This is a genomic window from Desulfobaculum xiamenense, from assembly GCF_011927665.1.
Classification (GTDB): Bacteria; Desulfobacterota; Desulfovibrionia; order Desulfovibrionales; family Desulfovibrionaceae; genus Desulfobaculum; species Desulfobaculum xiamenense.
This window is the reverse complement of record NZ_JAATJA010000001.1, coordinates 908,655-1,137,583: the sequence shown is the minus strand read 5'-3', so window position 1 is coordinate 1,137,583 and position 228,929 is coordinate 908,655. Positions and strand designations below refer to the sequence as shown.

208 protein-coding genes, 6 tRNA genes, 1 other RNA gene, 2 pseudogenes and 1 riboswitch (2 of these 218 cut by a window edge) are annotated in these 228,929 nt (G+C 62.5%); of the genes and pseudogenes, 135 read left to right on the top strand and 82 right to left on the bottom strand.

Annotated features, from left to right (window positions below; translation table 11 throughout):
- The 4 genes from GGQ74_RS05180 to GGQ74_RS05165 all read left to right on the top strand — a co-directional run.
- Positions 1-481 carry the 3' portion of a hypothetical protein gene (locus tag GGQ74_RS05180; RefSeq protein ID WP_167940445.1) on the top strand. 167 nt of this gene lie to the left of the window's left edge, so only the last 481 of its 648 coding nucleotides appear in the window; the start codon falls outside the window, past its left edge; its stop codon occupies positions 479-481.
- Entirely contained in the window at positions 478-1,209 is a 732-nt protein-coding gene (gene hisA, locus GGQ74_RS05175) for a 1-(5-phosphoribosyl)-5-[(5-phosphoribosylamino)methylideneamino]imidazole-4-carboxamide isomerase (RefSeq protein ID WP_167940444.1), read from the top strand. The genes GGQ74_RS05180 and hisA overlap by 4 nt, the downstream gene beginning before the upstream one ends.
- A gap of 86 nt (positions 1,210-1,295) precedes the next feature.
- Entirely contained in the window at positions 1,296-1,505 is a 210-nt protein-coding gene (locus tag GGQ74_RS05170; protein ID WP_167940443.1) for a heavy-metal-associated domain-containing protein, read from the top strand.
- Between the two features lie 160 nt (positions 1,506-1,665).
- A complete protein-coding gene (locus GGQ74_RS05165; protein ID WP_167939501.1) occupies positions 1,666-2,169 on the top strand; it encodes a hypothetical protein in 504 nt (167 codons plus the stop codon).
- A gap of 90 nt (positions 2,170-2,259) precedes the next feature.
- On the opposite strand, the gene GGQ74_RS05160 is transcribed toward GGQ74_RS05165, so the two are convergent.
- The 4 genes from GGQ74_RS05160 to upp all read right to left on the bottom strand — a co-directional run bounded on the left by GGQ74_RS05160 (position 2,260) and on the right by upp (position 7,282).
- Positions 2,260-4,086: a bifunctional homocysteine S-methyltransferase/methylenetetrahydrofolate reductase gene (locus tag GGQ74_RS05160; protein ID WP_167940442.1), complete on the bottom strand. Its 1,827-nt coding sequence runs from the start codon at positions 4,084-4,086 to the stop codon at positions 2,260-2,262.
- Positions 4,087-4,342: 256 nt separating this feature from the next.
- Positions 4,343-5,356 (bottom strand): NAD-dependent epimerase/dehydratase family protein, encoded by a 1,014-nt coding sequence (locus tag GGQ74_RS05155; RefSeq protein WP_167940441.1) that lies wholly within the window; start codon positions 5,354-5,356, stop codon positions 4,343-4,345.
- 13 nt (positions 5,357-5,369) lie between these two features.
- Complete coding sequence (locus GGQ74_RS05150) at positions 5,370-6,605, bottom strand: uracil-xanthine permease family protein (protein ID WP_167940440.1); 1,236 nt, start codon at positions 6,603-6,605, stop codon at positions 5,370-5,372.
- A 50-nt stretch (positions 6,606-6,655) separates the two neighbouring features.
- Positions 6,656-7,282 (bottom strand): uracil phosphoribosyltransferase, encoded by a 627-nt coding sequence (upp, locus tag GGQ74_RS05145; RefSeq protein WP_167940439.1) that lies wholly within the window; start codon positions 7,280-7,282, stop codon positions 6,656-6,658.
- Between the two features lie 241 nt (positions 7,283-7,523).
- Between upp and GGQ74_RS05140 the strand changes: the two genes are divergently transcribed.
- The 15 genes from GGQ74_RS05140 (at position 7,524) to GGQ74_RS05070 (ending at position 19,807) form a co-directional block, all read left to right on the top strand.
- Positions 7,524-7,811, top strand: coding sequence for a hypothetical protein (locus GGQ74_RS05140; protein ID WP_167940438.1), 288 nt, complete (start codon positions 7,524-7,526; stop codon positions 7,809-7,811).
- 10 nt (positions 7,812-7,821) lie between these two features.
- Entirely contained in the window at positions 7,822-8,142 is a 321-nt protein-coding gene (gene cutA, locus GGQ74_RS05135) for a divalent-cation tolerance protein CutA (RefSeq protein WP_167940437.1), read from the top strand.
- Positions 8,143-8,172: 30 nt separating this feature from the next.
- Positions 8,173-9,111 carry a carbohydrate kinase family protein gene (locus tag GGQ74_RS05130; protein WP_167940436.1) on the top strand — a complete coding sequence of 313 codons (939 nt, stop codon included), beginning with the start codon at positions 8,173-8,175 and terminating at the stop codon, positions 9,109-9,111.
- A gap of 78 nt (positions 9,112-9,189) precedes the next feature.
- Positions 9,190-10,275: a phosphotransferase family protein gene (locus tag GGQ74_RS05125; protein WP_167940435.1), complete on the top strand. Its 1,086-nt coding sequence runs from the start codon at positions 9,190-9,192 to the stop codon at positions 10,273-10,275.
- A 4-nt stretch (positions 10,276-10,279) separates the two neighbouring features.
- Positions 10,280-10,882 carry an adenylyl-sulfate kinase gene (locus GGQ74_RS05120; protein ID WP_167940434.1) on the top strand — a complete coding sequence of 201 codons (603 nt, stop codon included), beginning with the start codon at positions 10,280-10,282 and terminating at the stop codon, positions 10,880-10,882.
- A 618-nt stretch (positions 10,883-11,500) separates the two neighbouring features.
- Entirely contained in the window at positions 11,501-12,871 is a 1,371-nt protein-coding gene (gene miaB, locus GGQ74_RS05115) for a tRNA (N6-isopentenyl adenosine(37)-C2)-methylthiotransferase MiaB (RefSeq protein WP_167940433.1), read from the top strand.
- A complete protein-coding gene (locus GGQ74_RS05110; protein WP_167940432.1) occupies positions 12,865-13,359 on the top strand; it encodes a bifunctional nuclease family protein in 495 nt (164 codons plus the stop codon). Before miaB ends, GGQ74_RS05110 begins: the two co-directional genes overlap by 7 nt.
- A gap of 64 nt (positions 13,360-13,423) precedes the next feature.
- On the top strand, positions 13,424-14,077 hold the full coding sequence (locus tag GGQ74_RS05105) for a histidinol phosphate phosphatase domain-containing protein (RefSeq protein WP_167940431.1): 654 nt from the start codon (positions 13,424-13,426) through the stop codon (positions 14,075-14,077).
- A gap of 24 nt (positions 14,078-14,101) precedes the next feature.
- Positions 14,102-14,854, top strand: coding sequence for an SIR2 family NAD-dependent protein deacylase (locus GGQ74_RS05100; protein WP_167940430.1), 753 nt, complete (start codon positions 14,102-14,104; stop codon positions 14,852-14,854).
- A 135-nt stretch (positions 14,855-14,989) separates the two neighbouring features.
- On the top strand, positions 14,990-15,727 hold the full coding sequence (locus GGQ74_RS05095; RefSeq protein ID WP_167940429.1) for a MotA/TolQ/ExbB proton channel family protein: 738 nt from the start codon (positions 14,990-14,992) through the stop codon (positions 15,725-15,727).
- Complete coding sequence (gene tolR, locus GGQ74_RS05090; protein WP_167940428.1) at positions 15,714-16,148, top strand: protein TolR; 435 nt, start codon at positions 15,714-15,716, stop codon at positions 16,146-16,148. The genes GGQ74_RS05095 and tolR overlap by 14 nt, the downstream gene beginning before the upstream one ends.
- 18 nt (positions 16,149-16,166) lie before the next feature.
- On the top strand, positions 16,167-17,012 hold the full coding sequence (tolA, locus tag GGQ74_RS05085; RefSeq protein WP_167940427.1) for a cell envelope integrity protein TolA: 846 nt from the start codon (positions 16,167-16,169) through the stop codon (positions 17,010-17,012).
- Position 17,013: 1 nt separating this feature from the next.
- Entirely contained in the window at positions 17,014-18,333 is a 1,320-nt protein-coding gene (locus GGQ74_RS05080) for a PD40 domain-containing protein (RefSeq protein WP_167940426.1), read from the top strand.
- Between the two features lie 183 nt (positions 18,334-18,516).
- Entirely contained in the window at positions 18,517-19,044 is a 528-nt protein-coding gene (gene pal, locus GGQ74_RS05075) for a peptidoglycan-associated lipoprotein Pal (protein WP_167940425.1), read from the top strand.
- 535 nt (positions 19,045-19,579) lie between these two features.
- A complete protein-coding gene (locus GGQ74_RS05070; protein ID WP_167940424.1) occupies positions 19,580-19,807 on the top strand; it encodes a rubredoxin in 228 nt (75 codons plus the stop codon).
- 101 nt (positions 19,808-19,908) lie between these two features.
- Here the strand turns inward: GGQ74_RS05070 and GGQ74_RS05065 are convergent, their stop codons facing one another.
- The 9 genes from GGQ74_RS05065 to GGQ74_RS05030 all read right to left on the bottom strand — a co-directional run bounded on the left by GGQ74_RS05065 (position 19,909) and on the right by GGQ74_RS05030 (position 28,519).
- Positions 19,909-21,567 carry a bacteriohemerythrin gene (locus tag GGQ74_RS05065; protein WP_167940423.1) on the bottom strand — a complete coding sequence of 553 codons (1,659 nt, stop codon included), beginning with the start codon at positions 21,565-21,567 and terminating at the stop codon, positions 19,909-19,911.
- Between the two features lie 110 nt (positions 21,568-21,677).
- A complete protein-coding gene (locus GGQ74_RS05060) occupies positions 21,678-22,178 on the bottom strand; it encodes a phosphatidylglycerophosphatase A family protein (protein WP_167940422.1) in 501 nt (166 codons plus the stop codon).
- 144 nt (positions 22,179-22,322) lie between these two features.
- Positions 22,323-22,454 (bottom strand): hypothetical protein, encoded by a 132-nt coding sequence (locus GGQ74_RS16390; RefSeq protein ID WP_280712723.1) that lies wholly within the window; start codon positions 22,452-22,454, stop codon positions 22,323-22,325.
- Between the two features lie 110 nt (positions 22,455-22,564).
- The gene (locus GGQ74_RS05055; protein ID WP_209280070.1) at positions 22,565-23,197 is read right to left on the bottom strand and encodes a Maf family protein; all 633 of its coding nucleotides are present in this window, start codon (positions 23,195-23,197) and stop codon (positions 22,565-22,567) included.
- 86 nt (positions 23,198-23,283) lie between these two features.
- The gene (locus GGQ74_RS05050) at positions 23,284-24,663 is read right to left on the bottom strand and encodes a dihydrolipoyl dehydrogenase family protein (protein ID WP_167940421.1); all 1,380 of its coding nucleotides are present in this window, start codon (positions 24,661-24,663) and stop codon (positions 23,284-23,286) included.
- On the bottom strand, positions 24,653-26,098 hold the full coding sequence (gcvPB, locus tag GGQ74_RS05045) for an aminomethyl-transferring glycine dehydrogenase subunit GcvPB (RefSeq protein ID WP_167940420.1): 1,446 nt from the start codon (positions 26,096-26,098) through the stop codon (positions 24,653-24,655). Before gcvPB ends, GGQ74_RS05050 begins: the two co-directional genes overlap by 11 nt.
- The gene (gcvPA, locus tag GGQ74_RS05040) at positions 26,095-27,429 is read right to left on the bottom strand and encodes an aminomethyl-transferring glycine dehydrogenase subunit GcvPA (RefSeq protein ID WP_167940419.1); all 1,335 of its coding nucleotides are present in this window, start codon (positions 27,427-27,429) and stop codon (positions 26,095-26,097) included. The genes gcvPB and gcvPA overlap by 4 nt, the downstream gene beginning before the upstream one ends.
- A 22-nt stretch (positions 27,430-27,451) precedes the next feature.
- Entirely contained in the window at positions 27,452-27,832 is a 381-nt protein-coding gene (gcvH, locus tag GGQ74_RS05035) for a glycine cleavage system protein GcvH (protein ID WP_167940418.1), read from the bottom strand.
- 255 nt (positions 27,833-28,087) lie between these two features.
- Complete coding sequence (locus tag GGQ74_RS05030) at positions 28,088-28,519, bottom strand: response regulator (protein WP_167940417.1); 432 nt, start codon at positions 28,517-28,519, stop codon at positions 28,088-28,090.
- Between the two features lie 167 nt (positions 28,520-28,686).
- Here GGQ74_RS05030 and GGQ74_RS05025 point away from each other — a divergent pair, with 167 nt between their 5' ends.
- Entirely contained in the window at positions 28,687-29,019 is a 333-nt protein-coding gene (locus GGQ74_RS05025) for an SHOCT domain-containing protein (RefSeq protein ID WP_167940416.1), read from the top strand.
- On the top strand, positions 29,016-29,822 hold the full coding sequence (locus GGQ74_RS05020) for an HD domain-containing protein (RefSeq protein ID WP_167940415.1): 807 nt from the start codon (positions 29,016-29,018) through the stop codon (positions 29,820-29,822). Before GGQ74_RS05025 ends, GGQ74_RS05020 begins: the two co-directional genes overlap by 4 nt.
- 41 nt (positions 29,823-29,863) lie before the next feature.
- Here the strand turns inward: GGQ74_RS05020 and GGQ74_RS05015 are convergent, their stop codons facing one another.
- Positions 29,864-30,541, bottom strand: a complete 678-nt coding sequence (locus GGQ74_RS05015) for a flagellar brake domain-containing protein (RefSeq protein WP_167940414.1) — start codon at positions 30,539-30,541, stop codon at positions 29,864-29,866.
- A gap of 240 nt (positions 30,542-30,781) precedes the next feature.
- Here GGQ74_RS05015 and GGQ74_RS05010 point away from each other — a divergent pair, with 240 nt between their 5' ends.
- The 7 genes from GGQ74_RS05010 to GGQ74_RS04980 all read left to right on the top strand — a co-directional run bounded on the left by GGQ74_RS05010 (position 30,782) and on the right by GGQ74_RS04980 (position 37,027).
- Positions 30,782-31,531 (top strand): hypothetical protein, encoded by a 750-nt coding sequence (locus GGQ74_RS05010; protein WP_167940413.1) that lies wholly within the window; start codon positions 30,782-30,784, stop codon positions 31,529-31,531.
- A gap of 41 nt (positions 31,532-31,572) precedes the next feature.
- Positions 31,573-33,228 (top strand): dephospho-CoA kinase, encoded by a 1,656-nt coding sequence (gene coaE / locus GGQ74_RS05005; RefSeq protein ID WP_167940412.1) that lies wholly within the window; start codon positions 31,573-31,575, stop codon positions 33,226-33,228.
- A 3-nt stretch (positions 33,229-33,231) separates the two neighbouring features.
- Positions 33,232-33,972 carry a rhomboid family intramembrane serine protease gene (locus GGQ74_RS05000; RefSeq protein WP_167940411.1) on the top strand — a complete coding sequence of 247 codons (741 nt, stop codon included), beginning with the start codon at positions 33,232-33,234 and terminating at the stop codon, positions 33,970-33,972.
- 102 nt (positions 33,973-34,074) lie between these two features.
- Positions 34,075-34,845, top strand: a complete 771-nt coding sequence (locus GGQ74_RS04995) for an ABC transporter ATP-binding protein (RefSeq protein WP_167940410.1) — start codon at positions 34,075-34,077, stop codon at positions 34,843-34,845.
- 25 nt (positions 34,846-34,870) lie between these two features.
- Positions 34,871-36,031: a SufB/SufD family protein gene (locus GGQ74_RS04990; RefSeq protein ID WP_167940409.1), complete on the top strand. Its 1,161-nt coding sequence runs from the start codon at positions 34,871-34,873 to the stop codon at positions 36,029-36,031.
- Positions 36,032-36,316: 285 nt separating this feature from the next.
- Entirely contained in the window at positions 36,317-36,769 is a 453-nt protein-coding gene (locus GGQ74_RS04985; RefSeq protein WP_167940408.1) for a metal-dependent hydrolase, read from the top strand.
- Positions 36,770-36,826: 57 nt separating this feature from the next.
- Positions 36,827-37,027, top strand: a complete 201-nt coding sequence (locus GGQ74_RS04980; protein WP_167940407.1) for a hypothetical protein — start codon at positions 36,827-36,829, stop codon at positions 37,025-37,027.
- A 14-nt stretch (positions 37,028-37,041) separates the two neighbouring features.
- Here the strand turns inward: GGQ74_RS04980 and GGQ74_RS04975 are convergent, their stop codons facing one another.
- The 4 genes from GGQ74_RS04975 to GGQ74_RS04960 all read right to left on the bottom strand — a co-directional run bounded on the left by GGQ74_RS04975 (position 37,042) and on the right by GGQ74_RS04960 (position 39,209).
- Positions 37,042-37,341 carry a hypothetical protein gene (locus GGQ74_RS04975; RefSeq protein ID WP_167940406.1) on the bottom strand — a complete coding sequence of 100 codons (300 nt, stop codon included), beginning with the start codon at positions 37,339-37,341 and terminating at the stop codon, positions 37,042-37,044.
- A gap of 181 nt (positions 37,342-37,522) precedes the next feature.
- Complete coding sequence (locus GGQ74_RS04970) at positions 37,523-38,329, bottom strand: DnaJ domain-containing protein (protein ID WP_167940405.1); 807 nt, start codon at positions 38,327-38,329, stop codon at positions 37,523-37,525.
- Positions 38,330-38,352: 23 nt separating this feature from the next.
- A complete protein-coding gene (locus tag GGQ74_RS04965; RefSeq protein ID WP_167940404.1) occupies positions 38,353-38,802 on the bottom strand; it encodes a YkgJ family cysteine cluster protein in 450 nt (149 codons plus the stop codon).
- A complete protein-coding gene (locus GGQ74_RS04960) occupies positions 38,799-39,209 on the bottom strand; it encodes a CoA-binding protein (protein ID WP_167940403.1) in 411 nt (136 codons plus the stop codon). Before GGQ74_RS04960 ends, GGQ74_RS04965 begins: the two co-directional genes overlap by 4 nt.
- 116 nt (positions 39,210-39,325) lie before the next feature.
- Here GGQ74_RS04960 and mqnC point away from each other — a divergent pair, with 116 nt between their 5' ends.
- Both mqnC and GGQ74_RS04950 read left to right on the top strand, forming a co-directional pair.
- Entirely contained in the window at positions 39,326-40,354 is a 1,029-nt protein-coding gene (mqnC, locus tag GGQ74_RS04955; RefSeq protein ID WP_167940402.1) for a cyclic dehypoxanthinyl futalosine synthase, read from the top strand.
- Positions 40,355-40,674: 320 nt separating this feature from the next.
- On the top strand, positions 40,675-42,240 hold the full coding sequence (locus tag GGQ74_RS04950; RefSeq protein ID WP_167940401.1) for a PAS domain-containing sensor histidine kinase: 1,566 nt from the start codon (positions 40,675-40,677) through the stop codon (positions 42,238-42,240).
- 51 nt (positions 42,241-42,291) lie between these two features.
- Here GGQ74_RS04950 and GGQ74_RS04945 read toward each other — a convergent pair whose 3' ends face one another.
- Both GGQ74_RS04945 and GGQ74_RS04940 read right to left on the bottom strand, forming a co-directional pair.
- Positions 42,292-43,377 (bottom strand): murein transglycosylase domain-containing protein, encoded by a 1,086-nt coding sequence (locus GGQ74_RS04945; protein WP_245168123.1) that lies wholly within the window; start codon positions 43,375-43,377, stop codon positions 42,292-42,294.
- A gap of 171 nt (positions 43,378-43,548) precedes the next feature.
- A complete protein-coding gene (locus GGQ74_RS04940; RefSeq protein WP_167940399.1) occupies positions 43,549-43,863 on the bottom strand; it encodes a hypothetical protein in 315 nt (104 codons plus the stop codon).
- Between the two features lie 194 nt (positions 43,864-44,057).
- Here GGQ74_RS04940 and GGQ74_RS04935 point away from each other — a divergent pair, with 194 nt between their 5' ends.
- Entirely contained in the window at positions 44,058-45,281 is a 1,224-nt protein-coding gene (locus GGQ74_RS04935) for a M24 family metallopeptidase (RefSeq protein ID WP_167940398.1), read from the top strand.
- Between the two features lie 77 nt (positions 45,282-45,358).
- Here GGQ74_RS04935 and GGQ74_RS04930 read toward each other — a convergent pair whose 3' ends face one another.
- The gene (locus GGQ74_RS04930) at positions 45,359-47,221 is read right to left on the bottom strand and encodes a protein-disulfide reductase DsbD family protein (protein ID WP_167940397.1); all 1,863 of its coding nucleotides are present in this window, start codon (positions 47,219-47,221) and stop codon (positions 45,359-45,361) included.
- 93 nt (positions 47,222-47,314) lie between these two features.
- On the opposite strand from GGQ74_RS04930, the gene GGQ74_RS04925 reads away from it, so the two are divergent.
- The 4 genes from GGQ74_RS04925 (at position 47,315) to GGQ74_RS04910 (ending at position 50,035) form a co-directional block, all read left to right on the top strand.
- Positions 47,315-47,390 (top strand) — tRNA-Lys (locus GGQ74_RS04925).
- Between the two features lie 291 nt (positions 47,391-47,681).
- A complete protein-coding gene (locus tag GGQ74_RS04920) occupies positions 47,682-47,978 on the top strand; it encodes a DUF5658 family protein (protein ID WP_167940396.1) in 297 nt (98 codons plus the stop codon).
- A gap of 141 nt (positions 47,979-48,119) precedes the next feature.
- Positions 48,120-49,052 (top strand): MerR family transcriptional regulator, encoded by a 933-nt coding sequence (locus GGQ74_RS04915; protein WP_167940395.1) that lies wholly within the window; start codon positions 48,120-48,122, stop codon positions 49,050-49,052.
- Positions 49,053-49,186: 134 nt separating this feature from the next.
- Positions 49,187-50,035 (top strand): ribonuclease H-like domain-containing protein, encoded by an 849-nt coding sequence (locus tag GGQ74_RS04910; RefSeq protein ID WP_167940394.1) that lies wholly within the window; start codon positions 49,187-49,189, stop codon positions 50,033-50,035.
- A gap of 45 nt (positions 50,036-50,080) precedes the next feature.
- On the opposite strand, the gene GGQ74_RS04905 is transcribed toward GGQ74_RS04910, so the two are convergent.
- Together GGQ74_RS04905 and GGQ74_RS04900 are read right to left on the bottom strand one after the other, a co-directional pair.
- Positions 50,081-50,371, bottom strand: coding sequence for a hypothetical protein (locus GGQ74_RS04905; protein WP_167940393.1), 291 nt, complete (start codon positions 50,369-50,371; stop codon positions 50,081-50,083).
- Positions 50,372-50,445: 74 nt separating this feature from the next.
- Positions 50,446-51,318: an EamA family transporter gene (locus tag GGQ74_RS04900; protein ID WP_167940392.1), complete on the bottom strand. Its 873-nt coding sequence runs from the start codon at positions 51,316-51,318 to the stop codon at positions 50,446-50,448.
- 168 nt (positions 51,319-51,486) lie between these two features.
- On the opposite strand from GGQ74_RS04900, the gene GGQ74_RS04895 reads away from it, so the two are divergent.
- The 13 genes from GGQ74_RS04895 to GGQ74_RS04835 all read left to right on the top strand — a co-directional run bounded on the left by GGQ74_RS04895 (position 51,487) and on the right by GGQ74_RS04835 (position 65,199).
- Positions 51,487-52,119: an HAD family hydrolase gene (locus GGQ74_RS04895; RefSeq protein WP_167940391.1), complete on the top strand. Its 633-nt coding sequence runs from the start codon at positions 51,487-51,489 to the stop codon at positions 52,117-52,119.
- Positions 52,120-52,131: 12 nt separating this feature from the next.
- Positions 52,132-52,773, top strand: coding sequence for a phosphatidylserine decarboxylase family protein (locus GGQ74_RS04890; RefSeq protein WP_167940390.1), 642 nt, complete (start codon positions 52,132-52,134; stop codon positions 52,771-52,773).
- A gap of 18 nt (positions 52,774-52,791) precedes the next feature.
- Positions 52,792-53,550, top strand: a complete 759-nt coding sequence (pssA, locus tag GGQ74_RS04885) for a CDP-diacylglycerol--serine O-phosphatidyltransferase (protein ID WP_167940389.1) — start codon at positions 52,792-52,794, stop codon at positions 53,548-53,550.
- 183 nt (positions 53,551-53,733) lie between these two features.
- Positions 53,734-55,272 (top strand): 2-isopropylmalate synthase, encoded by a 1,539-nt coding sequence (locus GGQ74_RS04880; RefSeq protein WP_167940388.1) that lies wholly within the window; start codon positions 53,734-53,736, stop codon positions 55,270-55,272.
- A complete protein-coding gene (gene leuC / locus GGQ74_RS04875; protein WP_167940387.1) occupies positions 55,257-56,516 on the top strand; it encodes a 3-isopropylmalate dehydratase large subunit in 1,260 nt (419 codons plus the stop codon). Before GGQ74_RS04880 ends, leuC begins: the two co-directional genes overlap by 16 nt.
- Positions 56,517-56,534: 18 nt before the next feature.
- A complete protein-coding gene (locus GGQ74_RS04870; RefSeq protein WP_167940386.1) occupies positions 56,535-57,041 on the top strand; it encodes a 3-isopropylmalate dehydratase small subunit in 507 nt (168 codons plus the stop codon).
- A gap of 1 nt (position 57,042) precedes the next feature.
- Positions 57,043-58,119, top strand: coding sequence for a 3-isopropylmalate dehydrogenase (gene leuB / locus GGQ74_RS04865; protein WP_167940385.1), 1,077 nt, complete (start codon positions 57,043-57,045; stop codon positions 58,117-58,119).
- A 446-nt stretch (positions 58,120-58,565) separates the two neighbouring features.
- Positions 58,566-60,551, top strand: coding sequence for a ribosomal protection-like ABC-F family protein (gene abc-f, locus GGQ74_RS04860; RefSeq protein ID WP_167940384.1), 1,986 nt, complete (start codon positions 58,566-58,568; stop codon positions 60,549-60,551).
- 64 nt (positions 60,552-60,615) lie between these two features.
- Positions 60,616-61,023, top strand: coding sequence for a (deoxy)nucleoside triphosphate pyrophosphohydrolase (locus GGQ74_RS04855; protein ID WP_167940383.1), 408 nt, complete (start codon positions 60,616-60,618; stop codon positions 61,021-61,023).
- A 2-nt stretch (positions 61,024-61,025) separates the two neighbouring features.
- Positions 61,026-61,904, top strand: a complete 879-nt coding sequence (metF, locus tag GGQ74_RS04850) for a methylenetetrahydrofolate reductase [NAD(P)H] (protein WP_167940382.1) — start codon at positions 61,026-61,028, stop codon at positions 61,902-61,904.
- Between the two features lie 63 nt (positions 61,905-61,967).
- Positions 61,968-63,002: an aspartate-semialdehyde dehydrogenase gene (locus GGQ74_RS04845; protein WP_167940381.1), complete on the top strand. Its 1,035-nt coding sequence runs from the start codon at positions 61,968-61,970 to the stop codon at positions 63,000-63,002.
- A 25-nt stretch (positions 63,003-63,027) separates the two neighbouring features.
- On the top strand, positions 63,028-63,969 hold the full coding sequence (locus GGQ74_RS04840; RefSeq protein ID WP_167940380.1) for an aminotransferase class IV: 942 nt from the start codon (positions 63,028-63,030) through the stop codon (positions 63,967-63,969).
- 120 nt (positions 63,970-64,089) lie between these two features.
- Positions 64,090-65,199 carry a glycosyltransferase gene (locus GGQ74_RS04835; RefSeq protein ID WP_245168122.1) on the top strand — a complete coding sequence of 370 codons (1,110 nt, stop codon included), beginning with the start codon at positions 64,090-64,092 and terminating at the stop codon, positions 65,197-65,199.
- Positions 65,200-65,336: 137 nt separating this feature from the next.
- Here GGQ74_RS04835 and GGQ74_RS04830 read toward each other — a convergent pair whose 3' ends face one another.
- The gene (locus GGQ74_RS04830; RefSeq protein ID WP_167940379.1) at positions 65,337-65,933 is read right to left on the bottom strand and encodes a Tim44 domain-containing protein; all 597 of its coding nucleotides are present in this window, start codon (positions 65,931-65,933) and stop codon (positions 65,337-65,339) included.
- A gap of 29 nt (positions 65,934-65,962) precedes the next feature.
- A complete protein-coding gene (locus GGQ74_RS04825) occupies positions 65,963-66,358 on the bottom strand; it encodes a response regulator (protein ID WP_167940378.1) in 396 nt (131 codons plus the stop codon).
- Between the two features lie 168 nt (positions 66,359-66,526).
- On the opposite strand from GGQ74_RS04825, the gene GGQ74_RS04820 reads away from it, so the two are divergent.
- Positions 66,527-67,069, top strand: a complete 543-nt coding sequence (locus GGQ74_RS04820) for a hypothetical protein (protein ID WP_167940377.1) — start codon at positions 66,527-66,529, stop codon at positions 67,067-67,069.
- A 75-nt stretch (positions 67,070-67,144) separates the two neighbouring features.
- On the opposite strand, the gene GGQ74_RS04815 is transcribed toward GGQ74_RS04820, so the two are convergent.
- Both GGQ74_RS04815 and ffs read right to left on the bottom strand, forming a co-directional pair.
- The gene (locus tag GGQ74_RS04815) at positions 67,145-67,927 is read right to left on the bottom strand and encodes a DUF4198 domain-containing protein (RefSeq protein ID WP_167940376.1); all 783 of its coding nucleotides are present in this window, start codon (positions 67,925-67,927) and stop codon (positions 67,145-67,147) included.
- 452 nt (positions 67,928-68,379) lie between these two features.
- An RNA gene (gene ffs, locus GGQ74_RS04810) (signal recognition particle sRNA small type) lies at positions 68,380-68,475 on the bottom strand.
- Between the two features lie 148 nt (positions 68,476-68,623).
- Between ffs and GGQ74_RS04805 the strand changes: the two genes are divergently transcribed.
- Positions 68,624-68,968: a hypothetical protein gene (locus GGQ74_RS04805; protein WP_167940375.1), complete on the top strand. Its 345-nt coding sequence runs from the start codon at positions 68,624-68,626 to the stop codon at positions 68,966-68,968.
- A 6-nt stretch (positions 68,969-68,974) separates the two neighbouring features.
- Here the strand turns inward: GGQ74_RS04805 and GGQ74_RS04800 are convergent, their stop codons facing one another.
- The 11 genes from GGQ74_RS04800 to GGQ74_RS04750 all read right to left on the bottom strand — a co-directional run bounded on the left by GGQ74_RS04800 (position 68,975) and on the right by GGQ74_RS04750 (position 80,592).
- On the bottom strand, positions 68,975-69,781 hold the full coding sequence (locus tag GGQ74_RS04800; protein ID WP_167940374.1) for a hypothetical protein: 807 nt from the start codon (positions 69,779-69,781) through the stop codon (positions 68,975-68,977).
- Positions 69,782-69,830: 49 nt separating this feature from the next.
- Positions 69,831-70,286: a hypothetical protein gene (locus GGQ74_RS04795; RefSeq protein WP_167940373.1), complete on the bottom strand. Its 456-nt coding sequence runs from the start codon at positions 70,284-70,286 to the stop codon at positions 69,831-69,833.
- A 57-nt stretch (positions 70,287-70,343) separates the two neighbouring features.
- Entirely contained in the window at positions 70,344-71,681 is a 1,338-nt protein-coding gene (locus GGQ74_RS04790; RefSeq protein WP_167940372.1) for a competence protein CoiA family protein, read from the bottom strand.
- 382 nt (positions 71,682-72,063) lie between these two features.
- Positions 72,064-72,155 (bottom strand) — tRNA-Ser (locus tag GGQ74_RS04785).
- Positions 72,156-72,275: 120 nt separating this feature from the next.
- Positions 72,276-72,367, bottom strand: a tRNA-Ser gene (locus GGQ74_RS04780).
- A 390-nt stretch (positions 72,368-72,757) separates the two neighbouring features.
- Positions 72,758-73,864: a DegT/DnrJ/EryC1/StrS family aminotransferase gene (locus tag GGQ74_RS04775; protein ID WP_167940371.1), complete on the bottom strand. Its 1,107-nt coding sequence runs from the start codon at positions 73,862-73,864 to the stop codon at positions 72,758-72,760.
- 215 nt (positions 73,865-74,079) lie between these two features.
- On the bottom strand, positions 74,080-74,844 hold the full coding sequence (locus GGQ74_RS04770; RefSeq protein WP_167940370.1) for an enoyl-ACP reductase FabI: 765 nt from the start codon (positions 74,842-74,844) through the stop codon (positions 74,080-74,082).
- Between the two features lie 95 nt (positions 74,845-74,939).
- Positions 74,940-76,031 carry an NAD(P)H-dependent flavin oxidoreductase gene (locus tag GGQ74_RS04765; RefSeq protein ID WP_342448598.1) on the bottom strand — a complete coding sequence of 364 codons (1,092 nt, stop codon included), beginning with the start codon at positions 76,029-76,031 and terminating at the stop codon, positions 74,940-74,942.
- A 299-nt stretch (positions 76,032-76,330) separates the two neighbouring features.
- On the bottom strand, positions 76,331-77,230 hold the full coding sequence (locus GGQ74_RS04760; RefSeq protein ID WP_167940369.1) for a phosphoribosylaminoimidazolesuccinocarboxamide synthase: 900 nt from the start codon (positions 77,228-77,230) through the stop codon (positions 76,331-76,333).
- A gap of 476 nt (positions 77,231-77,706) precedes the next feature.
- A complete protein-coding gene (gene hisD, locus GGQ74_RS04755) occupies positions 77,707-79,011 on the bottom strand; it encodes a histidinol dehydrogenase (protein ID WP_167940368.1) in 1,305 nt (434 codons plus the stop codon).
- A gap of 240 nt (positions 79,012-79,251) precedes the next feature.
- Positions 79,252-80,592, bottom strand: coding sequence for an outer membrane homotrimeric porin (locus tag GGQ74_RS04750; protein ID WP_167940367.1), 1,341 nt, complete (start codon positions 80,590-80,592; stop codon positions 79,252-79,254).
- Positions 80,593-80,960: 368 nt separating this feature from the next.
- Between GGQ74_RS04750 and uvrC the strand changes: the two genes are divergently transcribed.
- Positions 80,961-82,781: an excinuclease ABC subunit UvrC gene (gene uvrC, locus GGQ74_RS04745; RefSeq protein ID WP_167940366.1), complete on the top strand. Its 1,821-nt coding sequence runs from the start codon at positions 80,961-80,963 to the stop codon at positions 82,779-82,781.
- Positions 82,782-82,940: 159 nt separating this feature from the next.
- Entirely contained in the window at positions 82,941-83,378 is a 438-nt protein-coding gene (locus GGQ74_RS04740) for an RrF2 family transcriptional regulator (RefSeq protein ID WP_167940365.1), read from the top strand.
- A 349-nt stretch (positions 83,379-83,727) separates the two neighbouring features.
- Here GGQ74_RS04740 and GGQ74_RS04735 read toward each other — a convergent pair whose 3' ends face one another.
- Positions 83,728-84,423 carry a metal-dependent hydrolase gene (locus tag GGQ74_RS04735; RefSeq protein ID WP_167940364.1) on the bottom strand — a complete coding sequence of 232 codons (696 nt, stop codon included), beginning with the start codon at positions 84,421-84,423 and terminating at the stop codon, positions 83,728-83,730.
- 35 nt (positions 84,424-84,458) lie between these two features.
- Positions 84,459-85,052, bottom strand: coding sequence for a UbiX family flavin prenyltransferase (locus GGQ74_RS04730; RefSeq protein ID WP_167940363.1), 594 nt, complete (start codon positions 85,050-85,052; stop codon positions 84,459-84,461).
- Positions 85,053-85,074: 22 nt separating this feature from the next.
- On the opposite strand from GGQ74_RS04730, the gene GGQ74_RS04725 reads away from it, so the two are divergent.
- Both GGQ74_RS04725 and GGQ74_RS04720 read left to right on the top strand, forming a co-directional pair.
- Complete coding sequence (locus GGQ74_RS04725; protein WP_167940362.1) at positions 85,075-85,212, top strand: hypothetical protein; 138 nt, start codon at positions 85,075-85,077, stop codon at positions 85,210-85,212.
- Positions 85,213-85,334: 122 nt separating this feature from the next.
- Positions 85,335-85,411, top strand: a tRNA-Arg gene (locus GGQ74_RS04720).
- Between the two features lie 219 nt (positions 85,412-85,630).
- Here GGQ74_RS04720 and GGQ74_RS04715 read toward each other — a convergent pair.
- A complete protein-coding gene (locus GGQ74_RS04715) occupies positions 85,631-87,049 on the bottom strand; it encodes a sigma-54-dependent transcriptional regulator (protein WP_167940361.1) in 1,419 nt (472 codons plus the stop codon).
- 570 nt (positions 87,050-87,619) lie between these two features.
- Between GGQ74_RS04715 and GGQ74_RS04710 the strand changes: the two genes are divergently transcribed.
- The 9 genes from GGQ74_RS04710 (at position 87,620) to GGQ74_RS04670 (ending at position 98,859) form a co-directional block, all read left to right on the top strand.
- Positions 87,620-87,892, top strand: a complete 273-nt coding sequence (locus tag GGQ74_RS04710; protein ID WP_167940360.1) for a transposase — start codon at positions 87,620-87,622, stop codon at positions 87,890-87,892.
- An 18-nt stretch (positions 87,893-87,910) separates the two neighbouring features.
- Positions 87,911-89,929, top strand: coding sequence for a CoB--CoM heterodisulfide reductase iron-sulfur subunit A family protein (locus GGQ74_RS04705; protein WP_167940359.1), 2,019 nt, complete (start codon positions 87,911-87,913; stop codon positions 89,927-89,929).
- Positions 89,930-89,940: 11 nt separating this feature from the next.
- Positions 89,941-90,366: a hydrogenase iron-sulfur subunit gene (locus GGQ74_RS04700; protein ID WP_167940358.1), complete on the top strand. Its 426-nt coding sequence runs from the start codon at positions 89,941-89,943 to the stop codon at positions 90,364-90,366.
- A 24-nt stretch (positions 90,367-90,390) separates the two neighbouring features.
- Positions 90,391-91,542: a 4Fe-4S dicluster domain-containing protein gene (locus tag GGQ74_RS04695; protein ID WP_167940357.1), complete on the top strand. Its 1,152-nt coding sequence runs from the start codon at positions 90,391-90,393 to the stop codon at positions 91,540-91,542.
- Positions 91,543-91,547: 5 nt separating this feature from the next.
- Positions 91,548-94,991, top strand: coding sequence for a 4Fe-4S binding protein (locus tag GGQ74_RS04690; RefSeq protein WP_167940356.1), 3,444 nt, complete (start codon positions 91,548-91,550; stop codon positions 94,989-94,991).
- Positions 94,992-95,007: 16 nt separating this feature from the next.
- Entirely contained in the window at positions 95,008-95,571 is a 564-nt protein-coding gene (locus GGQ74_RS04685) for a 4Fe-4S dicluster domain-containing protein (protein ID WP_167940355.1), read from the top strand.
- A complete protein-coding gene (locus tag GGQ74_RS04680; protein ID WP_167940354.1) occupies positions 95,568-96,494 on the top strand; it encodes a CoB--CoM heterodisulfide reductase iron-sulfur subunit B family protein in 927 nt (308 codons plus the stop codon). Before GGQ74_RS04685 ends, GGQ74_RS04680 begins: the two co-directional genes overlap by 4 nt.
- 23 nt (positions 96,495-96,517) lie before the next feature.
- A complete protein-coding gene (locus GGQ74_RS04675; RefSeq protein ID WP_167940353.1) occupies positions 96,518-97,426 on the top strand; it encodes a universal stress protein in 909 nt (302 codons plus the stop codon).
- Between the two features lie 107 nt (positions 97,427-97,533).
- Complete coding sequence (locus GGQ74_RS04670; protein ID WP_167940352.1) at positions 97,534-98,859, top strand: (Fe-S)-binding protein; 1,326 nt, start codon at positions 97,534-97,536, stop codon at positions 98,857-98,859.
- A gap of 31 nt (positions 98,860-98,890) precedes the next feature.
- Here the strand turns inward: GGQ74_RS04670 and GGQ74_RS04665 are convergent, their stop codons facing one another.
- Positions 98,891-99,454 (bottom strand): class I SAM-dependent methyltransferase, encoded by a 564-nt coding sequence (locus GGQ74_RS04665; RefSeq protein WP_167940351.1) that lies wholly within the window; start codon positions 99,452-99,454, stop codon positions 98,891-98,893.
- Between the two features lie 294 nt (positions 99,455-99,748).
- On the opposite strand from GGQ74_RS04665, the gene GGQ74_RS04660 reads away from it, so the two are divergent.
- Positions 99,749-99,825: transfer RNA gene (locus GGQ74_RS04660), tRNA-Asp, on the top strand.
- 155 nt (positions 99,826-99,980) lie between these two features.
- Here the strand turns inward: GGQ74_RS04660 and GGQ74_RS04655 are convergent.
- Together GGQ74_RS04655 and GGQ74_RS04650 are read right to left on the bottom strand one after the other, a co-directional pair.
- The gene (locus GGQ74_RS04655) at positions 99,981-100,325 is read right to left on the bottom strand and encodes a hypothetical protein (RefSeq protein ID WP_167940350.1); all 345 of its coding nucleotides are present in this window, start codon (positions 100,323-100,325) and stop codon (positions 99,981-99,983) included.
- 18 nt (positions 100,326-100,343) lie between these two features.
- On the bottom strand, positions 100,344-101,996 hold the full coding sequence (locus tag GGQ74_RS04650; protein ID WP_167940349.1) for a hydantoinase/oxoprolinase N-terminal domain-containing protein: 1,653 nt from the start codon (positions 101,994-101,996) through the stop codon (positions 100,344-100,346).
- Positions 101,997-102,398: 402 nt separating this feature from the next.
- Between GGQ74_RS04650 and speA the strand changes: the two genes are divergently transcribed.
- The 4 genes from speA to speB are packed head-to-tail and all read left to right on the top strand — an operon-like array spanning position 102,399 to position 107,543.
- Complete coding sequence (gene speA, locus GGQ74_RS04645) at positions 102,399-104,321, top strand: biosynthetic arginine decarboxylase (RefSeq protein ID WP_167940348.1); 1,923 nt, start codon at positions 102,399-102,401, stop codon at positions 104,319-104,321.
- 25 nt (positions 104,322-104,346) lie between these two features.
- Complete coding sequence (locus tag GGQ74_RS04640; protein WP_167940347.1) at positions 104,347-105,525, top strand: saccharopine dehydrogenase family protein; 1,179 nt, start codon at positions 104,347-104,349, stop codon at positions 105,523-105,525.
- On the top strand, positions 105,504-106,658 hold the full coding sequence (gene nspC, locus GGQ74_RS04635; protein ID WP_167940346.1) for a carboxynorspermidine decarboxylase: 1,155 nt from the start codon (positions 105,504-105,506) through the stop codon (positions 106,656-106,658). Before GGQ74_RS04640 ends, nspC begins: the two co-directional genes overlap by 22 nt.
- A gap of 36 nt (positions 106,659-106,694) precedes the next feature.
- Positions 106,695-107,543, top strand: coding sequence for an agmatinase (gene speB, locus GGQ74_RS04630; RefSeq protein ID WP_167941009.1), 849 nt, complete (start codon positions 106,695-106,697; stop codon positions 107,541-107,543).
- 79 nt (positions 107,544-107,622) lie between these two features.
- Here the strand turns inward: speB and GGQ74_RS04625 are convergent, their stop codons facing one another.
- The 4 genes from GGQ74_RS04625 to GGQ74_RS04610 all read right to left on the bottom strand — a co-directional run bounded on the left by GGQ74_RS04625 (position 107,623) and on the right by GGQ74_RS04610 (position 112,145).
- Entirely contained in the window at positions 107,623-108,351 is a 729-nt protein-coding gene (locus GGQ74_RS04625; protein WP_167940345.1) for a superoxide dismutase, read from the bottom strand.
- A gap of 108 nt (positions 108,352-108,459) precedes the next feature.
- Entirely contained in the window at positions 108,460-108,861 is a 402-nt protein-coding gene (locus tag GGQ74_RS04620; protein WP_167940344.1) for a hypothetical protein, read from the bottom strand.
- Positions 108,862-108,891: 30 nt separating this feature from the next.
- A complete protein-coding gene (locus GGQ74_RS04615) occupies positions 108,892-110,997 on the bottom strand; it encodes a TRAP transporter permease (RefSeq protein ID WP_167940343.1) in 2,106 nt (701 codons plus the stop codon).
- Between the two features lie 170 nt (positions 110,998-111,167).
- Positions 111,168-112,145, bottom strand: a complete 978-nt coding sequence (locus GGQ74_RS04610; RefSeq protein WP_167940342.1) for a TAXI family TRAP transporter solute-binding subunit — start codon at positions 112,143-112,145, stop codon at positions 111,168-111,170.
- A 319-nt stretch (positions 112,146-112,464) separates the two neighbouring features.
- Between GGQ74_RS04610 and GGQ74_RS04605 the strand changes: the two genes are divergently transcribed.
- From GGQ74_RS04605 to GGQ74_RS04575, 7 genes are all read left to right on the top strand, one after another.
- Positions 112,465-113,841 carry an ATP-grasp domain-containing protein gene (locus GGQ74_RS04605; protein WP_167940341.1) on the top strand — a complete coding sequence of 459 codons (1,377 nt, stop codon included), beginning with the start codon at positions 112,465-112,467 and terminating at the stop codon, positions 113,839-113,841.
- A 42-nt stretch (positions 113,842-113,883) separates the two neighbouring features.
- Positions 113,884-115,464 carry a KamA family radical SAM protein gene (locus GGQ74_RS04600; RefSeq protein ID WP_342448577.1) on the top strand — a complete coding sequence of 527 codons (1,581 nt, stop codon included), beginning with the start codon at positions 113,884-113,886 and terminating at the stop codon, positions 115,462-115,464.
- Positions 115,461-116,672 (top strand): M20 family metallopeptidase, encoded by a 1,212-nt coding sequence (locus GGQ74_RS04595; protein WP_167940340.1) that lies wholly within the window; start codon positions 115,461-115,463, stop codon positions 116,670-116,672. The genes GGQ74_RS04600 and GGQ74_RS04595 overlap by 4 nt, the downstream gene beginning before the upstream one ends.
- Before the next feature lie 130 nt (positions 116,673-116,802).
- Entirely contained in the window at positions 116,803-119,235 is a 2,433-nt protein-coding gene (locus GGQ74_RS04590) for a PAS domain-containing sensor histidine kinase (protein ID WP_167940339.1), read from the top strand.
- Entirely contained in the window at positions 119,201-119,902 is a 702-nt protein-coding gene (locus tag GGQ74_RS04585) for a response regulator (RefSeq protein WP_167940338.1), read from the top strand. Before GGQ74_RS04590 ends, GGQ74_RS04585 begins: the two co-directional genes overlap by 35 nt.
- Before the next feature lie 320 nt (positions 119,903-120,222).
- Positions 120,223-120,498 carry an HU family DNA-binding protein gene (locus GGQ74_RS04580; protein ID WP_167940337.1) on the top strand — a complete coding sequence of 92 codons (276 nt, stop codon included), beginning with the start codon at positions 120,223-120,225 and terminating at the stop codon, positions 120,496-120,498.
- A 495-nt stretch (positions 120,499-120,993) separates the two neighbouring features.
- Positions 120,994-127,941 carry an Ig-like domain-containing protein gene (locus tag GGQ74_RS04575; protein ID WP_167940336.1) on the top strand — a complete coding sequence of 2,316 codons (6,948 nt, stop codon included), beginning with the start codon at positions 120,994-120,996 and terminating at the stop codon, positions 127,939-127,941.
- Between the two features lie 93 nt (positions 127,942-128,034).
- Here the strand turns inward: GGQ74_RS04575 and GGQ74_RS04570 are convergent, their stop codons facing one another.
- Positions 128,035-130,332, bottom strand: coding sequence for a PAS domain S-box protein (locus GGQ74_RS04570; protein ID WP_167940335.1), 2,298 nt, complete (start codon positions 130,330-130,332; stop codon positions 128,035-128,037).
- Positions 130,333-130,516: 184 nt separating this feature from the next.
- Here GGQ74_RS04570 and GGQ74_RS04565 point away from each other — a divergent pair, with 184 nt between their 5' ends.
- Positions 130,517-131,437 carry a sulfotransferase gene (locus GGQ74_RS04565; RefSeq protein ID WP_167940334.1) on the top strand — a complete coding sequence of 307 codons (921 nt, stop codon included), beginning with the start codon at positions 130,517-130,519 and terminating at the stop codon, positions 131,435-131,437.
- Here GGQ74_RS04565 and GGQ74_RS04560 read toward each other — a convergent pair.
- The 15 genes from GGQ74_RS04560 to GGQ74_RS04490 all read right to left on the bottom strand — a co-directional run bounded on the left by GGQ74_RS04560 (position 131,431) and on the right by GGQ74_RS04490 (position 145,432).
- The gene (locus tag GGQ74_RS04560; RefSeq protein ID WP_167940333.1) at positions 131,431-131,952 is read right to left on the bottom strand and encodes a TadE/TadG family type IV pilus assembly protein; all 522 of its coding nucleotides are present in this window, start codon (positions 131,950-131,952) and stop codon (positions 131,431-131,433) included. The genes GGQ74_RS04565 and GGQ74_RS04560 overlap by 7 nt on opposite strands.
- 12 nt (positions 131,953-131,964) lie before the next feature.
- The gene (locus tag GGQ74_RS04555; RefSeq protein ID WP_167940332.1) at positions 131,965-133,308 is read right to left on the bottom strand and encodes a vWA domain-containing protein; all 1,344 of its coding nucleotides are present in this window, start codon (positions 133,306-133,308) and stop codon (positions 131,965-131,967) included.
- On the bottom strand, positions 133,211-133,600 hold the full coding sequence (locus tag GGQ74_RS04550) for a TadE/TadG family type IV pilus assembly protein (RefSeq protein ID WP_167940331.1): 390 nt from the start codon (positions 133,598-133,600) through the stop codon (positions 133,211-133,213). Before GGQ74_RS04550 ends, GGQ74_RS04555 begins: the two co-directional genes overlap by 98 nt.
- 18 nt (positions 133,601-133,618) lie before the next feature.
- Positions 133,619-135,004, bottom strand: coding sequence for an SPOR domain-containing protein (locus GGQ74_RS04545; protein ID WP_167940330.1), 1,386 nt, complete (start codon positions 135,002-135,004; stop codon positions 133,619-133,621).
- Between the two features lie 19 nt (positions 135,005-135,023).
- Positions 135,024-135,980 (bottom strand): type II secretion system F family protein, encoded by a 957-nt coding sequence (locus GGQ74_RS04540; protein WP_245168120.1) that lies wholly within the window; start codon positions 135,978-135,980, stop codon positions 135,024-135,026.
- A 12-nt stretch (positions 135,981-135,992) separates the two neighbouring features.
- Complete coding sequence (locus GGQ74_RS04535; RefSeq protein WP_167940329.1) at positions 135,993-136,952, bottom strand: type II secretion system F family protein; 960 nt, start codon at positions 136,950-136,952, stop codon at positions 135,993-135,995.
- A 10-nt stretch (positions 136,953-136,962) separates the two neighbouring features.
- Positions 136,963-138,498: a TadA family conjugal transfer-associated ATPase gene (locus GGQ74_RS04530; RefSeq protein WP_167940328.1), complete on the bottom strand. Its 1,536-nt coding sequence runs from the start codon at positions 138,496-138,498 to the stop codon at positions 136,963-136,965.
- A 2-nt stretch (positions 138,499-138,500) separates the two neighbouring features.
- Complete coding sequence (locus GGQ74_RS04525; RefSeq protein WP_167940327.1) at positions 138,501-139,727, bottom strand: CpaE/TadZ family protein; 1,227 nt, start codon at positions 139,725-139,727, stop codon at positions 138,501-138,503.
- 13 nt (positions 139,728-139,740) lie between these two features.
- Positions 139,741-140,016: a hypothetical protein gene (locus GGQ74_RS04520; RefSeq protein WP_167940326.1), complete on the bottom strand. Its 276-nt coding sequence runs from the start codon at positions 140,014-140,016 to the stop codon at positions 139,741-139,743.
- A 10-nt stretch (positions 140,017-140,026) separates the two neighbouring features.
- Complete coding sequence (locus tag GGQ74_RS04515) at positions 140,027-141,508, bottom strand: type II and III secretion system protein family protein (RefSeq protein ID WP_167940325.1); 1,482 nt, start codon at positions 141,506-141,508, stop codon at positions 140,027-140,029.
- 23 nt (positions 141,509-141,531) lie between these two features.
- Positions 141,532-141,759 (bottom strand): hypothetical protein, encoded by a 228-nt coding sequence (locus GGQ74_RS04510; RefSeq protein WP_167940324.1) that lies wholly within the window; start codon positions 141,757-141,759, stop codon positions 141,532-141,534.
- Complete coding sequence (gene cpaB, locus GGQ74_RS04505; RefSeq protein ID WP_167940323.1) at positions 141,756-142,577, bottom strand: Flp pilus assembly protein CpaB; 822 nt, start codon at positions 142,575-142,577, stop codon at positions 141,756-141,758. The genes GGQ74_RS04510 and cpaB overlap by 4 nt, the downstream gene beginning before the upstream one ends.
- A gap of 12 nt (positions 142,578-142,589) precedes the next feature.
- Positions 142,590-143,138 carry an A24 family peptidase gene (locus GGQ74_RS04500; RefSeq protein WP_167940322.1) on the bottom strand — a complete coding sequence of 183 codons (549 nt, stop codon included), beginning with the start codon at positions 143,136-143,138 and terminating at the stop codon, positions 142,590-142,592.
- A gap of 303 nt (positions 143,139-143,441) precedes the next feature.
- Positions 143,442-143,606 carry a Flp family type IVb pilin gene (locus tag GGQ74_RS04495; protein ID WP_167940321.1) on the bottom strand — a complete coding sequence of 55 codons (165 nt, stop codon included), beginning with the start codon at positions 143,604-143,606 and terminating at the stop codon, positions 143,442-143,444.
- Between the two features lie 452 nt (positions 143,607-144,058).
- Positions 144,059-145,432, bottom strand: a complete 1,374-nt coding sequence (locus GGQ74_RS04490; protein ID WP_167940320.1) for a sigma-54-dependent transcriptional regulator — start codon at positions 145,430-145,432, stop codon at positions 144,059-144,061.
- Positions 145,433-145,650: 218 nt separating this feature from the next.
- Here GGQ74_RS04490 and GGQ74_RS04485 point away from each other — a divergent pair, with 218 nt between their 5' ends.
- From GGQ74_RS04485 to GGQ74_RS04470, 4 genes are read left to right on the top strand one after another with little or no spacing between them, the layout of a single operon-like run.
- Positions 145,651-146,391, top strand: a complete 741-nt coding sequence (locus tag GGQ74_RS04485; RefSeq protein WP_167940319.1) for a CerR family C-terminal domain-containing protein — start codon at positions 145,651-145,653, stop codon at positions 146,389-146,391.
- Positions 146,388-148,790, top strand: coding sequence for a TolC family protein (locus GGQ74_RS04480; protein WP_167940318.1), 2,403 nt, complete (start codon positions 146,388-146,390; stop codon positions 148,788-148,790). Before GGQ74_RS04485 ends, GGQ74_RS04480 begins: the two co-directional genes overlap by 4 nt.
- A 7-nt stretch (positions 148,791-148,797) precedes the next feature.
- The gene (locus tag GGQ74_RS04475) at positions 148,798-149,901 is read left to right on the top strand and encodes an efflux RND transporter periplasmic adaptor subunit (protein WP_167940317.1); all 1,104 of its coding nucleotides are present in this window, start codon (positions 148,798-148,800) and stop codon (positions 149,899-149,901) included.
- Entirely contained in the window at positions 149,898-152,984 is a 3,087-nt protein-coding gene (locus GGQ74_RS04470; RefSeq protein ID WP_167940316.1) for an efflux RND transporter permease subunit, read from the top strand. Before GGQ74_RS04475 ends, GGQ74_RS04470 begins: the two co-directional genes overlap by 4 nt.
- A 72-nt stretch (positions 152,985-153,056) precedes the next feature.
- On the opposite strand, the gene GGQ74_RS04465 is transcribed toward GGQ74_RS04470, so the two are convergent.
- The 3 genes from GGQ74_RS04465 to recQ form a co-directional block, all read right to left on the bottom strand.
- Positions 153,057-153,437 carry a response regulator gene (locus GGQ74_RS04465; protein WP_167940315.1) on the bottom strand — a complete coding sequence of 127 codons (381 nt, stop codon included), beginning with the start codon at positions 153,435-153,437 and terminating at the stop codon, positions 153,057-153,059.
- Between the two features lie 8 nt (positions 153,438-153,445).
- Entirely contained in the window at positions 153,446-156,202 is a 2,757-nt protein-coding gene (locus GGQ74_RS04460; RefSeq protein ID WP_167940314.1) for a PAS domain S-box protein, read from the bottom strand.
- A gap of 153 nt (positions 156,203-156,355) precedes the next feature.
- A complete protein-coding gene (gene recQ / locus GGQ74_RS04455; protein ID WP_167940313.1) occupies positions 156,356-158,569 on the bottom strand; it encodes a DNA helicase RecQ in 2,214 nt (737 codons plus the stop codon).
- A 150-nt stretch (positions 158,570-158,719) separates the two neighbouring features.
- Between recQ and icd the strand changes: the two genes are divergently transcribed.
- A complete protein-coding gene (icd, locus tag GGQ74_RS04450) occupies positions 158,720-159,910 on the top strand; it encodes an NADP-dependent isocitrate dehydrogenase (RefSeq protein ID WP_209280069.1) in 1,191 nt (396 codons plus the stop codon).
- A 96-nt stretch (positions 159,911-160,006) separates the two neighbouring features.
- Here the strand turns inward: icd and GGQ74_RS04445 are convergent, their stop codons facing one another.
- From GGQ74_RS04445 to GGQ74_RS04430, 4 genes are all read right to left on the bottom strand, one after another.
- Positions 160,007-160,510 (bottom strand): ankyrin repeat domain-containing protein, encoded by a 504-nt coding sequence (locus tag GGQ74_RS04445; RefSeq protein ID WP_167940311.1) that lies wholly within the window; start codon positions 160,508-160,510, stop codon positions 160,007-160,009.
- 115 nt (positions 160,511-160,625) lie between these two features.
- Positions 160,626-162,236: a hydantoinase B/oxoprolinase family protein gene (locus GGQ74_RS04440; protein ID WP_167940310.1), complete on the bottom strand. Its 1,611-nt coding sequence runs from the start codon at positions 162,234-162,236 to the stop codon at positions 160,626-160,628.
- 3 nt (positions 162,237-162,239) lie between these two features.
- On the bottom strand, positions 162,240-162,416 hold the full coding sequence (locus GGQ74_RS04435) for a zinc-ribbon domain-containing protein (RefSeq protein ID WP_167940309.1): 177 nt from the start codon (positions 162,414-162,416) through the stop codon (positions 162,240-162,242).
- Positions 162,417-162,447: 31 nt separating this feature from the next.
- The gene (locus GGQ74_RS04430) at positions 162,448-164,436 is read right to left on the bottom strand and encodes a hydantoinase/oxoprolinase family protein (protein ID WP_167940308.1); all 1,989 of its coding nucleotides are present in this window, start codon (positions 164,434-164,436) and stop codon (positions 162,448-162,450) included.
- Between the two features lie 467 nt (positions 164,437-164,903).
- Here GGQ74_RS04430 and GGQ74_RS04425 point away from each other — a divergent pair, with 467 nt between their 5' ends.
- The 3 genes from GGQ74_RS04425 to GGQ74_RS04415 are packed head-to-tail and all read left to right on the top strand — an operon-like array spanning position 164,904 to position 167,694.
- Entirely contained in the window at positions 164,904-165,875 is a 972-nt protein-coding gene (locus GGQ74_RS04425; RefSeq protein ID WP_167940307.1) for a TRAP transporter substrate-binding protein, read from the top strand.
- Between the two features lie 8 nt (positions 165,876-165,883).
- Positions 165,884-166,366, top strand: coding sequence for a TRAP transporter small permease subunit (locus GGQ74_RS04420; RefSeq protein ID WP_167940306.1), 483 nt, complete (start codon positions 165,884-165,886; stop codon positions 166,364-166,366).
- On the top strand, positions 166,363-167,694 hold the full coding sequence (locus GGQ74_RS04415) for a TRAP transporter large permease (protein ID WP_167941006.1): 1,332 nt from the start codon (positions 166,363-166,365) through the stop codon (positions 167,692-167,694). Before GGQ74_RS04420 ends, GGQ74_RS04415 begins: the two co-directional genes overlap by 4 nt.
- Positions 167,695-167,786: 92 nt before the next feature.
- On the opposite strand, the gene GGQ74_RS16465 is transcribed toward GGQ74_RS04415, so the two are convergent.
- Both GGQ74_RS16465 and GGQ74_RS04405 read right to left on the bottom strand, forming a co-directional pair.
- Positions 167,787-169,331, bottom strand: a complete 1,545-nt coding sequence (locus tag GGQ74_RS16465; RefSeq protein WP_167940305.1) for a diguanylate cyclase — start codon at positions 169,329-169,331, stop codon at positions 167,787-167,789.
- Between the two features lie 109 nt (positions 169,332-169,440).
- Entirely contained in the window at positions 169,441-170,130 is a 690-nt protein-coding gene (locus tag GGQ74_RS04405) for a DUF554 domain-containing protein (protein ID WP_167940304.1), read from the bottom strand.
- Between the two features lie 177 nt (positions 170,131-170,307).
- Here GGQ74_RS04405 and GGQ74_RS04400 point away from each other — a divergent pair, with 177 nt between their 5' ends.
- The 4 genes from GGQ74_RS04400 to GGQ74_RS04385 all read left to right on the top strand — a co-directional run bounded on the left by GGQ74_RS04400 (position 170,308) and on the right by GGQ74_RS04385 (position 173,323).
- A complete protein-coding gene (locus GGQ74_RS04400) occupies positions 170,308-170,691 on the top strand; it encodes a MarR family winged helix-turn-helix transcriptional regulator (protein ID WP_167940303.1) in 384 nt (127 codons plus the stop codon).
- Positions 170,692-170,788: 97 nt separating this feature from the next.
- Positions 170,789-170,875 (top strand) — tRNA-Leu (locus GGQ74_RS04395).
- 533 nt (positions 170,876-171,408) lie between these two features.
- Positions 171,409-172,728, top strand: coding sequence for an AAA family ATPase (locus GGQ74_RS04390; protein ID WP_167940302.1), 1,320 nt, complete (start codon positions 171,409-171,411; stop codon positions 172,726-172,728).
- Positions 172,715-173,323 carry an RloB domain-containing protein gene (locus GGQ74_RS04385; RefSeq protein WP_167940301.1) on the top strand — a complete coding sequence of 203 codons (609 nt, stop codon included), beginning with the start codon at positions 172,715-172,717 and terminating at the stop codon, positions 173,321-173,323. Before GGQ74_RS04390 ends, GGQ74_RS04385 begins: the two co-directional genes overlap by 14 nt.
- Before the next feature lie 170 nt (positions 173,324-173,493).
- Here the strand turns inward: GGQ74_RS04385 and GGQ74_RS04380 are convergent, their stop codons facing one another.
- Together GGQ74_RS04380 and GGQ74_RS04375 are read right to left on the bottom strand one after the other, a co-directional pair.
- The gene (locus GGQ74_RS04380) at positions 173,494-173,835 is read right to left on the bottom strand and encodes a helix-turn-helix domain-containing protein (RefSeq protein WP_167940300.1); all 342 of its coding nucleotides are present in this window, start codon (positions 173,833-173,835) and stop codon (positions 173,494-173,496) included.
- Positions 173,836-173,857: 22 nt separating this feature from the next.
- Positions 173,858-174,007, bottom strand: a complete 150-nt coding sequence (locus tag GGQ74_RS04375) for a hypothetical protein (RefSeq protein WP_209280067.1) — start codon at positions 174,005-174,007, stop codon at positions 173,858-173,860.
- 155 nt (positions 174,008-174,162) lie between these two features.
- On the opposite strand from GGQ74_RS04375, the gene GGQ74_RS04370 reads away from it, so the two are divergent.
- The 8 genes from GGQ74_RS04370 (at position 174,163) to GGQ74_RS16230 (ending at position 184,326) form a co-directional block, all read left to right on the top strand.
- Positions 174,163-174,378: a hypothetical protein gene (locus GGQ74_RS04370; RefSeq protein ID WP_167940299.1), complete on the top strand. Its 216-nt coding sequence runs from the start codon at positions 174,163-174,165 to the stop codon at positions 174,376-174,378.
- A gap of 595 nt (positions 174,379-174,973) precedes the next feature.
- A complete protein-coding gene (locus tag GGQ74_RS04365; RefSeq protein ID WP_209280066.1) occupies positions 174,974-176,554 on the top strand; it encodes a phage terminase large subunit family protein in 1,581 nt (526 codons plus the stop codon).
- A gap of 12 nt (positions 176,555-176,566) precedes the next feature.
- On the top strand, positions 176,567-177,211 hold the full coding sequence (locus GGQ74_RS04360) for a hypothetical protein (protein ID WP_167940298.1): 645 nt from the start codon (positions 176,567-176,569) through the stop codon (positions 177,209-177,211).
- The gene (locus GGQ74_RS04355) at positions 177,211-177,396 is read left to right on the top strand and encodes a hypothetical protein (RefSeq protein ID WP_167940297.1); all 186 of its coding nucleotides are present in this window, start codon (positions 177,211-177,213) and stop codon (positions 177,394-177,396) included. The genes GGQ74_RS04360 and GGQ74_RS04355 overlap by 1 nt, the downstream gene beginning before the upstream one ends.
- 180 nt (positions 177,397-177,576) lie before the next feature.
- Positions 177,577-179,418 carry an SNIPE associated domain-containing protein gene (locus GGQ74_RS04350; RefSeq protein ID WP_209280065.1) on the top strand — a complete coding sequence of 614 codons (1,842 nt, stop codon included), beginning with the start codon at positions 177,577-177,579 and terminating at the stop codon, positions 179,416-179,418.
- A gap of 175 nt (positions 179,419-179,593) precedes the next feature.
- Entirely contained in the window at positions 179,594-180,703 is a 1,110-nt protein-coding gene (locus tag GGQ74_RS04345) for a Fic family protein (protein ID WP_167940296.1), read from the top strand.
- A 271-nt stretch (positions 180,704-180,974) separates the two neighbouring features.
- Complete coding sequence (locus GGQ74_RS16460; RefSeq protein WP_167940295.1) at positions 180,975-184,160, top strand: LPD38 domain-containing protein; 3,186 nt, start codon at positions 180,975-180,977, stop codon at positions 184,158-184,160.
- A 7-nt stretch (positions 184,161-184,167) separates the two neighbouring features.
- Positions 184,168-184,326 (top strand): hypothetical protein, encoded by a 159-nt coding sequence (locus tag GGQ74_RS16230; RefSeq protein WP_245168118.1) that lies wholly within the window; start codon positions 184,168-184,170, stop codon positions 184,324-184,326.
- A 21-nt stretch (positions 184,327-184,347) separates the two neighbouring features.
- Here GGQ74_RS16230 and GGQ74_RS04330 read toward each other — a convergent pair whose 3' ends face one another.
- Positions 184,348-185,277: a DUF5655 domain-containing protein gene (locus tag GGQ74_RS04330; protein WP_167940293.1), complete on the bottom strand. Its 930-nt coding sequence runs from the start codon at positions 185,275-185,277 to the stop codon at positions 184,348-184,350.
- A 309-nt stretch (positions 185,278-185,586) separates the two neighbouring features.
- A complete protein-coding gene (locus tag GGQ74_RS04325; RefSeq protein ID WP_167940292.1) occupies positions 185,587-185,838 on the bottom strand; it encodes a hypothetical protein in 252 nt (83 codons plus the stop codon).
- 248 nt (positions 185,839-186,086) lie between these two features.
- Here GGQ74_RS04325 and GGQ74_RS04320 point away from each other — a divergent pair.
- Together GGQ74_RS04320 and GGQ74_RS04315 are read left to right on the top strand one after the other, a co-directional pair.
- Positions 186,087-186,587 (top strand): annotated as a pseudogene (locus GGQ74_RS04320) (IS3 family transposase); the annotation flags it as partial.
- Between the two features lie 306 nt (positions 186,588-186,893).
- Entirely contained in the window at positions 186,894-188,168 is a 1,275-nt protein-coding gene (locus GGQ74_RS04315; RefSeq protein ID WP_167940291.1) for a hypothetical protein, read from the top strand.
- Between the two features lie 220 nt (positions 188,169-188,388).
- Here GGQ74_RS04315 and GGQ74_RS04310 read toward each other — a convergent pair.
- Positions 188,389-189,566: pseudogene (locus GGQ74_RS04310) on the bottom strand (IS3 family transposase).
- Between the two features lie 1,201 nt (positions 189,567-190,767).
- On the opposite strand from GGQ74_RS04310, the gene GGQ74_RS04305 reads away from it, so the two are divergent.
- The 15 genes from GGQ74_RS04305 to GGQ74_RS04235 all read left to right on the top strand — a co-directional run bounded on the left by GGQ74_RS04305 (position 190,768) and on the right by GGQ74_RS04235 (position 202,840).
- Positions 190,768-191,691 (top strand): polysaccharide deacetylase family protein, encoded by a 924-nt coding sequence (locus tag GGQ74_RS04305; RefSeq protein WP_167940290.1) that lies wholly within the window; start codon positions 190,768-190,770, stop codon positions 191,689-191,691.
- Positions 191,692-192,345: 654 nt separating this feature from the next.
- Complete coding sequence (locus GGQ74_RS04300; protein WP_167940289.1) at positions 192,346-192,630, top strand: hypothetical protein; 285 nt, start codon at positions 192,346-192,348, stop codon at positions 192,628-192,630.
- Positions 192,611-193,273, top strand: coding sequence for a phage baseplate assembly protein V (locus tag GGQ74_RS04295; RefSeq protein WP_167940288.1), 663 nt, complete (start codon positions 192,611-192,613; stop codon positions 193,271-193,273). The genes GGQ74_RS04300 and GGQ74_RS04295 overlap by 20 nt, the downstream gene beginning before the upstream one ends.
- Positions 193,273-193,608: a GPW/gp25 family protein gene (locus GGQ74_RS04290; RefSeq protein ID WP_209280063.1), complete on the top strand. Its 336-nt coding sequence runs from the start codon at positions 193,273-193,275 to the stop codon at positions 193,606-193,608. Before GGQ74_RS04295 ends, GGQ74_RS04290 begins: the two co-directional genes overlap by 1 nt.
- Complete coding sequence (locus GGQ74_RS04285) at positions 193,605-194,492, top strand: baseplate assembly protein (RefSeq protein WP_167940286.1); 888 nt, start codon at positions 193,605-193,607, stop codon at positions 194,490-194,492. Before GGQ74_RS04290 ends, GGQ74_RS04285 begins: the two co-directional genes overlap by 4 nt.
- Positions 194,485-195,099, top strand: coding sequence for a phage tail protein I (locus GGQ74_RS04280; protein ID WP_167940285.1), 615 nt, complete (start codon positions 194,485-194,487; stop codon positions 195,097-195,099). Before GGQ74_RS04285 ends, GGQ74_RS04280 begins: the two co-directional genes overlap by 8 nt.
- A gap of 10 nt (positions 195,100-195,109) precedes the next feature.
- Entirely contained in the window at positions 195,110-196,471 is a 1,362-nt protein-coding gene (locus tag GGQ74_RS04275) for a phage tail-collar fiber domain-containing protein (RefSeq protein ID WP_209280062.1), read from the top strand.
- A 12-nt stretch (positions 196,472-196,483) separates the two neighbouring features.
- Positions 196,484-197,080 (top strand): phage tail assembly chaperone, encoded by a 597-nt coding sequence (locus GGQ74_RS04270; RefSeq protein ID WP_167940284.1) that lies wholly within the window; start codon positions 196,484-196,486, stop codon positions 197,078-197,080.
- A gap of 3 nt (positions 197,081-197,083) precedes the next feature.
- Positions 197,084-198,292 (top strand): phage tail sheath C-terminal domain-containing protein, encoded by a 1,209-nt coding sequence (locus GGQ74_RS04265; RefSeq protein WP_167940283.1) that lies wholly within the window; start codon positions 197,084-197,086, stop codon positions 198,290-198,292.
- Complete coding sequence (locus GGQ74_RS04260; protein WP_245168117.1) at positions 198,292-198,798, top strand: phage major tail tube protein; 507 nt, start codon at positions 198,292-198,294, stop codon at positions 198,796-198,798. The genes GGQ74_RS04265 and GGQ74_RS04260 overlap by 1 nt, the downstream gene beginning before the upstream one ends.
- A 9-nt stretch (positions 198,799-198,807) precedes the next feature.
- Positions 198,808-199,047 (top strand): phage tail assembly protein, encoded by a 240-nt coding sequence (locus GGQ74_RS04255; RefSeq protein ID WP_167940282.1) that lies wholly within the window; start codon positions 198,808-198,810, stop codon positions 199,045-199,047.
- A gap of 133 nt (positions 199,048-199,180) precedes the next feature.
- Complete coding sequence (locus GGQ74_RS04250; RefSeq protein ID WP_167940281.1) at positions 199,181-201,250, top strand: hypothetical protein; 2,070 nt, start codon at positions 199,181-199,183, stop codon at positions 201,248-201,250.
- A 2-nt stretch (positions 201,251-201,252) separates the two neighbouring features.
- Positions 201,253-201,642 carry a phage tail protein gene (locus tag GGQ74_RS04245; protein WP_167940280.1) on the top strand — a complete coding sequence of 130 codons (390 nt, stop codon included), beginning with the start codon at positions 201,253-201,255 and terminating at the stop codon, positions 201,640-201,642.
- On the top strand, positions 201,642-201,851 hold the full coding sequence (locus GGQ74_RS04240) for a tail protein X (RefSeq protein WP_167940279.1): 210 nt from the start codon (positions 201,642-201,644) through the stop codon (positions 201,849-201,851). Before GGQ74_RS04245 ends, GGQ74_RS04240 begins: the two co-directional genes overlap by 1 nt.
- Positions 201,842-202,840: a contractile injection system protein, VgrG/Pvc8 family gene (locus tag GGQ74_RS04235; RefSeq protein ID WP_167940278.1), complete on the top strand. Its 999-nt coding sequence runs from the start codon at positions 201,842-201,844 to the stop codon at positions 202,838-202,840. The genes GGQ74_RS04240 and GGQ74_RS04235 overlap by 10 nt, the downstream gene beginning before the upstream one ends.
- A gap of 88 nt (positions 202,841-202,928) precedes the next feature.
- Here the strand turns inward: GGQ74_RS04235 and GGQ74_RS04230 are convergent, their stop codons facing one another.
- The gene (locus GGQ74_RS04230) at positions 202,929-203,582 is read right to left on the bottom strand and encodes a response regulator (protein ID WP_167940277.1); all 654 of its coding nucleotides are present in this window, start codon (positions 203,580-203,582) and stop codon (positions 202,929-202,931) included.
- A gap of 538 nt (positions 203,583-204,120) precedes the next feature.
- On the opposite strand from GGQ74_RS04230, the gene GGQ74_RS04225 reads away from it, so the two are divergent.
- The 3 genes from GGQ74_RS04225 (at position 204,121) to GGQ74_RS04215 (ending at position 207,294) form a co-directional block, all read left to right on the top strand.
- Positions 204,121-205,101: an ABC transporter substrate-binding protein gene (locus GGQ74_RS04225; RefSeq protein WP_167940276.1), complete on the top strand. Its 981-nt coding sequence runs from the start codon at positions 204,121-204,123 to the stop codon at positions 205,099-205,101.
- A 3-nt stretch (positions 205,102-205,104) separates the two neighbouring features.
- Positions 205,105-206,541 (top strand): sensor histidine kinase, encoded by a 1,437-nt coding sequence (locus GGQ74_RS04220; RefSeq protein ID WP_167940275.1) that lies wholly within the window; start codon positions 205,105-205,107, stop codon positions 206,539-206,541.
- Positions 206,542-206,769: 228 nt separating this feature from the next.
- Positions 206,770-207,294 carry a hypothetical protein gene (locus GGQ74_RS04215; protein ID WP_167940274.1) on the top strand — a complete coding sequence of 175 codons (525 nt, stop codon included), beginning with the start codon at positions 206,770-206,772 and terminating at the stop codon, positions 207,292-207,294.
- 115 nt (positions 207,295-207,409) lie between these two features.
- On the opposite strand, the gene GGQ74_RS04210 is transcribed toward GGQ74_RS04215, so the two are convergent.
- The gene (locus GGQ74_RS04210) at positions 207,410-207,730 is read right to left on the bottom strand and encodes a heavy metal-binding domain-containing protein (protein WP_167940273.1); all 321 of its coding nucleotides are present in this window, start codon (positions 207,728-207,730) and stop codon (positions 207,410-207,412) included.
- Between the two features lie 304 nt (positions 207,731-208,034).
- Between GGQ74_RS04210 and GGQ74_RS04205 the strand changes: the two genes are divergently transcribed.
- From GGQ74_RS04205 to GGQ74_RS04195, 3 genes are all read left to right on the top strand, one after another.
- Entirely contained in the window at positions 208,035-209,327 is a 1,293-nt protein-coding gene (locus tag GGQ74_RS04205; RefSeq protein ID WP_167940272.1) for an alpha/beta fold hydrolase, read from the top strand.
- Entirely contained in the window at positions 209,324-210,091 is a 768-nt protein-coding gene (locus GGQ74_RS04200; protein ID WP_167940271.1) for an MlaA family lipoprotein, read from the top strand. The genes GGQ74_RS04205 and GGQ74_RS04200 overlap by 4 nt, the downstream gene beginning before the upstream one ends.
- Before the next feature lie 74 nt (positions 210,092-210,165).
- Positions 210,166-210,492, top strand: a complete 327-nt coding sequence (locus GGQ74_RS04195; protein ID WP_167940270.1) for a hypothetical protein — start codon at positions 210,166-210,168, stop codon at positions 210,490-210,492.
- A 96-nt stretch (positions 210,493-210,588) separates the two neighbouring features.
- Here GGQ74_RS04195 and GGQ74_RS04190 read toward each other — a convergent pair whose 3' ends face one another.
- Entirely contained in the window at positions 210,589-211,413 is an 825-nt protein-coding gene (locus GGQ74_RS04190; protein ID WP_167940269.1) for a purine-nucleoside phosphorylase, read from the bottom strand.
- A 132-nt stretch (positions 211,414-211,545) separates the two neighbouring features.
- On the opposite strand from GGQ74_RS04190, the gene GGQ74_RS04185 reads away from it, so the two are divergent.
- From GGQ74_RS04185 to GGQ74_RS04110, 16 genes are all read left to right on the top strand, one after another.
- Positions 211,546-212,301, top strand: a complete 756-nt coding sequence (locus GGQ74_RS04185; RefSeq protein ID WP_167940268.1) for a motility protein A — start codon at positions 211,546-211,548, stop codon at positions 212,299-212,301.
- On the top strand, positions 212,291-213,025 hold the full coding sequence (locus GGQ74_RS04180; RefSeq protein ID WP_167940267.1) for an OmpA family protein: 735 nt from the start codon (positions 212,291-212,293) through the stop codon (positions 213,023-213,025). Before GGQ74_RS04185 ends, GGQ74_RS04180 begins: the two co-directional genes overlap by 11 nt.
- Entirely contained in the window at positions 213,026-213,418 is a 393-nt protein-coding gene (locus GGQ74_RS04175; protein ID WP_167940266.1) for a PilZ domain-containing protein, read from the top strand.
- Between the two features lie 4 nt (positions 213,419-213,422).
- A complete protein-coding gene (locus GGQ74_RS04170) occupies positions 213,423-214,841 on the top strand; it encodes an ATP-binding protein (RefSeq protein ID WP_342448576.1) in 1,419 nt (472 codons plus the stop codon).
- A 99-nt stretch (positions 214,842-214,940) separates the two neighbouring features.
- Entirely contained in the window at positions 214,941-217,211 is a 2,271-nt protein-coding gene (locus GGQ74_RS04165) for a carboxyl transferase domain-containing protein (RefSeq protein ID WP_167940265.1), read from the top strand.
- Between the two features lie 66 nt (positions 217,212-217,277).
- Positions 217,278-217,925: a biotin attachment protein gene (locus tag GGQ74_RS04160; protein ID WP_167940264.1), complete on the top strand. Its 648-nt coding sequence runs from the start codon at positions 217,278-217,280 to the stop codon at positions 217,923-217,925.
- A 9-nt stretch (positions 217,926-217,934) separates the two neighbouring features.
- Entirely contained in the window at positions 217,935-218,291 is a 357-nt protein-coding gene (locus tag GGQ74_RS04155) for a hypothetical protein (protein WP_167940263.1), read from the top strand.
- Positions 218,292-218,327: 36 nt separating this feature from the next.
- On the top strand, positions 218,328-218,843 hold the full coding sequence (locus tag GGQ74_RS04150; protein ID WP_167940262.1) for a single-stranded DNA-binding protein: 516 nt from the start codon (positions 218,328-218,330) through the stop codon (positions 218,841-218,843).
- 506 nt (positions 218,844-219,349) lie between these two features.
- Positions 219,350-219,625, top strand: coding sequence for a hypothetical protein (locus GGQ74_RS04145; protein ID WP_167940261.1), 276 nt, complete (start codon positions 219,350-219,352; stop codon positions 219,623-219,625).
- Between the two features lies 1 nt (position 219,626).
- Entirely contained in the window at positions 219,627-221,078 is a 1,452-nt protein-coding gene (gene hxsB, locus GGQ74_RS04140; protein WP_167940260.1) for a His-Xaa-Ser system radical SAM maturase HxsB, read from the top strand.
- A gap of 4 nt (positions 221,079-221,082) precedes the next feature.
- Entirely contained in the window at positions 221,083-222,189 is a 1,107-nt protein-coding gene (gene hxsC, locus GGQ74_RS04135; protein WP_167940259.1) for a His-Xaa-Ser system radical SAM maturase HxsC, read from the top strand.
- Positions 222,190-222,205: 16 nt separating this feature from the next.
- On the top strand, positions 222,206-222,766 hold the full coding sequence (locus tag GGQ74_RS04130) for a peptidoglycan-binding protein (protein ID WP_167940258.1): 561 nt from the start codon (positions 222,206-222,208) through the stop codon (positions 222,764-222,766).
- Positions 222,767-223,261: 495 nt separating this feature from the next.
- Positions 223,262-223,422, top strand: a riboswitch (cobalamin riboswitch).
- Positions 223,423-223,602: 180 nt separating this feature from the next.
- The gene (locus GGQ74_RS04125) at positions 223,603-225,672 is read left to right on the top strand and encodes a ribonucleoside triphosphate reductase (protein ID WP_167940257.1); all 2,070 of its coding nucleotides are present in this window, start codon (positions 223,603-223,605) and stop codon (positions 225,670-225,672) included.
- A gap of 40 nt (positions 225,673-225,712) precedes the next feature.
- On the top strand, positions 225,713-225,946 hold the full coding sequence (locus GGQ74_RS04120; RefSeq protein WP_167940256.1) for a hypothetical protein: 234 nt from the start codon (positions 225,713-225,715) through the stop codon (positions 225,944-225,946).
- 161 nt (positions 225,947-226,107) lie between these two features.
- Complete coding sequence (locus GGQ74_RS04115; RefSeq protein ID WP_167939500.1) at positions 226,108-226,314, top strand: hypothetical protein; 207 nt, start codon at positions 226,108-226,110, stop codon at positions 226,312-226,314.
- Positions 226,307-227,713, top strand: coding sequence for a methyltransferase (locus GGQ74_RS04110; protein WP_167940255.1), 1,407 nt, complete (start codon positions 226,307-226,309; stop codon positions 227,711-227,713). The genes GGQ74_RS04115 and GGQ74_RS04110 overlap by 8 nt, the downstream gene beginning before the upstream one ends.
- On the opposite strand, the gene GGQ74_RS04105 is transcribed toward GGQ74_RS04110, so the two are convergent.
- A protein-coding gene (locus tag GGQ74_RS04105) for a hypothetical protein (protein WP_167940254.1) crosses the window boundary here: on the bottom strand, positions 227,689-228,929 show its 3' portion. 448 nt of this gene lie beyond the right edge of the window; only the last 1,241 of its 1,689 coding nucleotides appear in the window; the start codon falls outside the window, past its right edge — the gene reads right to left on this strand; it ends in the stop codon at positions 227,689-227,691. The two genes, GGQ74_RS04110 and GGQ74_RS04105, sit on opposite strands and share 25 nt — an antisense overlap.

The following is a 228,929-nucleotide window of genomic DNA, read 5'->3' as shown; positions in this document are numbered from 1 at the left end:
CCCCGAAGAGGCCGTGGCCGTGAAGCCCGTGGTGCTTGGCGGACTCGACGCCGTGCTGGCCGAGGAGTTGGGCAAAGGCTTGGCCGCGCAGTATCAGCGGCCTGCCGAGGTGCGGCAGTGCATGCAGATTCAGCTTTCCGCCAACGACGGCAAGCGCAGGACCGCGCTGGAGTCGTGGCTTGAGGTGGGGCGTTGCCTCGGGGTGGATTATCTGCTCGTTCCGCAGCTCATGCTCTGGGGTGAGCGCGACGGCAGCGAGATCGCCGTGCGCCGTCCGGCCGCCGTCATCCTCGACCTGTATCTCGTGGACGTGAAGGCCGAGGGCCTCGCCGCGCGCTACCACTTCGACGAGGCCCAGTTGTCGCTGACCGAGAACATTCTCGACGCCGACAAGTTCGTGAAACGCAAAGGCAAGTGGATTACGGCCACGGAGCTCGCCCGCGAGGGGCTGGCACGGGGCGTGAAGGAGTTCGGATTGTGATCGTTTTTCCCGCCGTGGACATCAAGGACGGCAAGTGCGTCCGACTGAAGCAGGGGCTGGCCGATCAGGTCACCGTGTTCAATGACGATCCCGTTGATGCCGCCCGCCATTGGCAGAGCCGTGGAGCGCGCTATCTGCACGTCATCGACCTCGATGGAGCCTTCGACGGTCACCCCGCCAACCGCGACCTTATCCGCGACATCTGCTCGGCCTTGAGTATTCCTGTGCAGTTGGGCGGTGGCATTCGTGATATCGAGACCACCCGCTCCTACATCGATGCGGGCGTCACGCGGCTCATCATTGGGACCATGGCCCTTGAGAATCAGGACCTGTTCGGCGAGCTGTGCGCCACCTTTCCCGGCCATATCGGCGTGTCTCTCGACGCGGTGGACGGACGCCTCAAGACCAAGGGTTGGGTTGAGGATTCCGGGCAGACCGTGTTCGACGTCATCCCCCGGCTGGAGGCGCAGGGCGCGAGCTTCATCATCTATACCGACATCAGCCGCGACGGCATGCAGTCCGGCGTGAATGTCGCTGCGCTGGAGCGTCTGTGCGAGGCCACCAGCCTTCCCGTCATTGCGGCGGGCGGCGTGGCCACCATGGCGGACATTCGCAACCTGCATCCGCTGTGCGGCAAGGGGCTGCAGGGCGCCATCACCGGCAAGGCCGTGTACGACGGCACCCTCGACCTCGAAGAGGCCAATCGCTGGATCGACGCGCAGGCGTAACTCCGGGCGATGTGCCGGGCTTTCCGGCAAACATTCCGACATGCGAAGGGTGCGGTGTCCGCGCCCGGATAACGGAGAGTCGAATCATGGCACGAAGCATTGAAGTGAAGGGAATGAGTTGCCAGCACTGCGTGGCCTCGGTCACCAAGGCGCTGTCCGCCGTTCCCGGCGTGAAGGATTTGAAGGTCAGCCTCGACGATGGCCGCGCCACCTTCGAGGAGGCCTCTCCCGTGGACATGGACGCCGTGAGGAAGGCCATTGCCGCCATCGGCTTCGAGCCGGGCGAAACGGCATAGACGTCCGCATCCGTGAAACATTCGGCCCCCCTCCGAGAAATCGGCAGGGGGGCTTTTTCGTGGAGTGCATGAGTGCTTGAAAGGTGCACGCGCAATCGTTTATGATGTGTCCCGGTTGGGAGAGAGACAACCATCCACGCCAATGGCGAAGGAGCGAATCATGAGAATTTTTGTGGCAGTTTTGATGTGTGGAATGCTGGCCTTGCCCCTGTGGGGCGGCTCAGCCAATGCGCAGGATGCCGCGACGCCCGTGCAGGATCAGATTCAGGATCAGGCGCAGGATCAACTGCAGGATCAGACTCGCGAGCGCTCCATGCGCCAGGAGCAGCATATGGAAAATATGCGCACCATGCAGCAGACGCACGAGCAGATGAAGACGCAGGAGCGCGAGATGCGCGACGATCTGACCAATGAGGAGCGTCGGACCCTGCATCAGGAGAACATGGAAAATCTCCAGAACATGCATCAGGATATGAAGCAGCAGGAAAAGGCGGCCCGTTCTGCCGCCACAAGCGAGACCATCGGTAAGGCCAAGAGCGCGCAGGGTGCCACCGGCATGGGCGGCTCCAATGGCGTCGGAACCGGCAAGGGTGCCGGGAAGGGCGGCAATGGTGGTGGAAACGGTGGCGGAAACGGCGGTGGAAAGGGAGGCGGCAAGAAGTAGCCTCCGCCTGCGCATTGCCGCGCTCGAAGATGTTTGAAAGAAGACGGGGACCGTTCCGGTGGGAGCGGTCCCCGTCTTTGCGTTTCGGGATCAGGATTCGAGCAGGCCGCCTGCGCGCAGGCGCTGCATGAGGTCGAGGGCGATGCCGTAGCGGTTGAACGGCGGCATGATGTAGACGCCCGCGAAGTGTGGCCACGCGTATTCCAGCAGTTCCCACGCGATCTGCGTGCCGACCTCCACCCCGCGGTCCCCGGCTTCGCGCATGCGGCGGCGGGTGTCGTCCGGGATGGAGATGCCGGGGAACTCGTTGTGCAGGAATTCCGCATTGCGCGAACTGACCAGCGGCATAATGCCGATGAAGATGGGTACGTCGATATGGGCCGTCAGATCCAGCACCTCGTCGATGGCCTCGCGCGTGTACACGGGCTGCGTCAGGAAATAGCGCGCTCCGCATTCGATCTTGCGCTCCATGCGGCGGACCTGAAGGGCGTGGTTCTTCGTGTTGGGATTGAAGGCCGCGCCGGTGCAAAAGTTCGTGCGCAGGCGCATGGAGTCGCCATGGTGGTTGACGCCTTCGTTGAAGCGCCTAAGCAGGCTGATGAGATCGAAGGAGCGCAGGTCGAACACGCCCTTGATGACGTCGTCGGTGCCGGAGGGCGGCGGGTCGCCGGTGACGGCCAGCACGTTTTGCAAGCCCTCCACGGCAAGGCCCATGAGTGTGGACTGCATGCCGATGAGGTTTCGGTCGCGTCCCGTGAGGTGGACGATGACTTCCGCCCCAGTCCTGCGGCGGATCATGCCCGCTAGCGCGGTGTTGGACAGGCGGGGCACGGCCAGCGGATTCTCGGCGATGGTGATGGCGTCCACGCCCGCGTCGGCCAGCGCGTCCGCGGCATCGAGGGCCTGTGTCGCATCGAGGTGCTTGGGCGGGTCGAGCTCCACGAGGACCATCTTCCGCTGGCCGAGGTTCAGCGAAAAGCGGGTGGGCGGCAGTTCGGGAGTCGAGCCGTCGCCGCCGGTGATGTTCTGGATGGTCTCCGTGTGCGCCGTGCTGCCCGTGTGCAGGTCCAGCCGTCTGCGCAGGGCTGCGATGTGCTGGGGCGTGGTACCGCAGCAGCCGCCCACGAGGCGCGCGCCAAGCTTCACGCAGCGCATTACGGCATCGGCAAAATAGTCTGGGGCGCTGCCGTAAAGCAGCCGGTCGCCGGAGCGCTCGGGGTAGCCGGAATTGGGGAAGACCGACAGCGGCCGACCGGGCGAGCCTGCCTTGCGCAGGGCCTCCAGCACGCCGAGCGGTCCCGCGCCGCAGTTGATGCCCACCACGTCCGCGCCCGCATCCGCGAGCGCCTGAAGGCATTCGCTGGGGCTGACGCCGGTGAATGATCCGCCCTGTCCGGTGAAGACCATCTGCGCCACCACGGGCAGGTTCGTGGTCTGCTTCACGGCGGTGACGGCGGGCAGGAGCATTTCGAGGCGGGAGAACGTTTCGAGGAACAGCACGTCCACACCGCCCTCGGCGAGGGCTTCAGCCTGTTCGGCATAGATGGCGGCGATGCGGCTGGCGTCGGGGAGTTCGTCGAGGCGGCCGAGCGGCCCCATGGAGCCGCCGACCCACGCAATGTCCCTTGCGCAGCGGCGGGCGATTTCCGCGCCGCGCCGATTGATGAGGCGGGTTTGCGCGGCGAGGCCGAAGCGCTCCAGCTTCAGCGCGTTGGCTCCGAAGGTGTTGGTCTCGATGAGTTCGGCACCGGCGGTGATGTACTCGGCATGGATTTCGGCCACGAGGTCCGGACGGGTGAGGTTCAGCTCGTCGTAGCAGGCCTCGGCAGGGACGCCCTTCTCGAAGATGCGGGAGCCCATGGCGCCGTCCGCCAGCACGACGCGGCGGGAAAGTTCGTCGATGAGGTTGTGTCGCATGTGTATCCCTTCTGCCCCAAGCGCGGGGGGAGGGTAGAGTGACTGCGCGGGCGGGGGATGTCAAGCCGCCCGGGTGCTTCGGACGCCTTTGGTGGGCGCTTTGCGGGGGAGGAGGGCCTTTCGGGACGGCGGGTGACTGGTTGGTGCGGCCTGATGCCCCGGCACGACGCAGCCTCGTGATGAGGATGAAAGAAACGGGGCGGGCAATCCCGTGTGGGAATGCCCGCCCCGATGGAAGCGAATCTGCTGCGAAGCCCTAGGGCTTGCAGACGAAGGTCGAACTGTCGCGCGTGTATTCGTCGAGGCAGTTCTCGAAGTAGGCGAAGGTGCGCCGAAGGCCCTCGTCGAGGTTCGTCGTGGGCCGCCAGCCGAGTTCCGCGGTGATCTTCGAGCAGTCGCCGTAGAAGTCGCCGATGTCGATCTTCTTTTTTTCCTCGGGCCACGGCACCAGCTTGAAGCGGCCCTTGCCCGCAGTGGCGATCATCCGCTCGCAGATGTCGCGAAGGCTTACGGGCTCGTCTCCGGCGAGGTTGTAGACCTGCCCGAGGGCGCGGTCGTCCTTGCCGGCGAGGAGGATGGCCTCCACCACGTCGTCCACGTAGTTCAGGTCGCGGCGCTGGGAACCATCACCGTAGAGCTGGATTTCCTTGTCCTCGGCGACGAGGCGGATGAACCAGCCCAGGAAGCCCTGCCGGTTGTGCTTGAGCAGCTGGCGCGGGCCGTAGGTGTTGGTCAGGCGCAGGACTGCGGCCGGAATGCCGTACACCTTGTGGTAGAGCAGGTGGTACCATTCCCCGGCGATGCAGTTGATGCCGTTGACGTCCACGGGGTCCAGAGGGTGCTTTTCGTCCACGGGCATGTAGTGCGGCTTGCCGTATATCTGGCGGGTGCTGGTAAGCACCAGCCGCGCCTCGCGGTTGAAGTGGCGACAGGCTTCGAGCACGCCGAGCTGGGCCTTTGCGTTGATCTCCAGATCGGTGAACGGATCGTGCATGGAGTCGATGTGGCTGACCTGCCCCGCGAGGTTGAAGATGAACTCCTGCCCGCGGATGAGGTACTGCATGGCCACACTGTCACGCACGTCCGAGATGTTCAGCCGGATGTCGTCCTTGACCGGAGCGATGTTGTACAGGTTTCCCCCGTACTCGTCGTACATGGAGTCGACGACGGTGACATCCGCCCCCGCCTCCACGAGCCTGATCACGAGGTTGGAGCCGATGAAGCCGCAACCGCCGGTGACCAGAACCTTCCTGCCCTTGTAGAACTGCATTGGAATCTCCTGCCTAGTGCTTTGCGGTCTTCGGCAGGATGAGGTTCAGGACCACGCCGATCACGCCGGACAGGCCGATGCCGGTGAGGGTGATCTTGGCGATGCCGAAGCTCATGCCGCCGATGCCGAAGACGAGGATGACCGCGACGATGGCCATGTTGCGAGGCTCCATGAGATCCTCGCGGGCGCGAACCAGCGTGTTCATGCCCACCACGGAGATGGCGCCGAACAAGAGGACCATGATGCCGCCCATCACCGGAGTGGGGATGGAGAGCAGCAGCGCACCGAGCTTGCCCACGAAGGCGAGCACGATGGCCGTGATGGCCGCCCAGGTCATGATGGCGGGGTTGAAGGCGCGGGTCAGCGCCACCGCACCGGTGACCTCGGAGTAGGTGGTGTTCGGCGGGCCGCCGAGGAAGGAGGCCAGCGAAGTGGCCAGACCGTCACCGAGCATGGTCCGATGCACGCCGGGGTCCTTCAGGTAGTCCTTGCCGGTCACGGAGCTGATGGCAAGCACGTCGCCGAAGTGTTCGATGGCGGGCGCGATGGCCACGGGCACGATGAACAGAATGGCTTCCCAGTTGAACTCGGGGAACACGAAGTTGGGCATGGCGAGCCATGCCGCCTCGTGCACACGGGTGAAGTCCACGATGCCGTAGCACAGACTCAGGGTGTAGCCCACGGTGATGCCGCACAGGATGGGGATGAGCTTGAGCACACCCCGTCCGAGCAGCGACACGCCGATGGTCACCGCGAGGGAGATCATGGAAATGATCAGTGCGGTGTCGCGCGGGAACAGGTCGATGGAGCCGTCGCCGCTCTTGCCAACGGCCATGAACACGGCGGTGCGGGCCAGCAGCAGGCCGATGACCATGATGACCGGTCCGGTCACGATGGGCGGCAGGACGCGGTGCAGAATCTCGGTGCCCCGAAGTTTGATGAGGGCCGAGAGCAGCACGTAGAACAGGCCAGCCGCGGCCAGTCCGCTCATGGTGGCGGGAATGCCCCAGGTCTGCACGCCGTAGATGATGGGCGCGATGAAGGCAAAGGAGGAGGCAAGGAAAATGGGTACCTTGCGCTTGGTGACCACCTGGAAAAGCAGGGTGCCGGCACCAGCGGTGAACAGCGCCACGTTGGGGTCCAAACCGGTCAGCAGGGGGACCAGCACGAGCGCACCGAATGCCACGAAGAGCATCTGCGCGCCGATAAGGCTGTCCCTCAACCGGAACCTGTAATCCGTTTCGGCCATGAACGTCTCCTTCCTCTATGCGTTTGGCGTGATTGGATGTGTACGAAAGGCTACTTCGTGCCGAAGATCTTGTCTCCGGCGTCGCCCAGTCCGGGCAGGATGTAGCCGTCGTCGTTCAGGCACGTATCGACGCTCGCGGTGTAGACCTCGACGTCGGGGTGACGCTCTTCCAGCTTGCGCAGACCCTCGGGGGCGGCGACGAGGAAGATGCCACGGATGTTCTTGCAGCCCGCTTCCTTCAGCAGATCGACGGTGGCGAGCAGGGTGCCGCCGGTGGCGAGCATGGGATCGAGGATGAGGGCCATGCGCTCTTCGATCTTGTTGGCGAGCTTCACGTAGTACTGCACGGGCTCCAGCGTTTCCTCGTTGCGGAACAGGCCGACGACGCTGACCTTCGCTCCGGGGATCATGTCGAGGACACCATCGAGCATTCCGATGCCTGCGCGCAGAATGGGCACAACGGTGAGCGTCTTGCCCATGATGTTGTCGACTTCGACGGGACCAGCCCATCCGTTGATGGTGACCTTTTCGGTCAGCAGGTCCTTGGTTGCCTCGTAGGTCAGAAGGCGGGCAACTTCGTTGGAAAGGGCGCGAAAGTCCTTCGTGCTCAGGTTGGCCTGTCGCAGCAGACCCAGCTTATGCCGGACCAGCGGGTGGTCCACAACATGAACTGCCATGGTGTCTCCTTGGCTCTCTTATGGGGTTTTGGGATGAGGGGAAAATTGCTCGGTGCAAAATCTTGTCGTCCCTACACGAAAAGACAATGTCGGTCAAGCGTACGGTTCGCGTAGCACCGATGTCGTGCATTGGCGCATGCGTCGTGCATGACATGCGCAAGCCCGTTCTCTTTGTGGTGGAAATGTACTATGATGGACTGTTGTCGCCGCGTATGGAAAATGATGACAAAAGGAGTAAGCCATGTTTCGCAATAGCGTTGCAGTGTTCGTGGTCGTTGTCGTCCTGTGCGCCCCCGTGAAGGCTCTGGCGCAGGACGCGGACCCCGGCGGCACGCTTCGTCGGGCATGCGTCGAGTGCCACGATTTCCGGCGCATCTGCCGCAACCTTGGCGAGAAGAGTCTTGCGGGTTGGGAAAAGACCGTCACCCGTATGTATTCCAAGGGGGCGAAGATCGACGCGGCGGACATCCCCGCCCTTGCGCGCCACCTCCACGGGTTGGAATCCGGTTCCGGCGAGATCTGCAAATAGGGGGTTTTACATGGACGCGATTCTTGTCTACATCACTGCTTCGAACGCGGAGGAAGCCGAACGCATCGGTCGAATGCTCGTTTCACGACGGCTGGCCGCCTGCGTGAACATCGGACAGGGTATCCGTTCCCTGTACTGGTGGGACGGGGCCGTGCAGTCGGACAGCGAAACCGCGTTCATCGCCAAGACGGTCCGCGGGCGTTTCGCGGAACTGGCGCAGGCGGTGCGCGAGGTGCATTCCTACGAGACGCCGTGCATCGTGGCGCTACCCGTCGTTGACGGCGACCCCGACTTTCTGGACTGGCTGCGCGACAACGCCAGACCCGGCTGATAGGTTCCGCACACTCAACTGGAGACATTCATGCAAATCTACGTTTTCGGCTCGCTCGCCTTCGATCGCATCATGACCTTCCCCGGCAGGTTTTCGGACCACATTCTGCCCGACAAGATACACATCCTGAACGTCTGTTTCGTTGGCAACGGTCTTGAAGAGCGCTTCGGCGGCACGGCAGGCAACATCGCCTACAGCCTGTCCCTGCTCGGCGAGAAGCCGGTGATCGTCTCCACCGCTGGCCATCGCGACTTCGGACGCTACGGCGAGCGCTTCGCGGGCTATGGCTTGCGCCTTGACGGTGTGCGTCTCGTGGATGAGGCCTTGACCGCCAGTTGCCACATCACCACCGACCTTGCGGACAACCAGATCACCTGCTTCAATCCCGGCGCGATGGGCTATCCCTGCGGTTACGATTTCGCAGACGCAGACCCCGCGCAGGACATCGCCATCGTCGCCCCCGGCAACCACGAGGACACCATCGCCCTGCCGCGCCGCTTCCGTGAGATGGGCATGCGCTACATCTTCGATCCCGGCCAGAACATCACCGCCCTGCCCGGCGAGAAGCTCCTTGAGGCCATCACTGGCTCGTGGGCGCTCATCTCCAACGACTACGAGCTGGAAATGATTCTTCGCGCCACGGACCTGTCCCTCGAACAGTTGCTGACCCGCACCGGCAGCATCATCACCACCCTCGGCGACAAGGGCAGCATCATCCGCGAACAGAACCGCGTTACGGAGATTCCCGCCGCCAGCGTGACCCGCGTGGCTGATCCCACCGGTGCGGGCGACGCCTTCCGTTCCGGTCTGCTCAAGGGCCTGGCCATGGGCCGGGAGCTGCCGGAGGCCGCGAAGATCGGCGCATGCTGCGCCACGTGGTGCGTGGCCCAGACGGGCACGCAGGAACATGTCTTTACAGAAGATGAGTTCTGGGAGCACTATAGGAAGAATTTCGGGCCGACGGCGTAACCCGCCCGCGGGTCAGGCCGCCAGCTCCGCCGCAACAGCGGGCCGTCATCGACGGCCCGCAGAAACCGGGGGAATGTCATGATCCGGCCTACACTCGAATCCGTGGAACGCTACCTGCGCGAGGTGCTCGGTCCCGACGTCACGCTGACCGGCGTGGGCGAGATCGGATCCCTCGACGAGCAGGGCATGAAGGACTTCGGCTACGGCAAGCCGCTCCTGATCAACTGGACCAAGGGCGGCGCACCCGGGCAGGCCGTCCTGTCCCTCATGCGGGGCGACCGCTACGGGCATCAGGGCTACTGGGATAGGGCGCGGGTGCTCATGTTCCAGTACGACGCCGGTGGGCGTATGGAGCGCCATGTGCGGCCGCTCGGCCTCGGCTATCTGGATGGCGACGGCCAGATGACTCCCGTCCGCAATCCTCGCGAATTCTTCATTCTCAACGAGAAGATCGAGGGGCGCGACTATTTCCTCGATCTCTATCGCATCCGTGGGGGCGATTTCCGCCCGCAGGACGAGGCGCTGGCCCGCGAGTTCGGCCACTGGCTGGCCCGCGTCCACTCCCGCCGTCTCGACGATCCCGATCTTTACATCCGCCGCATCCGGAACCTCGTGGGCGACTGCGAGTGCATTTTCGGCATTGTGGACGGCTATCCCTACCCGTACTCCGAATTCCCGCCTGAGCGCTTCATTGCCATGGAGAAGCGTCTGGTGGATTGGCGCTGGAAGCTACGGCGCTACACCCATCGCCTCGCCGAGGTGCATGGCGATTTCCACCCGTGGAACGTGCTCGTGCGCGACGGCAATCCCCCGGACTTCGGCGTGCTTGACCGCAGCCGCGGCGAATGGGGCGACCCCGCCGACGACGTGGCGACCATGACTCTCAACTACGTCCTCTTTGGACTCTACGACGTGGCGCGGCTGGATGGGCCGTTCCTGAAGCTTTACCGCGCCCTGTGGGAAACCTACCTCGCCGACACCGGCGATACGGAGATGCTCGACGTCATCGCGCCGTTCTACGTGTTCCGCGCGCTGGTCGTGGCCTCGCCCGAGTGGTATCCCGATCATCCCGTGGAGGTGCGGCGCGGCCTGTTCCGGTTCATCGAGAACGTGCTGGAGGACGAGCGTTTTGATTGGGAGAACATCAACCGCTACATGGAGTGACGGCATGAGCGAGGTTGAATCCGGCACGCAGGGTTGGGCCATCTGGGTTGTGGGGCTGCCGGGGTCCGGCAAGTCGAACCTCGCGCGCGGCGTGGCCGAGGACCTGCAATCCGACGGGCACGACGTGGTCTGGTTGCAGATGGATGCCCGGCGCAAGGCCTATTTCCCCGATCCGCAATACACAGACGAGGAACGCGAGGCCGCCTACCGCATGTTTGCCGAGGAAGCCGCAGCCCTCACCCGGCAGGGGCACAATGTGGTCATGGACGGCTCCGCCTATCGCGTGTCCATGCGCGACTATGCGCGATCGCTCATTCCGCGCTTCGCCGAGGTGCACGTGAAGTGCACGCTGGAGAACGCCATCAGCCGCGAAAGCCGCCGCGAGCAGGGGCTTGTCATGGCCGGGCTGTATCGCAAGGCCCTCGAACGCCAGCAGACCGGGCAGGAGTTCCCCGGACTCGGGCAGGTCATCGGCGTGGACGTGCCCTTCGAGGAAAATCCCCGCGCCGAATTCCTCATCTGCAACGACGATATCCCCAAGCAGGAAACCCGTAGCCGCACCATGGAATTCCTGCGCGACTGGCTGCGCCGCCTCGGCGAAGCCTAGTCCCGGCGCTCGTCGCTACGCCTCACCACGGCGGGAGACCGCTGCGCGGGGCATGGCCTTCGGCGACCGTGGCTCTGCCCCGGACCCGCTCAAGGGCCGTGGGCCCTTGAGAATCCCAATAAGGGCTTCGTCGCTCAAAGCCGCACGGCTTGCCATGGGCACCCACGGTTATCGCATGCCGGGGGTCCAGGGGGCCAGCGGCCCCTTGGCTGGCGGAGCCTACGTCCCGCATGCGGCCGTGAACGATACGGCAGGCCCACGGCGACTGACCGCTGCGCGGGGCGTGGCCTTCGGCGACCGTGGCTCTGCCCCGGACCCGCTCAAGGGCCGTGGGCCCTTGAGAATCCCAATAAGGGCTTCGTTGCTCAAAGCCGCACGGCTTGCCATGGGCACCCACGGTTATCGCATGTCGGGGGTCCAGGGGGCCAGCGGCCCCTTGGCCGGCGGAGCCTACGTCTTGCATGCGGCCGTGAACAATACGGCAGGCCCACGGCACTCTTCGTCTCATCGCATTTGCCTTTGCGCCCGCTTTTTCTTAATCACCATCCTTTCGGCGCGCGTTGCGCGTTTCATCGCACCACTACCGGCGGTCTGTTCGCCGTTGAGGGATATGAGCATATGAACAACGAGAAGACATTCCATGTGATGACCTTTGGCTGCCAGATGAACGTCCACGATTCCGAGTGGCTTGCCCGCGCGTTGTCCGTTCGCGGGTGGACCGAGGTGTCGGAGGAGGACGCGCGGGTGTACGTGGTGAACACGTGCAGCGTGCGCGAGAAGCCGGAGCAGAAGGTCTACAGCCTGCTTGGACGTCTGAAGTCGTACATGGATGCCCATCCCGAGCGCTTCGTTGTTGTGGGCGGCTGCGTGGCCCAGCAGATCGGTAGGGACTTCCTTGCCCGCTATCCCTATGTGCGGTTTGTTTTCGGCACGGACCAGATTGGCCGCGCTCCCGAGACGATCGACAGGCTGGCCGAGGAGGAGGGGAAGCGCATGGCGCTTCTCGACTTCGAGGACGGCTATCCGGCGCAGGATGTGGTCATTCCCGAGGCCGGACCCGTGTCGCACATTGCTGGACAGGCCTTCGTGAACATCATGAAGGGCTGCGACAATTTTTGCGCCTACTGTATCGTTCCGTACGTGCGTGGGCGGCAGCGTTCGCGCAGCGCAGACGACGTGGTGAACGAATGCCGGGCGTTGGTCGAGCGCGGCGTGCGCGAAATCACGCTTCTTGGTCAGAACGTCAATAGTTTCGGGCTGGACAAGCAGGGGGACGGCACGAGCTTCGCGGAACTCCTCGAACGCGTGGCGACCATTGATGGTCTGTCGCGGCTGCGGTTTACGACCTCGCACCCCAAGGACATCGCTCCCGAGGTTATCGCGGCGTTCGGGCGTTTTGAGACACTTTGTCCCTCGCTGCATTTGCCCATGCAGGCAGGTTCGGATAGTGTGTTAAGAGCCATGGGCCGCGGGTACGACATGCAGCGGTACATGGGGCTGGTGGAAGCGCTTCGGGCCGTGCGCCCGGACATTGCGCTGACCACTGATCTCATTGTCGGATTCCCCGGCGAGACAGACGAGGATTTCCGGCAGACGCTTCAGGCCGTGGAACGGGTGGGCTTCGAATCCAGCTTCTCGTTCATGTATTCGGACCGTCCCGGAACGCGCGCCGAAAAGATGGCCTTCAAGATCGACAGACAGGTGAAGGGGGAGCGCCTGATGGAGCTTCAGGCGCTTCAGGAGAGGCTGACCGCCGATGCGCTCGCCGCATGCGTGGGGCGCGAGGCGGAGGTCCTTGTGGAGTCGCACAGCAAGGTGCAGGCTTCCGACGATGTCGTGTCCTGGCGGGGGCGCGACCGTCATGGCAGGGTGGTGAACTTCCCCTGGCCGAGCGAGGGGGGCGACCTGACGGGCAAGCTCGTCCGGGTCGGGATCGAAACGGCCAAGAAACATTCCCTGTGGGGAAAGGCGGTGGGGAATCCATGGTAGAAATGAAGGTTTTCGGTCTGGCGCTCGATGAGACCGCGCAGGTGCCCGTGCTCGTCCTCAAGGACATGGAGGACAGGCAGACCCTGCCCATCTGGATCGGCGCCATGGAGGCGATGGCCATCTCGCTGGCCCTCAACGAGGTGCATCTGCCGCGTCCCATGACCCACGACCTGCTACTCAACCTGACCAGTGGCCTCGGCGGCGTCGTGTCCCGCGTGGACGTGACGCGCCTTGATGGCGGCACCTACTACGCCGAGATCGTTGTGAACATGAGCGGAGACGAGCGGCGCATCGACAGCCGCCCGTCGGACGCGGTGGCGCTGGCGCTTAGGGCCGGGTGCCCGATTTTTGTGGCCCAGAGCATTCTCGATGAGGTCAGCTCCGAGATGAAGGCCGGCGAGGGGCCGGTACTTACGGCGGAGGACTCCGACAAGTGGCGCGACATCCTCGAACAGTTCTCCGAGGAGGAGAACAAGTACAAGATGTGACGGTTCCGGGCGACATTCCCCACTCGCACTGCATGCACGAATCCGAACAAGGAATCTCGAACTCATGATCGACCTGCATACGCACACGGTTTTCAGCGACGGCGTTCTCATCCCAGCGGAACTCGCACGGCGGGCGCGTGTGGCCGGGTACCGGGCCTTGGCCATGACCGACCACGCGGATGACTCGAATCTCGAATTTATCATCGACAACGTGAGCCGCGTCACGGAGAAGTATTCTCCCTACGCGGGACTCGATCTTTTTTGCGGCGTGGAGATCACCCACGTGCCGCCGGGACTCATTTCCGGACTGGTTGTGCGCGCGCGGGAACGCGGAGCGCGGATCGTAGTGGTCCACGGTGAGACGGTGGCCGAGCCGGTGGAGCAGGGGACGAACCTCGCGGCCATTGAGGCCGGGGTGGATATCCTCGCGCATCCGGGACTCATCACGCCGGAGGAAGTGCGCCTTGCCGCCGAGCGCGGCGTGGCGCTCGAATTGACCACCCGCAAGGGCCACAGCCTGACCAACGGCCACGTGGCCGCATTGGCCCGGCAGTATGGCGCGCGGCTGGTCATCAACAACGACGCGCACGAACCCGGCGACCTCGTCGGCGCGGAGATGCGCCGCAAGGTCGCGCTGGGCGCGGGCCTGTCGCCCGACGAATACCGCGAGGCGGAGGAGAATTCCTGCGCGATCCTGCGGCGGGTCATGGGCGTTTAGCGGCGTGCGCGGCGGAGGCGTTCCATGTCCGCATTGGAAGGGGCGTATCGCGAAGCCGCGCGAATCCTGAAGCGGACGCCCGCCGTGGCGCTGACCGGGGCGGGCGTTTCCGTTGCGAGCGGTATTCCAGATTTCCGCAGCCCCGGCGGTCTGTGGAGCCGTCACGATCCGGCGGAGGTGGCGAGCCTTCAGGCGCTGCGGACCAATCCCGCCGCAGTGTGGCGGTTCATGGCCGAGGCGTATGACATGTTCGCCGCGGCCCTGCCGAATCCCGCACATCTGGCGCTGGCGGCCATGGAGCGGGAGGGGTTGGTATCCGCCGTCGTGACCCAGAACATCGACAGCCTGCACCAGCGCGCCGGTTCGCGCGAGGTTGTGGAATTTCACGGCAACGGCGCGCGGTGCCGTTGCATGCGTTGCGCGCGGGAGGGCGATGCTTCCGCCGCGTATGGTGCGGCCCGCGAGGGGCGCGTGCCCCTGTGCGGGGAGTGCGGCGGAACCTTGCGGCCTGACGTGGTTTTTTTCGGAGAGGGCATCCCGCCACAGGCGCTACGGCGCACCGAGGAGCTTGTGCGTTTTGCGGAGTGCATCCTCGTGGTGGGAACCTCGGGCGAGGTCATGCCCGCCAACACGCTTCCCTACCGCATCAAGAATTCCGGCGGATTCGTCATCGAAATAAATCTTGGACCCACGGGATACGCCGGCCTGCCAGACATCCGTTTCGACGCGCCCGCCGAAGTGGTCCTTCCCCATCTTTATGAATGCTCCGTTTCCTGATATGCCCACCGGTTGTACTTCAAAGAATGGTTCTTTTGCGCTAGGGTGACCCGGCCGGACAGTGGTCCCGGCCGTTCGTCCCGTCGGACGTTCCGGCGGGCATACCGCTTATTCACGATACGAGGAAAATTCCATATGGATGTCATGCCACAGACTGGTGTTCTTGCGCTTCTGGCTCATGCCACGCTGACCGTCAAATGCGTGCTCGGACTGCTGCTCACCATGTCCATTTCGAGTTGGAGCGTCATACTTTTCAAGATATTCGTGCTGACTCAGGCGCGCAATCGCGCCCGGCAGGACTACACGAAGTTCGTCGGCGCGGAGAACCTCGCCGAGGGCATGCGCGCGCTTGGGCGCGATCAGTCCTCGCCCGTGTACCGTTCCGGCGTGAGCGCCATGAATGAGCTACGCCGTCTCGAAAGCACGGGGCTGCTTACCTACAAGAATCTGGATGTCGTCATCGACAACCTGCGCCGCGCGCTGCGCCAGGGCGTCAGCTCCCAGCTTGGCGAGCTGTCACGCTCGCTCTCGCTGCTGGCCACCTGCGGCAACTCTGCGCCGTTCATCGGCCTTTTCGGAACGGTTTGGGGCATCATGCATTCCTTCCATTCCATCGGCCAGATGAAGACCGCAGCGCTTGCCGCCGTCGCCCCCGGCATTTCCGAGGCGCTCATCGCCACGGCTGTCGGCCTTGGCGTGGCCATTCCGGCCACCATCGCCTACAACTTCTTCCTCGGCATGCTGCAAACCGTGGAGACGGAGCTGGTGAATTTCGCCGGTGCCTTCCTGAACACGGTCCAGCGCGAGCTCTCCGGCGACAGCGTCGCCGAGGCCCGGCCGCGCCTGAGGAGCGAGGACCATGGCGGATTTTAATCCACACCGCAAAGGCTTCATCTCCGAGATCAACGTCACGCCCTTCGTGGACGTGATGCTGGTGCTGCTCATCATCTTCATGGTCACCGCGCCGCTCATGACGCAGGGGCTTGAGGTCGATCTGCCGCAGACCAAGACCGTGCGCACCCTGCCCAAGGACAAGGACCACATGGTCCTGACCATCAAGAAGGACGGCTCGGTGTATCTCGACGAGTACAAGGTTCCCGCCGGTGAACTGGGCGGGCATCTGGAGCGGCTGGTCAAGGCCGAGAACAAGTTCCTCTACCTTCGCGCAGACAAGGCCGTGCCGTATGGCGTGGTCGTCAGCGTCATGGGCGAGGTCAAGACCGCTGGCATCGACCGACTCGGAGTCGTGGCCGAACCAGAGGACACCCCGGCAACTCGGCCGGGAAGGAAATAGCCTCCGGGCCACACTCCCATGCGCGCGATCAGTTGGTTTCTGTCCTTTCTCCTGCATGCGACGGTTGTCGTTGCAGGTCTCTTTCTTGCCGTGCCCACGCCCATGAACGTCCGGCTCGATGTCCCCGTGTATCAGGTGGACCTTGTGCAGCTCGTTCCGCTCAAGGGCGTGGCTGTGCCGCGTCCGGCGGCTCCCAAGTCGCCCACGCCGCCCCCGGCCAAGCCGCTTCCCGCCGCGAAGCCAGCGCCTGCGCCCGCTCCCGCGCCGGAGGCGGCACCGATGCCTGAACCCAAACCCCTCGCCAAGGCCATAGCGCCCAAGGCGCAGGAAAAGCCGCAGCCCAAGGCCGAGGCCAACGCCACGGCCAAGCCGCAGAAGAAGCCCGCGCAGGAGAAGCCGCAGAAGACCAAGCAGCAGCTTCTGGCCGAGGCGCTGAAGCAGGCTCAGCGTGATGTGAAGTGGAAGGAACGCCAGGAGCGCAAGGTCATGTCCGACGCTCTGGCCGATCTGAGACGACAGGTCGCGAAGGAGGATGCCAAGGCTGAGACCGAAGGCGCTGGGGGCGAGTCCACCGAGGGCGTCGTGGCCGGTCTTGAGGAAATCTACGCCGCGCAGGTCAAGGCGCTCATTCAGGAGAACTGGCGCTATCCGTCTATTCCCGTGGATGCGGCCCTCGCGGCGACGGTGTTTCTGCGTGTGGGGCCGGATGGCTCCATCACCGAGATGCAACTGCTCGGAACGTCCGGTCGGTCGGACTACGACGCCTCGGTCATGAGGGCCGTCGAGGAGACGCGGCAGTTGCCGCCGCCGCCCGGAAATCTCACTCAACTCCGGATCAACTTCAATCTTCAGGATATGCAGTAATATGGGAACGCTCAGGATTCTCGCGCTCGCCGTGCTCGTCTACGCGTTTTCGGCGGCACAGGCCCTCGCGTCGCAGGCGCTGACCATCGACATCTACGGTCCCGGTCAGAGCCGGGTCAACCTGACCATCGCCACACCGCTTGGGGTGGCGGGAGGTCCCGCTCCTTCGGATGCCGCCAAGTTCCAGCAGTTGGTGGAGCAGAACCTCGACTTTCTGCCCTTCATCCGCGTCGTCCCCGGCACGGAGGTGCTTGGCGGGGTCCGGCTGGCCGGTGTTGCCCGTGACGACATTGACTTCCGCCGTTTTCAGGTGAGCCGTGTGGACATGGTCATGACGGCCGGGTGGCAGCCCTCGGGTGATGGCTCCAGCCGTCTCGAATGCCGCGTGTACGAGACCTTCACCTCGCGCCTCGTGGTGGGCCGCGCCTATGCGGGCGTGCGGGCCGACAACCTTTCGCGCGTGGCGGACCTCTTCTGCGCGGCCTTCATGGAGGCGCTGACCGGTCACGACGAGTTCTTCCGCTCCATCATCGCCTTTTCCCGCACCGGGCGCGACGGCTCCCGCCAGATATGGACCGTGACGCCGCAGGGTCGAGAGCTTCGCCAGATCACCTTCTTCAAGGGCTCAAGCATCAGCCCCTCGTGGTCGAAGGACGGGCGCTATCTCGCCTTTGCCCACCACAGCAACCACTCTCATACGCTTGGCGTGTGGGATTCCGTGAAGAACCGCATCTTCCGAACCAAGGTGCCCGGCACCACCATCGGCGGCACGGCCTTCACCAACGACGGCCATGTGGTCGTGGCGATGACGCGCGGCAACATGGACATCTTCGAGCTGACCACGGACCTTACGCGCATCGCGCGGCCCCTCGTGCAGAACTGGGCCATCGACGTGTCGCCCTGCTTCACGGCGGACGGCAGGCGCATGGTCTTCACCTCGGACCGGCAGGGCAATCCCCATGTCTTTATCAAGGATATGGACACCGGCAAGGAGACCCGCGTCACCTACGACGGCAAGTACAACACCAGCCCCTCGGTCAGCCCGGACGGCAAGCTGGTGGTCTTCTCCCGCCGTACCCCGGAAGGACACCGCATCTTCCTGCACGACATGGAGACCGGCCGCGAACGCCAGTTGAGCTTCGGCCCCGGCAGCGACGAAGAACCCGCCTTTTCCCCGGACGGCTATTTCGTCTGTTTTGCGTCCAACCGGACGGGTGCCTATCAGCTGTATCTGACCACCCGTCATGGCGCGGAACCCAAGCTGCTGCCCACCGGCGGGCCGTCCACGCACCCCGTTTTCGGTTCGCGCCTGCGGCAGTAGGATTTTTCCTCTTCACACTTTCGTAAGTTTGAAGAAACAGGTTGTTATTCTATTGCTTTTCGTATTATGGCGGAGTAAAGCTCTCACAGTCGAAGGCGCTCCGCGCCTTCGCTGTCGATTTTGAAACCAAGGTTTTTTTCCTATCAGTGGAGAGAGTCCATGAAGCTGTTTGAGGAGGAAGCAATGAGAATGAAGCTCCTGGTGGTTATGGTCATGATGGCTCTTGTGCTTGCCCTTGGCACTGGCTGCGCCAAGAAGCAGATGAGCGCCGAACCCGCTCCCGCAACGGATCAGTCCGCTAACGCCGGATCCCTGGATGCTAGCGAGCAGGCCCTTGCCGAGGCGAACCAGAAGGCCATGGTCGCCGCCGAGAAGGAGATCACCCAGAATCGGATTTACTTCGATTTCGACAAGTTCGATCTGCGTGCTGACAGCAAGGAAGTGCTGAAGGCCAAGGCCGAGCTGCTGAAGAAGTATCCTACCTGGAAGCTTCTTGTCGAAGGCCACTGTGACGAGCGTGGTACCGAGGAATACAACCTGGCTCTCGGCGAGCGCCGCGCCCGCGCCGCTTACGAGTTCCTGGTCGTGCTCGGTGTGCCGTCTTCCAGCCTGAAGGTCGTGTCCTTCGGCGAGGAGCGCCCCGCTGACGCCGGTCACAATGAGACCGCCTGGTCGATGAACCGCCGCGACGAATTCAAGATTTTCAAGTAGCGGTTACGAGACCCAGTTTTTTAAGCGCCGCCGGAGCAATCCGGCGGCGCTTTTTTTTATGGCCTTCGTCTTGTGGGCTGCGCGCCGAAACGCAGTGCCTCCTGCTTGCGGGGAGTGGCGATCGCGCGTGGCGGAGGATTTGCGGCGCGGAGCCTTGGATCGAAGGTCTTGTCGAGTTGCGCGGCTGAGGGCACGGATGTGGGGTTGGCCGTGATATGGTAACCCGTAGGCCGGACGGAGCGAGGCCGGACCGGAGCGAGGGCGTAGCGGGGAGGCGGGAGACTGTTTGGTGTGGGTGCGTGGGGATGTGTTGTCGTCCATTAGGCAGGGGATTCGGCGCACCTGCGAACGCTGTGAGGGGAAGACGCGGTCGGTTTCGGTTCAGCCGTCATGTACAGCGGTGCTGCATGATTCGGTGCGATGTGGCATGATTCGGAGTAGAGCAGGGGGATTGAGTCTGCGCCACTGGTGTCGTTGACAGAAAACGCACGATGCTTAATAGTAATGATAACTGAAAAGATAGTCGGAGGGCGAGATGGCGAATCCCGAGGATATCTACAGATGTCAGACGGTGAATTGCGGGTACATCTACGATCCGGATCGGGGCGACCGGAAGGGGAAGATTCCCAAGGGAACCCGCTTCGAGGATCTTCCTGACTCGTGGCGGTGTCCCATTTGCGGGGGGACGAAGAAGTGCTTCCGGCCGCTTGCAGGACCGGGGTCCGTAGACGCGACGAATTGCGAACTGCCTACGCAGGATTAAGAATTTGTGTGTCCTCCTGTCCGGTTGTTCGGGCATCACACAAAAGCGGCCGCATCCCGAGGGATGCGGCCGCCGACGTTTCGTGGAGCGAGGGGGTGTGCCTAGCGCACGCCATGCTCGCGCAGGAAGGACGAGTATTTCTTGTCCGTGCCCTTGATGTGGCCGGTCAGCCAGTCGCGCAGGAAGTCCATGATCTCGGTGGAGACGTCCGCCGTGCCGGACGTGTACTTGGCGGCGAAGTCGGCCACGGTGTCCGTGAACTTCTTGTGGATGCGCTTGTGGCTGGCGGTGTCCGCGTAGCCGAAGCGGTCGAAGTATTTTTCCTCGGTGCCGAAGTGGTAGACGGTGTAGTCCACCAGTTCGGCGAGGATGCCCTTGATGACGTCGCGCCCGTGGCCGTGCTTCATGGCGCGGTACAGCTCGTTGATGAGCTTGACCAGCTTCTTGTGCTGGTCGTCGATTTCCTTGAGGCCCACGGAGAGGTCGCTCGTCCAGTTGATGAGCGTGTCGGCGGTGACGGCCTTGAGGTCTCCGATGAGGGTGTGGAGTTCGGCGTTCATGCCGGAAAGCTCGTGCGCGGCGTGGGCTGCGTCCGTGATGCCGTCCGCGATGCGCGCGGCCACGTCGTTCACCTCGTCCACGGCGCGGTTGATTTCGACCATGGTCTGGGCCTGCTCCTCGGCGGCCGCGGCGATGGCCTGCACGCGGATGTGGTTGTCCTCGGCGAGAACGGCGATTTCGGACACCGCGGCTCCGGACTGCTTGGCCAGTTCTGCGGCGCTGTTCACCAGTTCTGCGGCCTCGTCCATGCGGGCGACGTTGGCCTGTGCGGCGTTCTGGATGCCGGTGATGGAGGTGCCCACTTCCTTGGTGGCGGCCATGGTCTTTTCGGCCAGCTTGCGGACCTCGTCGGCGACCACGGCGAAGCCGCGCCCGGCGTCTCCGGCGCGGGCGGCCTCGATGGCGGCGTTGAGGGCGAGGAGGTTGGTCTGGTCCGCAATGTCGTTGATGACGCCGATGACCTGCCCGATGCCCTGCGCCTGCTCGCCGAGGTCGTGCATGAGGGCTTTGAGGCCTCGGGTCATGCCGTCCACGCTCAGGATGGCCTGCTGGGCCTGCGTGACGATCTCCGCGCTCTTGTCGGCGCGTTGCTTGGTATTTTCGACGTTGTAGGCGGTTTCCTGCGTGTTGCGGGAGATGTCCGTCACGGCGGAGGACATCTCGACCATGGCCGTGGCGGTTTCCTGCATGCGTTCGCGCTGGATGTCCGCGCCCTCGGCGATGCGGTCCGTGAGACTGGTGATGCGGGCGGTGGCCTCGGTGGTGTTGCCGACCATGGTCACCAGCTTGTCGGCGGTGCGGGTCATGCCTTCCTGCCGGGTCTGCTCCGCCACGCGGGACGCTTCCGCTGATTCGCGGATGGCGGCCTCGGCTTCGCGCTTGCAGGCTTCGAGGCGCTTTGCGAGTTCTTCCGATTCCGCGCGGGCGGCGGTGAGCGCCTTGGCCGCGCGGTTTGCGGCTTCGGCAATGGAACCGTCTCTGCTTGTAAATTCGGCAAGGGCGGTTTCGGTGCGTTCGCATTCGGCGAAGGCCGTGCGCTTGGCGCAGATCAGCGTCGCAATGCCCAGCGCGCCGATGGAAAAGGCCCCGGTCGCCACGACGGCGGGGGAAAGGGACGCGAACAGGGACGCCGCGCCAAGGGTGGCAGCAGAGGCGGCGGTGCCGATTCCGAGGGTGAGAAAAGTGGTTTGGCTGCTCATGCGTGCTCCGGCTTGCTTTGGGACGCGGACTCGATTGGAGTGTAAGACCTATTATTAGTAATCATTACCAACTGGCGGACGATGCCAGAAATCACTGGCAGATGCAAGCACTAGTGCATCATGGGTGCGATCCACGCCAGATAGGCATGGCGTGCGCCCCACATGCACAGCGCCGCATAGCATCCGGCAAGCAGGTCGTCGATCATGACGCCGAATCCGCCGGGGAGCCAAGTCTCCGCGCTGTGCACGGGCCACGGCTTGGTGATGTCGAAGAGGCGGAACAGCGCAAAGCCGAGGAGAATCTGCCAGGTGGTCATGATCGGGAACAGGGCGAAGACCATCCACTGGCCAAGAACTTCGTCGATGATGACGCAGCCGGGGTCCTTACTGCCGATGACGGTTTCGGCGCGTCCAGAGGCGAGACCGCCTACGACGAACAGCGCGGCGAGGATGATGCAGCGGGTGAGCGGAGAGAACGGCAGGAACAGGAACGGCGCGGCGATGACGGCCACTGCGGAGCCCCACGTGCCGGGGGCCTTGGGGAGGTGTCCGACGGGACCGAGGGTGGCGAAGGCCGTTGCCGCGCGATCGAGAGTGCTGGTGTGTGTCATGGGGTGGAAATCCGGGAAGTTGAGGTGAAGGAACGAAGAATTTCTACGCCTGCGGACGGCATGTTGGCAAGACGTGCCCTGCTCGGAAAGGGCGCGCAGAAAAGCCCCTCGCCCGGGGCGAGAGAGTGGTCTGGCAGGGACGCCCTAGCGCATGACGATCAGGAGCAACAGCACGGCGATGATGGCGAAAACGACGAGAGCGGCGAGACCGGGGTGGCGCGGGTTGCAGATGCGTTGGCGCGGAGCGTCGGGAGTTTGGTTCGTCTTGGGAATCATACCATCAGGTAAGCATTTTCGGGCGGAGTGGCAATGGGGGGCTGGGTGGCGACTCATGCGGGGGGACGTTGAGGGGCCGCGCGGAACTGCGCCGCGAAGCCCCGTTTCATCTAGCGGTCCATGGGGCGGGGCCTGATGGCGCGGATGTCCTGAAGTACATCCACCAGCCGCGCCAGCGGCATGCCCACCACGTTGTTGTAGGAGCCGGAGATGGATTGGACGAGAAAGCCGCCCCGGCCCTGAATGGCGTAGCTGCCTGCCTTGTCCATGGGTTCGCCCGTGGCGACGTAGGCAAAGAGCACTTCGAGGGGCTGCGGGCCCATGCTCACGTCCGTGGAGACGGAGAAGGCCACCGGGGCCGCGTGGGGATGGAATATGGCGCAGCCGGATACGACGCGGTGGGTGTTGCCCACCAGCCGGGAGAGCATGAGCAGCGCATCGTTGGGGCCTTCGGGCTTGCCCATGATGTCGCCGTCCAGCGTGACGACGGTGTCCGAGCCGATGACCACGGCGTCCGGATGGAGTTCGAAGACGGCCTCGGCCTTGGCCACGGCGGCGCGCTGGGCGTAGTCGTCCGGGGATTCGCCGGGTTCCGGGGAGGGTTCGCCAGCCGGGGAGGGGATGATGTCGAATTCGAGTCCGAGGGATTCGAGCATCTCCCTGCGCCGGGGCGAGCCGGAGGCGAGGATGATGCGCTGGACGGCTTCGAAGGGGCCGGGTTCGATGATGGGTTCGATGTTCATTGACTGTGATCCGTTCGGGACAGAAGGGCCGGGCTCCTCGATGAGGCGCCCGGCCCGGTTGATGATGCGGGGTATCGGGATATCCTCTATGCGTCCGTCGTGTCGGCCGTGAGCGCGTGCCTCAGGGCCTCGTCCAACGTCGGATGCGCCCAGATGATACGGCGAGCGTCCTCGGCCGTCCAGCCGTCGCGAACCATGATCGTCGCCTGCGTGATCAGGTGCGCGACGCCGTGCCCCACGGCCGTCACGCCGTGCACGCGGCCATCGACCCATGCGATCTTCACGAATCCCTGCACGCTGGCGTGCGCCTGCGCGATGGGATTGGCGGCGAGCATGGCACGGGAGACGCGCGGATGCAGGCCGCGGGCTTCGAGCTCGGCGGGCATTTCGCCTACGCGCATGGTTTCCGGCGCGCCGTAGATGCACCACGGCATGGGACCGGGCGTGTAGTTGCCCGTGTCGCAGCCGGAGATGCAGCGGGCCACGTAGGCACCCTGATGCGATGCGGCATGCGCGAGCATGGCCTTGCCGTTGACGTCGCCCACCGCCCACACGTGGTCGGCGGCGCGAAGCCGTTCGTCCACGGTTACGAAGCCGCGCCGATCAAGTCGGCATCCGGCGTTCTCCAGCCCGAGGCCTTCGGTCACCGGGCCGCGTCCCGTGGCCACGAGGGCGACTTCGGCCAGTATCTCATCCCCGGATTCGAGGACGAGGCGTGCCCTGCCGCCGTCGCTGACGAGGGAGGCCACGCGTTTTCCGGTGTGGATGGTCCATTTCTCGCGCTTGCAGAGCTGTGCGATGGTCTTGCTGACTTCGGGGTCCTCCCACGGGGCGAGGCGGTCCAGTGCCTCGACCACGGTGATGGACGTGCCGAGGCGGGCGAAGAAGCGTCCCAGTTCGAGACCGATGACGCCGCCACCCACGATGACCATGCTCTGCGGCACGTCCGAGAGGTCGAGAATGCCGTCGGAGTCGAGCACGCGGTCGCCGTCGGGCGTCATGCCCGGGAAGGCCGTGGGGCGTGAGCCCGTGGCCACGACGAGGTCGCCGTACTCCACGCGGACCGTGCCCTCGGCCGTGACGACGTCCACCATGCCGGGAGCCACGACGGTGCCCCGACCGCGAAGGAGCGTGATGCCCCGCGCGGAGAGGTCTTTCTCGATGGCCTGCCGGTTTCCGGCGAGCATCTTGGCCTTGCGGTCCTGTAACGCGGGCAGGTCGATGGCGATGCTGCCCGAGGCGACGCGCATCTTGGCCTGTGCGGCCAGTTCGTGCACGCAGTCCGTCGCGCCGAGGAAGAGCTTGGTGGGGATGCACCCTCGGTTGAGGCAGGTGCCGCCAAGCTCCGAGGCCTCGATGACCGCAACGCTTCGCCCGCAGGCGGAAGCCTCCACGGCGCAGGCGTGCCCGGCGGGCCCGCCGCCGAGGATCACGACGTCGAAACGCTCGCTGGGGCTAGACGTCATCGGTGAGCACCATCTGGCGCGCGGCGCGCGTCTCGTCCAGCCGGGTCACCGGCAGGGTGTGCGGCGCGGTCTTTACGTTGTCGGGGTCGGTCTTCGACAGTTCCAGAATGTCGATGAGGTCGTCCACGAAGGCGTCCAGAGTGGCCTTGGATTCGGTCTCGGTTGGTTCGATCATCAGGCATTCCGGCACGATGAGCGGGAAGTACACCGTGGGCGCATGGTAGCCCTTGTCGAGCAGCGCCTTGCCGAGGTCCAGCGCGCGCACGCCGTTCAGGTCCTCGCCCACGGCGGAGGAGACGAACTCGTGCATGCAGATGCGGTTGTAGGGAACGTGGATGTGCTCCTCAAGGCGCTTGCGGATGTAGTTGGCAGCGAGCACGGCGTTTTCGCTGGCGCGGGTCAGCCCCTCGCCGCCGAGGCGCAGCACGTAGGCGTAGGCCTTCAGGTACACGCCGAAGTTGCCGTAGAACGGAGCCATGTAGCCGATGGACTTCGGGTGGTCGTAGTCGAGCACGAAGCGCCCGTCTTCGAGCTTCTTCACCCGCGAGACGGGCAGGAAGGGCTTGAGCTTTTCGCACACGCCAACGGGGCCGGAACCGGGACCGCCGCCGCCGTGGGGCGTGGCGAGGGTCTTGTGCAGGTTCCAGTGCACAACGTCGAAGCCCACGTCGCCCACGCGCATCTTGCCCATGATGGCGTTCATGTTCGCGCCGTCGTAGTAGAGCAGTGCGTCAACGCCGTGGACCATCTCCACGATTTCGGGCAGGTGCCGTTCGAATAGGCCGAGCGTGTTGGGGCAGGTGAGCATCACCGCCGCGACCTCGTCGTCCAGCGCTTCCTTGAGCGCCGCCGGATCGACCATGCCGTCGCGCGATTCGATGGAGACGATCTCGAAGCCAGCGATGTGCGCGGAGGCCGGGTTGGTGCCGTGGGCCGAGTCGGGCACGATGACCTTGGTTTTGCGGTTGCCCTTGTCGGCGTGGTAGGCGGCGATGATCATCGCGCCCGTCAGCTCGCCGTGCGCTCCGGCCATGGGGTGCATGGTGTAGGCCGCCATGCCGGTGATTTCGCAGAGCAGATTCTCCATTTCATACATGACTTCCAGCGCGCCCTGCGTGAAGTGCCCCGCGCCCTTGAGCTGGGCCATGAGCGGATGCAGACGGGTGAAGCCCGGCAGCGCGGCGGCCTGCTCCATGAACTTGGGATTGTATTTCATGGTGCAGGAGCCGAGGGGATAGAAGTTGCCGTCGACGCCGTAGTTCAGGCTTGAAAGCTGCGTGAAGTGGCGCACCACGTCCAGTTCGCCCAGTTCGGGCAGCTTCGGGGCGTGGCTGCGCAGGAGTTCGGCGGGCAGGTGGTCCGCCTCGCAGCAGGCGGGTTCGGCGATGCATACGCCCCTGCGTCCGGGAGTCGATTTCGCGAACAGCGTCTTCATCGGATGAGCCCTCCCAGCATTTCAGCGAGTATGCCCACATCCTCGCGGGTGTGGCGTTCCGTGCAGGCCACGAGCAGGCAGTTCTCCAGCCCCTCGTAGTAGCGGCCCAGCGGGAAGCCCGGCACGAAGCCGCGTTCGGTCATCCTGTCCACGGCCTCGTAGGCGGAGATGGGTAGGCGAATGGCGAATTCGTTGCAGAACGGGGCATCGCTCATGAGCGAGACGCCCGGAATGGCGGTGAGGCGCTTGGCCGCGTAGTGCGCGTTCTCGATGGAGGAGAGCGCCACGCGCTTCATGCCGCACGGGCCGAGCAGGCTCATGTAGACCAGCGCGCGCAGGGCGCACAGGGACTGGTTCGAGCAGATGTTGGACGTGGCCTTCTGGCGGCGGATGTGCTGCTCGCGGGCCTGCAGGGTCAGCACGTAGCCGGTGCGGCCCTGCGTGTCCACGGTGCGGCCCACGATGCGTCCGGGCATCTGGCGGACCATCTTGGACGTGCAGGTCATGATGCCGAGGTAGGGGCCACCGAAGGACAGCGGCATGCCGAGGCTCTGGCCCTCCGCCACGGCGACGTCCGCGCCCATTTCGCCCGGCGTGCGCAGCAGGGTCTGCATGATCGGATACACGGAGATGACGCTCTTCGCGCCCACCTCGCGAGCATGGTCGAAGAGAGCCGTGAAGTCGTGGGCGTGGCCGAAGAAGTTCGGGTTCTGCACCACCACCGCCGCTGTGGTGTCGTCCACGGCGGCCATGAGGGCTTCGATGTCCGTGTTGCCGTCCCGGTGGGGAACGGTGACCAGCTCAAGCCCGAGGTTCGTGGTGTAGGAGGCCAGCATGATGCGGTAGATGGGCGAGAGCGCCTCGCTGATGACCAGCCGCTTGCGGCGGGTGGCGCGAACGCCCATCATCATGGCTTCGAAGATGGCGGAACCGCCGTCGTACACGGAGGCGTTGGCGCATTCCATGTCGAGCAGGCGGGATATGGCTGTCTGATATTCGAAGATGGCCTGCAGGGTGCCCTGCGAGGCTTCGGGCTGATAGGGGGTGTAGGCGGTGGCGAACTCCCCGCGGCTGGTCAGTGTGTCGACCGCGGCGGGGATGTGGTGGTCATAGAAGCCCGCTCCGAGAAAGCTGACCACATCGACCTTGTTCTTGGCGGCAAGGCGCTCGATCTGCGCCATGACCTCCATTTCGCTTTTCCCGTGGGGGAGGTTGAAGCTCCGGGGGCGAAGCTCCGGCCCGATGTCGGCAAACAGCTCGTCCATGGACGAAACGCCCACGGTTTCGAGCATCTGCCGAGTCTCCTCCGCCGTATGGGGGACGTAGGGCATGGGGTGCTCCTGTGGGGTTTGTCTAGTGCGATTCGGCGGCGACGATCTTTTCGTAGGCCTCGGCGTTGAGCAGGCCTTCCGGCTGCGCAGTGAGCCTGAAGCGGAGCATCCAGCCGGAGGTGTAGGGAGCCTCGTTGACCATCTCGGGGGCGTTCTCCAACTCGGCGTTGATCTCGATGACTTCGCCGGAGACGGGAGCGTAGATTTCGCTGGCTGCCTTCACGGACTCCACGGAGCCCATTTCGTCGCCTGCGGAGAACGTGGTGCCGACTTCGGGCAGCTCGACATAGGTGAGATCGCCGAGCTGTTCCTGCGCGAAGTGGGTGATGCCAACGGTGGCGGTGTCGCCCTCGATGCGCACCCATTCATGGGTCTTGGCGTAGAGCAGATCCTTGGGTATCACGGTCGCTCCTCCTTGAGGTATTGGCCGCGGCCCCGACGGCTGGTGGGGGCCGGTCGGACGGGTTCAGTGGGAATCCGGGTTGCGAAGGCAACTCTCGGACAGTGCGGACATATACTTTTGGAGCGTTTGCGGCAAGCGGAGAGTTTTCGCGGCGTTGCATCATGGCGGCCGTGAACGGCCAGCGCGAGGCATGCGAAAAGGGAAACGGCCAAGGTTGACCGTTTCCCGGATGCATCATGCGAATGTTGTGCGCTGTCAGGCCTCGACAGGCTTGCCCTCTTCCGTGTAGGCGATGGGCAGGCCGAGGTTCCTGATTTCACTTAGCAGCGTGCGTTTGCGGATGGGCTTGACGAGATAGGCCGTGGCGTCGCCGAGGAAGAAGGCGTCGTGCAGCTCTTTGGTGTCGTCGAGGGCGGAGATCATGACGGTCTTGATGCGCTCCGCCTCGGGAATTCCGCGCTCGACCTCGATTTCGCGGATTTCCTGAAGGGCTTCCTGACCGTCCATGTTGGGCATGATGATGTCGAGGCAGATGAGGTCATACGGCTCGTCGTTGTTGAGCGAGCGCTTGAATGCCTCCACGGCCTCTTCACCATCGACGGCGACGTCGCAGTATCCGTAAGGATAGAGAATCTTCTGCATGAGTCGCCTGCTGTCGAAATCGTCGTCGACTATCAGGAATCGCATCGGTTCCCCCAGATGTTGTTGGTATTCTGCGTAATGAGTTCCTTAATGGATTTTCTCGGGCGATGCAATATTCGCCAACGGCTTGAGATGCTTGGCAAGAGGGGTTAGGTTCCCTTTGCGAGTGTTCGGGAACCCCCGTGCGACGCGATTTTTTGCAGGAGAGGAAAATGCGGTTTTTTTCTGCGACCCCGGTCGTTTTTTGCGGAATGCTCGCCGCGGTGCCTGCCGCGGCGGCCGATGGCGGCCTAGATGCGACGCTCTGGATGCAGTCCGGCGCGCGCATCGTGGCCATGGTCGTGTTCTTTGGCGTGATCATCGCCTTTCTGCGCTATTTGTACGGTCCTGGCGGCAGGCTACGCCCCGCCGAATTTGGCACTGGACACATAGAGGCGCGCAATCGACGCAAGGCCGAGGAGGCCGCGCTGCGCCGCGCCCTGCGCAAGGGGGAGATTTCGTCGGACGAGTATTTGCGGCGCATCGGAGAGCTTGACGCGAAATGACGAGTTCAGAGCTGGCCTCGCATCTGGCGTTTTTTGCCGCCTATGTGGACCGCTTTCACAATGGTGACGACGCGGACCGCGCCAATGTGGACCTCAAGCGCGAGCACAGCCTGCGCGTGCTCGACGAGGCGCGGATGATCACCGATAGCCTCGGAAGCGACGTCGGTGGTGGTCTTGTGGACCTCGTCCATCTGGCCGCCCTGTATCACGACCTTGGACGCTTTCCCCAGTACGAGCGCTGGCGGACCTTCGACGACTCCGTGTCGGCCAATCACGGGCTGCTCGGCCTGCGCGCTCTGCGCGAGAGTGCCGCGCTTTCACAGTTGCCCGCTCGCGCGCGGCGGGTGGTGCAGGCCGCCGTGGCGCTGCACAACAGACGCTTCGTGCCGCCGCATCTGCCGCGTGACATTGCGCTGGCGCTCGGCGTGGTGCGCGATGCCGACAAGCTCGACATCATGCGGGTGATGCTGGCCCATCTGGAACCGGGCGCTCCGGCCAATGCCGTGGTGACCCTCGGTCTGGCCGATGTGCCAGACGCTTACACGCCCGATGTCCTCGACCAGTTGGCACGGCGCCGGTTGGCGAGCTATTCGCAGATGCGCTATTTCAACGATTTCAGGTTGATGCTCCTGAGCTGGGTCTACGATCTTAATTTCGCGGCCAGCCGTAGGGCGTTTGTGGAACGCGGGCATCTGGACGCGCTGGCCGTGGGCCTGCCCGATGCGCCCGCCGTGCGCGGCGCGGTGGAGCAGGTCCGCGCGGATCTCGCTGATGCGGGGCCGCGTGATGGTCGATTGGGCTGACATGCCCTGACGGGCGGGTGACGCCCTCGGTGGGAATGGGTTTAGTTGGCGAGAAGTCCGTAGACCATGTCCACGTAGGAGCGGATCTTATTCGTTACTTCGGGGGCCGGTTCGTGGAATCCGATGCCGAGTTCGAGGTTCGCGCCGACGCGGGAGATTCGTCGAATGGTGCCGACGATGCGTTTCGGACCGTTGGCGAGGAACACCGAGCAGTCGATGCCTATTTGCGTTCCGAGTTCCGGGTCGGAACCTGTGCACGGAAGCGTGATCCGACAGCCGAGGACGCTCAAATCGAGCATGATGGCGTCCGCGTCTGTTCCGCCGATGAGGCAGGTGACCGGAAACGAGCATTCCACGCGTTTTTCCTTGCGTAGGTTGTAGGATTCCACCTGTCTGGGAAAGTCGAGGAAGAGCAGGGGATGCGGGTGGGCGATGTGCCCCTGTACCCGGGTGGCGAAGCCCCAGATGTTTCCGGCGAGGATGTAGCGGATGACCACGGCGTTGCCGGGGTAGAGATGCTCGTAGAGGTTGCCCTGAATGGATTGGGGCGGCATGCGCAGCAGGAAGAAGCGGCCGCGCTCCTGTCCGACGTAGCGGGTCTTGATCCTGTTCTGGACACCACGCAGTTCCATGATGATCTGCGTGTTGGGGACGATGTTGTAGACGCTCTGGGGAAGCGTTTTCTGGCAGGTGGTGGGTGCTGTTGCGTGTTCCGTCATGCGCGCCGTCCGTGTCGATTCGGTTTGTCGATGAGCAGCGCCGCGAAAATGCACCCTTTCTTGTATCTATTCAAGTGCGGATGATGTCTTTTTTGAAAAATAGGGTGGTCTATCCGTCGCGCTCGCACCGTGGAGGCGCGGCGGGGTGCCGTGTGCCCGAGGTTCTTTTTTGTACGGAAATGCGGTACCGTTCGATATCGAGCATGAGGTGGTGCCGACAATGACCCAAGCGAGACGAGCGTGAGCACGGAAAACGAAACGATACTCGATATTACGGAAATGCCGCTGGAAGGCATCGCCGCCTACTGGCTGTCGCTCAAGAAGATCATGGGCGGCAAGGTCGCGCCGAAGCTGGCCCTCGACGAGGCGGGGCGCACCGAGGAACCCTACATCCGGTATCTCCTCGAATCGTGCTTCACTGGGCTTTCGGACGATCAGTTCCTGCGCGTGGCCGGTTTCAAGGCCGAAACGGTCGTGCGCGGTATGCAGCTTCGGCAGGGACTCATCCGCGAGGCCGTGCTGTCCATGTCCGCCGGGGAGAATCCGCGCAAGGCCCTTGTGCGCATGGCGGCGCACTTTCCCGCGCAGCTCATGCCGGAGGAGAAGATTTCCCGCATGGCGCTCGAAATGGTCAAGAAGGCTCGCGCCGGAAGCGGAACCGAATACACCGTCACCATCGACTACACCACGGCAGCCGACCAGCTGCTCGTCAAGCTCATGTTCTATGTCTTCTGGGCGCGGCACGAGGGTGCCGGAAGCATGCGGACGTTCGCGGAGACTTCGCGCTGCCTGCTGTTTCGCGAGGCGCTGTCCATGGTCGAGGACGGATTCGACCGCAGCTTCATAAAGGCCTGCGTGGACACGCGGTGCGAAGGCCTCGTGCGCGAGGCCCGGCTGAAGATGAACATGGCGGCGGAGCTGGCGCTGGCACTGCGCGGAAAGCTGTCCTACGACGAGATGTTCGTCGTGGCGCAGGCCTACATGCCGTGAGCGCCCGCCCCATCCCTTTTTCCACATTCAACAAGCAGAACATGACACACGAAGCGATATTTGACGAATCCGCCACGAGCGGTGGCGTATGGAATGCGGTGGTGCCCGAGGGCATGGCCGGAGAACGGCTGGATGTCTTCCTCGCCGGGGAACTGCGCGAGAGCGGGCTGTCCCGCAGCAAATTGCAGGGGCTTATCAAGGCCGGCAAGGCGACCGTGGACGGATGCGTGACGACCAAGCCCCGGCTTGTGCTGGAAGGCGGGGAGTCCGTCTCTCTGCTCGTTGACCTTCCCGGTGGCGACCTGACGCCCGAGGAGGGCGATCTCGATGTCGTGTACGAGGACGAGAGCCTCGTGGTGCTCAACAAGCCCGCCGGACTCACCGTGCATCCCGCGCCGACTCAGACGGAGAACACGCTGGTCCACCGACTGGTGCACCACTACCCCGGCATGCTCGACATGGAAGGGGAGCGTCCGGGCATTGTCCATCGCATCGACAAGGACACCTCCGGGCTCATTCTGGTGGCGCTGGACGAGGGCACCCGCCTCGATTTGTCCGAAGACTTCGCCGAGCGCCGGGTGGAGAAGCACTATCTCGCCGTGGTGCATGGCGTGCCGTGCTCGACGTCTCGCGCGTCCCATGGCGAGATCGAAGCGCCCATCGGCCGCGATCCGCGGCACAAGACCCGCATGGCCGTGACCGAGAAGGGCGGGCGCGAGGCGCGCACCGCGTGGGAAGTGCTGTGGTCCAGCCCGGACCGCCGCGCAAGCCTCGTGCGGGTGCGCATCTTCACGGGCCGCACGCATCAGATTCGCGTGCACATGGCGCACATTGGCCATCCGCTGATGGGCGACGAGGTCTACGGAGCGCGCCAGCACAAGCAGTGGCTGCGCGAGACGGGGTGCGACCCGGCCCTAGCGCCCCGGCAGATGCTGCACGCGTGGCGGCTGGGCTTCGAACATCCGGAAACCGGCGAGCGGCTGGATTTCATGCAGGCTCCGCCCGAGGATTTCCGTCGCCTCATGTTCCATCTGGCCCGAACCACGCTGCGCGTCGGCATCGTGGGCATGCCCGGCTGCGGCAAGTCCGCCCTGAGCGCGATGCTCGAACGGCGCGGCGTGCCGCTGTTCAGCGCCGATGCCGTTGTCCGCGAGCTGTACGCCGAGGGCGAGGACGGCTGGGTGCTCATCCGGCGTCGCTTCGGTGCCGAGTTCGCCCCGGACGGCGGTCCCGTGAACAAGGCGCGGGTGCTTGCGTCCATGCGCGAGTCCGCAGAATTTCGCAAGGAGCTTGAGGGTATCGTGCATCCGCTGGTGGATCACCGCCTGAACGCGTTCTGGGACGCCCATACGGGGGCGACTGTCGCCGTGGCGGAAGTGCCGCTTCTCGTCGAGGGCGGTGCGGACGTGCAGAACGAGCAGGCGGACATCGCCGTTGGCGTGCGTTGCCCCGAGGACGTGCGCAGAGGGCGGCTTATGGCGCGTGGGTGGGACGATGCCACCATCGCGCTCATCGAGTCGTGGCAGTGGTCCGAGGCGGACAAGTTGAGCCGCTGCGCCGAAGTTGTCGACAATTCCGGAACCCTTGACGATCTCGACCGTGAGGCCGATGCGCTCCTCGCCCGTCTCGAAGGCGAGCACGCCCGGCGCGAGGCCGAGGTCCGCGCGCGCATCGCGGCGCTGTGGGGAGCCGGGTAGGCCATGTTTCCCATTCGCGACAACATCCCGAGGGTACACAGGCCGTATGCGGTCTGGGCACTCATTGTCGCGAACTCCATCGTCTTTCTCATCACCGTCTCCATGCCGGACCGGGACGTCGCCCTGCTGTTTCACACGCTGGGCGTCGTTCCGGCCCGGTTCTCGGACCCCGTCTCCGCCGCGAGCATGGGCTATCCGCCGTTCGGCGCGTATGCCTTCGTGTCCTACATGTTCCTGCATGGCAGTTGGATGCATTTCATCGTCAACATGTGGACGCTGTGGATATTCGCCGACAACATTGAGGACGTGATGGGACCGCTGCGGTTCCTCATGTTTTATCTGTTGAGCGGGCTGGCCGCACTTGGCGCGCATATGGCCTTCAACCTCGCATCGCCGGTTCCCGTGGTGGGGGCCAGCGGGGCGATAGCGGGCGTGATGGGCGCGTATTTCCTGCTGTACCCGCATGCGCGGGTCATTACCGTCATTCCCATTATCATCATTCCCTTCATCATCGAGGTGCCCGCGCTGGCCTATCTGGGCGTGTGGTTCCTCAGCCAGTTCTTCTCGGGAGTCTTTTCGGCCATATCCCCCGAGCATGGCGGGGGCATCGCCTGGTGGGCCCACGCAGGCGGGTTCCTGGCCGGGATGCTCCTGCTGCCGTTCTTCCGCCGCAAGGGGCGCTGCTACTTCTGCCGCATCCCCGAGGGCGATCCCACCAGCGTTTCCACCTTCCGTCGCAGATGACGAACTGCGTTCCGGAGTGGACTTTTCTCAAATTCCGATTATGACTTTGGTGCGCTTCGGTCCAGTGCGCCGTGGCGAGAAACCACCGAAAGGAACCGCGATATGCTGAAAATCGAAGATCTCCACGTGAATATCGGCGAGAAGGAGGTGCTCAAGGGCATCAACCTGCACATCGCCGAGGGCGAGACGTTCATCCTGTTCGGCCCCAACGGCTCCGGCAAGACGACCTTGCTCATGACCCTCATGGGTTTTGGAAACTACACGATCACCGGCGGCAGGATTCTCTTCAAGGGACACGACATCACCTACGCGCCCATTCACGAGCGCGCACGCCTTGGCCTCGGCATGTCCTTTCAGCGCCCGCCGACCATTCACGGCCTCAAGACGCGGCACCTTGTCGAGATGTGCGCACTCCACGGTAAGAACGGCACCGTTCCGGTGGACGAGCTGGCCGAACGGGTCAATTTCACCAACTTCCTCGAACGCGACATCAACGCCGGGTTCTCCGGCGGCGAGATCAAGCGCTCCGAGCTGCTTCAGCTCATGGCGCAGTCGCCGGACCTCGTGCTCTTCGACGAGCCGGAATCCGGCGTGGACCTCGAGAACATGGTCCTCATCGGCAAGACCGCGCGCAAGCTCCTCGACGGATTCGTTGTGCCCCATCCCGAGAAGTCGATGAAGGAACTCAAGTCCGGTCGCAAGACTTCCGGGCTTATCATCACCCATACCGGGTACATTCTCGATTACATCAACGCCGACCGCGGTCAGGTCATGTACAACGGCCACCTGTGCTGCGAAGCCCGCCCCCGGGATATCCTGGAGCACGTGGGCAAGTACGGCTATCAGGAATGCGTGCGCTGCCTGACCAAATAACGACAACGCCATTGCGGAGAGACATATGAAAGACGTCAACCTTTCCGAGTTCTCGTTTTCCGGTGCCGAATCCACGGCCATCGAGGATCTGCGGACACTGGACAATGCGGACAAAGAGCGGCTGCTCATGGCGGGCGTGGATGTCGACGAGACCAATCGTGCCGGCAGCTTCCTGCATCTGAACCACAGCGGCGTGCACTGTAGCGTCACCCAGCCCGGTGTGGAGCTTCTGGGCATCAAGGCCGCTCTGAAGAAGTACGACGGCCTGCCCCAGCACTTCTGGCAGCTTGTGGACCCTGACAAGGACGAATTCACCCGCTCCGCTCGCGAGAACCTTCACGGCGGCTACTTCATCCGTACCGAGAAGGGCGCGAAAATCACCGCGCCGGTCCAGTCCTGCCTGTTCCTCAAGGGCCAGCGCGTGGGCCAGAACGTGCACAATATCGTGATCGTCGAGGACGATTCTGAGCTGCACCTCATCACCGGCTGCGCCGTGTCCAGCCCCGAGGAGGCCGCCGCCCACCTCGGCATTTCCGAATTCTACATCGGTCGCAACGCCAAGCTGACCTTCACCATGATCCATAACTGGGGCGAGGAAGTCGTGGTGCGCCCGCGCACCAGCGGCCGTATCCTTGCCGGAGGCGAGTTCCAGAACAACTACGTGCTCATGAAGCCCGTGGGCAACCTCCAGTCCAGCCCTGTCATCGATCTTGACGGCGAGGGTGCGCGTGCCCGTCTCAACTCCGTCATCGTGGCGCCCAAGGGCTCCTACGTGAATTCCGGCGGCGTGCTGAACCTGAACGCCCCGAATACCCGTGGCGAGATCATCGCGCGGACCATGACCACCGGCGGCACCATCATCGCCCCTGGCTGCATCTCCGCCAAGGCCGTTCCCGCGCGCGGTCACCTCGAATGCAAGGGCCTCATCCTCGGTAATGGCCGCATTCACGCCATTCCCGAGCTGGATGGTCACCTTGAGGGTGTGGAGTTGTCCCACGAGGCCGCAGTGGGCAAGATCGCGCAGGAAGAGATCGAATACCTTCAGGCTCGCGGACTCGACGAGGACGAAGCGACTTCTACCATCGTTCGGGGCTTCCTGAACGTGGACATGGAAGGCCTCCCCGTCGCGCTCAAGCGCGCCATCGACGAGCAGATCAACCATCTCGACGCCAGCGACGTCATGTAGGCGCTGGCGCTTTCATCGCCTGTTTCGGACGGCTCGGCCCCTGTGGCCGGGCCGTCTTTTCATTTGCGGCGCGAGGTGGCGTGAATCGCCGTATCCATATGGAAATCCGTGGGTTGCTCGCGTAGGCCAAAATGCAACGGAGCCGACGCGCTTGTCTTTGCGCGCCCGGAGGGGTACATAGTTCCGCCCGACCGCCGCGTGCGGCGGGGAAAATATCGATATGAACTGGAATCGCGAAACAGCCATGCATGCACGGCGCGTGCTGCCCACAGAGGCAGTCGCCTAGTGCCGGGGTATCAGGGGCACGTTGTCGGCGGAACGCTCACCGCTGGCGGTGCCTGGCTGTCTCTGGCCCTGTGGCTTCCGGCATGGGGGCCGGAGCCCGTGATGGGCGTGGCGCTCATGGCTGTGGCGATCCTTGCGTCCCTGTTTCCGGACGTGGATACCGATTCCAAGGGCCAGCGCCTGTTCTACGCCATCCTCGTACTTGCGGACCTGACGCTCATGTGGTTCGGCAAGTACCGATGGGCGGCGATTCTCGGTTTCGTTGCCATGCTTCCCGCCGTGGGACACCACCGCGGCTGGACGCACACGTGGTGGGCCATGCTCGTCGTGCCGCTTCCGATAGTGCTTCTGCCCGCGTGGTTCTTCGGAACCGCGGCCGTGGTGCTCGTTCCGTTCTACGCGGCCGCCGTGCTCGGCTACCTCTCGCATCTGATTCTGGACAGGCTCTTCTAGACGCCAAAAAAGACCGGACCGCCCGCGAAAGCGAACGGTCCGGCATGTGGGGGAACAATGCGAAAACTCTGTGCCCGTTGTCTGTACTGGCTGCCTCCGGAGGGCAAGGAAATCCTCTGTGAAGTCGAGGGACTGTGCCGCTATCATCCCGCGACGTCCGCCGACGTCGCGAGGGCGGATTGTCCCACCGAGGCGTGCGGGTCCTGCGAATACTGGACCGCGCACCCCAACCCTCAGCGGAATGCTGCCGACTACTAGCCGGGCCAGCGTTTCTAGGCGTTATCCATTTCGGGGAGCCAGCCGGACAGGATGTCCACCAGCTGGCTCGCCTGCTTTGCAGAGGATATGTTGAACTTGGACTGCAGCGTGTAGTGGCCGCCGCGCTTCTGGTACCGGCCCACGCGAATCTTCGGGGCCTTGTATTCCTCGGTGCGCTTGTCCATTTCCTGATACAGGAAGACGATGGTTGTCCAGGACCCCTTGGTCAGGACTTCCTTCTTCAATTCCTTGACGACCAGTCGGCCGTCCTCGTCTTCCCAGTTGATCGTGATTTCCTCGATCGTTTCGGCCATTCTTCACCCTCCTTTGCGTTGTTCAGCCCGCAGACCCGCTCGGTGCGTGCGGCGGGCGGGTGTGCCCGCTTCCCTCGCATGGAAAACGCGCGATTTCAAATCTTTTTTTGTTTTCCTGTGGATAAGATTGGAACCGTCTGAAGTGACAGGACGTTTTTTTCGGCCGCTGACGGGCGTACCGTCAGCGCGCTACCAATCGCAGGTAGAGATCCCCCTTGAGGGGGCCGAGCTTGCGCCCCAGTCCGCGCAGACGTAGTGGCCTGCCCGCGACGAAGTCTGGCGGTAGCGGCACCTCGACTGTGATCGGGCGCGACGAGAAGCCTCGCCGAATCTGGAGCCGGACGATGCAGCCGGGCAAAAGCTGGCTGGGCAGCAGATGCACGGTCTGTTCGTCGTCCATCTGGCCCTTGACCCAGTTCTTCAGCCACGTGAGTGGACCGCCGTTGAGGTTCAGGTTGAGCTCTGCCGAGCCGAGCCGCAGGCTGAGGCTGCGGTTTTTCACGGTTGCCGTGTGCGACGGTGCCGTGCCGCTTTTCCTGATCTGGCGGTAGATGTCTTCGAAGACCTTGCGGGCGAAGGGGTCGTTTAGGATGTTGCGGAGAACGTCCTCCTTGCCGAAGGTGAAGCCGCCGGTCGGCTCGGCCTCGCGCCGGGTCGTGGTGGCCTCGGGACCGGGCGGCGGGGTGGGGCCGGGCTTGCGATCGGCCTGTGCCTTGTAGCGGCGCGCGCCTTCCTCGCGGGAGGTCTTCGCCTTGGCGTCGGCCTCGGGCCTGCGTGACTGCCGGGGGGCACCGCGTTCGTCCTTGAGCGCCTCGGTCAGGATGACGTAGGCCTCGTTGAGCTTCTGGAATTCCGCTGCGGCATCGGGATTGCCGGGGTGGAGATCCGGGTGGAGTTCAAAGGCCCGCTTGCGGTAGGCGGTCTTGACCTCCTGCAACCCGGCACCCGGCTTGAGGCGGAGAAAGGAATAGCATTCGCGGACGTTCACGCGGCCCCCGGAGTGGTTTCGGTTCAGTCGGGAAGATGAAGAAGCGCTTCGGGCGCGGTATCCGGATCGTCCTCAAGGGCGAGGCCCTTGAGGTATTCGAGTCCCTGACGGCGGAATTCCTCGTGCCCGGCTTCGGGGCGAATGCCGGGACAGTATTCCTGTACCATCCTCCAGCTCAATTCGTCGATGAGATTCCCCTTGAAGAACGGCCATGCCCGACAGATGTCCGGGCGGCCGGGATGGACGCCGCAGCCGACGCCCTGCCGGAAGAAGATACAGTATTCGTCCCCGCCGGTGACGAGGAGCACCTTGCCGCCGGAGGTTCTGGTGTAGCGGGCGAGAAAGTCGGGCAGGTCGAGACCGAGATGCTCGGCAAGACGCTTCTGATCTTTGGTGGCCATGACGATACCGCCTTCACCCTTGCAGCAGTGGCCGCACATGCGGCATTCGAACGCCCTGACGTTCCCTGTCATCCAAGAAGTCTCCTGTGCTCGACCATCAGGCAGGCATCCTGCACCACGACGGTCGGCGTGTCCTTGAGTATTTCGAAGGCCTGCGGGCATGTGATGCCGGACTGCATCCAGAAGGCCAGCGGAGCATGCGCGAGCGCCGCGCATTCGCGTGCGTGGTCCGCACAGTGTTCCGGGGCGCGGAAGACATCCACGAGGTCTATCGGCTCCGGAATGTCGGCCAGCGTTCTGAACGTGGGCAACCCCCATACGCCGTTTCGTTTCGGGTGCACGGGGAAGACCGTGAACCCTGCGGCGATGAGGTAGCGCCCGACCATGTCCACAGGCTGGCCGGGCTTGTCCTTGGCTCCGAGTACGGCGATGGTCCGGACTCGGGCGAGCAGGTTCTTCATTTCGTTGTCGAGAAGCATGGGGCGCGAACTCCATGGTTGCGAAAAAATGCCGGATGCGCCAAGGTCGGCGCGGCCGGGCACTAGTTGTCCGTGAAATCGCAGTAATCGTCAAGCAACCCTGGAGGGGGGACAACATGTCGGAACGCCTGACTCCGGAGGCGGCCATAGAGCTGTACGAACGGGAAAACGTCTTCAGCCTGGGCAGGATGGCCCACGAACGGCGCATGGAGATGCATCCCGACAGCAGAGTGACCTACATCGTCGACCGCAATATCAACTATACCAACGTCTGCATCTCCGGGTGCAAATTTTGCGCGTTCTTCCGCGCCCCGGGCGACGAGGGCGGTTATGTGCTCACCCGCGAGGAGCTGGCCGCCAAGGTCCGCGAGACCGTCGAACTCGGTGGCTATCAGATACTGCTTCAGGGCGGCATGCACCCCGATCTCGACATGGCCTTCTACGAGGACATGCTGCGCTTTCTCAAGGCCGAGTTTCCGCAGGTGGCCGTGCACGGCTTTTCGCCCTCGGAGATCTGGTATCTCGGGCAGGAAAGCGGCCTTGGCCACGGTGAGGTCATCCGTCGGCTCGTGGCCGCCGGGCTGGACTCCATCCCCGGCGGCGGTGCCGAGATTCTCGTGGACCGCGTGCGGCAGGATGTCTCTCCGCGCAAGGCCACGGCGGACCAGTGGCTGGAGGTGATGCGCGAGGCCCACAGGCAGGGCCTGCGGACCACCGCCACCATGATGTTCGGACAGGGCGAGACCCTTGCCGAGCGCGTGGAGCACCTTGAGCGAATCCGTTCCCTTCAGGACGAGACCGGCGGCTTCACGGCCTTTATCCCGTGGACCTTCCAGCCCGAGAACACGCGCCTGCCGCGGCCCGAGGTGTCCAGCGAAGCATACCTCAAGACGTTGGCCCTCTCGCGCCTGTACCTCGACAACATCGACAACGTGCAGGCCTCGTGGGTCACGCAGGGTCCGTTGGTGGGCCAGTTGGCCCTGTTCTGGGGTGCGAACGATTTCGGATCGACCATGATCGAGGAGAACGTGGTGGCCGCCGCTGGCGTGCATTTCCGCCTGCCGGAAGGCAAACTGCGCAAGCTCGTCACCTCGGCGGGTTTCGTGCCCTGTCGTCGCCGCATGGATTATACGCTCCTCGAATAGCCGACCTTCATTTCCTTCGAATGCAACGCGCCGCGTTCATGCTCCGTGTGGGGCTGGACGCGGCGCATTCTTTTCCCCGCTGCCTTCCGACCTGCACCTGCCGCAGTTCAGTGTGTTGCGAACAAATACCGTGTCTGCGTGTGCTCAATTTTGTTTCGCAATCCTTGCGTATGCCGTATTCATGCGGAAATGCGGGAAATTGGCGTTCCGGCTTGTCGTGGTGCGCTTTTCGTGCTACACGATGTGAGAATTGCAGGTACCGTGTTCTCCAAGGAGTTGAGGTATGTAGGTCGCAAGATATTGGGGGGGGGAAGACCCGGATGTCCAGAACTCCGAAAATGGAGCAGGGGGTGCTCATCGCACTTGAGGCTCGGACGGGAGCGGAAATCGCCGTGGAACGAAACGGCGAGCATCTGCCCGGACCGCCCGCGCCGCCTGCCGATGTGCGGAATTCGAACGGAACGGTTCTCGCGGAGCAGTACGCGAAGCTCCTGAATGGCTGTCCTTTGCCGGTGGTGACGTGGCGGCGTGAGGGCGACGGGTTCGTGCTCGTCGATTTCAATAGTGCGGCCATGGAATTTTTCGGCAACGGTCTTGGCGAGTTCATCGGCATGACCTGCCATGAACTTTATCCCGACCACTCCGACCTGTGCGACGATCTGGAGCGTGCCTTTGCCGAGAATGGCCGCATCAGCCGCGAAATGCTCTACACCACGCGCACGCAGCCCGCGCGTCGGCTCCATCTGCGCATCACCTGCGCGTCCTGCCCGCCGGACCTCGTGCACATGTTCGGCGAGGACCTCACTCAAGGCATCACGGACTGGGAAGATCGCAAGAAGGCGGAGCATCGTTTCCGCACGCTGTTCGAGGTCGCGCCGGTGGGCATCTACCAGACCGGACCGGGCGGGCGTTTCGAGCACGTGAACATGCGCCTTGCCGCCATGTACGGCTTCGCCTCGCCGGACGACATGGAGCTGGAGGTCAAGGACCCGCGCGAGCTCTTCGCGGATCATGCCCAGCGCGATAGGCTTCACCGCGAGCTGGCCGAGCGCGGTTTCGTGGACAATTTCGAGTGCCTCGTCCGCCACAAGGACGGCACGACCTTCTGGGTGTCCAAAAGCATCAAGCAGGTGCGCGACGTCAAGGGACGCGTCGTGTCGTCCATGGGCTTCGAGCTGGACATCACTGAGCGTAAGATGGCCGAGGCCCTGCGCGAGGAGGTGGAGCGCATCACCCGCCACGACCTCAAGTCCCCACTCAACATCATCGTCGGCATGTCGGACTTCATGAAGGACGACGGCAATCTCACGCAGGAGCAACGCGATAACCTTTCCATGATCGAGCACTCCGGCAACACCATGCTCAACATGATCAATCTGTCACTGGCCGTGTACCGCATGGAGCGCGGTACCTACGAGCTGGCCCCCGCTCCGGTGGACCTTGCCGTGAGCATGCGTCAGGTGCTGCGCGAACTGGGCCCCCAGCTCGACGCGCTGAACGTGCGGGTGCGGGTGCGCATACGCGGCGAGCAGGACGCGCCGGGCGTGGCATTCATGGTCATGGGCGATGCGCTTTTGTGCTGGGCCATGCTCTATCACCTCGTGCAGAATGCGGTGGACGCCTCGCCGTCCGGCGGAGTCGTCACCGTGGACATGGACGAGAACGGCGGCTCCACGGTGAGCGTGCACAACCATGGCGTGGTGCCGCCAGAGGTGCGAGAAAATCTGTTCGAGAAATTCGTGACCTTCGGCAAGAAGGAAAACACGGGCCTTGGCGCGTATTCGGCCCGGCTCATTGCCCGCACGCTGGGCGGGGACATTTCGCTGATTTCTTCGGAGAGCGTCGGCACGCGGATGACCGTCCGCCTGCCGCGCCGGGGGGCGTAGCCCGCATCCATCCGATCGACGCGGCCTTGCGGCGGGCCTTGCGCGGGGTGTTCAGGCCCCGACGAAGAGCTTCTTCGCGTCGAGCACCTTCATCAGATAGCGCCGGGTTTCGGCATAGGGCAGCTTTGCGCGCAGCGTGTCGAACACCTGCGCGGGGGTGAGGGCGTTGATTCTGGCGACGGCCGTGTCGCGGTTGGCGCTGAACGAGCGCAGCACGTTGCCCGCGCCGGTGTTGTAGGCGGCGATGACGCAGTATTCGCGGCTTATGGGATTCTCGATGCGCGCGAGGTGCCGGGTGTCGAGGATGTGGAGGTAGGCGGTGCCGTAGCGGATGTTGTTCGCGGCCTCGAAGAGGAATTCGCGCGAAGGCGGCTGCGGCGAGCCGTTGAGCATCCGGTTGACCTCGGCTCCCGCGCTTTTGGGGACGATCTGCATGAGGCCGAAGGCCGGGGCAGGACTCGTGGCAAAGGGATTGAAGTCGCTTTCCGTCTTGATGACGGCGTAGACGAGGTTGCGGCTCACGCCGAAGCGCTTGCTCTGCGCGGCGACGAGTTCGGCGTACTTGCGGGCGCGGATGTGGAGATGGTCCCGCACGAGGGGGAAGCTGACGCGGGTCGCGGTCCGGCCCTTGCCGATGGAACGCGTGACCACGCCCTTTTCCAGCAGCCGCTCCGCGAAGCGCTCTGCGCGCCATTGCCAGCGGATGGGCTTGCCGTCCACGTCGAGCACCTCGTTGTAGAGGAATGGCGTGTCGCCAAAGCGGATTTCGCTGGCGGAGTAGAGGTCCACGGCGCGCGGGTCGCCGGGGGCGAGCAGCGTGGTCACCACTGCCTGCCGCAGGCTTTCGCGGGGATTCTCCCTATCCAGCGTTTCCACGATGACGGTGCCAGCGTCGAAGTCCACCAGTGCCCGGGCCTTGTAGCCCTCGGAATATTTCACGTAGGTTCGAGGCGTTGGCTCGCGGCGTTCGTCCGGTCCCCAGATGTCGTCGATGGCCTTGCGGAATGCGGCGAGACGGCGCGAAAAGGCGGCGATGTCGGCTTCGAGGGCCTTGGGGTTGGTGGCGTAGCGGGCGGCCTTGTGGGCGGCCATGCTCTGGGCGGCGGCCACGTCGCCGGTGGCGGCGATGCGTGCCATGCGTAACGTGTCCGAGGCGCTACACCCGAGGAGCAGCGCGCACGCAGCCGTCGCGCACAGGGGGCGCAGCAGTCGGCGCGGGGAGAATGGCACGGGGCGAGAAGGCATGCCCCGGACTGTATCGGAATGGGGAGGGATTTCAAGGGGCCGTGTCGCGGCCCCCTGATCGCTCTAGCAGATGGTGACGCCGAGGCGCTGCTGGAGGTCGTCCACGATTACCCTGCCGCGTGCGGCATCGGTGGTGACGAGCAGTTCGTCCAGCAACTCCGGGGCGATGACCTCGGGCTGGTAGCGGACGGTGAGGGTCTGGGTGAAGATGTTGACCTTCACGTCGTCGATGCCGTTCGGCAGCGTGTCGAACTTCGGCATTTGCGAGAAGCCGGGGGTGGAGAGAATGGCCGGATTGACCTTGATGCGCAGGTCGCCGGGCGTGTGGCTGGTCACGCGCAGATAGTCGCGGGCCTTGAAGAGCGAATCGAAATCCATGTGTCTTCCTCTTGCGGTGCGTTGATGTGCGGGGTGTTGGGCGCGGACGTTGGGCGCTCGGCGGGGTTCGTATACCACTGCGCCGCATCAGGGCAAGGGCCGATTCCTCGTGCGTGTCCATGGTTGCGCACGCACCGGGTTCTGGCGTATGAGGGGGCACCCGCAACGGGGAAACTTCCCGAAGGAGACACCACATGTTCACGGCCATCGAAATCGTTCCCCGCGAGGAACTCGAACTGCGCTGGGCCCGCTGCCGCGAGGAGCTTCGGCGATCCGCTCCTGCGGCGTCCGGCCTCATGGTCTGCTCTCGGCTTGCCATTTACTGGCTGTCCGGCTCGTGGATGAACGGTCTGTTCTGGCTGCCTGTGGAGGGCGAGCCTGTGCTGCTGGTGCGCAAGGGCATTGAGCGCGCGCGGATGGAATCCACGGTGCGTCACATTCTGCCCTTCCGCAGCTACCGCGACGTGGAGACTGCCCTGCGTGAGGCCGGAGCCGTGTTCGATGGCTGCGCCGCCGTGGATATGTGCGCCCTGCCGTGGAGCATGGGGCTCAAGTTGCAGGAGGCGCTGTCCGGCATGGAGCTTCTGTCCGGGGACGGCATCCTCGCTGCGGCCCGTGCCCGTAAGACGCCGTGGGAACTGGCCAAGCTGCGCCTGTGCGGCGAGCGCCACGACTTCGCGCTGACGAAGGTGCTGCCGGAGATCATCCGGCCCGGCATGAGCGAGCGCGACGTGTCCCACGCCGCGTGGAACGTCTTCTTCGAACTGGGGCACAGCGGTCCCCTGCGCATGGGCAATTTCGGTGAGGAGTGCTTCCTCGGCGACGTGTCGGCGGGAGATAGCGGCAACTACCCGACGGTGTTCAACGGGCCGCTGGGCCTTCGCGGCGAGCACCCGGCTGTGCCGTTCATGGGCTACGCGGGCAAAATATGGAAAAAGGGCGAGCCGCTGGTCTGCGACATCGGCTTCTGCCTTGAGGGCTATATCACCGACAAGACGCAGGTCTATTTCGCCGGGGCCGAGAGTGCCTTGACCCCCGCAATGCGCGGCGCGCACGCCTTTTGCGCGGACGTGCAGCAGTGGCTGGCCGAGAACATGAAGCCCGGAGCCGTGCCCGAGGAACTCTACGCCCACTGCGTGGACTGGGCGCGCCGCGTCGGATTTGCCGACGGCTTCATGGGCCTTGGCGGCAACAAGGTGCCCTTCGTGGGGCACGGTATCGGGCTGGTGGTGGACGAATTCCCGCCCATTGCCGCCAAGGTGCGCATGCCGCTTGAGGAAGGCATGGTCCTCGCTGTGGAGCCGAAGTGCGGCATTCCCGGCGTGGGCATGGTCGGCGTGGAGAATACCTTTGAGGTCACGCCGGAAGGCGGCCGGAGCATCACCGGTCACGATTTCGGCATTATCTGCGTGGACTAGATTTTCGTCGAATGATTCGATGAAGGGCGGGGACGTGCGTTGCGGCGCGTCCCCGCCTTTTTTTGCGTTCTGGGGCGTCAGGGCGTTTCGAGGGCGTCCTTGAGGGCTTCGTCCATCTGGGCTGGCGTGAACAGGTCACGCAGGACGATGGGGCGGCGGGCGTTCTCTCCCGGCGGGAAGATGGCGACCACCGGGATGCTCTGGCTGCCGAGCTTCTGGAGCAGTGCCGATGCCGCTGGGTTCGGCTCGGTCAGGTCGGCCTGAACGAGGTGCAGGTCCCAGCGCTCGGCCCAGCGGCGGAGATTGTCGGGCGAGAGGGTCGTCTTTTCGAGCGCCTTGCAGTTCGGGCACCATTCGGCGGTGAAATCGACAAGAATGGGCGCCGTGCCGAGGGTCTCCATGAAGCGGGATTCATCGAAGCCGGTCCATGGCGTCGGTTCGGCAGGGCGCATGATGAGCGGCCATGCGGCGACGACGAGAGCCACGGCCAGCGCGCGGATGCTCCAGCGTCTGCGGGCCGTCTGCGAGAGGTTCGTCCAGCGGCCCCATATCCACGCGGCCACGGCGATGACCCATAGGTAGACCAGTGCGCCGGGCAGCCGCTGTTCCGGGAGGATGCCGAGCAGATAGATGCAGGTGGCCACGAGGAAGAGGCCCACACCCGTTTCGAGGTATCCCGTCCATGCGCCGGGCCTTGGGAAGCGCCGGGCCAGTCCGGGCCGTGCGGCCATGGCGAGGAAGGGCGACGCCATGCCGAGGCCGATGCTGGCGAAGACCGTGGCGATGGTCAGCGGCGGCTGCATGAGCACCCAGCCGAGTACGCCGCCGAGGAACGGCCCGCTGCACGGCGTGGCGAGGAGCGTGGCCAGCATGCCGGTGAAGAGCGCCTGCATGCGCGGATTGTCCGGTCCCTGTCCCGTCTTGAGGTCTATGACTGGAAGGTCGAACACGCCGAACAGCGAGAGCGACAGGGCGAAGACCACCGCCGTCGCGCCGAGGACGATGTCCGGGTGCTGGAAGACTTCCCCCCACGCCAGTTCGAGGGAACTGAAGAGCGCGGCGAGCAGTCCGAAATAGAGCAGGATGCCGAGGGAGAAGAAGATGTTGTGCTCGCGGAAGCGGCGGATGCGAAGCGCTTCGTCGGCCTCGCCCGCGCCGCCCATGAGCGCCGAGATTTTGAGACTCACCACCGGTAGCACGCAGGGCATGAAGTTGAGGATGAAACCCGCGATGAGCGCGAGAAGCACGGCCTTGCCGAGGCCTGTGACCTCAAGCCCCGGATTTGTGTAGCGCGGTTCGAGGTGCAGGGCCGAGAGGGGGGATTCCCCTGCCGGTGCCGCGAGGGTCAGCGACGGGGAGGGCTCGTCCGGCATGCGTGAACCTGCGGCTTCGAGATAGCGGGGCCACCATGGCGCGTCCTCGGCGCGGGTCAGGGTGGAGGCGGACAGCGTGCCAATATCGAGGCGGACTGTGCGTTCCACGGGCCAGCAACTCGTGGCGGAGCACAGGAGCATGCGCAGCGAACCTGCAAGGGCCGCGTCCTGCATGCCCGTGGCGCTTCGCGGAATGTGTACGAAGATGGGCGTGCGTCCTTCGAGGATGAAGACGGTCTTGTCCTTCTCGAAGATGTCGCGCTCCTCGGTGCCGGGCGGATACAGCACCACCGGCTCGCTTCCGTCGGGCAGCGGGGCGAGGGTGAGCGTGGTGGGCAGGCCCGTGTCGCCGGAGGGGTTGGCGTAGGCATGGAAGCCCTCCGCCGGGGTAAACCACAGCACCGCGAGGATGTCGGAGTCGTCCGTGGCGGCGTGGTAGACTTCCCATTGCATGGTGACGGGCTGGTCCTGCGCGGCATGCGCGGAAAGTGCGGGTGCGAGTGTGAGGAGGGTGGCTGCGAGGAGCGCGAAAAGGATTCTGTGGCGCGCATGTGCTGTGTGTCTCATGAAAATTGTGTAAGATGAAAAAAAGGCATTGACAAGACGGGGCGGAAAATGGAAATTGCGCCTCGCTTCGACGCGATGGCGTCAAGCCCGAACGGGCCATTAGCTCAATTGGTAGAGCAGCGGACTCTTAATCCGTTTGTTCGGGGTTCGAGTCCCTGATGGCCCACCAGCAATTATGAAAGCCACGGCAACATGCCGTGGCTTTTTTTATGCCCCGTGCCGGAGGAGTAGCGCCTTCGGCGCGGGGTTTTTCGTTTTCGCTGTCGTCATGCCCGGTTGCGGCGTAGTGGGGTGCGGTCCGTGGATGTGCTGGTGCGCGGAGCGCGCGAAGGGCGATGCGGCGCTATGCCGCGTGGCTGGACTTCGCGTCCGGCGCATGCGAGGTGTGGGGACGGGCTTTGCGAGCCGCGTTCCGTGGGGGACGTCGGGCGTCGCGGGCCGAGGCTAACCCGGAGTTCGCGTGATCTGGATTCTTTTTGTGTTGTTCGTTGCACTTCAGGTGGCCGACGTGTGGTCCACCAATCGCATCCTTTTGCGGGGCGGCAGGGAACTCAACCCCGTGGTGCGCTGGCTCATGCGCGCGTGCGGCCGCTGGTGGTGGGTGCCCAAGATCGTCATCGCTACGGCCTGCGGTGTGTATCTGACATTGGAACCGTGGCCGGACGGCCCTGCCGTGCTCGGGCTTGTCACCGCCATCTACGTGTGGGTGGTGTACCGCAATCTGCGCCAACTGCCGCGTTGGGGATTCTGGCGCTGACGCGCGGCCAGCAGTGGTCTTTCTGGAGCTTTGGACTTCATCAGTCCGCGCAATCGTGGTAGGTAGGGTGGGTGGTGCTGTCCGGCTCGCCGGGGCGGCATCACGTGTCCACCTTTTGGTCGCATGCCGGGAGGGCCGCGCATGGGTGCGCACACATGCATGAGCCTGCGGGAGATTGCGCGCAGGCTCGACATTCCGCCTTCGACGATCGTGTCCTACAAGGATCGCTTCGCCGCGTTTCTGCCCTTTGTCGACGATGGGCGGCGGCGGTCGTATCCACCAGCCGCGCTTGAAATTTTCCGTGAGATTCGCGCCCTGTCGGAGGAGCAACTCCCTGCTTCGGAGATCGAGCGGCGTCTGGCCTTGCGCTATGCCGAGCTTCTGGCTCGGGGCGGTGGGTCGGACGGCGCGGTGTGCCCCGATGCTCCGGTGTTGGTCCGCGTGCTGGCCGGTGTGCTTGAAAAGGTGACGGGGCTTCTGGCGGAGCAGTGCGATGCCGCCTGTGCCAACGAGGAATTGCACCGTGAGGTCGAGTCGCTGCGGCGTGAGGTGGCCCGTTTGCGCCGCGAGCGGGCGCAGGACGTGCGGGGCGACAGGCTGAAGGTACTGCGAGAGCAGATCGTGCGTTTGCGTCGCGAGAAGCGGGAACTGGAACAGGCCATGCTTGACGCCGTAGGCACCGCAGGCGCGGCGGGGCGAACTCCGCCGACGCAGTTCATGGAGCTGCCGCTGGTCATCCGTTCCGGACGCGGCGAGTTTTTGGGCGTTGGCGGGCGTGGGCGCAGGAATTTCACGCTACGCAAGCTTTTGGCCCTCGTGCGCCGGGGGGCGTCCGGCGGGCGCTCGCTTGGCGTGGCATGGACGCGCAACGAAGGGTTCTGGTCGCTGTCTCTCGGTTTCGGCAACGGCGATGGTGAGGGCGTGCGTCGTTTCGTTTTGAACATCGCGGAGACGTTGACCCCCCGGCGCAATATCGTTGCCTGTCTGGATGCCATGAGCGTGGACGGGCAGGACGTACCAGCGGCCTATTTGCTCGATTTTTTCAGACGAATACGCACCGAATTCGTCGGGTGATGCAGTGGCGACGTCTGTCGCCGGGTAAGCGGGTGCGGGCTTTCGCTTGGCAACGCGGGATGGCTCGGCTATGTGGAAAGACCTTGCGGCGCGAGGTTCGTGCCGCAGGTCAACACGAGACGAGGTCACCGCACATGCTTGAACATTCCTTCTGCCATATCCCGCGCGTGGGCGTGGGAACCGAGGAGCGCTACTGGCTGAACGGCATTCGCAGCTGGGACGACGCCCTTTCCCCTTCCGCCGACAGATTCCTTGGCAACCGCGCCGCGTGGGTGCGTCAGCACGTCGAGGATTCCATGGAGCGCCTCGCCGCGCACGACGCCCTGCATTTCCAGCGCGGCCTGCCCGCCGCCCAGCACTGGCGCATGTTTCGCGCCTTCCGCGACGACGCGGCCTATCTCGACATCGAAACCACGGGCCTGACCTTCGGCGAGGACCACATCACGAGCATTGCCCTCTATGGTCACGGCGAGGTGAAGACCTTCGTCCACGGCCGCAATCTCGAAGATTTTCAGGACGAGATCCTCAAGTATTCGCTGCTGGTGACCTACAACGGCAAGACCTTCGACGTGCCCTTCATCGAGCGCAGTTTCGGCATGAAGCTGGCCATGGCGCACATCGACCTGCGCTACGTCCTGAAGAAGCTGGGCTTCTCGGGCGGACTCAAGCGCTGCGAAAAGGCCATTGGCCTCTCGCGCGACGAGTTGGAAGGTGTGGACGGCTACTTCGCGGTGCTTTTGTGGAACGAGTATCAGGCCACGGGCGACGAGGCGGTGCTTGAGACGCTCCTCGCCTACAACGCCGCCGACGTGGTGAGCCTTGAGGCACTTCTGGTGCATGCGTGGAACAGGCTTGCGGCGGGAACGCCCTTTGCCTGCGAGGGGCTGGAACTGCCCGCGCCGAAGGAGCCGGTGGTGCCACACTGCGCGTCGATCGACGTGGTGGAGCGGTTGCGGCGCAAATACGGCCTCGCGCGGTTCTGATGTTTTCTCAAATAAGGAAGGCCCCCGAATTGGGGGCCTTTGCGTTCAGACGACCTCGTTGAGGACGTAGCCGGTATCGACCTCGGCGAAGTGCGCCGCGTCGATGATCTGCGGTGAGATTTCCGGGCCGGGGTAGATGCGGACTTCGCCCGCCCCTTCCACGGTGACGTAGCCGCCACCCGGGACGCGCACCTCACCGCCGCCTTCGACCGTGACGTAGCCCGAGGGCGCGGCGTGGACCTCGCCACCGGGCAGAAGCGTCATGTTCGATCCCGGCACCGGATAGCCGATGGCCGGGGGCGCGGGGGTGATGTCGTCCGACAGGTAGTATTCCATACCCGGAATATAGGACCCGCAGGGGGCGATGGCAAGATGGTTCCGTTGATTCGCCCGTGGTCAGCCGCTTTTCGTCAGTTTCCGGCGAGGCCGATGATGGCCGCCCCGGCGAACATGAGCGCCGCGCCCGTCAGCCGCGAGCGGAGGTTGCGCTCGTGTAGGAACAGATGTCCGAAGAGGACCGAGAGCACCACGCTGAAGCGCTTGATGGCGATCATGTAGGCCGCCTTGGCAAGGGCGATGGCCATGTTGTGGGCCAGCGCCTCCGCCCCGAAGCAGAGACCGGAGCACAGCCCCGCCACGGGGTGCCGCCGCAGTGCCGCAAGGGGCAGGCCGCAGCACAGGGCCAGCGCCAGCACTCCGGCGGCCGCGAACACGGTGTGGAAGAGCATGGCGAAGAACTGTGGCGAGGACAGCAGTACGCACTTTTTGCCGAGAACCGAGGCGAGGGCGTAGATGGTTGCCGCGCCGAGCATGCAGCGCGAACCGGGTTCGCGCGCAAAGGCCTTGAGCGGGGCGAGCGCGCCGCCGCCGCGGCCCGGCTCGATGTGTAGGATGTAGCTGCCGCAGGCGATGCAGAGCACCCCGAGTGCGCCCCATGCATTGGGCATTTCGCCGAGTACGGCCCTGCCCGTCAGCATGACCAGTGCGGGTGTGAGGGCGAGGTAGGGCATGGTCAGCGACAGGGGCGAGACGCGAATGGCCCGCATGTGCAGGGCGAAGCCCACGGCGTTGACGGGTTGTGTGATCCAGAACACCATCCAGAAGCCGTCCTGAAGGTCGGGAACGGGCGTGGCAGCGAGGCTCACCGCGAAGACGGGGAGTCCGCATACGAGCGGTATGGCCGCCATGTGCGCGGTGGATAGGTCCGAGAACCACCTGCGCAGGAGCGTTGCCTGCGAGGCGGTGAAGAGGGCGGCGAGGAGGGCGAGTCCGTACCACGGCATGGGCAGCTCCGGTGTCGGTCGTTTCGTGGCCTGCGCGTTGAGGATTCGGGTTCATGTCTGTCGTACGGCAGGCCGGGGTGGCTGGCAAGGATGGCGTTGCCATTCGGCGGGGCCATGTGTATGGGTGCCGCTTCCCTTTCACGATAGCAATGCACAGGAGATTTCCGAATGGACATCAGGCGTGAACGGCCAGTGGACGCCGTCATTTTCGATTTCGGCGGCGTGCTGGCCAATGAGGGCTTCTTTGACGGTCTTGCCGAAATGGCCCACCGCACGGGCAAGGATACGGAATTCGTCACCGAGACGGCCGTGGACATTATCCGGGGCGACGGCTACGCCGTGCATCGCATCGACGAGGCGGAGTTCTGGCGCAGATTTCGCGACCGCACGGGCATTTCCGGCGCGGACGACGCGCTTCGTGACGAGTTGCTCTCGCGCTTCGTCCTGCGCGAGCACATGTTCCGGCGTGTGGACAAGCTGCGCGAGGCCGGGTACAAGGTCGCCATCCTGAGCGACCAGACCAACTGGCTGGAAGAACTGGAACATCGCCACGGATTCTACGGAAAGTTCGACGTGGTCCACAATTCGTGGCTCACGGGGTACACCAAGAAGGATACCGAGGCATTCACGGGCATGCTTTCCGCGCTTGGCGTCGAGCCGTCGCGGACACTGTTCGTCGATGACCACGCCGGGCACATCCGGCGGGCACAGGCTCTAGGGCTGCGGACCATCCACTACACGGACCGCGAATCCTTCGAGCGTCAATTCGCTAACCATTGCCCCGATCTCGGGGACGCATGAGGTAACGAACGCATGCACAAGCCAACCGTCGGAATGAGCCTCGAAGGCATGCCCATCTTCGGGCTTTCCGTCCTGCTGACCCTTGTCCTCGCCATTTGCGAGTTGACCATTCCCGCCGTTTTGGCCTTCGTGGTGACGGCGTTCATCGGCCACTTTTTCCGTGATCCGGAGCGCGTGGTGCCGCAGGAGGAAGGCGTTGCCGTGTCCCCCGCGGACGGGCGCGTCTGCAAGATCGGCCGCGAGGCGGACCCCATCACCGGCGAGGAGCGTCAGGTGGTGTGCGTGTTCATGAACGTGTTCAACGTCCACGTGAACCGCGCCCCCGTGGCGGGCACCGTGCGCCGTTTGCTCTACATCCCCGGCAAGTTTTTCAACGCCTCGCTCGACAAGGCCTCCAAGGACAACGAGCGCCTTGCCATGGGCCTTGAGGACGAGGACGGCCGCCAGTGGACCGTGGTGCAGATCGCCGGGCTCATCGCGCGGCGCATCGTGTGCTGGGCCGAGGAGGGTGACAGCCTCGCCCGTGGACGCCGCTATGGTTTGATCAAATTCGGGTCGAGGCTTGACGTCTATCTGCCCACGGATTATGACCCAAGTGTTGCCGTTGGTGACAACGTCTTCGCCGGGCAGACCGTACTGGCCCGGAAAAAGTAACGCCGAAAGGTAGAATCGATGAACGCCGAAGCGCCGAAGCCCATCCGAAAGGGAGTCTATGTTCTCCCGAACCTGCTGACCACGGCAAGCCTCTTTGCAGGCTTCCTTGGCATCATGTGGGCTTTCGAGGGCCGCTTCGAGTCGTGCGCCATTGCCATCCTCGTCAGCGCTGTGTGCGACGGACTGGACGGCAAGGTTGCCCGCCTCACCGGCACGTCGAGCGACTTCGGCGTTCAGTACGATTCCCTTGCTGATCTCGTGGCCTTTGGCGTCACCCCGGCGATTCTCACCTATCGCTGGATGCTGCACGACTTCGGTCGCCTCGGTCTCATGGCCGCGTTCCTCATTATCGCCTGTGGCGCGCTTCGGCTCGCCCGCTTCAACGTCGCCGCTCCCACGGCCTCCAAAAAGTACTTCACGGGTCTGCCCATTCCCGCGCAGGCCTGTACCATCGCCACGCTCGTGCTGTTCGCTCCGTATGTCATGGAGGACTACGGACAGTACCTGCCGTCCTTCCTGCTTGTGCTCACCTACGTGCTGTCCTATCTGATGGTCAGCCGCGTGCGCTACGTGTCCTTCAAGGAATACGGATTCCTCAAGGCGCATCCCTTCTCTTCTGCGGTTTCCGCCACGCTGGTCTTCGTGCTCGTGGCGTCCGAACCCATGGTGCTGGGCTTCGTGTTCATGCTTGGATACGTCGTCTCCGGCCCTGTCCTCAGCCTGCTGTTGCTACGCCGTTCCGGCTCGCTACGCGAGGCTTCCCGCAAGCTCTCGTAAACGAATCACCGTATTCATCCGGCCCAGACGGAGGAGAATCCGTCCTGAGCGACTACGGCAAGCCGGGTGCACATGCGCACCTCGGTTGGAACGCTCGTACACATCCTTACAGAACGTGCTTCATCGTGATAGGCTCACCTATCATCGCATGAGGCGCACGCAGCGCAGACAGGAGGCACACTCATGTCCGATCGCGTATTCATATTCGACACCACACTCAGGGATGGCGAACAGTCTCCCGGTGCGACCATGAACCAGCTCGAAAAGCTCCGCATCGCTAGACAGCTCGAATCCATGGGCGTCGACATCATCGAGGCGGGCTTCCCCGCCGCCAGCGACGGAGATTTCTGCTCCGTGCGGGAAATTGCCAGAAGCGTCGAGAAGTGCCAGGTGGCCGGGCTGTGCCGGGCCGTTCCCTCGGACATCGACCGCGCGTGGGAGGCCATCAGAGAGGCCGCCCATCCCCGCATCCATACCTTCATCGCCACCAGCCCCCTGCACATGAAGCACAAGCTCCAGAAGGAGCCTGCGCAGGTGCTCGAAATGGCTCAGCGCGCGGTACGTCACGCCTGTGGCTACACCGCCAACGTCGAGTTCTCGGCCGAGGACGCCTCGCGTTCCGAGTGGGATTTCCTCGCCCGCATCACCGAAGCGGTCATCGACTGCGGGGCCACCACGGTCAACATTCCGGACACCGTCGGCTACGCTCAGCCCGACGAGTTCGCCGAGCTTATCCGCTACCTGCGGGCCAACGTGCGCAACATCGACCGCGCCATCATTTCCGTCCATTGCCACAACGACCTCGGCCTCGCCGTGGCCAACACCATGGCCGCCATTCGCGCCGGTGCGCGCCAGGCGGAGGTGACGCTCTCCGGCATTGGTGAGCGCGCGGGCAACGCGGCCCTTGAGGAAGTGGTGATGAATCTGAACACCCGCCGCAACTTCTTCGAGGTGGAGCACGGCATAGATACGAAGATGCTGTTCCCGGCCTGCCGCCTGCTCTCGCACATCATCGGCCAGCCCATTCCGCCGAACAAGGCGGTTACGGGAGCCAACGCCTTCGCGCATGAGTCCGGCATCCATCAGGACGGCGTGCTCAAGGATCGCCGCACCTACGAGATCATGACGCCCGAGAGCGTCGGCCGTGTCGGCACCGACATGGTGCTTGGCAAGCATTCCGGCCGCCACGCCATCAAGCGCAAGCTCGACGAACTGGGCTACCGCTTGAGCGAGGAGGACGTGACCCTCGTGGCAGACGCCATGAAGCGGCTGGCAGACATCAAGAAGACCATCTATGATGAGGACCTCGAAGCCATCGTGCTGGAGGAGGTGTTCCGCATTCCGGACCGTTTCCGGTTGAACCACCTCACGGTGCATTCCGGAACCACCGGCGTGCCTGCCACGGCGGCGGTCATCCTCGACGTCAATGGCGAGGAGCGAAAGCTCGCGCAGTTCGGCGTGGGGCCGGTGGACGCCACCTTCAACACCATCGCCGAGATCATCGGCCTCAAACCCTCGCTGGAGCGCTTCCAGATCAACGCCATTTCCGGCGGTACGGACGCCCTCGGCGAGGTGACGGTCAAGATTCGCGAGGGAAGCAGGTCCGCCGTGGGACGCGGCGCGGACCCGGACATCATCATCGCCAGCGCCAAGGCCTACATCAACGCCATGAACCGTTTGGCCAAGAAGACGGAGGAGACGAGCGAATGCCCCGCACCTTAGCCCACAAGATTCTTCAGGCGGCCACGAACGAGGAAATTCGCGAGGACGGCCAGATCGTCCGCTGCCGGGTGTCCATGGTTCTCGCCAACGACATCACGGCTCCGCTGGCCATCAAGTCCTTCCGGGCCATGGGCGCGGCGAGCGTGTTCGACCGCGACCGTGTCGCCCTCGTCTGCGACCACTTCACGCCGAACAAGGACATTGACTCTGCCGAGCAGGTCAAGGTGGTGCGCGATTTCGCCGAACGCCAGCGCATTACCCATTACTACGAGGGTGGCAATGTGGGCGTGGAGCACGCGCTGTTGCCGGAACTCGGCATCGTCGGCCCCGGCGACGTGGTCGTCGGCGCGGACAGCCACACCTGCACCTATGGCGGTCTTGGCGCGTTCGCCACCGGCATGGGGTCCACGGACATCGCGGCGGCCATGGCCCTTGGCGAGACGTGGTTCAAGGTGCCGCCGACCATCCGCGTGAACGTGGATGGCGAGATGGGCAACTACGTGCAGGGCAAGGACATCATGCTCCGCCTCATCGGCGAGATTGGCGTGGCCGGTGCGCTGTACCGCGCCCTCGAATTCGGCGGGCCCGCCATCGATGCGCTGTCCGTGGAGGGGCGCATGACCATCGCCAACATGGCCATCGAGGCGGGCGGCAAGGTCGGCCTGTTCCCGGTGGACGCAAAGACCATCGCCTATGCCGAGGCGGCTGGGCGCAGCGGTTGCGAGGAAATGGTCCCCGATCCCGGCGCGCATTACGAGCGCGTGGTGGACATCGACGTGACGGGCATGGAGCCGCAGGTGGCCTGCCCGCATCTGCCGGACAACGTGAAGCCTGTATCCGTCGTGACCGGGGTGAAGGTGCATCAGGCCGTCATCGGCTCCTGCACCAACGGCCGCATCGAGGACATGCGCGAGGCCGCCGCCGTGCTCAAGGGGCGCAAGGTGGCGCGCAGCGTGCGCTGCATCGTGCTGCCCGCCACGCCGGGAATCTGGCGGCAGGCCCTCAAGGAAGGGCTTATCGCCATATTCATGGATGCCGGATGCGTGGTTGGTCCGCCGACCTGCGGTCCGTGCCTTGGCGGGCACATGGGCATCCTTGCGGGGGGCGAGCGCGCCATCGCGACCACTAACCGCAATTTCCGGGGGCGCATGGGCAGCCTCGAATCCGAGGTCTATCTGGCCAATCCGGCCGTTGCGGCGGCAAGCGCCGTGGCTGGCGAAATCCTCCATCCGGCAAAGCTCTAGGCAGGGAGTGGACGCATCATGAAATACACAGGAAAGGCCCACACCGTGGGCGCGAACATCGATACGGACGCCATCATCCCGGCCCGCTTTCTCGTCACGACGGACGAGGCGCAACTCGGCGCAAATTGCATGGAGGGGCTTGAGGCGGGCTGGGTCCGCCGCGTGTCCCCCGGTGACGTGCTGGTGGCCGGGCCGAACTTTGGCTGCGGCTCCAGCCGCGAGCATGCCCCCATCGCCATCAAGGGCGCGGGCATTCCCGTGGTGGTGGCGCACAGCTTTGCGCGCATTTTCTACCGCAACGGCTTCAACATGGGGCTGGTCCTCGTGGAGATCGGCGACGCCGTGGAGCGCATCGCCGACGGCCACGAGATAGAGGTGGATACCGACGCGGGCGTCATCCGCAATCTGACCACCGGCGAGGAAATCGTCTGTCGTCCGGTGCCGCCTTCAATGCAGGAGATTCTGGATGCCGGAGGGCTGGTGGACTACGTGCGTCGCCGCCTTGAGGCCGAGGGGAGAGTGTAACATGGCGACCTACAGGATTTGTTTCCTTCCCGGCGACGGCATCGGTCCCGAGATCATGACGCAGGCGCGGCGCGTGCTGGACCGTGTGGGCGAGCGCTTCGGCCATACCTTTACGGTCACCGAGGCCCTCATCGGTGGTGCGGCCATCGACGCCACGGGCGGTCCTCTGCCGCAGGCGACCATTGATACCTGCCTCGCCTCGGACGCTGTGCTGCTTGGCGCGGTGGGCGGTCCTCGCTGGGACGAGCTTGACCCGTCCATCCGTCCGGAGCGCGGGCTGCTCGGCATCCGCAAGGCCATGGGCCTTTTCGCGAACCTGCGCCCGGCGCGGCTGTTTTCGCAGCTTCGCAAGGCCTGCTTCCTGCGCGAGGATATTGTGGAGCGCGGCATCGACGTGATGGTTGTGCGCGAGCTGACCGGTGGGCTCTACTTCGGCGAACCGCGCGGCATTGAGGTGCGCGACGGCGAGCGCGTGGGCGTGAACACCATGATCTATGCCGAGCACGAAATCCGGCGCATCGCCCGCGTAGCCTTCGAGGCGGCGCGGCGGCGCTCCGGCCGGGTGTGCAACGTGGACAAGGCCAACGTGCTCGACGTGTCGCGCCTGTGGCGCGAGGTGGTCGTCGCCACCGCCGCCGACTATCCGGACGTGCAGCTCTCGCATATGTACGTGGACAACGCGGCCATGCAGTTGGTGCGCGACCCCTCGCAGTTCGACGTCATCGTCACTGGCAACCTCTTCGGCGACATTCTCTCCGATGAGGCGTCGATCATCACCGGCTCCATCGGCATGCTGCCCTCGGCGTCCCTCGGCGACGGCGGACCCGGACTCTACGAGCCGATCCACGGTTCCGCCCCGGACATCGCCGGGCAGGACAAGGCCAATCCGCTGGCGACCATCCTTTCCGTGGCGATGATGCTCCGGCATACGCTGGGGCTGGAGGCCGAGGCCTCGGCCATCGAGGATGCGGTGAGCGGTGTGCTGTCCGACGGCTGGCGCACCGGGGACATCATGGAGCCGGGCGCGAAGCCCGTGGGCTGCGCCGGCATGGGCGCGAAGGTGGCAGAGCGGCTATAGTCGCAGAGATTTCCGTGGCGCGTGAGTCCGCGGGAACCGACGCAGTTTGGCCGGACGATCTTCGGCCCTGCGTGGCACCGTGACGACAGTCCGCGACCCGGACCTGCGGCGGCTTCGCTCCTTTACACCAAAGGGCGGGAGTCTCCGAATCCCGGCTGGGCACGCAGCGCCATCCGCGACGATCTCGCGGAAAAGGCGGCGACCCGCACGCCGAACCCCCGCTTCAGTCCGTCACCGTCTGTCCCCGGATTCATGTTCCGGGATGTCCGGTTCCTCGATTCGGAAAAGAAAACGAACATCGACGGAATCGTGATTTCCGCCTTCCGGCCGTCCCCGCTTGTCGGGGCGCACCCGCTGCCGGGAGTTGAACGAAAACGCAAAACGGTATACCCGGAAGGTCGCCCGATCTTCCGGGTAATCCACTTTCAAGGATCACAGCGAAAAACATGTCCAGAATTTCGATTCAGAGCCTGTCCAAGTCCTTCGGCGGGCGCGATTTGTTCGAGGCCTTCTCCCTTGAGGTCACGCCGGGAATGCGGTTGGCCGTCGTGGGACCGAACGGTTGCGGCAAGTCCACCTTCATCAAGATCCTCGCGGGCATCGAGGCGGCGGACACGGGACTGGTCTCCATGCCCAAGGGCGTGCAACTCGGCTATTCCAAGCAGGAGTTGCAGCAGGAGGAACTGACGCGGCCCGTGCTCGGGTTCGTGCTCGACGTTCTGCCCTCGTGGCGCGATTTCTGGAAGCGGTGGGAGACGGCCACCCATGCCGGGGACAAGGGCGAACTGGCGCGTCTGGCGCAGGAGCAGGCGCATCTGGAGCATACCTACGGCTACAATCCCGAGCACAAGGCCAAGTCCGTGCTGACGGGTCTCGGCTTTTCCGAGGAGCAGTGGGACAAGCCGCTCAACGTGCTTTCCGGCGGCTGGCGCGAACGCGCCAAGCTGGCGCGGATTCTCGTGGCCGGTGCGGGCGTGCTGCTGCTCGACGAACCCACCAACCATCTCGATCTTGAGGCCGTGGAATGGCTTGAGGACTATCTGCACTCCTTCGAGGGCGCGCTGGTCTTCGTCGCGCATGACCGTGTGTTCCTCGATCGGTTGGCCACGCATGTGCTGTTCCTTGGCGGCACGCGGGCCATGGTGCGCCCCGGTACCTTCTCGCAGTTCCTGACCTGGTATGCGGAGACGGAGGACCAGCGTAGGCGCGAGGAGCGCCGCGTGGCCGACGAGATCGGCCGCAAGATGGATTTCGTGCGCCGTTTCCAGTTCAAGGCCACCAAGGCCCGGCAGGCCAACAGCGTGAAGAAGCAGGTGGCCAAGCTGGAAAGGGAACTCGACGGCCTCAAGACCCCGGTGCGCAAGCAGAAGGAACTGTCCTTCACGTGGCCCAAGCCCGCGCGAGGCAACAAGATTCCGCTGTCCGTCATGGATGTTTCGCTCTCCTACGGCGACGGTCCGAGCCTGTGGAAGTCCCTGTCCTTCAATCTTTACGAGGGGCAGAAGATTGCGCTGGCCGGTCCCAACGGCTGTGGCAAGTCCTCGCTCATCAAGTGCATCGTCGGCGCGCAGAAGCTGAGTTCCGGACGCATCGAGATCGGCTCCAACATGGTGGTGGGCTACTACAGCCAGCATCAGGCCGATACCCTCGACCTTGAAAAGACGGCGCTCGGCGAAATCCGCCGCCTGTCTGATCCGCGCACCACGGAAGAGGAACTGCGCAGCGTGCTTGGCCTGTTCATGCTTGGCGAGGAATACTGGGACCGCAAGGTGTCGGAGCTTTCCGGCGGCGAGAAGAACCGCCTGATTCTGGCCACGCTGTTCCTCAAGCGCGCCAACTTCCTCATCCTCGACGAGCCGACCAACCATCTGGACCTCGAAAGCCGCGACGCCCTCGTGCAGGCGCTTCAGGACTATACCGGAACGGTGCTCATGGTCGCGCACGATCGGTATCTGCTGTCCGAAGTGGCGGAGCAGGTGTGGTGGCTCAAGCCCGAGGGCATCGAGGTGTTCCTCGACGGCTACGAGGGCTATGACCGCGCCCGCAAGGCCGAGGCGCGCGGCGAGGATCCGGCCGCCGTGGCCGCTGCCGCTGCGGACGACGCCGTCAAGGCTCTTGGCCGCGCGGAGAGCAAGGCCCTCAAGCGCCAGCAGGCCGAGGCCAGAAACGCCATCTATCGCGAACTCAAGCCCAAGCAGGAGTCCTACGCGAAGATGGAGGCGGAGCTGGAGAAGCTTCTGGAGGAGCAGGGCGACGTGGAGCAGGAACTGGCCGACCCCGAGGTCTATGCCGACGTGCCCCGGTCCACGGAACTGATGCGCCGCTTCAAGGAGCTTCAGGACGCTTCCGAGCGCAAGCTGGAGAAACTGGCCGTTCTCGAAGCCGAGATCGCGAAACTTGAGGCCGAGCGGGAAGCGCTCAGCGCAACTTGATTTTCAAGGGGTTCCGCCCTATTCTCACCTGTTCGTGCACTCAAAATGAAATGAAGGTGGTCCGATGAACGGCGTCGTTGAGGTCGTGGCCGGAATAGTCTGGCGCGATGGCCGTTTTCTCGCAGTAGAGCGCCCACAGGGCAAGCCGCAGGCCGGTTTCTGGGAATTTCCCGGAGGCAAGGTCGAACGTGGCGAATCCCTTGAGGATGCCCTTGTACGCGAACTGCGGGAGGAATTGGACCTGACTCCCACGGACATGGAACTGTGGCAGGAAAAGCGGCACGATTACGAGCATATCAGCGTGCGCCTGCATTTCTTCCATGTCCACGCCCACAGCGGCGCGGTTGTCCCGCACGAGGGGCACGCGTGGCGGTGGTTCGTTCCCGGAGAGACCGGGGATGTGCCCTTTCTTGCGGCGGATACGGAGATCGTCGACGAACTGGCCCGCTGGGCCAACGCGAAAAGGAGCTAGCCGTGCGCATAAGGGATCTCATGGCGAAGAACGGACAGTTCATCTCGCTGGAGTTCTTTCCGCCCAAGGAACGGGAGGCGTGGCCCAAATTCTTTGAGACTGTGGAGCAACTCAAGGGGGTCGATCCGCTGTTCGCGTCCGTGACCTACGGCGCGGGCGGTGGCACGCAGGCCAACACCCTTGAGATTGTGCGCCGCCTCAAGCTGGATCAGGGGCTTGAACCCATGGCCCACCTGACCTGCGTGGGCGCCGACGCCGAGCGCATTTCCGCCTTTCTGGACGAGCTTCGCGGCATGGGAGTGGACAACGTCCTCGCCCTGCGTGGCGATCCGCCCAAGGGCGCGGAGCAGTTCAGCCCGGATAACGAGGCTTTCGCTCATGCGTCGGACCTCGTGCGCTTCATCCGTTCCGCCCACCCCGACATGGGCATAGCCGTGGCCGGGTATCCGGAAGGGCACCCCGAGTGCGCGACCTTCCGCGAGGATTACGGATATCTCAAGGGCAAGCTGGACGCCGGGGGCGACTTCGTCATGACCCAGCTGTTCTTCGATAACCGACTGTACTGGAATTTTGTGGACCTCATGCGAGCCATGGGCGTCACCAAGCCAATTATTCCCGGCGTGCTGCCCATTATGAGCCTGCAATCCGTGAAGCGGATTCTCGGATTCTGCGGGGCGAGCATTCCGGGCAAGTTCCTGCTCGAACTCGAAGCCGCCGATGCGGCGGGCGGCGAGAAGGCCGCCTACGAAGTGGGCATGAACTGGGCCAAGCGACAGGTGCGGGAGCTGCTGGACGGCGGCGCGCCCGGCGTGCATCTGTACACCCTGAACAGGGCGCAGGCCGTGCTTGAAATCGTGGATTCCCTCGGCCGCCTGCACTAGGCGGTTTCGCCAACGTTATTTCCTGCCGGATCGCAACCCGGCAGGGCAAGGAGACAATTCGCAATGGGCAAGGATTCGTTTGTCGTCGCCGTTGTCGGCGCCACCGGCGCCGTGGGCCGTGAAATGCTCAAGACCCTCGAAGCGCGCGATTTCCCCGCCTGCGAGGTCATCGCCCTGGCTTCCAGCCGTTCCGCCGGAACCAAGCTCCCGTTCAAGGACGGCGAACTCGTCGTGCGCGAGCTGACCGATGAGTCCTTCGAGGGCGTGGACATTGCGCTCTTCTCCGCGGGTGGTTCCATCTCCGAACGCTTCGCCCCCATCGCCGCCCGCAGCGGCTGCGTGGTGGTGGACAACTCCAGCGCGTGGCGCATGGATGACCAGTGCCCGCTGGTGGTTCCCGAAGTGAACCCCGACGACCTCGAATGGCACAAGGGCATCATCGCCAACCCCAACTGCTCCACCATCCAGATGGTCGTTGCGCTCAAGCCCATCCACGACGCCGCCGGCATCAAGCGCATTGTGGTTTCGACCTATCAGGCTGTTTCCGGTGCCGGACAGAAGGCCATGGACGAACTGACCGATCAGGTCCAGAAGATGTACAACTTCGACATGGAGTCCATCGAGCCGAAGAATTTCCCCTACCGCATCGCCTTCAACTGCATTCCGCAGATCGATGTCTTCCTCGACAACGACTACACCAAGGAAGAGATGAAGATGGTGCACGAGACGCACAAGATCCTCGGCGACGACACCATTGGCGTGTCGCCCACCGCCGTTCGCGTGCCCGTGTACATCGGCCACAGCGAGTCCGTGAACGTGGAGACCGAGAAGAAGCTTACCGCCGCCGAGTGCCGCGCTGTCCTGAGTCAGGCTCCGGGCGTGCGCGTGTTCGACAACCCCAGCGAGAAGATCTACCCCATGCCCATCGAGGCCGTGGATGAGGACGCCACCTTCGTGGGCCGCATCCGCGAGGACGAGTCCATCGAGAATGGCCTGAACCTGTGGATCGTGGCCGACAACCTGCGCAAGGGCGCGGCCCTCAATGCCGTTCAGATCGCCGAGACCCTCGTGGAGCGCGATCTGGTCCGCGTGCCCTAACGTCGAGAACTCAAGAGGAGTGGACATGATTCCCGTTCTGGATTCCGAGGAATACCTGAAGAGGATGCTCTCCATTCGCCGTCCGGGTACGGACGACGTGCTGGCTTTCTACGAGCATCGTCTCGGAGCCATCTGTACCGATCCCAAGCTCATGCTCATGCCGTGGGATGATCACCTCGTCCATCGTGGTGATGGCGTGTTCGAGACGCTCAAGTACCTCGGACGCAGAATGTATCAGGTGGATGCCCATCTGCGGCGCATGAAGCGCTCCGCGGACGCCATTCACCTCACTCCGCCCTGTTCGTGGGAACGTCTGCGCGAGATCGTTTTCGAGGTCGCGCAGGCCGCTGGGGCACAGGACGGTCTGGTGCGCATCCTGCTCGGTCGCGGACCGGGCGGATTCGGCATCGACATGGCCGAGTGCCCCATCCCCAGCCTCTACGTGGTGGCCTACCGCTTCCATCCCAAGCCCGTCGAGTGGTACGAGAAGGGCGCAAGCGCGTTCCGGACCAGCTACCCGGCCAAGCAGGGCTGGCTGGCCACCATCAAGGCCGTGGACTATCTGCCCAATACCCTGATGAAGTACGAGGCCACCGAAAAGGGGCACGACTACCCCATCTGCTTCGACGAGCATGATTTCCTGGCCGAAGGCGCCACGGAGAACATCTGCATTGTCGATCAGGCGGGCGAGATCGTCGTTCCCGAGTTTGATCGTGCCTTGGCCGGAACCACGCTGTTCCGCGCCATCGACCTGCTGGCCGGAGAGATTCCGGTCCGCTTCCGCAAGATTCAGGAGAACGAGCTGTACGATGCTCGCGAGATTCTGGTCCTCGGCACCACCGGGGACTGCTTGAGCATCGTCCGCTACAACGGCAAGCCGATTCAGGACGTGCGTCCCGGCGCGGTGTCCAAGCGGCTGCGCGAACTTATCCTCAAGGACATTGCGGAAAACGGCGAAGCCTTCTAGGCCCGCTGTCGTGTGCGCCGCGTGTGCACCGAAACGTCATGACATCATGAGCGCCGGGACGGCATGCCGTCCCGGCGCATAGCGTATAGGGCCGCGTCTGTCGCGGCCGGGGATTTTTACATGCAGCACCGGATGACCATCCTCCACCTCGACCTCGGACGCGAACTGCGCGGGGGGCAGCGACAGGTTCTGTACCTGTGCCGCCATCTCGCCGCATCGCGCGAGTACAGGCCGGTAATCGCCGCACCCGGCGACAGTCCGCTCATGGCCTGCGCTCGGGAGGAGGGCATCGAGACCGTTCCGCTTCCCTCGCGTTTCGAGTGGCATCCGGCGACGATTCTCTTTCTGCGCACGCTCATCCTGCGCGAACGGATTGACTGCCTGCACACGCACTGTGCCCGTAGCGCCTCGCTTGGCGCGGTGCTCAAGCGCCTGTGCGGGGGCAGGCCGCTACTGGTCCATTCGCGGCGCGTGTCCTATCCCCTTGGGCGCGGGTGGAGCCGCCGAAAGTACGCCATGGGCGACGCCGTGGTGGGCGTGAGCGCGGAAATCGCCGCCACCCTGCGCGAGTGCGGACTCGATGCCGACAAGGTCTCGGTGATCCACAGCGGTATCGATCCCGCCCGCTATGTGATGCACCGTCCGCCGCTTGCGGGGCTGTCCTTGCGCATCGGCATGGTCGGTGCCTTGAGCGCCCAGAAGGGGCACGCGGTGCTCATCGACGCGCTGTCCATCCTGACTCGCGATGGTTCGCTGCCTGCGTGGGATGCGGAGATCGTGGGCGATGGGGCGCTACGTGCCGAGCTGGAGGCGAAGGTGCGGCAGGAGGGATTGGCTGAACGTGTGCTGTTCTCCGGATACCGGGAAAGCCGCGAGGTGCTGCCCGGTTTCGACATTCTTGCCGTTCCGAGTATCGATGGCGAGGGGTCGAGTGGGGTCATCAAGGAAGGCTGGGCATCCTGCGTCCCTGTGGTGACGTCGGACCTGCCGTCCAATCTCGAATTGGTCCAGCCCGGCTACAGCGGCTTGAGCTTCGCAAATGGCGACGGGGCCGAATTAGCCCGCGTGCTGACCGACATGCTGCACGACATTGCCGCCGGGGGAACGAGGTTGTGCAATGCCCTTGTCGAAGGCGGGCGGGCGCGTCTGGAATATTTCACGGACATGGCCATGGCCCGCGCCTACATGGCGCTGTACGCCTATCTGCGCGGCACGGCGCAAGGACATTGAGCTGTGCGCCTTGACCATGCCGACTGACGGTGGCGGGATTTCGCATTTCAGGCCACAACGCAAGACGGCCCCGGATGATCACCATCCGGGGCCGTCTTGCGTTGTGTGGCTTGTGTCCGTTACGCGGGGTAGCCCTGCTAGTGCTGGCGGACGGTTTCCATGGAATCGAGCTTCCAGTGGGACGCGTCGTTTTCAGCGTCGCGGGCGAATTTCCAGACTTCCTGTACCGATGTTGTGCCTGCGTCCTGCCCCGTGCGTTGGGTGACGTCGAAGAGGACGGAGGCTTCCTCGGTCACGCCGTTGTTGCGGCGTTCGACGATGCTGGCGTTGACCAGCAGAAGGTCCGTTCTGGCGGAGCGGGTTTCTGTTTCCGCTCGGCTGGCGAATTCGTCGAAGGCGCGGGGGGTGGTGAAGTTGCGCAGGTCGTCGAGATCGCGGGCATCCCATGACTCGCGAATGCGGGCATAGGCGAGCTTGGCCCCGGCGAGAAATTCGTTGGGATCGAATTCGCCGTGCAGGGCAGCGGGGCGAGGGGGCGTTTCGTCGTCCGACTCCGTGTCGGAGCGCAGCATGTCCCATGCGCGTTCGGCGCGCTTGTAGGCGTCGAGCGCGCGCTTCTTCACGGCTTCGTCCTGCGCGGAGTCGTCGCCGTCGTTCTTTCGCGCCGCGAGAAAACGCAGGGCGAGAAAGATGCAGATGCCGATGAGCAGAAGGTCGAGTGGGGTGAGTCGCATGCGGTATCCCTCGGTCCGGTGCCCGGCTCTCAGATGAGGCCTATGCCTCTGAGAAGCTGCAGGAACAGGTCCTTGTCTATGGGCTTGGGCACGTAGGACGTGGCCCCGCCCCGGTAGTACGCCTCGACGACGTTCGCGCGGTCATCGAGGGACGTGGTCATGACGATCAGGGCTTCCTTTTCGGAGGGGATTCCCCGATCGCGTTCGATCTGCCGAATCGTCTTCAATGCGTCCTGTCCGTTCATCTCGGGCATCATGATGTCCAGACAGACCAGTCTGAAGGGGCGATTGTCGTCCAGTGCGTTCGTGAAGGACTCGATGGCCTTCCGACCGTCAGGAGCATTCGTCACCTCCCCGTAGGGGGCCAGAATGCGGGTCAGAAGCTCGCTGCTGATGTAGTCATCGTCGGCAACAAGAATGCGCATCGGTTCTCCGGCGGGTTTCTCGCGTTCTGGGCGCGTGTTTGACGGATTCGATTATGCCACGCTCCGAGTCCGAAGCACAATGGCCTTTTTGCCGTTTGGCGAAGCGTCTGGCATTTCCCCGCTTGCCGCCGGGCGTTTGGGCGGCGTACTCTGCATGTGGAGGCTATGGTGGCGACACAATGGAACATGGAACTGCGCGTCCGGACGAACTGTTTTCTTGGCATCTGCGCCGTGGGCGTTTTGGCCGGGCTTGTGGGTGGCGTTTATGGCGGAGCGCCGCAGGGGCTTTTCGTGTCCGCCGTCATGGGGGTGTTTCAGGTGCTTCTTGCGGGGTATGCAGGGAGCTTCGCGGGGATGATCGGTGCGGGAGCGTACATGTGGATGCGCTATCGCAAGGGGGCGGAGTACGGCGCGGATGGCGTGCTGCTGCTTTCCGCCTTTGGGGGCTTTCTCGGCGTCGTGGCGGGGCTTGTGTTCGCCCCGTGGGCCGACGCGGCAAGCTGGGCCGCCGTCGGGGCGTTTCTCGGCGGTGCCGTGGCTGGCGCGTCCGCTGGCGCGGCGGGAAGTCTCTTTGATCTGCTTGTGCTCGACGCCATGTCGCCGGAGTTTCGCCACCGCGCGTTGGCCCGCCGTATGCCTTCCGTACGCCTCAATCCGGATGCAATGCCGCCGCAGCGTCCGCCCGAGGATGACGACTCGTCCTCTTCCTGATCTTTCGCCGCAGACCCAACAAACGACAACGGCCGGACATGTCCGGCCGTTGCGCTGTGGGGAGGATTGGCGAACCTATTTCCAATCGTTCATGTACGTCCAGAAGACTGCGCCGAGTTCCACGCCCTTCTGCTTGCCCTTTTCGGGGCCGTCGGGGGCGGGGATGGTGTAGTCGGCTTCGTTCAGGGCCGCGAAGCCCCACCAGCCGGACTGGGGGCAGGTGAAGGCGAACACGCCGTTGGCGTCGGCCTTGACGACCTGCGTCTCATGATAGTCGGAGGGCAGGGTGAAACGGCCCTGATTGTACAGCTCCACCTCGACCTCGGCGTTGGGCACGGGCTTGCCGTCCATCAGCACCTGGCCGACGAAGGTGTTGCCCACGTAGTTGCCGAAGGGGCGCAGCATGGGGATGATTTCGGTCTTCAGGCCAGCCGGGGCGTCCCAGCCCTCGTCGCCGCCAAAGGCGGGAACCATGACCTTGGTGTAGTGGATGATGAAGCAGTCTTCGGCGGGCTCCCAGTAGGGGGTCGGCTCCATGAAGAAGGTGTACACGCCGGGGCGCTTGAAGGTGTAGTCCACGGTCCATGCGGTGTGGTCCATCACGCTGGCCTTGGCGAGCTTACCCTTGAGGTCCGTGACGGAGCCGTCGAACATCACGCCGACCTTGGCCGGGGTGACCAACTCCATGCCTTTTCCGGCAAAGGGATGCGAGAAGGAGAAGGTGACCTGCGCCTTCTTGCTCTCCATGGTCGCCTCTGGCTGCGAGGGGATGGCCATGCCGAAGTGGGCGAAAGCGGGTCCGACAAGTCCGAGGGAGAGAATCACGGCCGCCGCAAGGCGGGGAAGAAACCGAGTCATGTCGCCTCCTTGGAAGATTGATGTGCGTGGGAAAATGCATACGATATTGGGATTAGTATGTAAACAGTGGCGCGAAAATTTACTGAATAAAACATCGTGTGACCGGAAAATCTTTTGTGCACGGCGCTTTCGTCTAGTCCATCGGAAAATGTTCTTGGAATATGCCGCCGAGCGCGTCGCGTCATCGGGGGCGGCGGGGATGGGGGCTACTATGCTCTGGGGGTGTTCGCGGGGGATGGGCGCAGGGCGTGGAGGGGGGCTGGAGTGTTGGCGCGAGGGCTGGCGTGCCTGATGCGTGGGTGGGGTTCGGCGTGTATGGCTGATGTGGATGTTGAACGGCCCTAGCGACCTCGGGGGAGGGGGAATCCGGCAACACTGGCGGCGGACTGGGTTGCCGTCATGGGGCGTGAAGAAATGGCACAAAAAAAGCGCCAACTCGTGTGAGTTGGCGCCTTTCAGGGAAACCGGACACCCAAGAACAACCGTTGCCGCTGCTCCCTCTCGGGCCTGACGGGGTTGGCGGCGTTCCTGCCGCCCGGCTTCCCTCGTGGAGGGCTTTTATTGACGCTTTTGCCCGAACTGTCAAGCGATTGTTTGCGCATCCCCGCTGGTGGGCGGTATTGCGCGTCCGGCCGGGCGGGTATAGCGTGCGGGAATACGGCAATGATGCCGAGTCAGTCACCAAGGAGTTGCGACATGCGAGCTATGGTCGGCATTCTGGCGGCCTGTCTGCTTCTGGCCTGCGGTTGTGCGAAGACGACGCGCACTCTTTCCGAGACCCGTGGCCTCTGCTATGCCTATTCCCCCGGCGATCTTGAGACCGGAACCGGCGGATGCATGCGCCAGCAGGAGATCTGCGACGAGTTCATGCTGGCGCTGGAGGATTGCGGCGCGACTCCCGACTGCGAGGAGTGCCTTGCCCGCTGCCGTGAGACGTACAACCGCCTTGCGCGTCAGCACTACAGCGACGGCTGCGCGAGCACGGTGTCCCGTGCTCGGGATATCTGCGAGCAGTACTGCCGTTCCCACGCGCACAAGTAGCGTCGGCTACTCCGTGTGCCTGTCGAGGGCCGAGCGTAGGGCGGACATGATCAGCTCGACATCGGCCCTCGCGATGGTGCGAGTCATGTGGTTCGTGGCGGTGCGCTCCGGGTCGCGCTGGCGGATGTTCTCCAGTATGCGCTGGTAGTGCTCCTCGCCGAGGGTCGTGAGGGTGTCGGCGATTTCGCGGATGAACTCATGCCCGAGCCGCCGGACGCGCCTGTCGTCGTAGATCGTGCTCCAATCCACGCTGGAGCGCCCATCCCGCCCGGTCGAGCGAAATTCCACCAGAATCGTTTCGAGGGTGGCGCAGCCGAGGCGGTAGCTGGCGCAGTCCTTGCCGAAGAGCAGGGAGTCGCTCTCGAAGCCGTCGATGCCGCGCACCGTCCCGCGCACGCTGATGAGGAAGTAGCGCATGACCGGGCGCGGAAGCACGCCGGTGACCAGTGCCTCCCGCGCGAGGCTGTCCTGCTCCGAATCCTCGGGATGGACGAGCGGCCCGCCTTCGGCCCTGATGAAGGCATATTCCACGATGAGTCGTCCCATGCCGTCGCGCCCGCGATTCTCCTGTGCGAGCCTCTCGTTGGTGTGGCGGGTGGCGGTGATCCTGCATTCCCTCTCGAAATCCGAATCCTTCAGATAGTCCTCCAGCGCGGCGTGCAGAGCCTGCTCGATGTCTGGTGCCGAAAGGCCCGCATGGGCAAGGCGCTGCGCCACATGTCGCACAAAGAGCTTCATGTGGCGACGATGCGCATTCCCTGCGATGCCGCACAGTTCGGCAAGATTGGGACCGGCGTCTGAAGGACTGGTCATGAAAACTCCCTGCGGGATGACACGGGGACGTATCCCTATTGTTTACCGATTAATATCGTCTTTTTTTCCATACGGCGAGCACAACTAAAGCAACTAAAGCTATCTCGATGCTCCATTTGAACATTGAATCGTTGTACCATTCGATATGAGGGCCAAAGTCCGTAAAAAGATCATTGGCTTCCTTGTGCTGGACGATGCTTCCAAGGAACGATGCCTTGTCAGAATCTCCTGCGGCGATTGAGTCAAGAACCGGCCACCAGCCTGGCCATATGATGACGGGTAGCAAAGAACCCACCAGTGACAGGTTTAAATGCCATGAACACCGTGTTAGATAATAGATTATGCCTTCTATGATAACAACAAAACAAGAATAAGACAGTGACGTAAAGACGATGGAGAAATCAGCTCCGACTGCCCTTGCAATGAATCCTGTTGCAAGAAATGCGGCGCAAAAGAAGACAAACATCATTACGCCAAGGAAACTTGCTTCTTCGTTGTAGTTCATATACCCTTCATTTAGTTGAGAAATGTGTGATGTATCGCTGATAATGCAGTGTTGTTGTTAATACTGCGTCCAGCAGGGGAGCTGGTCCGTAAAACGTAGCAGCTCTCGCTCGCATTCATCGAAGACTTCAGGAAGTAACCACTCCATTGCTCTCCATTCGTTTGTTTCAATGCCGGCTTGTTCAGTGTCACTTTTCCTCAAGGTGATATTTTTGCGGACTGCATGGGTGGTGATGTTGGGACTGGTGCTTGACTTCGGTCTGATTCTGCCAAGAATGAACTCCATCATGTCTGCATATCGAGCTAGTCGATTTCCGTTGAAATAACTGTTCAGCATGGCGCGTACATTGGGGTCATTCGATGCATAATTTATGTCACGGCCTGCCGAAAGCGTTGCTACGATTGAGAAAGCCGCGGCGATCATGAAAATGAAGTCTTCAGGTACGTGTTCGGGGAGCGTATTTAGAATGCGCTTGATGTCTTCCGGAGGGGTGCTTTTTTTTCCCCATTCGTTGAAAAAATGGAAGAATGGTTTTCGGCGATCGTCGATTTTGGCTCTCAGTGCTGGGGCAAGATGATCTTCGTGGTATGGTAGTGTTTGATTCTCTGGAACTGTCAACGAATCAATTGTAACAAGCTCTGGGAAATCAAAATAATCTCCTGTTAACAGATATCGCTTAAATACAAGCGTGTTTTTGCTGTATGATTCTCGTATGGAATCTCTGTCGATCACAAAAGCATTATTTCTGTGTCGTCTTACAACGTCCTTGATAGACTGTGGAATGCTAACGTATTCATGAATAGCATACAAAACCCATATGAGTGGTATGCCTTCTTTTGAATAGTATGTGCATCTTCCAGATATCTCAGTCTGGTACGTATTTGACAACTGTAGTTCAATTGCAAAGGGTCTATGCCCTTCCCACTCAATGTATACGTCTGGCCTTCGAGCATTGTCGCAATATTGGGGATTATGATATTTATTTATAGTGTGACGAATGTACCGTTTGTCCAGCGCTGCAAGTTCTCCAATTTTTTTGCATAACAGCTCATGTGCTGGGGATTCTTGTTGTCCTCCATATTGTTCTGCCTTAAGGGAGTCTGGTGTTCTGTTCTTCCCTTGATACCATTGGCACCAAGTTGGGCTTCCATCGAAATGCACAAAGCCTGGAAAAGTCCTTCCAAAATATTTGTACGCTCGGATGTATACAGGGTGTTTGCACTTCATGCATAACATCGATATGCCTTTGCCACCAGTATGACGATTTGATATGCTGTCTCTGAGCATTCCCCACTCGTCAGGGGACATGGCTTGGAGGTCTTCAACGCGCAACAGGTTGCCACGCTCACCTTCGACAATAACTTCTCTGATCGTGCGTTGTGGTTCTTTCTCCACTAGCGACTCCTATCTCAGCATGGTTTCAGCTCCATTATCAATAATTTGACTGTTTTGCCAGATGTATAGCGCTTCGCAAGCAAGATAGACGCATCTAGAGTTTGCCAAAGATTTACAACACTTGATCTTGCTATAGAGTCATGGGCATGGCGTTCAGGCTCTGTTCTGGCGAGCAAAAAGGAGATGTGGAGGAGTAGGATTCTGGGGCTAAGGAGGGCAGGCTCATAATGGATGAGTCTGCGCAGGATTTGGGAGTTTGAAAGAGAGCATCAATGAGGCCGGACTTGACCAGGACATATTAAAACAAGCATTGGTCATCTTTAGCTTCTTTAGAAAATTAGGCATAAAAAAGCCCCGGAAAAACCGGGGCTTGATTGCCATGTGGCGGAGAGGAGAGGATTTGAACCTCCGACAGAGTTTCCCCTGTACACACTTTCCAGGCGTGCTCCTTAAACCGAACTCGGACACCTCTCCGCGCTGGAAGAGTCTTCTTAAAGAAATCCCGGGGCGTTGGCAAGCCCAAAAATCGTGATTTCCAAAATGACTCTGGAAAATGAAAAAGGCTTCCGTAAAACGGAAGCCGTAGATTCAACGTGGCGGAGAGGAGAGGATTTGAACCTCCGACAGAGTTTCCCCTGTACACGCTTTCCAGGCGTGCTCCTTAAACCGAACTCGGACACCTCTCCGCGTTGCGAGAGACTTCTTAAGGAAATCGCCGGGGGATGGCAAGCCCTTTCTTGGGAAATGTCTCAAAAAAAGGCGAAGGGCGGTCTTCCCCGGGTATCAGTCGTCGCTTTTGTGGGCTTCGGGCGTGGTGTCATGACCCTTGGCGTCGGTCTTGTCCTTGGGCTGCCAACTGCAGCTCTCGGCTCCGGGGCCTCAACCGTGGATGCCGAGTTTCGGCAGAACCCACCTGTTGAGAATAATCGCTACCGCAACGAAAAGAACGAGAAGAAGCAGGCTGTCCATGGGTGCTCCTTGTTGTATTGGCTCATGGGCGCGTTGGGCCATTCCTGCGCGTCAACGTACAGGATAAGGCCCGCAAGGCGGCAGTCAATGCCCTGCGGGCCGGGAAATCATGCGTAGAAGTCGCGGATGGCGGCGCAGACTTCGCGCACGCCGTCCGCGCCGAGGCCCGGATACATGGGCAGGCTCAGAATCTCGTCCGCCATGCGCTCGCTAAGCGTCAGCTCGTCGGCCCGGAAGGGCGCTCCGCCCTCGGCGAATAGCTTCTGCCTGTGGCCGGGGATGGGGTAGTGGATGGCCGTGCCTATGCCGCGTTCGGACAGGTGCGCCATCAGCTCCGCACGCCGGGGGGCGCGGATGACGTAGAGGTGGTAAACGTGGCCGCAGCCCTCGCGCACGGCGGGGCGGATAACGGGCAGGCCTGCCAGTTCCTCGTCATACACGGCGGCCAGTTCGCGACGCATGCGGGTTTCCTCGTCCAGCCGGGCGAGGCGCACGCGCAGGAATGCGGCCTGCATCTCGTCCATGCGGCTGTTCACGCCCGCCACCACGCTCTCGTAGCGGTGGGCCTCGCCATACTGCTTGAAGAGACGCACGCGGCGGTCGATTTCCGCGTCGGAGCAGGCCACAGCACCGCCGTCGCCAAGCGCGCCGAGGTTCTTGGTGGGGTAGAACGAGAAGGCCGCTACGGCTCCGGTCCGTCCGGCGATGATGTCGCCGAAGGTCGCCCCGTGGGCCTGTGCGCAGTCCTCGATGAGCGTCACGCCGCGCTCGCGGCACAGCGCGTCGAGCGCGGGGATGTCGCAGCACTGGCCGTAGAGATGCACGGCCATGACGGCGCGGGTGCGCGGGCCGATCATGCGGGCGGCGCTGTCCGGCGAGAGCGTGTAGTACGCTTCTTCCACCTCGGCGAACACGGGCACGCATCCCGCCGCGAGAACCGCGTGGTAGCAGGGCAGGGCGGTGTGTGCGGGCAGGACGATCTCGTCACCGGGTTCGACGCCGATGGCCTTGAGCGCCAGAACGAGGGCGTCCGTGCCGTTGCCGACGGTGGCCGCGTGGGGGCGGGCGAGCCATGCCGCAAATTCCGTCTCGAAGTCGCGGACCTCGGGACCCATGAGGAACCAGCCGCGTTCGAGCACACGCTCGAATGCGGCACGGAGTTCGTCGTCGAAGGGCGCGAGCTGCGCCTTGAGGCTATTGAAGGGGATTCCCATGTATCGGTCTCCGCTTGGATGCTGTTTGCAGGTGAACGACTTCGCTTCCTGTACCTGCGTGCGGGATGTTTTGCAAATGGTGCAACTGGCGGCTTGGGCGCGCGGAATTCGCGCTGGCGTGGTGCCTGCGCGAGGCCGCCGCAAAAGGCAGGGGGGAGACGCCGCAGCCTCTCCCCCCTCGAAATCGTTGCCGATGGCGCGGAACGCCAGTCAGCCTAGATGCCCATGATGTTGTAGCCGGAATCGACGTAGATCACTTCGCCGGTGGTGCCGGACGCGAGATCCGAGGCGAGGTACAGGGCGGCGCGGCCCACATCTTCCTGCGAGACGTTGCGGCCCAGCGGGGCGCGTTCCTCGATGGTGGACAGGATGGACTTGAAGCCCGAGATGCCCGACGAGGCGAGGGTCTTGATGGGACCGGCGCTGATGGCATTCACGCGGACACCCTTCGCGCCGAGGTCGGCGGCGAGGTAGCGGACGCTGGCTTCCAGCGCGGCCTTGGCCACGCCCATCACGTTGTAGTTGGTGATGACCTTCTGCGAGCCGTGGTAGGTCATGGTGATGACGGAGCCGTGCTCGCTGAGCATGTCCTCGAATGCGCGGCATACGGCCACGAGGGAGAACGCGGAGACGTCGAGCGCCAGCTTGAAGCCGTCGCGCGAGGTTTCGATGAAGCGTCCCTTGAGGTCCTCGCGATTGGCGAAGGCCACGGAGTGGATGATGATGTCCACATCGCCCCACTTTTCGCGCACGACGTCGGCGGCCTCGGCCACGGCGGCATCGTCGGACAGGTCGGCCTTGATGATGAATTCGCCGCCGAGTTCCTCGCTGATGGGTTCGATGCGTTTCTTCACGGCATCGCTTGCGTAGCTGAACGCCAGACGGGCGCCCTGCGCCTTGAGCTCACGGGCCACCGCGTAGGCGATGCTCCGTTCGTTGGCCACTCCGAAGACGAGGGCCTTTCTACCTTCGAGAAGCATGTTCTTCCTCCTTTGCGAGAGCGAACATAAACGCGGCCGTCCGGATACGCAACAGGCAACCGGACGGCCGTGGTCAATTCCGTGGACTGTTCGCCCTAGGCCGGAGTGGGCGCGAGGCCCATGCCCTCGAACTCCGCCTTCAGGGACTCGATAAGCTCCCGTACGGAGACGATTTCCTTCACGCGGTGCACGTTGGCCCCCGCAAAGGCGAAACCGTGGTTGAGCTTGCCCTTCTTCGCGTTGGTGAGCGCGCAGGCGATGCAGTAGGGGCTTTTGGTGTGGTCGCAGGTCTTGATGCAGTGGAACGGGCAGGTGAACGGCTTGCGCTTGCCGTCCTTCACCGCCTCGATGAAGCTGCTGCGCACGGCGCGGCCGGGCATGCCGACCGGGCTTTTGATGATTTCGATGTCGCTTTCCGTGGCGTCCACGTAGGCCTGCTTGAAGCGCACGTCCGCGTCGCACTCGTGCGTGGCGACGAAGCGGGTGCCCATCTGCACGCCGGAAGCGCCAAGCTCCAGCATGGAGCGGATATCCTGCCCGGTGAACACGCCGCCCGCCGCGATGACGGGGATGCGCATGCCGTGTTCGGCCTCAAAGGGCTTCACGGCTTCGACAACCTCGCCCACAAGTCGTTCCACGCGGAATTCGGGATCGTTGATCTGCTCGGGCTTGAAGCCGAGGTGTCCGCCCGCCTTGGGGCCTTCGACGACGAAGGCGTCCGGCAGGTAGCTGAACTTCGACAGCCATTTCCTGCAGATGATGTTGGCGGCGCGCCCGGAGCTGACGATGGGCACCAGCCGGGTTTTCGCGCCCTCGGTGAGGTACTGCGGCAGATCGAGCGGCAGGCCAGCACCCGAGAAGATGACGTCCGCCCCCTCGCGGATGGAGGTTTTGACCATTTCCGCGAAGTTGGTGAGCGCCACCATGATGTTCACGCCGATGATGCCGTCCGTATTTTCGCGGGCGGTGCGGATTTCGCGGGTCAGCGCGCGGCGGTTGGCCTCGTCGGGATTCTTGCTGATGTCCGGCTCGTCCATGCCGATCATGGCGGCGGCGATGACGCCGATGCCGCCCTGCTGGGCCACGGCGGAGGCAAGGCCCGACAGCGAGATGCCAACGCCCATGCCGCCCTGAATGATGGGGATGCGCGCCACAAGATCGCCGATGCGAAGCTCCGGCATTTTGATCTCGGGCAGCTTGAAGTCGGGCATGTGGATTTCCGGAAGTTTCAGCTCCGGCAGCTTGATGTCCTTGATGTTCATTAGTGCCTTCCTTGTGAGGGCTTTGAGGGAACATTGCGTAAGCAACGATCGCGGTATGAAATGGCGTACACGCATCGTGTGTGCTTGGCAGTTATGGCCTCCGCAGGAAGTGATGTCAAGCCGCTCGAAAGTGAGGGAAATCCATGGGTTTTGCGACTGAAAAGAAAACGGCCCGCGCTGTGGCGCGGGCCGTTTGTGGAAATCCTTGGTGTCCTCGGCGTTCGCTAGCGGACGACGAAGGGCTTGCCGGTGAGGTGTTCGAAGGCCTCGGCGTACTTGCGGCCGGTGCGTTCGATGACCTCCTCGGGCAGGGTGGGCGCAGGCGGGGTCTTGTCCCAGTCCTGTGCGGAAAGCCAGTCGCGCAGGTACTGCTTGTCGAAGCTGGGCTGGGATTTGCCTGCCTCGTAGCCCGCGCTGGGCCAGAAGCGCGAGGAGTCCGGGGTCAGCACTTCGTCGATGAGGGTCAGCTGACCATCGACCATGCCGAACTCGAACTTGGTGTCCGCGATGAGGATGCCCTTTTCGGCGGCAAAGTCGCGGGCGCGGGAGTAGATGTCCAGCGTGGCGCGCTGCACCTTTTCGAAAAGCTCCGCGCCGAGCTTCTGCGTGGCCTGCTCCAGCGTGATGTTCTCGTCGTGCTCGCCAAGGTCTGCCTTGGTGGACGGGGTGAACAGCGGCTGGGGCAGCTTCTCGGATTCTTTGAGTCCGGCGGGCAGGTCGTGTCCGCAGACGGTGCCGGTGGCCTTGTAGTCCTTCCAGCCGGAACCGGTGATGAAGCCGCGCACGATGCACTCGATGGGCAGCGGCTTGGCCTTCTTCACGACCACGGAGCGGCCTTCAAGCTCGTCGGCATAGGGCGCAAGCTCGGCCGGGAAGTCGGTCACGTCCGAGGCGATGAGGTGGTTCGGGACGATGTCCTTGAACTTGTCCATCCAGAACAGGGTGATCTGGTTGAGAATCACGCCCTTGTACGGGATAGGCTCGTTCATGACCACGTCGAACGCGGACATGCGGTCCGTGGTGACGATGAGCAGGCGGTCATCGCCGAGATCGTAGATGTCGCGGACCTTTCCGCGGGAAATCAGAGGAAATTCGCGAATTTCTGTGCGGGTCACAACCTTCATGGAAACACTTCTCCTTGAAAGGTAAGTGGGTTGGCGGTGCGCACTGTGTAATGGAATTTGCCGCGCTTTGAAAGCACAGAGTGCGGGGTGAGGGCGGTTGGAACTGTTGGATGTGAGGGCGAGGATTTTGGGGCGCTGCCCCAAACCCCGATCAAGGAAATGATTTCCTTGATAATCCTCATATGTTCGGCCTGTCGGGACTCGGAAGCCGAGTTCCGACAGGCCGAAGGGGGGGGATTGGGGGATTGCGGCGAGGGAGTGTGTGGGGGGGGAAGGCAGGCGGCGGGGAAGGGGCAAGGGAGATGGGCTATGGGGGCGGTGTGGGACGTGTGATGGGGAGGGGGGTGGGAGAAAAAGAACGGGCGGCGGCGCTTTGCGGGAAGCGGGCCGCTTCGCTGGTGTGGTGTGCGTATGCGAAAGCGCCGCCGGAGACGTGATGTCTGCGGCGGCGCGGGGGATTCGGTTTCGAGCGTGAATTATTTCAGGCGCTGTTCCACGCTGCGGGCGTGGGCTTCGAGGCCTTCGAGCCGGGCGAGGCGGGCGATCTTCGCGCCGTGCGTGGCCGTGAAGTTCGGCTGCGTGGCGATAATGCTCGACTTCTTGCAGAAGGTCTGCACCGAAAGCGCGGACGAGAAGCGTGCCGTGCCGAGGGTGGGCAGTACGTGGTTCGGGCCAGCGAAGTAGTCGCCCACCGGCTCGGGTGCGTGGTGGCCCATGAAGATGGCACCGGCGTGGCGGATGGAGCCGAGCATGCTCCACGGGTCGGCCACGGAAAGTTCGAGGTGCTCGGGAGCGATGCTATTCACGATGTCCGCCGCCGTGGCGAGGTCCGCGCAGGTGATGATGGCGCTCCAGTCGGCAAGGGACTTGCGGGCAATCTCCGCGCGCGGCAGGGCTTCGAGCTGTTCGGCCAGCGCCTCGCGCACCGCTTCGGCCAGCGCGGCGTCCGTGGTGACGAGCATGGCCGAGGCCAGCGCGTCGTGCTCCGCCTGTGAAAGCATATCCGCCGCCAGCCACTGCGCGTTGGCCGTGGAGTCGGCGAGGATGCAGATTTCGCTGGGGCCGGCGATCATGTCGATGCCGACCTTGCCCGTGAGCAGGCGCTTGGCCGTGGTCACGAAAATGTTGCCCGGTCCGGCGATGACGTCCACGGGGCGGATGGTCTGCGTGCCGTAGGTCAGCGCGGCGATGGCCCATGCGCTGCCCGCGCGGTAGATTTCGGTGATGCCGAGCATATGCGCAGTGGCCAGCAGCGTGGGGTTCAGCGTGCCATCAGGGCGCGGCGGCGAGACCACGGCGATATCCTTCACGCCTGCCACCTGCGCGGGGATGGCGTTCATGAGCAGGCTGGAGATGAGCGGCGTCTGCCCGCCCTGTCCGCCGGGAACGTAAAGGCCAACGCGGTCCACGGGGTTGACCATCTGGCCGAGGATGGTGCCGTCGGGCCGGGTGGTCCACCACGAGTTTTCCTTTTGGCCCTCGTGGAAGGCGCGAATATTGGCGGCGGCTTCGCGCAGGATGTCCATGTCCTCGGCGGGAATCTCGGTAAGGGCGGCTTCGATTTCGTGGTGTCGCACATGGAGCGCGTCTGCGGTGAGGGTTGAGCAGTCGAACTTGCGGCCGTATTCGGCCAGCGCTTCGTCGCCGCGTTCGCGAACCGTGTCGATGATGTCCCGAACCAGCGTATCGACGTTCTGGCCGGGATTCTCGCGTCCGGAAAGCCATTCCCGGATGGAGCCGAAATCGTCAGGACCGCTGTATGCGATCTTCCGGCAGGGCATGGTGCGTCTCCTTGTGGGGTTGAACCGTGGTGCCGCGCTCCGAATGGATGCTCGGTACGGAAATCTTTTGCCTGAACCGGGAGGTATAGGAAAGTGCGCGGGAAAAGTCGAGAGCGGCGTGTGGCTGGGGATTTGAAATCGAAAGCCCAGCCTGCGTGTGGGCTGGGTTTGGAAAAGAAAAAGGCCGGGGCCAAAAGGCCCCGGCCGAAAGTGGCGTCGGGTGGAAGTCGGACAACCGACTTAGAAGTCGTACTTCAGGTAGAAGGCGGCCTTCAGAGCGTCGTCGGTGTCGTCGGTGCCCCAAACGTCCTCGTCCAGGTCCAGATTGATGTAGCCGAGCTCGACGATGCAAGCCAGGTTCTCGTAGATCTGGTAGGTGGAGTCGAAGTTGACTTCCACGAAGGAGTCTTCGTCGGTGATGGAGGGACCGAAGTTGCCAGCGTAGCCCTTAACAGCCTCGCCGTCGGTGGTGCCCTGACCGTACACGACGATCAGCTTGTGGGACAGGTTCTCCACGAAGGAGAAGTCGGCCAGGTAGGCGCCGATGGCCCACATGTCGTAGCGGGCGGTGCCCAGGGCGGAGTCATAGCCGCCGGTGGTGGCGCCGGAGAAGCCGAGGTGGGTCAGGCCGAAACCGGAGTCGTTCAGCACGGGCATGGCCTCGGAGCCGTCGGACAGGTCGTCGTCGTCGCCGGTGCCGTACACGAGGGCCAGGCCCAGGGTGCCGAAGTCCATCTTGTACTCGGCGCCGAGGTCCATGAACCAACCGGAACGGTCGTTGGCTTCTTCGTCGCCGTCAACGGTGCCGTAGATCACGTCGCCCTTGAAGGTGAAGGGATCGAACATGGACAGCTCGAAGTTGACGCCGCCCCACCAAGCGGTGACGTTGTCGTCCACGGCCACGGGAGCCATGGAAACGAGACCGGGGGTAACCATATCAGTGGCGGTAAGGGCGTTGAAGCCGTCCTTGCCAAGCTGGGAGTAGATGACGTAGGGGGTCACGCCAAAGCCGTCGCCCTGCACGGGCAGGATGGCGGTGAAGATGTCCATGTCGTCTTCGGTGGCGCCGTCAGCGGTGCCAGCCTTGAGGTCGTCGTAAGCGCGGACCCAGCCCAGAGCCAGGGAGACCTGGTCGGTGATGGGGGAGGTCACGATGATGCCAGCGGCGTCGTCGTCGAAGATCGGGTTGCCGTAGGCACCCTTCCAAGCGACGGGCTGCAGGCCGAGGCGGACGTTGACGGAGGTGCCGGGCACAACGAAGTTGGTGTAGGCGTGCTTCACGAGGACGGTGTCGCCGTCGGTGGCCAGAGCGCCACCCTCGCCAGCGTTACCCCACTCGGAGTTGATTTCGAAACCGAGCACGGCGTTGAGGGACTCGGAAGCGACGTAGTCGAAGTACACGCGAACGCGCTGGTCGGCCTTGAAGTCGTCTTCGTTGTTGTCATCGGTGAAATCGGTGTTGTCGGTCCACTGCAGCATGTGGACGAACTGGGCCTTCATCTGCACTTCCTTGGCGGAGGCAAAGCCAGCCACGCCGAGGACGAAGGCGGCCACGAGGGCCAGAGTAAGAATGCGTTTCATTGTAGATTCCTTCTTTGTTTTGCTTTGAGCAAAAGTCAGGGTCCCGACGCCAGTGAACCTGAATTGCGCCCAGGTTCAACTGCGTGATTATCGCCTTTCAATTCGGCTGGCAAGAGCGAAAGGCCAGAAAAATGGCGCTTGTTTAATTTTTTTTACCGTACAGGATTTTGAACTTCTTTGGATGCGCGGGTGGGGTGATGACAATAAGATGCTGTTTTTACGGGCTATTTGTAGTCGACTTTGTCTCTTTTTCAGCCGATGGCCGCCCCTTCGGGAGTTTTGCTTTTCCGGCGGTGACAAATTTGTAACGCTGTGCCGCCCACCGCCGCTGCGGACAAGCGCGGGCGTCTGGTGTATCACCATCCATCATGTACGAATTCGACTCCGCCGCATTTCCGACCACGCCCGGCGTGTACCTGATGAAGGACGCCAAGGGGCGCATCATCTACGTGGGCAAGGCCAAGAGCCTTCGCGCCCGCCTGTCCTCGTATTTTCGCAGTCCGGCCCAGCAGACGCCGAAGACGCGGCTGATGGTCTCGCACATTGCCGACATCGAGACCCTGCACACCGCCACGGAGAAGGAAGCCCTGCTGCTGGAGGCGAGCCTGATCAAAAAGCACCGCCCGCGCTACAATATCGTCCTGCGCGACGACAAGCAGTACGTGCTGATGCAGCTCTCCCGGCGGCACGACTATCCGCGCCTGACCATGACCCGCCGCGTGGTGCGCGATGGCTCCGTGTACTACGGCCCCTTCACTTCGGCCGCCGCCGCGCGCGAGACGTGGAAGCTCGTCGGGCGGATGTTTCCGCTTCGCAAGTGCGGGGACAGAACCTTCGCCAACCGCGTGCGCCCCTGCCTGTATCATCACATAGGCCAATGCCTCGCCCCGTGCGTGAAGGTGGTCCCCTTGGCGGACTACGCCGCCGTGGTGCGGCAGGTGGAGATGTTTCTCGCCGGGCGCGCGGGCGAGCTGACCGAGCAGTTGCGCTCCGAGATGCTGGCCGCGTCCGAGAATTTGGAGTTCGAGAAGGCGGCCCGCCTGCGCGATCAAATCCGCGCCGTGGAGGCCACCGTGGAGCGGCAGTCCGTGGTGCTCGGCACGCGGACGGATCTCGACGTGGTGGCCGTGGCCGAGACGAGCGGCGGGCTTGGGCTGGCGCTGCTGTTCATTCGGCAGGGGCGGCTTATCGGGTGCAAGAGTTTCTTCTGGTCCGGCCTTGGGCTGGAGGAAGGCCCGGAGGCGGTCGCCGGATTCTTGACGCAGTTCTATTCGCGCAGCCGGTTCATTCCGGAGCGCATCCTGTTGCCGTGGGAGCCGGACGATCCCGCGCTGGCCGACGTGTTGCAGGAATACCGGCAGGGACCGGTGCGGCTTCGCGCGGCGCACGGCGGCGAGGAGAAGAAACTCCTCGAACTGGCGAGGGCCAACGCCGGACAGGCTGCGCCCCGCGAGGGCGGCGAGGACATCGCGGAGCTTCTGCGACGGGCGCTGCATCTGCCGCGCCCCGCGCGGCGTGTGGAGTGCGTGGACGTCTCACACCTCGGCGGGCAGGGCATGCGGGCCGGGCTGGTGGTCTTTGAGGATGGAGCGCCGCTCACGGACGATTACCGGACCTACGCCTTCGAGGAACTTGAGGGCACGGGTGACGACTATGCCGCTCTGGCCGCGTGGGCCGTGCGGCGGCTCGATTCCGACCTGCCCGAGCCGGACCTCGTGCTCATCGACGGTGGTCGGGGACAGGTGGCGGCGGTTGCCCGCGCGCTTGCCGAGGCCGGACGCCCCGAGGCGTGGCCCATTGCGGGCATCGCCAAGGCCGTTGGCCAGCCCGGTGCCGGACCGGACCGCCGCGCCGGTGCGCTGGAGGACCGCATCTTCCTGCCCGGGCGCTCCAATCCTTTGCCCATTCGGCCCGGCAGTGCGGAACTGCTGTTTCTGCAACGTGTGCGCGACACGGCGCATGCCCATGTCATCGGTCGGCAGCGCGTGGGGCGCAAGACGAAGCTCTTGCATAGCGAGCTTGCGAGTCTGCCGGGAATCGGCCCGAAAATGGCGCGACAGTTGTGGGACGCCTTCGGTTCCATCGAGGCCATGCGGGCGGCGGATATCGACGAATTGCGCCGGGTGCCGGGGCTTGGGCCAAAGCGTGCGGCTGCGCTGCATGCGGCGCTGCGTGCGCTCAAGGCGTGAATGCGTGGCGGGGGCGGAGCGTTTCGCGTGTGCGGGCAGGCGGGCGTGGCGTTGCCGAGAGGGGGCTTCTCTTGACGGCGAATCCGGATTACTTTAATCGGGAACGCAACGCATCACAGGAATGGCCGCTTTGGTCATTACCATAAGAGAGACGACACAATGAAGCTTTCAGCCCGTTCCCGCTACGCCACGCGCCTTCTGCTCGATCTCGCTTCGCACATGGGAGAGGGGCCGCTTCGGGCCTCGCTCCTATCCGAGCATACCGGCATTTCCGTACAGTTCATCGAGCAGATCATCAAGCCGCTCAAGAAGGCGCGCCTCGTCTCCAGCACTCGCGGGGCGACTGGGGGGCACACTCTGGCCGTTGGGCCCGAGGACATTACCCTCGCGCGCATCGTGGACATCATGGAAGATGGCATCAACCTCACGAAGTGCTGCGCCGAGCCGGACAGTTGTGAGCGCTCCGCCGAGTGCCGCACACGCAACGCATGGCTCAACGCCTCGCGCGCTCTGCGTGATGGGCTGGCGGCCATCACTCTTGCGGACCTCATGAATTCCCCGGTGTCCAAGGAAACCATCCTGTCGGACGAGGACTGACGGGAATGTGCTGGCGTACAGCGGTTGTTTTTCTGATTTTGGGAGGCTATCCCGTCAGCGCTTGACAGTGCGACTGTACTTTTGTATCTGGACTTAAACAATCTGGATTGATTTTGTCCGCTTTATCCTGCGCTGGTTGGCCATTGCCTCCAGCTTCGGCGCGGCGGACAGGTTGGAGCAATCTGCGGATGATTTCCCTCTTCCATGCCGCAGTCCGCAACAGCCATGCCTCCTGAAAACCGGCACGCAACAGCCCTGCGTGCCGGTTTCTTCTTTCGGTCCGCATGAAGAGGCAACGGGCGGCTGCGCCATGCGCAGTCGCCCGTTTTTGTGTGTCGGTCGTGTCGGATCAGTCGAGGGCGAGGGGCGTGCCGATGTCCGCGCGCAGCAGGCGGGTGCCGGGCGCGGTGGCGGCGAGGGCCTTGGCGAATGCGGCCGTGTTTTGCTCCAGCACTGGGAAGGTGCCCCAGTGCATGGGCAGCACGCTGCGGCAGCGCAACAGCTTGCAGGCGAGGGCGGCCTGTGCCGGGTCCATGGTGAAGACGCTGCCGATGGGCAACAGGGCGAGGTCGATGTCGCGCAGTTGCCCCCACAGCTCCATGCTGGCGAAGATGCCGGTGTCTCCGGCGTGGTAGATCGTGAAGCCGTTTTCAAGGGTGATGATGTACCCTGCGGGCGCGCCGGATTCCGAGGTGTGGAAGGCCTGCGTCATGGTGATGTCGATGCCCTTGAGGGTGATGGTGCCGCCGATGTTCATCCCGATGCCGTTGGCGATCTGCCCGGCGGGGACGCCCGCGTCGCGGAGCTTTTCGGCTGTGCCTACGATGGCGACGAGCTGTGCGCCGGTGCGGGTGCAGATATCCACCGCGCTGCCGACGTGGTCGCCGTGGTCGTGGGTGATGAGCACGAGGTCCGCCGAGTCGATGGCTGCGGCGCGGATGGGGCTGGTGGGGTTCCCGTCGAAGAACGGGTCCACGAGGATGGTCGCGCCGGGAGTTTGTATCTTGAAATTGGCATGGCCGTACCATGTGAGCGTGTTCGTCATGGACTGTCTCCTTGTGTCGTGCGTTGCGCCAGTCGTCAGCCTTCCCAGCGGCCGGACAGCGCGTGCGGGACGTTGAGCATGTCGAGCACGCGTCCGCAGAACTGGTTGACCAGCTCCTGCACGGATTGCGGTTGCAGGTAGAAACCGGGGCAGGGCGGCATGATGATGGCCCCGGCCTGTTCGGCGCGTAGCATGTTTTCGATGTGGATGCGGCCAAGCGGCGTTTCCCGCGTGACCAGCACCAGTCTGCGGCGTTCCTTGAGGGTGACGTCCGCGGCGCGGTGGATGAGGTTGGTCCCCACGCCCGAGGCGATAGCCGCAAGCGTGGCCATGGAGCACGGGCAGACGATCATGCCGTCGTGCCGCCACGATCCGCTGGCCGGGCCTGCGCCGATGTCGTCCTGCGTGTAGGCGCGATGGGCATGGGCGGTGATGGCCTCCACGCCTGCGCCGGTTTCGAGTTCGAGGACTTTTCCTGCCGCGTTGGAGACGATGCAGTGCAGTTCGATGTCTGGACGCTCGCCAAGGGCGCGGGCCAGCGTGGCGGCATAGGGCATGCCGCTGGCTCCGGTCACGGCGAGGACGATGCGCCGGGGCGCGGCGGTGTTGTGCTGCGAAATGTTCGACATCCGTGAAGATTAGCATCGGCCTGTGCGGATTGACAAGGCGGGCTGGTGGGGCCGGGCGGTGGGCGGCGCGGCGGAGTTGGCGCATGGAGGCGGCGCGTTGCGCAGCGAGACGGTGACGCCGGGAGCGTGGCACCACCGCAGGACCGCGCTGCATTCGTGAGCGTCCTCTTCATGCGGCAGGCGTTGGAAATTCGCGCTTGGCCCGTATCCGAAATCCCGTGAAAATTGAAAAATGCCGCTTGACAACACAGGCCCCCGAGGCATACTAACTCCTCCTTCTGTGGGCAATTAGCTCAGTTGGATAGAGCGCTAGCCTCCGGAGCTAGAGGCCGCAGGTTCGATTCCTGCATTGCCCACCACCCACGGAATGCAAGGGGTCGCGGTTATACGCCGCGACCCCTTTTTCATTTTGGCGATTTGCCAGTCACAGCAGCCCACGGTCATGCGCAATGACCGTGGGCTTTCTTGTCGTTGCGGAGGCTATGGAACGCATTGGGGGCGCTGACCATCCGGCAGAGCGCCGGGCGGCGGAACTCGTCGTGCTCGAATCCTTTGGTGAGCCGGGGTGTGCGCGTGTTTCAGCGTGCCTTGCGGTGCCTCGGCACGCCGTAGGTCTTCATGAGTGCGTACAGGCGGGCGCGGGACAGGCCGGAGAGGGCGCAGGCGGCCTTGATGTTGCCCTGCGAGACGTCCATCAGGCTCGTCAGGTAGCGGGTTTCCATTTCCGCGATCTGCTGGTCCCGGTAGGTGCCGTGGGATGGGAAGCTGGCGGGGTCCGCCGCGAGCGGCGAGCAGCCGTCCGGCGCGGTCTGCCCCTTTTCGAGGGAGCGCCGCGCCACCTGCGCGCGAAGGGTGCGCGGGAGATGACGCGGGATGAGGATGGGTTCCGTACCGGCCATGGTCAGCGCCTGTTCCACGGTGTTCATGAGCTCGCGGATGTTGCCGGGCCAGTCGTAGAGCATGAGCGCTTCGAGGAAATCGGGGGAGATGCCCTTGATGGGCAGCTTGTGGCGCTTTGCGTGCTGCGCGACGAAGTGGCTGGTGAGGTCGCTCATGTCCTCGGGGATGGTGCGCAGCGGGGGCAGGGTGATGTGCATGCCGCGTAGTCTGAAGAACAGGTCCTGCCGGAAGGCTCCCGCCTTGGACATGGTTTCGAGGTCGCGATTGGTGGCGGCGACGAGGCGGAAGTTGCTGGTTATCTCCTGTGCTCCGCCCACGGGCCGAAAGCTGCGCCCCTCCAGCACCCGCAGGAAGACCTTCTGAATGGATGGTGCCAGTTCGCCCACCTCGTCCAGAAAGAGCGTCCCGCCGTCAGCCTGCCGAACCAGCCCGACGGTCCTGTTCTCCGCGTTGGTGAAGGCCCCCTTCTCGTGCCCGAAGAGGATGCTTTCCACCAGCGTGTCCGGGAGCGCCGCGCAATCCACGACGACGAATGGCCGCGTCGCCCTGCGGCTGTTGAGGTGGATGGCGCGGGCGAACAACTCTTTTCCCGTGCCGGTTTCCCCGATGAGCAGGATGTTCGATTCCGCCGCCGCCGCGCGGGCCACGTCATCAAGGCAGGCGAGCAGGGCGCGGCTGTTGCCGACGATGCCGCAGCGCCGAAGGGAAATGGGTGCACCGGTGGCCGTGCATTGGGCGTGATAGTCCATGACGCGCTGGAGCAGGGCCAGAACGCGTTGCAGGCTGAGCGGTTTGGTCAGGTAGTTCCATGCGCCCTTGAGGATTGCGGATTCTGCGGCGTCCGGATTGATGTCGTCTGAAATGACGAGCACTTCGGGGCGGGAGGGGATGTCGCGGATTTCAGGCAGGAATGCGAGGTGTTTGCCGTCCGGGAGGTTGTTGCCAAGCAGGACGGCCTTGTAGCTGCCGGTATGCAGCCGTGCCATGGCCTTCGACATGGTCTGGCAGTGGTCCGCGGGCATTCCCCGCGCGGCGAGGCGTGCGGACAGGTCTTCGGCGAATCGGGTGTCACCGTCGATGATGAGGACGTCGGGCATGTGTTCTCCGGCTTCGAGTGGTGGGCATCAAGAATAGCACGCCGTTGCGGCCTTGTGTCAATGCGGGAATATCCCGAGATTCCGGTGGGTAGTGGCTGCGGCGTTAAGGCGGGCCGAAAAGTGTCTTGCGGAGCGGGACGATTTCGGCGCTACCCTGTCGTGAAAGCACGAATTAGATTGCGCGCGCAATTTGCTTTGCGGCCGTGAGAATCTTCGGCGGGAGACGTTCGGCTGCGGAATCCGTCTTGACCTGCAAGACTCGTCTTGCCCGGCTGGATGCCTTGCGGGCGTCGCATGCGCCATGCGGGGGACGCCGGGAGTGGGCGAAGGGGCGCATCTGTCGGCCAGCAGTGCGTATTCTCCTTTTGGAACGCTTCTTGTTCTGGGGACAAGGTGACGGGACCGAAGCGCCGGGTAGTGGCCGATCCGCAATGGAATGTCCGGAAACTCGATGGGCTGCGGAGGCGCAGGGCGCATATCCCGGACGGGCGCGGGACGCGGCCGTCACCTTGTCACCTCGGCGGGGAAAGGGAGAGGGGAGACGGATTCAGGACCGAGGAGGCCCGGATCATGAGGCGCAAGTGGGATGCGAGGACCAAAGCGAGGGTCGTTCTCGCGGGACTGATGGGCGGCTGCGTGACCGACATCTGCCGCGAGAACGGCATTCGGCCCGGTCTGTACTACAAGTGGCGCGGGCAGTTTCTCGAAAAGGCCCACACGCTTTTCGAGCAGGACCAGCGCCCGCAGACCCCGGCGGAATTGGAAGCGGAAAATGCCCGGTTGAAGAGGCTTGTGGGCCAGCTCACGCTGGAGCTGGACCGGGATGGCGGATCGGGCCGGTAGCGCGAGGGAGGACATGTCATGGGCAACAAGATTGGCGTCTATGTCTGTCATTGCGGAACGAATATCGCTGGCAAGGTGGACTGCGAGCACGTGGCCAAGTACGCTGGCGGGCTACGCGATGTAGTCGTTGCGCGGGATTACCAGTTCATGTGTTCGGACCCTGGGCAGGACATGATCATTCGTGACATCCGGGATTACGGCCTGAACCGGGTCGTCGTGGCATCCTGCTCGCCGAGGTTGCACGAAAAGACGTTCCAGAAGGCCTGCCAGCGCGGCGGGCTTAATCCCTACCTCATGCAGCATTGCTGCATTCGCGAGCACTGCTCGTGGGTGACGGCCGATCGTGGCGAGGCCACGGCCAAGGCCCGGCGCATCGTCGAGGCGTCCGTCAACCGGGTGGGGCGGCACAGGGAGCTCTTCACGCGGGACGTGGACGTGCTGCCGGATGTGATGGTCGTGGGCGCGGGTATCGCTGGAATTCAGGCCGCGCTGGACATCGCGCGTTCCGGACACCGGGTGCATCTGGTGGAGCAGGGGCCGTCCATTGGCGGGCACATGGCCCAGTTCGACAAGACCTTCCCCACCCTCGACTGCGCGGCGTGCATTTCCACCCCCAAGATGGTGGCCGTGGCGCAGGAGCCGAATATCAACCTCTTGACGTGGAGCGAGGTCGTCGACGTTTCCGGCTTCGTGGGAAACTACACGGTGACGGTGCTGCGCAAGGCCCGCTACGTGAACGAGGATGTGTGCACGGGCTGCGGCACCTGCCTTGAGAAGTGTCCCACCAAGGTGCTGAGCGATTTCGAGGAGAAGCTCGCCTTCCGCAAGGCCATCTACCGCAACTCCCCGCAGGCTGTGCCCAATACCCCGGTCATCGACGCGGCGCACTGCAAGATGATCACGAAGGGGAAGTGCGGAATCTGTCAGAAGGTCTGCCCTACCGGGGCCATCGACTACAACGCCGTGGAGCGGCGCGAGGTCTATCACGTGGGTAGCGTCGTGCTGGCCACGGGCTACGACACCATGGACCCCACCGTCATGTCCGAATACGGCTTCGGGCGCTTCGAGGAGGTCTACACGGCCTTGCAGTTCGAGCGCCTGAACAATGCCGTAGGGCCGACTGGCGGGCGCATCCTCATGAAGAACGGCCAGCCGCCGGAAAGCGTGGCCATCATCCATTGCGTGGGCAGCCGCGATAAGAATTACCATGAGTACTGCTCGCGCACTTGCTGCATGTACGCCCTGAAGTACGACCATCTCATCAAGGACAAGGTCGGCCACCACGCCCGCGTCTACAATTTCTACATCGACATGCGCTGCTTCGGTAAGGGTTACGAGGAATTCTACCGCCGCGTGCAGGAGGAGGGTGTCACCTTCATCCGTGGGCGTCCGGCCGAGGTGGTGCGCGAGGATGGGCATCTCGTCGTCGTTGGCGAGGATACGCTACTCGGCATGCGCGTGCGGGTTCCCGTGGACATGGTGGTGCTGTGCACGGCCATGGAGCCGCGTCGCAACGCGCAGGACGTGGCCCGCGTGTTCGGCGTCTCGCAGGGGCAGGACGGCTTCTTCCTTGAGGAGCATCCGAAGCTCGGGCCGGTGTCCACGGCCACGGATGGCGTGTTTCTGGCCGGAAGCTGTCAGGGACCGAAGGACATTCCGGACGCCGTGTCCCACGCATCGGGCGGCGCGGCGCAGGCGCTGGCGCTGGCGGCGAGGGGGCATGTGTCCATCTCGCCGACGACATCATACATCGACCCCGAGGTTTGCATCGGGTGCAAGGTTTGCATCGGACTGTGTCCGTACTCGGCCATCGAGTTCGACGAGCGCCGCAAGGTGTCCGTCATCAACGAGGCCATGTGCAAGGGCTGCGGCAGCTGCGCGGGGTACTGCCCGAGCGGTGCCGCGCAGATCAAGCACTTCCGTGAGTCGCAGGTCTTCGACGAGATCGACGGCCTGCTTGGCATGCACGCGCCCGAAGGCCCGTGCGGGGAGTCCGCCGAATCGTCCGCCAATGTTCAGGCCGGTGAGCCTGCGTGAGGGAGGAAGCCATGAAGACCGAGTTCGAACCGACCATTCTCGCCTTTGTCTGCAACTGGTGCACGTACACGGCCGCCGACCTCGCGGGGACGTCACGCATGGTGCAGCAGCCCAACGTGCGGCTGGTGCGCATGATGTGCACGGGCATGGTGGACCCCAAGTATGTCATCAAGGCGCTGTTGTCCGGCGCGGACGGCGTGCTCATCAGCGGCTGCCACCCCGGCGACTGCCACTACATGAACGGCAACTACAAGGCTCGGCGCAGGGTGCGCCTGCTCAAGGAGATATTGCCGCTGTTCGGCATCGAGGAGGGGCGGGTGAAGCTGACGTGGGTGGGAGCAAGCGAAGGCAACGAGTTCGCGGCCACCGTGAACAACTTCATCAATGAGATTCGGGAAATCGGCCCCATGGAGGCCCGCTCCATGGCTATCGTCTAGCCTCGGAAAAGGGAGGGAACGGACATGGCGACCACGGTGAGGATCGAGGCTGCGGATGGTGGCGTTCTCCGGGGCATGCAGGATTTCCTCGGTAGGCTGCTCGCTTCGGGCAAGGTGGGTGGAGTGGTGGTGCCCGTGCACCTGTTCGGCAAGGGCATGCCCATGCCCACGCTGGTCACCGATCCCGAGGGGCTGGGCCGTGCCGATCCGCTGGCCCCGGCCTTTCCGCTCAACGGCGCGAAGCTCGTCTCGCGGCTGACGCGGGGCCGTTCTGGCGAGAAGATCGCGGCGGTTATGCGTCCGTGCGAGATCCGGGCCTTCGTGGAGCTGGTGAAGCTCAATCAGGGCTCCATGGACGACGTGTACATCATCGGCGTGGACTGTCACGGCGCGTTTTCCAATACGGATTACCCCCGTTTCGTGGGTGAGGCCGATCCCATGGCCGCCACAGCGACCTTCCTCGATGCGCGGGCAAAGGGCGCGCCCGGCGAGGGCGTGGACATCGCCCGCGCCTGTGCGGTGTGCGAGCACCCCGTTCCTCTCGGGGCGGACCTCGTCGTCGCCGTCTTCGGGGCGGACATTCGCGATCATGTTCCGCTCATGGCGGCCAGCCCGCGTGGTGAGGCGCTGCTCACCGGCCTTGGGCTGGCCGAGGGAAGCGAAAATCCGCAGCGTGCGGGATTTATCGAGAAGCTCGTGGCCGAGCGCATGGCCAACCTCGAACGGATGTACGCCGAAACGCTGGAGTCCACATCCTCGCTTGAAGGGCTGGCCCAGCACCTTTCGGCCTGCGTCAACTGCTACAACTGTCGTGTGGCCTGCCCGGTCTGCTACTGCAAGGAATGCGTGTTCAACACCGACGTGTTCGAGCACCAGCCGTGGCAGTACATGGGCTGGGCCAAGCGTAAGGGCAGCCTGAAGCTGCCTACCGATACGGTCTTCTATCACCTGACGCGCATGGCGCACATGAGTACCGCCTGCGTGGGCTGCGGCCAGTGCTCCAACGCCTGCCCCAACGGGGTGCACGTCATGGAGCTGTTCCGCACCGTTGCGGCCCGCACGCAGGCCAGCTTCGACTATGTGCCCGGGCGGAGTCTCGACGAGGCACCGCCGCTGTCCGTGTTCAAGGAGGACGAGTTCCAGGAGACCGTCTCCCACCTCGCCCATGGAGGGTGAACGTCATGAGGAAGCAATACGGAGCATTGGTAGTCGGGGCGGGCATCGGCGGAATCCGCGCCGCGCTGGACCTCGCCGTGTCCGGGCACAAGGTGGCGCTCGTGGATAGACGGCCCAATCACGGCGGCATTCTGGCCCAGCTTGATCACCAGTTCCCGTCGGACCACTGCGGCATGTGTCGGATGCTGCCGCTCATGTCGCGTGATTCGTCCAGCCAGTTCTGCCTGCGCAAGGGGCTGTTCCACGACAACATCGACATCATGCTGTCCACCGAGGTCGCGGCTCTTGACGGCGAACCGGGCAAGTTCTTTGTGACGCTCAACAAGCGTTCGACACTCATCGATCCGGCCAAGTGCGTGAGCTGCGGCAAGTGCGCCGAGGTGTGCCCCGTGCGCGTGCCGAGCGAGTTCAACGCCGGGCTGACCGAACGCACGGCCGCATATCTGCCCGTGCCGCACGCCATCCCGAACCACTACGTCATCGATCTCGACAACTGTCAGCGCTGCTGGAAGTGTCATGACGCCTGCCCCACTGGGGCCATCGACTTCCGCTTCGGCGAGCGGGAGGACTTTCATATCCTCGTGGCCGACTCTGACCCGGCGGTGGCCGAGTTCGTGCGCTCATCCCTCGCCGAGAAGGACCTGCGCTTCACGGTGTCCGACGTGGATTCCGGAGCGGGGGCCGTGGATTTGCTGGTGGCGGACGAGCGCATCGGGCTGCTGCTCATGGGCGACAATCTCGAAGATATGCACTCCGAGCGTCTGCTTGCCCGTAGTCAGGAGGTGCGCCCCGGCTTGCCCGTTGCTGTGCTGATCGACGCTGGGCGCGCGGACAAGGGCGCGGACCTCGTCATGCAGGGCGCGCACGACTTCCGCGAGAAGCCGCTCGTAGCCAAGGATTTCGTGCCGTGGCTGGATAAGCTCTACATGCGCGTCGTCTCCGACGAGAAGGTGGAGTTGGCCGTGGGCGCGGTGATCCTTGCGGGCGGGTTCGAGTGCTACAACCCGCGTATGGACCATTTCGGCGGCGAGGACGTGTGGAGCTACGGACACCCCGGTGTGCTGACCGCCGTGGAGTTTGAGCGACTGTTGAGCGGAACAGGTCCCACCGGCGGCAAGCTCCGCCGCCCGCGCGATGGCGGCGAGGTGCGCAGCATCGCGTGGATTCAGTGCGTCGGCTCGCGCGACGTGCGCAAGAACGCGGACTTCTGCTCCTCGGTGTGCTGCATGTTCTCGCTCAAGGAAGCCGTTTTGGCCCGCAAGGCCACCGGGGGCGCGGTGGAGACGAGCATCTTCTACATGGACCTTCGGACCTACGGGAAGGAGTTCGAGCGCTACCGTAGGCGCGCCGTGAACGAGATGGGCGTGCGCCTTGTGCGCAGTCGGCCGCATTCGCTCATGCCCGCCGACGACGGGCCGGGGGTGGTTCTCTCCTACATGGATGACGACGGCGTCCTGCACGACGAGGTCTTCGACATGGTGGTGCTGGCCGCTGGCGCGCGTCCGCCGCAGGGCATGGGTAGGCTGGCCGGCGCCGTGGGCATCGACACCAACGACTGGGGCTTCTGCGAGGTGCAGCCCTACGCGCCGGAGCGGACCAGCCGGGTCGGCGTGTTTGCGGCGGGGGCCTTCGGCGAACCGCGCGATATTTCGGAATCCGTCATTCAGGCGGGTGCGGCCGCACAGGCGGCGTCGCGCATCATCAAGGCCTACGACGTGGGCGCAGGGGTGGAATGCGCGCCCGAAGCGGACTATCCGGACGTGTCCCGCGAACCGTCGCGCACCTTTGTGGCCCTGTGTGACTCTTGCCCCACGCTCAAGGCGCGGGTGGATGTGAAGGCCCTGTGCGAGCATCTGGGCCATGTGCATTCCGTGTGCGACGTGGTGACCGTGGGGCAGGCCTGCACCGAGCAGGGCTGGGGCGAAATCCGCAAGCTGGTGAGCGAGCGCTCGCCGAACCGCGTGCTGGTGGGAGCCTGCCTGCCCTATGCCTACATTCCGCGTCTCAAGGAACTTGGGCGCACCATCGGCGTGAGTCCGGCCCTCATGGATGTCGTGGACATCTACAGCCCCACCTTTGGGGAGAACGGCACCAAGGGCGAGGCCGCGAGCCGGGAGATATACGCCTCCCTCGCATCGGCCATCGCGCGGTTGCAGGGGCGCGACCCCACGCCACCAGCGGTGACGGTGGACGTGGCGCGTTCGGCCCTCGTGGTCGGCGGCGGGCTTGGCGGAATGACGGCGGCCATGTCCATCGCCGATCAGGGCTACGGCGTGGCGCTGGTGGAGGCCGAGGAGAACCTTGGCGGCATGGCCATGCGGCTGCACGTGCAACTCGACGGCTCGGACCCGCGCAAGTTCATGGAAGACCTCATCGGACAGGTGGAGAAGCACCCGAACATCCGTGTGTTCAAGGAGTCGCGGGTGGTTCTCTCCCGTGGGAGCGCAGGGCGCTTCCGTTCCGCCATCGCCGGACCCGGCGGGGTGTATTCGCTGGAGCACGGGGTAACCATTCTCGCCACGGGCGGGCACGAGGCCAAGGTCTACGATAGCGGCCTGTGCGTCCACAAGACCGTGATGACGCATTTGGAGTTCGAGGAGCGTTTGGCCACCGGCGTCATCGACGCGGGTGCGCTTGGGACCGTGGCCATGATCCAGTGCTTCCGCTCGCGTGACGAGAATCGGGACTACTGTAGCCGCGTGTGCTGCCCCGAGATGCTCAAGAACGTGCTGACCTTGAAGGCACGCAATCCGAATCTGCAGATCTATGTCTTCTATCGCGACATCATGGCCCACGGGTTCATGGAGACGTACTACACGCAGGCGCGTAGGGCTGGGGCCGTCTTCATCCGTTACGACGTGGAGCACAAGCCGCAGGTGACCTTCGTGGAGGGGCGGCCCGTGATCACGGCGCTTGATCCCGTCCTCGGTGCCGAGGTGCACATCGAGGCTGACGTGCTTTCGCTGTCGAGCGGGGTGGAACCCAACGAGGTTGAGGACCTCGTCGAGATATTCGGCGTGGAAACCAATCATGACGGATTCTTCCAGGAGGCGGATTCCAAGTGGCGGCCCGTGGACTTCCTGAAGCAGGGCATCTTCATGTGTGGGCTGGCCCATTCGCCCCGGCGCATGTCCGAGACGGTGGCCTCGGCCAAGGCCTCGGCCCAGCGCGCCCTGCGCATCCTCGGTGCCGAGCGCATCGCCCGCGAGTCCGTGGTGGCCACGGTGCGCGACACGCTGTGCTCGCGCTGCGGCATGTGCGTGTCCGCCTGCCCCTACGGTGCGCGGACCCTCGATCTGGAAGCGGATCGGGTGCTGGTGGACGAGATACTGTGTCAGGGCTGCGGTGCGTGCGCGGCCGTGTGTCCCAACAGCGCCACGGTGCTTACCGGATTCCACGACGGGCCGATGATGGCGGTCATCGACGCCGCCCTTGAGGAACCCGCCTGACAAAGGATGGTGCGAGATGAATCGGACAGCCAGACAGACGTGGAGTCCCGGTCGGGACGACGGGGCGCTGGCCGAACTGCGGGGGATGGTGCAGGCCTGCATGCAGTGCGGAACCTGTACGGCCTCGTGCCCCAATGCCTTCGCCATGGACGTCACCCCGCGGCAGATGTGGCGCATGATCCAATTCGGCATGCTCGACAGGATTCTGGACAGCCGGACCTACTGGTTCTGCTCGTCCTGCTATGCGTGCACGCTACGCTGTCCGCGCGGGCTGCGCCTCACTAGCGCCATGGCCGCGCTCAAGCGCCTCGCGGCGGAGCGGGGCGGGGCGGTCGGTCGTGGCAACGGCGCGTTCTACGCGGCCTTCATGGACAATGTGGAGAAGTACGGACGGGCGCAGGAGGCCCTGCTCATGCAGGAGTACTTCATCCGTAAGAAGGATCCTCTTCTGCCCCTGAGCTTTGCCGGGCTTGGGCTGCGCATGCTCGGCAAGGGCAGGCTGCACATGCCGAAGCTCGCACGCAAGCCCACTCTGCGCGCAATCTTCGCCAAGGCGAGGGAAATCGGGGGTGCGTCATGAAGTACGCATATTATCCGGGCTGTTCCCTGAGCGAAAGCGCCAAGGAGTTCGATGTCTCGTTTCGGGCGGTCATGGAGCGCCTTGGGCTCGCGTTCGAGGAGATACCGGACTGGACGTGCTGCGGGGCGAGCGCTGCGGAGTCCGTGGACGCGGTCATGAACCATGCGCTTCCGGCGCGCAACCTTGCGCTGGTGGAGCGAGATATGGGCGGGGTTGATGTGGTGGCCCCGTGCAGTGCGTGCTATCTTAATCTGCTCAAGGTCAATCGCGAGGTCGTCGGCAACAGGCCCCTCTCCGCCCGCGTCAACGAGGCGCTGGGCGCGGCGGGATTGAGCTACGGGGGACAGGTGCGGGTGCGCCATCTGCTGGATGTGCTGCTGAACGACGTGGGTGCGCAGGCCATTGCCGAGCGGGTGACGAATCCGCTGGAGGGCATGCCCGTGGCGGCCTACTACGGGTGCCAGATTCTGCGCCCCTATCCCGTCTTCGACGACCCGAACCGGCCTACGTCCATGGAGCCGGTGCTCGGCGCGCTGGGGGCGACGGTGCACGAGTGGGATATGGGCGGGCGCTGCTGCGGCGCGTCGCTCATGGCCACGCATCGGGACGTGGCCATCGAGTCCGTGGCAGCGATTCTCGCGGCGGCGGCGGGGGCCGAGGCCATCGTCACGGTCTGCCCGCTGTGTCAGATGAATCTTGAGGCCTATCAGGCGCAGGCGGTGAGGCGCGGCGGACGCGAAGTGCCGATCCTATACCTGACGCAGCTCATGGGGCTGGCCTTCGGCATGGGGCAGGAGGCCATGATGTTGCAGGGGAATCTGTCCGTGACCGGTCATTTCCGTTCGCGGCTGGAGACGAAGCCCTGGCGATCGAAGGATGCTGCCGGGGATTCCGTCGAGGACTCTGCCGCGGCGGAACAGTAAACGGGAAACAAAGGGGGTTTGTCATGTTCAAGGACATCATCGTAGGCGTGACGCCCACCGGTATCGACCAGTGCGCGGTCAGGGCCGCAGTCGAGTTCGCGAAGCAGTTCGAGGCCAAGCTGTATGTCTCCCATGTGGCCGGAATGGATCAGGGCTGGGGCTCCATCGAGACACTCGCGCCCTCCGGCGAGACCGAGAAGCTGCGGGAGCGCATCGTCGAGATGTATGGCGAGCTTGTCTCCGCGGTGCCCGAGGCGCAGGTGTCCGTGGTGGCGGGCATTCCGCACAACGAATTGCTGCGTCTGGCGCGGACGAAGAATGCGGACCTCATCGTCATGGGGCCGCATACTAAGGAATACGAGGAGAAGCGCTCGAAGATGTGGGGCATGGCCGGCAGCACCCTCGAACGCGTGAGTCAGAAGGCGCGTTGTCCGGTCATGATCGTGCACCGCGATGTGGCGCTCAAGGAGCCGCTGTTCGAGAACATCCTCGTGGCCACGGACTTCTCCGAGCAGTCCGAGTGCGCAGTGCATTATGGCGGCCAGATGGCCCGCCAGTACAAGGCGAAGCTGACGGTCATGAACGTGCTCGATCCCGCCGAGGGCGGGAGCGTCGAGGACGGCCGTGCGAAGCTCGAAAAGCGTTACGGCGAGCGTCTGTACGGCATTGACTCCTTCCATTTCGAGGCCTGCGAAGGCACTCCGGCCATGGAGATTCTGCGGGTGGCGCAGCAGATGGGCGCGGACCTCATCATCATGGCGCACCATTCGAAGGAGATGGACCCCGAGAAGGCGTTTCTCGGTTCCACGGTGACGCAGGTCGCCCTGAATTCGACATGCCCGACCATGAGCGTCAACCGCCACTTCGACCTGCGGTGCGGGTTGATGTACGACCAGACGGGCGCGGCGGTGCAGGTGGAGGTTGATGCGTGAGTGCGTCCCGGCGTCGTGCGGTGCCGGGTGAACCGAATCAATGCGAGGCTCCGGATGGGCGAAGGCGCATCCGGAGCCGAGGGGGGGCGTCCTCCGAGGAGCGGGCCATGAGTGCGGTCGCTGTCACACCGAAGGTCATGGACCCGGAAATCCGGGACTTTCTGAACAAGTACGACTTCAGCTCGTGCATGACCTGCGGCACCTGTTCCAACGGGTGCCCCATCACGGGCACGCCGGGCATGGAAGGCTGGGATACGCGCCGGGTCATGCGCATGCTCGCCTATGGCATGGTGGACGAGATCGTCCAGTCGAATTTCCCGTGGCTGTGCACGGGGTGCGGGCGTTGCGCCTACTCCTGCCCCATGGGCATCGACATCCCTGCGGTGATGATGCACATGAAGAGCCTGCGGGAGCGGGACAAAGTTCCGGGAACCCTGCACAAGGGCATGCAGAACAATCTGGATACCGGCAACAACCTCGCCATCGCCCTGGATGACTATCTCACCGGCATGGCCGAACTGGGCGAGGAACTGGCCGAGGAGTGTCCGGGGTTCTACGTTCCGGTGGACAAGCAGGGTGCGGATTTCCTGTTCTTCCCCAATTCCAAGGAAGTTTACGGCGATTTTGAGGACCAGTTCTGGTGGTGGAAGGTGTTCTATGCCGCGCGGGAGAACTGGACGGTGCCTTCCGTGGGTTGGGAGGCCGTGGACTGGGCGCTGTTCACCGGCAATTACGCGGGGAACAAGGCGCTGGCCAAGCGCAAGATCGAGTACATGCAGAAGCACGGCATCGGCCGCATGATCATGCCTGACTGTGGCGGCGGTTCCTACGGCTGCCGCAAGGGCTTGGAGACTTGCGTCATGGAGGACCCGAACAACGAGGTCGGGTACATGTATCTCTATGACTATCTCGCGCAGGTCATCCGGGACGGGCGCGTGCGGCTGGACAAGTCCGTGAATGCCGGCAAACGCTTCGCGTTTCATGACTCGTGCAAGCATGGGCGCGAGCTGGAGAGGCATTTTGGTAAGGCCTTCTACGAGGAGCCACGCTGGATCATCCGCCAGTGCGTGGACGACTACGTGGACCTGCAACCCAATAGGGGGCTTAACTACTGCTGCGGTGCGGGCGGCGGCATGTGGCCCATGCCCTTCGAAAAGGAATCCGCGTGGCACGCGCGCCACAAGTATGCCCAGATCAAACGCAGCGGGGCCGACGTCATCGTGGTGGGCTGTTCCAACTGCCGTGACCAGATCATGAAGCGTATCCCCAAGTTCTATACGGATTACAAGTATGAGGTGAAGTACATCTGGCAGCTCGTGGCCGAGACACTCGTCGTTGAGCCGTGGCCGGATGACATGATCGAGAAGGCCAAGGCAGAGGCCGAAGCGCAGTGGAAGCGCTTCGGCGTGGATACCTCGGGCGGTGAGTATTGATGGAGGGCTGGCGGCGTTGATTGCGGCGGGGTCAGCCGCGCTCGGCCACGAGGAAGTTGTTCATGCCGCACTGGAAGTAGCGGTGGCGCAGAATGGTCAGCCCTGCCTGACGCTCGATGAGGTCGTGGAGGTCTTCGCGGTTGTAGTAGCGTTTGTGGTCGAGGATTTCCTCGCGGCTCACGATGCCGAGCCTGAAGGCGAGAAATTCGAGGACGGGCTGGGCGTGGCGGCTTGGGACGGTGAGAATTAGCCTGCCGCCCGGCCTGAGCACCCGATTGATTTCGCGTACGATTTCGAGCGGATGTGCGAGATGTTCCAGCACAGCCAGCATGGTGACGGCATCGAATCGTTCATCCTCGAAGGGGAGTTCGGTTTGGAGGCGCAGACGGCGGGTGCGGATTTTTCCGTGATCGATTTCCGGCACCTTGAAGTCGAGCCCCCAGCCTTCGCGAATGTGCGGTTCGGCGGCGCATAGGAAGCCGTGGGTCGTGCCGCAGCCGATGTCCAGCAGGCGGCATGCGTCGATGCCGCGAATGACGGACATGACGGGACGCATCCTCAGATCGCGAAGGAGTGGTTCGAGAATGGGCTGCATGCTCGCTCCGGTGATGTGCTGGCGGTGTGTGTGGACGGCGTGTCGTGCGCGGAAGTGGCACGACATCATGCTGTAATGAATACGTCATGCGTGTGGTACTGTCCAGTTACGTTCTGAGCGGTGCTGTGGCGTGGGACGTTGCGAGGGGCGGCCGTCGTCTCGAGGAGGAGCGAATCCTGTGCCACTGGTGGTTTTCCGGTGGGCAGCTGGGAGAAAATGGCGCGCTGGGCATTGACATCCAAGGATAAATGATTCATTGTCACTTTCGACGTCGCGTTGTCGATGTCCCAATGCGGAGCCGTAGTTAAGTCGGTTATAACGCTGGCCTGTCACGCCAGAGGCCGCGAGTTCGAGTCTCGTCGGCTCCGCCATGAAAGTATGAAGGGCTGCACAATCCATGTGCGGCCCTTCTTTTTTGTTTTGGCCGAGCGGGGGGCGTGGTGCCCCGCTCGGCTGACGGTTCGGGAAAATGAAGCGCCCCGGCGACATGGTCGCCGGGGCGCTTGTTTTTGCGGACGGTGCGCGGCTAGGCGCCAAGCACGTCGAGGGGGTCCTTCTCGCTGGTTTCGGCGAAGAAGAAGTCCTTGTCGAAGGGGCCGAAGTCGCCGGTTTCCGCCACGCGCTCGAAGAAGTTGAGGCGGGTGTAGCGGCGGCAACGCTCGGGCGTGACGCGATTTTTCACGTAGAAGTCGAACTTGGGCATGGAGTGGCTGGATGCCGTAAGGTCGATGACGCGGTCGGCGAATTCGCACCACGCGTGGGTGCGCCATGCGCCGTCGCGGAATATCCAGCCGTGCACGACCTCGGTTTCAGGATTTTCGCTGGCGGCTTCGAGGCAGGACTCGAAAGCGGTCGGTTTGCGATCGAACATGATGTGGTCCTCCGGTTGTCAGGCCGTTTCGGCCTTTGCGGCGAGAAGCGCTGCGCCCAGCGCGTTGCCCACCTCGAAGTGTTTGGGAAAAAGGATGTCGGTGTGCAGGCGCTCGGCCACCTGCGGCAGCAACAGCCGTGCGGGCGCGCCGATGCCCACGATGGGAATCGATAGCGATGCCTCGAATTTGACGAGGGAGAAGGCGTCCTTGCGGGTGATGAAGTCTGCCATGCCGCCGTCAACCTCGCGGCGGACGATGTGGTCGAGTATGGCGTTTTCGATCTTGTGGCGGGCCTTGGCGAGCACTTCGCGGCAGAAGGCCTCGACATCGGAGCCGTGGCGCTCGGACAGCACGCGCGCGCCGCGCACTGCGCGGTCCCTGTCGCCGAGTTCGAGCTCGTCGAGGACGTGCAGCGCATCCGTGGGCGTGAAGCCTATTTCGGCGGCCTTCTGCGAGCGAACGAGCTTGGCCAGATGGGCCGTGAGGGTGATGTCGCCCATGGAGGTCAGTCGCATCAGCTCGCCGTAGGGCGTGGGGCCGTTTTCGGCTAGGCACGACAGCACGGGGTCCGAGGCGATTTCCTCTTCAGTCGCCACGCGGTCAAGCGTGATGAGGCGCGAGGCGTCGTCCGCGCCGAGCCATAATTCCGGATCGGGTATGTTTCCGGCCATGCACAGGGGCAGCACGCGCGCCGGGCCTACGGAGAGCATCCCGGAGCGGGACAGGCGGACCTGACTGTCTCCGCCGATGCCCACAGTGAACATTTCCACGGCCTCGACGTGGGTTTCCCATTCGCCGATGCGGCTACCGCCCTTGCGGATGGTGGGCCTGCCGCCCTGAATGAGGGTGACGTCTGTGGTGGTGCCGCCCACGTCCACGACGAGGGCTTCCCCGCCGGGGGCGAAGCTTGTGCCGAAATATGCCGTGGCCGCAGGGCCGCTGGCGAAGGTGTCCGCCGCGCGGCGTACGGAGTCGTCGATGCTCATGGGCGTGGCGTCGCCGCGGACCACGCTGACCGGGCAGGTGAGTCCGTGCTGTGCCATGGCGCTCGACACGCCGTCGATGAACTGCTTCATGACGGGCATGAGCCGGGCGTGGAGCACGGTGGTGGCTGCGCGTTCGCGGATGCCCGCGCGGCCGCTGACCTCGTGCGAGCAGAAGACGGGCTTGGGGTCGACGAGGCTGATGGCCTTGGCCGCGACGAGCTCGTGCGCGGGGTTGGCGAAGCTCATGGCTGCGCTGACGGCGTAGGCGTCCACCTGACCGCGCAGGCTTCCCACGCCATCCACGATGGCTTCGATGTCGAGCGGGTCCTCCTCCGCGCCGGTGATGGTGTGCCCGCCGCGCGCGTACTGCACGGAGACGACCGGGAGATCAATGGCCTTGGCGAGGCCGATGACGAAGAGGCCCACGCGCGCGCCTTTGTCCTCCACGACGGCATTGGTGGCCAGCGTGGTGGAGACGGAGACGAAGGCGACGTCCGTGGCGGGGACGGAACTGTCCTCCATGATCTTCCCAAGAGCCTGTGCAAGGCCTATGCTGAGATCTCTGTGCGTGGTGGGCGTCTTCGCCGAGGCGACGACGCGGCCCGATGCCCGTTCGAGAAGCACCGCGTCCGTGTAGGTTCCGCCGGTGTCGATGCCGATTGCGTAGGCTTTCTGGTCGATCATTGCAGCTTCCTTTGCCGGGTGATTTTGGGGTGGTGTCCCGGCCCATGGTGCAGGTAGAGTTGATAATGCCCAAGTCGCGCATTGGCAACAGGCAGATCGTGAAAAATCGGCCAAGGTCGGGGCGGCGCGGGTTGCGAAGCCTGCGGGGCCAAGGTTCGCCGTGATGCCGCGGTCCGTGGATTTTTCTGGTCGCGGCGGGCGGAATCGGGTAAGGGGAAATGCAGGCATTTCAGGAGGGTATTTTTCACATTGACTTGCTGCAATAAAACCAATAATAGGCGCGCTCCATCATATCGGGCCACCAACAGGGCGCACCCGCTTTCCGATGAGGAGGGGCGGGGGCTGTGCTCTGCCTCGGCTTTTTTCCCGAAAGCTTCCGATGGGCAAGGAGGGTGCTGCAAGATGGCCAAGAAGCCTTTGCTTGAGCAGTGGAACGCTACCCATTCTGCCGACCTGTACGGCATTAACAGCTGGGGTAGCGGTTATTTCGGAGTGTCCGAAAATGGCGATGTCGTCATTACCCCGTTTGCCGAAAACGGCCCCGCCGTTTCAATCCCCGACGTCATAAAGGGTCTGCAGGATCGCGGCATGGATTTGCCGGTGCTCCTTCGGGTCGAAAACATTTTGGACGCGCAGATTACCGTTCTGCACGACTGCTTCCGTGCTGCCATCCGCGAGTTCGGCTATCAGGGCGAATTCCGCGGCGTGTTCCCCATCAAGGTGAACCAGCAGGAGCAGGTGGTGGAGAAGATCGCCCAGTACGGTCAGCGCCACCATCACGGCCTCGAGGTCGGCAGCAAGGCCGAGCTCATCGCGGCCCTTTCCTACCTGAACGATCACGAGGCGTGCATCGTCTGCAACGGCTACAAGGACGCCGAATTTGTCGATCTTGCCCTGTATGGGACCAAGATGGGCTACAAGTGCATCCTCGTGCTGGAGATGCCGAGCGAACTGCCGCTCATCCTCGCCCGTTCCAAGGTTCTTGGCGTGCGTCCGCTCATCGGCGTGCGCATCAAGCTGTCCTCGCGCGCGGGCGGTCACTGGACCGAGTCCGGCGGCGATCTGTCCATCTTCGGCCTGTCCACGGCCGAGGTGGTCGACGCCCTCGACCTGCTGCGCAAGGAAGACATGCTCGATTGCATGCGCCTTTTGCATTTCCACCTCGGCTCGCAGATTCCCAACATCCGCGACATCCGCGAAGCGCTACGCGAGGCGTGCCGCGTGTACGCCGGTCTCGTGGACGAAGGCGCGGCCATGGGCTACCTCGACCTCGGCGGCGGCCTTGCCGTCGACTACGACGGATCGCACACCAATTTCCTGTCCAGCCGCAACTACACGCTGAGCGAGTACTGCGCGGACATCGTGGAAACGGTGATGAGCATCCTCGACGAGCGCGAGATTGCGCACCCGCACATCATCACCGAGTCCGGCCGCGCCACCGTGGCCTACTACTCCGTGCTGCTGTTCAACATCCTCGACGCCAGCCGTCTTGAGGATCGCGCACTGCCCGTGGATCTGCCCGAGGATTGCCCGGAGCCGACGGAGAATCTGCTTGAGGTGTACAACTCCATCTCGCTCAAGAATCTCCAGGAGTGCTACAACGACGCCATCTACTACCGCGACGAAATCCGCCAGATGTTCCGCCTTGGCAACTGCACCCTGCGCGAGCGCGGCGTGGCCGAGACGATCTTCTGGGCCATCATCAAGGAAATCGCGCAGCGCGTCGACGAGGTGAAGCGTCCCACCGTGGAGCTTGCCGGCATTCAGGATTCCCTCGCCAGCATCTACTACGCGAACATGAGCGTGTTCCAGTCCCTGCCGGATTCGTGGGCCATTGACCACCTGTTCCCGGTCATGCCGGTGCACAGGCTCAAGGAACAGCCCACCGAGAAGGTCGTGCTCGCGGACATCACCTGCGACTGCGACGGCAAGCTGGACCGCTTCATCGACCCGCGCGGCGTGAAGCGCACCCTCGACCTGCACGAGTTGAAGAACGGCGATCCGTACTACCTCGGCGCATTTCTCGTGGGCGCGTATCAGGAGACGCTGGGCGACCTGCACAACCTCTTCGGAGACACCAACGTCGCCTCCATCCATATCAACGAGGATGGTTCCTTCGACTTCGTGCGCGAGCTCGATGGCGACTCCGTGGCGGACGTGCTTTCCTACGTCGAGTACGATCCCAAGATGGTGTTGGAGCGCTTCCGCAACGTGGCGGAGCAGGGCGTCCGCGAGGGACGCATCTCCCCGCAGGATCGCTACTCCATCATGAAGGCCTTCGAGAACGGCCTGCGTGGATACACTTACCTGAACGGCTTGCGATAGCCGCTTCCCTGAAGGAGGGACTGATATGTCCAGAGTACTCATCGTCGGCGCGGGCGGCGTGAGCCAGGTCGTGGTTCACAAGTGCGCTCAGGTGCCCGAAGTGTTTTCCGAGATATGCCTTGCCAGCCGCACCCTTTCCAAGTGCGAGCGCATCGCCGCGCAGCTCGATCGCCCCATCCGCACCGCCCAGGTCGATGCGGACAACGTCGCCGAGATGGTCGCGCTCATCCGCGACTTCAAGCCCGACCTCGTGGTCAACGTGGCGCTGCCCTATCAGGATCTGCACATCATGGACGCCTGCCTCGAAACCGGCGTCGACTACCTCGATACCGCCAACTACGAGCCCATCGACGAGGCGAAGTTCGAGTACAAGTGGCAGTGGGCCTATCAGGAGCGCTTCCGCGAGAAGGGCCTCATGGCGCTGCTCGGCAGTGGCTTCGATCCCGGCGTGACCAACGTCTTCTGCGCCCACGCCCAGAAGCACCACTTCGACGAGATCCACCAGCTGGACATCATCGACTGCAACGCTGGCGACCACGGCAAGCACTTCGCCACCAACTTCAATCCCGAGATCAACATCCGCGAGGTCACCGCCCGTGGACGGTACTGGGAGCGCGGCGAATGGGTCGAGACCGATCCCCTCGCATGGTCCATGAGCTACGACTTCCCCGAGGGCATCGGCCCGAAGAAGTGCTACCTCATGTACCATGAGGAGCTGGAGTCCCTCGTCCTGAACCTCAAGGGCATCAAGCGCGCCCGCTTCTGGATGACCTTCTCCGACAACTACCTGAAGCACCTCGAAGTGCTCGGCAATGTCGGCATGACCCGCATCGATCCCGTGCAGTACAAGGGCTGCGAGATCGTGCCGCTGCAGTTCCTCAAGGCACTGCTGCCCGATCCCGCGTCCCTCGGTCCCGACACCAAGGGCCGCACCTGCATCGGCTGCCTGATGAAGGGCGTGAAGGACGGCCGCGAGAAGCAGGTCTACGTGTACAACATCTGCGATCATCAGGATGCGTACCGCGAGGTGCAGTCTCAGGCTGTGTCCTACACCACGGGTGTTCCGGCCATGATCGGCGCGATGATGATGCTTACTGGCAAGTGGCGCGGCGAAGGTGTCTTCAATATGGAGCAGTTCGACCCCGATCCGTTCATGGAAAAGCTCAACCTGCACGGACTGCCATGGAAAGAGGTCATCTTCTAGAGCTGCTTTTGCAGAATCCCCCCACGCCGTGCTTCGTCGTGGACGAGGGGCTGCTTGAGCGCAACCTGGCGGTGCTGGACAGCGTCCAACGCCGCACAGGGGCCAGAATCCTTCTGGCACTCAAAGGTTTTGCCATGTTCAGCGTGTTCCCGCTTCTGCGGGGCACGCTGCATGGCGTGTGCGCCAGCTCGCCTCACGAGGCGCGCCTTGGCCGCGAGGAGTTCGGGCGCGAGGTGCATGCCTTCGCCGCGGGCTACTCCGAGGCCGACATGCGCGAACTCGTGGAGCTGTGCGACCACATCTCCTTTAACTCCTTTGCCCAGTACCGCCGTTTCCGGCCCATGATCGAGGCCGCGCCCGCCCGCATCGAATGCTCCATCCGCGTGAATCCGGAGCATTCCGAGGGGGCCGTGCCGATCTACGATCCGTGTTCGCCGGGCTCGCGCCTTGGCGTGCGGCGTCGGCATTTCGAGCCTGACGCCCTCGACGGCATTTCCGGGCTGCACTTTCACACGCTGTGCGAGCAGAATTCCGATTCGCTGGAACGCACCCTCGACGCCTTCGAGGCGAAGTTCGGCGAGTTCCTGCACGGCATGAAGTGGCTGAACATGGGCGGCGGGCATCATATCACCCGCGCGGACTACGATGTGGACCTGCTGTGCAGGCTCATCGACCGTGTCCGCACGCGCTATGACGTGGACGTGTATCTGGAGCCGGGCGAGGCCGTGGCGCTGAACACCGGATTCCTCGTGGCCACGGTGCTCGACGTCATCGAGGCCGACATGCCCATCGCCATCCTCGACGCCTCCGCCGCCGCGCACATGCCCGACGTGCTGGAGATGCCCTACAGGCCCGGCGTGGTCGGTTCCGGCCTGCCCGGAGAGAAGGCGTGGACCTGCCGACTGGCCGGACACTCCTGCCTCGCGGGCGACGTGATCGGGGAATACTCCTTCGAGGAGGCCCTCAAGCCGGGTGACAGGCTGGTCTTCACGGACATGGCCCACTACAGCATGGTCAAGACCAATACCTTCAACGGTCTGAAGCTCCCGTCCATCGCCCTGTGGCGGCGTGGCGAGGCGCTGCGCGTCATCCGCGAATTCGGCTACGAGAACTACCGGAACAGACTGTCCTAGAGGAGACGAGCGGTGAGCGGCACCTATCCTGATTTCATGGCCGACGATCTGGAGCCGATGGCTCCGGCCGACTGCCGATACCATATCATTCCCGTCCCCTACGAGGAGACGGTGTCCTACGGCGGCGGTACGGCCATGGGCCCGTCCGCCATTCTTGAGGCCTCGGCCCAGCTCGAACTGTGGGACGGCTTTTCCGTGCCCGCGCGGCGCGGCGTGTATACGCAGGGCCCCGTGGATTGCACCGGCGGTCCCGAAGTCGTGCTCGATCGCATCTCCGCAGCGGTGAAGACCGCGCGCAGCCATGGCGGCATGCCCGTGGTCCTCGGTGGCGAGCATACCGTCACCCTCGGCGCGCTTCGGGCGCTTTGCGAGGAGTATGGCAGCTTCGGCGTGGTCCAGTTCGATGCCCATGCCGATCTGCGGGCGTCCTACGAGGGCTCGCCCTTTAGCCACGCCTGCGTCATGCATCGCGCCGTGGCCGATCTGGGGCTGCCGCTGTTCCAGTTGGGCGTTCGCGCCCTGTGCGAGGACGAGGTGGCCTTCCGGCGCGAGCGGTCCATCCCGCATATCGACGCATGGACCATCGGCACGTCGCCCATGCCGGAAACCCTTCTGCCTGCGGACTTTCCCGAGAACATCTACGTCACCTTCGACGTGGACGGGCTCGACTCCACGGTGATGCCCGCCACCGGCACCCCTGTGCCCGGCGGCCTCACGTGGTATCAGGCCCAGCGGCTTCTGCGTATGGCCATCGGCGGACGTCGGGTCATTGGCTTCGACGTGGTCGAGCTTGCGCCCATCGAGGGACTGCACGCCTGCGATTTCGCGGCGGCGCAGCTCACCTATTCCATCATGGGCATCATTGAGCGCGAAGGCCGCGACTAGGCCTGCGCACCCTTGCGAAAAGCGAAACCGGCTGACGGAGCGATCCGTCAGCCGGTTTTTTGTTTGAGCGCATGACGCTTCAGGCGGTGGTCTTCTTGCGCATCCGATCAAGGCGCATAGTCACTCGGTTCCAGTTGACCAGCCGGTGCAGCAGGGCCTGCACGTATTCCTTGCGCCTGTTCTGGTAGTCCAGATAGTAGGCGTGTTCCCATACGTCGATGACCAGAAGCGGCGTTGCGCCGGATGTGATGGGCGTTCCCGCGCCCTGCGTGCGCATGATGTCGAGTTTGCCATTCTTGATTGCCAGCCACACCCAACCGCTGCCGAACACCTTTCCCGCCTCGACCACGAGATCCTCGCTCATTCTGCCGAACGAGCCGAAATCGCGCTCGATGAGCTCCGCGAGCCGCCCGCCGGGCCTGCCGCCGCCAAGCGGTGCGAGGCCGTTCCAGTAGAAGGTGTGGTTCATGGCCTGCGCGGCGTTGTTGTAGATGGAACGCCGGTCGGGCTTGTCGTGCGTGGCGAGGACGATTTGCCGTAGCTTCATCTTTTCGTATTGCGTGCCCGTCGTGAGGGTTGATGTGTTGGCGTAGTAGGCGCGGGTGTGCTTGCCGTAGTGGTAGCTCACGGTTTGCGCCGAGATGATCGGCTCCAGAGAGCTTTCAGGGTAGAGCAGGCGCGGCGTGGGGAAGGCGTCTTGCGCCGCCGCCGGGAAGGCGAGCACGCCGGAGCCGACGGTCAGCGCGGCGACCGTTGCCAGTCGGCAGAATTGCCTGCGGGTCAGGATGGTTCCTGCTTCGTGCTTCATGGACGTCTCCTGCATGGTTTCGGTCCGTGGACATTCATCTTCGATTCTAGATGAACGGGACGCGCATGCAAATGAAATCCTGTTGCTGACGGGATGTTTCGCGTTTCGCTAGTCGGACTGCGACCAGTAGTCCTCCACGAAGGCCTTGACTCTGCGTTGGATTCGTATCGTCCGCCCGAGGAGTTCAGCGATGCCGAAGAGCGCGATGGACAGGATGAGCGACAGAAGCAGGAAGCCGAACCCTGCGAAGGCGAGCAGTAGGTTTGTGTGCGGATCGGGCGTGTCCGTGTTCCACAGGAAGGCGATACAGCCTGCGGAGCCGAGCAGCCACGTGAGGTGCGCGGCCACGGTGAGGATGAGTTCCATGGGTAGCCGGGCGATGGGGTTGACCATTCGGTACCCGGTGAAGTCCTCGCTGCCGCATTTCGGGCACTGGTCGTAGCTTCTGCTGAAGGTTTCCCCGCAGACTTCGCATTGCAGCATCTTGGTGACGACGAGTTTCGTGGGCATGCCCTTGTGGACTCCCCGCCCGTTCGGGCGTCAGGCCGGATTGTCCCGGAGTTCGAGGTTGCGTGCGGCACGCGGGCGCTGGAGTAGCCACACCAGCCCCCACAGGGCGAGGCCGAGTGGGTAGACCCAGTAGCGTTGCCCGTACGGAACGCCAAGCCACTGCGCCACGAGGTCCGGGCGCATGGTGACGAGCGTGACGCTGAGCAGGATTGGAATTTCCCAGACCTTGTTGCGGGTGATGAACCAGCCCTGCGTGGCCGAGGCAAAGGCGAAGTTGCCGAAGCAGGCCATGACGAAGATGAGTAGCCCCTGCGGCCAACTGTCCACCCCGTGCAGGATGAGGTCGTGGTTGAAGATGAACATGAAGGGCAGGATGGCGGTGCGGATGTCGTACATGAAGCCTTGCAGGCCCGTTGGGATGGGCGGGGCTTCGGCGATGGCCGCGGCGGCGTAGGCGGCAAGGCCCACGGGCGGCGTGTCGTCCGCGAGGATGCCGAAGTAGAAGCAGAACAGGTGCGCTGCCATGAGCGGAACCATGAAGCCCTGCATCATGCCGAGGCTTACGATGGTCGGCGCGGTCAGCGAGGCCATGACGATGTAGGTCGCCGTGGTGGGCAGGCCCATGCCGATGAGCAGGCTGGCCGCGGCGGTGATGATGAGCATCAGGTAGATGTTTCCGCCGGAGAGTTGGTCGATGATCTGGGTGATGAGTCCGCCGAGGCCGAGGGCGACGATACCGACGATGATGCCCGCCGCCGCGGTGGCCATGGCCACGCCCGCCATGTTGCGCGCGCCGTCCGCCATGGCCATGACGATGTCGTGCATGCCCTCGCGCATGGCGGGGAGCACGGGCGCGCCGTCGAGGCGTGCCCGGATGGGGCGCTGGACCAGCATGATCGCCGTGAGCACGATGATGGCGCGGAATGCGGCCAGTTCCGGGGAGTGCCGCAGCACGACGAGCTCGTAGAGCAGCATGGAGAGTGGCAGCAGAAAGTGCAGCCCCGAGACGAGTGTGGCGAAAAAGGGCGGAAGCTCCGCGCGGGGGATGCCCTTCAGCCCGAGTTTGCTGGCCTCGATGTGCGAGATGAAGATGAGCGCCGCATACGAGACGAAGGCCGGAATGGCCGCGGCCTTGACCACCTCGATGTAGGGCACGTTCACGTATTCCGCGATGATGAACGCCGCAGCGCCCATGATGGGCGGGGCGAGTTGGCCGTCCGTGGACGCGGCGACCTCGATGGCTCCGGCCTTGGTGGCCGGGTAGCCGACCTTTTTCATAAGCGGGATGGTGAAGGTGCCGGTGGTGACGATGTTGGCGATGGACGAGCCGGACACCATGCCCGTGAGGCCGGAGCCGAGGATGGCGGCCTTGGCCGGTCCCCCCTTGAACCCGCCGAGCAGGCACAGGGCGAGGCGGATGAAGAAGTCCCCCGCGCCCGCTTTTTCGAGCATGGTGCCGAACAGCACGAACAGGAAGACGATGGTTGCCGACACGTCGAGCGGGATGCCGTAGATGCCTTCGGACGACATGGCCATCTGTCCCACGAAGCGGTTGAGCGAAACGCCCTTGAAGGCGATGACGTCCGGCATGTAGGGGCCGAGGAAGGCATAGCCCACGAAGAATAGTGCGATGACCGGTAGCGCCGGGCCGATGACGCGGCGTGTGGCTTCTAGAAGCAGCATGACGAGGAGCAGGCCGAAGATGATGTCGCGCGTGGTGGGCGCGCCGTAGCGCATGGTGATGCCGTCGTAGTCGATGACGATGTAGAGCGCGGCCAGCGCGGCGAAGATGCCGAGGATGTAGTCGAGAATGGTCACCCGGTGCATGGCGAGGAAGAAGCGCAGGTCGGGTCGCCAGTTGGGTGTGAACTTGAACATGGGGATGTTCAGGTACACGAGCATGATGGCGAAGGCGAGGTGCGCCGCGCGCACGTAGAGCGTATCGAGAATCAACCAGCTCGCGATGGAAAGTTGGAATAGCGACCACAGGATGGCGATGCCCATGGTCAGCGCACGGGTTACGCCGTAGACGTCGCTTTGCAGGCCGTGTTCGGCCTCGGCGAGCTTCTTCGCGTATTCGACACCCCTGATTTCGTCGTCCGTCGTCGTGTGTGCGTCACGGGGCTTGCCTGTCATCCGTCGCGCAATCTCCTTCTTTGGGGTGTGGTTTCGCGTGTCGTACGAAGGGGCATGGGCCGTGACCGGAACGGGAGCATGGCGGGAGCTTCGGCGGCGGGAGTTCGCCCCGCGTTCTTGGGAATGCGCCTACGGGCCGGGTGAGTACACCCGGCCCGTGGCGCGTGTGGCTACATCAATCCGGCTTCCTGATAGTACTTCATCGCGCCGGGATGGATGGGCGCGGAGAGGCCCTGAAGCATGCCCTTCTTGGTCACGACCTTGTATGCGGGGTGAAGTTCCTTGAACTTCTCGAAGTTCTCGAAGACTTCCTTGGTGATGGCGTACACGACGTCCGCCGGAACCTCGGAGGAGGTCACGAGGGTTGCCTTCACGCCGAAGGACTTCACGTCTTCCTTGTTGGTCGCGCCGGGGTAGAACTCGATGGGTATCTCGGCCGGGGCGTAGTAGGGGTATTCGATGAACAGTTCATCCACGCCCGTGATGGGCACGATGGTGACCTTGCGCGTTCCGGCGGTGGCTTCCTTGATCGCGCCGGAGGGATGGCCCACGGTGTAGAAGAACGCGTCGATCCTGCCGTCCTGCAGCAGGCCAGGGGCCTCGGCGGCCTTCACGCTTTCGGCCTTGATGTCCTTGTCGATGTCGATCTTGAGCGTGGTGAGGGCGTCGATGGCGTTCTGGCGCTGGCCGGAGCCAGGATTGCCGATGTTGACCACCTTGCCCTTGAGATCCTGAATGCTGTTGATGTGAGCGTCCGCTGCGGCGACGAGGGTGACGGCCTCGGGGTGGATGCTGAACACTGCACGCAGTTTCTTCTGGGGACCCTTGTCCGCCCATTCCGCCAGCCCCTTCACGGCCTGATACTGTCTGTCGGACTGCACGACGCCGAATTCCAGATCGCCCGCCATGATGGCGTTGATGTTGAAGACGGAGCCGCCCGTGGATTCGACGGTGCAGCGGATGCCGTACTCGTCCTTCTTTTCGTTCACGATGCGAGCGATGGCGCCGCCGGTCGGGTAGTAGACGCCGGTGATGCCGCCGGTTCCGATGGTCACGAAGGTCGTCTTGGCCTGTGCTTGCGCCGGAGTGACGCATGCCGCCGCGATGCCGACGCACAGGGAGAGAGCGAGTAGGAACCATTTGCGCATGTTGCAGCCTCCTGCCGGATGGAAGGTTAAGTTCCGATGTGTTGCGATGCTCGAAAAGGTCCGTGGTTTGCGCGCATTCCTGTATCGTGAAGGATGCTGGACCGCAGTGGATGAGACGTGTTGCGATTGTCCGCGTAGACAACAATGACGATTATGACCAAGCATTTAGCAAAAAGATTCGTTGAGCGCAAATGCTTATCCGGATTGTCTTCATATGTGAATGTGCGTGGTGATGATGTGGTGTTGTTGGCAACTTGCAATTGCACCGAATCGCATTCGGCTCTATTGTGCTGGCAAGAATGCCAGATGGTGGAGCGTCATGTATTATCAGAACGTGCGCCTTGATCCGGATGCCTTCCATTTCGTCTACGTGGGCGAGGCCAAGGCCTGCTGTCTGAATCATTTCGTGTGGCAGGGCCTGTCGCGGATTCTTGGCCGCAGCGTGGGGTGGGTGTCCATCGTCCCGGATATCCTCGGGGACTACCGCTGGGGCAATGTGGCGGTGCTCAATCCGCAGGCAGAGCGCCTACGCTGGGCCACCGGGCGCGGGGTGTCCATGCGGGTGCCCATGGCCGAGTTCGCCGCACGCGTGGGGCGCGAACCCGCCGTGCGACGGCTGGTGGAACGGCTTCTCGCGCGGCAGGGGCAGCTTCCGGTCTGGATGTTCGAGAGCCGTCCGGAACTGTCGCTCTGTCGCATGCCCGGAGTGAGCCTTGTCGGGCCGCAGCCGTCCATCGTGTCTGCCGTCAACGACAAGACGTGGCAGTATGCCGCGTTCGCCGGTCTCATGCCGTTGGCCGAGCACCGTATCTGCACCGGCTGCGGGGAGATGCTGCGTCTCGCCGAGGAGATGCGTCCCTCCTGTCCGGATGGCGTGTTCGTGTCCATGGCCTATTCAGCTGGTGGCGGCGCGAGCATGGTCACCCGGTCTTCGGCCGAATGCGCGGCCCGCTTCGTCGATCCCTCGGCTCGCTACCTTGTGAGCCGCTATATCCCCCACGTTTTCGACCCCACAGTACTCGGCGTCGTCGCCAACGACAGCGATGTCTACATCGCCGGCGTGGCGGACATGACCATCGAGCATGGCAACGCCTTTCGCGGCTCGTGCCATCCGTCGCTGCTTCCCCCGGACATTCAGGAGAATTTGCGCGCCCTGACGACCATCGTCGGGCGCAGGCTGGGGAGCCTTGGCTTTCGCGGCATCTTCGGGTGCGACTACATCGTCGATGCCGCCGGGCGCATCCACTTCATCGAGGTCAATCCGCGCAAGCAGGGCACCACCATGGAGTTCTGCTGCACCCTCGAACGCACGCTGCCGCCCGGCGCGGCGAATCTTTTCGAACTCGAATACCACGCGGTGACGCGGGGCGAATTTCCCGACAACACCGTGGAGCCGGATCATTTTGCCGCACCCCGCTTCTTCTGGGGAACATGGAACCATAAGACGGAGCGCGACGAAATCACCAAGGTAGGCGTGCCGCAGCACATGACGGAACGCGAACTGTTCGCGCTCGTGGATGGCGGCGGGGTGGCCGGGCATGTGGTGCGCGAGCATGTGGGCGGCGGCATGCTCGTGCGTGCGGGGACGTTTCTTGGCCGCGTGGTGGCCGTGGGGCAAACCCGCGAGGCGATGCTTGCGGAATTGGCCGTGGGCCGCATGCGGCTGCGGGAATCCATTGCGCGTCCCGCCGCGTGAGCGGGCGGGCGACGCGAATACTCGAACGCAGGGGAGGTATGGGTGACACACGCGAAGCGGTTGGGCATGGACGCCTTCACCATCGAATTGTTGGATGGAATTTCCGGCGGAGGCGAGGCCCCCGCCGAGCTTGCGGCCGAAGTGGGGCGGCTGTTCGCCGCCGCGCGTGATGCGCAGCGTACCGGCCCCATCGTCGAACTGTTTCGGGCGTTGGTGGACGCGAAGCGACGTCCGGGCATCGGGTTCGAAGCCTTCGGCATGTCCCGCGATGCGCTTGAGGAACTGTGCGGGCGTCATTGTTCTATCGACGAGCACGGCGTGACCGTGGGCGGACGCGTGGGGCGGGCCGCCGCCGTGGTCGAGGCCGCCAATCCCCGCGTTGCGGATTACCTTGCCCGTAGGGACGTCGAGGCACCGAGTGGGGTGGAGCTGTGGGACGAGCTGTGCGCCAATGCGCGGCGCATCCGGGATGTCCTTGGCATGAGCGAAGAGGATTGGAATTCCTTTTCCGGGCAGTTGCGCTTTGCTGTGAACGATGTGGAGACACTTGCCCGCTGCCTCGACCTGCCCGAGTCCGCCATTCGCGATGTGGCGCGCGTCACCGGGACCTATCGCATGCGCCTGACGCCGTACTACGCGAGTCTGGTCCGGCGGGGCGTGGCGAACGATCCCGTGCTGCTCCAGTGCGTGCCCACGGCGGAGATGGTGGACAACGTGGGCGTGGAGCTGCCGCCTGTGGCCTCGGATCACTCCCCGGCGCGGCTGGTGGATCAGTTTTATCCGCGCGTGGTGGCGGTGAAGGTGACCAACATGTGCGCCATGTACTGCACGCACTGTCTGCGTATCGCGCACATCGGCCGCGCGGACCGCATGTTTTCCCGCGAGGCCTACGCCGAGGCCCTCGACTACATCCGCGCCAACGACAGCATCCGCGACGTGCTCATCACCGGCGGGGACGCCTTCATGCTGCCGAACGAGACGCTGCGCTGGCTGCTTGGCGAACTGGACGCCATCGACCACGTGCGCGTGAAGCGCCTTGGCACGCGCGTTCCCGTCACCACCCCCCAGCGCGTGGATTCCGAACTGCTGGACATCCTCGCCGCGTCCGACGATCGCGGGCCGGTGCGTGTGGTCACCCAGATCAACACCGCGCAGGAGATCACCCCCGTCTCGCGCGACGCGTTCCGTCGCCTGTCCCGCCATGTGAGCGCCGTGCTCAATCAGGCCGTGTTGCTGCGCGGCATCAACGATTCCCGCGTGAAGATGTGGAAGCTGTGCGAGACGATCCACGAGGCCTATGTGCGCCCGTACTACGTTTTCAATTGCAGCTATCGCAACCCGCAGTACGCCCATATGCGCGTGCCCATTGAGCGGGGGCGCGACATTATCGAGGGGATGTACGGAAACATCTCCGGCGATGCCATTCCTCGCTATATCGCCGCTGCCGGGGGCAAGATTCCACTGCATCGGGACAACGTCGCCGGGCGCGGAGCTGATGGCGCTGTCTTCCTGCACAAGCCGTGGAACGGCGAGGAAGCCGTCTATCCCGATGCGGACCCGGACCTTTACGGCAACGACGCGGATTTCGCGTTCAATCGCTACATGGGGGAGCGCAAGGCATGACCGATGCGCAACTCGACACGATGTGCGCCTTCATCGCCGAGCATGAGGGCGCGATGTTCGCACTTCTGGAAACGCTGGTGCGCATCAATAGCCACACGCCGAACCGTGCCGGAGTGAACCGCGTGGGGGCCGTGATGCGCGGGGTCTTCGAGGGCATGGGCTTTGGCGTGCGCATGGTGGACGGCGGGGCGCGCGGGGATATCCTCGTCGCCTCCAACGCCGCGTGCGAGGCCGGAGCGGACGGGCGACAGGTGCTTGTGTCCGGGCATATGGATACCGTGTTCCCGCCGGGGGAATTCGAGACCATGGAGCACCGGGCGCACGGCATCGTCGGTCCGGGCGTCATCGACATGAAGGGCGGGCTGGTCGCGGCGGTGTACGCGCTTGGGGCGCTCGATCATGCCGGGCTGCTTGCCGATATTCCCGTTCGCGTCGTGCTCAATGCCGATGAGGAGATCGGCTCGCCGGATTCGCGGGCGCTCATTGAGGCCGAAGCCCGTCGTAGCGCCTTTGCCATGGTCTTCGAATGCGGCGGCCTGCGTGGGGAAATCGTGACCGGCCGCAAGGGGCGCACGCCGTTTCGGATTGAGTCCTCGGGGCGCGGCGGACACGCCGGTGCGCAGGGACAGGACAAGCCAAGCGCCATTCTCGAATTGGCCCGGCGCATCGTGGAGGTGGAGGCGCTCAACGACGTGGAGCGGGGCATGTCCGTCAACGTGGGCGTGATCGAGGGGGGCACCGGTCCCAATGTTGTGGCGCGACAGGCGGTGGCCATCGCCGAGGCCCGCTACATGTCCGAGGTCGACGGCGGCGAACTGCGCGACGCGCTGTTGCGGTTGTTCGAGAGGCCGGGGCTACCGGGAACGCGCAGCCGTCTGCTGCTGCAACAGGGGCGTCCCGCCATGGACCAGACCCCCGGAAACGAGGCGCTGTTCGGCGTTGTCGCCGACGTTGCCGCGCGGCTTGGGCTACCCATCGGCGAGGAGTTTCGCGGTGGAGTGTCGGATGCGAACTTCATCGCCGCCGTGGGGTGTCCGGTGCTCGATGGCATGGGACCATCCGGGGATCGGGACCACTCGCACGACGAGTACATGATTCCGACGAGCCTTGCGGAGCGCGCCACACTCGCCGCGGGGACCATTGCCGAAAGCTGGCGGCTTTTCGCCGAGGGAGGGCTTTTCCTGTCGGACGCACAGGATGATGCCTAGCGCAGGGCGTCCGTTTCGCCTGCATTGGTGGGCTTTTCGTCGAGGCGAGGCCTTGCGGAAATCGAATATTGGGTATACTGCAATAAATCCATGCCGTTGTATGTCCAGTTGACCGATGCGAGGTGAGGGGATGCGGGAGCGCTTGCGGATACTCTTCGCTCATGAGGATGCCGCGGACGCCGGACTGATCGTCGACGCGCTGATGCGTTGCGGGTGCGATGCAGTCTATGGGCGTGTCCACAGTGTCGGCTCACTCGATTCCGTCCTGCGCGATGCGTGGGATGCGATTTTCTGCGCTCCGATGTTCGACGGCGTGCACGTGTCCGGGCTTATGCGCCGCGTGCGCACTGCGCGAGCTTATCCGCCCGTCATCGTCGCCGGGTGGAATCTGACCCCCGAGGATGGCGTGTGCGCCCTGCGCTCCGGCGCGGCCGACTGCGTGGGTCTCGAACGGCCCGAGCGTCTGGGAAACGTGCTGATGCGCGCCCTTGGCGAGCGGCGTTCCCCGTACCTTCCCTACGAGGTGTACCTGAAGCTGCTCGGCATGGGGCTGGAGCATGCCCCGGAGGGGCTTTACGTACACGACCTGAAGGGGCGGCTCCTTCACGTCAACGAAACGATCTGCTCCATGCTTGGCTATTCGCGGGCCGAACTGTGCCGTATGCGTGTCTTCGATGTGGATACGGTCTTTCGTCCTGAAGATAGCCTGCGCGTGGTCGAGCGGCTTCGGCGTGAAGGGACGCTGCGCTTCGAAACGCGGTATCGGGCGCGGGGGGGACGTGTCATCCCCGTGGAGAGCCATTTGTCGCTGGTTTCGGTGGATGGTTGCGAATACTGCCTTGGCAGCGTGCGTGACGTTGCGGACCGCAAGGCCGTAGAATCCGCCCTTGAAAACGAGGAGCGCCGCTACCGCTGCCTATTCGACGATTCGCCCATTTCGCTGTGGGAAGAGGATCTGTCGGACTGCAAGCGGTTTTTCGACGAGTTGGGGGCCGCGGGGGTGATCGATTTTCGCGCCCACTTCGCGGCGCATCCCGAGGATGTGATGGAGTGCGCGCGTCGGGTGAAGGTGCTGGACGTGAACCGCGCCACGCTCGCCCTGCTGGAGGCGGATAGTAAGGAGCAGCTGCTCGTCTCGCTTGGGGGCGTGCTCGCCCCGGAGTCCTTTGCCGTGCTTGCCGAGGAGTTCACGGCTCTTGCGCAGGGGCAGACCAGTTATGATACCGAGCTTGATCATGTGACGCTCAAGGGGCGGCGTCGGCGGGTGGAAATCCATTTCCGCGTTTCGCCGGATCATGAGCAGACGCTTGCCCGCGTGGTCGTTTCGCTCATCGACGTCACGGAGGAACGCTGGATGCAGCGCCAACTCCGCGATGCCCGCGACGAGTTCGAGCGCCGTGTCATCGAGCGTACGGCAGCGCTTCGCGAGGCGAACGAACAGCTTCTGCGTGAGATCGCCGAACGGCGGCGCACCGAGGAATCCTTGCGCCGTAGCGAGGCCCAACTCAAGGAAGCGCAGACCATCGCCCTTGTCGGCAACTGGGAGTACGACCCCGCAAGCGGCATGTTCACCTTTTCCGACGAGGTGTCGCATCTGTTCGGTTTTCCGTCCGGCGGCCTGAAGCCCGATATCGAGACGATACGCGCAATGATCCACCCCGAGGACAAGGCCCTCACGCAGGCTAGCTATCATGAGGCGCTGGAGCGCGGCGTAAGCCACGAACTGGAATTTCGCATGCGTCGTCGTGATGGGGAGTACCGCAGCGTGCATGCCCGGTGCAAGCCGCGCCTCGACGGGCAAGGGTGCACGGTGCGGGTGTTTGGCACCGTGCAGGACATAAGCGAGAGCGTGCGTGCGCGCGACCAGATACGCCGTCTCAGTCAGGAACTCATCCGTGCGCAGGAGAAGGAGCGGCATCGCATCAGCCTCGACCTGCACGACAACGTCGCCCAGACGCTCCTGTCCCTCAAGATCGCGAGCCGGACGCTCTTGGACGACTTCGAGTTGCCAGTGGAAGTCCGTGACCGCTTGAATCATTTTTGCGCGGGATTGCAGCATGCGGTCAATCTCGTGCGCGATCTGTCCTACGACCTGCGCCCGCCGCTGCTCGATCAGTTCGGCCTTGCGCGGTCGCTGGAACTGCATTGCCGGGAATTGCAAGCCAAGACCGGCGTGTGCATAGATTTCGCCTCCGCTGGCATGGAGAACATGCTGCTAGACCCCGAGACGGAGATCAATCTCTACCGCCTCACGCAGGAGGCGCTGCGAAATGCCGTGAATCATGCCGGAGCGTCGCATGTGGCCGTGCGCATCGTTTCGTCGTCGCCGGACATTCTGCTTCGGATCGAGGACGACGGCGAAGGGTTCGATCCGCAGGCGCGGCGCGCCAGTGCCCTTAAGGAGCGGCATATGGGGCTTTCGTCGATGGAGGAACGGGCGCGGCTCATCGGCGGCACTCTCGTGGTGCGCTCGCAGCCCGGCATGGGAACGAAGATAGTGGCCGAGGTGCCATTCAGGGAGAGACAGCGTGGACGACAGGAAGCACAGCATAGTCATTGTTGATGATCATCCGATGTTCCGGGAAGGCCTCAAGTCGATCATCCGCAGGGATGCCCGGTTCGATATAGTCGGCGAGGCCGGGACCGGGCGCGCGGGGCTGGAACTGGTGCGGCGGCACAGGCCGGATCTCGCGCTGGTGGACATATCGCTGCCCGACGTCAACGGCATCCACCTGACGGCGGAGCTCAAGCAGACCGCGCCCCGCACACGGGTGATCATCGTCAGCATGCATTCCAAGATCGAACACATCAGCGAGGCCTTCAAGGCCGGGGCCCACGGCTACGTGGTCAAGGAATCCGCGTCGGAGGGCCTGTTGAAGAGCCTCGAGACCGTCGCGGCCGGTGACTACTTCCTCGACAGTTCCGTGTCGCCCACCGTGGTTCGCAGCCTCATGGAGTCTCCGCTCAAGCGCGGCCCGGCCAAGGACGCGGAGTACGGAACGCTCACCCCGCGGGAGCAGGAGGTCATGCGCCTTCTGGCCGAGGGGCTGGCAACCCGCCAGATAGCGGCCAAGCTCTTCATCAGCCCCAAGACGGCGGAGAACCACCGGGCCAACCTCATGCGCAAGCTGAATCTGCAAAGCAATATCGAACTCATCCGGTATGCGGCGCGCCTCGGCCTTATCGACCTCGATTTGTGGGTCGATGCCCCCGAGACCGGCAAGGTCTGAAACCGATTCGCCTTTTTTCGGGCTGTTCGTGGTGTTGCCTGCCCCTTCTGCACTTTCGCCTGCCAATGGGAATTTCTCCCTGATTTTTCCTCTTCATCTGGGAAGGGACCTTCCTTTCCCAGATGGGGGAGTGCGCCTTTTCTCGATTCCCCTTGTCCCATCGCATTTTTCGCAAATTGCTCATCTAGGGGAAACCCCTATGTATTTGGGGATAATCCTGAAATGTCGAAACGATTTCCCTATGTACAAAGTCTATACGTTTTTTTTAGATGCACCATCGGCAGAAATCCTAAGCAACTCAATTGAATAGGAGAAGAACGATGACCAAGGCTGGGATGGTGGAGCAGATCAAGAGGAAGGCCGGATTGTCCACGAAGGTAGCGGCGGAGAAGGTTTACGACGCGGTTCTGGAATCTGTGCGCGAGGCGTTGATCGGTGGCGATTCCGCCATCTTTACCGGGCTCGGCTCCTTCAAGGTTGTGACCAGGGCGGAGCGTGCGGGCAGGAACCCCGGAACGGGCGAGATCATCCGCATTCCCTCCTGCAATGTTGTCAGGTTCACCCCTGGCAAGAAGATTCGCGCCATTCTCAATTAGGGTTGCACAACCAGCCGCGTCATGGGCGCAAAAGAGGCGGGCGGTGTCGATATCGCGATGTCCCGCCTGTGTTTGGCCAAGATGGCGTGGTCGGGAAAGGGTGCCCTTTCGCTACGATTACGGACTTGTCTTGGGACGGGCTGTGCCTCGGTTCTCCCTTCGACGGGGAGGATAATCTAGGCGCAGTCCGTGCCGAGTCCCGTGGTCCGCACTCTGTCCGGAGCCACGGCATGCGCGTTGCTGTGTCGTTTTGTTCTTCGGTGCCGTCGAGTTGGTGGCCCATTTGAAGCCTGAGTACGGGTGAAGGTGAAATGCCGCCCATTGCTTCGGCTTGCACGAATTTATCATGCAGCATGCGGACCCGCGCCGCAGGGGCGTCGAATCCTCTGCCAGAGTGCCGGGTGGACGGGATGCTCATGACTGCCGGAATGATCGCGGGTGCTTCAGGCCGGGTCGACGAGTGTCTGCAAGAATCTTCAAACAGGCAGGTCGGGCATGGAACAGGTCGGAAAGGTCGTCGCTCTCGTTGGGCAGGCATTTGCTGAAAGTGAAACCGGCTCGCGGCCGCTTGAGAACGGGAGCCCCGTGTACCAAGGGGAGACGTTGGCAACGGCTTCCGGCAGTTCCCTCGAGGTCCGATTTTCCGATGATTCCGTCCTCGCACAGGGCGAGAATTCCCACCTGACTCTCGACGAATACGTCTACAGTCCATCTGATCCTTCCTCTTCCAATTTGCTGGTGCGCATGTCCGAGGGCACCTACCGCATGGTCACGGGCCATATCGCCGAGGACAATCCTGATGGCGTTGCTCTGCGCTCGCCGCTGGCGACCATCGGCATCCGTGGCACCGGCGTCGATATGCAGATTGGTCCCGACGGCGAACGATTCGGCATTTTCGACTACCACCAGTTCGACCTCGTGGTGACCACTCCTCAGGGAACGCGGTTTATCACGGACGGACATATGATTCTCGATGTCGGCGCGGATGGCGGCCTCGGAATGCCACGGCCGTATACGCCTTTGGAGCAACAGCAATTCCAGCAGTTGGCACCGATTTCCACCATACCGCCTCGGGATGGTGGAGGGGGTGAGGGTTCTGACGACCAGAGCGAAGGCCCCGGCGAGGGGGGGGATGGCGAGGAAGGCCCCGCAGACGGGGGTGAACTCGCTGGTACAGAGGGTGACGAACTGGGCGAGGCCGAGGGCGATTCCCGCGAGGATGAGCTGGCGGACGGCGCCGAAGAGGGCGATGCCTTTGGCGGAGAGCAGGGAACAGGGAATGGCGAGACGCTCATAGGCCAAGGCGGCGAAGGCGATCCTCTTGCCCCGGCGGGGAGCGGAGAGTTGGGCCAAGGCTTGATGTTGGATGGGCCACCCGTAATTATGCCACCATCAGGTCCGCTCGGTATTTTGCCTGTAACGTTAGACCCATGGGGCATGCTGTTATCTCCATCGCCGACATGGATTTTGGTGAATCTGACGCCGGAGGATGTCGTTTTGTTTCCGCCGCCTCAGTTTGACGCCGAAATGGACGAAGGCGACGATGAGGACGATGCCCCCGTGCAGCCGCCGAGGCCACAGGGTATTAACTATATCGGCACGCCCGACGCTGATTTGAAGTACGCCTCCAACTACGACGATACACTGCGTGGCGAGGGGGGAGCGGACACTCTGCAAGGCTTTGGCGGAAACGACATCATCGATGGCGGCACGGGCAACGACTCTCTGACCGGTGGTAATGGCAATGACGTCGTTGCCGGTGCCGCTGGCGACGACGTCATTGACGGCGGGGCCGGGTGCGATGTGCTTCTGGGCGGCATCGGGGATGACACCATACGTCTCGCCGAGGTGGGCGACGCCGCTCCCGGTGAGGTCATCGACGGTGGCGAAGGCTCGGACGTGCTGCTCCTGCAAGGGGCCGGTGGCGAGCTTGATCTGACGGTCGATGGCGGACCGCAGGTGACGGGCGTGGAGCGTATCGACATCCAGTCGCAGGGCGCTGTGGAGCTTGTGCTCAATGCCGAAATGGTCGCTACGGCGACGGATGGCGTGCTGACCATCGTTGGCAACGAGGTGCAGGGGCACCATGTTACGCTGTGGGGCGAGTGGTACTCTGCCGATACCGTCCAGTATGAAGGTCAGATATTCAACCGCTTTGTCTGCGAAGGCGACGGGCAGCCCGCCACGGTCCTCGTTGCGCAGGGCATTGAAACGCATGTCAACTCCGCGCCGATCGCGTTGGAGTCGTTCGTTGAGCTTCCGGAAGATTCGGCGGCCGGGTATGTTTTTACCCTTGCCGATTTCGAGTTTGAGGACGCCGATGAGGACGAGTTGCAGAGCATCCGGGTGAACGCGGACGCATTCCAGGTTGGAGGCCTGTATCTGGATGGTGTGCTCCTGACCGGGGAGGTGGAGATTTCCCGGGCGGACATCGAGGCCGGGCGGCTTGGCTACGGTGTGGATGTGCAGGCACATCCGAATTTTTGCGGCGAGGAGAGCTTCACTTTCCAAGTTTGGGACGGGCAGGGGTACGGAGATGCGGCTTCCATGAATGTCGCCATCACCCCCGTCAACGACGCGCCGACCGCGGCGGATGCCAGTTACACCATAAACGAGGATACGACGCTCTCGTTTGTCCCGTCGAAGTTCACAGGCGCGTGGGAAGACGTGGACGGTGACGACTTGGCGGGCATTCGCATCACGTCGCTTCCGGGTGCGGGTAGCCTGACGTTCAACGGCGTGGCGTGTGCCGTGGGGCAGGAGATCGCTGCCGATCAGCTCGGGCACCTCAAGTTCACCCCTGCCGAGAACGTAAGCGGCGCGGCCTACGCCACCTTCGGCTATCAGGTCTACGATGGCACGGCCTACAGCGCCGAGTCCTACACGTTTACGGTGAACGTCAATGCCGTCAACGACGCGCCTATCGCCGGGGACGGGACGCTCAGCGTGACGAAGAATTCGATCTACGAATTCGACGCCGATGATTTCCATTTCTCCGATCCCGCCGACCCCGGCGATCAGTTGGGGAGCGTGACCATCCATTTCGCCGAGTGCGATCTCGGGCAGGATGGTGTCCTTTTCTACGACAACACAGTCGTCGAAGGTGACATCACCATTTCCGTCAATGATCTTGGAAAGCTGCGATACGATGCCGGAGCCAATGAGGCAGGCGCCGAATACGGCTACATCACCTATTCCGTCGCGGACGGCGGCGGGGCAGAGAGCGAAACGGCCACGCTCATCATCAACGTGGTCGCCGGACCCAACTCCGCGCCGGAGCTCGACGTCAATCCCACTGGCTCCGGTGGGGACTACGACCGCGCGACGAGCCTGAATTCCGACGTGGGGCATGCCGCAGTGGCGGCGCACGACGCCACGGTTTCCGATCCCGACGGCGACGCACTGACCGGCATGACCATCAGCATGGACGATGCGGCGGAAGGGGACTGGCTGACCGTGGACCTTTCCGACACGGATCTTGTGGCGGAGTATTCCGGCGGCGATGGTCAGCCGCTTGTGCTCACGATCACTGGCGAGGCCAGCGCAGAGACCTATCAGCGCGTGCTGCGTAGCATCGGCTACGAGTCGCACGATGATCAGTTGACGGAGACGGGACGCATCGTTCGCGTCGTCGTCACGGATTCCAATAATGCGACGTCGCAGGAGCAACAGGTGTACATTGCTCTTCCGAGCGCCATGCTTGGCGCTCCCGGCGACAATGACGATTCGCTCGAAGGCACGAATGAGGACGAGGATATTCGTGCCCTCGGTGGCAACGACACCGTGGACGCCGGAGGCGGCAGGGATACCGTGTCCGGCGGCAGCGGCGACGACTTCCTCAACGGCAACGCCGGGCGTGACGTGCTCTCATACCGGAATTCCGAAGATGCCGTGAAGGTGGTGCTTCTGGCGCACGACACGCTGGCCGGACCGGCCGGCGACGATAGCGTCTTCGGTTTCGAGGAGGTGTGGGGCAGCCGTTTCGATGACACGCTGATCGGCAACGACGGAAGCAATCGCTTCATGCCGGGGCACGGCAACAATGTCGTGAACGGTCTCGGTGGCGAGCACAACGAGGTGAGCTACGCCGACGCCGAGCGTGGCGTGTCCATGAATCTCGAAGAAGGTCGGGCGCAGCATTGGTCGCAGGGCGTTGAGGGCGCAGAGTCCTACGTGGATACGCTTTCAGGCATTTCGGATATTGTCGGATCGCGCTTCTCGGACACCATCGTTGGCGACGAAGGGGACAACTGCATCGTCGGCGGCGAGGGATATGACTATCTCGATGGTGGCGGTGGCGACGATACCGTGTCCTACATCGATGCCCACGAGGGCGTTGTGGTCACGTTTGTGGATGGGACGCCGCCCGCCATGGGCACGGACGAGGTCGTCAACTTCGAACACGTCGTGGGTTCCGCCTATGCGGATACCATCACCGGTTCGGCATTTTCCAACTCCATCACCGGCGGTGGCGGAGCGGACGAGCTGGTCGGCGGTGGCGGTGCGGACTGGTTCATCTACGCCTCTCCGGCCGACGGCGGCGATACGATTTCCGACTTCAGCGCGAATGACGATTTCTTCCGCTTCGACTCCTCGGCCTTCGGGTTGAACTATTCCAACGAACTGCTGGACGCGAATTTCCTCTCGCAGGCCGATAGGCCCACATCTCCCGTCTTCGACGACGGCGGGGGCGTGGGCTTCGTGTGGGTTTCCGGCGAGAAGGCTCTGTACTTCTATTCCTCTGAATATTCGAATGGCGTGCTCATCGCCACGCTGCCGAACATCGGGACCGGCGTTGACTTAAGCGCGGCGAATATCATGCTCGACGACGGCACCATGCCTGCGGTGCAGGATATGAGAGTGCTCGTTGATGACCCCGACAATATGCATGGCATGGATGACGCCGACTACATGCTCGGGCGCGGAGGAGACGACACCCTCAAGGGCGAGGAGGGCGACGACTATCTCGATGGCGGCGCGGGGAGCGATATCCTGCATGGCGACGAGGGGGACGACTCTCTCGACGGCGGGGCGGGGAGCGACTTCCTGTGCGGCGGAAGGATTGTGGACAATGGGGGCGAGACGCTGCTCTCTGACGACGGCACTGACGTGGTTATGTACACCGACGCCAGCCAGGGCGTGAACGTGGATCTGCAAGCCGGAACGGCCACCACCGGTGACGATACCGATACGCTCCTCGGCATCGATGGTGCGGTGGGTTCGCGTTTTGATGACACCTTCACCGCCGGAGAGGACGCGGTCACCTACGTCTTTGAGGGCGGCCTTGGCAACGATGTGTACGACGGCACCGCCGCCGAGGACGTCATGGTTACCTACCGGCACAGCGAAGTGGGCGTACAGGTTGACCTCTCTTCGAACGATGGACTGGCCACCCGCGATCTCGATGGCAACGGTACCGTGGACGAGACCGATACGCTGTGGGGCGTTTCGAACATTGAGGGCTCGGAATTCGACGATACCCTGATTGGCGGCGAGAACCCCGATGGCGAATGGTTCGACGGACGCGGCGGCGCGGACCTGATCGACGGCAAGAGCGGCTACGACGCCGTTTCCTATGCCAGCAGCGTCGGTGCGGTGTTTGTGAATCTGGATGCGGGACTCGATGGCGAGTATGGCCTCGCCTACGCCGCCGAGGGAACGGATACCCTCAAGAATATCGAGGGCGTCTACGGCACGGACTACAACGACACATTCCGCGGCGACGACCGGGACAACACGTTCCGTGGCGGCATTGGCGACGACTACATCGACGGCGGGGAAGGACAGGACCGCGTTGATTTCAAGCATGCCACGGGTGGCGTGTTGGTGGATCTGGCTGATGGCGTTGCCGAGGGTGCCGATGGCAATGATACCCTCGTGAGCATTGAGGACGTCCGCGGTTCGAATCATGACGATACGGTATACGGTACTGTGGGGGCCAACAGGATCGAGGCTCGCGGCGGCAACGACAAGGTTCAGGGCGACGATGGCAATGACCTGATCGACGGCGGTGCTGGAGACGATAGCCTGTACGGCGACGCCGGGGACGACACCATCATCGGCGGCGAGGGGGGCGATTCCATCGACGGCGGCGAGGGCTGGGACTGGCTCGACTACTCGGCGGAGACGGACACCATTTCCGTGAATCTCGTGGACGGACGTGTCGTCACAGCATCGGGGACCGACACTGTGGCTGGCGTCGAAATGTTCGTTGGTACCGTTGGCAACGACAGCTTCCTCGCCGGAAGTAGTGGGGATGACGTCTGCTTCATGGGCGGTCAGGGGAACGACACCTACACCGGCAATAACGGCGACGGCGGCAGTTGCGAAGTCGCATACATAGAATCCAGCGGCGGCGTGTTCGTGAACCTCAGCGAACAGAACGTCACCATCGGCGGCATCACGCAGGACTCTCACACCGGTTCCGACGGCGAAGGCGGTACGGACGTCTTTTCGGGCATGAGCGGCGTCATCGGCTCCTTCAATGACGACACCCTCGTGTTGTCCGAAAACCTGAACGGCTACGCGATGGGCCTCGGGGGTCATGATTTCATTCGTGGGCACGGGCGCGGCGGAGACATGGACAAATCCTACGAGGTCTCCTTCGAGGGCCTTCCCGATTACGAGGTGCACAACGGCGTCAAGGTGAACCTGACCAGCGAGGTGCGGGACGGACTGGAAGCGCATACCGCCCAGGACGGCTGGTACGATACGGACACGTTGGAAGGCATTACCGACGTCATCGGTACCGAACTGGGCGACACCATCTACGGTTCGGACGTTCAGACCGACCTTGGCACGTGGTTCCGGGGCAACAAGGGCGACGATTCCCTCGTGGGTCATGAGGGCTTGCAGAACGATACCGCCGATTATGGCGATGCCGACGGCGGCGTGCAGGTCTACCTCTACGATTTCGACGGCCTGCACGGCGGCGAGGGCTATTCCACGGGAGCGGACGGTAACGACTACCTCGTGAGCATCGAACATGCGGATGGCTCCAACTTCGATGACGTGCTGGTCGGCAACGATGCGAACAATAGGCTGATGGGCCGAGACGGCAACGACCTTCTCGTTGGCGGAGCCGGAGCGGATACCCTCGACGGCGGGGAGGGGGCGGATACTTTCTTCTACGGCGATATCGCGGATGGTGGGGATATGCTGGAGTATTTCTCGTCCGGCGAGGACGTTTTGGAATTCCTCGCCAGCGCGTTCGGTCTTCCCGAAGGCGCGCTCAACGTCGCGAAGTTCGTGAATGTGGACGGCACCTACGACCCCGGTTTAAGTGGCGACGTGGATGGTCCCTGCTTCGTGCTCGACGACACCACGCTCTACTACGATGCGGATGGCACGAACACCGCAGGCGGTGCAACGGCCATCTGTTCCAATTCGGGTGGACTTGAGCTCACGGCGGACGATATCCATATCGTTACCGCCATGGGATGACGCCCGGCAGCGGGCGCGCGATCACGAAATACGACGGGCCGGGAGACAACTCCCGGCCCGTTTTTTTGTGGGTATGCCCGGCGCGGCGTGTGGTCAGTCTGCTTGCGGTTCGCCCATGGCGGCGTGGATGCAGGCCGCGAGGTCGCGCTTGAGCACCGGTTTGAGTAGAAAGCCCCGGATGCCCATCTCGCGGGCCTGTTCGGCGCTCATGTCCGCCGAGTAGCCGGTGCAGACGATGATGGGGATGTCTGGGCGCAGGGCGAGGATTTCGCGGGCCAGCCGCTGTCCGGAGAGTCCGGGCATGGTCTGGTCCGTGATGACCAGTGAGAAGGACTGCGGATTTCTTCGGAAGATCTCGAGCGCGCGGCGACTGTCCGTTTCGACCACGGGAGAGAACCCGAGGCTTTCGAGCATTTCGCCGCCAATGGCCGCGAGGGCGCGTTCGTCATCCACGAACAGTGCGCGCCCCTTGCCGCCGATGGCTGGGGGGATAGTCTCGCCCATGGCGACGGGCTCCTGTTCGGCCACGGGCAGGGTGACGTGGAAGGCCGCCCCCTGTCCGGGGGAGGACTCGACGCGCACGTTGCCGCCGTGGCTGTTGACGATGCCGTGAACCATGGCTAGCCCCATTCCGGTGCCTTCATCTGGCTTCTTGGTGGTGAAGAACGGGTCGAAGACGTTGTCGATGATGTCGGCGGGAATGCCGTGCCCAGTGTCGGACACGGAGAGGCGCACGGCGCGCCGCGTGGGCCTGTCGCCTTCGGCGGGAAGCGTCGTCTCGTGCAGGGCGATGGAGAGCGTGCCGCCGTTTTCGCGCATGGCGTGGGCCGCGTTGGTGCACAGGTTCATGAGCACCTGATGAATCTGGCTCAGGTTGGCCATCACCGCTCCGGCTTCCGGCGCGAGGTGGGTGATGATGTCGATGTTGGACGGCAGCGAGGCCCGAAGCATCTTGCCGACTTCCTTGATGACGCTGTCGAGGGCGAGGGGCTTGAGGTCCGGCTCCTCCTGCCTGCTGAAGGTGAGAATCTGGTGGATGAGATCGCGCGCGCGTTTGCCCGCGTTGAGAATCTCGGTGAGCCGTCGTTCGGCCGCGCTGCCCTCGGGCGAGGATTCCAGCGTCATTTCCGCGTAGCCCATGATCACGCCGAGAATGTTGTTGAAATCGTGGGCGATGCCGCCCGCCAGCGTGCCGATGGCCTCCAGCTTCTGGGATTGGCGCAACTGCGCTTCGAGTTGCTTGCGGCTGCTGATGTCGTGCGCGACGAGCACGATGCCGTCGGCCTCGCTGTCCTCCGTCGTATCGACGTGGAACGGTGAGACTGTGACGAGAAACACGCCGTCGAGGCTGGGAATTTCCATCTCGATGGCGTCGCCTTCGCCGTGGGCCATGGCCTTGATGCGCTGGCAGATGTCGCCGCCTACGGGAGTGATGCCGAAGAGTTCGCTGCATGGGCGACCGACGGCGTCCTTGGGATGCAGCCCCAGACGGCTGGCGAGGGTCATGTTCATGCGGCGGATCGCGAACTCGCTGTCGAGGATGACGATGATGTCCGGGACGCTGTCGAAGGTGCGTTCCCATTCCTGCTTTGCGCGGATGATCATGCCCTCGACGGATTTGCGGCGGTCGATGTCCTCTATGGTGCCTTCTATGGCGGACAGCTCGCCGGATTCCCCGCGCACCGCGCGTGCGGAGAGCGATACCCAGATGGAGCGCCCGTCCGAGCGGCGGATGCGGGTTTCGAAGTCCGTGAGGTGGTTGCGCTCCTGCACACTATTCAGCATGACCTCCAGCGAGTCATCGCTGATGTGCATGGTGGGGGCACCTTGGGCCAGCCGCTCGCGGAACGCGTCCTGCGATTTGTAACCGAGGATGCGGGCGAAGGCCGGATTGAAGCTGGTCAGCCGTCCCCATGGTGTGCAGCGGAACATGCCGACCATGGAATCCTCGATGACCTTGCGGAATTTTTCCTCGTTGTGACGGTGTTCAGCAAGGCTTCGCGCCAGTGCGCGCAGGCGCTGGCCCTGCTGCAATGCGCGGCGGAACGCCGGGGCGAGGCCCCAGTCGTCGAGGGTGACGAAATCGTCCGCGCCGCCAGCGATGCAGCGCGCGGCCCGGTCCGGATCGGGCATTTCCGCCAGCAGGATGAAGGGCGTGTGCTCGCGTGCGGTGCGGGTGATGGCGAGGCTCTCGTGCCACGGCATGCCGGGCTGGTCCGGGTCGGCAACGACGATGTCCCATGGTTCGTCGGCCAGCGCCGTGGACAGGGCAAGGGGTGAGCCGACCATGCTGTAGGCCGGTTCGAGCCCTTGTGCGGAAAGAGCGAGGGCGAGGCGGTTCGGGGTTTCCTCGGAATCGGAGATGAAGAGCAGGCTGAAGCGGGTGCGCATGGATTCCTCTGTGTGGCGGGTTGCCTTCCAAGGTGCCCGGTGTGGGCCTTGTGCGGGTGTCGCTTCCCGTGTGATGGTCATAGCAGAAGCCCGTTCACGCGTAAAACGCCGCGAAGGTTTGACGGCGGCTTGGCCCGAACGTACGCTTGATGATGGGGCATCGCGTTTCGTGCGGGAGGTTTCGATGGGGCAGGAGAGATTCGCGTTGGTGTACGTGGCGAGCAGTGGGCGTTCCGGCTCCACGTTGCTCGACATGCTGCTTGGTGCGCAGCCGGGGCTGTGGAGTGTGGGCGAATTCCACCTGCTGCCCTTCGAGATGAAGCGCGGCAAGACTCCCTGCGGCTGCGGCGAGGTCGTGGCGCGCTGTCCGTTCTGGAGCGGCATCGCCGCTGCGACGGGTGATGAATTGGCCCCGGAGCGCATCGGGCGCTTTCGCGACGCGGCAGGCTACGGCAGGGTGCTGCGCCTGGGCGAGGTGCGCTCCATCCTGCGCGGTGCGGCGGCGGACCAGCCCGCGCGGCGTGACGATATGCGCCGGTATGGGCAGGACAACCGCGCCGTGCTGGCAAAGGTCCGCGAAGCGGCGCAGGTGCTGCGCGGCGAGGACGTACCGTGGATCGTCGATGCGTCCAAGGACGTCTATCGCCTGCTGTGGCTCGCCCGGTCCGGGCTGTTCGACCTGCGCGTCATTCATCTGGTCAAGGATCCCCGTGCGTTCGTGTATTCCAAGGTTTCCCGGTTGGCCGGTCTGTCGCGCCTTCGTTGCGCCGTGCGCATGAGCGCGCGCTGGCTGGTCGAGAACGCGCTCATTTCGCAGGTCTGCCGCAGGGATGTGACCGAGGGCCATTCGCGCCTCGTGCGGTATGAGGATCTCGCCTCGCATCCTGTAGAGACGATTGCGGGGCTTCTCGACTGGCTCGGGGTGCCTGCGCGGGACGTGCGGCTCGACTTTCGCGAGGGCAATCACGGCGTGTCCGGCAATGCCATGCGGCAGGGCGCGGGCGGCATTCGCCTCGACGAGCGCTGGAAGACCGCGCTTCCCACGTTCCTTGCCGTCTTTACGCGTACGGTCACCTTTCCCCTTGCCCGGCGCTACGGTTATTGAGCCGAAGCGGTTTTGAATTCGCAGGGCTGCCACGGTTCGTTGACCATGCGCCGGTGTCCGGACAGCACGAGGTCCCCGGTCAGTGCGCCGCCGATGAGCGGTGTTAGGGGACGGTACGGACAGCGCACCTCCACCTCCACCATCTCGCACGGCCTGCCGGGGTCGCCTTCCTCGGGCGTGCCCGAGCCGTAGGCGTTGTCCCAACTGCGGATCATGATTTCGATGGCTCCTTCCGGCTGCGGCAGGTCCAGCACGTCGGAAAGTTCGCGCACGCGGGCGCGGATGCGGTCGAGCCGATCGCCCTCCATGTCTCCCTGTCCCGTCACTGCCAGCCGAGCGCCGCCAGTGGCGGCCTTGGTCAGCGTCGCCTGCGTGAAATAGACGTTGCCAAGCTCCACCACGACCATCACCAGCCCGAGAACAACCGGCAGAATGAGGGCGAATTCCACCGCCGAGATGCCCCGGCGTCCGCCATGGCGCGATGTCGTGGCCTGTGGCGCGTGTGCGTATCGCATGCTGTCCTCCGTCTACTGGAGCAGCCGCCAGCCGAGCTGACGTCCGATCTTCTTGAAGATGTCCCCGATGTCGTAGGGCGAGGGGGCGTCGAAGTAGTGGTCGTCCGTGCCGGGGGTGCTGGAGGCGACCTCCTTGAGCAGGCGGACGTCCTCGTAGTCCGACACGCCGTAGCGGATGCAGAATATCTCGATGCCCGCCGCCTTGGCCTTGACCGCTTCCTTCAGCATATCCTCGTTCAGGCGGCCCTGGTTCTCGCAGTGGGCGTCCATGTCGAGCATGCCGTAGTAGGCGTTGGTCCAGTAGTTGTTTGGCGTGTAGGACACGGCGTGCGAGCCGCCGCACATGCCGTCCTCGGTGTCTCCGTCGGTGAGTAGGATGAGAATCTTGCGCATGTCGCCCGAGGCGTCGCCCTCCGTGAAGGGGGCTTCGGGCGTCAGCACGTTCGTGCCCCACTTGAGGCCTTCGGAGATGACGGTGCCGGACCAGTCGCCGCGTCCGTCCTGCTCGTAGATGGCGCTTAGGATTTCCTGCTTGTCGCGGGTGAGGGCGTGGGTGAAGGGGATGCTGTCGCAGGTGCCGGACGTCACCTGAAGCCGCGAATAGTACGGATAGCGGTATTTCCGGTCGTAGTATTCGCTGTTCAGGCCGTCGTTGTAGGAGCCGTCCGCGTTGCGGCATCCGGCGGGCTTGCCGTCCACGTTGGCGGGGATGCGGACCTTGCCCCGGAAGGGCACCAGCCCGATCTGCACGGACGCGGCCAGGCCGTCTGGCATGACCAGATCGACGAGCTGCGCCGCCGCTTCGTTGGTCTCGTTGATGGGCGCACCGGCCATACTGCCCGAGTTGTCGATGACGAAGACGATTTCGAGATTGTTGAAGCCCGCCATTGCCTTGGCCTCAATGGTCTCGGAGCCGATGCCGATGACCGGCAGGAGCATCATGTCCACCTTGGCCCGCGCGGTGATCTGCACGCTGCGCACGGCCGTGCCGGGGGCCACGGACACGAGCTGCGCGCCGGGGTGGTTCTCGGTCAGGTATTCCTGCGCGGCCTGTTCCACCAGCCCCCGGCTCATGTCGGGGTCGTAGGGCAGTTGCAGGCTGGCCGCGAGGGCCGCCGCATCCACCGCGCCCTGAAGCCGCGAGTGGGCCATGTACAGGTTCGACGAATCGATGCCCAGCCCCGCCAGCGCGAGGAGCGCAGGAAGCGCCACGGCGATGAAGATTGCCGCCGAGCCGCGCGCGTCCGCAAGAAAGCGCCTACAGCGCCGGCATGCTCGTGCGGGCAACGAGCGTGTAGGCCGATGCCGCGGAGGATACGAACGAGGGCAGGGCCTTGAAGTGGGTATGGTAGACATAGTTCACCTCGACAGTGACTTTGTCGGTGGATGTGTCACGGATGACCGTCGCCGTGAGATGCTCGGGATCGAGGTCCGGGGCGAGTGCCCTTGCCAGTGCCGTTGCGTCCTGCGGGGCGTGCTCTGATGCGATCATGCGAGCGGCCTGTCGGCTGCATTCGCGCACGTCCGTGTAGGCCGAGAGCAGGTTCCCACCCTCGACGACGCAGTAGACGAGTACGGCCAGAATCGGCAGCAGCAGCGCTATTTCCACTGCGGCCATGCCGCGTTCACGTGTTGGCGTTCGGGTCATGATGTCCGCCTCCTCATTCTAGGTGCGGGCCGCGTGTCCGGCCGTGGAGGCCGAACTGCGCTTCATGATGCGCGTTTCGCGGTAGCCGTCGCGGTCGTGAAGCCTGCGCTCCAGCGCGCGGGCGTCCTTGAGGGTCATGAATTCGCCGACTGTCACGCGGTACCACGTGCCCTTGCCGGGAATGTCGGCCTTGTTGACGTGGGCCGCATAGCCCTGTCGGATCAGCTTGCGAGCGGCGTGGTTGGCCTTGCTCTTGGTGCGCCACGAGCAGATGTGGACGGAGTACACCGGCTGCGTGCCGAGGGGCGTGGGCGTGAGCACGCTCGGCTGCGTCGGGGACTGCGCGGTTTGGACGATCTCCGCGTTGGCGGAGGCGGCGGCGAGGCCGAGCGGCAGGCCTTCGGGCTGCGCCGTGGCGTTGGCGACCGGGCGGATTGCCGGAGCCGTGGAGGCCATGGCGAATTCCCGCGCGAGGCGGGCGCGCTTGAGGTTCTCGTTGGCGCGTTCGTAGTAGCTTGGTTCGAGGCGGATGGCCTTTTCGAAACAGGCGATGGCCGCATCGTACTCGCCCTTCATGAACTGCACGTAGCCGAGGTTGTTGTAGGCCGCCGCGTCGCCCTCTGCGTTGCGGAAGGCTTCGAGGGCCTGGCGGTAGCGGCCCATGCGCGCCAGTGCCAGCCCCATGTTGTTGTAGGTGCGCTGCGTGGGCGCGCCGTGGCGGATGGCGGCAGTGAAGGCGGCGACGGCCTCGGCCTCGCGGCCCATCATCGCGTAGGTGATGCCCAGATTGTTGAGCACGGCCGAGTTGTCGGGCGACAACTCGAGTGCGCGTTCGAAGCTCTTCACCGCTTCGGCGAACTTTCCACGGTAGTTGTGGATGGCGCCCAGATGTGCGTAGGCGTTGTGCCGCGCCGGGTCGAGGGCCACGGCCCGCGCGAGGCGCTGGGCGGATTCGTCATAGAGCGCGTTGCGGAAGTAGACGATGCCCGCCGCTTCGAGGGCGGCGGCGTTGTCGGGTTCCGCCTTGAGCACGGTTTCGAATTCGGCCATGGCCTCGGTCGTCAGCCCCTGATCGAGCAGCACGAGTCCCTTGAGCAGGTGCGCGCGCATGAGCGTGGGATCGAGCGCCACGGCCTGCATATAGAATTGGAACGCCGTCTCGGGGTGCCCCGCTTTTGCGAAGGCCTCGCCACGTTCGGTGAGTGCGCGGGCCTGTTCGGGCGCGTCGGCGTCTGTGGCGGCAGGGGCCTTGGCGTCTTCCATGAGCGGCTTTCCGGCGTGGAATTTCTCCATGAGCGACATGGAGCGCCCCCCGGACTGCTGCGTGCCTGCGCAGCCGGACAGCGCTGTGAGCAGCGCGACAAGTATCGTGCAGGTGATGGTTCGTGCGGTTGCGTAGGTCATGACGGTCCTCCCTTTACGTCTAGAACCGGGAAAATGCGCGCATCAGCTGGATGGCCGCCGGGCCCATGATGGCCACGAACAGCGCGGGCATGATGCAGAAAATGAGTGGAAAGAGCAGCTTCACGGGCATCTTGGCCGCGGCTTCCTCTGCGCGGTGCCTGCGCGTGGTGCGCAGCGCGTCGGAGTAGACCCGAAGCGTTCCCGCGATGCTCGTTCCGAAGGCGTCCGCCTGATTGATGAGCGTCACGAGGCTATTCATGTCCTCAAGGTCCACGCGCAGGGCGAGGTTGCGCAGGGCGTCGGCCCGCTTCATGCCAGCCCGCAGTTCAAGGATGAGCGTCTTGAACTCGCCGGACAGGGTGGGACTTGCCATGCTGAGCTCATTGCCCACGCGGTTCAGGGCCTGATCGAGTCCCATCCCCGATTCCACACAGACCACCAGCAGATCGAGGGCGTCGGGCAGCGAATAAAGCACTTCCCGACGACGGGTGGCGATGCGCCACGACAGCCAGACATCCGGCAGGTAGAGGCCGATCGCCGCCGGGATGGTGATGGCGATGAGCGTGAGCCCGAGCGGCATGTCCGGCGTGACGAGCTTGGCGCACAGGCCCGCGCCGCCGCCAAGGATGGTCAGACACAGCTTGGCACCCCAGAACGCCGCCGACGCGTTGTGCGAGGGGTATCCCCCACGGACCAGTCGGATGGCAAGGGCGTTGAGCTCCTCGGCGCTGGCGGGCTTCACGCGTTCGCCGAGGCGTTCGGCGCTTCGACTTGCCGCGCTGGCCAGCCGTTCGGCGAGGCCCGCCTCGCGCTGGGCGTTGCGGGTGCGGTCACCGCCCCGGGCGGACATGCGGCTGTCGAGGTTCGAGAGCTTGTTTCGCGTGTTCACGGCCCCGGTGACGCCGAGTACCAGAAGCAGCACGGCGATGAAACCGACGAGGGAGGCCACCAGTGGAATGAGCATCTGCATGTTCATGACGTTCCTCCCCTACACCCTGATGGCGATGAGCTTCTTGAGGGCCGCCGCGCCGATGCCCATCATGAAGATGGCCATGGTCATGACGTTCTTGCCCTCGGGCGTTTCGTACAGAAGGCTCATGTATTCCGGGTTGATGATGTTGATAACCAGCCCCACGCACGAGGGCAACGCCAGCAGAATGTACGCGGTGAGGCGTCCCTCGGCGGAGAGCACGCGGATCTTGCCGTGCAGCTTGAAGCGCTCGCGGATGAGCCGCGAGATGTTGGCAATGATTTCCGCGAGGTTGCCGCCCGTTTCGCGCTGGATGTTCACCGAAACCACGAAGAACATGAGGTCCGGGCAGTCCACGCGGTTGACGAGGTTTTGCATGGCCTGATCCATGTCGATGCCGAAATTGATTTCGTCGAGGGTGATGGCGAATTCCGGGCCGATGGGGTCCTCGAATTCGTCGGCCACGAGGCGCATGCCGTGGGTGAAGGCGTGTCCGGCCTTGAGGGCGCGGGCCACGAGGTCCAGCGCCTCGGGCAGTTGCCGCTGAAACTTTTCCATGCGCTTGTTCCGTCTGCGCTTCACCCAGAAGAACGGGGCGTAGCCGAAGATGACCGGCGGCACGAAGCTGAAAAAGAAATTGTCGGTGACGAGCTCGGCGCACAGGTAGCCGATGGTCGCCCCCGTGGCGGAGACGAGGACCAGCACGCCCACGTTGACGCGCACGTTGGCCTGCCGGATGAGGGTTTCGAGGCGCGACGTCCACGACAGCCCGGCCAGTACCCGGTGCAGCCACGGCACGTCGGAGAGCGAACGCCTGCGCAGGATGTCCACGTCCTGCGGGGCGGAGCGAGCGAGGCGCTGCATGCGCCGGTGCGCACGCCGCGCCGCGTCGTTCCCGCGTCCGAAGAGCAGGCCGCACACGCCCATGGCAAGGGCGAAGCAGGCGATGACGCTGACGAAGGCGATGAGCGCGAGCATGGTCCGTCTCCTAAATTTCCCGGAGCACGCCGGGGCGGAAGAGTTCCGCATCGAAGGTGATGCCGAGGGCTTCCAGCCGCTGCGCGAACTTGGGGCGGATGCCCATTGATTCGAAAACTCCCTGCACCTTGTGGTCCTTGCCGACGCCAGTCTGCCGGAAGCGGAAGATCTCCTGCATGGTGATGGCCTCGCCCTCCATGCCGGTGATTTCCTGGAAGCTCATGACCCTTCGCGAGCCGTCGCCGAGGCGTGTGGCCTGAATGATGATGTCGATGGCCGAGGCGATATAGCGCTTGAGCGATTCGCCGGAGAGGTTCAGCCCCGCCATGGCGATCATGGTTTCAAGGCGCATCATGGCGTCGCGCGGGGTGTTGGCATGCACGGTGGTCAGCGAGCCGTCGTGGCCGGTGTTCATGGCTTGCAGCATGTCCATGACCTCCGCTCCGCGCACCTCGCCCACGATGATGCGGTCCGGGCGCATGCGCAGACAGTTGCGGACCAAATCGCGGGCCGTGATTTCGCCGCGTCCCTCAAGGTTGGCGGGGCGCGTTTCGAGGCGCACCACGTGCTCCTGCTTGAGCTGGAGTTCCGCCGCGTCCTCGATGGTCACGATGCGTTCGTCGTGCGGGATGAAGCGCGAGAGCACGTTGAGCAGCGTGGTCTTGCCGCTACCCGTGCCGCCGGAGACGAGGATGTTCAGCCGTGCGCGCACGATGCCGCGCAGCACTTCGCCGATTTCCGGGGTCAGTGCGCCGAAGGTGATGAGGTCGTCGAGCTCCAGCGGATCGCGCGAGAAGCGGCGGATGGACATGCTCGGCCCGTCGATGGCCAGCGGCGGGATGATGGCGTTGACGCGGGAGCCGTCTTCGAGGCGTGCGTCCACCATGGGCGAGGATTCGTCGATTCTGCGGCCCACCTTGGACACGATGCGGTCGATGATTTTGCGCAGATGGTCGTCGTCCTGAAAGCGCACGGACGTCTTGTGCAGCTTGCCGCGCCGCTCCACGTAGACCTGCCGGTAGTTGTTGACCAGAATGTCCGACACGGCGGGGTCTTGGAGCAGCGGCTCCAGCGGGCCGAGGCCGAGAACCTCGTCCTGTATCTCGCTGATCAGGCGGCGGCGCTCTGCGGAGTTGAGCGGCGCGTGGCGGAATTCCTCGGCGAGGATGCGTTCCACGAGGCGGGCGATCTTTTCCGCGAGTGCGTCGTGGGGCAGGGTTTCGATGGCCGAGAGGTCGATGCGTTCGATGAGGCGCTCGTGGATGCGACTTTTGAATTCGTAGTAGTCGTCGCTGACCTCCTGCGTGCGGACGTCCTCGGTGCGCGGCGCGGCCGGTTCGGGCTTGGGCGGCGTGACGGGCCGGGCCTGCGGCGCGGCGGGGCGGGGGGCGGACGGTGCCTGCTCGACGACTGGCCGAGCGTTTTCCTGCTGTGTGGGCTGCTGCGTGGGCTGCGGGGCGGGCTGCTGTGGCCGGGGCTGCGCCGGGCGGGCCGCTGTGGCGTTCCACGAACGCGTGTTGCGGGCGAGTCTGTCGGCGAGGCTCATGGTCAACTCCTTGCCGGTTGCGCGGCCACTGCGCTCTGCGCGGGCCGTCTGGTTCGCGAGAATAGCCGCGAGAACAGGCCGGACGAATGTCGGGACGCTGTCGCGGGTTCGGGTCTACGGATTTCGCGGGCCAGTCGGGCGAGGTTCCGGGCAACGGGCGAGGAGGGAGCGCATTCGGTCAGCGGGCGGCCCTGATTGATGGCCGAGAGCGTGGCCGCGTAGTCGTTTTCGATGAGCCAGCTCGTCTTGCGGCCAAGCAGTTCCTCTGCTTCGGCCACGGAGATTTCCGCCTTGGACAGGTGCCGGTTGACCACCAGCCGCACCTTGCCGGACAGGCCGGGGCTCATGCTGTCGAAGGTTTCGAGAAGCTTTCGCACGTTGGCGAGGCAGGGCAGGCTGAGCACCAGCACCATGAGGATGGTGTCGGCCTCTTCCATGGCGGCCAGACTCACGTCGTCCGGGTAGGGGCTGCCGTCGACGATGACCGTGTCGTAGGAGGTCTTGAGTTGCTTCATGAGGGTGGCGACGGCCTGCGGGGACACGGCTTCGGCTTCCTCGCGGCGGCTGGGTGCTGGCAGCACGTCCAGACCGTTGCGGTAGCGGGCCATAAGGCTGGCGAGGAATGTCGCGTCGAGCCGGGAGATGTCGCGTGCGGCCTCGCCCCACGTGTTGGCGTATTCCAGGTCGAGGAACAGGGGAACCTCGCCGAGGGGGTAGCGCATGTCCACGAGGCTTATGGGTAATTCGGGATTCTGCGCGGCGATTTCCACGGCGATGTTCACGGCGATGGTGGTGGACCCCACGCCGCCCTTGCCGCCGATGACGTGGATGATGCGTCCTGCGCGCTTTTCCTCCGCGGCGGGCTTTTCCGCATGTTGCTGACCATTTCTGCGGGCAGTGAAGCGCTTAAGCGCGGCGTGCAGGTCCTGCTGGCGGACGGGGCAGGGCAGGAACTCGCTGACTCCGGTGCGCATGGCGGCGATGATGAGGTCGGGATTCTTGTCGGCGGCGGTCACAAAGACCTCGGCGGCAAGGCCAGATTCCAGCAGGCAGCGGATGCGGGCGAGGTCCGTGTTTCGGTCATCGCCCATTTCGTAGATGCACACGCCGCAGGGGGCCGAGTCGCCGTTGCGGATGGCGGAAAAGTCGGGCGTCTCGGCGATGGCGCGCAGAAGTTCCTCTCGGGCGGCGGCGTCGCGGACATGGATGCGGATGGTGGTGGGGGTCATGGTTCGTCCTCCGCTACTTGTCGTTGCCGGACACGGTGCCGAGGGAGAGGGTCACCTTTTGGCCGGACGCGGCGCTCTTGGGCGTGCGGTACCCGTTCACGGTGCGTTCGGCCTGCCTGCCGTCCAGCCCGGTGACGGGGGTTGCCGGGGCGTAGCCCGGCGTGACCTGTTGGCCCATGAGCTGCTGGCGGTATGCCACGCCGTGGCCCGGATGGCTGCCTGTCGTTTCGCAGCCCGCGACGGCGATGGTCGCAAGCAGGATGGTCAGGGTGATCATGAGGCGTGTCATGGTGTCTCTCCTAGTGCAGGGGCAGGATGTGCCCGAAGTCGCCTTCCATGCCAGCCTCGGGTCCGTCGCTTCCGGCGCGGGCCGGGCGGACCGGGATGGCCGGTGCGGCGGGGGATGCGTTTCTCTCGCCTTCGAGCTTGCCCATCACGAGAAATTCGAATTCGTCGGGTTCGGTGAAGTGGTCCGTGGGTAGGGTCTGGCGGGCCATGTCCACGGGCTTTGCCAGATGCGGGGTGACGATGATGACCAGCTCGCTTTCGGCCTTCTGGAACTGCTTGGAACTGAAGAGCATGCCGAGGACGGGCACGTCGCCGAGTGCGGGGTACTTGTCCACGCCCTCGCGCACGGTGTCCTGAAGCAGTCCGGCGATGGCGAAGCTCTGGCCGTCGCCCAGTTCCACCACGGTGGCCGCGCGGCGCGAGGTGATGGCCGGGACGCTGAAGCCCTGCACCTGAATGGCGTTCTGGTAGTCCAGCTCCGAGACCTCGGGCTTCACGTCGAGGCTGATGCGCCCCTGCGAGAGCACGGTGGGCGTGAAGTGCAGCCCCACGCCGTAGGGCTTGTACTCGATGGAGATGTTGCCGAGGGCCTGCGGGACGGGGATGGGGATCTCGCCGCCCGCGAGGAAGCTGGCCTCCTCGCCGCTACGGCAGATGAGCGTCGGCTCCGCGAGAATCTTGACCAGTCCGTTCTGCTTGAGCGCCTGCAGGAAGCCGGTGAAGGTCGCCTGACCGCGATGGAAGCGGAACAGTCCGTTGCGCGAGGGATTGATGCGCATGTTGCCGAGGTCCAGCGCGCCGTTTTGCACGGCGGCCGGGCCAGCGATGGGCAGCGGACCGTTCTCGTTGTCCAGCGCCCACAGGTCGTTCAGCATGGTGTAGAAGAAGTCGCCGTTCATGGCGTAGCTGAGGTCGATGCCGAGTTTGTTCATCACCGTGCGCGACATCTCCGCCACCTTCACCTCCAGCATCACCTGATGCACTCCGCCGACATGCAGCAGATTCGTCACCTTCTTGGGATCGGTGGCGAAGACCCGCGCGATGTCGAGCGCCGTGGACAGGTTGGCGGAACTGGAGACGGAGCCGGAGAGGGTGATGGAGTCGTGCGCGGCCATGACCTGAATGTCGCGCTCGTCGGGCAGCACGCGGTGGAGCATCTCCTTGAGGCGCGAGAGGTCCGGCGTGACGCTGATGGTGAAGATGTGCATCACCGCGCCGCCGTCGGCCCACAGGGTGAGGGTGGTCGCGCCGGGGGCCTTGCCCGTCAGATAGAGCTGGCGCGGCGAGAGGACCATGACCTCCGCGATCTCCGGGGAGGCGATGGATACGCGGCTGACCTTGGCCGGGGTATCCACGACGAGGGACTGCCCGGCGGCGATGTCCACCGTGCCGGGCGCGAGGGCACCGCCCTGTGTACCCGCCAGAGCGGGAGCGGTAGCCAGTGCCGCCATGAGGGCCAGTGCCGTTGCGATGCGTCGGATTGCGGTGGTCATGATGAGAACCTCACTTCATGGCATTAGATGCCGCTAACGATCTGCACTTCGATCCGGTTGACCGGTTGCAGGTGCACAGCGGCGGATTGGGGCGCTTGCGCGAGTTGCTCGGGGACGATGGTCCCGTCGATGGCAAGGTCCGCGTCCACGGGCGTTCCCGGCGCAAAGATCGGGAAGGCCCGTCCGGAGGCGAGGATGGCGAGAGCCGTGAGCAGGACCGTAGCCGCTATCATGCGAAGGATGGATTTCATTGGAACCTCAGTGTTGTTCTTTCATTGCCGTGTATGACTTCGACTCGTGAGTGCCGCATCGGGCGCCCGGTAGGCGTCTTCGTCTTGGGCTTCAGTGCGGCCAGTGTGCGGGGGATGTCCGTGCCGCTGGTGCGTACGGTTTCCTGATCGGCGGGATTGCGCAGGGCGAAGTGCAGCGTGCCGCGCGTGGCCGCCAGCGCGAGGCGCTCCGCCTCGGCCGGGTCCAGCTCCAGCGTGTAGGTGTCCACTTCCGACGTTTCGTCGTCCGGGCCGCCTTGTTCCAGTTGCGTGCCAGTGGCCAGCACGTGGATGTTCTCCAAAACGAGCTTGGTCACGGCCTTTTCCCTGTTGCCGCTGTTGTCGTCGATGGTGACCAGCACATCCACGCGGTTGCCGGGGCGAACGAAGCCCGCCAGCCCAAGCACCTTGTTGCCCTTCACACCCACGGCGCGCTTGCCGGGGGCGATGAGCGTGCTTACGCCGCCGCTTTGGATTTCCGCCGACAAAAGGCGCGATTCGGTGATCGTTTCGCCTTCTGCGAGGTCGGTGAGCAGAACGCGGCCTTCGGTCTTGGCGATGTCCGTGAAGGCTCCGCCGGGGATGCTGGTTATCAGGAATTCGGCCATGCGCAGCTTCTGCGCGGTTATGCGTTCGCCCTTGCGAAGCTCTGTGGCGGCCACGGCAAGCAGGACGGTATCCTGCTTCGAGGCCTTGGCCTGCCGCGCGGATTGGCCGCTCATCCACAGAAAGATGAGTGCCCCGGCCACGAGGGACAGGATCAGCGCGAGGGTAAGCTGGAGAATGGTGGTGCGGCTCATGGTGCCTCCGCCTCAGGTTCGCCAGATGGCGAGACCGTTTGCATCGGCGGCGAGAATCATGGACAGGATGGTGCCGAGCGCGATGGCCACGCCGTAGCAGAGCTTGGGCAGCCGTGCGGATTCGGGCGGCGGCGCGTATTCGAAGCGCCGGGTGGCGAGGTAGAGCATGAATGCGCTCCAGATGGAGCGCATGACCTGCGCGAAGGCCTTGCGATTGGCGAGCAGCACGCCCACGGCATAGATTCCGCCGATGATGCTGGTTGCGAGAAAGGCGCTCACGGTTGCGCCCGCGCCGAGAAACGCCCCGGCAGCGGCCATGAGCTTGACGTCGCCCGCGCCCATCACGCCGAAAAGGTAGGGCACGAGCATCACGCCGAAACCGAGGGCCAGGCCACCGAGGCTGAAGAGTAGCCCGTCCAGACCCTGGGTTGCGCCGTGATAGGCGAGCGCCGCGATCATCGCCGGAAAGGTCAGCGCGTTGGGGATGCGCTGGTTTCGTAGATCCGTGAATGCCGCAACGAGCAGAACTCCGGTGAGCGTGATCTGGATGGTGGGATTCATGGCGACGATCCTTTGCCTGTTTTTGAAGGAAGATGTGGCGGAGTCCGGGATCGAGGGGGACTCTTCCGGCTCCGCCACATGTAGCCACGCACTATGCGTTGCATTCCTTGTTTTCGGAGGTCTGCCGCCGGACCCATTTGGAGGGGGAGGTCCGGACGGACGGTTTCGGCTGCGGTTCGCGGCTCCGCCTTTGGGGGTTGGCGGTCATGGGGCCCATGGGGAGAGAGGGGATTGTTCGGGCCCGATGCCTTGCCGCTACGCCGCTTCCTCAAGCGGCCTCCAAAAAGTTTTACGCCCTGTGGATCAGCCCGGCATGGCGGCGGCGATGTCCGTGAAAGCCTTGTTGACCTTGGTGCCGAGCGTGGTCACGGCGGTGACGATGACTGCCGCGATGAGGGCCGCGATGAGACCGTACTCAAGGGCGGAAACGCCTTCTTCGTTGCGGATAAGGGTCATGAGCCTGTTCATGGTGCTTCTCCTTGCCTGTGGGATGAAAGTTCTTCCTCCGGCGACGCTGTCGCGTCCAACCTGATGCTTCCCTTAAGGCAAGCCCTGTGCCACGCATGCGCAGGATGTGAAATGAGATGTGTAAGACGATGAGATGAAAGGAGAAAAAAATGACGATGGAGCCTCCGCGCACGGATATGGACCGCTGTGGCAAGGCACGCGGACGGGGAGAATCTAATGAATGTAGAGCGCAGAGTGGGCGGGAGATAGAGGTATGACTGGAAAAGCCCAGGCAGGGCGGGGATTATCTCTTGATGGTTGCTGGTCTATAATTTTTAGAGCGGTGGGAAGGGTGGAACGTTCGCGCAGGACGGGAAAGTCGAAAATGCCGTGAGCGGCGCAGAGATTCCGGGGCGCTCCGGTTTTGTGTTGGCTTGATTGAGTAGTCTAAAAAAAATAGAGCGTGTCGGGCGTTAGCCGTCGGAACGCACGGAAATGTTATGCTTTTTGATCTTGGCCCACAGATTCTTGGGGGTGAGGCCGAGCAACGCTGCTGCCTCGGTCTGCACGCCGCCGGTCTGGCGCAGCGCCTTGACGATGAGGCCCCGTTCGTACTGGGCGACGGCCTGCTTGAGGTCCACGGCGCCCCGGACGGGTTCTCCGGCAGCCGAGCCGAGGGCCTGACGGATGTCGCGCTCGTCGATGGTGCCGGAACTGGCGGAAATGGCCGCGCCTTCGAGCACGTTGGCCAGTTGGCGGACATTGCCCGGCCAACTGTAATCGCACATGAAGGCCATGGCCGAGGGGGTCACGCCGTCGATGCGCAGGCCGAGTTCCGCGCGCAGCCGACGCATGAAGTGTTCGACAAGCAGTGGGACGTCCTCGAGACGTTCGCGAAGCGGCGGGAGGCGGATGGCGGCGACGTTGAGGCGGTAGAACAGGTCCGGCCGGAATTCCTTGGCGTGGATGCGGTCTTCGAGGTTCTGGTTCGTGGCGGCGATGATGCGCACGTCCACGTCGAGCGGGCGGGAACCGCCGAGGCGTTCTACCTGCTTGAGTTCCACCGCACGCAGGAGCTTGGGCTGGATGGAGAGCGGCATGTCGCCGATTTCGTCGAGGAGGATGGTGCCGCCGCGCGCCAGTTCGAATTTGCCCGCCTGCGCCGTGGATGCGCCGGTAAACGCGCCGCGCTCGTGCCCGAAGAGTTCGTTCTCGAAAAGGTGCTCGGGAATGGCCGCGCAGTTGACCTTGATGTACGGGCCAGCCGCGCGCGACGACAGGGCGCGGATGGTTTCCGCGGCGAGTTCCTTGCCCGTGCCGGATTCCCCGGTGATGAGCACGGTGGAGTCGAGGGGCGCGATGCGTTCGATGCGCGAAACGACCTCGGCCACGGCGTGGCTTTCGCCGATGATGCGCCGCGATGGGCCTTCTCCGCGCAGGGATTCCCGCAGGCTGTGCACTTCGTCCTGCAAACGGCGCTTTTCGAAGGCGCGGCGGATGACGATTTCCAGTTCCTTCAGACTGAAGGGCTTGGAAAAAAAGTCGTAGGCACCGAGGCGTACGGCTTCCAGCGCCATCTCCTTGCTGGAGAAGGCGGTCATGACGATGATGTCCGCCCCGCGTCCGGCCTTGAGCAGGCGCGGCAGTGCCTCGACGCCGGACATGCCCGGCAGCTTCACGTCCGTGAGGATGAGGGCGACGCGCTCGTCTTCAAGGCGTTTGATGCCATCCTCGGCCGAGCTTGCGGCGCACACGCCGTAGCCCCGGCTTTCGAGGGCTTCGGCCAGCATGCCGCGGAATGCGGAATCGTCTTCGATGATGAGGATGTTGTCGCGGGATGTGCTCATTGTGCGCGAGTGTACATCGCGCCGATACCGTTGACAATCCGGGTGCGCATCACTTCTGCGCAATGGCGGCGCAAGGTGGCGTGCGGCTCGGAATGCCCGTCTCCAAATGATATTCCAAGATTTAATCAAACGATTGACTAACAGTGATGATAGTCATAGATTCTGGAAGGTTGAGTGCGGATATGCCGTGCTCGAAACGGAAAACGGAGCGGATGCGAATGTCGGGAAGAAGGGGAACGGCCCGCGACAAAACCACGGCGCGCGGCGAGGCCACGCGTCAGCTTTTGCTGGATGAGGGCGGACGGCTTTTCGCTCGCAAGGGATACGATGGAGTCAGCACGAGGGACATTGCCGCAGCCAGCGGGGTGAACCTTGCGTCCATCGCGTATCACTTTGGCGGAAAGGCTGGCCTGTACCACGCGGTGCTGGAGGACATATTCGAGAACATGGAGCGCGCGGGTCGGCCGCTGGTGGCCACCGCGCTCGCCGGAGTGGCTGATGCGCGTGGCGATGCCGACGAGCTGGCGCGGGTGACGTGGCGCTTCGTCCACGATTTTCTCGCGTGGTCGCTCGGCAACAGCCGGAACTTCTGGGCCGTGGATTTCCTTCAGCGCGAGGTGATGCGCGGTTCGGACACCATGGAGCGCTTTTACGCCTCGGTCGTCGGCCCCGTGTACGAGGCGGGAAGCGAGCTGTGCGCTGCGGCGCATAATGGTGTCCTGTCACACGAGGAACGCGCCCTGCGCGGGCATGCGCTGGTGAGCATGTGCATGGGCTTCGTGCGCGGGCAGCGTGTGGTGCTCAAGCGTACCGGTTGGGAGACTTTCACGCCGCAGCGCGTGGCGGTCACCGCGCGCGGGGTGGCGGACGCCGCCCTGCGCATGCTGGGGCTGCCGCCGGTGGATCCGGCCTTTGTTGAAATGGTCGAATGCGGTGGTATCGCGGAGGAACGGGCATGAAAGGCATATTGAGAATCCCTGGACGGACGGGGGGGAATTTTGTGCGGGTGGCCGTCTGGCTCGTGGTGGCGTGCCTTTGGCTGGCTGCCGTTGATGTGGCCGTTGCGCTGGCCGCGCCGCACCGGGTGGTTGTCGGCGTGGTGCGCGATGGCGCGTCGCCGTTGGCGGAAGAGGTGCTGACGCGGGTGCGCGAGGAATTCGCTCTGTTGACCGGGGACGAGTGGGAGGTGGTCTGGAAATCTCCGGACAGCTTCAGTGCGCACTGGGATGTCCGGCAGGCGGGTGCCGCGCTCGACGCGGCTCTTGCCGATCCCGAGACGGACGTGGTCTTCAGCCTCGGCATTCTGCCCACGCAGGCCGCCACGTTTGGTGAGCGCAGGCTCGGCAAGCCCGTGGTGGGCGGACCGTTCATCGACGAGGAATCGCTTCGTCTGCCGTACGACATGAATCGCTCTACGCGCCGCAACCTGACCTACATCGTCATTCCGGGGCGGGTGAATCGCGACCTGACGAGTTTCAAGGACATTGCGCCGTTCGATACGCTGACGGTGCTGGTGGATGCCGCTTACGCAACGGGGCTGACAGCCTTCGACGACGTCGTCGTCCGCTACGAGCGGCTCCTCGGCATTCGCGTGCGTGTGATTCCCGTCACCGACGACGTGGACGCCGCCCTCGCCGCACTCGGCGACGGTGTACAGGCCGTGTATCTGACGCCGCTCATGCGGCTTGCCGACGAGGCGCGGGACCGGCTGGTGCGTGGGCTTGCCGACCGGCGCATTCCTTCATTCTCCTTCATAGGGCAGCCCGACGTGGAGCGGGGCATTCTGGCCGGGCGTTCCAGCTTTTCGGGAACGCATCTTGCGCGGCGCATCGCCCTCAACCTGCGCGACATCCTCGCCGGGGCCTCGCCCAATGACCTCCCGGTCATCCTGCCCGAGGAGGAGCGGCTGTACATCAACATGGTCACCGCGCGGGAGATCGGATTTTCCCCCAAGTACGAGACACTGCTCACGGCCGACCTCATCGGGGTGGAGCAGGCCGCGCCGGGGGGGCGCCAACTGGGGCTTGAGGATGCTATGCGCATCGCGGCCTCGGAGAATCTCGACCTTGCGGTCAAGGACGCGGAAGTGGCTGGGGCGGAACAGGACCGTTTGCTGGCCCGCAGCACCCTGCTGCCGCAGGTCGGCGCATCCATCGACTACATGCAGATGGATCAGGACCGGGCCGTGGCCTCGCGCGGGCTGTATCCGTGGGACGTGACCACGGCGGGCGTGAGCCTCACCCAGATGCTTTTCGACGATGCCGCCATTGCCCGCTTCAGGGCCGCAGGGCGAGGACTCGAAGCCGAGCGGCTGGCGCGCGAGAGCGTGCGCCTCGACGTGATGCACACTGCCGGGCGGCGCTATCTGGGCTATCTCTCGGCGGAGGCGCTCCTGCACATTGAGCGCGAGAATTACCGCCTCATCTGCGACAATCTGGAAATGGCCCGCGTACGGCGCTCCGCCGGGGTGTCCGGTCCCGAGGAGGTCTACCGCTGGGAGGCCGCGCAGGCCGAGAGCAAGGCCCGCACCATCGCCCGCAGGGCGGACGTGCGCTCCGCGCTGACGGCATTGAATCAGGCCCTGAACCGCCCGACGGACGCCCAGTGGGTGACCAGTCCGGTCTCCGCCGCCGAGGCGCGAAGGGCGCTTTTTGGCGTGGAGGCGTCCCTCATCGGCGGAACCCTTGAGCAGATCGAACGCATTTCCGCCGAAGCCGAAGCGCTTGCCGCGTCCCGGCCCGCGGTTGCCGCTCTGGACAGCCTCGTCGAGGCGCAGGGTCTTGTCCTTGCGCAGAAGCGCCGGACACGCTGGGTGCCGACGCTGTCGGCCTCCGCTGGATACGCGCATCAGGTGGACAAGCATCAGGCCGGAGCGGTCATCGTGCAGGACCCCGATCCGTCCGAGGACGCGTGGACCGTGAATCTCAAGGCGAGTCTGCCGCTGTTTGCGGGCGGTGCGCTCACTCATGACGCGCGCCGGGCCGAGGCGGAACTGGAGCGGCTCGACGCCACGCGGCGGCGGCTGATTCAGTTGGCCGGGCAGCAGGCGCGCACCGTGGTCAGCAATATGACCCGCTCGTACCCGAACATGGAACTGACGGCGCTGGCCGCGGACCGGGCGCGTCGCAATCTTGAAGTCATCCGCGACAAGTACGCTCGCGGTGCGGTGTCGATTCTGGATTTGCTGGATGCGCAGAATCAGTCCCGCGTGCAGGAGCAGGCAGCGGTCATCGCGATCTATGCCTATCTGGGCGACGTGCTGGATTTCCAGCGGTCGGTCGGCTGGTTTGAACTGGACAGGACGCCGGAGCAGAAGCGGGACTTTCTCGCCCGCCTCGGCGTTGGACCCAAGGAGTAGAGCCTCAATGCGATTTCTTCGGACATGTTGCGCGGCATGCGTTGTCGCGCTGTGCGTGGCGGTGGCTGGCTGCGGCAACGGTGAGACCGAGCGCAAAACCGTGGTGCGGCCCGTGGTCACCGTGACGGTGCCGGACCCGGAAACCGGGCGGCAACGGGCGTTTCCCGGTACGGCGCGCGCCGCCATTGAGACGCGGTTGAGCTTTCGTGTTCCCGGCGAGATAGAGGAACTTCCCGCACGCATCGGCATGCGGGTGCGCAAGGGGGACCTCGTGGCGCGGCTGGACCCTACGGACTACCGCTTGCAGGTGGGACGGGCCGAGGCCGCCACGGCGCAGGCCGAGGCCGCGTTGGCGCAGGCGCGGGCGGACTGGGAGCGTACGCGCGCCCTGTACGAGGTGGGCAATACCTCCCGGCGCGATCTCGACCGCGCCCGTGCGCAGTTCGATGCCTCCGAGGCGTCGCTCAAGGCCTCGCGCCGTCAGCTTGAACTTGCGCGGCAGCAGCTCAAGTATACGGTATTGAGCGCTCCCGTGGACGGCGCGCTGGCCGAGGTGCCGGTGGACGTGCATCAGACCGTTGCCGCCGGGCAGCCCGTGGCGCTTCTGACCGCTGGCGACAGGATGCAGGTGGAGGTGGGCATTCCCGATTCGCTCATCACCAGCGTCCACGCTGGGGACAAGGTGACGGTGCGTTTCGATGCCCTGCCGGGTGAGGACTTCCCTGGAGCGGTGATAGAGGTGGGTGTGGAATCCCGTGCGGTGTCCACCTATCCTGTGAAGGTGGCGCTGGAGCAGGCCTCGCCGCATGTGCGCGCGGGCATGTCCGGCGAGGCTGTGTTTTCCTTCGACCTGCGTGAAACGACCATGCTGGTGCCGCCGGTGGCGGTGGCCGGACGCAGTGGCGGCGAGCGCTACGTGTGGATAGCCGATCCTGAAGCCGGGACGGTGTCGCGCCGCGACGTGACGGTGGGGCAGCTGACCTCGCGCGGGCTGGAGGTGCTGTCGGGGCTGCGGCCCGGTGAGCGGCTGGTGGTGCGCGGCGTGAACAGCCTTGTGGAGGGGCAGCGTGTTCGCGTCATGGACATGCCTTCCGAGGAGGCCGCGCAGTGAACATCGCGCAATGGTGCCTGAAGAACGATCGGACCGCGATCACGCTTCTGGTGCTGGTCGCGCTGGCGGGCATCCTGTCCGGCGTGACCATGTCCAAGCAGGAGGACCCGGACTTCACCATCCGCGCCGCGCTGGTGGTGACCGTTTTTCCGGGAGCGTCGCCCCAGCGCGTGGAGGAACTGGTTTCCGACAAGCTGGAGGAGCGCATCCGCGAGATTCCCGAGGTGGACAAACTCACCTCGCAGTCCATGACCGGCGTGTCCGTCATTCAGGTCGATTTCCATGACGGCATTCGCAACATGGAACCCCTGTGGCGCAAGCTGCGCGACAAGGTGGCCGATGCCACACCGTCGCTGCCGGAGGGCTGCCGTCCGCCCGTGGTCAACGACGAGTTCGGCGACGTGTACGGCATCTGCATCGCGCTCACGGGGGACGGCTACACCTATCGCGAGCTCAAGGACGCAGCGGACACGACCCGTGACGAACTGCTCAAGCTCGACCTCGTTGGCAAGGTGAACCTGTGGGGTGTGCAGGACGAGCGCGTCTACGTGGACTTTTCCAATGCCCGCGTGGCGTCGCTCGGCGTATCGCCCTTCGCGCTGGCTCGCGTGATCGACGCGCAGAATACCATCAAGCCCAGCGGGCACGCCAAGGTCGGCCCGGAGCGCGTGGTCATCGAACCCACGGGCGAGTTCACGTCTGTGGATGATCTCAAGGGCCTGACCCTGCGCCTGCCTGGCCAGCCCACAGGCATTGCCCTGTCGGACATCGCCACGGTGACGCGCGGCTTCGTCGATCCGCCGTCGAAGATGGTGCGCTACAACGGCCAACCGGCGATTCTGCTCGCCGTATCCATGGCCAAGGGCGGCAACATCCTCGAACTCGGGCGCGACGTCACGGCGCGGCTTGATGCGCTTCAGGAAACGCTCCCTGTGGGGCTCGACTTCCACACGGCGCTCAATCAGCCGGATTACGTGCGGCTGGCGCTGTCGGACTTCGGCGTGAACCTCCTCGAATCCTTCGTGTTCGTGGTGGTGGTCATGCTGGCCTTCGCCGGACTGCGTACCGGACTGGTGGCAGGAATGCTGGTGCCCATGGCCATGCTGGCCTGTCTGGCGGTGATGCCCGCCTTCGGTGTGGGCTTGCAGCGCATGTCCATCGCCTCGCTCATCATCTCGCTGGGCATTCTCGTGGACAACGGCGTGGTGGTCAGCGAGAACATCCTCGTGCGGCTGGCCTCCGGGCAGGAGCGCGGGCGCGCCGTGACCGAGGCGGTGCGGGAATTGTGGATGCCGCTTCTGGCGGCGTCGCTCACCACCATCTTCGCTTTTCTGCCCATTCCCTTTGCCCCGTCCAAGACCGGCGAATATACCTTCTCGCTGTTCGTGGTCATCTCCTGCACGCTTCTCGCGTCATGGCTGCTGTCGCTGACCATGGTGCCCATGCTGTCCTATCATCTGCTGCGGCCCCGGCGCAGGGTGCAGACCTTCGACAGTCCGCTGTACCGCATGTACCGCGCGAGCCTCGTGTGGGCGCTGGCGCATCGCGTGCACTTTCTTGTCGTCGTCGTGGCCGTGTGCGCGGCGAGCGTGTGGGGATTTCGCTTCGTGCCGAAGATATTCTTCCCCACCAATGAGCGGAACCAGTTCCTGATCGACTTCTGGCAGCCCTACGGATCGGACATTCGCACCACGGCCGGACGCGCCGCGCGGCTGGAGAAGCTGCTGCGTGACGATGCCGAGGTGCGCGACGTTTTGACCTTCGTGGGGGCCAGCGGTCCTCGCTGGTATCTGCCGCTGCATCTGGAGGAGAGTTCGCCGAACTATGCCGCCCTTGTCGTGCGCACCACGGACATCGCCGCGGCGAAGCGGGTGATGCCCCGCGTACAGGAGCTTCTGGACGCCAACTTCCCGGACTGTCGGCATTCCGTGAAGGAGCTTGTCTACGGACCGCCCGTTGGCGCGCCCGTGCAGGTGCGCATCTCCGGGCCGGATATCGCCACGCTTTATGCCCTGCGCGACCGCGTGGCTGGCGTGCTGGACGAGACGCAGGGCGTGGTTTCCGTGTGGGACGACTGGGGCGAGTGGACCAAGAAGCTCGTGGTGGACGTCAATCAGGAGCAGGCGCGGCGTGCCGGGCTGTCCAGCGCGGACGTGGCGCTGTCGCTCCAGACGCACATGTCCGGTCTTGCCGCGTCCACCTATCGCGAGGGCGACGAGAGCATTCCCATCGTGCTGCGCTCCGAGGAGGCCATTCGAGAGAACCTCGGGCGGCTGGAGGGGCTCAACGTCTATTCCTTCTCCGGGGGGGGCAGCGTGCCGCTCATGCAGGTGGCTCGCACCAGCCTGACGTGGGAGCCGTCGGACATCCGCAGGCGCAACGGCGCGCGTACTATCACCGTCAAGGCCGACATCGAGGGACGTTTCGCCTCGCAGGTGCTGGCCGACGTGCAGCCCCGCATCCGCGAACTCATGGCTTCGTCGGATTGGCCCACGGGCTATTACGTCGAATACGGTGGCGAGCAGGAGGAGAGCGGCCAGTCCGAGGAAGCCATCGTCCAGAACCTGCCGCTGGCCATGGGGCTTCTGGTGCTGGTGCTCGTCGGGCAGTTCAATTCCATCCGGCGGCCGATCATCATCATGCTGACCGTCCCGCCGATGATGGTGGGCATCACGTGGGGCATGCTGGCCACCAGCGCGCCCTTCGGCTTCATGGCTATGCTCGGCATGATCAGCCTGCTCGGCATCATCGTGAACAACGCCATCATGCTCATCGACCAGATAGAGATCCTGCGTGCGTCGGGAATGGAAGCGCGCGACGCCATCGTGGTCGGCGCGCTCAAGCGGGCGCGGCCGATCCTCATGACCACCATCACCACCATCATCGGCATGGTGCCCCTGTCGTTACAGGGGGGCGAGCTGTGGCGGCCCATGGCCAACTGCATCATGTCCGGACTGGCGTTCGCCACGCTGCTGACGCTGCTCCTGTGCCCTGTGCTGTATTCCCTCGCCTTTGGGCTGCGTTTTCGCGGCTGGCGGTGGAATCCGCAGGTGCTGTCCGCGCCGGACGAAGCGGCGCGCTAGACATTGAAAGCATGTCGGCCCGCCTCCTCCGCAGGAGGCGGGCCGACTTCGTTTTGTGTGACGGCGGAGCCTTTAGGCTGAGCCGAGCTTCGACTCCACGGCGGCGAGCAGTACGCCCATGTCCGCCAGCGGCTTGATGAAGACGTCGTTGCTCGTCATGCCGATGTCCTTGAGTTCCGATGGGAGCTTGAAATTCGTTGAGCCGGTGTGGATGAGGAAATGGGTGTGCGGGCTCTTGGCGTGGGCGTGGAGGATGAATTCGCTGCCTGCCATGCCGGGCAGGCGCATGTCGATGATGCCCAGCGCGATTTCCCCTGTGGCGATGATGGCCAGTCCCTTTTCGCCGTCGGATGCGGTGCGCACCTCGAAACCCTCGTCTTCGAAGAAGGCTTCGAGGTTTTCGCGGACCATCTGCTCGTCGTCCAGAATGAGTATGATGTGGGAATCGGCCATGACATTCCCTATTCGAGCGGCAGCCAGATGATGAACGTCGTGCCCCTGCCGGGTTCGGAGGTGACGTCGAATCGGCCGCCATGGTTGTTCGTGATGATGAAATATGACACCGAAAGCCCAAGTCCCGTGCCCACGCCGACGGTTTTCGTGGTGAAGAACGGTTCGAAGACGCGTTTCCTCGTCTTCTCCTCGATGCCGGGACCGTTGTCCTCCACCTCTATGCGGGCCATGCCGTGTTCTCTCATCGTACGTAGCGTGATGCGGGGCTGGTCCTCGCGTTGCCCACGGATTTCGCTCATGGCCTGCGCTGCGTTCTTGATGAGGTTGAAGAGCACCTGCTCGATTTCCGAAGCGATGCACGGCACTGGCGGAAGCTCGGGATCGTATTCGCGCACGATGAGCGTATCACGAAAATCATAGCGCTTCTTGAGGTCGTAGTCATTCTCCGCGAGTTCGACGGTGCGGTCGATCAGTTGACCAAGGTCCTCGCCGGTGGCGCGCGATTCGCTCATGCGGCTGAAGTTCAGCATGTTCCGCACGATGCGGGCCGCGCGTTCGCCGGACTCGCGGATGCCGTCGAGGAAGCGCAGTATCTTTCTTTTTTCCATGAATTGGCGCATGGCGTCAATTTCGCAGCCGCATTCGTGCGCCGCGGCCACGTTGGCGGGCAGGTCCGCCGAAAGTCTGCGCTGGATGTTCTGCACGCCCTGCAGAATGGCCCCCAGCGGGTTGTTGATCTCGTGCGCCATTCCTGCGGCCAGCCCGCCGACACTCATCATCTTTTCAGTCTGGATCATCATTTCCTCAAGGCGGACGCGGCTTGAGACGTCGTCCACGCGGATGACCGCTCCCATGACGTCGTTCACGATCAGCGGATAGATGAGCACGTCGGCGTGGATATCCTCGCCGCCGAATCCGGGCAGTTGGACCTTTTCCTCCAGCACCGGTTCCCGCGCGAGCATGGCACCGGTGACGGACGTCATGAACGGGGCGAAGGCGGGCCAGCACTCGGCTAGCGGGCGGCCAAGCGCCTCGCTCTTCGACACTCCGGTCAGCCGCTCGGCGTGCGAGTTCCAATGGGTCACGCTGCCTGTCGTGTCCACGCCGACGATGAGCGAAGGCATGGAATTGACGATGTTGTCGAGGTAGCCGCGCGTCTGCCGCAGTTCCTCCTCCGCTCGCTTGCGGTCGGTCACGTCGCGCACGCTGGCGAGGATGAGGTCGCGGTCCTCGATGCGGATGGGGCGCAGGTGAATTTCGCCGATGAAGGTTGAGCCGTCGGATGGGCGGCGGTTTGTCCATTCGAGCATGACGTCCTGCCCGTCGAGAACACGTTCCCAGTGTTCGGCGAGGGTTTCCACCGGCGCGTCCGGAGCGGAGAGATCCTGCGTGAAGGACGCCGCCAGCGCCTCTTCGCGCGAGAGGCGGAAGGTTTCGAGCATGCGGGTGTTCACGTCCACCACGATGCCGTCCGGCGTGTGGATGATGATGGCATCATGCACGCTGTTGAAGATGGTCAGGAGCGACTGCTCCGATTCGCGAAGCGATTTCTCCGCCCGGCTCAACTGGGCGATGCGCAGTTCCAGCACCTGAAGCGCTTCCTGAAGGCGGGTGGTCATGAAGTTGAATGATTGGGCGAGGATGCCGATCTCGTCCTTCTGGTGCACGTCGATGCGTCGGCTGTAGTCACCTTCGGCAATGGCGAGGGCCATGTCCTTGGCGAGGGTGATGGGACGCACGATGCGCGATGCCACAAGCCACATCACCGCCAGACCCGCCGACAGCAGCAGCAGCGAGATGCCGCCGAGCGTCCAGCCCCTCATTCGCGCTTCGTGATGGATGACGTCCCTCGGCAGGAGGACGCATACGTACCACGGTGCGCGGATTTTTCCGAATTCGATGGGGAGGTAGACCTCGAAGTTCCCGTCCTGGCCGTTGGGGACGACCCATGATTCACCAAGCCGGATGCGGTCGAACGTCGAGGTGTAGAAATCCGGGAGCAGGATGTTGGCGGGTTGGCCGAAGAGGTCCGGCCGTCTGGTGACGCCGGCGAGGATGCCGTTATCGGTGATGATGGAGATGGCTCCTCGCGCGTTCAGGAGCGAGGCGTCGTCTATCATGTTCTGGATGAAGCCGATGCTCAGATCGGCTCCGGCGGCACCCATGAACTTTCCGTAGACGATGATCGGGACGCAGATGCTCACCATGGATATCTGTGTGCCCCGCACGAGGTAGGTTTGCGGATCGAGGATGATGGGTTTTCGGTAGAGCTTCGTCAGCGAGTAGTAGTTGCCGCCCGGGGTGTCGTAATCGGTGCAGGGCTCCACATGGATGCCGCCCCAGCGGTTCCAGTAGGGCAGGAAGCGGCCTGTCGCATCGTGGCCCAAAGTGTCGCGGAACTGGGCATCGCGCCCGTCGAAGGCGTCCGGCTCCCAAATGCACCACACGCCGAGGAAGTCCGTGTGTTCTTCGAGGATGTTTCGAAGGACCGTGTTGGCGTTGTCCCTGTTGCGCGCAAGTCCGCCGAGTTGGGAGGATTCGAGCACCACGCCGAGGTTGATGGAGGTGGTGACCACCTCGCCGAGTCTGGTGCGAACGGCCGCCGCCGCGTGCTCGGCGGCGGAGCGGGCTTGCTCTATGCCGATGGACGATGCGTCGCGCCAGAACTGGATGCCCGTGTAGGCGCTCAAAATGACGGCCGTCGCGACGAGGCATGCTCCGAAGGAGAGCGCTATCTTCAGCTTGAGCGAATGGAGTGCGAACATCCTGCCTTCCCGCTGGCCATAGGGCGCGTTGGACGTGGCCGTGACGCGTGGCGCTGCGCTACGCGTCGGGCCGACCACGTTCATACAGGTTAGCAGAATATTTTCGGCAGGTGAACCGTGCCCCCGTGCGCGGTGGCGGTGGGGCCGGGGCGTCTAGGCGTCCTGCTCGCGCAGGAGCATTGCCCGCACGCAGCGCAATTGGTCGTAGGAGAATTCGCCTCCGAATGCCTCGTGAACCGGCGTCAGTCCGGGAATGCCTCGTGTCATGGCCTCACGGATGGACTGTGCCATGCGGGTGAGTCCAGCTTCGTCCACTCCGGCCGCCTGCGCGGCGTCGATGTCGCCGTGTTCCACGCAGGCGATGAGGTGCTTCCATACCGTTGCGGCGGAAAGGCCGCGTGCCTCGGTAACGGCGTCCACACTTCCGTTCTCGGTGAAGAGTCGGAGCGTTTCGCGGATGGTGGGCGTCAGGTCCTCTTTCGCCTGTGCCGCCGGGCGGACCGGGGCCTCGGGCGCGTCCGGCAGGTCATCGGGGCGGCCGTGTTCGGCCTCCCATGCGCGCAGGGCGTCGAGGAACGGCGTGGCGTAGGCCCGCAGTTTGGCCTGTCCCACGCCGTGAAGACCGGCCATGCCTTCGGTGTCCGTCGGGCGGAAGCGTACCATTTCGAGAAGTGAACGGTCCGGCAGAACGGCATAGGGCGGCACGCCCTGTTCCTTCGAGATGTCGTAGCGCAGTTGGCGCAGGCATTCGAAGAGATCGCGGGCTTCGGCCGTGGCGAGGGTGTCGTGCTCGTCCATGCGTGCGGCCTTGGAGCGCACGCGAGCGCGGCCCTTGGCGGCGATGGGGTCGCGGCGCAGAACCACTTCGCGTTCCCCGCGCAGAACGGTCCAACTGGCCTCGTTGAGCAGCAGGCTGCCGTAGCCTTCCATGTCCACCCGCAGCAGTCCCGCAGCGGCGAGTTGGCGGTACACGGACTGCCAGCCCTGCCTGTCGAGTTCAGTGCCGCAGCCGAAGGTTTTGAGTTCGTCGTGCCCCATGTTCTTCACGCGGGCAGTGGCGTGCCCCATGAGCACATCGGCCAGATGTCCCGCGCCGAAGCGCTGCCCCGTGCGAAAGATGCACGACAGCGCCTTCTGGGCGGCGATGGTGCCGTCCCACGTTTCCACGGGTTGGAGGCAGTTGTCGCAATTGTCGCAGCCGCCGGGGTGCTTTTCGCCGAAATAGCCAAGTAGCGCCGTGCGGCGGCAGGTGGCCGTTTCGCAGAAGCCGAGCATGGCTTCGAGTTTGCGGGCTTCCACGCGCTTGCGTTCGTCGCTGGCTCCGCCGGAGTCGAGCATCCGGCGCAGCAGGACCACGTCGGCGAGGCCATAGGCCATCCACGCGTCGGCGGGCAGACCGTCGCGGCCCGCGCGGCCGGTCTCCTGATGGTACGCCTCAAGACTCTTGGGCGGGTCGAGGTGTGCCACGAAACGGACGTTGGGCTTATCCACGCCCATGCCGAAGGCCACGGTGGCCACCATCACCAGCCCTTCCTCGCGCATGAAGCGCTCCTGGTTGTCGCGGCGCTCGTTTTGTGACAGGCCCGCGTGGTAGGGGAGCGAGGGGATGCCCTGCGCTTCGAGCCATGTGGCGGTTTCCTCCACCTTCTTTCGCGACATGCGGTAGACGATGCCCGCGTCGCCCTGATGGCGCTCGCGGATGAAGGACAAGAGCTGCCTGCGCGGGTGATCCTTGGGGACCACGGTGTAGGAGATGTTCGGGCGGTCGAAGCCAGCTGAAAAGACGCGGGCGTTGCCGAAGCCGAGCTGGCGGATGATGTCCGTCTGGGTGGGGCCGTCGGCCGTGGCGGTCAGCGCGATGCGCGGCACGCTCGGCCAGCGTTCGCCAAGGACGGAGAGCTGCGTGTACTCGGGGCGGAAGTCGTGTCCCCATTGCGACACGCAGTGCGCTTCGTCGATGGCGAACAGCGCCACGTCCACCGCCTGGAGCATCTGCATGAAGTGCGGCTGGAGCAGGCGCTCCGGCGCGACGTACACGAGGTCAAAATCGCCAGCAACCATGCGGCGTTCCGCTGCTGCGGCCTCCTGCGCGGGCAGGCTGGAATTGATGTAGGCCGCGCGAACGCCCATCTGCGTGAGTCCCTGCACCTGATCCTGCATGAGGGCGATGAGTGGGGAAACCACGATGCCCACCCCGGCGCGGACCATGGCCGGAATCTGGTAACACAGGGACTTGCCGCCGCCTGTCGGCATGAGCACTAGCGCGTCGCCCCCGGAGCAGACGTGGTCGATGATGGGCTGCTGAAGGCCCTGAAATTCGCGAAAACCGAAGGTTCCGCGCAGGATGTCGATGGGTGTGGCGTGCATTGTTCCTCCTGCGGCGCGGCCGCCACGGGGTGATACCCGAAAGCGGCCGCAAAGACAAAGCCGGGAAATCGGGCATTCATCGCCCCGAGGATGCATTGCGGCGCGGGGATGACTGGTCGGGATCAATGGACAAGTTCCGAGGATTCTCTTATGTCTGCCGTTCAACCCGAAAATTCGCATAGGGAGATACGCATGCAGAAGACCGTCTATTTCATCGAAGGCGACGGTATTGGTCCCGAGGTCTGGGCCGCAGGCCGCCCCGTGATCGATGCCGCCGTGGCCAAGGCATACGGTGGCGAGCGCCGTCTTGAATGGGTGCAACTGCTGGCTGGCGAGAAGGCTTTTGCCGAGACCGGGCAGTACCTGCCGCAGGCCACCATGGACGCCCTGCGCGGGGCGGAATTGGCCATGAAGGGTCCCCTGACCACGCCCGTGGGCAAGGGCTTCCGTAGCCTCAACGTCACGCTGCGCCAGACGCTGGACCTCTACGCCTGCATCCGCCCCGTGCGGCACTTCGAGGGCGTTGAGTCTCCGGTCAAGCGTCCCGAGGCCGTGGACATGGTCGTGTTCCGCGAGAACACCGAGGACGTGTACGCTGGCATCGAGTTCGCCTCCGGTTCTCCCGAGGCAAAGCGGCTCATCGCCTTCCTGCGTGATGAGCTTGGCGCGGATGTGGACCCTGCGGCTGGCGTGGGCGTGAAGCCCATCACCGAGCGTTGCTCCAAGCGGCTGGTGCGCAAGGCGATTCGCTTTGCCGTCGATGCCGGACGTCCCAGCGTGACCCTTGTCCACAAGGGCAACATCATGAAGTACACCGAGGGTGCTTTCCGGGCGTGGGGCTACGAGGTCGCCGCCGACGAGTTCGCGGACAACGTGATGACCGAAGACGAGGCCGCGACAGGCGGCAAGCCCGTGATCATCAAGGACCGCATCGCCGACGCCATGTTCCAGAACGCCCTCATGTATCCCGAGCAATACAGCGTGCTGGCCACCACGAATCTCAACGGCGATTATCTTTCCGACGCGCTGGCAGCGCAGGTCGGCGGGCTGGGACTCGCTCCCGGCGTGAACATGGGCGACACCCTCGCCTTCTTCGAGCCGACCCACGGCACCGCGCCCACCATTGCGGGCAAGGACAAGGCCAACCCCGGCAGCCTCATCCTCTCCGGCGCGATGATGCTTGAACATGCGGGCATGCCCGAGGCTGCGGCCCTCATTCACGCGGCCATGGATCGGGTCATCTCCTCGCGACGGGTTACCGTGGACCTCGCCTCCCAGATTGCGGACGCGCAGACCGTGGGCTGCAAGGCCTTCGGTGAGCTGCTCGGCGAGAATCTCTAGTTTTCCGTGTGGGCGGACCTTCCGCTCGCGATAGTGCAGAAGAAAAGGCGCGGCCGATTGGCCGCGCCTTTTTGTTATGGCGTCGTTTTGGGATGCTCACCCTACGGTGGCGAGGTGTCCCCGATGGGGAATGAGGGCGAGAAGGCGCGCGCCGAAGCCCTTGTGCCGTGGTGTGGCGTCCGGGTGGTTCGGGCTGGCATCCTTGAGCCTGTGCACATGCTCGCGCAGCAGCTTTTCCACGGCCGTGTGACCGTAGAAGACGGCCAGATAAAGCGCCGTGTATCCGTCCTCGTCGGTTGCGTCGATGCTTGCGCCATGCTCAAGGAGCATGCGTACCACCTCCGCGTGGCCCTCCATACTCGCCGTGACGAGCGGTGGCTCGTTGAAGGCGTTTCTGGCGTCTGGGTCGGCTCCGTTTGCGAGAAGCAGGCCGACGATTTCGGCGTGCCCCTCGTAGGCGGCGACGCACAGCGGGCTTTCGCCGTCGTCATTGAGGGCGTTGACCTTTGCGCCGGAAGCTATGGCTCGGGAGACCCCGGCGGGGTTCGCGTCGAGAATTGCGGTCATGAGCATGCCGAAGCGTGCGTTGTCATCGTGCATGGTCCCTCCCTTGCGAAAGGGTTGGAAGAGGGAAAGCCACTTCTTGTGTTATATCCGGAACCATGACCCTGAACAACCTGAATTCGGTGACGCTTCGGTGGCCGTTTCGCAACCTTCAGCCATTGCGGGACGTTTTCGCGTCGGGAGTGCCATATCCTCCTCCGCCCGGCGTTTCGATGCGTACCCTGTCCCCCACTTCGAGCGCGGCGTGGAATTTTCCGGGCATGACCTTCGCTTCGTCGTTTCGACGCAGGAGCATGTTGCAGCCCTGCGTGCCGGGATGGCCGCCCGCCAGCCCATAGGGTGCGGTGGCCCGGCGCTCGGAGAGGACGGTGATTTCGCAGGGCGAGAGGAGTTCTATCTCGCGGATCAGTCCGTCGCCGCCGTGGTGCGCGCCCTCGCCGCCGGTGCCCCTGCGGACTGAATACTCGTGGACCCGGAACGGGTAGGCGTATTCGAGGGCTTCCACCGGGGTGTTGAGGGTGTTGGTCATGTGCGAGTGCACGGCGTTTTCGCCGTCGGAATGGATGCCAGCCCCTGTGCCGCCAGCGAGGGTTTCGTAGTAGGCGAAGGGTGTTCCCGTGCGCATGTCGATGCCGCCGATGGCGGTGTTGTTCATGGTGCCCTGACTGGCGGCGGGAATGGCCGGAGCGCCGTCGCCGCCCGCCTGCGCCAGTGCGCCGAGAACCACGTCCACCACCCGCTGCGAGGTTTCCACGTTGCCGCCAGCCACAGCGGCCGGGGGCAGAGCGTCGAGGATGGAGCCGGGGCGCGTGATGACGGTGATGGGGCGCATGCATCCGGCGTTGGTCGGAATGTCCTTCCCGACGAGACAGCGGAAGACGTAGAGCACGCCCGAGATCGTGATGGACCGCACGGCGTTGACGCTGCCCTGTACCTGGTCGGCGCTGTCCGTGAAGTCGAGGGTGGCGGTGTCTTCGTTGATGGTGACGCGTACGGCGATACGTACGTTCGTCTCGCGCACGCCGTCGCCGTCCAGCACGTCCTCGAAGGCGTAGGTGCCGTCGGGCAGGGCGGCGATGGACGCGCGCATGACGCGCTCCGAGTAGTCGTTGAGGGCTTCGGCGTAGGTCGCCACCTGCGCGGGGCCGTATTTGGCCATGAGCTCGCCAAGTCGCCGCGTGCCGGTGATGTTGGCCATGATCTGCGCGGCAAAGTCGCCCTCGCGCTCGGCGGGGGTGCGCACGTTGTTCAGGATGAGGCGCATCAGCTCCGGGTCCACCGTGCCGCCGCGCACGATGCGCACCGGCGGGATGATGATGCCTTCCTGATGAATGGACGTGGACAGGGGCATGGAACCGGAAACCATGCCCCCCACGTCCGCGTGGTGCGCGCGGTTGGCCACGTAGAACGCCGGGGCGTCCTCGCCGTCCGCGAACACGGGCGCGACGATGGTGATGTCCGGCAGGTGGGTGCCGCCCTTGAAGGGATCGTTGAGCATGACCATGTCGCCGGGGGCGAGAGTGCAGTGCTCGATGGCCGCCTTCACGGACATGGGCATGGACCCGAGGTGTACCGGAATGTGTGCCGCCTGCGCCACCATGTCGCCGCGCGCGTCGAACACTGCGCAGGACAGGTCGCGCCGTTCCTTGATGTTGGGGGAGAAGGCGGTGCGCGTGAGCGTTACGCCCATCTCCTCGGCGATGGAGGAAAAGCGGTTTTTGAAGACTTCGAGCAGAATGGGATTCACAGTCGTCTGTGTCATTGGCTATCCGTAGTTTTTGGAGCAGAAGGCCAGAAGGAGCAGGACCGCCGTGCCGAGAACCGCGGCGAAGACCTCCTTGCGGAAGACGCCGTGGATGTCGGGGCGGGGCGCGCCGCAGGTGGGACAGGTGCGGGCGTCCGGCGGAACCAGCCGGTTGCAGTTGTCGCAACGCTTGAGCATGTCGCTTCCTCCCGGGGCCGCGTGGCGGTCCCTAGCCGTTGTCGATGTCCATGATGATGTTGCCGTGGGCGTCCACCCGCGCGGTGGCGAAGGGTGGAATGGTCGTCGTGGAACTGTACTCCACGAGGATGGCCGGGCCGGGCAACACGTTGCCGGGCCTTAACGCCTCGCGCGAGACGATGCGCGTTCTGCGCGACGTACCGCTGAACACCACGTCCTGTTCGCCGAGAATCGCTTCTGGCGTGATGTCCCGCACCATGTCGCCGCTGGCGGAAAGCTCCGGCTTCTGCGGTATGCCCCGTGCGCGCAGGCGGATGTTCACGATCTCCACCGTGCGGCCGGGGTTGCGATAGCCGTAGCTCCGCTCGTGCATGCGTTCGAAGCCTTCCACGAAGTCTTCGGAGAAGGGTACAATGATTTCGAAGGATTGTCCCTGATATCGCATGTCCAGAAAACGCTCGCAGGCGACGTCCGCGCCGGTGAAGCCCTCGCTCGCGAGGTCGGCGCGGCCCTGTTCCTCCAGTGGGGCGAAGAGTTTGGCGATCTCTGCCGCAGTGGAGTTGTGCTGGGTGCGCATGACGGTGAGGCTGTAGTCCTTGATGACGTCGGCCATGAGCATGCCCACCGCCGACAGGATGCCGGGATTCACCGGGATGAACACGCGCGGCATGTTCAGCAGGCGGGCGAGGAAGGCGCAGTGCATGCCGCCCGCGCCGCCGAAGGAAAACAGCGTGAATTCGCGCGGGTCGAAGCCGCGTTCCACGGAGATGACGCGGATGGCGCGCTCCATGTTCGTGTTGGCCACGTCGAGGATGCCCTCGGCGAGCTGTGTGGGGGTAAGGCCCGCCGCATCGGCCATTTCCTGCATCTTCGTCGCCACGCGTTTCGTGTCGAGGCGCATGTCGCCGCCGAGGAAGTGATCCGCCACCAGCCGGCCGAGGAAGAGGTTGGCGTCCGTGACGGTGATGCGCTCGCCCTTGCCGTAGCAGATGGGGCCGGGGTCTGCGCCCGCGCTCTCGGGGCCGACGGTGAGTGAACCGCCCTCGTCCAGCGCGGCGATGGAGCCGCCGCCCGCGCCCACGGTGTGGATGTCGATCATGGGTACCTTCACCGGATAGCCGGAGATGGTCGATTCCATGGTCAGTGGCAGGGTGGAGTCGAGCAGGGCGACATCGGACGACGTGCCGCCCATGTCGAAGGTGATGAGCTTGTCGAAGCTCGCGTTGCGGCCGATTTCCATGGCACCCACCGCGCCCCCGGCCGGACCGGAGAGGATGGTGCGCACGGATTCGCTCATGGCCGTTTCAACGGAAATGGAGCCGCCGTTGGACTGCATGACGCGCAGCGTGTTGCCCGCTGTGGCGTTCTTGAGGTCCGTCAGGTAGGCGCGCATTTTGGGCGAGACGTAGGCGTTGACCACCGTGGTGGAGGTGCGCTCGAACTCGCGGAATTCCGAGAGAATTTCGTGGGAGAGCGAGACCGGGACGTCGAGCCCTTCCAGCAGTTCGCGCATGCGCAGCTCGTGGCTGGGGTCGAGGAAGGAGAACAGCAGGCATACGGCCACGGACTGCGCGCCGGACTGGCGGATGGCGTCCACCGCCGCGCGGGCGGCAGTCTCGTTGAAGTCCTCTATGACGGAGCCGTCCGAGCCGATGCGTCCGCCCACGCCGAAGCGCAGGTCCGCGGGGACGATGGGGGGCTGGCGGCGGTAGGCGAGGTTATACAGTTCGGCCCGGTTCTGGCGGCCGATCTCGATGACATCCGTAAAACCAGTATTTCCGATGAGCGCCGTGCGCACGCCCTTGCGTTCGAGAATGGCATTCGTGGCCACGGTGGAGCCGTGCACGATCTGCATGGATGCGGGGGCGATGTCGCCGCCGCAGATATGGCGGATGCCCGCGATGACGGCTTCGGACGGGTTGCCCGGAGTGGACAGGCGCTTGTGCACCCCCCACCGGTCGCCGTCGCGGTAGATGAAGTCCGTGAAGGTTCCGCCGGTGTCTACACCGATGATGAGCATTGAATCCTCCGGTTTTTCCAACATTGTCAATGCTGATGGGCCGACAGGCCCCTCGTTCCAGGCGTGGGGAGCAAGATGCATTCCACGGCGAACGGGACGTGGCGTTGTCGCGCGGACGTTGGGGTGGCAACGGTTCGTCGCCCTTTGTCAAAATCGGAAAGCCGAATGACTATTGACTCGAAAGGACAATAATGTCAAAGAGCAAGGTGCTTTTATCAAATTTGTCAGGCTATTGGGTGGATCGCGGGTATGCTTTCGGCGTGGCGATTCCCATGGATGCAGGGCTGGTGCGACGGCGTGCGCTTTGTTCGCCGCGTGGCATGCTCCTTGCTCATGGGGAAACGGCCGGACGATGTCCGGCTGGAGCATCGCAACACTCCCTCGATCGGCAATCAGGGGGTCCCGCCACTCCCCGTGCGGTGACCCCCTGATCCTGCCTCAACAGGTTCATTCGCAAGGAGGCCTTCATGTTCGCACGGATACTGCTTGTCCTCTGTTTCTTCCTGCTTGCCGTTCCCGCCTCGGCCGAGACCGTCCGGATGAACTGCAACGCCATCTACGGACCCGGTAACTTCCATACCAAGGGTGCGGTCAACTTCGCGCAGAAGGCCGCCGAGTATACCTCGGGTGCCGTGGTCATCGAAGTGCACCCCGGCGGCAGCCTCGGCTTCAAAGGGCCTGAACTGCTCAAGGCCGTCAAGGACGGCACCGTGCCCATGTCCGACATCCTGATGGGCGTGGTGGCCGGAAGCGACGAAATCTTCGGCCTGTCCACCATTCCGCTCATCGTGAATTCCTACGACGAGGCCAAGGCCTACTACGACGCATGCCGTCCTTTCTACGACAAGGCCTGCGCCAAGTGGAACCAGAAGCTTCTCTACGCCGCGCCGTGGCCGTGCAGTGGCCTGTTCACCAAGGCCCCCTTCGAGGCGCTGGGCGACATCCATGGCCTCAAGATCCGCACCTACGACAAGAACGGCGCAGAATTCCTCAAGCGCGCGGGCGGTAGTCCCCAGTCGCTTCCGTGGGGCGAGGTCTATTCCGCGCTGTCCACCGGCCTCATCGATTCCGTGCTGACCTCCGCCGTGTCCGGCGTGGACGGCAAGTTCTGGGAAGTGCTCGGCCAATTCACCAAGGTCAATTACGCCTATCCTCTGAACATGCTTACCATCAACTTGGACTACTGGAACGCTCTCGACGCAGCGCAGCAGGAAGCTCTTCTTCGCGCCGCTGCTGAGACCGAGACCGAGCAGTGGGCCGCCTCGCGCAAGGCCGTCGAGGACTCCCTCGCCATCCTCGCCAAGCAGGGCATCGTGATCACCGACTTGAATCCCGCACTCTCCGACGATCTGCACCGCATTGCCGCGCAGATGCTCGACGAGTTCAAGAAGGGCGCGAAGAAGGGGTCCCTGTCCGCGCTGGCCGCCTACGGCAAATAGGCATCGTCATGTCCGAACGATTCGTGAGAATGGCGGAAGGTCTCTCCCTCGGGGGGGCCTTCCTTTCTGCCTTGTTCATGGGACTCATCGTCCTGCTCATCGTCGTGGAGATTACGCTGCGCACCGTCGCCGGGGCGTCCACCTTCGTGGCCAGCGAGTACAGCGGCTATTTCCTCGTGGCAGTGGTGGTACTGGGGTTGGCCTACACCCTTCGCGAGGAGGCGCACATCCGCATCACCCTCGTGCATTCGCGGCTGCCGCGCAGGTGGCGCAGACGGGTGGACGTGCTGGTCGGTCTGTCGTCCATGGTCATGACCGCCTTCATCCTCGTCTACGCGGTGCTCATGGTCTATGAGACGCGCGCCCTTGAGATGACCGCCGACACCATTTCCGAGACTCCCCTGTGGATTCCGCAGGTCGTCATTCCCGTCGGCCTTGTGCTGTTCCTGTTCCAGTTTGCGGCGTTCATTGCCGGGAGGGTGCGAAAATAATCTCCGATCCGCTTCTGCTGGCCGTCGTTCTCGTGGCGGTCATGATGCTTCTGCTCCTGTCCAGCAAGTGGATAGGCTTTTCCCTCATGGCCTCCGGCGTTGCCGGCATGCTGCTGTACAAGGTGAACCTGCCGCCGACCATATCCATATGGGACAAAATCGGCGACCTGATGGCCAATTCCGTCTGGAATACGCTCAATTCGTGGGCGCTGACCGCCTTGCCGCTGTTCATCCTTATGGGCGAGATACTCTATCGCACCGCCATATCCACGCGTCTGCTCAATGGCCTTGTACCGTGGCTCGCCAACGTGCCCGGGCGGCTGTATCACATCAACGTGGTGGCTTGTTCGCTGTTTGCCGCCGTGTCCGGTTCCAGCGCGGCGACCACCGCCACCGTTGGCAAGATCACCCTCGATGAACTCACGCGGCGCGGCTATCACAAGAGCCTCGCCATTGGCTCGCTCGCCGGGGCGGGAACCCTCGGATTCCTCATTCCGCCGAGCCTCATCATGATCATCTATGGCGTGCTGGCGGATGCCTCCATCGGGCAGCTGTTCATCGCGGGCATCGCCCCCGGCATCATGCTGGCTTGCATGTATTCCCTCTACATCGCTCTGCGGGCGCGGCTGGAGCCGGGGTGCGTTCCTGATCGGCGCGAGGAATACACGTGGGCCGATAGGATTGCGGCGCTGCGCGATCTCGGCCCGGTCTTTCTGCTCATCCTGCTGGTGCTGGGTGGCATCTACGCCGGATTGACCACGCCCACCGAGGCTGCGGCCATTGGCGTCGTCGGCGCGTTGGGGCTCGCTCTGTACTTCCGCAACCTCACGCTTCGCAATCTGCGCGCGGCGCTACTTTCCGCAGTGAAAACCAGCGCCATGATCTGCTTCATCATCGCCGGAGCGGCCTTCCTCTCGCAGGTGGTGGGGTTCGTGGGCATTGCGCGGGCTCTCAGCTCGTTCATCGCCTCGCTGGACCTGTCGCCGTACACGCTCATCTTCGTGCTCGGCCTCATGTATCTCTTCCTCGGCATGATTCTCGATGGTATATCCATTGTGGTCATGACTCTGCCCATCGTGCTACCCATCGTGCAGAGCGCAGGGTTCGAGACGCTGTGGTTCGGCATCTTTGTGGTGTTCATGGTGGAACTGTCGCAGATTACGCCGCCGGTGGGCTTTTCCATCTTCGTCATTCAGCACATCGCCCGCGAGGATGTGCAGACCATTCTCAAGGCGACATTTCCCTTCTTCTGTATCATGGTGTTCATGGTGGTGCTGGTGACGGCGTTTCCGGACATCGTCTTCTTTCTGCCTGAACGCATGATGTAGACCATGGGATAAGGCAAATGAAGGCGGCCCGGTTCTCGCGAACCGGGCCGCCTTTTGCGTTTGTGTTTAGTGTGAAGCGCGTGGGATGCGGGCTAATCCGCAGGAACGTCGGCATTGGGCTGTGCGTCGGTGCAGGGCGGCAGGCACTCCGTTCTGTTGCGGCCCTTGGCCTTCGCTGCGTAGAGGGCGTGGTCCGCGCGGCTCATGAGCGCGTCGAGCGAGGAGTCCGCTTCGTCGAGTTCCGTGACGCCGAGGCTTATGGTGATCTCCAGTGGCTCCGGCGCGAGTGGAATTGAAAGCTCCTCGATGCGCTGGCGGTGTTGCTCCGCAGAGACGAACGCGCCGTGGAGCCCCGTTTCCGGAAGCAGGAGAATGAATTCCTCGCCACCCAGCCGTGCGAGAATGTCCGTTCGGCGGGCATGGCGCGCCAGCTCCGTTGCGATGGCCTTGAGCGCGCGGTCTCCTGCCTCGTGGCCGTGGGTATCGTTGATGTCCTTGAATCTGTCCACGTCGATCATGACGCAGGCAAGCGGCGTATCGTAGCGCTTGGCCTTGTCGAATTCGCGGCGGGCCAGTTCCATGAACATACGGCGATTGCGAAGCCCGGTCAGCGGGTCGACGGCGGCGAGCCGCGCTAGCTCGTGGCGTGTGCGTTCCATGAGCATCTGCCCTCGGATCAGCCAGGCCGTTACGAACAGGATGAACAGCGTCGCCACCGTGGCGATGACGATATGCATGCGGAGTTCCGTGCGCCACGGGGCGAGGATGCTTTCCTCGGTGAACGAGGCGTAGGCGATGAGCGGCGTGTCCGCGATGCGCGTGGCCGCGACGATGCGTGTGCGATCATCAAGCGAGGACGCGATGGTAAACGGGGTCTCGGGCAAGCCCTGACGGGCAAGGATGCGCATCTGCTCAATGCGGGCATTGGCATCCTTCGGAATGGTGGGAAGGCGGAACACGATGGTGCCGCTGTCGTCGACGAGGCCTAGGGTCAACTCGTTGGGGCGGGTGAGATTCGCGAACGCGGCCTCGAAATAGGCGATGGAAACCGTGGCCACGATGATGCTGTTGATGAGTCCGTCATTGTCGCGGATGGCAATGCTGGAGCCGAAGAACCACGTCGCGTCGCGTGTTCTGGACAGGTGCGGCGAGCCGACGAAGAAGCCCTGATGCCCCTTGGAGAGGTGCGCCGCGGCGTAGTCCCGGTCGCGGACTGCTGGCGGGGTGCCTTCCCCTGTCCAGAAGATGATCTTGCCGGTGCGGTCGAGGATGAGCAGATCGAGGATGTATGGGTTCGCTTCCTTGAGACGGAAGAGGAGCTGCTGGATGCTGCTCGGATAGCTCTTGTCTTTGGGAAGCAGCGTTTCCGTCGCGTCGTTCAGGCCTTGCAGGAGTTGGCGCAGGCCGAAGAGCGTCTTGCTCGTCTGGTTCGCGATGAGTCTCGATATGAGCGTGACGTCGTTGTTGGCGCGATCAATAAAGCCATGGCGGTTCGAAGCGGATATCTGGTAGAGCAGGGCGAGTGTCAACCCGAGTACGCTCAGGCAGACGAGGCCCGTTAGTATGATGTTTCGCGATGTTGCCCCCTGCACATTCAGCGTTTGCAGCTCGTTCGATGTGGGGTTGTCGTTCGTCACTGTGCACCGTTCCGTTCGAGGGGGTGAAGCCGGAATGCGTACGGCAGACCATGCAACCATTTCACACTGTATGTGTCTCGGGCTGCATTGTAAACCGCGCGGGAGGCTGTCAGCCCGGGAACAGAAGGGAGAGGGCGACGACGATGACCAGTGCGGGGAGTAGGTTGGAGAGGCGGATGCGCTTGATATCGAGCAGGGTGAGGCCGATGCCCAGAATGAGTATGCCGCCGGTGGCGGTGAGCTGGGCAATGACGGCCTCGGTGAGCCACGTGCTGAGGACGCCGGCGAACAGTGTGAGACTGTACTGGAAGATGAACAGCGGGATGACCGAGAACAGAACGCCGATGCCGTAGGTGGCGGTCAGGGCGATGGCCGCGAAGCCGTCGAGCATGGATTTTGTGAACAGCAGGGTGGGGTCCGCGCGCAGGCCCTCGTCGAATGCTCCGAGGATGGTCATGGAGCCGACGCAGAAGAGCAGGAAGGCTGTGATCAGGCCGTCGATGAACATTTCGTTACCGGAGCGCACGCGGGCCTTGAGGAAGGCTGCGGCGCGTTCCAGCTGGGTTTCCAGATGTGCAAGCTCGCCGATGATGCCGCCGAGGACCACGCTGAAGATGACCACCAGCGGATTTTGCATTTTCATGGACATGCCGATGCCGATGGCCAGCGTGCACAGGCCGAGGCCTTGAAAGACGATGGTGCGGATGCCGTCGGGCATTCTCGAACGCAGGAGAAGTCCGGCGGTGCCTCCGGCCAGAACGGCCGCGACGTTGACGATGGTCCCGGTTGGCATGATCATGCAAAAAGCAATAGTGCAAATGGTTTCGGCGAACAAGCGCATTCTGCGGCGTGGGAGAAGGTTCTTGACGAAATGCGCCTTGCCCCATAGGGAAGGTGCGGGGAGCACAAGCCGTGGCGCACGGCGCGGTGGCCCCCAATTTCGTATGGGCGTGTGGAGATGAAGAGCGGAAATCTGGTGAATTTGCAGAAGGCGCTGGCCATTGTCGAGGCCATTCGCCACGAGACGGGCGTGGATACCATGCCCTCGCAGCAGATTGCGGCCTTTTTGTATGTGGCGGCGTCCGGCGGATGCTCCATGGCGGCGTTGGCGGAATTCCTCGGCATGGCGCAGTCCACGGCGTCGCGCACGGTGACGACGCTTGGCCCTCGGCACGCCACCAACCGTGGACGCCCCGGCTACGACCTCATCGTGGCCGAGGAGGACCCGCGCGAACGCAGACGCAAGAACCTGCGCCTCACCCCGCGCGGCAAAGCTCTCGCCCTGCGCCTTTCGGCGATCATCGACGACGGCGATTCGGACGGTGAGTTCGCGCTTGACCGTCTGACATCGTTGATGTAAGACCCGTGCTCCCAGTCCGTCGGGACACTTGAGTTTTCGACGGTTTTCTGTTCTTTTCTTCCTGCATCATGTTCGAAACGGACATGACCACCAACATGGCCGGGTGGCGAAATTGGTATACGCGCCGGACTCAAAATCCGGTGCCCGCGAGGGCTTAAGGGTTCGACTCCCTTCCCGGCTACCACTGATATTACAAGGGTTTACAGCAACAAAACAGGTTGCCGTAGACCCTTTTGTTTTGCCCAAAATCAGGATTTGTCCCCCTATTGTCCCCCATTTGCGCGGTCGCATCAAGGCGGCGCGCTGAAGAGGGATCCTTCACTATTTGCAGTCCGTTTTCTTGCCGCGCCCCTGCGCGGCTCTTGGCGCGTTTGCCGCCGTTCCCCCCTTCCCCCTCTCTCAGAGAAGCACGCCAGATGGTCCTATGGGCCGGTTTCGCGGTTTCGTTGGGTACGGGTCCTTCCTAGAGCCTCCCCGGTACGGCGGTTGATTCCTGTCTTCTCGGCGAGCTGGGTCTGTGTCAGGCCCTCGCGGTAGCGTTTAAATGATAAATAATTGCTCTGAGTTGGAATTGGCAAATATGGCCGCAGGCGGAGAAAATAAAAAATATGGGTTGACAGTTTTTCGATGGGATTTTAGCGAACACGTATTGCTTGAATTCAAAATTTGTGCAAAAAAAATGCATAAAGTCATCTTTAGAGATTTGTGGGGGTGGATATGATAGTTGAATTCTCGGTTGAAAATTTTTGCTCCATCAAAGAGCGTCAAACATTGAGTATGGTTGCTGCAAATTTGAAAAAGTTTGAGGAGCATACGTTTGAGACTCCTGCGATGACACAAGATAAACTTTTAAAAGTTTCAGCTATTTATGGGCCAAATGCATCGGGAAAAACTACGTTAATCCGTGCCTTATCCTTGTTTCAGTCTCTTGTGTGTTTTTCGTTGCGCGATCAGGCAGAGGACGTGGTTGGGTCCTACCTCCCGTTTTCTTTGGATGAAGAGTGGGCTGGGAAGCCGACGTCCTTTCGTTTAGAGTTCGTTTCGAACGAAATGCGCTATGAATATTCTTTCTCATATTGCAAAGAGCGTGTGGTTTGTGAGGCTTTGTATTTTTATCCTTCTCGGAAAGCAAAGCTCTTTGAGCGGTCTGAAGATGGAACAATTACGTTTGGTAATTTAAGGGGAGATAAAAAAATAGTACAAAAGTCAACACGAAGTTACAATTTATTTTTATCTCGAGGCGCTGATGCTGGAAATGAACAGCTGTTAGAGGTGTTTGATTACATTAAGAACAAGATTGTTATCTTTGCGAATGCCAATATTCGGTTCCGCAGCGCAATGAAAAGTACAATAGGTTTGCTGAGGGATGATGTTGACAAACGGTATGAGACGCTAGTTGCCGGGCTACTGTCTGCTGCAGATGTAGGTGTGAAAAACGTCAGCCTAGAGACTCAAGATGTTGAGAAATTTAAGTTTTTAGAAAAACTGCCCGATGAAGTGCGTGAGATGGTAATCGAGAACGAGATGTATGTGCCGTACGGGCATCACGATGTTTACCGCGGAGATGAGGTGGTTGGTGAAAAAAGATTTGATTTGCGTTTCTTCGAATCTGCTGGGACATACAAAATTTTTGAACTTGCAAGTCCTGTCTTGAAAGCTTTGAGCGATGGCTTGGTTCTTGTTGTTGATGAATTGGATAATAGTATTCATACGTTGATTTCAGAGTATATTGTTGAGCTGTTTAATAAAAATGCGCATAATCAAAAAAACGCACAGCTTGTTTTTACGACACACGATGTCGCGCTGCTGACGCCGGAAAACTTTAGGCGCGATCAGGTGTGGTTTTGTAATAAGGACAGGAAGGGGGCGACCGCTATGTATTCATTGGTTGAATTTGAGTCTAGTGCGATTAGGAATGAGACTCGTTTTGATAAATGGTATCTGAATGGCCGTTTTGGTGCCGTGCCCATTTTGCAGAAAGAAAAGTTTGAAAAGTTTATCAAACATAAAGAAGAGGTAGGTTGTGGCGAGGCGTAAGATTGGAAAGCGTAAAACTAAAAAAAGAATTTTTTTGGTGTGCGGCGCTGAGAAGACAGAGCCGAAGTATTTAGAAGACTTGGTGAGAGATTTGTGCTTTCCAGGACGTATGGTTGAGGTGAAAGTTAGGAAAACGAGAAGGGGTGATCCTGTCAGCGTCGTTAAATATGCGATGAAAGTGCGAGAAGATAAACAGGATGATGTTTGGGTCGTCATTGATAAAGATAATTTTGATCAGTTTGATAAAGCTTTTGAGTTGGCAAAGAGAGAAAATATAAAGATAGTATTGTCTTCTGTGTGTTTTGAGTTGTGGATTCTTTTGCATTTTTGTAAAAATGTGCGAGTATATGACGCATGCCATGATATATGCTCCCTGCTACTGCGGGAGCATATTGCAGGATATGCAAAGGAAATGGATGGATTGTATCAATGCGTTAAGTCTCGAATGAAAGATGCTAAAGAAAATGCGCGGCATCTTCGTCGATATAATAATGATGTAAATGGTAGTAAACCTGTGTATGAATATGAATGTTATACAGACGTCGATATCCTTGTGGATGATTTGATGGATTACCGCGCGACGTTAATAAAATGATTTTGGGGTCATTGATTTCCAAAACAACATGATGCCCGGCAGGTTTTATCCTGTCGGGCATCATGTTGTTTTGGGCGAGAAAAGAATTCGCAGGCCTGTCGTTCGGATTGCCTCAGTAACAAGCGGTTGAGTTGAGGGCTGTGTGGATTAGCGCAGTTAGCCTTTGTGCGTTACAGCAACACCCGGTAATCCACCCCCAGCGCATCACTCAGCTTCTTGGCGTTGGCCTTGCCGATGGGGCGCTTGCCGTTTTCCATCTCCGAGATATGGCGGCGGTTGATTCCTGTCTTCTCGGCGAGCTGGGCCTGTGTCAGGCCCTCGCGGTAGCGAGCGCCGGAGAGGAGGGTGCCGGGGTGGCGATTCGGGAAGACCTCGTTCGGGGTGAGCGTGTCGGAGACGTGGCAGCCCATGCGCTCAAGGGTTGCCTTGGCGTGCGTGGTATCCACCCCCGCCGGGCAGACGACGTAAAATGCGGTCTGTTCAGTAGAGAGCTTTTTCGTGAGTGCCGACATATGTCACCTCCACCAGTTTGATTTATCCGTCCACTTCCTGCCACACCGCCACGTAGGTGGGGTTTCCCTTCTTGAGGTGGCCGTGGTGGGTGAGCCGGACCAGCTTGCCATAATTCGGCCAGTTTCCTCTGGTCGGTCCCGCTATCTCGATTTCCGTCACCAGAAGGGCCAAGGCGCTTTGAACGCGTTTGGGCTACTGTCTGATATTCCTCTTTGTCCGTTTCGGAATGACCACCGTCCATGTTATGCGCTACGCCGTCGTTGTTTCCTTGTTTGCGTACTAAAGAATGGTACAAAGTCAAGAGAGCAATTCTGCTTTCGGCGTGCGTGAAGCTGCAGGGCGAGCTTCGCAAGCAGCTGGAATTGGACTTCAGCATGAAGGCCCGCATCTACGATCTGCGGCAGGTGCAGGAATTCCAGACTGTGGTGCTGGAGGAGATCGGGAAGGCGGCACCGGAGGTGCAGCGGCGCATCACCGAGCGGCTGGTGGAGGTCAACGCGGCGAGAAGCGCCCTGGAGTTCAGGGCTGGCTGCGGCATGTGATCGTATGGTCTGGCGGCTCGGGGTTTGGCGAAACCGTGTTACGCGGTGGCGAAATTCTCCCGAAATAACAGGGCGCGCCGAGGAGCGCGGCGGTTGATGCGTACAACATGCCGAATCGCAAGGCGTATTGAGCAATCTCAAAGTTAACTGAATGACCATTATGAGACAATGAGCAGTCCCGGATAGCACGGCCGGGCGCTGATTTTCAGGCGGAATTCGCCGTGGCGCGAGGCGTGCGGACGGCGGAAAGGGCGATGGACGTGGGTAGGCGAGTGGGCAGGTGAGTGGGCGAAGAGGCAGGGCAGGTGTCCGGGCGAAGAGGCGGCGGCGAGGCAGCGGCGGGACGTGGGCAGGCGTGTGTGCGTGCGCGCGGGCGCAGAGGCGACCGGACGGCGACTGGGCGCAGGACGGCGACCCACCCCACCCGAGCGCGCCGGTACCCGCCGCGCCATCCCCCCGGGGGTGATTGTTCGGCGAGGGTGAGGGCCGCTCGGAATTTTTCCCCGGATTTTTCTGGCCATCCCGGACGCAATGCGGCGGAAGGGCCTGCAAACGAGAGTGCCGCCCGTAGGCGGGGGCGGCGAGGGGAGTGGCGATGCGCGGCGGATATGGCGGCAGCAGTCTGCTCGGGGAGTTCACCAGCCGTCTGCAGGAGGCGACGGGGCATCATGATTTCGGCACTCGGCCGGAGAGCGTGGGCCTGTGGGCCGAACGCGGCGGGATTCGGCTGGACCGGGGCCGGTTCACTTTCGAGCGGCACGAGTACCTGCGGGAGCCGTACTCGGATGCGCATCCCCGGCAGGTGGAGATGAAGTGCGCCCAGATGGGCAACAGCGTGAAGGCCATGCTGACCACGTTCTACTGCGCGCGGTTCATGCCCTTCGTCGGCATCCTGTACCTGTTTCCGTCCAAGTCCGGCGTGGGCGACTTCGTGCGTTCGCGCGTGAACCCGCTGGTGGAGGAGAATCCCGACGAGATCGGCGTCCGCATGCGTGACACCGACAGCGTGGGCCTCAAGCGCATGTGCGGGACGAACCTCATCTTCCGTGGCACCAAATCGCCCGAGGGCCTGCGCTCCGACCCCTGCGACATGGTGCTCTACGACGAGTACGATCTCATGCCCGCGGGCGTCGAGGAGGCCGCCAAGGGCCGCCTTGGCCATTCGGATTTCAAGTGGGAGCGCTATCTCTCGAACCCGACCATCCCGGACTACGGCATCGACCGGCTTTTTCAGCTCTCGGACCAGCGCCACTGGCTGGTCACGTGCCCGAAATGCGGCGGCGAGGCGTGCATGGAGGACCATCCGCTCGAGGAAATTCTGTGGGAGACGGGCGACGGCGTCATCCGTCTCTGCCCCGCATGCCGGGACGCGGCGCTGGACGTCACGCGGGGGCGATGGGTGGCGAAGTATCCGAGCGTCACGGAGCTTCGCGGCTACCATTATTCGCAGCTCTTCTCGTCCTTCGTGGATCCGGCGGACATCCTGCATGGCTATCGCACCACGAAGAAGCCAGGGGACTTTTACAACTACGTCCTCGGGCAGCCGTACATCGAGGCCGAGAATCGTCTGTCGCGCGAGCAGATTCTTGCGTTGTGCGGGACGCACGGGGTGGAGCCGTCGGACCGCGGACCGTGCGTGATGGGCGTGGATCAGGGGCGCACGCTGCACGTCGTCGTAGCGCGGCGTTTCCCGGCGAGCGTGGTTTACCTCGGGACCTGCGGCGACTGGGAGGAGTTGGATCGGCTCATGGTCAGCTTCAACGTGGCGTGCTGCGTGGTGGACGCGCAGCCGGAGATGCGTCCGGCCCGCGCCTTTGCCCAGCGGCATCCGGGCAAGGTGTTCTGCTGCTTCTACTCGGAGCAGCAACGCGGCGGGTACGCGTGGAATGAGGGCAAGCAGGTGGTGACGGTCAATCGGACCGAAAGCCTCGACGACTCGCAGCATGTGTTGCTGGAGGGGACCGTGGCGCTGCCGCGGGTGTGCGGGGTGGTGGAGACCTTTGCCGCGCACTGCAACAATCTCGCGAAGAAGCTGGAGGAGCGCGAGGACGGGAGCAGGCGCTACGTCTACGTCAAGCTCTCGCCCGAGGACCATTTCCGCCACGCCATGAACTACATGACCGTGGCCATGCGGCGTTGCGAGGGAAGCTATTATGGCGACTGCGACATGGGGTGAGCGATGCGGCACATGACGCGCAGGGAATCGGCCATGACCGGCGTGTTCTTCGAAGGGGCGGACGGTCGGCGCTATCGGCGGGTGGCGGGCGGTCTGGCGTGGCCCGGACGCGGCAGGCCGGGGTTTCTCGTGGTGGTGGGCGAGGACCTGCACGAGGACGCGGACTTTGGCGTGCGGCACCTGCATCGTCTGGCGGAGAGTGCGCAGTGGCAGGGCGAATCCTTCATGCATCCGGAGCCGCTGCTTCGCTGTGCGCTCGAATTGTCGCGGCAGTGGCTTGTGCCCGTCTGGCATGCTCCACAGTCGATCTTCGAGCGCACAGCGCTTCGCGAGTTGAACGCGCAGCTGGAGCGCGACCGGGGCGCGCGGGTGCGGGTTGTCGCGCCGCCGCACTATTACGACGGCAACGCGCTCGTGCTCTACAACGCCATGGTCCGAAAGCGCGTGGCCACCCAGAAGACGCTCCATTTCGGCGAAAGCCTCATCCCGAATGACCTCGCGACGTTTCCGCCGGACCTCTCCGGAGTGGATTTCGACGACCACCCCCCGGCGGCCGCACTCTTCTGCGCCGTCGCCGCCCTCGACCTCACCCACCCCAGACCAGCAATCCGGCGCGGCAGGTCCGCAGGCCCGGCAGACGCAGTTGGAGGGTACTGATGCAGCAGCCGAGAATGATCTGCGGAAAACGCGAACTCATGAAGTTCTTCGGCATCGGCGAAAAGAAGCTCATGCGCTGGATCCGCGAATACAACTGCCCCGCCTACCCCGACGAACAGGGCCGCTACCGCGCGTGGAGCGGGGATTTGGCGAGCTGGTATCGTTTAACATTTCAAAGGCGGTGAATTGGGAGTGCGTGGGTATCACCTTTGAGAAATTTATGGCCTTTGGTGCTTTTGTGCATTTGTGTCGATAGTGAGTTGTAATTGTGGGGTGCTCTGATTGGTTGCATTAAGCGCGCTCGTTAGATATCTGTTTGTCGTTTTTTGTTTCGATAAGCTACTAAGCGGCATGGAGAAGGCGTAATGAGCGATCAGTTTGGCATGCTTTGTTCGGTTTTAGTGATCACCATTGGATTGCTTGTATTCTTTATTGGTGAGAGGAAAAGATTGAACAAAGCTTTGAAAGAGGCAGAGCAAAAAGTTTCTGTAATATTTGATGAATTGAATTTGGTAAAAAATGAATTAATTGTAAAATCTGAACAGGCATTGGTAGATTGCGAAGAGTTAAAAATCCTACGTAAATATAAGGGGATACTAAGCGCAGAAGCTGAATCTTTGCGCATTAAACGAGAAGCACAGGATGTTTTGAGAGAAGCGAAGGAAAAGTCTTTAAGAATGGTGCAAGAGATTGAATCTGATAAGCAAAAGATTTTATTAGGTGCGAAAGAAGAAGCGGAGCAATCGCGCAATATTTGTCGATCACAACTTGATGATGCGAAAAAACAGATTCAAACCATGCGAAGAGACGCAGAGGTAGATAAAAATAGAATTTTATCAGATGCAGCCGACGAGGCAAAACGGCTACGGGATAAAGGGCAAGGGCAGTTGGATCAGGCTAGGAAAAATGCGCGTCGAATCAATCAAGACGTTGCACTCAAGAAAAAAGAACTACTTGCGGAAACTAGAGCAGAAACGAAGAGATTGCGTGAGGTAGAACAGATACGTCTGGAGCAGGCAGCTGAAACTGCGCGTCGCATCGTCGCCGAGGCCAAAGACGAGGCTGAACGTATAGCAGGAGATGCATACAAGGCGAAAGGCAAGGCCGAAATGTATGCGAAGACTGTGCAGGCCATGCGCAATATGATTAATGGTTATGGCGACGAATACCTTGTGCCGAACCGGAGTGTGCTCGATATCCTTGCTGATGAGTTTGAGTATAAGCAGGCCGGAGAAGAACTGAAGAAAGCACGCAAGCATACACGGGAAATGATTAAACAGGGGCTTGCCGCTACATGTGAGTATGTAGAAAAATATAAGAGAGAAACCGCAATTAGGTTCGTGCTTGATGCCTTTAACGGTAGGGTGGATACTGCACTTTCAAAAGTTCGGCATGATAATCTTGGTAAGCTTAAGCAAGAAATTTTAGACGCATTTAATTTGGTCAACCGCACAGGGGAAGCCTTTCGAAATGCGCGCATTGAACCTCAATATCTTAAAGCGCGCCTTGATGAATTGCGTTGGGCAGTGACGACGCAAGAACTTAAGCTTGAAGCGAATGAAGAGCAACGTCGTATCAACGAAATAATGCGTGAAGAAGAGAAAGCACGACAAGAATATGAAAAAGCAAAGAAGGAGGCAGAGAAAGAAGAAAAAAGTATCATTGGCAAGATGATGAAGACGCAAAAGGCACTCGAACAAGCGAACGAAGAGCAGCGTGAGGTGTTTGAGCAACAGCTGCAAGAGTTGCAGGAAAAGTTGGCAGAGGCGGAAGCCAAGAATGCTCGGGCACTTTCCATGGCTCAACAGACACGGTGTGGTCATGTCTATGTTATCTCGAATATTGGTTCATTCGGTGAAGATATATACAAAATCGGAATGACACGTCGTCTTGAACCTCTTGATCGTGTGCGCGAGCTTGGTGATGCCAGTGTTCCATTCCCATTTGATGTTCACGCCATGCTGTTCAGCGATGATGCTCCGGCACTTGAAAATGCTTTGCACCATGTATTCAAAGCTGAACAGATCAATCTTGTTAATAATCGAAAGGAATTTTTCAAGGTTGGGATAACTCAGATACGAAAGGCTGTTGAGCGGATGGGCGTAGAAGCCCATTGGACTATGCATGCTGAGGCGTCGCAGTATAAAGAATCAGAGGTGTTGCGCAAGGCTTCCTTAAATCCAGAGGAGGTTATCTCGGCAGCATAATCCATTTGTATCAACATTGTTGCGTATTATGGGGCGATCAAATAGAGATACTCGTCAATGTGACCTGATAGGTTATTAGGGTTACTCGGTTAGTCCTCGGACAGATATCCCCCCTTGCGCCTGAAGCGATTATCCGTCATAATCGCTTCAAAATATGAAGCGATTGGAGTGGGGAATGCCTCGGTATATCTGGGAACAGGATGGATGGCCTGATTTGACGTGGGATTCCGGGCAGTTGCTTGGGCCGCTTTCCGAGTGCCGAAGGCGGCAGGGGCGGTTGCAGGCTCGGTTTGAGAGTTCGGGACTGGCGGAGGATCTCAAGGCGCAGGCCGAGACGCTCGAAGAGGACGCCGTTCAGACGGCGGCGATCGAAGGGGAGCGGCTCGACCGGGAAATGGTCCGTTCTTCCGTGGCGACGCATCTGGGATTGGAGCAGGGCGGTCTGCGGCCTGCGGATCGGGCTACGGACGGACTGGTGCAGGTCCTGCTGGACGCGACCAGAAACCACGGCGAACCGCTGACGGCGGAGCGTATCTGCTCTTGGCACGCGGCGTTGTTTCCGACGGGTCAGTCGGGGCTTGGGCGCATCGTGGTCGGGGCGTGGCGACAGGAGCGCATGGAAGTTGTGTCCGGACCGATCAATCGGCCTCGGGTGCATTATGTCGCGCCGCCACCGGAAGCGCTTGAAGCCGAGATGGCATCATTCATTGCGTGGTGGAACGGCAGCAGGACGACCTTGGACGGGGTTCTCCGTGCGGGGCTGGCGCATCTGCGGTTCGTGACCATTCATCCCTTTGATGACGGAAACGGGCGCATCGCCCGTACGCTCACAGACATGGCTCTCGCGCAGGACGAGAATCGCCCATTCAGGCATTACAGCCTTTCCGCGCAGATCATGAGCTGTCGCAAGGACTACTACGAAGTCCTCGAACGGACGCAGAAGAGCGGGTGCGACGTCACCGCGTGGCTTCTCTGGTTCGTCGAACAGGTCGGTTCATCCGTGGACAACGCCGAGCGGACGATGGAGCGGGTTCTGCTCAAGGCCGAGTTCTGGCGTCGGCACGTTTCGACGCCGATGTCGGACCGTCAACGCAAGGTCGTCAACAGGCTGCTGGATGCAGGCCCCGGCGGATTCGAGGGCGGACTCACCAACCGCAAGTACGGCGGCATGACCAAGACCTCGCGGGCAACCGCGTACAGGGAAATTGCCGATCTGGTCGAGAAGGGCGTCCTTGCGCCGCGTGAAGCCGGAGGCCGGAGTGTCGCCTATGATCTGGTGTGGTAACCCCATCGCCGAGAGGCGGTGAGGATTCGCTTCGTCTAGCCGCTGAGTTCGGCATTCCCCCTTTCCCTCCTTTTTTCCCCATTTCCACCTCCCCCACCTAGCCGGTGCGCGTTCTGCGTTCCGGTTGCGATTCCTGAACCATGTCAAGCCCCTATCTGCGCATTCCAGCGTTCTCTGGCGGTCTTCGTCGATAGCCCCCTGAAAACTCCGTGCTAGAAGTCTGGCTGAATGGTCGGCCCGGCTTTTCGCGTGCCGTTGGTGCGTGGGCGGGGTGCGGGGAAAGCTGGCCGGGCTGTACAAGATTCGTCCGCAGGTCGTCCGATTGCGACAGGCCAACGATGTCGAGGTCGCCGCGCACGAGATTGCCCACCACATTCAGGAGCAGGGGCTTATGCCCCTGCCGTCGGTCATGCCGGAGGAGGTGCGGCGGTTGGCCTATGCCGGGGCCACGGATCTAGACAGCGAGGGTTTCGCGGAATTCGTGCGGTTGTGGATCACGAATGAGGCCATGGTGCGGGAGGCCGCTCCGAATTTCTGTCCGCTGTTCGAGCGTAGCCTTGCCGAGCGTCCGGAGCTGATGGATTTGCTCTCGCGCGTTCGGCAGCAGTGGGAGGAATGGCTGGCGCAACCGGACGTGGCAAAGGTCCTGTCCCTTATCGATCATGACGGCGGCAGGCGACGGCGCTGGTTCCCGACGTTCAACGACATCTATACGCAGGTGGTGGACGAGCTGCGTCCGTTCAAGGTGCTGGCCGACATGGCGGCCGAGCGTCGGGGCGGCAGCCTCGCTGCGGAGCGCAATCCGTACCTTCTGGCATGGGCGCTGCGCGGCTGGGTGGGCAAGGCGGAGCATTTCCTCAAGTGGGGCACGTTTCGCATCGGCAGTGAGGGCTACGAGGTGACGGGACCGTCCCTGCGCGAAATCCTGTTGCCCATCGAGCGTCAGGGCCTGCGCCGCCAGTTGGACGCATTTCTCGTGGCCAGACGCGCCCGCACGGATTCTCGGGTGTCCGGCGGATTCAGGAGCATCGTCCCGCAGGAGGTCTGGGGGAATGTCGTCGAGGAAATCGGTGCCGCGCATCCGGACGTGGTCACCGCCGCAGATCAGCTTGGCGGGTACTGCGACGCGCTGTTGGAACTGCTGGTGGACAGCGGGCGAATTTCCGTGGAGAGCGCGGATTTCATCCGTCGAAACAACCTCTTCTATACGCCGCTGCACCGCGTGGTGGAGCACGAGACGCCATCCGCGGCTGGCACATCGCGTCGGCGTTTCGGGAACCTTTTTTCGCCGGTGAAGCGGCTGCGCGGAAGTTCGCGCGACATCATCCCGCCCACGGAATCCATCCTTCGCAACACCTACGCCTTCATGAACGTCGCCGAGCGCAATCGCGTCGGGACCGCTCTCATCGAACTGACGCGCGTGGAAGGGCTTGGTGGCATGATCGAGGCCAAGCCGCTGCATCTGAAGGTCAACCGCGTCACCACCCGCGAGGCGCTGGACCAGCTGGTGCAGATGCTTTCGGGCATGGGCGGGAAGCTCGGGGATTATGCGGAGGTCGTCGCGTCGCTCGTGGCGGACGTGGCGACCGTGGACCGGGTGCTCACCATCGTGACCGACCCCGCCTTCCTGCGCGAGGAAGGCCTGCCGGGGGTGGAGGCAGTGCTGAAGAAGAACGGCCTGCGTGTCGAGGATCTTCAGCGTCTGGCGACTTTCTTTCAGACTTTCCGGCCGGATTTCCACCGCACGGGGCCGGGCGAGGTCCTCTTCTACCACCGGGGGCGCCCATACCTTGTGGAGCTTGATTCGACGCTTTACCGCGCCGTGCAGGGGCTGAATCCCGAAGCGCCGAGCCTGCTCCTGCGGATTCTCTCGCTTCCTGCGTCCATCCTGCGCGCCGGGGCGACGCTCGCGCCGGAGTTCGCGCTACGCAATCCCGGGCGCGACACCTTCGAGGCCTTCCTCAATTCCGACGAACTGCACGTTCCGTATTTTTCCATGATGCGCGGGTTGTTTCACGTCCTGCGGCGCGACGAGGCCTACAAGCGCTTCTACGCCAGCGGCGGGGCGCACGGGGCGCTTGTATCGCTGGATCGGGATTATCTTTCCAGAAATCTGGAAGACCTGCTGGCCGAGCGGTCGCGCCGGGTGGGGCGTCTGGTCCGGCATCCGCTGGATGTGCTGCGCGCGTTTTCCGAGGCCACGGAGGAGGCGACGCGCGTTGCCGATTTCGAGGCGCGGACCCGGCGCGATCCGAGCGGGGCAGGGCACCTGAAGGCGGCCATCGCTGCGAGGGATCTGACCATCGATTTCTCGCGCGGTGGGGCGAAGACGCTGGCCATGAACATGCTGGTGGCGTTCTGGCGCGCGACGGTGGGCGGTACGGACCGGATGGTGCGGGCCATGCGCTCGAATCCGAAACGCTACGCCGCGCGGGCGTTCATGGGCATCACCCTGCCGAGCATTCTGCTCTGGCTCGCGCAGAAGGACGACCCGGTCTATCAGGAACTCAAGGCGTGGCGGCGGATTCTGTTCTGGAACGTCGTGGTGCGGCCGCAGGGCGCGAAGCCCTATGTGCTGAGCCTACCCAAGCCGCACGCGCCGGGGATTCTGTTCGGGAGTTTCCCGGAAATGGTGCTGGACTGGATGGATCGGGACGATCCTGAGGGGCTGGCCGAGGCTGGCAGGGCGTTTCTGGAAAGCATGTGGCCGGGCATCATGCCCACGGGGTTGACGCCGTTCGTGGAGTGGTGGGCCGGGCGGAACTGGTTTTTCGACCGCCCGACGGTGCCGCGCGGCAAGGAGGAACTGGAGCCGGTGCTGCAGTACGGTGCGCACACGCCGGAGACGCTGAAGCTACTGGCGAGGGCCATGCACGAGGTGCCGGGCCTGCGCGAGATAGGCTCTCCGGCCAAGCTGGACAATCTGGTACGCTCGCTCACGGGCGGGCTGGGGCGGCTGACGCTGGAGGGGCTGGATGCGCTACTTGAGGCGTCCGGCGTGGCGGACATCCCGCCCGAGCCGCGCCGCAGCTGGCAGGACATCCCCGGAATCCGAGGGCTGGTGCGTGAGTTTCCGGCGTCGGGATCGCGGTCGATGGAGGTCTTTTATCGGCATTACAACCAGCGGAGGCGAACGATCGAAAGCGCCAAACAGCGCGCCGGGCTATGCGGAAGCGGCGTGCGGGTGGCGATGCCCGCCGACCTGCAGACCATGGACAGGGCCGCGCGAGCCTTGACGCTCCTGCGGCGCATGGCGTGGCGCATCGAGGAGGACCGGAGCGCGTCGCCCGAGGCGAAGCGTGAGGCGCTCGACGCCATCCATATCCAGATGATCAACATCGCCCGCGAGGGCATCGGCAAGCCGCCGATCAGGGAGAATGCCCATGGGACGCAGGATAATACGCCCAACCCTTCCCCTCGACTTCGGCCCCGGAGTCCCGAGGGAGAAACGCCTTGAACTCTGGATGCGCGACCACGGCCTGACCTTTAAGGACATCGCCGCCCAACTCGGCGTCCATCACACTTGGCCCGGCAAGGTCCTCGTCGCCAAAACGGAAAAGCTGACGCCGGAACGACGGCGTCAGCTCGTGGAAATCGTGGGACTGCCGGAGGAGTTGGTGTGAGGGGGGCCTAGTAGCTCACGTTTAGCTTGCCTCATAACTTTGCAGTAGTAGCGGCTTTGCGTGTGCGATGTCTTCTTCGTTGCGGATAGTTATTTCCATTGAGCCGGTTCCGAAATGCCCGATTTTGCTTACGTCACGAAGGAAACCGGGTTGTTCAGGATGCGCCTCTGGGACAAGGTTGACGTAGACAAGGAGACATTTTTTTTGCGGGCGAAGTTCCACGCAGGCGAAATTTTTGATGCGAGTGAAAGCGAAGTAGAATTTGAGCGTGCGGGATTGTATGTCGTCGCCAATGCTGAGGAGATAGCTCTCAAGTGCAGAGTAGAGTGCTTGTAATTCGGGTGTGGACTCTTCGAGAATTTGTGTCACATGTTTGTAGATGTGCTTTTTCCCACTCGAGGCTTCATCGTGGCTCTTGCCGGTCGATATGTATTCTGATGGTGATGCAGTAGTCGCATTTACCATTTCAAGCAGTAAGAAGCCTTCATGATAATGGCGGTAGCGGATGAGCTCGATGTTTCTGTTGATCTGTTCAACTGCGTGTTCGTCATAGCGCGTGAAATCTCGAGCGATGCATATGAGTCGAGGTGAAGACCATTCAATGCCTTCGGCTTTATCTTTGCTAAGATTCCGGTGAACCAGAAGTTCAAATTCCGCCTTATGATCCATAAGCCAATCGAGATAGAATAAACCCTGATTTATTACATTCTCGTTCATGCTTCGTTTGTATTCTATGATGACGGGACATCCGTTTTCATCAATTCCGAGCGAGTCGATGCGCCCGCGCGTCTTGAGTCCTGTTGAGTACTCCGTTGCAAGAAAAAATATGCCTAGAAACGTCACCATGTTGCGTTCAATGATGGTTTGAAGACGCTTTTCTATGTCCACACTTCGTGCTTCTAAGGCTGTTGCTGTCTGATCGCTGACTTGAAAAAGTTTAATATCGCTCATGGAATGAACCTGTATGTTGATAATGGATTTGTACGGTTCAATTGTCTTTTTTATTTTTGGATGACACTATACATTCGTGTATGCAATGGAATAAATGACGATTCTTAAGGTGCAAACTTGTGCGTTAGGTAAAGGCGGTCAACACCGGTAATAGATCTGATAGAAAACAGACAAAACAAAGTGGATGGTTGTGCTTAAGCTTCCGTCGTGTTTTGAATCTGTTGGCGAATGAAAAAGTTTGTACATCCAAATGCGGCATTATGACCCATGGCGATGCAGCTATGACGATTTGGATCCTGGAGTTGACTCTTATTTTGTTTCGCTTGGTGAAAGCTTCCATTCACGATTATTCTTGTCGGCAGGCTGCAAAATGCCTTTGTTACGCAGCTGCTGTCCGGCCCACCGAACGTCATATTGCCAAGTATAAAACAGGTTTCCGGACGATTGGAGTTCATTTTTGTGATTGTCCCAGATATACTTACAGATATCTAAGATAAAAGCCTTTCTGTTCAGAGCTTCTAAAGCTTCGATAATGAGTTTTTGTAAATCGTGTCGAGTCATGGCGCATCTCTTGTAATATGCCAATTTTATGAAGTATTTTGATTATAGAATATGCGCCGAATGTATGCCAGTCAATCTTTTAGATTATGACGAATCCAGTGATCCTGCCACACAAAAGTGAAACACCAGTTGAACCACTATCCTGACAAGCAAACAGGAGCAGTGGATGAGCAGGAATCGCAGGACGTACGATGCGGAGTTCAAGCGGAATGCCGTTCGGATGGTCGAGGAATCGGGACGGGCGGTAGCTCGGATTGCGCTGCCAGACCTATCGCCGATTCGTCGTGACGACGGACTCGAAACATGCCGACCAGATTGCTCCCAAACTGCTCAATCGAGAATTCACAGTATCCGCCCCCAACACCGCTTGGGTCACAGATATCACCTATCTCAAGGTCGGCCGGAAAAGGCATTATCTCACGGTTTTCATCGACCTGTTCTCGCGCATTATCGTTGGGTGGGATTTGAGCGATTCGCTCGAAAGACATTCGGCCATAAGGGCTTTTCACAAGGCCCTTGCGCGAAGGAAGCCGTCACCCGGCCTTCTGGTCTACAGTGACAGGGGAATTCAGTTCGCCAGCTACGATTTTCGAGCGGAACTGAAACGGCATGGCTGCGTCCAGAGCATGAGCCGTAAAGGGAATTGCTGGGACAACGCCGTGGCAGAATCGTTCTTCCACACTCTCAAGACCCAATTCATCCTACATCGGCGGTTTTCAGGCCGTCTTGAGGCGGAACTGGCGCTGTTTTAATAAATCGAGGCCTACTACAACCGAAGGCGGAGACATTCCTCAAATGGCTGGATGTCCCTGCCGAATTCGAGAAACAACACGTTATGAAGGAAGTGGCTTAACTGGTGGTCCACTTTTGTGTGGCAGGATCAGGATATCAAGCCGACAATGAGGTATATTCATCTCCTGCCAGATGCCGGCGGGAAAGCCGCCGCAATAATTGTAGCAAGCATACTTTAATAGGAAAGCTAGTTGCCATTCTAAGCAAAAGGACATATCTCCATCATAATTTTTCAACAGCAATACTTCGCATAGGAGACACCAATGGGAGATACTATTAACATCTTAGCCGATTCGTTAGATGAACTGGCGGAAGCCATTGAATCTACAAATTCCAACGGACACACTTTCATCGAAAAACACGGGTGGAATCAACCCGCAATCAACGCAAAAGAATTGCAGAGTCTTGTTTTGGAGTTCAGGAGGAAAGTCGACGAATGCCAAAACAGCATTAACGAAAATGTGGATAATGAAGTTATCCAAGAAGCAGCTAGACGATTCGATCTCATAAGACAGCAGTCCATACCTCAAATAAACTCGAACCCGGTTCCTATTATATTATCAATACAGACCACAATTGGCTACTACACGACGATAATGATCCCACAATATCCATGGGAAATAGACGACGGTAAATACCTTCCAACAAAGATACGAAACAGACTTCGGTCTATTCAGGCAGACATAAATGACATTGCCCCAAAAAAGGAACGCCTCAAGGAACAAATACTTCTTATTAGCGAGGCAACAGAATCCGCAGAAAACATTCCAACAAGCCTGCAAGACCTCAGAGAGGCACAGGAAGAAATAAAGAAAATCAACAAGCGATGCGTCGAACTACTTGCAGAAGTAACGGAAAAAACAAATCAAGTTGAAAAAAAGCACGAAACTGTTTGCAACTGCGAAGAAAAAACAAATGCAATTGTCGAAAAGTGCGAAGAAGCATACATGATCACAACAACAAAGGGACTTGCAGCAGCATTTGATCAACGCGCAACAGAGTTGATGAGATCGATGAGATGGTGGGTTGGAGGTCTTGTATGCTCCCTTGCAACAGCAGTAATTATCGGAAAAAACAGATTCGACACACTTCAACCGATACTAGACGCTCCTAATCCAAGCTGGGGCACAGTCTGGATGCATGTTATCCTTTCAATAATAGGAGTAGGCGCTCCAATTTGGCTAGCATGGCTATCAACCAAGCAGATCGGCCAACGATTCAAGGTTGCAGAAGACTATGCATTCAAGGCCTCTACAGCAAAAGCATACGAAGGATACAGGAAGGAAGCCGTCAACCTCGATAAAGATTTCTATTCTAGATTATTCAATGCAGCATTAACTCGCCTTGAAGAGGCCCCATTGCGATTAATCGAAACTGCCGTCCACGGAAGCCCAATGCAAGAATTCATTGATTCGAAAGGATTCAAAAATTTATTAGACAAGGGATCAGAATTCACCAACAGCATCAAAGCAAGCATAGACAAGGCGTCATCCTCCTTAGAAAATTTCACCAAAAAACCCAAGGACGGCTCCGAGTAGCATTCACCTTGCGCCTATCGGGATATGGCCCATGTCGACTATGGCCTTGTCGTCACTCCCTGCTTCAACAAGGCTTGAAAGGCTAGACCACCTCGACTAGCCGATGTCAGCCACACCTACGACAGAACCGTAGCCGACTTGGGACTCAACGAAGGTGTCAACGACAGCGCAGACAAAGTGATCCTGTTACTGATCCTGCCACACAAAAGTGGACCACCAGTTAAGCCACTTCCATCATAACGAGCTGTTTCTCGAATTCGGCAGGCGACATCCAGCCATTTAAGGAATATCTTCGCCTTCGGTTGTAGTAGGCCTCGATGTATTGAAACAGCGCCAGTTCCGTCTCAAGACGCTCTGAAAACCGCCGATGTCGGATGAAGTGGGTCTTAAGGGTGTGGAAGAAGGATTCTGCCACGGCGTTGTCCCAGCAATTCCCTTTGCGGCACATGCTCTGGACGCAGCCGTGCCGTTTCAGTTCCGCTCGAAAATCGTAGCTGGCGAACTGAATTCCCCTGTCACTGTGGACCAGAAGGCCGGGTGACAGCTTCCTTCGCGCAAGGGCCTTGTGAAAAGCCCTTATGGCCGGATGTCTTTCGAGCGAATCGCTCAAATCCCACCCAACGATAATGCGCGAGAACAGGTCGATGAAAACCGTGAGATAATGCCATTTCCGGCCGACCTTGAGATAGGTGATATCTGTGACCCAAGCGGTGTTGGGGGCGGATACCGTGAAGTCTCGATTGAGCAGATTGGGAGCAATCGGTTCGGCATGCTTCGAGTCCGTCGTCACGACGAATCGGCGAGAGGTCTGGCAGCGCAATCCGAGCTGCCGCATGTGCCGAGCAACCCGCTGCCGATTTACATGCCGGAATTCGGTCTCGGCACGCAGATCGGCAGTGATCATGGGACTGCCGACGCATCCCGAATGCTCTTCGTAGAGTTGGAAAATTCGATGACGCAGCCGTGTCGTCTCGGCGGTCCGTCGTGACGGCCTGCGGCCTATCCATGCATAATATCCGCTCTTGGAAACCTTGAGCGCGTGGCACATCCTCTTCACCGAAAACTGCGAGCGGTGGTCCCTGATGAAACAGAATTTCATTTTGGTGCCTTGCTGAATATGGCCAATGCTTTTTTTAATATATCCCGGTCAAGTTCGGCATCCTTGAGCTGCTTTTCAAGTTTCCGAATCCTGCGCTGCTCATCCGTGAGGGCCTCCTTGCCCTGGCCTGGAAATGCGACTTGCCCTTGACCGAGCATCTCACGCCGCCAGCGATAGATGAGATCCACTCCAATCCCTAGGCTCTGCGCAACCTCGGACGCCGCCCGTCCTGATTCCTCGACCATCCGAACGGCATTCCGCTTGAACTCCGCATCGTACGTCCTGCGATTCCTGCTCATCCACTTCTCCTGTTTGCTCGTCAGGATAGTGGCTTAACTTCGTGTCCACAACTCCGTAGCAGGATCAGTATTGCCTCGTCTATTCACGCGGCCAAAAATAATCCCCGACGCTGCCGTCGGGGCGATGAACCTTCAGGTGTCGTTGTCGTGCGGCTGGGAAGCCTTTGTGTTGCGTGGTTCATTTCTGCGTATGGGAAACTGGGAGCTGCATAATTATTCAAACCTGTTTCATGGTCAAGGCGTGTAGCCCTTGATAATCGAGACATGTTTAGAGATGCATGAACGAGGCAGACTCGCCCTCAACATTCAACACGTTTTTAGAATTTGACAGCCAACGGACGCAAAACGTCTCCGACAAGAAATCTATCATCGCGATCCCTGATAATGGCTTGCGGTCGTGTTTTTAGGGCGGGCTGGTGTTGGAGGGGGCGGGGGCTAAGTGGGTTTTTTCGTGGAGGAGCGATGAGCCGTGCGGCGGTTCGGTTTTCTATCGAAAATCCATAGGGTGAAGCGTGAAGTCGGTGGAGTCAGGCGGATATGTTGGCGTGTATTTTTTGCGCGCGGCATCGGCGTTTTCCACCTAGTCGTACGCTGGATGTCGAATGCAGCGCGAAAAAGGTGTGGACGCGAGACGAATGTGATTCGCCTCGCGTCCGATGTTGAGCGTCCGTTGTGATTTCGCAGTGTTACAGATGGTCGCGATGGTGTTGACTCGGTGTAGGATTCACTGCGAAATGTGTTGTTATTTTGAGCTGTTGCGTGATTTTTGCCAGGTTCGACTCCCTTCCCGGCTACCACTGATATTACAAGGGTTTACAGCAACAAAACAGGTTGCCGTAGACCCTTTTGTTTTGCCCAAAATTCATTCCAGGCCCACCGTAATTTGCGCGTTGGTCCGCGTTTGTTGTTTGGCCCCCGTTGAAATCCCCGAAAGGGCGATGCGCGAGGTGTTTCACGGCGGGATGCCCCCGTTGTGGAACTGGATGCAATCATGCTGCGGTCCGGGATTATTGGCATTGATCGCTAGGCCGCATCGGCGTACACGGGATGACGATTTCATTCCGGGTGCTGCCCGTTTTTTGGAGGGAGATTCATGTTCGCGTCTCGAATCGCACTGTTGGCGCTCTTTTTCGCTTTTGTCCTTCTCTGTGGATGTGGCGGGCGTGCCGTTTCGACATCCGGGCCGTTCGGTTCCGCGACGTTGCTTCACGCTCTGTGGGACGACGCGCAATTGGCGGGGAGCGAGGGCGATCTGCGGCGCGTTGCACTTGATCAGCCCGATTTGACCCCGCCGTTACGCACGCAGCCGCTTCGCGTCCTGCCGCCTGTGCCGTCGGTGCAGCAGCACGTTATTCGGCGGGTGGAGCCTGTGGATGGGCGCAAGGTCGTGGCGCTGACCTTCGATCTGTGCGAGCGGGCAGTTCACAGAACGGGCTATCAGAAGGACGTGGTCAATTTTCTGCGCGCGTCTGGTGTGAAGGCGACGTTTTTCGCCGGGGGCAAGTGGATGCGTTCCCATCCCGAGAAGACGATGCAGCTTATGGCGGATTCGCTGTTCGAGCTGGGCAACCACGCGTGGACACACGGGAATCTGGCCATCATGGATGAGGCCGAGGTGCGCCAGCAGATGGACTGGACGCAGGCCCAGTATGAATTGCTGTACGAAGCGTTGCAGACGCGGGCCGATGCGCAGGGGCTGAGTGATGAATTTTGCCACGTCCCGGCATCGATTCGGGTGATGCGTCTGCCGTACGGGCGTGGCGACGTGCGGACGGGAGCCATCCTCGCAGCCATGGGCTTGCCCATGATCCAGTGGTCCGTGACTGGCGAGTACGATGAGCGTGAGCGCACCATCGAGCAGCTTGTGGCGTGGAATCTGGAGCAGATTCGACCGGGTGCGATCGTTTTGATGCACGCCAACACCGTGCCGCAGAAGACGAATGATCTGGTGCGCAGGCTGGTTCCGGAATTGCGCAGGCGCGGCTACGAGTTCGTCACGGTCAGTGAGCTTCTGGCGCTGGGCACCGCCGTGACGGTGACCGACGGCTATTTCGAGCATCCTGGTGACAATCTGGACCTCGATGGGTTGTTCGAGGGCAAGGGGACGCTTGGGCGTGCGAAGTAGCGCCATGTGATGGCAGAGCGGAGTTGGAGATAGTTCATCTTCTGACTTCAATATTTGAATTTTGTTCTTGGTATGTTGCAGGGGTGCGGTGCCGCGATATGGCACCGCGCCCTTTTGTTTGTGCCTTGTTATAGTATAATAGCGCTTTTCTTTGGGCGGCGTATCCGTCGAACCATTCCGCAAGCCGGGCTGAGTGATCAGCCCGGCTTTTTTGTGTTGTGGGATTGCTGTGCGACGAGAAGAGGATTTGCCATCTGGCACATGTGACACGAGGCGTGTCCGTTTGCTGCTACTCACATCGTGTCGCAACGATGAAGGGCTGCAGAGGCCATGGGTTGTGATTCGTTTCGAATGCGGCAGTCGTGCCGCGTGATTCGTGAAGAAATGGAGAACGCAATGTCCGGCAATGGATGCGAAGAGAATGTGATTTCGATCGTGCACGACGCGGTTGTCGAGGCCTTTGCCGCTTCGTTTCCTGACGTGACGGTCGTTTCCAATTCCGATGGCGGGGAGACCGTCGCAATGCCCGTGATTTGGTTGAATCTCGTGAAGGTGTCTCGGGGCGTCGTGATTGGCGACTGCGGGGGGCATCTTCCGCTTCGTTGCGGATGGGTGGCTCGGGTGAAGGTCGCTTCGCGTACTCCGGAGGATATTTTGCGACTCCGGTCGCTCGTTTCGCGGGTGCTCACGTTCGTGGACGGCAATCGGTTCGGTGTCGCCGGGAATCCCGCGACATTTCAGCTTGCGGAGCAGGCGTCTGACGTCGCGGATGGATGCGGCTGGCGCGTGGAGTTCGAGCAGGTGGTGTTCGTTGGGGCGTCTGTGTGGGACGGCGAGGGTGTGGTGCCCTCGGAGGTGCGGGTGTCGCACTCGCCGCTCATCGGCGCGGCGCACGAGGACAAGTACGTGGAGGTCACCGATGGATTTCCGGGCATCTGACATGGAGCGGCGGCTGGCGTCGCTCATCCGCTTCGGCACGGTGGCCGAGGCGGACTATGGTGCGGCCCGCGTGCGCGTGGCCATGGGCGGGGCCGTCTCGGACTGGCTACCGTGGCTGACCCTTCGCGCCGGGAACGACCGCACGTGGTGGGCACCGGAGGTGGGCGAGCAGGTGCTCGTGCTGTCGCCTTCTGGCGAACCCGCGCAGGGCGTGGTGTTGGGCAGCATCTTTCAGGCCGCGCACCCCGCGCCCGCCGTGGTGCCCACGGTGGACCGCCGGGTGTACGCGGACGGCGCGGTCATCGAGTACGACCGCGAGGCGCACCGCCTGCACGCCCTTGTTCCGGGCGATGTGGTGGCCGAGGTTTCGCGCGATGTGAACGTGCGCGCCGGTGGCCGCATCAGCGCAACGGCCGGGGCGGGCGTGGAGATCACCGCCCCGCGCATCACCTTGAACGGCGTCATCTTCCTCAACGGTCCGTTGACGCAGGGCGGCGGCTCTGGCGGCGGCAGCGCCATCTTCAACGCCGCGCTGCACGCCAAGGGCGACATCACCACCGATGCCGATGTGACGGCTGCCGTGTCCCTCAACGGGCACGTGCATCCCTGCCCGCACGGTGGCGAGACCGGAGGGCCGAAGTGATGCGCGGCATGAACGCGACCACGGGCCGGGAGTTGTCCGGCATTGAGCATCTGCGGCAGTCCGTGCGCGACATCCTGACCACGCCCATCGGCTCGCGCGTGATGCGGCGGGATTACGGCTCGCGGCTGTTCGAGCTGGTGGATGCGCCACTGAACGGCGCAACGCTGGTGGAACTCTACGCCGCCACGGCCGAGGCCCTCGCGCGGTGGGAGCCGCGCTTCCGGCTGACCCGCGTGAGCGCCGAAGCCACAGGGGCCGGGCATGTGAGCCTCGATCTGGTGGGCACCTACCTGCCGGACGGACGTGAGATCAGCATGGAGGGGATCATCGTATGAGTGGTTTTTCGGACATTGATCTGTCGCGGTTACCCGCGCCCCGCGTGGTGGAGACACTGTCTTTCGAGAGGGTGCTCGCCGCGATGCGCGCGGACCTCGTGTCTCGCGATCCTGCCTACACGGCACTTTTGGAATCCGACCCCGCGCTCAAGGTGTTGGAGGTGGCGGCCTATCGCGAGGTGCTTCTGCGCCAGCGCGTGAACGATGCGGCCCGGGCCGTGATGCTGGCCCACGCCGTGGGGAGCGATCTGGACAACCTTGCGGCGCTGGTGCCGCTGACGCGGCGGGTGGTGGACCCCGGTGATCCGGATGCGCTGCCGCCCGTGCCGCCGACCATGGAGAGCGATGCGGAGTTTCGCCGCCGGGTGCAGCTTGCACCCGAGGGCTTCAGCACGGCGGGGCCGGACGGGGCCTACCTGTTCCATGCCCTGAACGTGCCGGGAGTGAAGGACGCCGCAGTGTCCAGCCCTGCGCCGGGCGAGGTGCTGGTGCATGTGCTTGGTCTGGGCGGGAACGGTACGCCCGACGAGGTTACGCTGGGCGCGGTGCGCGCCGCCCTCTCGGCTGCAGAGACGCGGCCTTTCACGGACCATGTGGAGGTGCGTGCGGCGGAGATCGTTTCCTACGAGGTGCGGGCCACGCTCTATGTGCAGCCGGGGCCGAGTTTCGAGGCCGTGAAGGTGGTGGCTGGCCGGACCTTGGCTGCCACGGCAGCGGCCAGTCACGTACTGGGCGCGGGCATGGCGTTGTCCAAACTCTATGCAGCGTTGCAGGTGGAGGGCGTAGCTCGTGTGAAGCTTGTCGCTCCGGCGGCGGATGTTGCGTGCCTGCCGCATCAGGCTGCGCACTGCGCGGGCGTGACGCTGGAGGTGGCCCTTGTCTAGGAGCCTTTTGCCGCCGAGTGCGTCGGCCCTGGAGCGGGCGCTGGCCGAGGGGGTGGCGCGGCTGTCCGCCGTGCCCGTGCCTCTGCGTGAGGTGTGGAGTCCCGGAGACTGTCCGGCGGAGCTTTTGCCATGGCTGGCGTGGGCGCTGTCCGTGGATGCGTGGGATGCCGCGTGGAGCGAGGAGCAGAAGCGCGAGGTCGTTCGCGCCGCCGTGTGGGTGCATCGGCACAAGGGCACGCGCGGAGCCGTGGACCGGGCCGTGGGCTCGCTGGGCTACCGTGTGCGCATCCGCGAGTGGTGGGAGGCCGAGCCAGCCGGGCAGCCGTTCACCTTTTCCATCGAGATCGAGGTGGACGACCGGGGCGTGGACGCCGCGCTGTACGGCTCGCTGACGCGGGTGGTCGCCGCCGCCAAGAATACGCGGTCGCATTTTGCTGGGTTCACCGTGGCGAGCAAGGTGCGTGGGGAGGTGTGCGCGGGAGTTGCCTTGCAGACCGGCGCGGTGCTTCGCGTTGTGCCGTGGCAGGCCGAGAACATCTCCGAGACCGGTGCCGTGTGGGCTGGATGTGCGTTGCAGAACTTTTCAAGCGTAACCGTCAACCCCTAGCGAGGGAGCAATGGCCAAGGAATTCTTTGTCATACTCACTGATATTGGTCGGGCCAAGCTGGCGAATGCCGTTGCGCTCGGCCAGAGCATCACGCTCACGCACATGGCCGTGGGCGACGGCGGCGGCGAGAGCGTGACGCCGGATGCGGTGCGCACGGCCCTCGTGCGTGAGGTGTACCGGGCGCAGCTCAACACACTTGAGACTGACCCGGACAATCCCAACTACATCGTGGGCGAACTGGTTATTCCGTCTGAGGTGGGCGGCTGGACCATTCGCGAGGCGGGCGTCATCGACAGCGACGGCAACCTGTTCGCCGTGGGCAACCTGCCCGCGTCCTACAAGCCGAAGCTCGATGAGGGCAGCGCGGCGGAGCTGCGCGTGCGCCTTGTCATGGAGGTGGGTAGCGCTGCGTCCGTGACGCTCAAGGTGGACCCCACGGTGGTGCTGGCCAGCCGTGAGTACGCCGAGCGTATGGCGACCACGGCCGTGACTGCGCACAATCGCGATTCGCAGGCGCATCCGGACATTAGGCAGACGCTGGCCAAGAAGGCCGAGCAGACGGACCTTGCCGCCCACACGGGGAGCAAGTCGAACCCTCACTCCGTGACCGCCGCGCAGGTGGGTGCGGTGCCGAAGGCCGGGGGAAGTTTTGACGGGGGTGTGGATGCCGACACGTTAAGGGCTCGACATGGGCTGACGGTGAGTGGCGGCTATGTCACATGGAATAGTTACAGTTCCTCGCATGGAGAGGGGGATGTTCGGGGGTACTACAGCCCAAAGTATGGAAAGCTTGATCTAACTGCAAGAGATACGCAGGGGCAGACGCTCCCGCTGGATATCACCCTGAACGGGCACAAGGTTTGGCATCACGGCAATGACGGGTCGGGGAGCGGCTTGGATGCAGATACGCTCGATGGGCACGATGCAAGCGATTTTGCGTGGAAAGCCAGCGAGGTTCCGGTGGGGGCGATCATCGCCGTGGCGACGGCTACTGCGCCCAAGCATCACCTCAAGTGCAACGGCGCGGCGGTCGGGCGTACGACATATGCGAACCTGTTTGCGGCCATTGGCACGCGCTTCGGCGCAGGCGACGGCTCCACCACGTTCAACCTGCCGGACCTGCGCGGCGAATTCGTGCGCGGTTGGGACGACGGGCGCGGTGTGGATGCCGGGCGTGCGCTGGGGAGTGCGCAGGGGGATGAAATCAAAGCGCATGACCACCAACAGCGTATAGCTTTTAGTGGAGATAGTACTTCGTGCGCAAGAGATGGCGGTCATTTGCCGGGGGCATTTGGTGGCACGACATCAATGACCGGCGGTCCAGAAACCCGCCCCCGCAACGTCGCGCTCATGTACTGCATTAAATACTAGGAGTCATCACGCATGATCATCCATCACTATCATCCGGTCAGCGGCGTGTATCTGGGGCAGGGCGAGGCGGACGAGAGCCCGCTGGAACCCGGCGTGTATCTCATCCCCGCGCATGCGACCGAGGCCGCACCGCCCGTGTGTGCCGAGGACGAGATCGCCCGCTGGAGCGGCGAGGCGTGGACCGTGGTCCCGGACCTGCGCGGTGCCGCGTACTGGACCAGCCCCCGCGAGCGCCACGAGATCACCGACATCGGCGATACCATCCCCGAGGGCGCGACCATAGCCCCGCCGCCCAGCGAGTATCACGCATGGGACGGCATGCAGTGGGTGGAGGACGCCGAGGCGCGCGGCGCGCAGCTCGCCGCCACCATCCGCGCCGAGCGCGACCGCCGCATGCGCGAGGTCTACGACCCTGCGGCCATGCAGCTCCTGCGGCATCGTCGAGCCGTTGTCGCCAGCGGAGGCGACACCACGGACATCGACGCCCAGCTTACCGCGTGGGACGTCTATGCCTCCGCGTTGGAGACTATCCCCGAGCAGTCCAAATTTCCCGAAAGTGTCGAATGGCCTGTTGAACCTGCAACCGAAACCGCAACACACGAGGTTTGATCAATGTCTGAACAGTTTCTGCATGGCGTGGAAGTCATCGAGATCGATGCCGGTCCGCGTCCCATTCGCACGGTGAAGAGTTCCGTCATCGGCATTGTGGGCACGGCTCCGGACGCCGATGCTAGCGTCTTTCCCCTGAACGTCCCGGTGCTTGTAGCGGGTAACCGGCGCGAGGCCGCAAAGCTCGACACCACCGGCGCGGGCAAGGGCACGCTGCCCGTCGCGCTGGACGGCATTCTGGACCAGTGCGGGGCCATGGTCGTCGTGATTCGTGTGGACGAGGGGGCCGATGAGGCCGCCACCATGACGGCGATTGTCGGCGGCGTGGACGCGACCACCGGCCAGTACACCGGCGTGCAGGCACTTCTGGCCAGCCAGTCCGTTCTCGGCTTCACCCCGCGCATCCTCGTCGCCCCGGGCTTCACGCACCAGCGCGCCGAGGACCCGGCGAACCCCGGCAAGCACCTCAAGAATCCCGTGGTGGCGGAGCTGGAAGGCATTGCCGAACGGCTGCGCGCGGTGGTCATCGCCGACGGCCCGAATACCAACGACGCCGACGCCATCGCCGCCATTGGCGACAGCGGCACGGCCCGCGTGTTTATGGTGGACCCGTGGGTGAAGGTGTTCCGCGACGGCGCGTACCACGACGAGCCCGCCTCGGCCCGCGTGGCAGGCATGATCGCCCGCACGGACAACGACCGTGGCTTCTGGTGGTCGCCCTCCAATCGCGAGGTGCTTGGCGTGTCCGGCACCGCGCGCCCGGTGGACTTCACCCTCGGCGATACGAACTGCCGCGCCAACGCGTTGAACGAGAAGAACGTGGCCACCATCATCAACGAGGGCGGCTATCGCCTGTGGGGCAACCGCACCGGCAGCATCGATCCCAAGTGGTGCTTCCTGTCCGTGCGCCGTACGGCGGACATGATCAACGAGTCCATCCTCGCCGCGCACCTGTGGGCCGTGGATCGCAACATCACCAAGACCTACGTGGAGGACGTGGTGGAAGGCGTGAACGCCTACCTGCGCCACCTCACGGCGGTGGGTGCCATCCTCGGCGGCGAGTGCTGGGCCGACCCTGAACTCAACACCCCGGATCAGGTGCAGCAGGGCAAGGTCTACTTCGACTTCGACTTCACCCCGCCGTACCCGGCCGAGCACGTGACGTTCCGTTCGCATCTGGTCAACGACTACATCGAGGAGGTCTTCAACTGATGCCTGCCAAGGATATTCTGAAGAATTTCGCACTGTTCGTGGATGGTCGCGGCTATGTGGGCGACTGCGAGGAAGTCCAGCCCCCGAGCCTGTCCCTCGTCACCGACGACTTCCGCGCGGGCGGCATGGACGCCCCCGTTGCGCTGGACATGGGCATGGAGAAGCTGGAGGGCACCTTCACCCTCACCCGCCAGTGCGCGGACGTGCTGATGAGCTTCGGCGTGACGCAGAACAGCGGCGTGCAGATCACCGCGCGCGGCGCGCTGGAAAGCCTCGACGGCACGGTGACGCCCGTCACCATCCAGATGCGCGGCTGCGTTGTGAAGATCGAGTCCGGCGCGTGGAAGCCGGGCGAGAAGTCCACGCTGTCCGTGACCGTGGCGCTGACCTACTACAAGCGCGAGCAGGGTGGAAAGGTGCTGCACGAGATCGACGTGCCGAACATGAAGCGCATCATCGGCGGCGTCGATCAGCTCGCCGAAATCCGCAAGGCCTGCGGGATGTAGGAGACGGACATGGAAACGATCACCCTGGACTATCCCGTTGAGCACAAGGGCCAGACCTACGCCGAGCTGCACATGCGCCGCCCCCGCGTGGGCGACATGGTCCTCGGCGACAAGCGCGGCGGCACCGATCTGGAGAAGGAACTGATCCTCTTCGCCACGCTGTGCGAGGTTCCGCCCGCCGTCCTCGAAGGGCTGGACATGAAGGACTATCGCAAGGTGCAGGAACGCTACACGGGTTTTTTGTCCTAGACGCCGACGACGCCCGGCGCGGCGTTCTGGCCCTCGCATCGCATACGGGCTGGAGCCGCGCCGAGATTCTGGGGCTGGCGGTCGATGAATTCGTGATGTGGCTTTCGCATCTGTCAAATAAACGGAGCATGTAGTGTCCAATCAAGGTGTTTCCGCCGATCAGGATGGGGTTGTCGCGCAGGGGCAGATGGTGCCAGTGGTGAAGATGGGCGTGGCGTGTCTCAAGGACATCCGCGTCGTCATGCCCGACATCGTCACCCGTTTGGATGGCCTGTTGGGGGCGGCTGGTGAAGCTGGAACGAACGAGCCCGCCCCGGTTTCGAAGCTCCACGGAGGTGGCGCTCCGGCGTCCGGCTCCGCAGGGGAGCGCAAGCCCGACAACGGCGGAGCACCTTTGGGAGGGCAGAGCGCCGAAAAGGGCGAACGGGTCGATGGAGCGCTGGCCGCTGCGGAACTGTATGCCGATGTTGTTGCACGGGTCTGTGCCGCCGTGACTGAATGGAATCAGCTCACGGTGCGCCAGAACGTCCTTGCGGGGGCGCTTGGCGTGTCCGCCGACGGGCTGGCGGCATGGGAAGGCGTTCTTGGCGACATGGGCATGCAGGCTTCGTCCGCGGGCAAGCTTATCGGTGCGCTTGGCAATGGCCTGAAGTCGGCAATGGAATCGGGAGGCGAGTCGCCCGCAGGTGAAAGCCTGCGGGCCCTCGGCCTCTCCGCAGAAAAACTTCGGGAGCTTTCTCCCGAGGAACAGTTTCAGGCGGTGGCCACCGCACTGAAGGACATGCCGGATGCCGCTGGCGCGACGGCTGCCGCCAATGAACTTTTGGGTGCGGATGGCGCGGCCTTCGTGGCGCAGCTTCGCAAGCGGCGGGAGGGCGTTGACGAACTGCTGGGGCGTCAGCGCCAGTTGAACATTTTGAGTGATGAGGGCCGCTCCGGTGCGGAAGCCTACGCCGGGGCATACAACCGGTTGAACACCGTCATCGGCGGTGCGGTGAGCGAATTTTCGGGACTTGTGGGCGGAGCTGTGGCTCCGCTCATGGACATGGGAACGGATTGCCTTGCCGCTGGGCTTGGTCAACTGCGTGACGGGTTCGCAAGCGTTGCCCAATCGGCGGCCATGGGGGATTGGGCTGGCATTGCCGTCGCCATTGCCGGTGTGGTCGCTGTGGTTTTCTCCGCGGTACTTGCCTTGGGCAAGCTGAAGCGGCTTGCGGCTTCAATTGTCGGCAAGGGGGGCGGCGGATTCGCCATTCCCGTACGAGTCGTCAATCTTGGAGGCGGTGCCATGAGCGGGGGCGAGTCCGGGGGCGGCGAATCGGATGGGAAAAAAGGTCGGCGCAAAAAAAAGAGGGCGCGTGTACCTAGAAGGGTGCGGAGGCCCAAGCGTGCGTTAGCCGGGGGACTTGTCGAAAATTTCCGGACCGTGGTTACGAAGCCCGCCGTTGTGGCGAAATCCATCATTGGCAAGGCTATGGACAAGGGGCGTGCGTTTGGTTCGGTATTCGGCAAGGGCGGGCTGAAAACTGCTGGCCGGGCCGTAGGCAAGGTGTTTCGCCCTGTGGGGATGGCACTTTCGGCCTTGGACATGGTCGATGCCGTACGCTCTGGCGACACCGCCAAGGTTGGGGGAAGCCTCGGAAGCATTGGCGGTTCGGCGGCCGGAGCCATGGCTGGTGCGGCCATAGGATCGGTCGTTCCCGTGATCGGTACCGCGCTTGGCGGGATAGTGGGCGGAATCCTGGGCGGCATGGGTGGCGAGTCCCTTGGTGAATTCCTGGGGGGCATGTTTGCTCCCAACAAAGACGGGCAGGCAGCCGCAGGCGAGGAAAAGGGTGCGCTTGCCGGCGCGTCGGAAGCGACTTCGGCTTCCGTCGTGGCCAAGGCGGCTCCTGTCGCCACGCCTGCCGCGTCGGGGGAAACCTCGGCAGCGGTTCCGGCGGTGGCTCCCGCTGCGTCGGTCGTGTCGCATACCGCGCCTGCGACGGCGAATGCCCAGCCTCTTCCTGGGAATGCGAGTGCCATGGAGGGGAGCGCTGGGGCCGTGCCCTGTGGCGGAGCCGCCGCGATGACCATGAACGTGGGCGGTATCACGATTGCCGCCGCACCGGGGATGTCTCCGGATGAGATCGCGGATGTCGTCATCCGCAAACTTCAGGCCCTGCGGCGAGACGGCGAACGCAGGTTCCTGCACGATAGGTAGCCATGACGAAGATAATGATGAAACTCGGGCGGTATTCGTTTTCCGTGGATACTGCGGCGTATGGGCGCTTCGAGCGTTCGGCCGCCTATCGCTGGGCGGCGCAGGAGCGCCACGGGCGCGAGGCCGCCTTGCAGTATCTTGGTCCGGGCGACGAGACGGTCTCCCTTTCCGGCGTGATTCATCCGCATTTCCGTGGTGGGCTGGGGCAGGTGGCGGACATGCGGCGTGAGGCCGGGCGCGGCACACCGCTGCTCCTTGTGGACGGGCGCGGGAATGTGCTGGGGCGTTGGGTCATTTTGAGCGTGGCCGAGACGCATGGCGTGCTGTTTAACGACGGCGTGCCGCGGACCGTGGAGTTCACCCTGAACCTGCGCTATTTCGGGAGGGTGTGATGATTCGCTACCGCACCAAGGATGGCGACATGCTGGACCTCATCTGTCAGCGGCACTACGGGCGCACGGCGGACGTGGTGGAGACCGTGCTCGACGCCAACCCCGGCCTTGCGGCCTTCGGACCGGTGCTGTCGGCGGGGCTGGTCATCGTATTGCCGGAGATTTCCGAGCCGCACGCGATCGAGGAGGGGGTGACCCTGTGGGATTAGATCCTGATCGGCACGCGCCGACATTTCGCATCGAAGCGGACGGCAAGGATATAACCAGAGTGCTGCGCGAGCGGCTGGTGTCCCTGTCCGTCATGGATGAGGCGGGGATGCAGTCCGACGCGTTGAGCCTTACGCTTGCCGACGTCGCGCCGCACATTCTGCTTCCGCCCACCGGGGCAGAATTGCGGGTGTGGCTGGGCTACGGGACGCGGGTGCAATTCATGGGGCTGTACGTGGTGGATGGCATCACCATCGGTGGGCCGCCGGATTCCATGAGCATCAAGGCGAACGGCGCACCATTCGAGAAGAGCGAGAACTTCAGCGAGTTGCAGACCCAGCGGACGCGTTCGTGGCTGCCGCAATCCGTAGGCGAACTAGTCAGGTGCATCGCCGCCGAACATGGACTCGTTGCGGCCATTGCCGACGCGCTTGACCGTGTCATGCTCTCGCATCTCGATCAGATCAACGAAAGTAGCATGAATCTGCTGACGCGCGTGGCTGCCGGGCTTGGCGCAGTGGCCAAGGCCAACGGTGGGGCGCTCGTCTTCGTCCGGAAGGGAGAGGGACTATCGGCCAGCGGGCAGGAACTGCCGACACTGCCGCTGACGCCGCGGGATGTGACGAATTGGTCCGTCAGCATTTCCGGGCGCGAGAATTATCGCAGTGTGGTGGCGACATGGCGGGACGTCGCCACCGCGCAGGATGTGGAGGAATGCGTGGGGGAGGGGGAGCCTGTCTTTCGCATCAGACATTCCCACCCTTCGCGGGAGGCCGCGCAGCAGGCTGCGCGTGCGAAGCTCGACTCGTTTTCCAGCGGTAAGCGGACGCTTTCCCTGACGCTTCCGGGCGACCCTGCCTTGCGTGCCGAATGCCGCGTGGAATTGAGCGGATTCCGCGATGGCGTGAACGGGACGTGGAGCATCGCTCGGGCCGAGCATCGGCTGGGCAGCGGGGGGTACGTGACCTCGCTGGATGCCGAGTGCGTGTGATGTTCAGGCATTGGAACGAGGACGGAAAAAGACCGCCGATGTGCGTAGCGCATGTCGGCGGTCTTTATTTTTTCAAGATGCTGCCGTCTTAGAAGACGAAGGGCGTTTCGCGGGCGAGCCTGCGCAGGTCGTGCTGATTGGCGGCATCGAGTTTGCGCATGATGTTGGTCTTGTGCTTTTCCACGGTCTTGATGCTGATGAACAGCAGGTTGGAAATCTCCGCGTTACTGTGACCATCCACGACAAGTTGCAGCACGTCGCGCTCGCGATGGGTGAGGCTGTCCAGCTTGTTCGTGGGGGCGGCGGTGTTGCGACCGTCCAGATAGCCGTGAATGACGTCCATCGACACCGTGGGGCTGAGGTAGCTCTTGCCGTTCATGACGCTGTTGATGGCGGTGGCAAGATCCTCGTTGGTGGAGTCCTTGACCACATAGCCATCTGCCCCGGCACGTAGCGCGGAGTAGACGAATTCCTCGTCGCTGTGCGCGGTGAGGACGAGAATGCGCAGCTTCGGAAGAGTCTTGCGCAACTCTTCGATGACCCGTACGCCGCTCATGCGCGGCATGGTCAGATCGATGAGGAGCAAATCCACATCCAAGGTGCGGATTTGCTCCAGCGTCTCGATTCCGTCGGAGGCTTCACCAACGACGATCCAGTCCGGATTCGCGCTGATGAGGACCTTGAGTCCGTCGCGAAGAAGCGTATGGTCTTCAGCAATGAATATTCTGGTGCATTCCTTCACTTGTATCTCCGGAATCATGGCCGGATGGATGTGCGACGACCTTGTCCTCGAACGGTTGCAGGGCGTATCCGAAATGCGCTGCCAGAAGGCGAAGCGGCGTCACGTCCTTTGCCGAGTGTATGGCGTCGCAGAGGGAGTCTGTGGAACTGCACAGATCCTGACAGAGCTCGCAGCGTTGTGCCAGCGTTGCTGGAATTTTTCCAAGCCTTTCCTGTTCACGAAACCACGCAACGATGATATCTCCGAACGACATAGTCCCCCCCAAAGAATATGTAAAGTTGTTTACAATCTATGTACAGTGAATACGAGCCGAATGGCCTCGTGTAAATGCAGGTGCCCCTCCTTTTCATGGTAGGGTTTTGAGAAATTAAAGGTAGGGTTTGCCCCGGAAAGTGGTGGGAACCCGCATAAAACGTGGGACGCATGGTTGGCACCGAAGTGTGCCAATGAGAGAAATGCAATGATTCATGCGGATTGAAAGGCCGTTATGTTTGGTGTATCGACCCTCATAAAATAAACTGTCCTTACGGAGGGACGTATGCATCGTACAGGAATTCTTTGTCTCGCAATCATGATTGTCGGGCTACTTGCCGGTTCGGCCGATGCGCAGCCGCGCAAGGTCGTCATCTCCGGCGGATCCGGCGCCATGGACGGAGCCGTCTGCGTCGCCATCGCCAAGGGATACCTCGCAGAAAACGATATTGACGCGGAGCTTCGTATCTATCGCAACGGTTCGGCCGCGCTGGAGGGCTTTCTTGCCGGGGAGGCCGATTTCGTGTCCACCAACCGGGTGGGCGTCGTGCTGACGGATTTCGATCCGTCCCGATTTGCCTTCATCGCCACGCTTTCCACGTCGGACAGCCAGACCAAGGTCCTGTGCCGCAAGAGCGCTGGCATCGCCCAGCCTGCCGACCTGCGGGGCAAGCGCATTGGCACCGTTCGCGGAACGACGGCGCACTATTACCTTCATAAGTTCCTGATTCATAACGGCGTGTCGCCTCGGGACGTGAAGGTCGTCTACCTCAAGAAGAAGCAGTTGCCCGAAGCCCTCGTCGCAGGCGAGATCGATGCCATGTGCCAGCACGGCACGCCGTTCGATCAGGCAAAGAGCGCACTCGGGGACGACGCCATCATTTTCGGCAACCCCAAGCTTGATCGCAAGCTCGTTCCCCTGATGGCCCGGCGGGACATGATCGCCAACGAGCCGAAGGTCATTGAGGGGCTGTTCCGAGGCATCCGCAAGGCGGAGTTGTGGATTGCGGACCATCAGGAGGAGGCGAGCCGGATCATTGCCGACATGCGTCATCTGTCCTACGAGTCGACGCTCGCTTTCCTGCGCAACGAGGCCGATTTCAACCTCTCCCTTGAGCAGAGCGTTCTGCTCAATCTCGAAAATGTCGAGATGTGGGCCATCGAGAGCGAGCTTGTGGAGCGCAAGACGCCCCGGAACATGCTGGACATCGTCGACTACCACCCGCTGGAGAAGGTCTTTCCCGAAAGCGTGACCATTATTCGCTAGAGAATGAGCATTCGATCCAAACTGCGGCTTCTGGCGCTGGGAACGGCGCTGCTCATCGCGTTGGCCTCGGCATGTCTGTACTGGGCCGAACGTGGTATCGGTCTTGCGCTTTGCAGGAGTCAGGGGGCCTACGCGATACTCAGCGGCGTGACGGAGCTCAACCTGCTCGCCAACGAGTTTGACGGATCGAATGCTTCGCGCCTTGAAACCCAGTGGACCAGGCGCTGGGAAAGCCTCAACCGCGAGATCGCGACGTTTGTGAGCGTCTACCCGAAAACCCCCGGCCTTGACAGATTCATGCGTGAGTTCATCAAGGCCGAGGGTCTTTTTGACGAGTTCGTGAGCGTTTCGAAGCAGGTTCAGCAGAGCGAAAGCCGGGAGCTTGTCGCGGCGCGGGCCAATCTGCTCGCCCATTTCACCGTGGTGCTCGTTTCCGTGGAGGCCAACGCCAAGAAGGTGTCCTCGGAGGCCGTGCGCGAGATCGGCGATGTGCAGCGCACGCGCAACCTCGTGCTCTTGGGCATCGTCGTGGTGGCCGTGGTCATGTTTTGCATTTGGCTGCGTTTTCTGAGTCGAGGGATTCTTGCCCCGCTTGAGGTTGTACACCGAGGCGTCGTCCGGCTACGTGATGGCGAACTCGGCTGCGAGGTGCCCGTTCCTGCTTCGGCGGATGAAGTGGGTGCGTTGGCCCGAGCCTTCAACGAAATGTCGCGCAGCCTGCGTGATGTGACGGTTTCCCGTGACGAATTGCAGCGCGAGGTGCAGGTGCGCAAGAAGGCCGAGGCCTCGCTGCGCGATGCCCAGCGTGCCGTTTTCGCGGCGGGCGAGCGCGAGCGGATACGCATCGGCCGGGAACTGCACGACGGCATCTGTCAGGACCTCACCGCCATCCGTTTGCATCTGGGCAACCTCGTCCATGCGCTGTCGCCCTCTGAGATCGAGGTGGGGCGCTCGATCACGGCCGTCAACGACTATCTCCTTAAGGTGCTTGAGGAAATCCGTCGTTTGGTCATGGATTTGCGTCCGGCCATGCTCGACGAGATTGGCCTGTTGTCCACACTGCGCTGGAAGTGCCGGCAGATACGCAAGGCGCATGGCCTGGACATCTCCTTGGATATGCCGGGCGACGAGGCGCGCATCCCTGAGGATCTCAAGGGCACGCTGTATCGTATCGTGCAGGAGGCGCTCAACAATATCGTCAGACACAGCGGCGCACGCCATGCGGACGTGGTGCTGGAGATCGACGAGGACGAATTGACGCTCATCGTTTTTGATGATGGGTGCGGATTCGACGTGGAGCAGGGGGCCAGAGCGGGATACGGCTTGGCAAACATGCGCGAGCGCGCACATGCCTTTGGCGGCAGTTTCGAGGTGTCGTCGGCACAGGGCGTGCGGTTGACTGCGCGATTCCCTCTCCAGTTCGTCGATGCCGACGGTTGAGCCCTCAACGGTGGCGAAATGCCCTGTGTCATCCGAGCGTGAAGGGAATTTTGCGGCGGGCGAACCATCCGGTTTGTCCGCCGTTTGTTTTTCTTGGGCCACGTGGAAGGAACGTATCGCGGGCGTGCTTTGGGGAAGAGTGACGCGCCGCGTCGCTATGCCCTTTGCAAAAAAGTCTGTGACGGTATATGCAGAGAATGACAGGAGAACCAATCCGGAGGAATCTGCATGACTGCCATTGCGAGGATTGCGGCGTTCGTCGTCTGTGTGACTGCCCTGTGCGTGGTTATGGGCTGCAATGCGGCACGCACCACGCCCGGCAAGGCGACGCCCGCCGCGTCGGCCGATCCGCTCACTGCGTTGCGCGGGAAGCTCTTTCTGCTCAGGGATGCCCGCGACATGCGGTTGGCCGTACTCAAGCTTGTCAAGGAAGGGCAGCAGGAGGACGCGCTTCTGAAACGCGCCAGGCATCTGACCTTCGCCGATTTCGAGACCTTCATCCGAAGCCGGAGCGACGCGGCGCAGATCAATTATCAGGGAGGCGGGCGCTTCCGCTATGATGCCCGGAATTTGCTGCTGGCGGAGGAAGTCGTTTCCGAGATCGTGTTTCGGCTCCGGCTGACGCAGGTGGACGTGGACGGAAGAGCGCTGGAGGCGATAGTGCTGGAGGGTGTGGACGTGCGTGGGCACGACATCATGCCCTATGCCGGGTACAAGGTGTATCGGGACATCCTTGCGCTGGCCATGAAGTGACGCCGCGGAAGGGCGGCCATGGCGGAATGGGCGGGCCGGGGCACGTCGCGAACGGGGAGGCGGCTGGGCCGCGCTCCCCGTGTGATGCGATGTTCCGGCGCAGGTCGGAAGGCTTCTACTTTTCGTCTATCTGCCGAACGGCTGTGCCGTAGCAGGAGATGTACTTGCTGCCATCGGGATGGAAGGCCACGTTTTCCCTGTAGCCCACGATGGCGTTTGCTCCGTTGGAGATTGCCCGGGTGATCATGCCGTAGAAGGCCTGCTCCATGTCGTATCCGCGATATGCGGCCAGCCCGATGACGCGCTTGACCGTCTTGGCCGGAATGTCCTTCGTGGTGACGACCGGGAACTTGCCGGAGATGAAGAGGTCCTTGGCGATGGAAATATTGTCCGGCTTGGGATTCTCGGCGTGGGGTTTCTTGAGCAGGGAAATCATGAAAGTCCTCCTTGGCTGGTGCTGCGCCATCCATGTGAAAACGTTGTGTGATCAGGTTCGCCTTTCCTTAAGCAAAGAGTTTGCCAAGTCCGTGCGAATGGCGTGGATGTTGGCTTGCAGCCGAATCGGTCCGCGATGCGACATGGATATGCCGCCGAGTGCTGACGGAAAAATGACGGTTCGCTTCCCCTCTCGACAGTGGGCGGTGAAATCCGTATCAGAGTGAACGTCATGATCATGCGCGAAGAGCGTTTCGAATCGTGATGGGCGACACACTATTCTGCAACCGGGATCGGATGACCGAATGAAGCGTTTACTCCTTTTGACACTGTACGTCTGCCTTGCGTTGTTTCCGCAGGCAATGGCCAGCGCTGCGGACGATGGCTACGGCTATCCCTTCGATGACCCCTATGTGTCCACCGTGGTGGGCACTCCCGGGGAACTCATGCACGTGCCGGCGGCGCGCGTGATGCCTCTGCGTCACTTCCTGCGTGTCGATACGCGCGAGGTGCCGGACCTGTTCTGGCATAGCCGCTCGCTGCGCTATTCCGCAGCGCTCCAGTCCGGGCGCGCACCACTCATATTCCTTATCGCCGGAACGGGTGCGGGCTACAATTCCCAGAAGCTCGCCTACCTTCAGCAGGTCTTCTACGCTGCGGGCTATCACGCCGTGTGCGTATCATCCCCAACGCATCCCAACTTCATCGTCAGCGCCTCGACGTCTCGCGCACCGGGTTACATCGTGGACGATACGGAGGATCTGTACAGAGTCCTTCGGCTCATCGATGAGGACCTTGATCTTGGCGATCGTGTGGAGGGCTACTATCTGTCGGGATACAGTCTTGGCGGTGCGCAGGCGGCTTTTTTGGCCCGTCTGGACGAGGAGAGGGGCGCCTTCGGATTCCGGCGCGTGCTCATGCTCAATCCGCCCGTCAGCCTTTATGATTCCGCCCTGCGCCTCGATGCGCTGCTCGATGACGCGGCTGCGTCCGGCGAGAGCACCGAGGAGACCGTCAGCCGACTCGTCGGCGTCGTTTCCGAGTATTACTCCAGCCGCGAGAAGGTCGATTTCGGCGGGGACTTCCTGTACCGGCTCTACAACTACCGCCCGGTTCCGGAGAAGGATCTGCGGGTGCTGGTGGGCGTGTCGTTTCGCATGTCGTCGGCGAACATCATCTTCGCCACCGATGTCTGCCTCGGAACCGGATACATCGTTCCGCGCGGCGTGCAGCTCGAACCGTCCGACCCGCTACGCAGTTATCTCCTTGCGGCGGTGAAGCTGGATTTTCGCGACTATTTTGATGAATTCCTCGCGCCGTACCTGCATCATCGCGACCCGTCGCTGACGGCGGAGGAGATCATCCGGCGCAGCAGTCTTGAGAGCATCGCGGACTACCTTGCAGATTCGGACAAGATTTACATGGCAACCAATGCGGACGATCCCATCCTGTCCGGCACCGATGTCGAATTCCTGCGCCGGACCTTCGGTTCCCGCGCCATCATCTATCCCCGTGGCGGACATTGCGGAAACATCATGTATAGCGAGAACGTGGCGGACATGCTGGCCATCATGGCCGGGAAGGAGGTCCGCCGATGAGGATGCGAGCAGCCATTCTTCTTGCCGCTTTCGTGCTTATGCTTAGCGGCTGCGCGGCGAAGGCCCCAACCCCGGTGACCGACTTCCGTGCGCCGGTGCAACACGCGCCTGAAAAGGTGGACATTTCACCGGACAGCCCCTTTTACGTCTATGATCCGTGGGAGCGGATGAATCGACGCATCTACGATTTCAACGCGCGGCTCGACCACTACGTGCTCATGCCCGTGGTCGAAACGTACGAGCGCATCGTGCCTCATCCCGTGCGCCGAGGCGTCTCGAATTTCTTTTCGAACCTCGGAGAATTGCCGACGTTTTTGAATTGCCTGCTTCAGCTTGATGGCGCGGGTGCCGCGAATACGTTCGGACGCTTCGCGACGAACACCGTGCTTGGCGTGGGCGGTCTGTTCGACGTAGCCGACGCGGGCGGACTGTACCATCAGCATGAGGATTTCGGGCAGACGCTCGCCGTATGGGGAGTCCCTCGCGGGCCGTATCTCGTCCTGCCTGTGCTTGGTCCGTCCAACGTTCGCGACGCCGCAGGCCTTGCCGTGGACGGAACCGTGGTGTGGATCGAGGAGGATGCCGTCATGGATATGCTCGATCCCGAATACACGTGGGGCTTCCGGATGAGTTATACCAGCCTCAAGTGTATAACGCTCCGCGAGCAGGTTCTTTTCCGGTATTACGAGGACGGCTCGCTTTTCGAGTATGATCTGGTGCGCTTCCTCTACAGCAAGAAGCGCGAATGGGATGTGAGCAAGTAGTTTTGCGCGCCACTGGTCCGCATGCGTCGGTTGTGCATGCTGGGTGGCGGCTTTGGATTCGAAGGAGTTGCAGAATGAGAACCGGTGTGAAGATTTTCGGAACGTTCAATGGCATTTCGCCCGAGGCGTATGAGGAGTTGCGTCCGGAACTGACCTTCGACGAGGTCGAGTACGCGAACGGCACGGTGACCATCGCCCATGATGGCTATCATCCCGGTGCGGAGCTGCTTGTCATCCGCGTCATGGAATGCATGCGCGAGGGGGCCGAGAGCGGGCTGGACATCCTCGACCACGACGAGAATACCATCATCCGCTACGCCATCGAGCACGACGGCTTCCGCACCCGTGTCATAAACATGGACGATGCCACCCCCGTCTACCCCGAGCACCGTCACGAATAGGACGCTACGCTAGCGGGTGTTTCGCAGAAAAGAATCAGGGGGAGTCTCCATGGAGGCTCCCCCTGTTTTTCGTCTTTTCGCGCGGAATATTCCGACCTACAATGCGGTCACGACGGCATCGAGGAGTCGGGACAGCTTTTGGGCCGAGGCTCCGGCCATGGCCAGCACGTCGTCGAGGGACGTTTCCTGCATGCAGTCTGGCAGGTTCTTGTTGGTCAGGCACGAGATGCCGAGGACGTCGAGCCCCATGTGGCGGGCGGCGATGACTTCGAGCACCGTGGACATGCCCACCGCGTCCGCACCCCAGATGCGGAAGGCGCGGGTTTCGGCGGGCGTTTCGAGGTTCGGCCCCACAAGGCCGAGGTACACGCCGCGTTCGAGGCGGATACCAAGCTCTGCGGCCTTGTCGAGCGCCAGCGCGCCGAGCTTTGGGCAGTAGGCGCGGCTCATGTCCGGGAAGCGTTCGCCCCAGTCGTCGTGATTCGGGCCGACGAGGGGATTGGCTCCGGTGAAATTGATGTGGTCGGTGATGAGCATCAGGCCGCCTGCGTCGAACTGCGGATTGAGCGCGCCCGCCGCGTTGGTCACGATGATGCGCGACACGCCGAGCGCGGCCATGGTGCGCACGCCCATGCATACGTCCGCCGGGGAGTTGCCCTCGTAGAGGTGGAAGCGCCCCTGTTGCAGCCAGACCTTGTGCCCGCCGATTTCGGCGGCCATGAGCCGCCCGGCGTGGCCGGGAACGGTGGAGCGGGGGAAGCCGGGAATGTCGGCGTAATCGAAGGCCTGCGAGCATTTCAGTTCGCCTGCCCATTCGCCGAGACCCGTGCCGAGAATGATGCCTGTGGCGGCCTCGTGCGGGGCCGTAAGGCTTTTCTGTATAAACGCTGCTGCCTGCTGGACTTTTTGCGGATTTTGCATGAATATTGACGAATTATTATGAAGGGTTCGAACGAAGGTAGGTAGAGGTACAGGGGCCATTGCCTTTGGATATTGTGTCCGGCTTGCCCCTTCGTGTCAACGCCCGCTCAGCTCAGGCGGTTTTCGTAGCTCATGGATATAGCAACACTTCTCGGGTCGATCATCGGTTTCGCTCTGGTCATCGGAGCTATCCTCCTCGGCGGCGACATGTCGCTGTTCATCAACCTGCCGGGGCTCATGATCGTGGTCGGCGGAACCTTCGCGGCCATTTGCGTCACGTTTCCGTTGCAGGATGTTCTCGACGCGCACATGGGCGCTCTGTCCCTGTTCATGAAAAAGAAGGGCAAGGTCGAGGATGTGGTGAACATCATGGTCCGCATCGCGGAGATCAGCCGCCGCGAGGGACTCATCGCGCTGGAGAACATCCAGACCGAGAACCCCATCCTCAAGAAGGCCTGTCAGCTCATCGCCGACAACGCCGACCCGCAGCTCATCCGCGACACGCTGATGATCGAGATCGGCACGATGAAGCGGCGGCACAGCATTTCCATCGAGGTTTTCCACAAGCTGGCCGGGTTCGGCCCAGCCTTCGGAATGATCGGTACGCTGATCGGCCTCGTGCAGATGCTCTCCAAGCTGGAGGACCCGGCCTCGCTCGGTCCGGCCATGGCCGTGGCCATTCTCACCACCTTCTACGGAACCATCATGGCGAACCTCATCTTCCTGCCCTTCGCGGGCAAGATGAAGGCCCGGACCTCGCAGGAGGAACTGCACCTGCAGATTATCTTCGAGGGCGCAAAGTCCATTCTGGAGAACAACAACCCCAGACTGGTCTACGAGAAGCTCTCGTCCTTCGAGCCACCCAAGGAGCGCAAGAGTGCCCGATGAAGAACTCAACTCTCTGGGATCAAGCGAATCCGAGGGCGAAAGCAACGAGTGGATAACGACATTCGCGGACCTTTCGCTCCTGCTGCTCGTCTTTTTCATTCTGCTGTTCTCCATGTCCACGCTCAACGTGCAGAAGTTTACGGACTCGTTCCTTTCCGTGCGCAAGGCGCTCGGCCAAAAGGAGGACAAGCTCATGACCGCGCCGGTCAAGAGCGAGGAGGCCGTGATCATGGACACCGTGCGCATGCAGAAGCAGCTTATCGAGGCGCAGCGCAAGGTGTTCTCCGACGTGCGGACCTTCATCACGAAGAAGGGCGTGGAGGGCGTGGTGGGCGCGGTGTTGGAGGAGGGCAAGATCACGCTTCGCCTGCCGGGCGATGTGCTCTTCGAATCCGGGCAGGTGGAGCTTTCCGAGCAGGGCCGGGCGCTGGTCGCGACGCTTCGCGATGTGCTGGTTAAGAATGTGGACCAGCAGATAAATATCGTGGGTCATTCCGATGACGTGCCGCCCTCGCGCAATAGCAGGTTCAAGGATAACTGGGAGATTTCAAGCTTGCGTGCGGTGTACGTTTTGCGCTATCTGATGCAACTCGGAATCGCCCAGGGACGGTTGACGGCGACAGGATTGGCTGATCTTCAGCCGATCTATCCCAACAACACCGCCGAGAACAGGGCCAAGAATCGGCGGGTTGAGCTGGTTCTTGAAAAGATCGTGAGCAGATAGATGATCGACGACTATTCGTTTTCTCTGGGTGACGAAGGTAACGGCGGTCAGCGCCGGGCGTTCCGGACGAAGATTCCGGGTCTTGAGGTCATCCTCAAGCCGACCGAGAAACGCTTCACCGTGCTGGACCTGAGCGCTATGGGGCTGGCTTTCAAGGACGCCACAAAGGGGTTCACCGAAGGCGAGCAACTGGAGTTCGATCTGCTCCTCAACAAGAAGCTCTTTCTTCCCGAGCTGAAGGCCCGAGTGATGCGCGTGCTGGATAACGGCATCATTGGTCTCAATTTCGAGAACAACGACCACCGCAAAGAGGCCCGCCTCGACAAGCTGGTTCTCGAAGTCCAGAAGCGCATGATCGCGCTCCGGAAGAAGGCGAGCAAACAAGGAACGTAAATCAGTGCTGAAGAAACACAAGGTCCTGGTGGCGAATCGCGGTGAGATCGCCATGCGGATTGTCCGGGCCTGCCAGAAGTTGGGCCTGGATTTCGTTTGTGTATACACCGCCGCGGACGAGGCGTCCGGACATGTTCGTCTGGCGCGCGAGCTTGGCGGTGAGGGCGCGCTGTATCGCATCTCCTCCTATCACGATGCCAATGAACTGCTCGCCGTGGCCGACGAATCCCACGCCACGGCCGTGCATCCCGGTTACGGGTTCTTCGCCGAGGACTTCCGCTTCGCGCGGCGCGTTACCCAGCGTCGCACCAGGCTGGAGTGGATCGGCCCATCGTGGCGGGTGATTCGCGAACTCGGCGACAAGATCAACACCAAGCGCCTCGCGCGAAGCCTTGGCGTGCCTACGGTTCCCGGTTCCGACCGCCCCATCTACGACGAGATGGAAGCCGAGGAGATTGCGGAAAACCTGTTCGCCTTTCAGGCGGAGCAGGGCGTGGAGCGCCCCGTGGTTCTGGTCAAGGCGTCGGCTGGCGGCGGCGGCATGGGTATCGAGGAAATCCATGACATGGACACCTTCCGCGCTATCTATCGTCGCATACGCAACTATGCAAAACGCCAGTTCGGAGACGAAGGCGTGCTGGTCGAACAGCGCATCTTCGACTTCAATCACCTTGAAGTGCAGGTTCTTGCGGACCGTCATGGAAGCGAGCCGCTGCATTTTGGCACACGCAATTGTTCCGTTCAGAGCACAGGTCGGCAGAAACGCATAGAAGTTGCTCCGGGTTTTGCGCCCGGCGAGCTGTCCTATGGTTTCGAGGCGCAGGAGCTGCTGGACGAGATTACCGGGCACTCCCTGTCCATGGCCCGCGAGGCGGGGTATGACAGCGTGGGAACCTGGGAGTGGATCGTGACCCCCAACGGCAAGCCGTTCCTCATGGAGGTCAACACCCGCATTCAGGTGGAGAACGGCGTTTCCGCCGCCATTTCCCGCGTGAATGGGCAGGATGGGACCGACCTCATCGCGGAGCAGATCCGCTGCGCGCTGGGCGAGAAGCTCGGTTACGGCCAGAAGGACATCGTCTTCGACGGCGTCGGCATCGAGTATCGTCTCATCGCGGAGGACCCGGCCAACAAGTTCTCCCCGTGGTGCGGCCGCATCGACCGTTTCTCGTGGAAGGACGAGCCGTGGCTGGCCGTGCATACGCAGGTGTCCACCACCGAGGCGTACCAGATTCCCACGGAATTCGACCCCAACCTCGCACTGGCGATCATCTGGGGACGCGACCTCGCCGAGGCCAAGGCCCGCGGCTTTGCGTTCCTTGACAACCTGGTGCTCGAGGGGCAGGATTCCGCAGGAAATGGCCTGCGCTCGAACGTGGAATTTCTGCGGGAGAAGACGGCCAACCTCCTCAAGTTCAGCTGATGCCGGCACAGCATCCGATACGATGCTGGCTCCAGCCGCGTGTGCGGCGTCCCCTTGCGGGGAAGTGAGCTGTCCCGACACCCAATCCAAAGACACGTTATGGACATTGAAAAGCGAATACAGGGCCTGCGCGACAGGTTGCAGTATATTCAGGACATCTTCGGGGCGAAGGAGAACGCGAATATCCAGCTTCTCCAGTCCAAGCTGAATGATTTCCTCGAACGCGAGCAGACCGCTTCGCAGTCCGAGAAGTCCAAGCAGCTTTCGGCCCTCGAAGACCTGTTCGAGTTTCTCGAAAGGAAGCTCGAACGTGATCTGACCCCCATGGACAAGGTGCGCATCGTCCGCCATCCCCAGCGCATCTGCCTCAAGGACATTCTTGAGAACGTCTATGACAACTATACCGAGCTTGGCGGACAGGACGAATACAACATCGATCCGAGCATGATCATTGCGCGGGCCTACATCACCCGTCGCGTTGGCGGCAAGGTGTACAACCAGCCCGTCATGGTCATCGGTCAGGAAAAGGGCCACGGTCAGGAATTCCGCAACGGCGGTTCCGTGAAGCCGTGGGGCAACGCCAAGGCCCTGCACTACATGAAGGTCGCCGAGACGGAGAACATCCCGATCCACACCTACGTGTTCACTCCGGGCGCGTTCCCCATCGAGGACAACCCCGGCGCCGCGCAGCAGATCGCCCGTAATCTGTACGAAATGGCGGGGCTGACCGTTCCGGTCATCACCTGCATTTCCGAGGGCGGTTCCGGCGGAGCCGAGGCCATCGCGCTTGCCGACCACAGGATGATGTTCTCCCACGGTTACTACTCGGTCATTTCCCCCGAGGGTGCAGCCGCCATTGAAGGCCGCCTGCGCTCGGGCGAGCGCGCCACGCCGGAGCTTATTGAAAGTTGCGCACGCAAGCTTAAGATGACCGCCGAGGACAACCGGGTCATGGGCTACGTGGACCAGATTCTCGGCGAGCCGGCGCTCGGCGCGCGTCCCAACCATTACGACTTCTTCAAGCTGCTGCGACAGGAAGTCATCCGCGCCACGGACAGCGTGGTACTCAACGTCAAGGGCTGGCGCTTCTTCCGCGCCATGACCCTCAGCTCGCGCCGCGCGCGCAAGAAGGGCAAGAGCGCAGAGGACATCTACGTCCGCTGGAGCCTGTCCTCCCGCGCTAAGGAGCGGCTGGTCTGGCGGCGCTATCAGCGCTTCCGCCGCATGAGCCTCAAGGCCTACATGGACGTCACTCCGTTCTCCGAACGCGCGAACAACGTGCTCGGCGAGTTGTGGTGGGATATCTATTCGTTCTTCAAGTACGACTTCATGCGCAAGCATCAGAAGAAGATATCCGGTGTCATGGAGGAGATCGGCGGCGAGATTCAGGTGGTGAAGGACAAGTTCTCCGCACCGCTCGAATGGATGCGCAAGCTTGCCGGAGCCGGAAGCACCGAAGCCGTGGTGACCGAGACCGAAAAGAGCCTGACTGAGCTGTCCTGCTGGGACGAAGGCTCCTGCGAACTCGGAAACGGCAGCTACTACGTCAGCCCGCAGGCCCGCGAGGACCGCGCCGTGACCTGCCCCAACGCGGCAACCCACGGCTGCGTGGACCTCTGGGCACCGGATCTCTTCGGAGACTTCGCTGGCGTGTGCTCCACCTGCGGACACCATTTCCGCATGGAATACCAGTGGTACCTGCATAACGTTTTCGATCAGGAATCCATCTACGAGTTCAGCCGCAATATCGAGTCCGGCAACCCCCTGTCCTTCGACGGGCTTGACGCCAAGCTCGAACAGGCCAAGGCCAAGACCGGCAAGAAGTGCGCCTGCACTACATTTGAGGCGCGCATCCACGGCGTGAACTGCGTGGTGGCCATGCTCATGGCTGACTTCCGCGGCGGTTCCGTGGGCGCGGCGGAGGGCGAGAAGTTCATCCGCGCGGCCGAGCGTGCCCGCAAGAAGCACTATCCCTTCATCGCCTATGTCCATGGCACCGCGGGCATCCGCATTCAGGAGGGCGTCAACGGCGTCATCCAGATGCCGCGCTGCACCATGGCCGTTCGGCGCTACATCGAGGCTGGCGGTCTGTACCTCGTGCTCTATGATACGAACTCCTACGCCGGACCGGTGGCGAGCTTCCTCGGGTGCTCGCCGTACCAGTTCGCCGTGCGTTCGGCCAACATCGGCTTTGCCGGTCGCGGCGTCATCAAGGAGACCACCGGTCTGGACATCCCGCCCAACTACCACGACGTGCATCAGGCGCTCTCGCGCGGGCACGTTCAGGGTATCTGGGACCGTCGGGAAATCCGCAAGAATCTGCATCAGGCCCTTCTGACCATGGGCGGCAGGAATCTGTACTACCGATAGCTTCGTGCGCCGGGACCGTGCGCGGTCCCGGCGCGCAGGCTTGCAGAAACGCAAGAGGATACTCTCGTGATAGACGTCAAGGCCCTATTGGAGGAAATGAAGGCCTCCCCCTTCGAGGTGGTGGAGGTTCGCGCTCCGCACACCGGCATCGTGGAATTCGTGGTCTCCGAACCGGGAGCCCAGGTCCACGGCACCACCGGCGTGTGGAACGAGAAGCCCGGAACGCTGCTGGCCAAGCTTGGCCGCGAGCACAATGCCAAGGCCATTCTCGCGCCCCTCAAGGGCGAGGTGGAAAAGGTCTTCCTCGAACACTCCGGTCGCTTCGTCGAGGCGGGAACCACGCTGTTCACGCTGCGGCACTACCTGACCAAGGACGAGGTCATTTCCGCCATCCTCAAGAAGACCCTGCACCTGTTCCACGCGCCCGAGCAGGCCAAGTACTACTTCACCCCGGAGATCGACACCAAGGTCAAGGCCTCCGGCTGCAAGTGCGTGCGCGTGCGCGAGGGCATGGATCTGTTCATTGTCTCCCGCATGAAGCGCGAGACCCCGCTGGCCTACGCCGGACCCGAGGGACTCATCTACGCCGTGTACTTCCAGCACAACGAGTCCGTCGCCGCGGGCGAGCCGCTCATCGGCGTCTGCCCGGAGGAGTTGCTTCCCGTCATTCAGGAAGTGGTCAACCGCGTGCAGGGCGAGTGGGAAGAGCGCTAGGAGGTAGCCATGGGAAAGATTCTTCAGATTCGCGTTTCGGCGGGGACTCCGTATCCCGATGACGTCAAACGTGCGTGGCCGCGCCTTTTCTCGCTGGCATGGCCGGAGACGAAGACGCCCGTCGCGCCCGGAGGCGGCCCTTGCGGGGTCATGGAACTCGTTCTCGCCCTTGACGACCAGGTGCGTTTTGGCATTAAAGACAAGAAGCTCACGGCGGCGCTCCGTGAAGACCTCGACAGGGCACTCGCTCTGAAGGAACGTCTCGAAGCCGCGCTGGGCGACTGGAAACCGGGCGATGCCAACGCGTTGAGCGTTGAGCTGGAAGACGCCCTCGACACCCTCGAACGCATCGCCCCGCAGCCGTAATGGCCGGGGCTTGAATCGAAAAATCGGGAGAATCTCATGGCTTCTTTGAACAAGGTGATGCTCATCGGCCGTCTGGGCCGCGACCCCGAACTGCGCTACACGCAGTCCGGCCAGCCCATCGCGAACCTTCGTCTGGCAACGGACGAGTCCTACACCAACCAGCAGGGCGAGCGCGTGGACCGCGCCGAGTGGCATTCCGTGGCCGTCTTCGGACGTCAGGCCGAGCCGTGCGGCAACTACCTGCGCAAGGGCAGCCTCGTCTACGTCGAGGGCAGCCTCCAGACCCGCAAGTGGCAGGGCCAGGACGGTTCTGACCGCTACACCACCGAGATCAAGGCGCAGCGCGTGCAGTTCCTTGATTCCAAGGGCGGCCAGCAGGGCAGCTACGAAGGCCCCCGCCAGTCCGGCGGCCAGCAGCAGCCCCGTCAGGGCGGCCAGCAGTCGTGGGGCGGCGGCAACCAGCAGCAGCGCGCCGAACAGCCCTTCCCCGATGAAGATCTCGGCCCGGCGTTCCCGTCCGAGGCGTCCGGCATGGACGACGTGCCGTTCTAAGCCGTTCGGATATGAATCAATCGAAACCGCCCGCAGGGACACCCTGTGGGCGGTTTTTTCGTGTGGAGACGTCCCTATTCGACTGGATACACTAGCCAAGTTAGAAGTCGTGCTGGAGGTGTGCCAGAGATCGTGTTAACAAGTCTGGTATCCCAAGGTTGGAGTCGCGCACGTCCTCTCGTGTTGTCGCTTGTTGGGGTGGAGGCGCTGCGGCTATTTGAGGACGCTCTCCAGCCAAGAATGAGCATTTTGTAAGTTGCCGGTGGTATGACTTTCAGAGAACTTTATTCTTCCGTAATGGTTGGAGTGACATGGCCTGGCTTTGTGGATTATATTAGGTTGGCGTTGTTGTGGTATTAGTTTTTAGGTTGTAGTCGTTGCTAACGGCTGTACGCTTGTTGCTATATTGCTTTGTTTTTTAAATTCTTTACGTAGGCAATTAAATGCAAGAGAAAATGACAAAGCAGACGCGATTTCGAATGTGTTTTTGTCTTCGGTCTTTTTACTTGGAAGCCGTTCAGCGTGCGGCTTATGAGCATAGTAATTTGTTCGCCTGCAATATTGGGCAGGATGAAGAATGTATTTGGGTCGAAATTGTCGAAGATGACTATCTTGTGACTGCTGAAATTGAAAAAAAGTTTCGTGAGGCCGTGTTGGATAACCAGTTGCGAATTGTTTTGGAAAATAAATTTGGGGCAATGAGAGACTTGTTAGTCGCTAAGGCGATAGAATCAAGTCTAAAGCTTCCTTTTGGAAGCCTGTCCCGCAAAGTGGAAGAATAATATGCAAGAGCCATATTTAATATTGCCATTTAATTTCCGAAGAAGGGGAGATCACGTACTAATTACTAATGATATTGGCGAATATCATTTTTTAAGCAATTATGACTTTAAAAAGTTTGTAAATATGCAGTTGGAAAGAAGCTGTGAGTTGTTTCTTGATTTGGAAAGTAAATTTTTCGTATGTAAAGAATTTAATGAAGCGTTACTTGGTCATTATTCAACGAGGTACAGAACGAAGAAGAGGTTTCTATTTGAATCTACATCTTTGCACATGATGGTTGTCACCCATAGGTGTAATCAGAAATGCTTGTATTGTCATGCTTCTGCGGCAAGCGATGATAGCTCCGTCGAAATCGATATGGGACCGGAGGTTGTAGAGGGGATAATTGATGCAATTTTTGAGAGTCCGTCTTCTTATGTTAAGATTGAATTTCAAGGAGGTGAACCACTCTTAAACTTTGATGCAGTTAAGCATGCTGTAAGATATGCAGAAGAAGTTGTTCCCAATGGTAGGGATGTTGGATTTGTGATTTGTACAAACCTTACTATGTTAAGCGACGAACAAATTGAATTCATCAACGAGCATGATATCGAAATTTCGACGTCTTTGGATGGCCCGGAAGCGCTGCATAATAGCTGTCGTCTCACAAAATGTGGGTATGGTACTTATCAATCTGTGGTAGACGGTGTGAATAGGCTTAGACATGGTGGGGTTGATAGGGTTGCTGCGCTTCTTACTATTCACAAGGGGAATGTTCATCGTCTGAAAGATGTGGTAGATGAATATGTTGCTAGAGGATTTAAGTCCATATTCTTACGGTCAATGAATCCGTATGGATATGCTTATGAAAACAAAAACGAGCTGTCGTATAGTGTTGAAACATTTCTTGATGCATATATAGATGCAATCCGGTATATCATTGAGATTAATAGGGGCGGGGTGGACTTCGCTGAAGAATATGCCTCTATTCTTCTTTCAAGGATTCTTACACCGTTTTCGTGTGGTTTTGTCGATTTGCAGTCTCCAGCTGGAGCTGCAATATGTGGGATGGTATACGAGACAAATGGGGATGTTTTTGTGTCCGATGAAGCTAGGATGCTTTGTAGAATGACAGGGGAACGGAATTTTTTTCTTGGGAATGTTTTGGAAGACAGTAGACAAGAGTGGTTTGTCAGCGAAAAGCTATATGATATTCTTAAAGATTCGGTAATCGAATCTCTGCCTGGATGCGCTTGGTGTGCGTATTCGCCTTACTGTGGTACTGACCCCGTTAGAAATTTTTTCGAACTTGGAAGGCGAATTAGCATTAAGCCAAAAGACCATCAGTGCCAAAAAAATAAAGCAGTGTTTGATTTTTTGATGGAGCTGCTTCGGTCGGATGATTCTTTTGTGGTTGACCTGTGTTGGGCTTGGGCGTGCCGACGCCCTTTGGGCGACGTGGTCGTGGAGTAATGTTATGCTAGCATATCGTGGAATAGCCTACAACATTGAAGGGTACGAGGTGGGGAGAGTCGATTTAGTCAAGGAAGATGATAAAGGTATTTCATACTTGCTTGCTTTTCCTGCGGAGAGGGGTTTTGGGTTGATTAGGTGCGGACAACCGAATGTAGGCGTTTTCACTAGTCCGGCGTGGTACAGTACACAGCGGATCATTTTGAAAGATGGCGATATAGTTAGAATAAATAGTGTGGGGGATTTGTTCGTTGTTTTTGAAAATAATTCTGATGAGAATGCTTTCTTGGTTACAGACAACTGTAATAGTAGATGTGTGATGTGTCCTCAGCCGCCTTGTGTGCATCAAAGGAAATTCTATGAAGAAGTAAAGGATATATTGTCTTTAGTAAATGTTGTCCCGGAAGTGATTGCTATTACTGGTGGTGAACCATTGCTATATTATGATGATTTTGTTCGCCTAATTGGGTATGTCAGGCAGTATTTGCCAGGAGCCAATATACAGCTTTTGACAAATGCACGAGTCTTGAAGGATGCGCAAAAAGCATTGGAAATCGTCGATGCTTCTGATGATAGCGTCACGTTCTGTGTTCCGTTGTATGCAGATACTCCTTTTGTGCATGATGCGTTGGTCGGTGTTAATGGAGCATTTTGGGAAACGATGGAGGCGTTGCATCATCTGGGCAAATTGTCAGCTAATATTGAACTGAGAAATGTCATTCTCTCCCCCAATGTTTCAAGGCTTCAGAAATGGGCAGATTTTGTTTCCAAAAATATGCCTTTTGTGGGGCGTGTGGCTCTAATGGGGATGGAGCCGATTGGCTTGGCAAGAAAGAATATTGAAACCCTATGGGTCGATCCAGTGGATTATCAAGATGAACTGAAAGAAGCCGTTAAAAATTTCGTGAGAACAGGGATTCCTGTGTCAATATTCAACCACCAGCTTTGCGTCGTTCATGAAGTCCTTTGGCAGTATTGTGTTAAATCAATATGCAATTGGAAAGTGAGGTATATTGACATGTGCACAGATTGCATGAAGAAAGAGTTATGCGGGGGGATTTTCTTCGCTGGTGTGGATAAACATAGCAGGGGAATTCAGGCTATAAAATAAATATTAGGGTGAGATTATGATCAAGGCTGGAAAAATGAAAGAAATTGCGCTAGCCGCAATTTTGGCTTCTTCAATAGGTGTAGATGCAGAACAAGGGTATGCGGGGCCGCCTAATCTTGAGGGCATTTCATCAGCCAATCAGCAAGATGATAGTCTTTTTTTTCTAGACTATGCGCAGCCAGACCAAAAATTGATGATTGCAGGGCATCGGAGCCATCGAAGTCACAGTAGTCACAGGAGCCATAGCAGTCATCGAAGCCATTATTCGTCCTCTGGGGGCTACTATTATAGCCCCGCTCCTAAGTCTCCCGTGAGTCCCAGCCCAATCTATTCCACCCCCAAGGTAGCCAAGGAAAAGCCTGTCTCTGCGCCTCAAGCTGCGCAATATTTAGTGGAGCAAATACAGAGGGGGTTAAAAAAACTCGGCTATCCTGTTGGGGAAGTGGATGGTAAGTTTGGAACTGCGACAAAACGTGCGATTTTGTTGTTTCAAATTGAGCATGGCTTGCCGACAGACGGGATTCCTAGTTCTAGCCTTCTTGAAAAAATCAACGCTACGATAGCCTTAACACCTTGACCCTCTTGGATTGGTTTGTTTTTTGGAATTCAACGGTAGATTGTGGAAATGCGGCCAGTGTTTCCTGTATTACGGGATAAAATAATATTATTGAGTGTCTAAACGGTAGGGGACACATTTAATATTGCGGAAGTAGTAATCTTTTCGTTTTGGATATTTTTAAAAAGTTATTAAGTATATTTTGATGTCTTTCGAATCCGATGCCTTCCAAAAACGTCTGTAATGCATCTCATCAAGTGGTTACTCCTCCAGTATATCTGAGTTGTGAGTTGGCCAGTATTCACGTCCCCGCCCCCCCCCCAATCCGCCCTATGGGCGTTTTCGCGAGAAAAACGCCTTGGCGGGGTGTGTCCGCGTGGTGACGAAGTGGTGGGGAGGCGTTGCCAGTGTTGCCTCGCGGGGTGGAGAGGGTACGACGCTATGCGAGGATATCCCCGAAAATCGCGGCATTTCGGCCTTGAATGGGGTGGGGGTTTTTGCTAGTACCGCGCACTCGATTGCTTGAAGACTTCAGGTGCGCCAGACCGGGCGCGCGAGGGAATCCGGTGCGAGTCCGGAGCGGTTCCGCCGCTGTGATTTATCCGTCTTCGATACGTCCTTTTGGGGCGTTTTGAAGTGGAATGAGCCAGCCACCCAGCCTGAAGCGTTCCCGTCCGGGGCGGATGCATGTCCGCCGAACCGAACGGGAATCGTTTCCATCCAACCTGCCCGCGGCCATGTCACGGATGTGCCGCCGGGAACAAAGATCATGGCATGACGGCTTTTCGGCCGCAGTGACCGCAGCGGACTCTTCCCTTGCGGCCTTGCGTGCCTCTTGTGCTGTCAGCGGAGACCCGATGCCCAAACAGATTCTCAAACGCGACGGATGTCTTGAAACCTGGTCCACCGACCGCATCGCCGGTGCAATCCTCAAAGCCCTCAATTCGAGCGGCATCAAGGACCCGCTGCTTTCCAAGCGCCTCGCCCGCAAGGTGCAGGAGAAGATCGACGCCGACGGCGTCGAGGTGCCCGAACAGGAGTACGTGCAGGATACCGTCCAGCAGGTGCTCATGGAGGCCCGCCTGTACGGCGTGGCTGAGCGCTACATCATCTACCGCGAGAAGCGTCGCGAGCTGCGGAACCAGAATCAGGCCTACATCGACATCTCCAAGATGATCGAGAGCTATCTCGACCGGTCCGATTGGCGCGTGAACGAGAATTCGAACATGGTCCATTCCTTCCAGGGCCTCATCCTGCACATGGCCGGTTCCGTTCAGGCGCGCTACGTGCTGGAGAAGTACCCCGAGGAAGTGAGGCAGGCCCATAATCACGGTTATTTCCACCTGCATGACCTGTCCTTTGGTCTTGCGGGCTACTGCTCCGGCTGGAGCCTTCGCGACCTGCTGCTGGAGGGCTTCAACCTCAAGGGCCGTTGTTCCTCGACCCCGCCCAAGCATTTCGATGCCGTGTGCGGACAGATGGTGAACTTCCTCGGTACGCTCCAGAACGAGTGGGCCGGTGCGCAGGCTTTCAACAACGTGGACACCTATCTCGCTCCCTTCGTGCGCCACGACAACCTGTCGTACCACGACGTGAAGCAGCAGATGCAGAAGCTCCTGCATAATCTGAACACCACGTCGCGCTGGGGCGGGCAGAGCCCGTTCACCAACTTCACCTTCGACTTCGTGCCGCCCAAGCACATGGCCAACGAGGCCGTCATCCTTGGCGGCAAGCTCATCGACTCCACCTACGGCGAGTATGCCGAGGAGATGGAGATGATCAACCGCGCCTTCCTCGAAGTCATGTTCGAGGGCGACGCCGACGGCCGCATCTTCTCCTTCCCGGTGCCGACCTACAACGTCACCGACGACTTCCCGTGGGAGAGCGAGGCTGGCAAGCTGCTGCTCAAGATGACCGCCCGCTATGGCGCGCCGTACTTCCAGAATTTCATCAACTCGGACCTGAATCCCGAGGACGTGCGTTCCATGTGCTGCCGCCTGCAGATGGACCTGCGCGAAATCCGCAAGAAGACCGGCGGTCTCTTCGGCGCGGGCGACCTGACCGGCTCCATCGGCGTGGTCACGCTCAACCTGCCCAAGCTGGCCTACCTCGCCAACAACGAGGAGGATTTCCTCGACCTCGTCACCGAGTACGCCACCCTTGCCAAGGATTCCCTCGAATTCAAGCGCAAGCTGGTCACCGCTAATCTTGAGGCGGGCATGTTCCCGTTCTCGCGCCGCTACCTGAAGAATGGCTACAAGGGCCACTTCTCCACCATCGGCGTCATCGGCGGTCACGAGGCGTGCCTGAACCTGCTCGGCAAGGGCATCGAGACCGAGTCCGGCCTGCGGCTCATGCGTCGCACGCTGGAGCACCTGCGCAAGCTTATCGTCGATTTCCAGGAGGAAACCGGCAACCTCTACAACCTCGAAGCGACCCCCGGCGAAGGGACCTGCTACCGCCTCGCCAAGATCGACAAGAGCCTGTACGAGGACATCCAGACCTCCGGCCACGACGTGCCGTACTACACCAACTCCACGCTTTTGCCCGTGGGCATCACCGATGACGTCATCGAGGCTCTGGAGCATCAGGACCAGCTCCAGACCATCTACAATGGCGGCACCGTGTTCCACACCTTCCTCGGCGAGGCCGCGCCCAGCGAGGAGAGCGTGAAGAGCTTCCTCATCCGCGCCATGGGCAACACCAAGATTCCCTATATCTCGGTGACGCCCACCTTCTCGGTGTGCAAGGACCACGGCTACATCTACGGCGAGCACTTCTCCTGCCCCACCTGCGGAGAGGAGACCGAGGTCTACACCCGCGTGGTCGGCTACTACCGCCCCGTGAACCGTTGGAACAAGGGCAAGCAGGAGGAGTACCGGGACCGTAAGGAATACTCCATGAACTCCTTCTGCGTGCGCGCGTAGCCCGCATCCGCACGGTGTGGACCTGCGGGGAGGCAATGCCATGATTCTCAATTCCCAACAGCTCACGGCGCTGCGCCAGCGCAACGACGAGGAGCTGCGCAAGGGGCAGTACGCCAAGCACGGCTACCCCGCGCACACCATCCGCGATCTGCTCCAGACCGTGGAGGCGCTGAAGAAGGAAAAGAAGAAGTGGCAGCGTCTGGCCACAGCGCGCGGCGAGGCGCTGGACGCCATCCGGGATCTCGCAGTGCGCAATGGTGGTGACGACGACTGACGCGCCGCCGGAATATCCGCTGACTGTACGGGCCGGGAGAGCATAGCTCTCCCGGCCCTTTTTGCGTCCGTCGCGCGGGGCGGAAAAATCTGTCCATCCGGCGGCGTGGCGCGTATAACCGAGGGTGGAGAATCGCGAACCGCAAACACCGGGATGGCGATATGCTGAAACTCGCGTCGTTCCTCGTGGCCGTGACGATGGTCGCAGAGCTTGCCTTGCCCACTTGCGCATGGGCCTATCTGGACCCCGGAACCGGAAGCATGCTGCTGCAATTGCTGCTTGGCGGAGTGGCCGGCCTGGCCGTGGTGCTCAAGCTGTTCTGGCATCGCATCCGGCGGCTGTTCCGCCCCGGTGAGCGTGATGACTGAGGGCCTGCGCCCTGTCGATGGCTCGTACCGGGAGGAGGGGAGCCGGGTATTCGCGGGCGGCGGGCGGATATGCCGCGCCCTCGATTCGCGTGGCTCGCGCGATCTGGAATCGCTCGCCTTGACGAAATTCTTCGCCGAGGCGCTGGCCGCCGGAAAGGTCGTCCAGACGTGGGTGCCGCCCGATGCCGACGCTCTGCTTGCCGCGCTGCCTGGGCAGTGGTCGGCGGTGGTGGAGCATGAGCCGGTTCCCGTGGTCAGCTATCCCTACGAATGGTCCTTTCCCATGCTGCGCGCGGCGGCCATGCTTCAGCTCGAACTGCTGCACGTCGCGCTTGGCGAGGGCTTCATCTGCGAGGACGCCACGCCCTACAACGTCCAGTGGAGCGGCGTGCGGCCCGTGTTCGTGGATGTGAGTTCCCTCCGCCCGCATGCGCAGGGCGACCCATGGCAGGGCTACCGCCAGTTCTGCCAGCTCTATCTCTATCCCCTTATGCTCGAAGCCTATCGGGGGGTGGCGTTTCAGCCGCTCCTGCGCGGTTGTCTCGAAGGCCTCGCTCCGGAGGACATGTCCCGCCTGTTTGGGTGGGGCGACATCCTGCGGCGTGGCGTGATGACGCATGTGCTGCTGCATGCCACGCTGTCGCGGGCCTACGGTGGACGTGGGGGCGACGTGCGCGGACAGCTTGAGCGCGGCGGCTTTTCGGTGGAGGCCATCCGAAACAACGTGCGAGGACTCCACGCCATCGTGCGCAATCTTTCGTCGGCCCGGATGGATTCCGAATGGTCCGGATACGCGGAGTGCGAGAGCTACGGCGAGGGCGGGCTGGAAGCCAAGACCGCCTTCGTGGAGAAATGGACCGCCTCGCGCGAATGGGGCACGGTGTGGGATGTGGGGGCGAATCGCGGGCTGTTTTCGCGCATCGCCGCTCGTCATGCGCGCCACGTGTTGGCGCTGGATGCCGACGCCGCCGTCTCCGGCGCGCTCTTCGACGCCCTTGCGAAGGAGGACGTCGGCAACGTCACGCCGCTCGTCTACCGTTTCAACGATCCTTCGCCGGGGCTGGGCTGGCGCGGTCGCGAGCGGTCGCCGCTGGTCGAGCGCGCCAGGCCGTCGCTGGTGATGCTTCTGGCCGTGGTCCACCACCTGTGCATCACGGCCAACATTCCTGTGGGCGAACTCATGGCCTGCCTGCGCGAACTCGGGGGGGGCGTCATCGTGGAATTCGTGGAGCGCGAGGACGAGAAGGTCCAGCTCCTCATGCGCAACAAGCGCAAGGAACACGCGGACTACTGCCGCGAGGTCTTCGAGCGCGAGCTGTCGGCCCGCTTTCGAGTCCTGGCGAGGCAGGAGCTACCTGGTTCTCCGCGCATTCTCTATTTCGCCGAACCGCTTTCCTGATTCATCCGCCGCGTGTCGCGCCCATCGAGGGTGCGTTGAATGGCGGCGTGGTTGCCCGTGAAGCCGAGGCGCATGCCGCCAAGCTCCGACGGCGGGACGAAGCGCCCCGTGGTCGGCACGTGGTAGAACGTCGTCTCAACGGCGTTGCGCCCGGCCGTCATTTCGTCGATTCCCATCCCTTGCGCGGGGTTGCGCATGAAGCGGTTCAACCCCGGTCGGATATCCCCCTGCCAGACCAGCGCCTCGCTCATGCGTAGCTCTCCGCGTGCGTCAGGTTCGCGAACCATGAACATGGGATTGAAGTTGCCGCCGTTGGTTTCCCCGTGCCCATGGTCGGCGATGTACAGGACGAGGCTGCGGTCCAGCACGCCAAGCTCGTCGAGCCGCCGGGTGAGGCTGCGCATCATTTCAAGCCCGTAGGCGAGCGTCGCGTCCTCGTCCGGTTCGGCGAGGATGCTTCCGTCCTCGTCGAAGACGTAGGGGCTGTGTGTGAGGAGCGAATGGAAGAAGAGAATCTTGCGCGGCACGGTGCCCACGCGCAGGCTGTCGCGCCAGCGCACGAAGGCCCGACGGGACTTGAGCATGATGTCCATGTCGTGCGCGGTGACGCCTCGGGGGCGATTGGCGCGTGCGCGGGCCTCGGGCCTGCCGGATTCGCCGCGCAGGGCTTGCCGCATGTCGCGCAGTGCTTCGCGTAGCGAGGTCAGGAAGTAGCGCGGGATGATGCGTTCGAGGCTGGCGCTCATGTGGCGGGCGTAGGTGTACACCGGGGCGAGGGATGTCGAATCGTGCTCGTGCCAGTGCAGGCAGGAGGTGAACGGAATGCCGGTGCGCGGCATGGAGGCGTAGAAGGCCCCGGCGGGGTTGTAGCCATGGCTGGGCGCGTCGGTGAAGAACGAGTCCGCGTAGGCCGCGTCGAAGATGGCGTTGACGGTGTCGCCCGCGTGCAGCGGTGCCGTGTCGCCCGAGAAAATGACCGGCAGCGTGAAGTAGGTGCTCCCGGCTACGCATGCGGCATTCGGATACAGGATGAAGCCTTCGAATCCGCGTCGCAGTTCCGGGCGCGTCATGAACAGGCGCTCCACGGCGCGCCCGGGGACGTTGTCGAACAGGGCGATGATGATGTTGCGCTCGTGCCCGAGGGTCATGCCCCGTTCCGTGTTCGACTGCCGGGCCGCGAGGGCGATTTCGTTTTCGGAATGGACGAAGCCCGCCA

Coding starts and splice junctions, on each gene's coding strand:
- GGQ74_RS05170 (WP_167940443.1), top strand. CDS start 1,296: ATGGCACGAAGCATTGAAGTGAAGGGAATGAGTTGCCAGCACTGCGTG.
- GGQ74_RS05165 (WP_167939501.1), top strand. CDS start 1,666: ATGAGAATTTTTGTGGCAGTTTTGATGTGTGGAATGCTGGCCTTGCCC.
- GGQ74_RS05160 (WP_167940442.1), bottom strand. CDS start 4,086: ATGCGACACAACCTCATCGACGAACTTTCCCGCCGCGTCGTGCTGGCG.
- GGQ74_RS05155 (WP_167940441.1), bottom strand. CDS start 5,356: ATGCAGTTCTACAAGGGCAGGAAGGTTCTGGTCACCGGCGGTTGCGGC.
- GGQ74_RS05150 (WP_167940440.1), bottom strand. CDS start 6,605: ATGGCCGAAACGGATTACAGGTTCCGGTTGAGGGACAGCCTTATCGGC.
- upp (WP_167940439.1), bottom strand. CDS start 7,282: ATGGCAGTTCATGTTGTGGACCACCCGCTGGTCCGGCATAAGCTGGGT.
- GGQ74_RS05140 (WP_167940438.1), top strand. CDS start 7,524: ATGTTTCGCAATAGCGTTGCAGTGTTCGTGGTCGTTGTCGTCCTGTGC.
- cutA (WP_167940437.1), top strand. CDS start 7,822: ATGGACGCGATTCTTGTCTACATCACTGCTTCGAACGCGGAGGAAGCC.
- GGQ74_RS05130 (WP_167940436.1), top strand. CDS start 8,173: ATGCAAATCTACGTTTTCGGCTCGCTCGCCTTCGATCGCATCATGACC.
- GGQ74_RS05125 (WP_167940435.1), top strand. CDS start 9,190: ATGATCCGGCCTACACTCGAATCCGTGGAACGCTACCTGCGCGAGGTG.
- GGQ74_RS05120 (WP_167940434.1), top strand. CDS start 10,280: ATGAGCGAGGTTGAATCCGGCACGCAGGGTTGGGCCATCTGGGTTGTG.
- miaB (WP_167940433.1), top strand. CDS start 11,501: ATGAACAACGAGAAGACATTCCATGTGATGACCTTTGGCTGCCAGATG.
- GGQ74_RS05110 (WP_167940432.1), top strand. CDS start 12,865: ATGGTAGAAATGAAGGTTTTCGGTCTGGCGCTCGATGAGACCGCGCAG.
- GGQ74_RS05105 (WP_167940431.1), top strand. CDS start 13,424: ATGATCGACCTGCATACGCACACGGTTTTCAGCGACGGCGTTCTCATC.
- GGQ74_RS05100 (WP_167940430.1), top strand. CDS start 14,102: ATGTCCGCATTGGAAGGGGCGTATCGCGAAGCCGCGCGAATCCTGAAG.
- GGQ74_RS05095 (WP_167940429.1), top strand. CDS start 14,990: ATGGATGTCATGCCACAGACTGGTGTTCTTGCGCTTCTGGCTCATGCC.
- tolR (WP_167940428.1), top strand. CDS start 15,714: ATGGCGGATTTTAATCCACACCGCAAAGGCTTCATCTCCGAGATCAAC.
- tolA (WP_167940427.1), top strand. CDS start 16,167: ATGCGCGCGATCAGTTGGTTTCTGTCCTTTCTCCTGCATGCGACGGTT.
- GGQ74_RS05080 (WP_167940426.1), top strand. CDS start 17,014: ATGGGAACGCTCAGGATTCTCGCGCTCGCCGTGCTCGTCTACGCGTTT.
- pal (WP_167940425.1), top strand. CDS start 18,517: ATGAGAATGAAGCTCCTGGTGGTTATGGTCATGATGGCTCTTGTGCTT.
- GGQ74_RS05070 (WP_167940424.1), top strand. CDS start 19,580: ATGGCGAATCCCGAGGATATCTACAGATGTCAGACGGTGAATTGCGGG.
- GGQ74_RS05065 (WP_167940423.1), bottom strand. CDS start 21,567: ATGAGCAGCCAAACCACTTTTCTCACCCTCGGAATCGGCACCGCCGCC.
- GGQ74_RS05060 (WP_167940422.1), bottom strand. CDS start 22,178: ATGACACACACCAGCACTCTCGATCGCGCGGCAACGGCCTTCGCCACC.
- GGQ74_RS16390 (WP_280712723.1), bottom strand. CDS start 22,454: ATGATTCCCAAGACGAACCAAACTCCCGACGCTCCGCGCCAACGCATC.
- GGQ74_RS05055 (WP_209280070.1), bottom strand. CDS start 23,197: ATGAACATCGAACCCATCATCGAACCCGGCCCCTTCGAAGCCGTCCAG.
- GGQ74_RS05050 (WP_167940421.1), bottom strand. CDS start 24,663: ATGACGTCTAGCCCCAGCGAGCGTTTCGACGTCGTGATCCTCGGCGGC.
- gcvPB (WP_167940420.1), bottom strand. CDS start 26,098: ATGAAGACGCTGTTCGCGAAATCGACTCCCGGACGCAGGGGCGTATGC.
- gcvPA (WP_167940419.1), bottom strand. CDS start 27,429: ATGCCCTACGTCCCCCATACGGCGGAGGAGACTCGGCAGATGCTCGAA.
- GGQ74_RS05030 (WP_167940417.1), bottom strand. CDS start 28,519: ATGCGATTCCTGATAGTCGACGACGATTTCGACAGCAGGCGACTCATG.
- GGQ74_RS05025 (WP_167940416.1), top strand. CDS start 28,687: ATGCGGTTTTTTTCTGCGACCCCGGTCGTTTTTTGCGGAATGCTCGCC.
- GGQ74_RS05020 (WP_167940415.1), top strand. CDS start 29,016: ATGACGAGTTCAGAGCTGGCCTCGCATCTGGCGTTTTTTGCCGCCTAT.
- GGQ74_RS05015 (WP_167940414.1), bottom strand. CDS start 30,541: ATGACGGAACACGCAACAGCACCCACCACCTGCCAGAAAACGCTTCCC.
- coaE (WP_167940412.1), top strand. CDS start 31,573: ATGACACACGAAGCGATATTTGACGAATCCGCCACGAGCGGTGGCGTA.
- GGQ74_RS05000 (WP_167940411.1), top strand. CDS start 33,232: ATGTTTCCCATTCGCGACAACATCCCGAGGGTACACAGGCCGTATGCG.
- GGQ74_RS04995 (WP_167940410.1), top strand. CDS start 34,075: ATGCTGAAAATCGAAGATCTCCACGTGAATATCGGCGAGAAGGAGGTG.
- GGQ74_RS04990 (WP_167940409.1), top strand. CDS start 34,871: ATGAAAGACGTCAACCTTTCCGAGTTCTCGTTTTCCGGTGCCGAATCC.
- GGQ74_RS04980 (WP_167940407.1), top strand. CDS start 36,827: ATGCGAAAACTCTGTGCCCGTTGTCTGTACTGGCTGCCTCCGGAGGGC.
- GGQ74_RS04975 (WP_167940406.1), bottom strand. CDS start 37,341: ATGGCCGAAACGATCGAGGAAATCACGATCAACTGGGAAGACGAGGAC.
- GGQ74_RS04965 (WP_167940404.1), bottom strand. CDS start 38,802: ATGACAGGGAACGTCAGGGCGTTCGAATGCCGCATGTGCGGCCACTGC.
- GGQ74_RS04960 (WP_167940403.1), bottom strand. CDS start 39,209: ATGCTTCTCGACAACGAAATGAAGAACCTGCTCGCCCGAGTCCGGACC.
- mqnC (WP_167940402.1), top strand. CDS start 39,326: ATGTCGGAACGCCTGACTCCGGAGGCGGCCATAGAGCTGTACGAACGG.
- GGQ74_RS04950 (WP_167940401.1), top strand. CDS start 40,675: ATGTCCAGAACTCCGAAAATGGAGCAGGGGGTGCTCATCGCACTTGAG.
- GGQ74_RS04945 (WP_245168123.1), bottom strand. CDS start 43,377: ATGGCACGCATCGCCGCCACCGGCGACGTGGCCGCCGCCCAGAGCATG.
- GGQ74_RS04940 (WP_167940399.1), bottom strand. CDS start 43,863: ATGGATTTCGATTCGCTCTTCAAGGCCCGCGACTATCTGCGCGTGACC.
- GGQ74_RS04935 (WP_167940398.1), top strand. CDS start 44,058: ATGTTCACGGCCATCGAAATCGTTCCCCGCGAGGAACTCGAACTGCGC.
- GGQ74_RS04930 (WP_167940397.1), bottom strand. CDS start 47,221: ATGAGACACACAGCACATGCGCGCCACAGAATCCTTTTCGCGCTCCTC.
- GGQ74_RS04915 (WP_167940395.1), top strand. CDS start 48,120: ATGGGTGCGCACACATGCATGAGCCTGCGGGAGATTGCGCGCAGGCTC.
- GGQ74_RS04910 (WP_167940394.1), top strand. CDS start 49,187: ATGCTTGAACATTCCTTCTGCCATATCCCGCGCGTGGGCGTGGGAACC.
- GGQ74_RS04905 (WP_167940393.1), bottom strand. CDS start 50,371: ATGGAATACTACCTGTCGGACGACATCACCCCCGCGCCCCCGGCCATC.
- GGQ74_RS04900 (WP_167940392.1), bottom strand. CDS start 51,318: ATGCCGTGGTACGGACTCGCCCTCCTCGCCGCCCTCTTCACCGCCTCG.
- GGQ74_RS04895 (WP_167940391.1), top strand. CDS start 51,487: ATGGACATCAGGCGTGAACGGCCAGTGGACGCCGTCATTTTCGATTTC.
- GGQ74_RS04890 (WP_167940390.1), top strand. CDS start 52,132: ATGCACAAGCCAACCGTCGGAATGAGCCTCGAAGGCATGCCCATCTTC.
- pssA (WP_167940389.1), top strand. CDS start 52,792: ATGAACGCCGAAGCGCCGAAGCCCATCCGAAAGGGAGTCTATGTTCTC.
- GGQ74_RS04880 (WP_167940388.1), top strand. CDS start 53,734: ATGTCCGATCGCGTATTCATATTCGACACCACACTCAGGGATGGCGAA.
- leuC (WP_167940387.1), top strand. CDS start 55,257: ATGCCCCGCACCTTAGCCCACAAGATTCTTCAGGCGGCCACGAACGAG.
- GGQ74_RS04870 (WP_167940386.1), top strand. CDS start 56,535: ATGAAATACACAGGAAAGGCCCACACCGTGGGCGCGAACATCGATACG.
- leuB (WP_167940385.1), top strand. CDS start 57,043: ATGGCGACCTACAGGATTTGTTTCCTTCCCGGCGACGGCATCGGTCCC.
- abc-f (WP_167940384.1), top strand. CDS start 58,566: ATGTCCAGAATTTCGATTCAGAGCCTGTCCAAGTCCTTCGGCGGGCGC.
- GGQ74_RS04855 (WP_167940383.1), top strand. CDS start 60,616: ATGAACGGCGTCGTTGAGGTCGTGGCCGGAATAGTCTGGCGCGATGGC.
- GGQ74_RS04845 (WP_167940381.1), top strand. CDS start 61,968: ATGGGCAAGGATTCGTTTGTCGTCGCCGTTGTCGGCGCCACCGGCGCC.
- GGQ74_RS04840 (WP_167940380.1), top strand. CDS start 63,028: ATGATTCCCGTTCTGGATTCCGAGGAATACCTGAAGAGGATGCTCTCC.
- GGQ74_RS04835 (WP_245168122.1), top strand. CDS start 64,090: ATGCAGCACCGGATGACCATCCTCCACCTCGACCTCGGACGCGAACTG.
- GGQ74_RS04830 (WP_167940379.1), bottom strand. CDS start 65,933: ATGCGACTCACCCCACTCGACCTTCTGCTCATCGGCATCTGCATCTTT.
- GGQ74_RS04825 (WP_167940378.1), bottom strand. CDS start 66,358: ATGCGCATTCTTGTTGCCGACGATGACTACATCAGCAGCGAGCTTCTG.
- GGQ74_RS04815 (WP_167940376.1), bottom strand. CDS start 67,927: ATGACTCGGTTTCTTCCCCGCCTTGCGGCGGCCGTGATTCTCTCCCTC.
- GGQ74_RS04805 (WP_167940375.1), top strand. CDS start 68,624: ATGCGAGCTATGGTCGGCATTCTGGCGGCCTGTCTGCTTCTGGCCTGC.
- GGQ74_RS04800 (WP_167940374.1), bottom strand. CDS start 69,781: ATGACCAGTCCTTCAGACGCCGGTCCCAATCTTGCCGAACTGTGCGGC.
- GGQ74_RS04795 (WP_167940373.1), bottom strand. CDS start 70,286: ATGAACTACAACGAAGAAGCAAGTTTCCTTGGCGTAATGATGTTTGTC.
- GGQ74_RS04775 (WP_167940371.1), bottom strand. CDS start 73,864: ATGGGAATCCCCTTCAATAGCCTCAAGGCGCAGCTCGCGCCCTTCGAC.
- GGQ74_RS04770 (WP_167940370.1), bottom strand. CDS start 74,844: ATGCTTCTCGAAGGTAGAAAGGCCCTCGTCTTCGGAGTGGCCAACGAA.
- GGQ74_RS04760 (WP_167940369.1), bottom strand. CDS start 77,230: ATGAAGGTTGTGACCCGCACAGAAATTCGCGAATTTCCTCTGATTTCC.
- hisD (WP_167940368.1), bottom strand. CDS start 79,011: ATGCCCTGCCGGAAGATCGCATACAGCGGTCCTGACGATTTCGGCTCC.
- GGQ74_RS04750 (WP_167940367.1), bottom strand. CDS start 80,592: ATGAAACGCATTCTTACTCTGGCCCTCGTGGCCGCCTTCGTCCTCGGC.
- uvrC (WP_167940366.1), top strand. CDS start 80,961: ATGTACGAATTCGACTCCGCCGCATTTCCGACCACGCCCGGCGTGTAC.
- GGQ74_RS04740 (WP_167940365.1), top strand. CDS start 82,941: ATGAAGCTTTCAGCCCGTTCCCGCTACGCCACGCGCCTTCTGCTCGAT.
- GGQ74_RS04735 (WP_167940364.1), bottom strand. CDS start 84,423: ATGACGAACACGCTCACATGGTACGGCCATGCCAATTTCAAGATACAA.
- GGQ74_RS04730 (WP_167940363.1), bottom strand. CDS start 85,052: ATGTCGAACATTTCGCAGCACAACACCGCCGCGCCCCGGCGCATCGTC.
- GGQ74_RS04715 (WP_167940361.1), bottom strand. CDS start 87,049: ATGCCCGACGTCCTCATCATCGACGGTGACACCCGATTCGCCGAAGAC.
- GGQ74_RS04710 (WP_167940360.1), top strand. CDS start 87,620: ATGAGGCGCAAGTGGGATGCGAGGACCAAAGCGAGGGTCGTTCTCGCG.
- GGQ74_RS04705 (WP_167940359.1), top strand. CDS start 87,911: ATGGGCAACAAGATTGGCGTCTATGTCTGTCATTGCGGAACGAATATC.
- GGQ74_RS04700 (WP_167940358.1), top strand. CDS start 89,941: ATGAAGACCGAGTTCGAACCGACCATTCTCGCCTTTGTCTGCAACTGG.
- GGQ74_RS04695 (WP_167940357.1), top strand. CDS start 90,391: ATGGCGACCACGGTGAGGATCGAGGCTGCGGATGGTGGCGTTCTCCGG.
- GGQ74_RS04690 (WP_167940356.1), top strand. CDS start 91,548: ATGAGGAAGCAATACGGAGCATTGGTAGTCGGGGCGGGCATCGGCGGA.
- GGQ74_RS04685 (WP_167940355.1), top strand. CDS start 95,008: ATGAATCGGACAGCCAGACAGACGTGGAGTCCCGGTCGGGACGACGGG.
- GGQ74_RS04680 (WP_167940354.1), top strand. CDS start 95,568: ATGAAGTACGCATATTATCCGGGCTGTTCCCTGAGCGAAAGCGCCAAG.
- GGQ74_RS04675 (WP_167940353.1), top strand. CDS start 96,518: ATGTTCAAGGACATCATCGTAGGCGTGACGCCCACCGGTATCGACCAG.
- GGQ74_RS04670 (WP_167940352.1), top strand. CDS start 97,534: ATGAGTGCGGTCGCTGTCACACCGAAGGTCATGGACCCGGAAATCCGG.
- GGQ74_RS04665 (WP_167940351.1), bottom strand. CDS start 99,454: ATGCAGCCCATTCTCGAACCACTCCTTCGCGATCTGAGGATGCGTCCC.
- GGQ74_RS04655 (WP_167940350.1), bottom strand. CDS start 100,325: ATGTTCGATCGCAAACCGACCGCTTTCGAGTCCTGCCTCGAAGCCGCC.
- GGQ74_RS04650 (WP_167940349.1), bottom strand. CDS start 101,996: ATGATCGACCAGAAAGCCTACGCAATCGGCATCGACACCGGCGGAACC.
- speA (WP_167940348.1), top strand. CDS start 102,399: ATGGCCAAGAAGCCTTTGCTTGAGCAGTGGAACGCTACCCATTCTGCC.
- GGQ74_RS04640 (WP_167940347.1), top strand. CDS start 104,347: ATGTCCAGAGTACTCATCGTCGGCGCGGGCGGCGTGAGCCAGGTCGTG.
- nspC (WP_167940346.1), top strand. CDS start 105,504: ATGGAAAGAGGTCATCTTCTAGAGCTGCTTTTGCAGAATCCCCCCACG.
- speB (WP_167941009.1), top strand. CDS start 106,695: ATGGCCGACGATCTGGAGCCGATGGCTCCGGCCGACTGCCGATACCAT.
- GGQ74_RS04625 (WP_167940345.1), bottom strand. CDS start 108,351: ATGAAGCACGAAGCAGGAACCATCCTGACCCGCAGGCAATTCTGCCGA.
- GGQ74_RS04620 (WP_167940344.1), bottom strand. CDS start 108,861: ATGCCCACGAAACTCGTCGTCACCAAGATGCTGCAATGCGAAGTCTGC.
- GGQ74_RS04615 (WP_167940343.1), bottom strand. CDS start 110,997: ATGACAGGCAAGCCCCGTGACGCACACACGACGACGGACGACGAAATC.
- GGQ74_RS04610 (WP_167940342.1), bottom strand. CDS start 112,145: ATGCGCAAATGGTTCCTACTCGCTCTCTCCCTGTGCGTCGGCATCGCG.
- GGQ74_RS04605 (WP_167940341.1), top strand. CDS start 112,465: ATGTATTATCAGAACGTGCGCCTTGATCCGGATGCCTTCCATTTCGTC.
- GGQ74_RS04595 (WP_167940340.1), top strand. CDS start 115,461: ATGACCGATGCGCAACTCGACACGATGTGCGCCTTCATCGCCGAGCAT.
- GGQ74_RS04590 (WP_167940339.1), top strand. CDS start 116,803: ATGCGGGAGCGCTTGCGGATACTCTTCGCTCATGAGGATGCCGCGGAC.
- GGQ74_RS04580 (WP_167940337.1), top strand. CDS start 120,223: ATGACCAAGGCTGGGATGGTGGAGCAGATCAAGAGGAAGGCCGGATTG.
- GGQ74_RS04575 (WP_167940336.1), top strand. CDS start 120,994: ATGGAACAGGTCGGAAAGGTCGTCGCTCTCGTTGGGCAGGCATTTGCT.
- GGQ74_RS04570 (WP_167940335.1), bottom strand. CDS start 130,332: ATGCGCACCCGCTTCAGCCTGCTCTTCATCTCCGATTCCGAGGAAACC.
- GGQ74_RS04565 (WP_167940334.1), top strand. CDS start 130,517: ATGGGGCAGGAGAGATTCGCGTTGGTGTACGTGGCGAGCAGTGGGCGT.
- GGQ74_RS04560 (WP_167940333.1), bottom strand. CDS start 131,952: ATGCGATACGCACACGCGCCACAGGCCACGACATCGCGCCATGGCGGA.
- GGQ74_RS04555 (WP_167940332.1), bottom strand. CDS start 133,308: ATGTCTACCATACCCACTTCAAGGCCCTGCCCTCGTTCGTATCCTCCG.
- GGQ74_RS04550 (WP_167940331.1), bottom strand. CDS start 133,600: ATGACCCGAACGCCAACACGTGAACGCGGCATGGCCGCAGTGGAAATA.
- GGQ74_RS04545 (WP_167940330.1), bottom strand. CDS start 135,004: ATGACCTACGCAACCGCACGAACCATCACCTGCACGATACTTGTCGCG.
- GGQ74_RS04540 (WP_245168120.1), bottom strand. CDS start 135,980: ATGAACATGCAGATGCTCATTCCACTGGTGGCCTCCCTCGTCGGTTTC.
- GGQ74_RS04535 (WP_167940329.1), bottom strand. CDS start 136,952: ATGCTCGCGCTCATCGCCTTCGTCAGCGTCATCGCCTGCTTCGCCCTT.
- GGQ74_RS04530 (WP_167940328.1), bottom strand. CDS start 138,498: ATGAGCCTCGCCGACAGACTCGCCCGCAACACGCGTTCGTGGAACGCC.
- GGQ74_RS04525 (WP_167940327.1), bottom strand. CDS start 139,727: ATGACCCCCACCACCATCCGCATCCATGTCCGCGACGCCGCCGCCCGA.
- GGQ74_RS04520 (WP_167940326.1), bottom strand. CDS start 140,016: ATGACACGCCTCATGATCACCCTGACCATCCTGCTTGCGACCATCGCC.
- GGQ74_RS04515 (WP_167940325.1), bottom strand. CDS start 141,508: ATGACCACCGCAATCCGACGCATCGCAACGGCACTGGCCCTCATGGCG.
- GGQ74_RS04510 (WP_167940324.1), bottom strand. CDS start 141,759: ATGAAATCCATCCTTCGCATGATAGCGGCTACGGTCCTGCTCACGGCT.
- cpaB (WP_167940323.1), bottom strand. CDS start 142,577: ATGAGCCGCACCACCATTCTCCAGCTTACCCTCGCGCTGATCCTGTCC.
- GGQ74_RS04500 (WP_167940322.1), bottom strand. CDS start 143,138: ATGAATCCCACCATCCAGATCACGCTCACCGGAGTTCTGCTCGTTGCG.
- GGQ74_RS04495 (WP_167940321.1), bottom strand. CDS start 143,606: ATGAACAGGCTCATGACCCTTATCCGCAACGAAGAAGGCGTTTCCGCC.
- GGQ74_RS04490 (WP_167940320.1), bottom strand. CDS start 145,432: ATGAGCACATCCCGCGACAACATCCTCATCATCGAAGACGATTCCGCA.
- GGQ74_RS04485 (WP_167940319.1), top strand. CDS start 145,651: ATGTCGGGAAGAAGGGGAACGGCCCGCGACAAAACCACGGCGCGCGGC.
- GGQ74_RS04480 (WP_167940318.1), top strand. CDS start 146,388: ATGAAAGGCATATTGAGAATCCCTGGACGGACGGGGGGGAATTTTGTG.
- GGQ74_RS04475 (WP_167940317.1), top strand. CDS start 148,798: ATGCGATTTCTTCGGACATGTTGCGCGGCATGCGTTGTCGCGCTGTGC.
- GGQ74_RS04465 (WP_167940315.1), bottom strand. CDS start 153,437: ATGGCCGATTCCCACATCATACTCATTCTGGACGACGAGCAGATGGTC.
- GGQ74_RS04460 (WP_167940314.1), bottom strand. CDS start 156,202: ATGTTCGCACTCCATTCGCTCAAGCTGAAGATAGCGCTCTCCTTCGGA.
- recQ (WP_167940313.1), bottom strand. CDS start 158,569: ATGCACGCCACACCCATCGACATCCTGCGCGGAACCTTCGGTTTTCGC.
- icd (WP_209280069.1), top strand. CDS start 158,720: ATGTCTGCCGTTCAACCCGAAAATTCGCATAGGGAGATACGCATGCAG.
- GGQ74_RS04445 (WP_167940311.1), bottom strand. CDS start 160,510: ATGCACGATGACAACGCACGCTTCGGCATGCTCATGACCGCAATTCTC.
- GGQ74_RS04440 (WP_167940310.1), bottom strand. CDS start 162,236: ATGACACAGACGACTGTGAATCCCATTCTGCTCGAAGTCTTCAAAAAC.
- GGQ74_RS04435 (WP_167940309.1), bottom strand. CDS start 162,416: ATGCTCAAGCGTTGCGACAACTGCAACCGGCTGGTTCCGCCGGACGCC.
- GGQ74_RS04430 (WP_167940308.1), bottom strand. CDS start 164,436: ATGCTCATCATCGGTGTAGACACCGGCGGAACCTTCACGGACTTCATC.
- GGQ74_RS04425 (WP_167940307.1), top strand. CDS start 164,904: ATGTTCGCACGGATACTGCTTGTCCTCTGTTTCTTCCTGCTTGCCGTT.
- GGQ74_RS04420 (WP_167940306.1), top strand. CDS start 165,884: ATGTCCGAACGATTCGTGAGAATGGCGGAAGGTCTCTCCCTCGGGGGG.
- GGQ74_RS04405 (WP_167940304.1), bottom strand. CDS start 170,130: ATGATCATGCCAACCGGGACCATCGTCAACGTCGCGGCCGTTCTGGCC.
- GGQ74_RS04390 (WP_167940302.1), top strand. CDS start 171,409: ATGATAGTTGAATTCTCGGTTGAAAATTTTTGCTCCATCAAAGAGCGT.
- GGQ74_RS04380 (WP_167940300.1), bottom strand. CDS start 173,835: ATGTCGGCACTCACGAAAAAGCTCTCTACTGAACAGACCGCATTTTAC.
- GGQ74_RS04365 (WP_209280066.1), top strand. CDS start 174,974: ATGCGCGGCGGATATGGCGGCAGCAGTCTGCTCGGGGAGTTCACCAGC.
- GGQ74_RS04360 (WP_167940298.1), top strand. CDS start 176,567: ATGACGCGCAGGGAATCGGCCATGACCGGCGTGTTCTTCGAAGGGGCG.
- GGQ74_RS04355 (WP_167940297.1), top strand. CDS start 177,211: ATGCAGCAGCCGAGAATGATCTGCGGAAAACGCGAACTCATGAAGTTC.
- GGQ74_RS04350 (WP_209280065.1), top strand. CDS start 177,577: ATGAGCGATCAGTTTGGCATGCTTTGTTCGGTTTTAGTGATCACCATT.
- GGQ74_RS04345 (WP_167940296.1), top strand. CDS start 179,594: ATGCCTCGGTATATCTGGGAACAGGATGGATGGCCTGATTTGACGTGG.
- GGQ74_RS16230 (WP_245168118.1), top strand. CDS start 184,168: ATGCGCGACCACGGCCTGACCTTTAAGGACATCGCCGCCCAACTCGGC.
- GGQ74_RS04330 (WP_167940293.1), bottom strand. CDS start 185,277: ATGAGCGATATTAAACTTTTTCAAGTCAGCGATCAGACAGCAACAGCC.
- GGQ74_RS04325 (WP_167940292.1), bottom strand. CDS start 185,838: ATGACTCGACACGATTTACAAAAACTCATTATCGAAGCTTTAGAAGCT.
- GGQ74_RS04315 (WP_167940291.1), top strand. CDS start 186,894: ATGGGAGATACTATTAACATCTTAGCCGATTCGTTAGATGAACTGGCG.
- GGQ74_RS04295 (WP_167940288.1), top strand. CDS start 192,611: ATGGATTTCCGGGCATCTGACATGGAGCGGCGGCTGGCGTCGCTCATC.
- GGQ74_RS04290 (WP_209280063.1), top strand. CDS start 193,273: ATGCGCGGCATGAACGCGACCACGGGCCGGGAGTTGTCCGGCATTGAG.
- GGQ74_RS04285 (WP_167940286.1), top strand. CDS start 193,605: ATGAGTGGTTTTTCGGACATTGATCTGTCGCGGTTACCCGCGCCCCGC.
- GGQ74_RS04275 (WP_209280062.1), top strand. CDS start 195,110: ATGGCCAAGGAATTCTTTGTCATACTCACTGATATTGGTCGGGCCAAG.
- GGQ74_RS04270 (WP_167940284.1), top strand. CDS start 196,484: ATGATCATCCATCACTATCATCCGGTCAGCGGCGTGTATCTGGGGCAG.
- GGQ74_RS04265 (WP_167940283.1), top strand. CDS start 197,084: ATGTCTGAACAGTTTCTGCATGGCGTGGAAGTCATCGAGATCGATGCC.
- GGQ74_RS04260 (WP_245168117.1), top strand. CDS start 198,292: ATGCCTGCCAAGGATATTCTGAAGAATTTCGCACTGTTCGTGGATGGT.
- GGQ74_RS04255 (WP_167940282.1), top strand. CDS start 198,808: ATGGAAACGATCACCCTGGACTATCCCGTTGAGCACAAGGGCCAGACC.
- GGQ74_RS04245 (WP_167940280.1), top strand. CDS start 201,253: ATGACGAAGATAATGATGAAACTCGGGCGGTATTCGTTTTCCGTGGAT.
- GGQ74_RS04240 (WP_167940279.1), top strand. CDS start 201,642: ATGATTCGCTACCGCACCAAGGATGGCGACATGCTGGACCTCATCTGT.
- GGQ74_RS04225 (WP_167940276.1), top strand. CDS start 204,121: ATGCATCGTACAGGAATTCTTTGTCTCGCAATCATGATTGTCGGGCTA.
- GGQ74_RS04220 (WP_167940275.1), top strand. CDS start 205,105: ATGAGCATTCGATCCAAACTGCGGCTTCTGGCGCTGGGAACGGCGCTG.
- GGQ74_RS04215 (WP_167940274.1), top strand. CDS start 206,770: ATGACTGCCATTGCGAGGATTGCGGCGTTCGTCGTCTGTGTGACTGCC.
- GGQ74_RS04210 (WP_167940273.1), bottom strand. CDS start 207,730: ATGATTTCCCTGCTCAAGAAACCCCACGCCGAGAATCCCAAGCCGGAC.
- GGQ74_RS04205 (WP_167940272.1), top strand. CDS start 208,035: ATGAAGCGTTTACTCCTTTTGACACTGTACGTCTGCCTTGCGTTGTTT.
- GGQ74_RS04200 (WP_167940271.1), top strand. CDS start 209,324: ATGAGGATGCGAGCAGCCATTCTTCTTGCCGCTTTCGTGCTTATGCTT.
- GGQ74_RS04195 (WP_167940270.1), top strand. CDS start 210,166: ATGAGAACCGGTGTGAAGATTTTCGGAACGTTCAATGGCATTTCGCCC.
- GGQ74_RS04190 (WP_167940269.1), bottom strand. CDS start 211,413: ATGCAAAATCCGCAAAAAGTCCAGCAGGCAGCAGCGTTTATACAGAAA.
- GGQ74_RS04185 (WP_167940268.1), top strand. CDS start 211,546: ATGGATATAGCAACACTTCTCGGGTCGATCATCGGTTTCGCTCTGGTC.
- GGQ74_RS04175 (WP_167940266.1), top strand. CDS start 213,026: ATGATCGACGACTATTCGTTTTCTCTGGGTGACGAAGGTAACGGCGGT.
- GGQ74_RS04165 (WP_167940265.1), top strand. CDS start 214,941: ATGGACATTGAAAAGCGAATACAGGGCCTGCGCGACAGGTTGCAGTAT.
- GGQ74_RS04155 (WP_167940263.1), top strand. CDS start 217,935: ATGGGAAAGATTCTTCAGATTCGCGTTTCGGCGGGGACTCCGTATCCC.
- GGQ74_RS04150 (WP_167940262.1), top strand. CDS start 218,328: ATGGCTTCTTTGAACAAGGTGATGCTCATCGGCCGTCTGGGCCGCGAC.
- hxsB (WP_167940260.1), top strand. CDS start 219,627: ATGCAAGAGCCATATTTAATATTGCCATTTAATTTCCGAAGAAGGGGA.
- hxsC (WP_167940259.1), top strand. CDS start 221,083: ATGCTAGCATATCGTGGAATAGCCTACAACATTGAAGGGTACGAGGTG.
- GGQ74_RS04130 (WP_167940258.1), top strand. CDS start 222,206: ATGATCAAGGCTGGAAAAATGAAAGAAATTGCGCTAGCCGCAATTTTG.
- GGQ74_RS04125 (WP_167940257.1), top strand. CDS start 223,603: ATGCCCAAACAGATTCTCAAACGCGACGGATGTCTTGAAACCTGGTCC.
- GGQ74_RS04120 (WP_167940256.1), top strand. CDS start 225,713: ATGATTCTCAATTCCCAACAGCTCACGGCGCTGCGCCAGCGCAACGAC.
- GGQ74_RS04115 (WP_167939500.1), top strand. CDS start 226,108: ATGCTGAAACTCGCGTCGTTCCTCGTGGCCGTGACGATGGTCGCAGAG.
- GGQ74_RS04110 (WP_167940255.1), top strand. CDS start 226,307: ATGACTGAGGGCCTGCGCCCTGTCGATGGCTCGTACCGGGAGGAGGGG.